The sequence below is a fragment of the Domibacillus mangrovi genome, from assembly GCF_001906925.1.
Lineage (GTDB): Bacteria > Bacillota > Bacilli > Bacillales > Domibacillaceae > Domibacillus > Domibacillus mangrovi.
Window position 1 is genome coordinate 1 of the sequence record NZ_MRWQ01000005.1, and the last position, 230,686, is coordinate 230,686.

Annotated in this window: 245 protein-coding genes, 7 pseudogenes and 1 riboswitch (1 of these 253 cut by a window edge); of the genes and pseudogenes, 29 read left to right on the forward strand and 223 right to left on the reverse strand. The window is 40.9% G+C overall.

The annotated features are described in order from the left end of the window. Positions 1-184 precede the first annotated feature (184 nt). The 7 genes and pseudogenes from BLL40_RS17990 to BLL40_RS05095 form a co-directional block, all read right to left on the reverse strand. The gene (locus BLL40_RS17990) at positions 185-1,000 is read right to left on the reverse strand and encodes a methyl-accepting chemotaxis protein (RefSeq protein WP_073710846.1); all 816 of its coding nucleotides are present in this window, start codon (positions 998-1,000) and stop codon (positions 185-187) included. Between the two features lie 20 nt (positions 1,001-1,020). After that, positions 1,021-1,107: riboswitch (cyclic di-GMP riboswitch) on the reverse strand. A 142-nt stretch (positions 1,108-1,249) separates the two neighbouring features. After that, positions 1,250-1,614: pseudogene (locus BLL40_RS17735) on the reverse strand (transposase); the annotation flags it as partial. A gap of 95 nt (positions 1,615-1,709) precedes the next feature. Then, complete coding sequence (locus BLL40_RS05075) at positions 1,710-2,864, reverse strand: DUF4317 domain-containing protein (protein WP_073710848.1); 1,155 nt, start codon at positions 2,862-2,864, stop codon at positions 1,710-1,712. Between the two features lie 373 nt (positions 2,865-3,237). After that, positions 3,238-4,335 carry a GerAB/ArcD/ProY family transporter gene (locus tag BLL40_RS05080; protein ID WP_073710849.1) on the reverse strand — a complete coding sequence of 366 codons (1,098 nt, stop codon included), beginning with the start codon at positions 4,333-4,335 and terminating at the stop codon, positions 3,238-3,240. A gap of 517 nt (positions 4,336-4,852) precedes the next feature. Beyond that, the gene (locus BLL40_RS17335) at positions 4,853-5,044 is read right to left on the reverse strand and encodes a hypothetical protein (protein ID WP_073710850.1); all 192 of its coding nucleotides are present in this window, start codon (positions 5,042-5,044) and stop codon (positions 4,853-4,855) included. 185 nt (positions 5,045-5,229) lie between these two features. Then, positions 5,230-5,682, reverse strand: coding sequence for a GNAT family N-acetyltransferase (locus tag BLL40_RS05090; RefSeq protein WP_073710851.1), 453 nt, complete (start codon positions 5,680-5,682; stop codon positions 5,230-5,232). A 267-nt stretch (positions 5,683-5,949) separates the two neighbouring features. Beyond that, positions 5,950-7,170 (reverse strand): S-layer homology domain-containing protein, encoded by a 1,221-nt coding sequence (locus BLL40_RS05095; protein WP_073710852.1) that lies wholly within the window; start codon positions 7,168-7,170, stop codon positions 5,950-5,952. 679 nt (positions 7,171-7,849) lie between these two features. On the opposite strand from BLL40_RS05095, the gene BLL40_RS05100 reads away from it, so the two are divergent. From BLL40_RS05100 to BLL40_RS05115, 3 genes are all read left to right on the forward strand, one after another. After that, positions 7,850-8,068: a hypothetical protein gene (locus tag BLL40_RS05100; protein WP_073710853.1), complete on the forward strand. Its 219-nt coding sequence runs from the start codon at positions 7,850-7,852 to the stop codon at positions 8,066-8,068. 340 nt (positions 8,069-8,408) lie between these two features. Beyond that, complete coding sequence (locus BLL40_RS05105) at positions 8,409-8,822, forward strand: DUF3888 domain-containing protein (RefSeq protein ID WP_073710854.1); 414 nt, start codon at positions 8,409-8,411, stop codon at positions 8,820-8,822. An 889-nt stretch (positions 8,823-9,711) separates the two neighbouring features. After that, complete coding sequence (locus tag BLL40_RS05115) at positions 9,712-9,819, forward strand: YjcZ family sporulation protein (protein ID WP_073710856.1); 108 nt, start codon at positions 9,712-9,714, stop codon at positions 9,817-9,819. Positions 9,820-9,967: 148 nt separating this feature from the next. Here the strand turns inward: BLL40_RS05115 and BLL40_RS05120 are convergent, their stop codons facing one another. From BLL40_RS05120 to BLL40_RS05135, 5 genes are all read right to left on the reverse strand, one after another. Then, entirely contained in the window at positions 9,968-10,264 is a 297-nt protein-coding gene (locus tag BLL40_RS05120) for a hypothetical protein (protein WP_073710857.1), read from the reverse strand. Positions 10,265-10,368: 104 nt separating this feature from the next. Further along, positions 10,369-10,812, reverse strand: a complete 444-nt coding sequence (locus BLL40_RS05125) for a DUF1064 domain-containing protein (protein ID WP_073710858.1) — start codon at positions 10,810-10,812, stop codon at positions 10,369-10,371. Positions 10,813-10,938: 126 nt separating this feature from the next. Continuing rightward, entirely contained in the window at positions 10,939-11,673 is a 735-nt protein-coding gene (locus tag BLL40_RS05130; protein WP_073710859.1) for a DUF6843 domain-containing protein, read from the reverse strand. Between the two features lie 177 nt (positions 11,674-11,850). Next, positions 11,851-12,024, reverse strand: coding sequence for a hypothetical protein (locus BLL40_RS17340; protein WP_159434193.1), 174 nt, complete (start codon positions 12,022-12,024; stop codon positions 11,851-11,853). Positions 12,025-12,239: 215 nt separating this feature from the next. Further along, entirely contained in the window at positions 12,240-12,497 is a 258-nt protein-coding gene (locus BLL40_RS05135) for a DUF2533 family protein (RefSeq protein ID WP_073710860.1), read from the reverse strand. A gap of 164 nt (positions 12,498-12,661) precedes the next feature. On the opposite strand from BLL40_RS05135, the pseudogene BLL40_RS18190 reads away from it, so the two are divergent. Beyond that, positions 12,662-13,682 (forward strand): annotated as a pseudogene (locus tag BLL40_RS18190) (tyrosine-type recombinase/integrase); the annotation flags it as partial. Positions 13,683-14,034: 352 nt separating this feature from the next. Here BLL40_RS18190 and BLL40_RS05145 read toward each other — a convergent pair. Continuing rightward, positions 14,035-14,262, reverse strand: a complete 228-nt coding sequence (locus BLL40_RS05145; RefSeq protein WP_073710861.1) for a hypothetical protein — start codon at positions 14,260-14,262, stop codon at positions 14,035-14,037. Positions 14,263-14,402: 140 nt separating this feature from the next. On the opposite strand from BLL40_RS05145, the gene BLL40_RS05150 reads away from it, so the two are divergent. Together BLL40_RS05150 and BLL40_RS05155 are read left to right on the forward strand one after the other, a co-directional pair. Next, the gene (locus tag BLL40_RS05150) at positions 14,403-14,585 is read left to right on the forward strand and encodes a hypothetical protein (RefSeq protein WP_073710862.1); all 183 of its coding nucleotides are present in this window, start codon (positions 14,403-14,405) and stop codon (positions 14,583-14,585) included. Positions 14,586-14,664: 79 nt separating this feature from the next. After that, positions 14,665-14,901 carry a hypothetical protein gene (locus BLL40_RS05155; RefSeq protein ID WP_342743113.1) on the forward strand — a complete coding sequence of 79 codons (237 nt, stop codon included), beginning with the start codon at positions 14,665-14,667 and terminating at the stop codon, positions 14,899-14,901. 34 nt (positions 14,902-14,935) lie between these two features. On the opposite strand, the gene BLL40_RS05160 is transcribed toward BLL40_RS05155, so the two are convergent. The 28 genes from BLL40_RS05160 to BLL40_RS05290 form a co-directional block, all read right to left on the reverse strand. Continuing rightward, positions 14,936-15,715, reverse strand: a complete 780-nt coding sequence (locus BLL40_RS05160; protein WP_073710863.1) for an N-acetylmuramoyl-L-alanine amidase — start codon at positions 15,713-15,715, stop codon at positions 14,936-14,938. Beyond that, on the reverse strand, positions 15,712-15,951 hold the full coding sequence (locus BLL40_RS05165; protein WP_073710864.1) for a phage holin: 240 nt from the start codon (positions 15,949-15,951) through the stop codon (positions 15,712-15,714). Before BLL40_RS05165 ends, BLL40_RS05160 begins: the two co-directional genes overlap by 4 nt. Before the next feature lie 7 nt (positions 15,952-15,958). Further along, positions 15,959-16,312, reverse strand: a complete 354-nt coding sequence (locus BLL40_RS05170; protein ID WP_073710865.1) for a hypothetical protein — start codon at positions 16,310-16,312, stop codon at positions 15,959-15,961. 79 nt (positions 16,313-16,391) lie between these two features. Further along, positions 16,392-16,544, reverse strand: a complete 153-nt coding sequence (locus BLL40_RS17345) for a hypothetical protein (RefSeq protein ID WP_159434194.1) — start codon at positions 16,542-16,544, stop codon at positions 16,392-16,394. A gap of 14 nt (positions 16,545-16,558) precedes the next feature. Continuing rightward, complete coding sequence (locus BLL40_RS05175; RefSeq protein ID WP_073710866.1) at positions 16,559-17,746, reverse strand: fibronectin type III domain-containing protein; 1,188 nt, start codon at positions 17,744-17,746, stop codon at positions 16,559-16,561. Between the two features lie 4 nt (positions 17,747-17,750). Continuing rightward, the gene (locus BLL40_RS05180) at positions 17,751-19,334 is read right to left on the reverse strand and encodes a phage tail spike protein (protein WP_073710867.1); all 1,584 of its coding nucleotides are present in this window, start codon (positions 19,332-19,334) and stop codon (positions 17,751-17,753) included. 76 nt (positions 19,335-19,410) lie between these two features. Continuing rightward, complete coding sequence (locus tag BLL40_RS05185) at positions 19,411-21,717, reverse strand: polysaccharide deacetylase family protein (RefSeq protein WP_073710868.1); 2,307 nt, start codon at positions 21,715-21,717, stop codon at positions 19,411-19,413. 14 nt (positions 21,718-21,731) lie between these two features. Continuing rightward, a complete protein-coding gene (locus BLL40_RS05190) occupies positions 21,732-22,556 on the reverse strand; it encodes a phage tail domain-containing protein (protein ID WP_073710869.1) in 825 nt (274 codons plus the stop codon). 2 nt (positions 22,557-22,558) lie between these two features. Further along, entirely contained in the window at positions 22,559-29,290 is a 6,732-nt protein-coding gene (locus tag BLL40_RS05195) for a peptidoglycan DD-metalloendopeptidase family protein (RefSeq protein ID WP_073710870.1), read from the reverse strand. 3 nt (positions 29,291-29,293) lie between these two features. After that, positions 29,294-29,563 (reverse strand): hypothetical protein, encoded by a 270-nt coding sequence (locus BLL40_RS05200; RefSeq protein WP_073710871.1) that lies wholly within the window; start codon positions 29,561-29,563, stop codon positions 29,294-29,296. 53 nt (positions 29,564-29,616) lie between these two features. Beyond that, the gene (locus BLL40_RS05205; protein ID WP_073710872.1) at positions 29,617-30,123 is read right to left on the reverse strand and encodes a hypothetical protein; all 507 of its coding nucleotides are present in this window, start codon (positions 30,121-30,123) and stop codon (positions 29,617-29,619) included. Between the two features lie 67 nt (positions 30,124-30,190). Next, a complete protein-coding gene (locus BLL40_RS05210) occupies positions 30,191-30,739 on the reverse strand; it encodes a hypothetical protein (protein ID WP_073710873.1) in 549 nt (182 codons plus the stop codon). Then, a complete protein-coding gene (locus BLL40_RS05215; protein ID WP_073710874.1) occupies positions 30,740-31,150 on the reverse strand; it encodes a hypothetical protein in 411 nt (136 codons plus the stop codon). After that, on the reverse strand, positions 31,147-31,635 hold the full coding sequence (locus tag BLL40_RS05220; protein WP_073710875.1) for a hypothetical protein: 489 nt from the start codon (positions 31,633-31,635) through the stop codon (positions 31,147-31,149). Before BLL40_RS05220 ends, BLL40_RS05215 begins: the two co-directional genes overlap by 4 nt. Positions 31,636-31,640: 5 nt before the next feature. Next, a complete protein-coding gene (locus BLL40_RS05225) occupies positions 31,641-32,009 on the reverse strand; it encodes a hypothetical protein (protein ID WP_073710876.1) in 369 nt (122 codons plus the stop codon). Then, positions 32,009-32,368, reverse strand: coding sequence for a hypothetical protein (locus tag BLL40_RS05230; protein WP_073710877.1), 360 nt, complete (start codon positions 32,366-32,368; stop codon positions 32,009-32,011). Before BLL40_RS05230 ends, BLL40_RS05225 begins: the two co-directional genes overlap by 1 nt. Before the next feature lie 8 nt (positions 32,369-32,376). Continuing rightward, positions 32,377-32,667, reverse strand: a complete 291-nt coding sequence (locus BLL40_RS05235) for a DUF7210 family protein (protein ID WP_073710878.1) — start codon at positions 32,665-32,667, stop codon at positions 32,377-32,379. Positions 32,668-32,695: 28 nt separating this feature from the next. Next, complete coding sequence (locus BLL40_RS05240) at positions 32,696-33,052, reverse strand: hypothetical protein (RefSeq protein WP_073710879.1); 357 nt, start codon at positions 33,050-33,052, stop codon at positions 32,696-32,698. A 12-nt stretch (positions 33,053-33,064) separates the two neighbouring features. Continuing rightward, a complete protein-coding gene (locus BLL40_RS05245; RefSeq protein ID WP_073710880.1) occupies positions 33,065-34,054 on the reverse strand; it encodes a major capsid protein in 990 nt (329 codons plus the stop codon). Between the two features lie 26 nt (positions 34,055-34,080). Further along, positions 34,081-34,446, reverse strand: coding sequence for a hypothetical protein (locus BLL40_RS05250; protein WP_073710881.1), 366 nt, complete (start codon positions 34,444-34,446; stop codon positions 34,081-34,083). Continuing rightward, positions 34,443-35,186: a phage scaffolding protein gene (locus tag BLL40_RS17350; protein WP_073710882.1), complete on the reverse strand. Its 744-nt coding sequence runs from the start codon at positions 35,184-35,186 to the stop codon at positions 34,443-34,445. The genes BLL40_RS05250 and BLL40_RS17350 overlap by 4 nt, the downstream gene beginning before the upstream one ends. Positions 35,187-35,320: 134 nt before the next feature. Beyond that, positions 35,321-35,569 carry a hypothetical protein gene (locus BLL40_RS05260; protein WP_073710883.1) on the reverse strand — a complete coding sequence of 83 codons (249 nt, stop codon included), beginning with the start codon at positions 35,567-35,569 and terminating at the stop codon, positions 35,321-35,323. A gap of 81 nt (positions 35,570-35,650) precedes the next feature. Beyond that, positions 35,651-36,736 carry a phage minor capsid protein gene (locus tag BLL40_RS05265; RefSeq protein ID WP_073710884.1) on the reverse strand — a complete coding sequence of 362 codons (1,086 nt, stop codon included), beginning with the start codon at positions 36,734-36,736 and terminating at the stop codon, positions 35,651-35,653. Further along, complete coding sequence (locus BLL40_RS05270) at positions 36,733-38,331, reverse strand: hypothetical protein (RefSeq protein ID WP_073710885.1); 1,599 nt, start codon at positions 38,329-38,331, stop codon at positions 36,733-36,735. The genes BLL40_RS05265 and BLL40_RS05270 overlap by 4 nt, the downstream gene beginning before the upstream one ends. A gap of 11 nt (positions 38,332-38,342) precedes the next feature. Beyond that, positions 38,343-39,605, reverse strand: coding sequence for a PBSX family phage terminase large subunit (locus BLL40_RS05275; protein ID WP_073710886.1), 1,263 nt, complete (start codon positions 39,603-39,605; stop codon positions 38,343-38,345). Next, positions 39,602-40,396 (reverse strand): phage terminase small subunit, encoded by a 795-nt coding sequence (gene terS, locus BLL40_RS05280; RefSeq protein ID WP_073710887.1) that lies wholly within the window; start codon positions 40,394-40,396, stop codon positions 39,602-39,604. Before terS ends, BLL40_RS05275 begins: the two co-directional genes overlap by 4 nt. Before the next feature lie 47 nt (positions 40,397-40,443). Continuing rightward, the gene (locus BLL40_RS05285; protein ID WP_073710888.1) at positions 40,444-40,782 is read right to left on the reverse strand and encodes a hypothetical protein; all 339 of its coding nucleotides are present in this window, start codon (positions 40,780-40,782) and stop codon (positions 40,444-40,446) included. A 220-nt stretch (positions 40,783-41,002) separates the two neighbouring features. Beyond that, positions 41,003-41,599, reverse strand: a complete 597-nt coding sequence (locus BLL40_RS05290; RefSeq protein ID WP_073710889.1) for a hypothetical protein — start codon at positions 41,597-41,599, stop codon at positions 41,003-41,005. Between the two features lie 107 nt (positions 41,600-41,706). Between BLL40_RS05290 and BLL40_RS17510 the strand changes: the two genes are divergently transcribed. Continuing rightward, positions 41,707-41,877, forward strand: coding sequence for a DUF8096 family protein (locus BLL40_RS17510; RefSeq protein WP_095532825.1), 171 nt, complete (start codon positions 41,707-41,709; stop codon positions 41,875-41,877). Between the two features lie 275 nt (positions 41,878-42,152). On the opposite strand, the gene BLL40_RS05295 is transcribed toward BLL40_RS17510, so the two are convergent. The 23 genes from BLL40_RS05295 to BLL40_RS05390 all read right to left on the reverse strand — a co-directional run bounded on the left by BLL40_RS05295 (position 42,153) and on the right by BLL40_RS05390 (position 54,513). Next, complete coding sequence (locus BLL40_RS05295; protein WP_073710890.1) at positions 42,153-42,644, reverse strand: sigma factor-like helix-turn-helix DNA-binding protein; 492 nt, start codon at positions 42,642-42,644, stop codon at positions 42,153-42,155. An 11-nt stretch (positions 42,645-42,655) separates the two neighbouring features. Beyond that, complete coding sequence (locus tag BLL40_RS05300) at positions 42,656-42,847, reverse strand: hypothetical protein (RefSeq protein ID WP_073710891.1); 192 nt, start codon at positions 42,845-42,847, stop codon at positions 42,656-42,658. A gap of 95 nt (positions 42,848-42,942) precedes the next feature. Continuing rightward, on the reverse strand, positions 42,943-44,331 hold the full coding sequence (locus tag BLL40_RS05305; RefSeq protein ID WP_073710892.1) for a hypothetical protein: 1,389 nt from the start codon (positions 44,329-44,331) through the stop codon (positions 42,943-42,945). Then, complete coding sequence (locus BLL40_RS17355) at positions 44,328-44,492, reverse strand: XtrA/YqaO family protein (protein WP_159434195.1); 165 nt, start codon at positions 44,490-44,492, stop codon at positions 44,328-44,330. Before BLL40_RS17355 ends, BLL40_RS05305 begins: the two co-directional genes overlap by 4 nt. A 99-nt stretch (positions 44,493-44,591) precedes the next feature. After that, positions 44,592-45,458: a putative phage abortive infection protein gene (locus BLL40_RS05310; protein ID WP_073710893.1), complete on the reverse strand. Its 867-nt coding sequence runs from the start codon at positions 45,456-45,458 to the stop codon at positions 44,592-44,594. Between the two features lie 122 nt (positions 45,459-45,580). Then, positions 45,581-45,940, reverse strand: coding sequence for a hypothetical protein (locus BLL40_RS05315; RefSeq protein ID WP_073710894.1), 360 nt, complete (start codon positions 45,938-45,940; stop codon positions 45,581-45,583). A gap of 14 nt (positions 45,941-45,954) precedes the next feature. Next, positions 45,955-46,155, reverse strand: coding sequence for an XtrA/YqaO family protein (locus BLL40_RS05320; RefSeq protein ID WP_073710895.1), 201 nt, complete (start codon positions 46,153-46,155; stop codon positions 45,955-45,957). Between the two features lie 198 nt (positions 46,156-46,353). Next, the gene (locus BLL40_RS05325) at positions 46,354-46,647 is read right to left on the reverse strand and encodes a hypothetical protein (protein ID WP_073710896.1); all 294 of its coding nucleotides are present in this window, start codon (positions 46,645-46,647) and stop codon (positions 46,354-46,356) included. A gap of 12 nt (positions 46,648-46,659) precedes the next feature. Then, positions 46,660-47,103 (reverse strand): DUF1064 domain-containing protein, encoded by a 444-nt coding sequence (locus BLL40_RS05330; protein ID WP_073710897.1) that lies wholly within the window; start codon positions 47,101-47,103, stop codon positions 46,660-46,662. A gap of 77 nt (positions 47,104-47,180) precedes the next feature. Further along, complete coding sequence (locus BLL40_RS05335) at positions 47,181-47,402, reverse strand: hypothetical protein (protein ID WP_073710898.1); 222 nt, start codon at positions 47,400-47,402, stop codon at positions 47,181-47,183. Continuing rightward, positions 47,399-47,572, reverse strand: a complete 174-nt coding sequence (locus tag BLL40_RS17515) for a hypothetical protein (RefSeq protein WP_173799898.1) — start codon at positions 47,570-47,572, stop codon at positions 47,399-47,401. Before BLL40_RS17515 ends, BLL40_RS05335 begins: the two co-directional genes overlap by 4 nt. Further along, positions 47,559-48,902 carry a replicative DNA helicase gene (gene dnaB, locus BLL40_RS05340; RefSeq protein ID WP_245797900.1) on the reverse strand — a complete coding sequence of 448 codons (1,344 nt, stop codon included), beginning with the start codon at positions 48,900-48,902 and terminating at the stop codon, positions 47,559-47,561. Before dnaB ends, BLL40_RS17515 begins: the two co-directional genes overlap by 14 nt. Further along, on the reverse strand, positions 48,856-49,161 hold the full coding sequence (locus BLL40_RS05345; protein WP_073710899.1) for a replicative helicase loader/inhibitor: 306 nt from the start codon (positions 49,159-49,161) through the stop codon (positions 48,856-48,858). The genes dnaB and BLL40_RS05345 overlap by 47 nt, the downstream gene beginning before the upstream one ends. Then, on the reverse strand, positions 49,158-50,045 hold the full coding sequence (locus BLL40_RS05350) for a hypothetical protein (protein WP_073710900.1): 888 nt from the start codon (positions 50,043-50,045) through the stop codon (positions 49,158-49,160). Before BLL40_RS05350 ends, BLL40_RS05345 begins: the two co-directional genes overlap by 4 nt. A gap of 163 nt (positions 50,046-50,208) precedes the next feature. Continuing rightward, complete coding sequence (locus BLL40_RS05355) at positions 50,209-51,099, reverse strand: recombinase RecT (RefSeq protein ID WP_073710901.1); 891 nt, start codon at positions 51,097-51,099, stop codon at positions 50,209-50,211. 14 nt (positions 51,100-51,113) lie between these two features. Then, on the reverse strand, positions 51,114-52,073 hold the full coding sequence (locus BLL40_RS05360) for a YqaJ viral recombinase family nuclease (RefSeq protein ID WP_073711247.1): 960 nt from the start codon (positions 52,071-52,073) through the stop codon (positions 51,114-51,116). Positions 52,074-52,177: 104 nt separating this feature from the next. Then, a complete protein-coding gene (locus tag BLL40_RS05365) occupies positions 52,178-52,399 on the reverse strand; it encodes a YqaI family protein (RefSeq protein ID WP_143180089.1) in 222 nt (73 codons plus the stop codon). An 11-nt stretch (positions 52,400-52,410) separates the two neighbouring features. Continuing rightward, positions 52,411-52,587 (reverse strand): DUF6906 family protein, encoded by a 177-nt coding sequence (locus BLL40_RS17520; protein WP_173799899.1) that lies wholly within the window; start codon positions 52,585-52,587, stop codon positions 52,411-52,413. A 275-nt stretch (positions 52,588-52,862) separates the two neighbouring features. Beyond that, positions 52,863-53,123, reverse strand: a complete 261-nt coding sequence (locus BLL40_RS05370; protein ID WP_073710903.1) for a hypothetical protein — start codon at positions 53,121-53,123, stop codon at positions 52,863-52,865. Next, the gene (locus BLL40_RS05375; RefSeq protein WP_073710904.1) at positions 53,120-53,638 is read right to left on the reverse strand and encodes a helix-turn-helix domain-containing protein; all 519 of its coding nucleotides are present in this window, start codon (positions 53,636-53,638) and stop codon (positions 53,120-53,122) included. Before BLL40_RS05375 ends, BLL40_RS05370 begins: the two co-directional genes overlap by 4 nt. Beyond that, positions 53,635-53,928: a group-specific protein gene (locus BLL40_RS05380; RefSeq protein WP_073710905.1), complete on the reverse strand. Its 294-nt coding sequence runs from the start codon at positions 53,926-53,928 to the stop codon at positions 53,635-53,637. Before BLL40_RS05380 ends, BLL40_RS05375 begins: the two co-directional genes overlap by 4 nt. Before the next feature lie 73 nt (positions 53,929-54,001). Then, the gene (locus tag BLL40_RS05385; protein ID WP_073710906.1) at positions 54,002-54,274 is read right to left on the reverse strand and encodes a helix-turn-helix transcriptional regulator; all 273 of its coding nucleotides are present in this window, start codon (positions 54,272-54,274) and stop codon (positions 54,002-54,004) included. 11 nt (positions 54,275-54,285) lie between these two features. Continuing rightward, positions 54,286-54,513 (reverse strand): helix-turn-helix transcriptional regulator, encoded by a 228-nt coding sequence (locus BLL40_RS05390; protein ID WP_073710907.1) that lies wholly within the window; start codon positions 54,511-54,513, stop codon positions 54,286-54,288. Between the two features lie 160 nt (positions 54,514-54,673). Between BLL40_RS05390 and BLL40_RS05395 the strand changes: the two genes are divergently transcribed. Continuing rightward, complete coding sequence (locus BLL40_RS05395; protein ID WP_073710908.1) at positions 54,674-55,054, forward strand: helix-turn-helix domain-containing protein; 381 nt, start codon at positions 54,674-54,676, stop codon at positions 55,052-55,054. A gap of 430 nt (positions 55,055-55,484) precedes the next feature. On the opposite strand, the gene BLL40_RS05400 is transcribed toward BLL40_RS05395, so the two are convergent. Continuing rightward, complete coding sequence (locus tag BLL40_RS05400) at positions 55,485-58,643, reverse strand: Eco57I restriction-modification methylase domain-containing protein (RefSeq protein WP_073710909.1); 3,159 nt, start codon at positions 58,641-58,643, stop codon at positions 55,485-55,487. A 285-nt stretch (positions 58,644-58,928) separates the two neighbouring features. Beyond that, positions 58,929-59,954, reverse strand: a complete 1,026-nt coding sequence (locus tag BLL40_RS05405) for a DUF3427 domain-containing protein (protein ID WP_073710910.1) — start codon at positions 59,952-59,954, stop codon at positions 58,929-58,931. 255 nt (positions 59,955-60,209) lie between these two features. Here BLL40_RS05405 and BLL40_RS17620 point away from each other — a divergent pair, with 255 nt between their 5' ends. The 3 genes from BLL40_RS17620 to BLL40_RS05420 all read left to right on the forward strand — a co-directional run bounded on the left by BLL40_RS17620 (position 60,210) and on the right by BLL40_RS05420 (position 62,939). Continuing rightward, positions 60,210-60,686 carry an excalibur calcium-binding domain-containing protein gene (locus tag BLL40_RS17620; RefSeq protein WP_083566335.1) on the forward strand — a complete coding sequence of 159 codons (477 nt, stop codon included), beginning with the start codon at positions 60,210-60,212 and terminating at the stop codon, positions 60,684-60,686. A gap of 311 nt (positions 60,687-60,997) precedes the next feature. Further along, the gene (gene tcmP, locus BLL40_RS05415) at positions 60,998-62,167 is read left to right on the forward strand and encodes a three-Cys-motif partner protein TcmP (protein WP_073710911.1); all 1,170 of its coding nucleotides are present in this window, start codon (positions 60,998-61,000) and stop codon (positions 62,165-62,167) included. Positions 62,168-62,222: 55 nt separating this feature from the next. After that, on the forward strand, positions 62,223-62,939 hold the full coding sequence (locus BLL40_RS05420; protein WP_073710912.1) for a DUF5131 family protein: 717 nt from the start codon (positions 62,223-62,225) through the stop codon (positions 62,937-62,939). Positions 62,940-62,998: 59 nt separating this feature from the next. Here BLL40_RS05420 and BLL40_RS05425 read toward each other — a convergent pair whose 3' ends face one another. After that, a complete protein-coding gene (locus tag BLL40_RS05425) occupies positions 62,999-63,247 on the reverse strand; it encodes a DUF3006 family protein (protein WP_073710913.1) in 249 nt (82 codons plus the stop codon). Beyond that, positions 63,244-64,782, reverse strand: coding sequence for an S-layer homology domain-containing protein (locus BLL40_RS05430; RefSeq protein WP_073710914.1), 1,539 nt, complete (start codon positions 64,780-64,782; stop codon positions 63,244-63,246). Before BLL40_RS05430 ends, BLL40_RS05425 begins: the two co-directional genes overlap by 4 nt. Before the next feature lie 232 nt (positions 64,783-65,014). On the opposite strand from BLL40_RS05430, the gene BLL40_RS05435 reads away from it, so the two are divergent. The 4 genes from BLL40_RS05435 (at position 65,015) to arr (ending at position 68,946) form a co-directional block, all read left to right on the forward strand. Next, positions 65,015-65,497: an ImmA/IrrE family metallo-endopeptidase gene (locus BLL40_RS05435; RefSeq protein WP_073710915.1), complete on the forward strand. Its 483-nt coding sequence runs from the start codon at positions 65,015-65,017 to the stop codon at positions 65,495-65,497. 91 nt (positions 65,498-65,588) lie between these two features. After that, on the forward strand, positions 65,589-66,605 hold the full coding sequence (locus tag BLL40_RS05440; protein WP_245797901.1) for a thermonuclease family protein: 1,017 nt from the start codon (positions 65,589-65,591) through the stop codon (positions 66,603-66,605). A 223-nt stretch (positions 66,606-66,828) separates the two neighbouring features. Further along, entirely contained in the window at positions 66,829-67,974 is a 1,146-nt protein-coding gene (locus tag BLL40_RS05445) for a site-specific integrase (RefSeq protein ID WP_073710916.1), read from the forward strand. A gap of 555 nt (positions 67,975-68,529) precedes the next feature. Next, a complete protein-coding gene (gene arr / locus BLL40_RS05450; RefSeq protein WP_073710917.1) occupies positions 68,530-68,946 on the forward strand; it encodes an NAD(+)--rifampin ADP-ribosyltransferase in 417 nt (138 codons plus the stop codon). Here arr and BLL40_RS17360 read toward each other — a convergent pair. After that, the gene (locus BLL40_RS17360) at positions 68,943-69,089 is read right to left on the reverse strand and encodes a hypothetical protein (protein ID WP_159434196.1); all 147 of its coding nucleotides are present in this window, start codon (positions 69,087-69,089) and stop codon (positions 68,943-68,945) included. The genes arr and BLL40_RS17360 overlap by 4 nt on opposite strands. Before the next feature lie 144 nt (positions 69,090-69,233). Here BLL40_RS17360 and BLL40_RS17365 point away from each other — a divergent pair, with 144 nt between their 5' ends. Continuing rightward, on the forward strand, positions 69,234-69,404 hold the full coding sequence (locus BLL40_RS17365) for a hypothetical protein (protein WP_159434197.1): 171 nt from the start codon (positions 69,234-69,236) through the stop codon (positions 69,402-69,404). Between the two features lie 654 nt (positions 69,405-70,058). Here BLL40_RS17365 and BLL40_RS05460 read toward each other — a convergent pair. From BLL40_RS05460 to BLL40_RS05470, 3 genes are all read right to left on the reverse strand, one after another. Then, the gene (locus BLL40_RS05460) at positions 70,059-70,679 is read right to left on the reverse strand and encodes an NAD(P)-dependent oxidoreductase (protein ID WP_073710919.1); all 621 of its coding nucleotides are present in this window, start codon (positions 70,677-70,679) and stop codon (positions 70,059-70,061) included. Positions 70,680-71,068: 389 nt separating this feature from the next. Continuing rightward, positions 71,069-71,899: a cupin domain-containing protein gene (locus tag BLL40_RS05465; protein WP_073710920.1), complete on the reverse strand. Its 831-nt coding sequence runs from the start codon at positions 71,897-71,899 to the stop codon at positions 71,069-71,071. 200 nt (positions 71,900-72,099) lie between these two features. Further along, entirely contained in the window at positions 72,100-72,321 is a 222-nt protein-coding gene (locus tag BLL40_RS05470) for a hypothetical protein (protein WP_073710921.1), read from the reverse strand. A gap of 163 nt (positions 72,322-72,484) precedes the next feature. Here BLL40_RS05470 and BLL40_RS05475 point away from each other — a divergent pair, with 163 nt between their 5' ends. Together BLL40_RS05475 and BLL40_RS18110 are read left to right on the forward strand one after the other, a co-directional pair. Beyond that, the gene (locus tag BLL40_RS05475) at positions 72,485-72,718 is read left to right on the forward strand and encodes a hypothetical protein (protein ID WP_073710922.1); all 234 of its coding nucleotides are present in this window, start codon (positions 72,485-72,487) and stop codon (positions 72,716-72,718) included. Positions 72,719-72,852: 134 nt separating this feature from the next. After that, positions 72,853-73,014, forward strand: a complete 162-nt coding sequence (locus BLL40_RS18110) for a hypothetical protein (RefSeq protein ID WP_342743114.1) — start codon at positions 72,853-72,855, stop codon at positions 73,012-73,014. Between the two features lie 110 nt (positions 73,015-73,124). Here the strand turns inward: BLL40_RS18110 and BLL40_RS05485 are convergent, their stop codons facing one another. The 5 genes from BLL40_RS05485 to BLL40_RS05505 all read right to left on the reverse strand — a co-directional run bounded on the left by BLL40_RS05485 (position 73,125) and on the right by BLL40_RS05505 (position 75,715). Further along, a complete protein-coding gene (locus BLL40_RS05485; protein ID WP_073710923.1) occupies positions 73,125-73,559 on the reverse strand; it encodes an N-acetylmuramoyl-L-alanine amidase in 435 nt (144 codons plus the stop codon). A 390-nt stretch (positions 73,560-73,949) separates the two neighbouring features. Further along, positions 73,950-74,342, reverse strand: coding sequence for a TIGR02328 family protein (locus BLL40_RS05490; protein ID WP_073710924.1), 393 nt, complete (start codon positions 74,340-74,342; stop codon positions 73,950-73,952). 170 nt (positions 74,343-74,512) lie between these two features. Continuing rightward, positions 74,513-74,707 carry a hypothetical protein gene (locus tag BLL40_RS05495; protein WP_073710925.1) on the reverse strand — a complete coding sequence of 65 codons (195 nt, stop codon included), beginning with the start codon at positions 74,705-74,707 and terminating at the stop codon, positions 74,513-74,515. 154 nt (positions 74,708-74,861) lie between these two features. Then, positions 74,862-75,185 (reverse strand): hypothetical protein, encoded by a 324-nt coding sequence (locus BLL40_RS05500; RefSeq protein WP_073710926.1) that lies wholly within the window; start codon positions 75,183-75,185, stop codon positions 74,862-74,864. A 122-nt stretch (positions 75,186-75,307) separates the two neighbouring features. Next, the gene (locus BLL40_RS05505; protein ID WP_073710927.1) at positions 75,308-75,715 is read right to left on the reverse strand and encodes a hypothetical protein; all 408 of its coding nucleotides are present in this window, start codon (positions 75,713-75,715) and stop codon (positions 75,308-75,310) included. A gap of 535 nt (positions 75,716-76,250) precedes the next feature. Here BLL40_RS05505 and BLL40_RS05510 point away from each other — a divergent pair. From BLL40_RS05510 to BLL40_RS05520, 3 genes are all read left to right on the forward strand, one after another. Beyond that, positions 76,251-76,874: a DUF421 domain-containing protein gene (locus BLL40_RS05510; RefSeq protein ID WP_073710928.1), complete on the forward strand. Its 624-nt coding sequence runs from the start codon at positions 76,251-76,253 to the stop codon at positions 76,872-76,874. A gap of 375 nt (positions 76,875-77,249) precedes the next feature. Next, a complete protein-coding gene (locus BLL40_RS05515) occupies positions 77,250-77,612 on the forward strand; it encodes a hypothetical protein (protein WP_245797902.1) in 363 nt (120 codons plus the stop codon). Positions 77,613-77,705: 93 nt separating this feature from the next. Further along, the gene (locus BLL40_RS05520; RefSeq protein ID WP_073710929.1) at positions 77,706-77,954 is read left to right on the forward strand and encodes a hypothetical protein; all 249 of its coding nucleotides are present in this window, start codon (positions 77,706-77,708) and stop codon (positions 77,952-77,954) included. A 66-nt stretch (positions 77,955-78,020) separates the two neighbouring features. Here the strand turns inward: BLL40_RS05520 and BLL40_RS05525 are convergent, their stop codons facing one another. Then, the gene (locus tag BLL40_RS05525; RefSeq protein WP_073710930.1) at positions 78,021-78,200 is read right to left on the reverse strand and encodes an XtrA/YqaO family protein; all 180 of its coding nucleotides are present in this window, start codon (positions 78,198-78,200) and stop codon (positions 78,021-78,023) included. 212 nt (positions 78,201-78,412) lie between these two features. Between BLL40_RS05525 and BLL40_RS05530 the strand changes: the two genes are divergently transcribed. Next, positions 78,413-78,595, forward strand: coding sequence for an aspartyl-phosphate phosphatase Spo0E family protein (locus tag BLL40_RS05530; RefSeq protein WP_073710931.1), 183 nt, complete (start codon positions 78,413-78,415; stop codon positions 78,593-78,595). 242 nt (positions 78,596-78,837) lie between these two features. Here the strand turns inward: BLL40_RS05530 and BLL40_RS05535 are convergent. The 5 genes and pseudogenes from BLL40_RS05535 to BLL40_RS17995 all read right to left on the reverse strand — a co-directional run. Continuing rightward, a pseudogene (locus BLL40_RS05535) lies at positions 78,838-79,332 on the reverse strand (PEP-utilizing enzyme); the annotation flags it as partial. Further along, positions 79,224-79,763 (reverse strand): hypothetical protein, encoded by a 540-nt coding sequence (locus BLL40_RS05540; RefSeq protein ID WP_073710932.1) that lies wholly within the window; start codon positions 79,761-79,763, stop codon positions 79,224-79,226. The gene BLL40_RS05540 and the pseudogene BLL40_RS05535, both read right to left, overlap by 109 nt. A gap of 265 nt (positions 79,764-80,028) precedes the next feature. Further along, positions 80,029-80,571 carry a YhfM domain-containing protein gene (locus BLL40_RS05545; RefSeq protein ID WP_073710933.1) on the reverse strand — a complete coding sequence of 181 codons (543 nt, stop codon included), beginning with the start codon at positions 80,569-80,571 and terminating at the stop codon, positions 80,029-80,031. A gap of 176 nt (positions 80,572-80,747) precedes the next feature. After that, the gene (locus tag BLL40_RS17370; RefSeq protein WP_159434198.1) at positions 80,748-80,924 is read right to left on the reverse strand and encodes a hypothetical protein; all 177 of its coding nucleotides are present in this window, start codon (positions 80,922-80,924) and stop codon (positions 80,748-80,750) included. Then, positions 80,924-81,220 carry a lamin tail domain-containing protein gene (locus BLL40_RS17995; RefSeq protein WP_073710934.1) on the reverse strand — a complete coding sequence of 99 codons (297 nt, stop codon included), beginning with the start codon at positions 81,218-81,220 and terminating at the stop codon, positions 80,924-80,926. Before BLL40_RS17995 ends, BLL40_RS17370 begins: the two co-directional genes overlap by 1 nt. Before the next feature lie 8 nt (positions 81,221-81,228). On the opposite strand from BLL40_RS17995, the gene BLL40_RS05555 reads away from it, so the two are divergent. The 3 genes and pseudogenes from BLL40_RS05555 to BLL40_RS16770 all read left to right on the forward strand — a co-directional run bounded on the left by BLL40_RS05555 (position 81,229) and on the right by BLL40_RS16770 (position 83,067). Further along, on the forward strand, positions 81,229-81,603 hold the full coding sequence (locus BLL40_RS05555; RefSeq protein ID WP_073710935.1) for a thermonuclease family protein: 375 nt from the start codon (positions 81,229-81,231) through the stop codon (positions 81,601-81,603). 1 nt (position 81,604) lies between these two features. Next, positions 81,605-81,700, forward strand: a complete 96-nt coding sequence (locus BLL40_RS05560) for an excalibur calcium-binding domain-containing protein (RefSeq protein ID WP_245797903.1) — start codon at positions 81,605-81,607, stop codon at positions 81,698-81,700. A gap of 223 nt (positions 81,701-81,923) precedes the next feature. After that, a pseudogene (locus tag BLL40_RS16770) lies at positions 81,924-83,067 on the forward strand (site-specific integrase). A gap of 93 nt (positions 83,068-83,160) precedes the next feature. Here the strand turns inward: BLL40_RS16770 and glnA are convergent. The 3 genes from glnA to BLL40_RS05585 all read right to left on the reverse strand — a co-directional run bounded on the left by glnA (position 83,161) and on the right by BLL40_RS05585 (position 86,331). Further along, complete coding sequence (glnA, locus tag BLL40_RS05575) at positions 83,161-84,495, reverse strand: type I glutamate--ammonia ligase (protein ID WP_073711251.1); 1,335 nt, start codon at positions 84,493-84,495, stop codon at positions 83,161-83,163. A gap of 49 nt (positions 84,496-84,544) precedes the next feature. Further along, positions 84,545-84,940: a MerR family transcriptional regulator gene (locus BLL40_RS05580; RefSeq protein ID WP_073710938.1), complete on the reverse strand. Its 396-nt coding sequence runs from the start codon at positions 84,938-84,940 to the stop codon at positions 84,545-84,547. Between the two features lie 119 nt (positions 84,941-85,059). Beyond that, positions 85,060-86,331 carry a methionine gamma-lyase family protein gene (locus BLL40_RS05585; protein ID WP_425429398.1) on the reverse strand — a complete coding sequence of 424 codons (1,272 nt, stop codon included), beginning with the start codon at positions 86,329-86,331 and terminating at the stop codon, positions 85,060-85,062. 112 nt (positions 86,332-86,443) lie between these two features. Here BLL40_RS05585 and BLL40_RS05590 point away from each other — a divergent pair. Beyond that, positions 86,444-86,533, forward strand: a pseudogene (locus BLL40_RS05590) (TRIC cation channel family protein); the annotation flags it as partial. 158 nt (positions 86,534-86,691) lie between these two features. Here BLL40_RS05590 and BLL40_RS05595 read toward each other — a convergent pair. The 6 genes from BLL40_RS05595 to glpK form a co-directional block, all read right to left on the reverse strand. Then, entirely contained in the window at positions 86,692-87,324 is a 633-nt protein-coding gene (locus BLL40_RS05595; protein WP_073710939.1) for a TetR/AcrR family transcriptional regulator, read from the reverse strand. 37 nt (positions 87,325-87,361) lie between these two features. Next, entirely contained in the window at positions 87,362-88,276 is a 915-nt protein-coding gene (locus BLL40_RS05600; protein ID WP_073710940.1) for an AAA family ATPase, read from the reverse strand. An 82-nt stretch (positions 88,277-88,358) separates the two neighbouring features. Then, on the reverse strand, positions 88,359-88,610 hold the full coding sequence (gene hfq / locus BLL40_RS05605) for an RNA chaperone Hfq (RefSeq protein WP_073710941.1): 252 nt from the start codon (positions 88,608-88,610) through the stop codon (positions 88,359-88,361). Between the two features lie 42 nt (positions 88,611-88,652). Beyond that, on the reverse strand, positions 88,653-89,603 hold the full coding sequence (gene miaA, locus BLL40_RS05610; RefSeq protein WP_245797904.1) for a tRNA (adenosine(37)-N6)-dimethylallyltransferase MiaA: 951 nt from the start codon (positions 89,601-89,603) through the stop codon (positions 88,653-88,655). A 44-nt stretch (positions 89,604-89,647) separates the two neighbouring features. Continuing rightward, positions 89,648-91,273: a glycerol-3-phosphate dehydrogenase/oxidase gene (locus tag BLL40_RS05615; protein WP_073710942.1), complete on the reverse strand. Its 1,626-nt coding sequence runs from the start codon at positions 91,271-91,273 to the stop codon at positions 89,648-89,650. Positions 91,274-91,421: 148 nt separating this feature from the next. Next, positions 91,422-92,912 carry a glycerol kinase GlpK gene (glpK, locus tag BLL40_RS05620; protein WP_073710943.1) on the reverse strand — a complete coding sequence of 497 codons (1,491 nt, stop codon included), beginning with the start codon at positions 92,910-92,912 and terminating at the stop codon, positions 91,422-91,424. Between the two features lie 120 nt (positions 92,913-93,032). Here glpK and BLL40_RS05625 point away from each other — a divergent pair, with 120 nt between their 5' ends. Next, positions 93,033-93,794, forward strand: a complete 762-nt coding sequence (locus tag BLL40_RS05625; protein WP_073710944.1) for a polyphosphate kinase 2 family protein — start codon at positions 93,033-93,035, stop codon at positions 93,792-93,794. A 57-nt stretch (positions 93,795-93,851) separates the two neighbouring features. Here BLL40_RS05625 and mutL read toward each other — a convergent pair whose 3' ends face one another. From mutL to BLL40_RS06210, 117 genes and pseudogenes are all read right to left on the reverse strand, one after another. Further along, on the reverse strand, positions 93,852-95,639 hold the full coding sequence (mutL, locus tag BLL40_RS05630; protein WP_073710945.1) for a DNA mismatch repair endonuclease MutL: 1,788 nt from the start codon (positions 95,637-95,639) through the stop codon (positions 93,852-93,854). Positions 95,640-95,701: 62 nt separating this feature from the next. Continuing rightward, positions 95,702-98,263 carry a DNA mismatch repair protein MutS gene (gene mutS / locus BLL40_RS05635; RefSeq protein WP_073710946.1) on the reverse strand — a complete coding sequence of 854 codons (2,562 nt, stop codon included), beginning with the start codon at positions 98,261-98,263 and terminating at the stop codon, positions 95,702-95,704. A gap of 84 nt (positions 98,264-98,347) precedes the next feature. Further along, positions 98,348-98,848 (reverse strand): outer spore coat protein CotE, encoded by a 501-nt coding sequence (gene cotE, locus BLL40_RS05640; RefSeq protein WP_073710947.1) that lies wholly within the window; start codon positions 98,846-98,848, stop codon positions 98,348-98,350. 155 nt (positions 98,849-99,003) lie between these two features. Then, on the reverse strand, positions 99,004-99,438 hold the full coding sequence (locus tag BLL40_RS05645) for a YlbF/YmcA family competence regulator (RefSeq protein WP_073710948.1): 435 nt from the start codon (positions 99,436-99,438) through the stop codon (positions 99,004-99,006). A gap of 1 nt (position 99,439) precedes the next feature. After that, positions 99,440-100,978, reverse strand: coding sequence for a tRNA (N6-isopentenyl adenosine(37)-C2)-methylthiotransferase MiaB (gene miaB / locus BLL40_RS05650; protein ID WP_073710949.1), 1,539 nt, complete (start codon positions 100,976-100,978; stop codon positions 99,440-99,442). A 126-nt stretch (positions 100,979-101,104) separates the two neighbouring features. Then, positions 101,105-101,971 carry a 2-oxoacid:ferredoxin oxidoreductase subunit beta gene (locus BLL40_RS05655; protein WP_073710950.1) on the reverse strand — a complete coding sequence of 289 codons (867 nt, stop codon included), beginning with the start codon at positions 101,969-101,971 and terminating at the stop codon, positions 101,105-101,107. Between the two features lie 2 nt (positions 101,972-101,973). Continuing rightward, positions 101,974-103,716, reverse strand: coding sequence for a 2-oxoacid:acceptor oxidoreductase subunit alpha (locus BLL40_RS05660; RefSeq protein WP_073710951.1), 1,743 nt, complete (start codon positions 103,714-103,716; stop codon positions 101,974-101,976). A gap of 222 nt (positions 103,717-103,938) precedes the next feature. Continuing rightward, positions 103,939-104,199 carry a stage V sporulation protein S gene (locus tag BLL40_RS05665; protein WP_018392416.1) on the reverse strand — a complete coding sequence of 87 codons (261 nt, stop codon included), beginning with the start codon at positions 104,197-104,199 and terminating at the stop codon, positions 103,939-103,941. 67 nt (positions 104,200-104,266) lie between these two features. After that, positions 104,267-105,067, reverse strand: a complete 801-nt coding sequence (locus BLL40_RS05670; RefSeq protein ID WP_073710952.1) for a TIGR00282 family metallophosphoesterase — start codon at positions 105,065-105,067, stop codon at positions 104,267-104,269. A gap of 67 nt (positions 105,068-105,134) precedes the next feature. Continuing rightward, complete coding sequence (gene rny / locus BLL40_RS05675) at positions 105,135-106,694, reverse strand: ribonuclease Y (protein WP_018392414.1); 1,560 nt, start codon at positions 106,692-106,694, stop codon at positions 105,135-105,137. 248 nt (positions 106,695-106,942) lie between these two features. Continuing rightward, on the reverse strand, positions 106,943-108,010 hold the full coding sequence (gene recA / locus BLL40_RS05680) for a recombinase RecA (RefSeq protein WP_073710953.1): 1,068 nt from the start codon (positions 108,008-108,010) through the stop codon (positions 106,943-106,945). Between the two features lie 674 nt (positions 108,011-108,684). Next, a complete protein-coding gene (locus BLL40_RS05690; RefSeq protein ID WP_073710954.1) occupies positions 108,685-109,977 on the reverse strand; it encodes an O-acetylhomoserine aminocarboxypropyltransferase/cysteine synthase family protein in 1,293 nt (430 codons plus the stop codon). Positions 109,978-110,045: 68 nt separating this feature from the next. Then, positions 110,046-111,290 (reverse strand): competence/damage-inducible protein A, encoded by a 1,245-nt coding sequence (locus BLL40_RS05695; protein WP_073710955.1) that lies wholly within the window; start codon positions 111,288-111,290, stop codon positions 110,046-110,048. Positions 111,291-111,350: 60 nt separating this feature from the next. Further along, positions 111,351-111,929 carry a CDP-diacylglycerol--glycerol-3-phosphate 3-phosphatidyltransferase gene (gene pgsA / locus BLL40_RS05700; protein WP_073710956.1) on the reverse strand — a complete coding sequence of 193 codons (579 nt, stop codon included), beginning with the start codon at positions 111,927-111,929 and terminating at the stop codon, positions 111,351-111,353. A gap of 25 nt (positions 111,930-111,954) precedes the next feature. After that, positions 111,955-112,815, reverse strand: coding sequence for a helix-turn-helix domain-containing protein (locus BLL40_RS05705; RefSeq protein WP_073710957.1), 861 nt, complete (start codon positions 112,813-112,815; stop codon positions 111,955-111,957). 18 nt (positions 112,816-112,833) lie between these two features. Then, positions 112,834-113,625: a YmfK family protein gene (locus BLL40_RS05710; RefSeq protein ID WP_073710958.1), complete on the reverse strand. Its 792-nt coding sequence runs from the start codon at positions 113,623-113,625 to the stop codon at positions 112,834-112,836. Positions 113,626-113,761: 136 nt separating this feature from the next. Continuing rightward, a complete protein-coding gene (locus BLL40_RS05715; protein WP_018392407.1) occupies positions 113,762-114,007 on the reverse strand; it encodes a DUF3243 domain-containing protein in 246 nt (81 codons plus the stop codon). A 59-nt stretch (positions 114,008-114,066) separates the two neighbouring features. Continuing rightward, on the reverse strand, positions 114,067-114,789 hold the full coding sequence (gene ymfI, locus BLL40_RS05720) for an elongation factor P 5-aminopentanone reductase (protein ID WP_073710959.1): 723 nt from the start codon (positions 114,787-114,789) through the stop codon (positions 114,067-114,069). Continuing rightward, positions 114,789-116,084 (reverse strand): EF-P 5-aminopentanol modification-associated protein YfmH, encoded by a 1,296-nt coding sequence (gene yfmH, locus BLL40_RS05725; protein ID WP_073710960.1) that lies wholly within the window; start codon positions 116,082-116,084, stop codon positions 114,789-114,791. Before yfmH ends, ymfI begins: the two co-directional genes overlap by 1 nt. Continuing rightward, on the reverse strand, positions 116,084-117,361 hold the full coding sequence (yfmF, locus tag BLL40_RS05730; RefSeq protein WP_073710961.1) for an EF-P 5-aminopentanol modification-associated protein YfmF: 1,278 nt from the start codon (positions 117,359-117,361) through the stop codon (positions 116,084-116,086). The genes yfmH and yfmF overlap by 1 nt, the downstream gene beginning before the upstream one ends. 257 nt (positions 117,362-117,618) lie before the next feature. Continuing rightward, positions 117,619-118,344 (reverse strand): GntR family transcriptional regulator, encoded by a 726-nt coding sequence (locus tag BLL40_RS05735; RefSeq protein ID WP_073710962.1) that lies wholly within the window; start codon positions 118,342-118,344, stop codon positions 117,619-117,621. A 148-nt stretch (positions 118,345-118,492) separates the two neighbouring features. Beyond that, the gene (locus BLL40_RS05740) at positions 118,493-120,757 is read right to left on the reverse strand and encodes a DNA translocase FtsK (RefSeq protein ID WP_073710963.1); all 2,265 of its coding nucleotides are present in this window, start codon (positions 120,755-120,757) and stop codon (positions 118,493-118,495) included. A gap of 100 nt (positions 120,758-120,857) precedes the next feature. Continuing rightward, positions 120,858-122,525, reverse strand: a complete 1,668-nt coding sequence (locus tag BLL40_RS05745) for a ribonuclease J (RefSeq protein ID WP_073710964.1) — start codon at positions 122,523-122,525, stop codon at positions 120,858-120,860. A 145-nt stretch (positions 122,526-122,670) separates the two neighbouring features. Continuing rightward, on the reverse strand, positions 122,671-123,537 hold the full coding sequence (gene dapA / locus BLL40_RS05750; protein WP_073710965.1) for a 4-hydroxy-tetrahydrodipicolinate synthase: 867 nt from the start codon (positions 123,535-123,537) through the stop codon (positions 122,671-122,673). Positions 123,538-123,576: 39 nt separating this feature from the next. After that, the gene (gene dapG / locus BLL40_RS05755) at positions 123,577-124,791 is read right to left on the reverse strand and encodes an aspartate kinase (protein ID WP_073710966.1); all 1,215 of its coding nucleotides are present in this window, start codon (positions 124,789-124,791) and stop codon (positions 123,577-123,579) included. A gap of 258 nt (positions 124,792-125,049) precedes the next feature. Continuing rightward, positions 125,050-126,102 (reverse strand): aspartate-semialdehyde dehydrogenase, encoded by a 1,053-nt coding sequence (gene asd, locus BLL40_RS05760; RefSeq protein WP_073710967.1) that lies wholly within the window; start codon positions 126,100-126,102, stop codon positions 125,050-125,052. A 189-nt stretch (positions 126,103-126,291) separates the two neighbouring features. Further along, on the reverse strand, positions 126,292-126,876 hold the full coding sequence (locus BLL40_RS05765) for a dipicolinate synthase subunit B (protein ID WP_073710968.1): 585 nt from the start codon (positions 126,874-126,876) through the stop codon (positions 126,292-126,294). 3 nt (positions 126,877-126,879) lie between these two features. Next, on the reverse strand, positions 126,880-127,752 hold the full coding sequence (gene dpsA, locus BLL40_RS05770; RefSeq protein ID WP_159434200.1) for a dipicolinate synthase subunit DpsA: 873 nt from the start codon (positions 127,750-127,752) through the stop codon (positions 126,880-126,882). 102 nt (positions 127,753-127,854) lie between these two features. Continuing rightward, positions 127,855-129,096, reverse strand: a complete 1,242-nt coding sequence (locus BLL40_RS05775) for a M16 family metallopeptidase (RefSeq protein WP_073710970.1) — start codon at positions 129,094-129,096, stop codon at positions 127,855-127,857. A gap of 136 nt (positions 129,097-129,232) precedes the next feature. Continuing rightward, positions 129,233-131,353, reverse strand: coding sequence for a polyribonucleotide nucleotidyltransferase (gene pnp / locus BLL40_RS05780; protein ID WP_073710971.1), 2,121 nt, complete (start codon positions 131,351-131,353; stop codon positions 129,233-129,235). A gap of 77 nt (positions 131,354-131,430) precedes the next feature. Further along, positions 131,431-131,700: a 30S ribosomal protein S15 gene (gene rpsO, locus BLL40_RS05785; RefSeq protein ID WP_018392393.1), complete on the reverse strand. Its 270-nt coding sequence runs from the start codon at positions 131,698-131,700 to the stop codon at positions 131,431-131,433. Positions 131,701-131,812: 112 nt separating this feature from the next. Then, a complete protein-coding gene (ribF, locus tag BLL40_RS05790; protein ID WP_073710972.1) occupies positions 131,813-132,775 on the reverse strand; it encodes a bifunctional riboflavin kinase/FAD synthetase in 963 nt (320 codons plus the stop codon). Positions 132,776-132,796: 21 nt separating this feature from the next. Beyond that, the gene (gene truB / locus BLL40_RS05795; RefSeq protein ID WP_073710973.1) at positions 132,797-133,690 is read right to left on the reverse strand and encodes a tRNA pseudouridine(55) synthase TruB; all 894 of its coding nucleotides are present in this window, start codon (positions 133,688-133,690) and stop codon (positions 132,797-132,799) included. A gap of 82 nt (positions 133,691-133,772) precedes the next feature. Next, a complete protein-coding gene (rbfA, locus tag BLL40_RS05800; RefSeq protein WP_073710974.1) occupies positions 133,773-134,129 on the reverse strand; it encodes a 30S ribosome-binding factor RbfA in 357 nt (118 codons plus the stop codon). Between the two features lie 25 nt (positions 134,130-134,154). Then, positions 134,155-136,164 (reverse strand): translation initiation factor IF-2, encoded by a 2,010-nt coding sequence (gene infB / locus BLL40_RS05805; RefSeq protein WP_073710975.1) that lies wholly within the window; start codon positions 136,162-136,164, stop codon positions 134,155-134,157. Between the two features lie 41 nt (positions 136,165-136,205). Continuing rightward, complete coding sequence (locus BLL40_RS05810; RefSeq protein WP_073710976.1) at positions 136,206-136,514, reverse strand: YlxQ family RNA-binding protein; 309 nt, start codon at positions 136,512-136,514, stop codon at positions 136,206-136,208. 1 nt (position 136,515) lies between these two features. Further along, the gene (gene rnpM / locus BLL40_RS05815; RefSeq protein ID WP_073710977.1) at positions 136,516-136,791 is read right to left on the reverse strand and encodes an RNase P modulator RnpM; all 276 of its coding nucleotides are present in this window, start codon (positions 136,789-136,791) and stop codon (positions 136,516-136,518) included. 12 nt (positions 136,792-136,803) lie between these two features. Further along, positions 136,804-137,952, reverse strand: a complete 1,149-nt coding sequence (nusA, locus tag BLL40_RS05820; RefSeq protein WP_073710978.1) for a transcription termination factor NusA — start codon at positions 137,950-137,952, stop codon at positions 136,804-136,806. 41 nt (positions 137,953-137,993) lie between these two features. Then, positions 137,994-138,467 (reverse strand): ribosome maturation factor RimP, encoded by a 474-nt coding sequence (rimP, locus tag BLL40_RS05825; protein ID WP_073710979.1) that lies wholly within the window; start codon positions 138,465-138,467, stop codon positions 137,994-137,996. A gap of 150 nt (positions 138,468-138,617) precedes the next feature. Next, a pseudogene (locus BLL40_RS05830) lies at positions 138,618-140,021 on the reverse strand (PolC-type DNA polymerase III); the annotation flags it as partial. Positions 140,022-140,133: 112 nt separating this feature from the next. Then, on the reverse strand, positions 140,134-140,700 hold the full coding sequence (locus BLL40_RS17765; protein ID WP_245797905.1) for an HNH endonuclease signature motif containing protein: 567 nt from the start codon (positions 140,698-140,700) through the stop codon (positions 140,134-140,136). Further along, on the reverse strand, positions 140,700-141,959 hold the full coding sequence (gene ltrA, locus BLL40_RS05835) for a group II intron reverse transcriptase/maturase (RefSeq protein ID WP_245797906.1): 1,260 nt from the start codon (positions 141,957-141,959) through the stop codon (positions 140,700-140,702). The genes BLL40_RS17765 and ltrA overlap by 1 nt, the downstream gene beginning before the upstream one ends. A 732-nt stretch (positions 141,960-142,691) precedes the next feature. After that, positions 142,692-145,604: pseudogene (locus BLL40_RS05840) on the reverse strand (PolC-type DNA polymerase III); the annotation flags it as partial. A gap of 56 nt (positions 145,605-145,660) precedes the next feature. Next, positions 145,661-147,370 (reverse strand): proline--tRNA ligase, encoded by a 1,710-nt coding sequence (locus BLL40_RS05845; RefSeq protein ID WP_073710982.1) that lies wholly within the window; start codon positions 147,368-147,370, stop codon positions 145,661-145,663. A 40-nt stretch (positions 147,371-147,410) separates the two neighbouring features. Next, positions 147,411-148,667, reverse strand: coding sequence for an RIP metalloprotease RseP (gene rseP / locus BLL40_RS05850; RefSeq protein WP_073710983.1), 1,257 nt, complete (start codon positions 148,665-148,667; stop codon positions 147,411-147,413). A gap of 18 nt (positions 148,668-148,685) precedes the next feature. Continuing rightward, positions 148,686-149,831, reverse strand: a complete 1,146-nt coding sequence (gene dxr, locus BLL40_RS05855; protein WP_073710984.1) for a 1-deoxy-D-xylulose-5-phosphate reductoisomerase — start codon at positions 149,829-149,831, stop codon at positions 148,686-148,688. A gap of 13 nt (positions 149,832-149,844) precedes the next feature. Continuing rightward, on the reverse strand, positions 149,845-150,633 hold the full coding sequence (locus BLL40_RS05860; RefSeq protein WP_073710985.1) for a phosphatidate cytidylyltransferase: 789 nt from the start codon (positions 150,631-150,633) through the stop codon (positions 149,845-149,847). A 25-nt stretch (positions 150,634-150,658) separates the two neighbouring features. Next, entirely contained in the window at positions 150,659-151,420 is a 762-nt protein-coding gene (locus BLL40_RS05865; protein WP_073710986.1) for an undecaprenyl pyrophosphate synthase, read from the reverse strand. A 125-nt stretch (positions 151,421-151,545) separates the two neighbouring features. Beyond that, entirely contained in the window at positions 151,546-152,067 is a 522-nt protein-coding gene (frr, locus tag BLL40_RS05870) for a ribosome recycling factor (RefSeq protein ID WP_425429401.1), read from the reverse strand. A 38-nt stretch (positions 152,068-152,105) separates the two neighbouring features. Then, complete coding sequence (gene pyrH / locus BLL40_RS05875; RefSeq protein ID WP_073710988.1) at positions 152,106-152,828, reverse strand: UMP kinase; 723 nt, start codon at positions 152,826-152,828, stop codon at positions 152,106-152,108. A gap of 90 nt (positions 152,829-152,918) precedes the next feature. Next, on the reverse strand, positions 152,919-153,800 hold the full coding sequence (gene tsf / locus BLL40_RS05880; RefSeq protein ID WP_073710989.1) for a translation elongation factor Ts: 882 nt from the start codon (positions 153,798-153,800) through the stop codon (positions 152,919-152,921). Between the two features lie 166 nt (positions 153,801-153,966). Beyond that, a complete protein-coding gene (gene rpsB / locus BLL40_RS05885) occupies positions 153,967-154,719 on the reverse strand; it encodes a 30S ribosomal protein S2 (protein WP_073710990.1) in 753 nt (250 codons plus the stop codon). Between the two features lie 150 nt (positions 154,720-154,869). Next, positions 154,870-155,346 (reverse strand): DUF6115 domain-containing protein, encoded by a 477-nt coding sequence (locus tag BLL40_RS05890; protein ID WP_073710991.1) that lies wholly within the window; start codon positions 155,344-155,346, stop codon positions 154,870-154,872. Between the two features lie 36 nt (positions 155,347-155,382). Beyond that, entirely contained in the window at positions 155,383-156,147 is a 765-nt protein-coding gene (locus BLL40_RS05895) for a FliA/WhiG family RNA polymerase sigma factor (RefSeq protein ID WP_073710992.1), read from the reverse strand. Positions 156,148-156,275: 128 nt separating this feature from the next. After that, on the reverse strand, positions 156,276-156,773 hold the full coding sequence (locus tag BLL40_RS05900; RefSeq protein WP_083566348.1) for a chemotaxis protein CheD: 498 nt from the start codon (positions 156,771-156,773) through the stop codon (positions 156,276-156,278). Further along, positions 156,766-157,407: a chemotaxis protein CheC gene (locus BLL40_RS05905; protein ID WP_073710993.1), complete on the reverse strand. Its 642-nt coding sequence runs from the start codon at positions 157,405-157,407 to the stop codon at positions 156,766-156,768. The genes BLL40_RS05900 and BLL40_RS05905 overlap by 8 nt, the downstream gene beginning before the upstream one ends. Positions 157,408-157,419: 12 nt before the next feature. After that, positions 157,420-157,857, reverse strand: a complete 438-nt coding sequence (locus BLL40_RS05910) for a chemotaxis protein CheW (RefSeq protein ID WP_073710994.1) — start codon at positions 157,855-157,857, stop codon at positions 157,420-157,422. 15 nt (positions 157,858-157,872) lie between these two features. Next, positions 157,873-159,900 (reverse strand): chemotaxis protein CheA, encoded by a 2,028-nt coding sequence (locus tag BLL40_RS05915; RefSeq protein WP_073710995.1) that lies wholly within the window; start codon positions 159,898-159,900, stop codon positions 157,873-157,875. Positions 159,901-159,906: 6 nt separating this feature from the next. After that, on the reverse strand, positions 159,907-160,998 hold the full coding sequence (locus BLL40_RS05920; protein WP_073710996.1) for a protein-glutamate methylesterase/protein-glutamine glutaminase: 1,092 nt from the start codon (positions 160,996-160,998) through the stop codon (positions 159,907-159,909). Further along, positions 160,995-161,885 (reverse strand): MinD/ParA family protein, encoded by an 891-nt coding sequence (locus tag BLL40_RS05925; RefSeq protein WP_073710997.1) that lies wholly within the window; start codon positions 161,883-161,885, stop codon positions 160,995-160,997. The genes BLL40_RS05920 and BLL40_RS05925 overlap by 4 nt, the downstream gene beginning before the upstream one ends. Next, positions 161,878-162,996 carry a flagellar biosynthesis GTPase FlhF gene (flhF, locus tag BLL40_RS05930; RefSeq protein ID WP_073710998.1) on the reverse strand — a complete coding sequence of 373 codons (1,119 nt, stop codon included), beginning with the start codon at positions 162,994-162,996 and terminating at the stop codon, positions 161,878-161,880. Before flhF ends, BLL40_RS05925 begins: the two co-directional genes overlap by 8 nt. Next, positions 162,993-165,029 carry a flagellar biosynthesis protein FlhA gene (gene flhA, locus BLL40_RS05935; RefSeq protein ID WP_073710999.1) on the reverse strand — a complete coding sequence of 679 codons (2,037 nt, stop codon included), beginning with the start codon at positions 165,027-165,029 and terminating at the stop codon, positions 162,993-162,995. Before flhA ends, flhF begins: the two co-directional genes overlap by 4 nt. A 22-nt stretch (positions 165,030-165,051) precedes the next feature. Beyond that, positions 165,052-166,131, reverse strand: a complete 1,080-nt coding sequence (gene flhB, locus BLL40_RS05940; RefSeq protein WP_073711000.1) for a flagellar biosynthesis protein FlhB — start codon at positions 166,129-166,131, stop codon at positions 165,052-165,054. 4 nt (positions 166,132-166,135) lie between these two features. Continuing rightward, positions 166,136-166,912 (reverse strand): flagellar biosynthetic protein FliR, encoded by a 777-nt coding sequence (gene fliR / locus BLL40_RS05945; protein ID WP_073711001.1) that lies wholly within the window; start codon positions 166,910-166,912, stop codon positions 166,136-166,138. A gap of 6 nt (positions 166,913-166,918) precedes the next feature. Continuing rightward, the gene (gene fliQ, locus BLL40_RS05950) at positions 166,919-167,188 is read right to left on the reverse strand and encodes a flagellar biosynthesis protein FliQ (protein ID WP_073711002.1); all 270 of its coding nucleotides are present in this window, start codon (positions 167,186-167,188) and stop codon (positions 166,919-166,921) included. A gap of 12 nt (positions 167,189-167,200) precedes the next feature. Next, positions 167,201-167,866 carry a flagellar type III secretion system pore protein FliP gene (gene fliP, locus BLL40_RS05955; protein WP_073711003.1) on the reverse strand — a complete coding sequence of 222 codons (666 nt, stop codon included), beginning with the start codon at positions 167,864-167,866 and terminating at the stop codon, positions 167,201-167,203. Continuing rightward, a complete protein-coding gene (locus BLL40_RS05960; RefSeq protein ID WP_083566353.1) occupies positions 167,859-168,527 on the reverse strand; it encodes a flagellar biosynthetic protein FliO in 669 nt (222 codons plus the stop codon). Before BLL40_RS05960 ends, fliP begins: the two co-directional genes overlap by 8 nt. Positions 168,528-168,539: 12 nt before the next feature. Next, positions 168,540-168,905 (reverse strand): response regulator, encoded by a 366-nt coding sequence (locus BLL40_RS05965; protein ID WP_073711004.1) that lies wholly within the window; start codon positions 168,903-168,905, stop codon positions 168,540-168,542. 24 nt (positions 168,906-168,929) lie between these two features. Next, positions 168,930-170,111 carry a flagellar motor switch phosphatase FliY gene (gene fliY / locus BLL40_RS05970; protein ID WP_073711005.1) on the reverse strand — a complete coding sequence of 394 codons (1,182 nt, stop codon included), beginning with the start codon at positions 170,109-170,111 and terminating at the stop codon, positions 168,930-168,932. Next, a complete protein-coding gene (fliM, locus tag BLL40_RS05975; RefSeq protein ID WP_073711006.1) occupies positions 170,101-171,102 on the reverse strand; it encodes a flagellar motor switch protein FliM in 1,002 nt (333 codons plus the stop codon). The genes fliY and fliM overlap by 11 nt, the downstream gene beginning before the upstream one ends. A gap of 16 nt (positions 171,103-171,118) precedes the next feature. Then, a complete protein-coding gene (gene fliL, locus BLL40_RS05980; protein WP_073711007.1) occupies positions 171,119-171,568 on the reverse strand; it encodes a flagellar basal body-associated protein FliL in 450 nt (149 codons plus the stop codon). Then, entirely contained in the window at positions 171,558-171,779 is a 222-nt protein-coding gene (locus BLL40_RS05985; protein WP_073711008.1) for a flagellar FlbD family protein, read from the reverse strand. Before BLL40_RS05985 ends, fliL begins: the two co-directional genes overlap by 11 nt. A gap of 56 nt (positions 171,780-171,835) precedes the next feature. After that, positions 171,836-172,624: a flagellar basal body rod protein FlgG gene (gene flgG, locus BLL40_RS05990; RefSeq protein ID WP_073711009.1), complete on the reverse strand. Its 789-nt coding sequence runs from the start codon at positions 172,622-172,624 to the stop codon at positions 171,836-171,838. Positions 172,625-172,717: 93 nt separating this feature from the next. Then, the gene (locus BLL40_RS05995; protein WP_073711010.1) at positions 172,718-173,110 is read right to left on the reverse strand and encodes a TIGR02530 family flagellar biosynthesis protein; all 393 of its coding nucleotides are present in this window, start codon (positions 173,108-173,110) and stop codon (positions 172,718-172,720) included. Positions 173,111-173,125: 15 nt separating this feature from the next. Beyond that, positions 173,126-173,776 carry a flagellar hook assembly protein FlgD gene (flgD, locus tag BLL40_RS06000; protein WP_073711011.1) on the reverse strand — a complete coding sequence of 217 codons (651 nt, stop codon included), beginning with the start codon at positions 173,774-173,776 and terminating at the stop codon, positions 173,126-173,128. Between the two features lie 3 nt (positions 173,777-173,779). Then, positions 173,780-175,048, reverse strand: coding sequence for a flagellar hook-length control protein FliK (locus tag BLL40_RS06005; protein ID WP_073711012.1), 1,269 nt, complete (start codon positions 175,046-175,048; stop codon positions 173,780-173,782). A gap of 53 nt (positions 175,049-175,101) precedes the next feature. Further along, a complete protein-coding gene (locus BLL40_RS06010; protein WP_073711013.1) occupies positions 175,102-175,731 on the reverse strand; it encodes a MotE family protein in 630 nt (209 codons plus the stop codon). Positions 175,732-175,736: 5 nt separating this feature from the next. Beyond that, the gene (fliJ, locus tag BLL40_RS06015) at positions 175,737-176,183 is read right to left on the reverse strand and encodes a flagellar export protein FliJ (RefSeq protein WP_073711014.1); all 447 of its coding nucleotides are present in this window, start codon (positions 176,181-176,183) and stop codon (positions 175,737-175,739) included. A gap of 7 nt (positions 176,184-176,190) precedes the next feature. Next, positions 176,191-177,504, reverse strand: a complete 1,314-nt coding sequence (fliI, locus tag BLL40_RS06020) for a flagellar protein export ATPase FliI (RefSeq protein ID WP_073711015.1) — start codon at positions 177,502-177,504, stop codon at positions 176,191-176,193. Between the two features lie 3 nt (positions 177,505-177,507). Further along, positions 177,508-178,266: a flagellar assembly protein FliH gene (gene fliH / locus BLL40_RS06025; protein WP_159434201.1), complete on the reverse strand. Its 759-nt coding sequence runs from the start codon at positions 178,264-178,266 to the stop codon at positions 177,508-177,510. Beyond that, complete coding sequence (gene fliG / locus BLL40_RS06030) at positions 178,259-179,272, reverse strand: flagellar motor switch protein FliG (RefSeq protein ID WP_073711017.1); 1,014 nt, start codon at positions 179,270-179,272, stop codon at positions 178,259-178,261. The genes fliH and fliG overlap by 8 nt, the downstream gene beginning before the upstream one ends. An 11-nt stretch (positions 179,273-179,283) precedes the next feature. Further along, positions 179,284-180,858 (reverse strand): flagellar basal-body MS-ring/collar protein FliF, encoded by a 1,575-nt coding sequence (gene fliF / locus BLL40_RS06035; protein ID WP_073711018.1) that lies wholly within the window; start codon positions 180,856-180,858, stop codon positions 179,284-179,286. A gap of 37 nt (positions 180,859-180,895) precedes the next feature. Next, on the reverse strand, positions 180,896-181,201 hold the full coding sequence (gene fliE / locus BLL40_RS06040) for a flagellar hook-basal body complex protein FliE (RefSeq protein ID WP_073711019.1): 306 nt from the start codon (positions 181,199-181,201) through the stop codon (positions 180,896-180,898). A gap of 13 nt (positions 181,202-181,214) precedes the next feature. Next, the gene (flgC, locus tag BLL40_RS06045) at positions 181,215-181,667 is read right to left on the reverse strand and encodes a flagellar basal body rod protein FlgC (RefSeq protein ID WP_073711020.1); all 453 of its coding nucleotides are present in this window, start codon (positions 181,665-181,667) and stop codon (positions 181,215-181,217) included. Then, positions 181,664-182,050 (reverse strand): flagellar basal body rod protein FlgB, encoded by a 387-nt coding sequence (gene flgB, locus BLL40_RS06050; protein WP_073711021.1) that lies wholly within the window; start codon positions 182,048-182,050, stop codon positions 181,664-181,666. The genes flgC and flgB overlap by 4 nt, the downstream gene beginning before the upstream one ends. 351 nt (positions 182,051-182,401) lie before the next feature. Beyond that, positions 182,402-183,184 (reverse strand): GTP-sensing pleiotropic transcriptional regulator CodY, encoded by a 783-nt coding sequence (gene codY, locus BLL40_RS06055; RefSeq protein WP_073711022.1) that lies wholly within the window; start codon positions 183,182-183,184, stop codon positions 182,402-182,404. Between the two features lie 19 nt (positions 183,185-183,203). Further along, positions 183,204-184,592 (reverse strand): ATP-dependent protease ATPase subunit HslU, encoded by a 1,389-nt coding sequence (hslU, locus tag BLL40_RS06060; protein WP_173799907.1) that lies wholly within the window; start codon positions 184,590-184,592, stop codon positions 183,204-183,206. Between the two features lie 32 nt (positions 184,593-184,624). Then, positions 184,625-185,167 (reverse strand): ATP-dependent protease subunit HslV, encoded by a 543-nt coding sequence (gene hslV, locus BLL40_RS06065; protein WP_073711024.1) that lies wholly within the window; start codon positions 185,165-185,167, stop codon positions 184,625-184,627. Between the two features lie 13 nt (positions 185,168-185,180). After that, positions 185,181-186,080: a tyrosine recombinase XerC gene (gene xerC / locus BLL40_RS06070; protein WP_073711025.1), complete on the reverse strand. Its 900-nt coding sequence runs from the start codon at positions 186,078-186,080 to the stop codon at positions 185,181-185,183. A gap of 61 nt (positions 186,081-186,141) precedes the next feature. Continuing rightward, a complete protein-coding gene (gene trmFO / locus BLL40_RS06075; RefSeq protein WP_073711026.1) occupies positions 186,142-187,455 on the reverse strand; it encodes an FADH(2)-oxidizing methylenetetrahydrofolate--tRNA-(uracil(54)-C(5))-methyltransferase TrmFO in 1,314 nt (437 codons plus the stop codon). A 151-nt stretch (positions 187,456-187,606) separates the two neighbouring features. Continuing rightward, positions 187,607-189,685 (reverse strand): type I DNA topoisomerase, encoded by a 2,079-nt coding sequence (gene topA / locus BLL40_RS06080; protein WP_073711027.1) that lies wholly within the window; start codon positions 189,683-189,685, stop codon positions 187,607-187,609. Positions 189,686-189,906: 221 nt separating this feature from the next. Further along, positions 189,907-190,776: a DNA-processing protein DprA gene (gene dprA, locus BLL40_RS06085; RefSeq protein ID WP_073711028.1), complete on the reverse strand. Its 870-nt coding sequence runs from the start codon at positions 190,774-190,776 to the stop codon at positions 189,907-189,909. 69 nt (positions 190,777-190,845) lie between these two features. Continuing rightward, positions 190,846-191,748 (reverse strand): succinate--CoA ligase subunit alpha, encoded by a 903-nt coding sequence (sucD, locus tag BLL40_RS06090; RefSeq protein ID WP_073711029.1) that lies wholly within the window; start codon positions 191,746-191,748, stop codon positions 190,846-190,848. A 34-nt stretch (positions 191,749-191,782) separates the two neighbouring features. Next, positions 191,783-192,943: an ADP-forming succinate--CoA ligase subunit beta gene (gene sucC / locus BLL40_RS06095; RefSeq protein WP_073711030.1), complete on the reverse strand. Its 1,161-nt coding sequence runs from the start codon at positions 192,941-192,943 to the stop codon at positions 191,783-191,785. A 153-nt stretch (positions 192,944-193,096) separates the two neighbouring features. Then, positions 193,097-193,369, reverse strand: coding sequence for an EscU/YscU/HrcU family type III secretion system export apparatus switch protein (locus BLL40_RS06100; protein ID WP_073711031.1), 273 nt, complete (start codon positions 193,367-193,369; stop codon positions 193,097-193,099). Continuing rightward, positions 193,366-195,231, reverse strand: coding sequence for a hypothetical protein (locus BLL40_RS06105; RefSeq protein WP_073711032.1), 1,866 nt, complete (start codon positions 195,229-195,231; stop codon positions 193,366-193,368). Before BLL40_RS06105 ends, BLL40_RS06100 begins: the two co-directional genes overlap by 4 nt. 276 nt (positions 195,232-195,507) lie before the next feature. Beyond that, positions 195,508-196,275, reverse strand: coding sequence for a ribonuclease HII (locus BLL40_RS06110; protein ID WP_083566359.1), 768 nt, complete (start codon positions 196,273-196,275; stop codon positions 195,508-195,510). 69 nt (positions 196,276-196,344) lie between these two features. Then, complete coding sequence (ylqF, locus tag BLL40_RS06115; protein ID WP_073711034.1) at positions 196,345-197,199, reverse strand: ribosome biogenesis GTPase YlqF; 855 nt, start codon at positions 197,197-197,199, stop codon at positions 196,345-196,347. 31 nt (positions 197,200-197,230) lie between these two features. Beyond that, complete coding sequence (lepB, locus tag BLL40_RS06120) at positions 197,231-197,770, reverse strand: signal peptidase I (RefSeq protein WP_073711035.1); 540 nt, start codon at positions 197,768-197,770, stop codon at positions 197,231-197,233. A 98-nt stretch (positions 197,771-197,868) separates the two neighbouring features. After that, a complete protein-coding gene (gene rplS, locus BLL40_RS06125) occupies positions 197,869-198,216 on the reverse strand; it encodes a 50S ribosomal protein L19 (RefSeq protein ID WP_018392326.1) in 348 nt (115 codons plus the stop codon). Between the two features lie 127 nt (positions 198,217-198,343). After that, positions 198,344-199,084 (reverse strand): tRNA (guanosine(37)-N1)-methyltransferase TrmD, encoded by a 741-nt coding sequence (gene trmD / locus BLL40_RS06130; protein WP_073711036.1) that lies wholly within the window; start codon positions 199,082-199,084, stop codon positions 198,344-198,346. Then, entirely contained in the window at positions 199,081-199,599 is a 519-nt protein-coding gene (gene rimM / locus BLL40_RS06135) for a ribosome maturation factor RimM (RefSeq protein ID WP_073711037.1), read from the reverse strand. Before rimM ends, trmD begins: the two co-directional genes overlap by 4 nt. Before the next feature lie 5 nt (positions 199,600-199,604). Beyond that, positions 199,605-199,994, reverse strand: a complete 390-nt coding sequence (locus tag BLL40_RS06140; protein ID WP_073711038.1) for a YlqD family protein — start codon at positions 199,992-199,994, stop codon at positions 199,605-199,607. 82 nt (positions 199,995-200,076) lie between these two features. Further along, positions 200,077-200,349, reverse strand: a complete 273-nt coding sequence (gene rpsP / locus BLL40_RS06145; protein ID WP_018392322.1) for a 30S ribosomal protein S16 — start codon at positions 200,347-200,349, stop codon at positions 200,077-200,079. A gap of 210 nt (positions 200,350-200,559) precedes the next feature. Beyond that, on the reverse strand, positions 200,560-201,909 hold the full coding sequence (gene ffh, locus BLL40_RS06150; protein ID WP_073711039.1) for a signal recognition particle protein: 1,350 nt from the start codon (positions 201,907-201,909) through the stop codon (positions 200,560-200,562). A 12-nt stretch (positions 201,910-201,921) separates the two neighbouring features. Further along, on the reverse strand, positions 201,922-202,236 hold the full coding sequence (locus tag BLL40_RS06155) for a putative DNA-binding protein (protein WP_018392320.1): 315 nt from the start codon (positions 202,234-202,236) through the stop codon (positions 201,922-201,924). Between the two features lie 102 nt (positions 202,237-202,338). Next, positions 202,339-203,358, reverse strand: coding sequence for a signal recognition particle-docking protein FtsY (gene ftsY, locus BLL40_RS06160; RefSeq protein ID WP_073711040.1), 1,020 nt, complete (start codon positions 203,356-203,358; stop codon positions 202,339-202,341). A 21-nt stretch (positions 203,359-203,379) separates the two neighbouring features. Beyond that, complete coding sequence (gene smc / locus BLL40_RS06165; protein WP_073711041.1) at positions 203,380-206,940, reverse strand: chromosome segregation protein SMC; 3,561 nt, start codon at positions 206,938-206,940, stop codon at positions 203,380-203,382. A 17-nt stretch (positions 206,941-206,957) separates the two neighbouring features. Then, positions 206,958-207,695 (reverse strand): ribonuclease III, encoded by a 738-nt coding sequence (rnc, locus tag BLL40_RS06170; protein ID WP_073711042.1) that lies wholly within the window; start codon positions 207,693-207,695, stop codon positions 206,958-206,960. 118 nt (positions 207,696-207,813) lie between these two features. Next, on the reverse strand, positions 207,814-208,047 hold the full coding sequence (gene acpP / locus BLL40_RS06175; protein WP_018392316.1) for an acyl carrier protein: 234 nt from the start codon (positions 208,045-208,047) through the stop codon (positions 207,814-207,816). 60 nt (positions 208,048-208,107) lie between these two features. Next, positions 208,108-208,851: a 3-oxoacyl-[acyl-carrier-protein] reductase gene (fabG, locus tag BLL40_RS06180; protein ID WP_073711043.1), complete on the reverse strand. Its 744-nt coding sequence runs from the start codon at positions 208,849-208,851 to the stop codon at positions 208,108-208,110. Next, a complete protein-coding gene (gene fabD / locus BLL40_RS06185; protein WP_073711044.1) occupies positions 208,848-209,795 on the reverse strand; it encodes an ACP S-malonyltransferase in 948 nt (315 codons plus the stop codon). Before fabD ends, fabG begins: the two co-directional genes overlap by 4 nt. Continuing rightward, complete coding sequence (plsX, locus tag BLL40_RS06190) at positions 209,795-210,796, reverse strand: phosphate acyltransferase PlsX (RefSeq protein WP_073711045.1); 1,002 nt, start codon at positions 210,794-210,796, stop codon at positions 209,795-209,797. The genes fabD and plsX overlap by 1 nt, the downstream gene beginning before the upstream one ends. Then, positions 210,780-211,370: a transcription factor FapR gene (gene fapR, locus BLL40_RS06195; RefSeq protein WP_073711046.1), complete on the reverse strand. Its 591-nt coding sequence runs from the start codon at positions 211,368-211,370 to the stop codon at positions 210,780-210,782. The genes plsX and fapR overlap by 17 nt, the downstream gene beginning before the upstream one ends. Positions 211,371-211,461: 91 nt before the next feature. Continuing rightward, positions 211,462-213,519 carry an ATP-dependent DNA helicase RecG gene (gene recG, locus BLL40_RS06200; RefSeq protein WP_083566363.1) on the reverse strand — a complete coding sequence of 686 codons (2,058 nt, stop codon included), beginning with the start codon at positions 213,517-213,519 and terminating at the stop codon, positions 211,462-211,464. A 57-nt stretch (positions 213,520-213,576) separates the two neighbouring features. Next, on the reverse strand, positions 213,577-215,241 hold the full coding sequence (locus BLL40_RS06205; protein WP_073711047.1) for a DAK2 domain-containing protein: 1,665 nt from the start codon (positions 215,239-215,241) through the stop codon (positions 213,577-213,579). A gap of 17 nt (positions 215,242-215,258) precedes the next feature. Further along, on the reverse strand, positions 215,259-215,621 hold the full coding sequence (locus BLL40_RS06210) for an Asp23/Gls24 family envelope stress response protein (RefSeq protein ID WP_073711048.1): 363 nt from the start codon (positions 215,619-215,621) through the stop codon (positions 215,259-215,261). Between the two features lie 224 nt (positions 215,622-215,845). Between BLL40_RS06210 and rpmB the strand changes: the two genes are divergently transcribed. Then, the gene (rpmB, locus tag BLL40_RS06215; protein ID WP_073711049.1) at positions 215,846-216,034 is read left to right on the forward strand and encodes a 50S ribosomal protein L28; all 189 of its coding nucleotides are present in this window, start codon (positions 215,846-215,848) and stop codon (positions 216,032-216,034) included. Between the two features lie 56 nt (positions 216,035-216,090). Here rpmB and spoVM read toward each other — a convergent pair whose 3' ends face one another. The 14 genes from spoVM to remA form a co-directional block, all read right to left on the reverse strand. Then, positions 216,091-216,174 carry a stage V sporulation protein SpoVM gene (gene spoVM / locus BLL40_RS18195; protein WP_034285583.1) on the reverse strand — a complete coding sequence of 28 codons (84 nt, stop codon included), beginning with the start codon at positions 216,172-216,174 and terminating at the stop codon, positions 216,091-216,093. Continuing rightward, a complete protein-coding gene (locus tag BLL40_RS06225; protein WP_073711050.1) occupies positions 216,171-216,836 on the reverse strand; it encodes a thiamine diphosphokinase in 666 nt (221 codons plus the stop codon). The genes spoVM and BLL40_RS06225 overlap by 4 nt, the downstream gene beginning before the upstream one ends. Positions 216,837-216,915: 79 nt before the next feature. Beyond that, complete coding sequence (gene rsgA, locus BLL40_RS06230; protein WP_073711051.1) at positions 216,916-217,791, reverse strand: ribosome small subunit-dependent GTPase A; 876 nt, start codon at positions 217,789-217,791, stop codon at positions 216,916-216,918. Between the two features lie 11 nt (positions 217,792-217,802). Further along, positions 217,803-219,737: a Stk1 family PASTA domain-containing Ser/Thr kinase gene (gene pknB, locus BLL40_RS06235; protein WP_073711052.1), complete on the reverse strand. Its 1,935-nt coding sequence runs from the start codon at positions 219,735-219,737 to the stop codon at positions 217,803-217,805. Between the two features lie 5 nt (positions 219,738-219,742). Beyond that, positions 219,743-220,495, reverse strand: a complete 753-nt coding sequence (locus BLL40_RS06240; protein ID WP_073711053.1) for a Stp1/IreP family PP2C-type Ser/Thr phosphatase — start codon at positions 220,493-220,495, stop codon at positions 219,743-219,745. Positions 220,496-220,500: 5 nt separating this feature from the next. Further along, entirely contained in the window at positions 220,501-221,586 is a 1,086-nt protein-coding gene (rlmN, locus tag BLL40_RS06245; protein WP_073711054.1) for a dual-specificity RNA methyltransferase RlmN, read from the reverse strand. Next, positions 221,583-222,911, reverse strand: a complete 1,329-nt coding sequence (gene rsmB / locus BLL40_RS06250) for a 16S rRNA (cytosine(967)-C(5))-methyltransferase RsmB (RefSeq protein WP_073711055.1) — start codon at positions 222,909-222,911, stop codon at positions 221,583-221,585. The genes rlmN and rsmB overlap by 4 nt, the downstream gene beginning before the upstream one ends. A gap of 1 nt (position 222,912) precedes the next feature. Continuing rightward, positions 222,913-223,851, reverse strand: coding sequence for a methionyl-tRNA formyltransferase (gene fmt / locus BLL40_RS06255; RefSeq protein ID WP_073711056.1), 939 nt, complete (start codon positions 223,849-223,851; stop codon positions 222,913-222,915). Continuing rightward, positions 223,851-224,333 carry a peptide deformylase gene (def, locus tag BLL40_RS06260; RefSeq protein WP_073711057.1) on the reverse strand — a complete coding sequence of 161 codons (483 nt, stop codon included), beginning with the start codon at positions 224,331-224,333 and terminating at the stop codon, positions 223,851-223,853. The genes fmt and def overlap by 1 nt, the downstream gene beginning before the upstream one ends. 19 nt (positions 224,334-224,352) lie before the next feature. Further along, a complete protein-coding gene (gene priA, locus BLL40_RS06265; protein ID WP_073711058.1) occupies positions 224,353-226,749 on the reverse strand; it encodes a primosomal protein N' in 2,397 nt (798 codons plus the stop codon). Then, positions 226,746-227,951, reverse strand: coding sequence for a bifunctional phosphopantothenoylcysteine decarboxylase/phosphopantothenate--cysteine ligase CoaBC (gene coaBC / locus BLL40_RS06270; RefSeq protein WP_073711059.1), 1,206 nt, complete (start codon positions 227,949-227,951; stop codon positions 226,746-226,748). Before coaBC ends, priA begins: the two co-directional genes overlap by 4 nt. Positions 227,952-228,197: 246 nt before the next feature. Beyond that, entirely contained in the window at positions 228,198-228,425 is a 228-nt protein-coding gene (gene rpoZ, locus BLL40_RS06275) for a DNA-directed RNA polymerase subunit omega (RefSeq protein WP_073711060.1), read from the reverse strand. Beyond that, positions 228,425-229,042, reverse strand: a complete 618-nt coding sequence (gmk, locus tag BLL40_RS06280; protein ID WP_073711257.1) for a guanylate kinase — start codon at positions 229,040-229,042, stop codon at positions 228,425-228,427. The genes rpoZ and gmk overlap by 1 nt, the downstream gene beginning before the upstream one ends. A 5-nt stretch (positions 229,043-229,047) precedes the next feature. Continuing rightward, positions 229,048-229,308 carry an extracellular matrix/biofilm regulator RemA gene (remA, locus tag BLL40_RS06285; protein WP_281247242.1) on the reverse strand — a complete coding sequence of 87 codons (261 nt, stop codon included), beginning with the start codon at positions 229,306-229,308 and terminating at the stop codon, positions 229,048-229,050. 166 nt (positions 229,309-229,474) lie between these two features. Here remA and BLL40_RS06290 point away from each other — a divergent pair, with 166 nt between their 5' ends. Then, positions 229,475-230,686, forward strand: the 5' portion of a protein-coding gene (locus BLL40_RS06290; protein ID WP_073711062.1) for an Rqc2 family fibronectin-binding protein. Its footprint extends 492 nt past the window's final position; the window shows 1,212 of its 1,704 coding nt (coding positions 1-1,212); the start codon lies at positions 229,475-229,477; its stop codon lies beyond the right edge, outside the window.

A 230,686-nucleotide genomic window follows, 5' to 3' on the forward strand; every position in this document is an offset into this window, starting at 1 on the left:
TTCACACGCTTGAAGTGGGGGTATCCTTGCCGAATAAAGATGAATGACCTATTCTTTAAGTGCATTCACCTACTCCTATAGTTAAATAAAGGGCACAACCAACTCTTCGGCAAAATTGTACGTTAAGATTACAAACCTTAATAGATAAAGGTTAAAGCATAAACGCTTGTTTTCAGTACTCTTTTTATTTAGCCATATTCTCAAATTCTTCAATGTTCTTATTGAATTTAGATTGGGCTTCCATAACTGTTTGTTGCAAATCATCTGTTATTTTACTAACTCTTCCTACTTCTTTTATAATATTTTCTACATTCGAATTCACATTTTTAATTGAATTATCAACATTTCCCGCCAACCTTCGTACCTCATCAGCCACGACTTTAAAACCTCGTCCATGTTCTCCCACACGAGCAGCTTCAATGGCTGCATTTAAGGCTAACATATTCGTCTGAGAAGAAATATTACGTATAATTTTAGATACTTCACTGATTAGATCCGTTTGTTCTTTTAGTGATTCAATGGCTTGTATTTTTTCAGTAGAATTTGCAACAACTATATTTACTAATTCTACGGGCATTTCTTTTAATTGAGAAATGATTTTTCTTGTATTGTTTTCACGTTCCGTAATATTGGTTGCGATTTTAAGAATTGCCTCCACTTTACCCTCTTCATTTCGGACTGGGGTATAGGTAGCTTCGAGCCAAAGTAAATTTTTTTGTTTATCAACCCTTTGGATTTTTTCTTGGAACTTTACTCCCCTTTTAAGATTAGCCCATAGTTCTTCATATTTTCTGCTATTTCTAAACTCTACCGTACAAAATTGTTTATGCTGCATATCTTTCATTTCATTAACTGTATAGCCTAAAGTCTTTGCAAAATTTTCATTTACCCAAATAACTTTTCTATTTAGATTGAATTCTATCATTGCTAAATTTGACTCTAATGCAGCTAAAACAGATGTTTCATTTAATACTTGAGTGCTTGTGTCCATATTAATCATTCATTTATCCCTCTCATTTTAGAGGCAACCCAGCCATCATAACCAATTTGATTTTAGACCTGTCGGCTTTGCGTCCTAATCTTTTGAATAGTTTGCTTTTCACGTCTTAGTAAGTAATAGTTACATTATAACACGCCTGTTGCTTATGAATAATTCCCCATAAAAACAATAAAGAGACGCCTTCTTGTAAAATGTAAGTACAACTAAACATTTACGAGAAGAGGCATCCCTTATGAAACAAAATACCATATAGAACGTACTTCGGGAAATCTGCAGGACGCTGCACATGGCTGATACGGAGTATTTGTCTTAGTTTCGCTTGATGACATTTACTTTCGTCCCTTGATCAGCGCTGCCTGCTTTAAAATATTGTTCTCCATTCGCAATTGCTTCAGCTCTTTTTGGAGTGCCAAAAGTTCCTGCTGTTCAACAGAACGATTGTCCTTTTCTTTGAATGATCCAGATGTTTCGTCTTGATGAATCCACCGATCAAGCGAAGACGGGGTCAGATCATACTCGTTGATAATCGCTCGTTTTAACTTTCCGTTCTAGTGCAGCTGAACCATTTGTTTTTTGAACTCGGGCGTGAAGGTACAGCGCTCTCGCTTGGTCATGATCTGGACTTCTCATCTGTTTTAGGTCAAGTGTACGTGACCTTATTTTTTCTGTCCAGATAAGTATAGACGATCCACCTGTCCCTCAAAATCCACTAGAGTGTCTTTGTTTCTAGTCGAAATCCTTCGACGACTACATCTTCATCGATCTCTACTAATAAGCACCGTTTTCCATTGTAAGTAATATATTTTATATTTTTCAGGTCTTTCGGGCTGACAGATACATCTGCCACCTTCGTATTGATTTTAATGTTTTTTGGAACTAGACTGCTTGCTTTGAACTCATATTTTTCGTCCGCTACGACATCTTTGAAGGCATGTTCCATTTTAGCGGTATCTACTTCTTCGACGCCACTTACCGTTAATATGCGTTCGATGTCCCGATAATCCAACATAGGGGGTTCACTTTCTTCTTCATTTTCCTGCACCATTTTATTAATTTCCTCATAAACATTAGATATGACTATAGAATCTACTTTGTCTCCCATTACTGTTTTTAAGATCTGTTCGAAGCTGTCCTTATCTTCCATAGCAGTAATAATCTCTTCACAGTTGAGAACTTCTTCTATAAATAAACCTTCTGGTTGATTCACTTTTCCTCCACAATAGAGAATATGATTAATATCTGCTGAATCATCATTAAAGGCAGGAAACAAAAAACCTGTTAAGGGGGAAGCCAAATTAATGATGGGATCAACTGCGTTATTCGATTTGAATTCCTTCTCGATGTAATCAAATAGCAAGGCTTTTTTCGGCTGAACGGTTTGATTGAGACTGCAAAGGATAAACTCGTTGGAATAAACCTCATCACTCCCTCCTTCTTCGGATTCCAAATCTCGTTTTCTGATCGCCTTTTGATATTCTCCACGGATAAATGTTACCACTGTATCAAATTCATAAGCAGCATGAGCAAACATTTTCTCGACAATTTTCAGCATGTTTTCGTTCCAATCTTCCGTGGATTCTGCTCGTAACCCTTCAAAAAGAGTCGTTTGTGTGCTGTCTTCCACATCACGCCTGAATTTCAGCTCAAACAATTTGGCGTCAAGATGACCTGTCAAAACCTTTTTAAAGTTTGCTAAAAACAATTCTTGTGTTTCCTGTTCTAACATTTGAAATGGTTGACTGACTTGATGATAAATCTCCCCTGATTCTTTCTTCACATAAACATTGAGGATTTCCTGAATTTTCATAAGAGGATTGTCTAATTTAAATTGCTTTCGGATATTAGTAATGTCTTTTTTATTCATTTATCTCATCTCCCATTCCCCATTATACTTTTCAGACAAGAACATCGTAATACTTAATGTTCTTTCAATTTTAATAGCTGAAAGGAATAAAGTGAAATATTAATATAAATAAAAAAGAATCATTTAACAACTGTACGAATTATATAAAAAATATCCAGACTATGTACCACAAAGTCATCCTGCTTACGACTCTAAGCAGGAGCGAGATAAGGATAGATGGGCTTGTGAACACTAGTTAATAAAAGCCACATCAATATTTGCTGCCACCATTTTAATCCCCCGCCTTTCTCTGGCCATTCTTTTTCGGAGGAGTACCAGCAGCTGGTCGAGATATTGTAACTCAAATGGATCTCTCCATAAAAGTGATCTTATTTTATCTAGAATGCTTTCTGTTTTTCAAAGAAGCAAAGAGGAGAAGAAAAAGGGGAAGGATTACTTGAAATAAAGGAAATATATACGGCAATTCAAAATTTCTCCACTCTTGAGTGTATCCTGTAATACTGCTTGCGACAGCCATGGATACCCATAAAACGACGATTCCCATTGGATAAGTAAGGCGAGAAGGATGTTTCAGCTGAAATAAATGAGCCACGGACAACACCGCCGCATAGAAAAAAATACTTATTTTAATAAAACCAGCGAGAATGACAAAAAGAATAAAATAAATATCTAAACGCTCTAAAAACCCGCCTAATTCAATCATCTGGATCGTCGTTAAAAGAGGGAATTGTGAATGGTAAGTTTGATCAACACCAAGAACGCTTATGTTCATAGCTGTAATAAGAGACAATGTAAAACCACTCATTCCGATTGCCCATAGTCCGGTACGTTTCACTTTTTTACGTTCAGTAACATCAGGAAAAATCACCGTAAATGCGACGACTTGTCCAAATGGAAAGTACAGTGTGTCTGTAAAAGCCGTTTTGATAATCGGTGAAAGCCCTTCTTCGAATATTGGTTTTAAGTTATTAATATCTATAATCTTTGAAAACATAGTTAAAAGGATGATGCTAACAATCAGTAGGCAGATGATAAAAAACAATATTTCACTCGTTCGGGAAAGGACTTCAATTCCTTTGTAAACCGTATAAACAATCGCCACAATGAACAGAGCATTGATGACAAATAAAGGTGTTTCAGGATAAGCAACGGTAACCAACATTTCCCCAAAACCGCGCAATACGCTTGCAGCTGAATACACAAAATAGAGAATAAAAAAGAAAGCCATTAGTTTTCCTAATACAGATCCTAGTAAAATTTGCATATATTCCGTTGGTGAATTATCTGGATAGTAGTAGTAAAGGCGATAATAAATGAGAAATAAGCAAAAACCACCGGCCGTTGCAATGAGAATCGCCAGCCATGCATCCTGTTTCGCCCCACTGGAAAGCGAAAGCACCAAAGCACTACCAAGTTCAAATAAAAAAAGAAGTGTGAATAGCTGATGGGCACTGATTTTCGCTTTTTCCACAGGTGATCACTCCCTTTCCTTTTTCAATGTTATATGCAGTGAATGCATCGTATCAAATTACCTGCCTTTCTTTTTTCATACATATTGTCCAGGTACTTCCTGCCTTATACATATTAGTTGTTTAAGCAGAATGAAACCCGTTTGTAAATGCTGGCGGCTCGATAGAATAACTGGCTGTTACTTTTGGTGTCATTTTCACTGGTTCAGATAAAGTGAAACTTCATTCAGCGGGGGTTAGGTTCACAGGATGTGAATCATGCAGACGTTGTCACAGGACGTGACGATCTTAGTCTGCCTTCCTCTTAGCCCCACTGAATAAAAAGGAACTCAGGTAAAGAGCACCGCATCCTGCGGCAATACCTGAGTGACCGGCTTCAGCCGGCCCGAACCAATCGGACTTTTACGGGCAGTTGATCCTCCGCTTATCCTCCTTTTCTTTTCGACGGCTTGAAGCGGGGGTCTTACTGCCCGTTAATGCGGGATAAATGAAAATAACGATACCTCTCTAGTACCGATTTCACAGCTGCTTTCGTTTTTCCCCCAGTAAATCTCTGCCAAAAAGAACTCCAATTGCTTGCTCATGCGTCCACCATTCCTTTTCAGACATTTCTTGCAGGTTTTTCTGTGCCTTTCTTAAAAGCTCCGACTTATTTTCACTCTCCATATCATGCTTTTCCCAATTAATTAACTGTTCCTTAAAGTGCTTCATACGTTCATCCCCTTTCAAAACGAAAAAAGAGGGCACCGATCACACAGCAATTCAGCTGCTTAATCAGTGTCCTCAGGCTTTCCCTATCTGGGACGTATTCCGTTACGCATATTATACCAAATTTCCAATCGAAAAAATCCCTAATTACTTTTCAATATAATACACGTACTGTTAACTAACAAATTCTACAATTCTTGCGATAATCGAACCATATCCCTGCACTGTATACCATTTTCAAAAATCTTTTCTGAATAGTGTCTGATGAAAAAATCTCTGTCAACACCAGTAATTCTAAAACCACATTTTTGATAGAGCGCTAATTGTCCTATACTTGAATTTCCAGTACCGACTTCTATTGTTCTGTATCCTCTTGACTTGGCTCTTTGAAGGGCATCTATTATTAACTGTTTCCCAATGCCTCTATCGTGATGGGTTTCCATTACGGCAATATTCACTAACTCTACCGTTTCAGGTCTCGTCGGAAGTAACACATAAACTCCGATAATTTGACGTTCATTCTCAGCTAAAAAGCATTCTCCTCTCTGAACATAATCCTCAATAAGTGCCTGAGAAGGGTCTGCTAATAACAATAAATCCAATGGAAGCTCTTCATCTGTCTTTAGTTTCCGAATATCCATATTTCCCCCTAAAAACTGTATTTTCTTTTATTTTATCATATCTTTTTATAATTCCTCAGCTTCTTTGCTTGAATCAGACAATCAACACTACTATATCCGTAAAGTTATTTTTATGAAAACTCCTTGTAGGGGTAATTGTATTATTGATACAAGAAAAGCACTTGAAAGAGAAACTGGTTTCTTTCAAATGCTTTATTGTTTGATTAAGTTGTATCATTTTTATTTACACAATATAAGCATAAAAGACTCATCGTGCCAAGTTTTTCATTATTTCAACGCCGTCATGCCGGCTGTTTCCATTCGCTCGAAAAATGCTGAAATTTGTGCACGGGTAAGCGGCTCATTATAACCGTAATCTTCAAATGTTTTCGAGCCTGTTTTACCAGAGGATAAGTCATGCTTGTACATAAAATCTACTGCAGAGTTCGGTCCATAAAGGGCGCCTTGTGAGGCTGCAATGACTTGGGCTAACTGACCACGCGTCACGGTACTATTTTTGCCTGCGTCTGTTGAATACCCTTTTAAAGGTAAGTTATAGGGCTTAAAAAAATCATAATACTGTTGGGCCCGATGACCGTATGTTGCGCCCGGCTTAAAACCAAAATATTTTGCAGCAATGACCGTTAAATCCGATTCCTTCAGTAGTGATAGCGGTTGGAAACGTCCGTCTGGAAATCCTTGAATCAGTCCTGTCCGGAATGCCCATGTAATGTTCTGGCGTGCCCAGTGGTCTTTTCTAACGTCTTTAAACGCAGGGTACAGCCAATTTTCCAGCTTCCAATGTAGTCTCCGCGGGTTATAGCTGAGCTTTGGCGTCCCCTCTGATGTTAAAAAGAAAACACTCCGCATGTGCCACTTTGTTTCTTCATCCAGAGCGATTCCATTCACAAACCCGTACTTTGAAAACACATTAGGCTCACCGATTTTTAGCATATCCACCGGCAACTGTTTATACCAGTTTTGAGAATCAGTCATGGAAAATTCGTGAATGGTTGTGCCTTCTGGAATGAGAAAATCTTCCATTAAAAACACATCACCAGTCAAATCAGTAGCTTGCGGCTTGCCAAAATGAAAATACCCATATTTATTGTCTTCATCCCAAATATCTTCAAATGCATAGTTACGGAGGCTTCTCCATAGCATCGAATCATTTTCCGCGTCGATTGCTGCCCCTTTTTCACGTGAAGTATAAGCGGCATAGAAACCATCTTTTGAAACAATCATATAATCTTTCGTGTTGTCTGGACGGCCAATGATGTAATTATCTGTTTGTTCATAGATTTTGCTGAAACCATATTTCATATTTTTAAAATCAACTGGCTTATAAGTGTGTGTGTAAACGGCAATGCCTGCACGTTCCCGCAAAATATTATAGACGTCAGGTGTGACTTCCCATTCCGGCTTCTGACTAGGCGTTTCTGCTGCAAGCGCAAAGGACGGGGACAATAAAATCAACGATAAACAAAATAGAATTAAAGACTTTTTCAATTCCTTCTTCTCCTTAACTACGTGATTTCTTTATTTTACCTTTTTTAGTTGATACATAATAGATATTTATTTTTATTTTTTAATATAAAGTGAAACTTCATTCAGTGGGGGTTTTCTTCATCCCCCACTGAATAAAAAAAGAACTCAGGTAAAGAGCACCGCATCCTGCGGCAATACCTGAGTGACCGGCTTCAGCCGGCCCGAACCAATCGGGCTTTTACGGGCAGTTGATCCCCCGCTTATCCTCCTTTTCTTTTCGACAGCTTGAAGCGGGGGTCTTACTGCCCGTTAATGTGGGATAAATATCTATTGACATGCCAGCTCGTTGGAACGAACTGTTAAATCAACAATTTCAGTCAACTTCCATCCAACATTAGTGTTGTTTGCCCGTATCGTCGTACTGCCTATTATTCATTTTCAAAACGTTTTACTTCATGCAACATTTCAGTTTCCTGTGTAGCTTGTCAAGCACCTCCAATGCTTCTTCGCAGCAAACAACATCATCTGGATACTCAATCATTCATTATTTAAAAATACTTTGATCCTTTTTTCATCACTTTTCCCCCCTAATTGATTATTGATTTGTGTCTACTTGATACAATATTGATTATTTTGTATAATTTTTCATTAATTAGAAACATTAATACCGTCCATGACATTTTGCTAAGGAGGGTTGAATATGTCTTTAGATAGTCTCAAAGATCTGTTAGGAACGTTATGTTCTTACAACACGATCGACATTACTCATACCTTTGAAATAGATGGACAATCTATAGCATCGGTTTGTTGCTTAAAAAACACCTCTATCATTGAAGTAACAATGGTTCAAACTCAATCCGTTGAACAATATGAAAATTTAGATGAAGCAGCCGTTGCAATAAAAAGACTGGTGAATTAACAATCCATGTATAAATCAAACGTTAGTCGTCCATAATGTAAACGTGGGGATACGTCACCCCCCACTAAAACTGAATAGTCTTTGATTGAAAGGGATACCTCACTGGTCATTCCTTTCTTTAATGTGACAACTAAACACAATTTGATTTGTCTGTATAACCTTTTATTAATTGGAAATAATTTTATTATCCGGTGCATTTTGCTATGTTAATGTCCGGTTTTTCAAGGTCGGGGTGGAAACCCGGCTTTTTATATTACGTTATGTTCGAACTGTTGATTACATAATTTCTTTAAACGTTGTGAATAACTAATTCATTAAGGTTGAAGGGAAATTAATTAGAATGAAAAAAATAATTATTAGCTTATTTTTATTAACCAGTCTTATTATATTCAGTGAATATGCTCAAGCTGGAACAGAGTATACACCCCAAAATCAGTATCCGAACATAATGGAGCGAGCCTTTCTACGCGAATTAGGTCCATCCATTCTTGAAGCAATGTTTGCAAACGGAGACAAGCAACTATTTAATTCTGAACGTATTGAAAAAATTGTAAGTGATGAGCAAGACGATCACTACGAAGTGACTTTAAGGGTAATTGGTTATGAAGGATCATTTAATCCTCCATATAAACTAATCCGTATTACCTTCCAAATTCCTGGAGTCAACTATTCAGGAAAAAACAGTGTCTTTTCTTACAGTCACAGATTTATTAACTTACATGAACTCCGTGAGCTAACTAAATATAGTAACTGATTATTTTACTCAAGACTTAAAACATTTTATTGTCTTTTTCGCTTTCTGCTATCCTATTTATGCTTTATGGGAGTCTTTCAATGCAGTTATCATATTTAATAAAGGCCATTTGTCCTTAAAAAAATGTCAGTGATAGAAGCTTGCTATTCACGCTGTTTTAATTTGTATAAATTTCTCTTAGTTGGTTAAACTGTTACTGTGTTAAGTTTTCTCATAGGTAAGAACCTTCCATTGTTTACAGCTGAGGACTTTTCCTCAGCTCTTTTTGTATAATATTGCCCAAGGTGGATATACTGTTTTATCATATTCTAACTCTTTTGCAGCCAGGTATTAACCTGGCTGTTTTTTTATGTTTTAGTCCTTGCTTAATGTAATCCGGTAACGCTTGTCCGCATCCTCCACAGTAATTTGCGGGAGTATCTTTAATCTCCCGCCCTATCAAAAGGACATGTAGCTATCTGTATTAGGTATATGTTCTTTATAGCAAATTAAAAATCTCACCCGTGATGTCTGTCCGTTTCCAAGTTACTATGAGGTGCATCTAATAGAGTAAACAAGGAGGTGTTTTTGATGTGTCGTCCTGTTAGACCAATAATCTGTCCCCCGAAGTGCGTATTTCATGATTCCTACATTAAACGCGAGGTTCCTGTTATTCACCCAATCGTAAATGTTAATCGTCAACATATTGTCAACGTTCCTCGTCATATCTATCAGCCTGTGACAAGAAACGTCGTCGTAGATCCAGGCTATATGGATCCATCACAATGTCACTGTCATCACTCACATGGCTGCAATCGTTGCAGATAACAATTTTTAATTTTTATAGGACCATTTGTACAAGATTCAATTCACTTTTTTCGTACTATATTCAAGAAAGGAGGTAATAGTTATGAGTTATGGAAGCTCTGGTGGATATGGATCTAGCTTTGTGCTAATTGTTGTCTTGTTCATTTTGTTAATCATCGTTGGGGCATCTTTCAAGGGTGGCGGATACTGATAGGTAACTAACCATTATCCGTAAGACCCTTTTGAATGAATCTAACTTTTGCCATCTTTCCCTGTCCTGCTGTGGCCACCAATATAGTATTATGCGACTGTATATAGTAAATACAGTCGCTTTTTTAAATTCGATATTTGTGAACGTTTTACGCATCCCGCATCATCCTTTCTCTTAACTCAAAGAACCATTCCTTATCTGCAGTCATGATCGCTAAATCGATCATTGCCTGATAGTCTTCTTTTGCGAGCGTATTATTCATTACAGATATCGATCTTAGTGAAACGATAGCCAGGGTGGGTTCCATCCATTCCGGCTCCCCGTCTATAATTCTGGCCACTTTTATTACGTACGCGGCGATAGTATCCTCCGAAAAATGATCAATATAGCTGATGTACCTATCCTGGCCAGACGCTGCTAAAACCCAATCGCCAATGTTCATCATGCCATTCCTCTCTTAAATTAAGCTGAGTTGTTCGATAAACTGCAATGATTCTTTATCTAAAATGTCATATTGATACACCTGCCTTGCAGCATAACAATCACTTCTTATCGCTTTCTGTTCCATTTGTCTTTGTTGTATTCTATGACTGTCCCTTCCTGCCCGATCGCCTTTTCAAGTAGCTTTCGCCGTAATGTGAAGTCCCTAGGTGCTGGCCCACCTTTGACATCCACAATTTCTGTCCGACCATCCTTGTAATAAACTTTAAATTCCGCCGTGTATTTCGCCCCTGTCTTTGTTTTCTCACCTTTTCCAGAGCAAAGAGTATAATTGATCAACTTCTCTGTTTTCAGGCTTGGCTGCTTGCCTGATCCGTTACAGCGATAGTACATAACTGTGTAAGCTGGAATCACATCGAATACCGGTTGTACTTCAACCTTTTCAACGTCTGGATCTGCTAGCAGACGCATGTAATAATCGGCTTCGAATTTACTATCGAAAAGAATACCGTTTACAAATGTTTTCTTCGCATTCCAGTTACGAGCTCTCATTTAGATGCGTACTTTTTTCATTGATAACTTTATCCTTTTTCATTCGATCCAATGCTGATTTTTAACCAAAGAAAAAAGACCGAAAAAAATCAGTCTGTCTCGTTTATCAATAAGTTTACTTACAGTTTATTGTTCAACTCCGTAGTAATCCCTCAATATTTCATGGATAATCTTTTCTTCACTTTCTTCCGTACCATAACTATCTGTCATAAATTCATCGCTACATTTATCTTTTGTTAGCTTGAAACCTGTATAATGAACATCCATTGCTTCGTCACCCTCAGATGTTGAAAAGGCACCCGTTCCAAATGAGCTCACACATTTATTGCTTATAGGAGTTCGATTACCTTTTTCATCTACATAATAGTATTTATCTGTTACAGTGCCATAATCCATATCAGGTTTCGATGTTACAAAATATCCTTTTTCATTAATGGCATGCACTTCATAACCATCTTCAGTTTCAACCATCAGTGCTCCTTTGATGTTGTAGAATGCAAAAACATCTCCTTCAAATCCTTTAGGTATCAAATAAATATCGTCCGTTTCATTGCTTTTATCAATGATAAAGATAGTTAGCGCTACTATAGTACCTGCTATTACTATACTTAAAAATCCCTTAGTTAGATGGGAAATACGTTTAATCTTCTCCATTAATAAGTGGATAATAAAGGCTATTATACTCAGCATGAGCAAAATTGGAGTGATGTAAATCATTCCGAAGATTAAACTTTCTCCAATTGAAGAATAGTAAATATTTGGTTCTCTTTTTGATAATGGAGTGTAATCTATTACTGAACCAAATAATGAAATAATAAATGATAAAATTACTGATGCGAAAATTACTTTTAGTAACCTCACGGCAGAATGACCCCTCAATCAATTAAATTTATATAAAATTAAAACTTTATCCCATTTCCATATCTGTCCAATATCCTTATCTTAACAAATGATTGATTAGAACAATACCCGAAAGTTTTTGAGCTTCTTATTCAACATAAAAAACCGCACCAGTATAACAACTGATACGGCTCTTCTTTATTGATCTCTTTTTAGCAGTTCTTCTTTTAACTTTCTTGCCTGTTCTTTGATAGCTGCTGTTTTGTCTTTCTGATGCTTGAAGACAAGGCTATTATCTTCTTGCTTTACTTCAACTAGATCCTCTGCTTTTGCTGGGTATCCTAATTTTTCAAATAGAATGACTTCTTCCACTGATTCATCTTACAAGTATGTAATAGATTTTCCAAAATGAACGAATGTCGGTTTGAAAGAAAGTTGAATCGTTTATAAAAAAGATGCACCGAAATTAATAGCGCTTACAATATAAACTCATCTATATAATGAGTGTCAGGCTGTAGAGCGTTTCTCGACAGCCTGAGCATCGAAATTCGGTACTTTTTTCTTACCTCTAAGATCAGTAGATTATTTTACTTTAAAGACTCCACATATGAACGAACCATTTGTGGTGTAACTAATTTACGAGTAGGTATAAACCTTTGGTTAGCAAGCACATTGATTTGCAAAGTGATTTGATTAATTTGGTCTGTTGTAAAATCCTTTTCAGCTTTACATAATTCTATAGCTCTTTGAATATAATCTTCCCGTTGTCGGTCTAAAAGGGAAAATTCAGTAAATACTTGATTTTGTTTTTGCGCATGTAACGTAAGGGCTTTATGTACACTCATGTTCCTTCACTCCTATAATTTTTAATAGCTACTTCTATACATTTTAAACTATCAATTCCACAGTTGATATATATATATATATGTTCAACTTAATTTTCCGACATGACTTTGGAGTTCTCGGGGCAATTGAATAAGGAACACATAACGATCAAAATTTTTTATAAAAGAATCATTACTCTCATAGCAAGCGTGAAAAAACGAAAGGCGGCTTTAAAACGAAAAAAGAAGCACAGCTTGCTGCCCGTGATATGGAGATAGAGATTGAAGAAGGGCTTGAACAGCAGTCTCTCCCGCTTAAATCTTTTTTGCACGAATGGCTGCATGAATATAAAAAAGATACGATCCGTAAAAACACCTTTGATTTGCATGAAGCCAACATCCGAAATCATATTGTTCCGTACTTTAAAAATATTATGTTGAAAGATGTTAAGCCGATCATGTAGCAGAAGTTTTTGAATTCCCTTCACGATGCCGGCTACAGCAAGCGTACGATTGAAATTGTTCATAGTACGATGTATAACGCCATGAGTAAAGCTGTAACGATCGATAAACTTCAAAAGAACCCATGTGAAGGTGTATCGATTAAGGGACTTGTAAAGAAGAAGGAATTGCCATTCATTGATTCAGGTAATATAGCTGCTTTTTTAACAGAGGCTTACCGTTACGGTTACATCTATTGGTTGTTTTTCAGAATATTAATCAAAACGGGCATGCGTAAAGGAGAAGCTGCACATTACAAAAACGCTGAACTTTAAGTTATTCGGCAACACCAAAACATACCAATCTAATCGAACCATCACTATTAGCCAGTCTCTGATTCAGGCGCTGCACCATCACGCTAAACATCAAAATCAACACAAACTCATACTAAACGAAGAATATCATCATGATTTAAATTTAGTCTTGTGCTGGGATGATGGTCATTTCATGCCGAAATCAACCATATTTAATGCTTTCTCCCGCATTTCGACTCGTGCGGGACTTCCACCTCTTCCGATCCATTCCGTGCGTCATACACATGCGGTGTTACAACTGGAATCCGGTGCCGATATGAAATATGTGCAAGAACGTTTAGGTCATGGCAGTATGGCCATTACAGCCGATGTGTATGCTCATGTGTTTAAAAAGATGGAGGAAACGCAAATGAGCCGCTTTGAAGATTTTACGAAAGATTTTCTAGATTGAAATTTTTTTCAAAATTAGATGGGCAAATGATGGGCAACGGAGATGGGCAAGCTAAAAATATGTTTTTTCTGAAAATAAGAAAAACCCCTCAAAGCCAGTTGGCTCAAGGGGTTTAGCTGATTAAAACTGAGTAAGGTATTGTTCACGTTCCCAAGGGTGAACTTGTGTGCGGAACATGTGTTTACTTTTCAAAATTCTTTAATTCAGGCTCACAATCCTTTATTTATAAGCATTTAGCAAATACGTTTTTCAATTTCCATCAATCTTTGCCCAAATATTTTGGTCATTTTTTGGTCAGGATTTTGGTCATTAATTATTTATATTGTTATTGTCACACTAGACCTTTTCTGTGTTATTTTTTAAACATATTTAGTTTTTCCCCGCACAGTTTGGCAACTGCTAAAATGTTCTCAAGCTTAAACATCCTCTCCTGCTTTCTCGTAAAACAATAGGCTTTAATATAACCCTGGTTAATTGCCGTTACGATGATCCGGTGTTTCGTGAACGTATTATCCACAGCCTTGTACATGATCTCAATCGGCATTTTCTCTTCTTTCGACGTAAGCAATAATCCATTCATTTCACAGCCTCCTTCTTCATTTAATTGAATCAAACTAACGTTCTTTGTGTGATATAAAAATAAATGTAGTTTACCCTTATCATTACATATTACCCAGACTTATAGTATTATATTAGTTAATGAACAAAGGAGCTGATTACATGGCAGAGAAAATTGTAATGACTTGTCCGAATTGTGGGAATATGATCAAAGATGAGGAGTACGTAGGAATAACCCACATATATTCTGTTGTTCATTTCGGCTGTGGCTCCATACCTTTACCAGGAGAGGTAGTAATTGAAATTGGCTCTTTTGCAGATATTACAGAGAAGTATCTTGTATGACTGGCTGCGGCCGGTCCTTTCATTTACCTAATCTTTACAATGTATCGGGTCTTCTCTTTATATAATAGAAGGAAAGGAGATGATCCAATTGGAAATACTCAAAGCAGACAAGCAACAGGGCTTATATTGTCTTTGGAATAGCAGAGGTGCAGAAGTGACTGAAACTCTTTTTTTCAATTTGATTTTAAAAAGCATTGTCGATGATAGTAATGGCTGGGACCCAGGATTTTTCGATTGGTATCACGAAGATGAAATCAATTTTGTGGATTGGCAAAGAATTGAGGTTGAGGTTTGGCCCATGGTGATTGTAAAATAAAAAAGCCCCGGTCGCAACCGGGGTATACTTGTGTTTATTTTACTTTGCTCATTCGATGTAACATAGACCACACTTCTTCTCTCGTCACAGGACGTTGCGGGTATGTCCCGTCGCTAATACCATTTTCCTTCGCCCACTTCTGTGCTTCTTCAAAACGCGGTGAAGGTGCTGCGTCTTTTTTGTATTCCACTTCCCTTACCTCCTTTTCGCTTGATGTAACTTGACCTGATCCTGACACAACTGTGCTTGAGCCTGTCACAGATTTAGGAGTTACACCGATTGCTTTTGCGATTCCATCAGCTGTTGCCTGGCATAACGCATTGAGGTACATCTGATTATTAATTAAATTCATATCCTCTTTATTGTCGATGAATGCCATTTCGAGTAGCAAGGCTGTTGCTTTCGTCCCTCTTAACACCGCTAAATCGGGTCGCTTTTTAATCCCGCGATCTTTTACCTTGTATTCATCTAACACTTTTTTAATTTCCGCATGAACAATGTTAGCTTCCTTGTTTGGTGAATACACCAGCGTTTCATAACCTGTTCCCCCACCAGCGTTTAAATGGATCGAAATAAACAGCTTTGCACCTGTTTTGTTCGATACCGCACAGCGGGCTGTTAAATCTCGGCTTTTATCTGAATTTAAGGCTTTATCAGTTGTACGTGTAAAAACAACCTTTACACCCTTCGGCAGACGTTTTGCGATTTCACGACCGATTGTTGCTGCATATTGGTATTCTTGACCATACTTGACAGCTCCCGGATCTGGAAGGCCGTGCCCAAAATCGATGACGACAACGATTTCTTTACTCATTTCAAACCCTCCTTCTTCAATATCTCTTCATTCCGGCGTGCTTTACGAGTGATTGCATTGTTTTGCCACCACGCCCATACAGATGCAACCACCGTGAGTAAAATCGTGATAAAGTTCTCTACCTGCTCATTTTCAAACGGCAGTGGGGAAAATCCGATGAGCACTAATGTCTGATTTAAAAGTGCAACAAAAAGAACGACCGTACGCACGATCGTTCCGTTATCAATATTTTTCATATTTAATTTATCCTCCTCTGTTGATTAACATAACAATCGCCGTTATGATTCCGGCTAAACCTCCCGTCCCCAAAACACCACTTGCTACCCCAACGATAATTTTTTCTCGCGTATCCAGCTGTTTTAATTTAATGTCTTTTTTAGATTCCGTTTCCGCTGTTACTTGATTTAGGTAATGATCTGCAAAAGGTTTTAACAATTCTCTTGTTTCTTTTCCATCTTTCATCACGGTTAATTCTAAGCTCGTTTGCGACGCCTTAATCGATTCGACTTGTTTCGTAAAATCAATCTGTGCATCTTCCACTCTTTTGAGCCGTGGCAAAATATCCTCTTTGATCAGCTGCTCATGTTCTTGTAGCATGTCATTCGCCTCCAATGATGAACCCCTCACTCTCCTATATGAAAATCTATATAAAAAGAGCGCCCGAGATGGGCACTCTTTACTTGGACTCTATTTTTTTCTGTTTTTCCGATTCTAACTCTTCTATTCTCTTTTCCGCAACGATTAGTTTCGCTGTTGCAAATGCTTTTTCTTTCATCAGTTTTTTATTTTCTTCTGCCATCAATCCGAATGCGATTTCCACTTCAGTCATTTGATAATCCCCCTTTAAATCAGTGAATTCAAGCTATCTCTTAATCCATTTAACTGACCCGGTGTTATAAGTGTGCCTTTCGATACCGCTATCGGAAGAGTAACGGGTGGACTCATATCAGCTATCTTAGACCTGGCATCATTAAACTGATAGGCATACGCTATCCCATCACCTACTACGATATCGAAACCATATGAACTCCATCCTTTGTATACCCTCACCTGATTAATTTTCGCCATTAACGCATTCCATTCGTAAGCAGTCGTTTTAAAATCCACGCTAGTCTTCAGCGTGTTCCACTCAAATTTTGATGGTGCATTGGATAACGTTCTACCTGTTACGACAGAAGACCACGGCCCGAATGTACTGCCTTGATAACCACGCACCCTGAAGTGATAATCGGTAACAGGTTCTAATCCCGTTACTTCATGGCTATTGTCGTTTTGGCTATAGGCCGAATACAACCATATGCTGGATGTTGTCTTTTTGTATTGGACTTCGTAATACCAAGCGTTTGAAGCGTATGTCCAGTTAGCTGTTATTGCATTATTCTTAAAATCAGATAAAGTAACGCTAGGAGTCCCAACTATAATCGGGGCTGATCCACTCGTGAAATATAATCTCACCCATGAACTATCGCCGCCATTCCCCCGTAACCTTACCTCTATCCAATAGCTTGTATCATAATTCGGAACGGTGAATGTCATTCTGTGAAAATCCGTATAAGGACTGACACTATACGTATAATCAGGATATCCAGTTATCCAACTCACATCGTATTCAATAGAAGTTGCTTGATTTAACCATTCTGCCTCAATTGTAATATCTTTTCCTGTTAAGGCGTATTGAGACAGCATTACAGACGATGGCGGATCAACAGCGGGCAGTGAATGAGTTGTTTGTCTGTAATAGCCGGTACTTGGTATTCTTACAATCGTACCGAATGAGTTATATCGCGCTTCTGCATAAAAATTATATGCTGATCCGGGGGTTAAGCCCGAAAAACGTTGCTGGCCTGTTCTAAAAGCGCCTATTGATCCACCTGATCCACTATTATTACGCACATCAAATCTTTGCCCTGTTTCGATGCATATAACATCAATTTGATAGTAAAGAGACGGGTTGTATTGTAAATCCTGCACAATAATATCTAAATATGTCTCACCGATCCCGCCTACATCGGGCGTTCGTAAATAAGCCATCTACTCACCCCCATCTCGCAGGTGGTGCATGAGTACCCCAGTCAACACTTGTTGCCGAGTAAAAGCTTACTGCTCCGGCGAAGTATGTGCCGCCCTGCATCGTAATCGTCCCGGAATCCAATGTTAATGAATCGATGCCACTTGAATAAATCCAAGCGTCCGTGCCATTAAATTTAACTGCCTTTGTTTTCCCGTTTCCAGATGTACCGAGTTCAATTGAATCCGCAACTCTCACAATGCCATTTAAATCAATATTCTGTGCTGAAATCTTTACTGCAGCGGCTGTCTGATTAATGCGGGATATCATCTCAATCCCGTTATAATCCGTATAGCTGACTTTGCTGCTGATTTCTCCCGCGTTAAACTGTACTTGTGTTTCCAGCTCTCCAAAATTCTCATCGATCTTTTGAACTTCAAGGGTTATACTGTCTGCTAATTGAGTGATCCGACTATTTGCCGTTAAAATATCACCGTCAAGGCGCCCAACTTCGGACGTAATGCGGTCAGATTCAATTTGGATACGTGCGTACGCTTCAAGAACTTCACCATCCAACCGCTCAACCTCAAATGTAATTCGTTCATTTGTTTGTTCGATTTTCGAGCGGAATTCACGCTTATTTTTATCAATTTCCACTTTGGTTTCGACGAGCACATCTGAAAATGTCGCTTTGACGTTCGAAAGCGTGACAATCAAGCCGTCTTTCTTAAATGGATTACCTTTCCGCTTCATGACCCGTGTTTTAAACTCTATTCCCATTGGCTCATAAATCAGCCAGATGCGGTCACCCAGTCCCGGCACATCTTCATAACCCTGTGCATTCATTTGGGAAACAGACACATCAATCGATATTTGTGGTAGGTACCGTTCACCAAGTTCCTGTTTGGCAAATTCAAGCAAACTTTCTGTTGAGGTCATTTCATCATTTGTGACCGGTTCGGCGTATCGTGGACCATACAAATCGTACGTCGGTGCCCGATATTCTACAGTAACACCATTTCCACCAGTGGCTTTAATCGCTGTAAAAAGGTCCGTTGTATCCACGGAACGCGTTAACTCTTTAATATTGTGTTTATACCGGTACTGAAAGTCCTCATCCTTACCGATCTGCTGCGCAAAAATCAAATGCTTATCCGGCATAATCCTGACTTCACATTTGAGTGTTTCACACATTAAGCGAATAAGCTGCACCACATTGCTGTTGCCGAATGCGTTCAGAAACAACTGTGGTGGAAGATCACCCTGCACCTCGAATGTCCATCCGGTACCGGCAAGAATAAAGGCTGCCTGTTCCTCTGCTGTCCGAGTACCCCCTTGAATGCCCTCTACAAAATGATGAAGCAAATCAAAGAACGTACTATTGGTTTGCACCGTTTTGCTGTTTCGTTTATGGGTCAGGTCTTTTACCCGAAAGCTCTGCCCTTTCAGATCAATGATTGATTCTTCATTTAACAAATCATAACCCGGATCGTCATTTAAAAAAGAAGTGAGCGAGAGCGTAAATGCTCCGTTCACTTCTTCCTCTAAATTCGCATTTTGAATATGGTTAAGCGGCTCACACCGCCCATCTAAATGTGTGACTGATAGCAAATAATCACCTCTTTTCAGTTTTTTATATATCAAAACGAGCGCCCGGATGGATGCTCTTACATAAGCATAAAAAAATTCAACTTTGTACGCTCTCCATATAGCCAACCCATTCAGACAATGTAATGACTTCGATCTCGTCTCGCTTCGTGTACAGGTAATCCAGAATTTGTGTAAAATTGGCTGTTGAATAGTACATGCCATATGGATCTGCAGGCGGCGTATCTGCGATAAGGTGATTGGTAAACACGATGGTTCCACCTGCCGCGATGGTTGTATTAATGTCCGCGATAACAGAAGCGGGTGTCACACCATCAATCAGATTTCGCGTTTTCCCGCGCATTTTGTCCGGTATGACGTTTGAGTCGATCCCTTCCACTAAAGAACGGGCATAGCGTAACGTGTTTCGGAAGTCGAGATCTGCCGCAATGTTTATATGGCCTCCATAAGGATAGGCCAATATTTCAGACGCCCGTGTCCAACCCTCATTGTTCAGCCAATCGCGGCACTGTTCAACCTGTGAAACGGCCGCCGCCGCTGTGCCATTGTTCAAGTTTGGATGGCTATACGTGTGATTGAAAAGATCCCATCCGTACTCATAAAGGTGAGCAAATTGATTGTACGACATCACTTTTTCGTAAGCAGGATCAACAATTTCATCTATCCAAGTAGGTACCACCCCAATGTTCCCCCGGAATCCGCGTACTTGAAGAAGCGGGAACGCCTTTGTATATTGCGATAACCAACCATCATCAAACGTAAAAATAGCTTTCGCCTTGCCTTTTTTGTAGCCAACCATGCTATCAAAAGTAAGTTCACAGCCACCTGTTTCTGCCGGAATGGCCCGGATCTGCATAGATGTTTTTGCCGTGCTTAAGTCGGCCACACCCTCGACTATATAACTAGCTGTATCAATAATGAGCTCGTTCCATCCCTCGGAAAGTTTGCCCTCTCCGATTCGGTAGGAAATGAAGTTTGTATAATCTGCTGTCTCGGCAAAATACAATTCAAGATCCACAATATTGTGAGCATTAACCACGAACAGGTTCACGCGGATCGTTTCCGTTCGGGAAAGATCAATCGGCATCAAATTGTTATTTCGAATGGCCGTCATATTGCTATCTCCCATGTCCATAAGGATTTTGACACCTTGACGCGCGTTCCGCATATGTTCCGTATCCACCTCCATTCGATCACCGTATCGCTTTGCCCATGAACCAAAATCAGAGCCTGTCAGTAAAACTATGCCTTCCGTATTCGCAGGATCAAAAGGCGCTTCATTGTTTTCAGCCTTTAATGCTTTCCCGTTTATGTATACATCACCCTTAAAATAAGATTTCCCTTCCGGTGTCGATCTAAAGGTTTCTGTCCGGGTAATACCGTCAAAATAATCAAGAACAAACGGGCGCAGTTTCCCGCTGCCCCGCGCCTGTATCCGGATCCCAGCCTGCCGGGAATCGACATATCCGTTATTGTAAATGTCCATAAATTCCGGGCCGCCCGATTCCCCGTCTACTTCACGCATAAGGGCAATTGTGGCTTCGTTCCCATTGTTCTCATTCGGTTCCGGTGATACGATTTCCATAACTGTATGCGTTATTCCTTTGCTTTTCACACGGTACAGCTTTGTGTCTTCCCCTGGTAACTCGTAGCCCCCTGTTGCAAAGTCCGGATCGATGTCGGCTTTACCGGCTAACTGTTGAGTAAGAGCAGCTACTGGACCCGGTGTTAATTCCCGAATATATGTCCACGAACCATTCAAATATCGATACACTTTTCCATCGTCCAGCGTCTGTGTTTCGTCTCCGGTCGCCGGTGTAGGATAGGTTGTTGCAATGGTTGCAAAGTTAGCGACTGGCATGAGTGGATTACTTTTGGCTGAGTCAGCTGCTTCAAGCGCAACTACTTTGGCCTGCTCCGCTTCAGCCGCTTTCTCCATTGCAAAATTACCGGCATCTGTTACTGTCTCTGAAGCTTCCGCCACTTCTAAAAACAGCTTTTGTAGCATCGGATAGCCCGATCCATTTTCAAAGTGAGGGCCGAGAGATTCTCTAAAATATATTTTCAGTTTTAACGTGGTAAGACGCTGTTCCCCAGCGTAGAATTGCAATTCAAGATCGCCGAAACCTGGAACTGCCATTTCTTCTGCACCTAACTCATACATAATGATATTATCAACATTGGTTAATAAGCTTGAAATATCAATTCCATCCGGTCGCTTATAAACGGCGTTGATTCGTTCAATGTTAGAAAGATCAGCATTTGCTCCATCATTTTTGATGATGAATTCCAAAACATTCGTGTCATTCTGTGTAAAATACGGCACCGGCACAACGGATTTACTCCGCATATCGATCGTGATGGTTTGCTTATTTTGTACGTTCATTTTTCCACCTCATTTCAAAGATAATAGAACCGAAAATCAAAAGAGATTAAAAAATCAGCCGCGCCAGTAATAGAAAATTCATTCCATCCTGGAGCTAGGCTGATTAATTTTTTATTTGTATTGTTGAAAATGCTTTGGCCGTTTTTCAATGATTGGATGCCATCCAATAAAATGACTTCCTCTGCCGATGCTGATCCGCTCCATTGCCATTCATCATTGGTGGTCACATTTTTTATAATGGGATTATTGAGTGTTCCTTGCAGCTTGATTCTAAGTTCCATGCTGCGCGGATCCACCGTTTCATCTGAATCATTGAACACAAAAAAAGAACTGGTGTTAAATTCATATTGAATCGGTGGATCGAACGCATCGATCTTTCCCTCACCAATACCATAATAATGCTCCATTTCCGGCCAATTAAGCGTTGTGCCAGGTGATTGTGCAAAAGGCGAGGCCGAGGTAAATTCAATTGAAAAATCACCCATAACAGCTCTCTGATTAATAACGTACGGTGAATCTGTTTTAACACTCCAACGCTTGTACGGTTCTGACATTTTGGTGATAAAAAAAGCTTCTCGGCTACTAAACAACCGAAAAATCTCATTTCGTGCTCTATCGAACGTATCTTTTGCCACCATGAAGAATTCTCCACGCATAGAGCGGCCTTCATATAGTGTTTCACCTTCAAGAAAACCATCCATTCCGTCTAGTTCTTCACGGACATGACGCGGAGACGGCGACTCTATTTGAAATAGTTTCGTGACGATCCCTTTATCATACAAATCATAGCGCTCGCCATTCTGCCGCTCAATGATGAGATTATAAGGCGAATTCCACATAGTTACCACAGACCTTTCACAATCTTTGCATTTTGATAATTGCCACGCTGTCTATCGGATACAATCGGCTCCACAGACCTGCCCACAACCTCTTTATTCATTTCCACGGTCGTTTGTATCATGACACCTTCAAATGAATTAACCGAGCCGCGAAAACCGCTGAATGCATCACTAGAAATAGACGGCTTAAACCAATCAGCCATTGCAGTCGCGGTATTTACTGCATTATGTTCCATACCTGCGATCCCATCGATCACGCCCTGTACGATGTTTTCACCCACCATGTATTTCATCCACCGTGAAGGGGATTTAATTACAAGTGACGTTGTGATGGCTTTTTTGATCGTATCTGCAAGGTCCCGTGATATGCTGCCAAGTGGTGAGTTCATAGATTTCATGCCATCAATCAAGCCTTGTATCGCATTTTTACCGATATCAACTAGCTGTGCGCCCAGTGGATTAAAACCTTCTGTCACGACCGTTTTCAACCCCGCGACCTGTTCCTCAAACGTTTTATTAAGCGCTTGTAGTTCTGCTTCTGCTTCCGTATGAAGTTTCTGAATTTCCATCACTGTATCTAGGCGCATGCCTTCCATTTCCTGCGTGGCACGGTCGCGGGAAATCCGTGATTTTTCACTCCACAGACCCTCGAATTGAGTTAATTCAGAATCCGTCATATCGTTAAGCGCTTTGATCTCCGCTAACGCTTGTGGCCCCATTTCTTGCAACTCTTTAATCAGGGCTTCATCCACACCGCGGCTTGCTAAAATATCAAGGTTGCTGTCAAAATTGTTTAGTGTCCAAACCTGACTGTGAAGGTTTTCAAGCAACGTCTCCGGATCGATTTCTTCTGGACGTTCTACTACATCGAATAATCCAGCGAATCCTTTCAACGCATTGGTCCTGTCTGTTACCGCATTTTCATATTCTGCGTTAAGCCGGCGCTCTTCTTCCATTACACGATCATTGACTTCCTTCACCTTTGCCAAATACTCATCTTTCATCGACATCAATTCATCATGCAGTCGCTTCTTCGCTTCATTCAAGCGTTTTTCTGCCACAATGGACTCCACAGAGTTTTTCTTGAAATATTTCATGGATTCACGATACGTTGCAATTTCATCCATCAATGTCAGACGATTTTCTTCTTTCGCGCGGGCAACATAGTCATCGATCGCTTTTAGCCGTTCTTCCGCGCTTGCTTTAGACAACTCTGTAATTTGAGCCGCGGCCGCCTTTTCAGCTGCTACTTCTTTCTTCCCGTAATCCTCTCGAATTTTCCAAACAGCTTCTTTTTCTTTTTGCGTGAGATCCCGCTTCGCTTTCGAGGCTTTATCCTTAATCGCTTTAATTTTATCTGCTTCTTCTTTTTCGATTTTAATTAACTGATCAGACAGCGCTTTTCTGATTTTTGCTTCAGCTCCAGCGGAACTCGTTTTCTGAGCAAGATACTCTACTTTTTTCACATAAGTCGGGCGTCGATCCACAACTGGTGCTTCTTGTTTGACAGTCCCTTTATTGCTGCCGGTACCCGTTGCAGCCTGTATGCCATAGATCAGCTTTTGACCAATTTTGATTACATCCGGATTTTTAATTTTGTTCAGTTTGACTAAGTCTGACACAGTCGTTTTGAATTTTTTCGCAATAGCCGTCAGTGTATCTCCGGCTTTCACGATATAGTTCATGGTATGAACCGCCGGTGTTTTTGTAGTAGGTACCACAGGTCCTTTCACAGCTCCGGTTACTTTACCCACACCCGTTGCATAAGCAGGAATGCTGAGTGCTCCCGTTACTTCTTGGACTTTACCTGCAGCAGCTGTTTTGAAAGCACCGAGTTTTTCACCTGCTGTTTGCCATAATTCCAGCGCTCTTTTACGGAACCGCTGCGCATACGGAATAATGATCTCCGGTCCCGCTTCCCCAACTAAACCAAGATGCGGACTGTTAATCTCCCCACCTTCTGCATACGGCTTGTATCCACCACCACGCATCATGGATTTAATACCCGGATGATTGAGAACACCGCCGTACCTACCATCCATATATCGAATAGCAGCCAATGCGGAGTCTAGCGGATTCCGTCTGTTATTGTGGCCAGGATACTTCCAGCGATTAAATGTTTCCCCAATGATTTGAAAAAGACCGATAGAAGGATCACCGCGCTGTGCGTTAATATCCCACTTGTTAATTGCATTTGGATTGAAACTGGATTCCTTATCCGCAATTTTCATGAGTGGATCAAGTAACGTCATCGGTTTACCAAGCATTTTCAGCGCTTGCGTGATCGCCTGTCGTGCCATTTGTGCCCCGTTGCCGCTATAATTCGTGCCAAATCCATTAAAGTCAAAGCCACCTATGGAATCTGGATCAATCGCTTTTCCATTTTGACGGATTTCGAAATGAACGTGCGGTCCGGTACTGTCGCCCGTGCTTCCGACAAGCCCAATCGTTTGTCCTCTAGATACCGTGTCGCCTGCTTTTACTAGGTTTGCGCTGTTGTGACCGTAGAGATACTGCATTCCACCACTTTCAACAATGACGGCATTGCCATAACCGCCCCGCGGTCCGGAGAAGACTACTTTCCCGCCAGATTGTGATTTAATCGGTGTGCCCATAGGTGCCGCATAGTCAACCCCTGCGTGAAGTTTCCCCCAACGCATACCAAATCCTGACGTACGCGTAAAGGCGCTTCCGAAATCCCAACCGCCGAGTTGTGGCAACTGACCGGCTACCCAATCAACCGCTTTGTCTTTGAGCATCCCTAGGCCGCCTTTTGCAATGTCACCAAATGATCCGCTGACACCCATATCAACAGCATAATGATCATAGACCTTCTTCATTAACGACGATGGATCTTCAATGTAGGACCATACATCGAGCGCCAAATCTTTCACTTTCGTTACAGCAGACGAAACAGCTTCTTTTCCTTTTTCAACCCATTCACCCACGCCGCCATTGTAGGCTGGCATACTGGATAATAAAGCTTTCGTTTGCTTGCCTGGCATAACCCATGAGCCTTTAGGTAGGTTTGGTATGAGCGTCTTTTTCGCAGGCGAAAGATATGTTTTTCCATCCGGTGTGCCAATCAATTCGGCAGGGCCGTCTCCGCCCTGTGGACTGTCTCCAACATATGCAGGTCCGCCTGGATGACCTTTCGTTCCTTTTGCATAAGCTTTAATATCGACGTGTTTCAACTGACTGTCTTTTGATACACCAACTTTATCAAGAACCCAGTTAATGCCGTCAATTGCAAGGTTTATTCCCTTTTCCAAACCTTTTTCGAGTTTGTTAGCAAGCGCTTTTACTCCGGTCATCACGCCATCAGCCATACCTTTAATACCATCGCCAATGCGACCCGGTAATTTCTTCGCACCATCCACAATATCATCCCACAAGCCGGACAACGTCTTTTTAATACCAGTGAAAATTTCAGTTGTTTTATCCTTGATGGTGCCCCATGCCTTAACAATGCCATCTTTGATATTTCCGGTTGCCGTCGAGATAAGCGTTTTAATGCTATCCCATAAACCTTTTAAGAAGGATTTAATCCCTTCGAATACAGTTGTCGTGACACTTTTAATAATGCTCCATGCTGCTTTAAAAATAGCGACGATCACATTGAGCACGCCTTGAATAACTGATTTGATTATGTTCCAAGCAGCTGTCAGGATGTTTTTAACGGCATCCCACGCACTTTTCCAATCACCTTTTAATACAGCAATAAATAGACGAATCACGTTGGTGATAATGTTCAGTGCGTTTTTGATCACGGTCATAATAACTGGGAACACGGCTTGGACAATTTGTAATATTAATTTAATCGCCGGGATTAAAACACCTGTAATAATTTTTGCTGCTGTCTTAAGAATCCCTACAACAAGTGGAATCACCATTTGAATTATTTTAAGTGATGCTGGAAGCACCGTTGAAATGACCGTTAAAATCATCGGTAAAACGGTTTTCACCAATTCCAGGACAACACCGATTAACAATTTCAACATGGTAACGACTACTGGAAGCACCGCCTGGATAATCTTAAGTACTACAGGAAAGATCGTTTGAACCACACCTAAAAGTGCAGGGAACACTGTTTGAATGATATTAAGCAAAATTGGAATGATGGCCTTAATCAGATCAATTATAATGGGCAGAACAGACTGAACGATGCTTAAGATAACTGGGAACACCGCTTGCACTGCACTCAGCCACATGGGCAGAATCGTTTGGGCCACATTCAGAAGAAGGAGCACAATTTGAGTAACGAGCGAAACAAAACCACTTGCTAATGAAGGTAGAAATGTTGTCACGATCTCTGAAACGATAGGACGAACGGTTGAAATTAAACTGCTGAATACGTTGCCGAGTTCTGTTATTAATTCGCCGAACGCCAAGCCCAATTCTGAAAAGGCTGGTTGTAATTCGGCAAAACTTTCTTTAACGACTTGACCCGTTTTCGAAAATTCCGGACCTAGTTCTTGGGCAAGCTGGCCGAAGCTGGTTGCGAATGCCTGAATGATTGGCTGAATTGCACTGACAGCAGATGAAAATATGGATTGAATCCCTTTCCATGCACCCTGGAGTGCATTTCGGACGTCTTCATTCGTCTTCGATAATCGATACAAGAAGCCAATGAAGCTCACAATCGCCCCGATAACCAAGCCGATTGGGCCGGTCACACCTAGTAGTGTTAAACCAATGGCTGTTAGGGCAGGAGCAAGAAGTGAAATAACGCCTCCAACACTTGAAAAACCTGCTTTTAATTGTTCGACAAACCCACGAACAACAGAACCTGCTTTTTCTTTTAACCCTTCGCCCAATAGGCCGCCGATTTTATCGCCAAGTCCCCAGATAAAGTTTGCAGATGTATCTATCGCAGTTTTAAAGGCGGACACAATGATCGGTCCTATGGCTTTCAGCTTGCCTAAACCAAGCAAAGCACCATCCCACATGGTCAGCATAAGCGGTTTTAAATAATTGATAGCAGACGATACACTGTTTTTCACGCTTGCCCACGCGTTATTAACTGCGTTTCGGAACGTTTCGGAATGTTTGTATGCAGCGATCAGTCCGACAACTAAGCCAGCAATAAGAGCAATAACCAAACCAATTGGTGTAGCTGCCATTACTGCATTAAGCGATAGTTGCCCCGCTCGTACGGCTCCAATAACTCTCGTTAACACTGTCATTGTGGCTGTGTACGCTTTCTTTGCCAAATCAGCAGCTGCAGTGGCCATTACAGCCGCTAACATAATTGTTCGATATGTTACTAATGCTGTAGTTATTCCGTAGAGTATAGGAATAAATCCTTCCCACTGCGCAAAGGACTTTGCTACATTGGTAATGCCTTTAATGAAACTTGTAATGATGACTAATAGTTTCAACATTTCCTGACCGATCGGCGCAAGAAAGATCACTACATCTTTCAAAATGCTCCACAGGTTAGAAAGTAAATTGAGTAGGACCGGAGTATTTTTATTAGAATAATCAATGAATGCTTTAAACCCTTCCGTCTGCCCTAATATACTTGTCCACTCTGAAAAGCGTTTTGTTAGGTTAAGAAGACCAGCCTCCATTATTTTTCCTTGCTCATTAAACGTCACCATGAGATTCAATACGCCACGTAAAAGATAGCCAATTGACTGCCCGACACTTTCTAACGCGGGCCCGGCTCGGCTGGAAAGGAAACCAAAGAATGATTCTATGTCTTTCGTCTGTAAGGTACGATCAAGGCTTTTCATCAGGCTGTCTACTGCTTGAACGGAACCTTCAATGGCCGGTTTAAACATTTCCAACAATGATTGTAGTGTCCGTAAACCCTGTGTAAAGATGTCGAATACCGGACGCTCGAATGAGGAGCGAAGTTCTTCAAAGTAGTCGGTAAATTCAGTAAGTGCATCCAAAGCTCTCTGCTGTTCATCCGTCAATGATGCTTGTACCGCTTTTAGTTCCAGCAGTGCTTTTGCCCGCTGTTCCGGCGTTGTAGCAGCGGCCAGCTTCTCCTGTGCTTTATTAATTTCTTCTTGCGCTTCAAAAATGCCCATGAGCGTTGGAATAGCAACAGTACCAAAACCGACAGCACCTGCAGCGGCCGCTCCTAATGCTGACACCAAACCCATCACGCCTGTTGTCACACTAGCAATGGCTGGAACAGCAGCGGGTGCTAGTAGGACTAATGACATTTTTAAGGCTCGTCCGACAATAGATGCGTCTAAAACTGTACGCCGCAACTGATCCATTGTACTTTCCGTATGCCCGGCTTGCTGATCCATATCGTTTAGATCATCGACGATATCATCAATTGGATTGTTAGTGTTCATATCTCTGAAAATACGATCTAAATCACGGAGAGAGGCTTGAATTTGGTTAGATGATTCCGTCCCCTCGTCGCCTAGTCGAGCCAAATCATCACGAGATTCTGCCAGCACACGTTGTAATTCCACCTGTGCCGCTGCCCCTAAATGTCCTGTCTGTCGCAGTTCTCTGCCTGCTTCTTCAGCAGTTCGGCTTAATTCCTGTAAGCGGCTGTTACCTGCATCAAATCCACCAGAAAGTATATTTTGTACCGATTCGACTTGCTGTTGCAATTCGCCGAAATGGTCATTTGCTTGGCTAGTAGACGCGACGCTAGTATGACCTAAATCACGAAGATCATTTCGGATTTTACGGATGATCGAGCGTATTCCTGTCGCATTGGCACTAAAGACGGCGCTTATTTCTCTGATGTTTCCTGCCATTTTTCAACCTCCTTTCTGCTGTACTTTCAACTGATCAAGCAACTTAAAATCCCAAACCTGCTTTTGAACAGGCGCTGTGGCTTTCGATTGTTTCGGCCTGATCGCCTCTTCGAATTTCTGCCTGTTTTGTTGTGCTGCTGGTTTCTCTTCTCCAAATGACGGCTTGGAATACTGAAGCATGAGATAATGGATCCAGGTCTTATTTTGCTGTGCGGATGCTTTCGCTTCCTTTTCTTCCTTATCCATAAGCATATGACCGAGTAATTCAATCACCGGTGCTCGAATGACTTCTGTTCGTCCACCCAGTCGCTCAGATAATTGAAAAATTACAGCTTCACTGATACTGATTCCGTCACTTGCTTGACCTTCTTCATGAATGCCAGCTTCACTTTCGTGGCTGCCAAAGACTTTTTTGCACGATTAAATAGTTTTTGAAGATCATTTTCTTCCACAACTGCATCATAAATATCGAATACATCATTCACTTTTTGCTGCTGTAACGTTTTTAATTCAATGCCGCTCAAGACAGAAAGTAGTTTGAACGCTTTCGTCGGCATATGTACTGCCAGTGTTTCAAATGAACCGATTGCATTCTGGATAAATCGTTCGTCAATGCGCTGCTTCACTTCTTCATCTTCTGCATCTGCTGTCCCATCAAAAAGGTCAGAGAACATTGTTTTCAACGCTTCGTCTCCCTGTACTTCAGTAAAAATGTCTTTTACAGATTTCATCACTTCTTCAAACTGGAACAAATTAATTTCTTCCACTTCGTGTTGCACTTTTGTTACTTGGCCATCTTCACCTTTGATTTTGAGTGTGACTTGCGTTGTCATAATAAAAATTCCTCCTTATATTAGAAACCTGTTTTCAAATGAAAAAGAGGGCATTGAGCCCCCTTAATTATGGTGTTGCATTCGGATCGGTACCGCCAATGTAAAAGAAGTTACCTGGTTTGCTTACGTCCATACCTTCGCGCGGGAACATAGCGAGCGTTACACTCACATTGCCTTGCTCATTTGCGAAAGAACGCGAAAATTCACCATTTGATACCATATTGTAAATGACGATGTCGGACGATTTATCCGCTCCCATAATACGCGGGTGAATCGTAACTTTACGGCCTTTTGCACGTAAGGATGTGCCGATCTTTGCATCCATCAGCCCTACTTTTTCGCCGCCGACTGTTTCTGTGATAGCTTCTGTATAAGACATCGCCAATTCTAATGTGTCAATATCATCTTCTGCCGCGACAATGGTGACACCACCTTCGTACCCCATTACATACTGATCATAAAGAGAATCACCAAAATCAGCGATGTTAATATCGGACAGTAACGGAGATAGTGTAACCTCACCACCATCTGCCTGGAATCCAACTACACCATCAAATTTAATTGCATCTACACCTTCGCCAATTGTAAAATCAGCTAACCCAAATGGAATTTTCATTTATTTTTCCTCCCTTAAAGTTACATCAAAATTAGCCGACCATTCCATCACGCCTTCGATGACACCGATCCGGTTTGGTTCGGATACTGCGGACATAAAAAGAACGCGATAGGCTTTTGAGCCGACCACGTTCTCATATTCGTCTTTTTCCTCAATTGTCACCAACACATTCGCTGTCCGGTGTAGTGTATCCACTACGTCACAAGCTACCTGCTCTGCATAAGCAAAGTCACTTGATCTAATATAGATCATGTAAGAAGGTCGACGAATACCTGTTTCGTACTTGTCTGGTGCCCTGCCACCCTCCGAATAGACGGTGCCAGTATGATCATCCGCTTGTCGATAATCCATCGTCCACTGTAACCTCGGGAATAGCGGTGCCAGCACGTCTTTTAAGTATTTCTGTATCATGTTTCATCACCTATTATGCGGCGTAAAATACGGTCGTTTGTGCCATTGAACTCAGCTGCCGTCGCTTGAATCGCATTTTCGAGATACTTGCGCCCTGGTTGAAATCCGCGCCACAATGGTTTGGCTCGGGTCCGCACACCGCGTCCAGTATTATAGTAATCGGGGAATTTCGCCCCATTATCATACTTGTCATGCAATCCTGACCGATAAGGCTCTTCATGCCGCCGTAAGGCATACACCATGTTGGAACCGACTATGACTTCAACTTTATCGCCCGTAAGGGAAGCAGTGTTGGCATGGATCGATGCTTCCAAATCGCCTTCATCTTGATGCACGAGTGCTTTGGCGCCAGATTCAACCAATAATCCATAGCGGGTATATTCTTCTTTAATAATGCCATCCACGTTGTTCTCTACGTTTTCCAGCACGCGTTCAAGTTCCTGCAATCCGTCCCACTCAATACGGATAAAACTGTCATTCGGCATACTGATCACCTTGGCGGCGGCTTGCCGACATAAACAGTACGAAAATAGACTTTTGTTCCGCTAAAATTAAGGGTTTCTTCCACTTCTGAAATGCGTCCCTTAATATCTTGGCCAAACCGGTCTGTCCAATTTATGTCATGGCCGCGTTGTATAAACGTTTCTGGTGGAATATCAATCGTCAAAACACTTTCAAAGTTTTCACCATCCGGTGTGGTAATGACTTTTAACTCCGGCTGCACTCGCGCTTTTGATGTTCGTGGATCTTTGAATTTTGGCCGACCGTAATCGTCCACTAATGATTGATCATAATGTTCACTATTTCCAGTAAACGCATCATAAATGTAAATGGTGTCATTCATTGGCGGTTTCGGCATTAAATCAACCTCCTAGCACTCGCACGTTTTTTCGGCTGTAAGGCCGCCTGTGCTTTTTCAATGAGTGCCACGACTTCCGGAGAGATATTGCCTCCTTCAAATGAAAAAGACATCCCTTTTAAACCTAACGATTTTACGCCATGCCGCTTGAACTTCGCAAATTCCTCGGCTTCTCCCTCAATCATATAAAGAGTTTGAATACCGATTATTTTCGGCGTCAATAGCGCTTCATCGTAGTGATTTATCAGCATGTCCTCTGCTGTGAACGCAATCTTTTCACGGATATCTGCCGGCAGTTCGGTGTAAGCATCCGTATAAAAAAGACTGTGCAAATATGCATCAATCTCACTAAATACCATTTGCTCACCTACTCTTGTTCAGTGTCATCAGTAAAGGGCTCTGTTGCACCTTCTGGAGCTGGCTTAGCTAATGCATCGATGAGTTCATCTTTCTTCATCTTCACATAGCCTTCAATGCCTTTCGCTTTCGCTTCTTCTTTCAATTCAGAAACCGTTTTTTCGCCAAGCTGCGTTTCCTCTGACAGTTCAACTTTATCACCCAGACGATCCGCTTGTTCCTCTGTCAGTTCCAGTGGTTCGCCCGGCTGCACGATTTTTCCTGCGTGTGCCAAATAGGCATTTGAAATATATTTTGGCATGGCAAGTACCCTCCTTTAATTTTGTTTATCATGCAGATTTTGACGTAACTCGTAAAACAGCTCGACGATTAACAACCAAATCACCGATTGCCAGCAGCACTTTTTTGTTGTCGTTTAATGATTCGGCCAACGATGCAGCCACATAGGGATCAACCTCTGCCGTGAGAGGTGTACCCTGTTGGAGCAGCAACTCAATGTTATGGAGCGAGCTGTCTCGTTCCGCTGGGAGAATGACAGTGATCGTATTCAGGTTGACAATCACATCACCGATCGCTTTCATCACTTTCGTTTGATCATTCAATTCTTCTGCTAATGTGGAAGCTGAATACCCTTCTTTCGTGGCATTCAGCACCATATTATCCTGCAGTCTCACTTCAATATTCACTGGTTACCCCCCTCATACAGACAAAATGACGATGGCTTGCGGCTTTTGTAATGCTGGAAATACTGTTTCGCCAACGCGAACTGTCTGCTGTGGCGGATCATTTTCAATTTTTGGTGCGATAAATTTACCCGTTTGATGCCCTTTTTCTGCTGTAGGACCCATATAAGTCTTACCAAGCGCATCCCCAAGGAGAACAACCTTTCCATCTTCTAACAGAGGCACTTCACCTTGTCCATAAAGATTAACCACATCATCATTAATCACGTATGGTGGCAAACGAAGTGCGGTTAAGGCAGTTTGTACATCACTAGGCGTTAACAATCGACCACCATTGTTTTGACCATACACTTGCACCCGAATCTGTTCATTTTGAAGCAGATTTGCTTCTGTTGCCGATGTCATATGCATCACAATAGGCTTTTTGCGTTGATTTTTTGACTGGAACTGCTTAACAGCAGCTTGAAGATCAGCCAATGGTTTGGAAGATGGATCACTCCATACAACCGTTGCTGTCACCTTATTTTCTACTGGGATGTCAAATGAAACATCAATATGAATATCCTCTTCATCGTCGTCATATTTTAATTCGCCTGTATATAGCACTTGAGCACGCATAAATTCCTCTAAATCATCCACGCCGACAATTAATTCATCTGTACTGTTGTAGACATAATCAATCACTTTTGCTTGTTCCTGAGATGAACGAGGTGCATTAAACTTCAAGATTTCACGTTCGTCTAACCGGAAAGCATGTTGAACCTTTGTCACTGATCCGAATGCTTGAGAAAGTTCTTTTTTGTCGCGTAATGGAGCGGCTGCACTAAATCCTGTGATTGACGCAGCTGGCGCATATTGCCCGTTAATAATGTTATATGCGAAATCAATATCGTAAATTGGTTCAATCGGCAAAAATGCTTTCAACATATAATCACGTTGCGGCGGAACATTTTCCACATAACCCTGAAATACAGCTTTTTGAAATTCATCTAAATGTAATGGCATTGTATCTCCTCCTCAGTTTCCTATTGTTAAATATCGAATACAATGCGGCCCTTAACCGCTACTTTGAAATTATCTGTAACACCTGTACACCGAGATTCACGCGGATGTCCCGCTGCTAAAATCCCGACAATTGGGTTTGAACCTGAGATGATTTTCACATCATGCATTGTTAATCCTGCGCCTTCCATTGTTGCTGGAGTATCAACAGCGACAGGATGATAAAGGCCATCAACCCCTTTAAAAACTGCTGTTCCTGCTTTTACATAAGTGCCTGCAGTGAAATCTGTTGCCAACAAAGTTGCACCTGCTGTTTTCACTTCCATGCCTTGTGTATTTCGCATGAATTCTTTTTGACCGAAAATCGGCTCACCTTTACGCGGTTGCAAATTCATCGTTTATCCTCCTTTTTTTGATGTCGTTCAAGCGCCTTTTGTCGACCTGCTTCATGTGGATCAACTTTCTTCTTCGGATTGGTTTTTTGTTTCGGCACCGAATTGAAGCGACTTTTCTTCTTCGGCGGATCTTCCTCGTCGTCATCATCGTCTTGCAGAGAAAAGTATTCGGGAAATTCTTCTTCAAGCTCTTCAAATAGCTCGTCCAAGTTATCCGCATTTCCATCCTCATCAAGTTCAATCGAATCGATGTTGATTAAACGAGCAAGCAGTTTCGGATTGTGGCCATTATCAACCGCAAATTCTTTGACGAGAGCGGTTTTTTCTCTATGTTCCGCACGTAGGAGGCGTTTTTCGTTTTGGTCGTTACGAGCGGCATCATCGCCCGCATTGTCCTCTTTTTTGTCCTTTTTATCGCCTGCCTGTTCTTTGAGTCGGCGATACTCTTCTGGATCAACATCTTTAAACTTGCTCATTCGTTTGCCTAACTGATCTTTCAGCTTCGCATTGTATTGCTTTTTGAATTTCGGGTCTTTCAGCAATTCATCCAGGTTTGGTACATCATCATCTGGATCATCCTCGTGGTCGTCCTCTGGATCATCTTCAGGATCGTCATCCGCAAAGAACTGAAGATCCAGTTTCAATAAATCCTCTTCTTTCACAGCAGAAGGAGCTGGCTTTTTTGACATCTTGAACAAAAATAGCAATACGTGAAACCATGCTTTTAAATAAGTAAACATAATCGCTCTCCTTTCATCTCTGCTTTTTTCACATAAAAAAAGCAGGCAAAAATGTTTGTCTGCTCGAATGCTTTTATTGTCATCATCGGTTTGGACAAAAAAACAGCATCCCTATAAGAATGCTGTTTCTAACCTTAATTAAAGTCTTTGTTATGATATCTATTCAATAGATAAGCGCGGAGTGCTCCCCTACAGCTTGTTGACAATGATGATTTTTGAACATGAATTAAATCACCAAAAGGTACACCCTCTATAAATTTCACAACTCCCTCAAACTCTTTTCCTCTCCCAGCGTCAAATCCGTTTACTTTAACGAATAACACATTTTGTTCAGTCCATTCATAATCCACTGTGCTGAATGTATGATGATGAGTTTCGCGCATTAAGATAATCCCCCTATTTTAGTTTATTTTTAGATAAACCTTTTTTAGAGGATAAAGCAACCACTTTTCTTATAATCACGATCATATTGACCGAACAGCATTCAAATACTCACTCTGTAATTGCTGCCACTTGTTATCATTTTTTCTCTTCATCCGCCTATATGCTCCCATCGTTTTCGGTGCCTTGTCACCTAATGCCGCCCTCATTTTTTCATATGCCTTTGCTTCCTGTCGAGCAACACGGCGAATCTCCTGCTCTTTTTCATACGCTCTACGCTGAGAGGGAGTCCTTGTATCCTCATCGGGATCAAAGTTACGCCACCGGGCTTTTGCTTCTTCGTCGTCATCACCAAATTCGGGAAGAAAAGGCGATACACCACAACGATCATTTGGATGAAACGGCGGCAATGGTACCTGTGCTTTAGTTGGATATCCCTCATGTTCACCAGTCAAACTGACAACCAATCCACGATGACGAGCACATACGTCACACGTAGGATAAGAACCTGTAATTTTAACCAATCCAACACCCGCATTTGTATAGCGATTCTCTGCTCCTGTCACATGGGCTGTCCGGATCTTTGTTCGAGTGACTGTCCGAGCATAAAAATCTAGCGGTAGTCGCCGACCGTCTCTTGTGATAAACGAGGTCATACCCGACTCAGCGAATTCTTTTGCAACCCGCTTTGCTGCTATTTTGCTGTGTTCGCCCTGGATCACACCCGATGCAATTTCCTGACGTACCGTTTCAAGTGTGTTGTCTATCGTCGTAATAGCACTTTCCCTTGCTGTACGGAAAGCGGCTGCCATATCACTCATTGTGTCGCTAACGATTTCGTCAAGTGCGTTCAAATGAATGTGATTTTGAATAACTGGCTTTGTTTTTACTGCTGCAGCAATCGCTTTGGCCGTTGGACTTAAAGGGGCAGACGTTAAGAGTTCCTGCAACGCTGATTGTGCCTCGTTTAATCCACTCATGTACGCTGATGCTAGTTCAGTCGGCAACACTTCTTCTGTGGCCACTTGTAAATCATCGAGAGCAGCTAGAATGGACGCTAGGAGCGCTGCCTTCTTTTTATCATTAAGGATGTCATCGATGGTGACGACTTCTTGGAAAACGATGAACAACACTTCTGAGAATGCTTTTAATAGTTGCTCAAGGTTCATTCTTCATCACTCGCAATATTTCCGTTAGCATCACGGTTATCATTCAAGTTTAAAAGTGTCTGCCTGCCACGTAGCAAGGATGTACTGTTATCCATCTGTTTTGCCTCTTCAATGCGTGTGATTTCATTTTCAATCCAATCTTCTGACGCATATGGATTGTTCCGGCGGACGGTCGTTTCAAGGGAAGCGGTACCTGCAGCATACTCCGCATTATTCTTCTCAACCATTTCAAAGCGACTGACAGGCACCATATCCAGTACAGTGATTTCTGGCTCTTCAATAATGACCGCTTCATCATCATCTTCAAGCAGCCATAAAGCGCCTTCATATAATCCTTTCAAAAACGCCACGTACTCTTTCAAAATCTGCTCTGCTTTTGTCAACGACACGAACAAGTCATAGAATTTTGCAACACCTGACTGTGAGCCACCGCTTCCTTCTGCTAAATAGAAATCGACCGCCTTTTCAGATGTTCGTGTCTCCATAAGCATTGTTTTCATCAAGTCTTTTACCCATTGGATGTCACCAATTTGGCTAATGTCAATCTGAATCACTTCAAGTGCTTTTCCTTTTTCATCAAACGTCGTCAATTCTAAATCACGGTGATCTATTTTGCTTTCATCGCCGTATCTCTCATACGCAAGCTGCTCCAAACGTTCCATTACTTCTTTCGAAACGGCAATTCGAGGCTTGCCGTTTCGCTCGAATGTGATGCCGTTGCGTGTTAGTGTCCAGTTAATATCATCCTGCTTACTGCCTTGGTTCTCTAGACAGGAGCGACCAAGTGGATTAAGCATGGTCTTTTCGTTTGCCCAGTAGTGAATCAGTAAATGGGAGCGGCCTGTATACTTAGTTTCTAGTTCTTCAATGCCTAGCAATTCAAGCGCCAATGAATCTTCCACTTGTTCAAGTTCATCACTATCGTCGATGGAATAAAGAATATTCGTCACTCTTAAATGCCCTTTTTCGATCCGCTCCCGATATACATGAAAGTATTCATCCAAGTCTTCACCTAGCTTGCGAATAAAGCCTAAATCAGCACCTTTTCCATCCTCATGAGGAAAATATACATCTCTCATCTTAAAATCGATTCGTACGCCGTCCTCGTCCTTCACAGGAACACCGACAATGCCGCCATCCACTTGGTTCATAACGATGTTAGACCAATGTTCGAAATCCAATTTGCTGTTTTTTGTAATTTGCTCAATCAGTTCAGTTTGTGTATGCGTAATCTTACTGTTCACACCACTTTTCGGTCCATCAATAGCATTGTCTGTCTTTTCATTCACCTTTTCATTTTGCAATTCGTCAGCTGGTAATGAGGACTTGATTTCACCAATAGAACGTGCCGCAAGTGTGGCAGGGATTTCAGCAATTAGCTTTGAGATGTTCGCCGTAATATAAGGCGTTTTCACGTTCTGAGCATTCACAGGCCCCTTAATCAGCCGGTCAGTAATCTCACCTTTTTCAATCAATTCTTTGGCACGTGAAAATAGCTTTGCATGATCACCTTTATATAAGTCACGATGATATTCAATGTCTCCGTGCCACTCTTTTACCACTTCTCCGTTAAACTTTTTCCATTTAATCGTCATTCGTTCCCCCCTTAATAAGCTCGCTTTAAGTCCTGGACCTCATAATCATCAAGCCCATACCAAATAGCCGACAACGTGTGCGGATCGATGTTGAATTGATCTTCAATCACTTCTCCATCCTTATTGACAGCTAACGTTAAATATTTCAGCTCATCTATTGTGCTTGGGCACTGATCGGAGCAGATAATCTTTTTGAACCGTTTGATTTTCTTTGTATATTGGAGCCGTGAACCTTGAAACTTCTTAGCAGCCTTCACACGAAAACCTTTTTTATTGAAATAAGAAATGGTTTTCGGATCTGCACTGTCTGCTCGTATTTCCCATCGATTCTTTTGAAATGCTACGATGTCTTTCGCGGTATCTTCATCATCTGTTTGGTTTTTGTAATACTCCCAGTAAATGTAGAGGATCAAGTTCTCACGATCAACGGCCATCCGAAGCAGTGCGTTATATGAGTCCGCAAAACCAAAGTCCATACCATTTCGCAGGAGCGGTCGACGAATGCTGCTTATAGCTGCCATGACTGCATCATGATTCTGCACTTCAAACTGAGGGAATACCCTTGTCCCATTAATACCGAACTGTCCTTTTCGGGCAATTCGGTGAAGGTCGGGATCGTAGGCTTTCATTTCTTCCAGCTGTTCAATGTAACTGCTCGGCAAAAAAAGATTGTCGTCAGCGGTAGAATGATGATAGTACGTATTGTTCGTAACAATCGTCTTTTCCTCGTATAGCCGTTCGTCATCCAGCACATAAACCTTTTTCTTTTCATCCTTAAAGAAATGTTTGTACGTCCAGTTCGATTTACTGACCGGATTCGTCGAAAGAATCATGTGGAGCGGCAATGACGGATGCCGTAAGCGTCCAATCAACTCCTTGAACCCGGCATACTTGATTTCTGAACACTCTTCTAACCAAATGAGCGACACATTATTGATCGACTTCAATTTGGCTGGTTTATCCATCCCTTTGAATATGATCTTGCTGCCATTCGGGAAGCGGATCTGCATCGGTGATGAACCGCATTTGATTTTATGATCAAGTCCCAGATCAATCACGATCTCTTCTAAAAGGGAAAAGGTTGATTCGCGATGTGTATCATATACCTCACGCACAACGAGAGCCGTTCGCTTTTCTTCTAACAGCTTCAAAATGAATTTCAATGCAACATGATAGCTCTTCGATGAACCATAGCCACCGACAAGGAACTGAAATTTCGTTGACCAGTCAAACAGAAAGTCTTCAAAACGCGGATTCACTTCTTTTTCAATCATAAGCCCGCCTGCTTTCTCTTGATGAATATTTCGATTGGACCCTCATCCTGGTTGCCGTTCAGTTTTTCAACCTCGGCTTTTACTTTATCAATCCCCACACGCATCTGTTCCAATTTCAAGCGCCGTTCATCGTGAATATGGGCCAACTCGTCAAATTGCTTGATTAAGTTGCGCAGTTCACCCATTGCACGGGATTGAGCATTCAAGAAAGTAGCCTGCCGATCCCAAGCGAATTGAAATTCGTATTCTCGCTCCACAAAAGAAGGCATTGTCTCAATTTCTCCGTTTTTTCCACGGCTTAGTTCAAGTTCCGTTTTCTCTTTTTTGAGCTCCTTGATCATTTCATTCTTATCTTCAACCCACATAATCTTTTGAGCTCGAATGATTGCGGCATACTGAATCTGTATCTGCTGCCAGATCAAATCAGCGGCAGAAAACTCATTCATGCTGTCCATAATCTCAAGCGTTTCCTCCGGCAGAAACTTCGCAAAGAAGCCGTGCTTTTGAGCGTTTGAGTTTCGTTTTGGGGGTGCTGCTGTTTTGTTGCCTTTATTGCCTTTCCCATTAGAGTTACCAACGGGTGCACCCTTCTTTTTGTTTGCATCCTTTTTATCAATGGTTGCAACCTTTTCACTTTTGGTTGCATCCTTTCTCGTCGGATCCCTAGACCATCCTTCACGGCTTTTTCGGCTCTTTAAGGTACCGATTTTCACATCATGCTTTTCCGCTAATGCAGCAAGTGTGATTTTGGTTGTTTCCCATTCTATTCTGATTTCATTCCAATTGACCATGTCACATCACCGCCAGCCTCCTGTCTTTAGAATGGCTCACTGAATTTTTAAAGTGGCGAAGCCGGTTTATCCACCGCTCTGATCTTCGCTTCCATTTCCTCTTGGATGTTTTGTGTTTGCATCTGATGGAATTGCTGATCCGCTGTCAGGGTTTTTTTTGCTTTTTGTGGAGCAAGTTTAGCCATCGTCTGGTTTATACCTTCTTTTAATCCCTCCATCGAAGCATCAGCAATATATTCAGCAATCCTCCGCGCGTCTCGCAAATTGAGATGATTTAATTCATCATCCCAGGATAAATCCTGCATAAAAGAGCCTACTAAATTATACTTTTGAAGATCCTCTTTTTGTTTTTCTGTCATTTCAACTTGTTCATTTATTATTTCCATCCTCCTTTTTTATCCATAGAAAAAAGCACTCCAGAGAGTGCTTCAGAGTGTAGACAAACTCTTTTTTCGCAAAAGATTTTTTCAGAAATGGGATTTTTGTCTTTTTGTTTCAGCTTATCTAGTTGTATTCTAATTAAAGCAACACAATATCTTGATGGCTAATTCAGTATTTAAAAAGGCTGTCGACAAAGTCGACAGCCTGAAGCACTCCGGAGAATGCTTAAACGCATTTCATAAGAAATTGTACGATAAGATTATGAAATCTATCAAGATCTTCAATCGACATTGAAACTCTGTTATATTCATTGTCAGCCTTTATTTTCAACTTTCTCATTGCTTCTGCGTCTTTTTCATCCCGTGTTACTCCATTATTGTGAACAAGGATGTTTCTGATTTTGTTCCAATCTCTTAAATCATTCCACTCTATTGATTTCTTTATATCTTTTAATCCAACAACTTTGTTAAGATATGTAACTGCTCTTTCGATTCCATTTCCATAAAGGTCTCTGTAGCCAAGTGTATAAGAGTTGTTGCTTCTGTGGACAACACATATCCTGTTTAAAAATGCCTCAAAATCTCCGTAAATTGCTAAAAACATCGCATTTGCAATTGAAGGTAAAATAATTGGTTCAAGTAACAAATGCAGGCCTGGTTCTGTCGCTGACTCTATTTCTACCTTCGCACTACCTTCAACATATTTGTAGGCCATTTCATAGTCCATAAATCTACCCATTATGTCTAGATAGACTAAATACATCTCACTCTTAGTGCCGTACCCTTTGGATTCAACGTTATCCATAAATGATAATTCACTCATATTATCTCTCCTTTTGCCTTATCATACGACAAAAAAGCGCCACATTCATCCATCCGCCGCTCTCCCTTATGCTATGATGTTCAAGTGACTTTAAAGGAGTGTTTAGCATGGAAGAAAAACCAGTATACAATCTAAGCATTACATACAACATTAATGAATATCCAGATATAAAAAGCGGTCGATGTGATAATTGCGACAACGCTCAGTTTAAGAGTTCAATCAAAAATGCCATTTTCTTACGTGAGTGCCGTAAATGCAGCATGAAGAAGGTTATTTAACCCTGTCATCTGACGGGGTTTTTGTTTTGGTTTCTCATATATACAGCAGCTGTACGACAAAAAGGTGGTTAAATTTTTTCTAACAGGATAAACTGTATTAATCGTGTTTTTTATTTATGGAGGCAATATAAATGAATTGGTTTGATTTTGCGATCACTTTGATAACATCTATCATTAAAATATATGCTCTGTTCTTGAAAAGTGAAAAAAGCAGTAACGAAGCAAAAAAAATTTCACTTACATATAATAATTAATTAGTACAAAAAGAGCCTTTCTCATGAAACAAGAAAAAGGCTGCCGTTTTTACGATCTTCAATTTTCCTCTCCGCCCGTTCCGAATAGGTCTGGACAGATGATTTCGTGATACCAAGCAGTTCCGCTGTATGTTCAAATGATAATCCTTCCGCCCTAACCAGTGTGTACACATCTTTCTCTCTCGCTGTTAAATCTGCCAATACATCATCCAGCAGCCACTGTTCATCAGCGGTGATTTTCCGCTCTTCCATAACGGTCCGATTCGGCACGATCGCTTCAATCAGCTTTGGGTCCAATGTATATGCACCAGTTCGGTCTACTCCACGTCTTGCATCAGGATTCCGGCCGGACACCATCCACTGAATGGCAAACTCGGTTTCGCTGATCATGCTGTTGATGAGTGTCTTATCCTGCAAATCAAGCTCTGTTAATTTGGCTTTCGATTCAATGGATGCTTTCATTTCTCTCAACGACCGCAATGATTGCTTGTATTCATAAATGAGTGTTCGCATATCCATCCCCCTTATTTTTGTCTAAATGCCCCGCCTTTTGCTCGCCCATATCGTGTTCTACTCATTCCCATGATTTCTTTCCAATCTCGTTCAGACAGTTTCTCCTGCTTCTTCTGCGGCGGCTTTTCTTTCTTTCGTTCTTGCTTCATTTCCTGGTGATCCTTCTTCCACTGTTGCAGCTGCTCTTTCATCGGTGGATTCATCACGACACTCCTTTTTAGCAAATAAAAAAGGACACTGAACAGTACACGGGTTTCCGTGTCTGTTCAGTGTCCTTCAGATAGCTGAGAGAACTAAATTATTTATTTCTTTTTCTATTCATATCATCTTGATATGCTTCTTGTATTTCTTTCTCTCTCTTTATTAGATTTTTATACTCCCACTGAGAAAAAGAATTACTATTCTTAAGAATTTCTGTTTTCAACTCATAGGGCCTATATAAATAGAGGCACTGCTTATTACTTTCCACAAATTTTTCTAAGTCAAATCTAAAATATTTTTTAAGGTCTATACATTCAATATCTATTCGATTTTTCTTTGTATCAATACTAGCTATCTTCATACCCATTGAACTTAGTATTTTTTTCAATTCATCAACTAGTTTATTCCTATCAGTATTCCTATAGCATTGAGAATTTAATAATAAGAACTCAACGTCAAATTTACTTTTCTCACCAAAAGCAAAATTACTATATTTTTTTGTAAAAATTCTATTAGAGATCTCAAGATAAATATTAAGTAAAGGAAAAACAGAAATTACGAAGCCATTATTAGTAATGCGTTCGATTTTCAAAATATTATTATCTATATTTCTGTTATATTGATTTGCTATAGTTTTTAAAAAACTTGGTTCATTTATTTCGTGAGCTATTTCAGGTATGATAAACCCATTGCCACTCCCCTTAACTACTTCACTAATTCTTATATAATCATTTGTTTTATTAACTTTTAACCAATCGTCAATTTCTTTTGTCATAACAAAGGTTCGATTTTTATTTACATTCACGTATTTTAATATCTTTTCTTTATACTCTATTTGTTCTTGAAATACTTTCTTTAATGCTTGAACTTCTTTTTCACTTTGATTTTTATTTAATATTGATTTAAATAACTTTTCTGCTTTGATACCAAGTTTTTTATAAGCTTCTTCAATCCTACTTGGTAAAATAATATCTATCTCATTTAAAAATCCATCCCACTTTTCTACTCTGCTTCTTGCGTCAGGAATTATTTCTAATAATTTGACTAGGCGTCTATTTTTATTCTGATTGGATATTAACCTTCTTTTATCCTTTTGAGCCGCTCTACCAATTTCTCCGAATTCTTCAATACAATCACTGCCCACATTTATAGTGATTTCTGTAAATTTATTTTTTATAAAGTGAATATAACGATTCTTTGTTCCACATAATTGGCATTTCATCCATTCCTGTTCTTTAGGGCCTAGATTGAGAGTTAAATGCTTAGTGCCAGGAGCTTTTGTAATAATCCATTCATCTATAGAGTTATTTAACAACTCTGAACGCAGCTCGCTTAAAGTTTGCCTTTGCTCAGCATTTAAATCGGTATATTTAGGAGTATTTTTATTATTTAATATTTCAACAAGCCAAGGGAGGTTACTTCTCTTAAGTGTTTCACTGAACAATAGTTTATTTCTTTCTTTTTTAGTAAAAACATTTTTACTCAAAATTCTTCCCCTTCCTCTCGTCTCATCCGCTTCACTTTTCCTTGATGCGTGACGATCTTGTATTCACCATGCGGCGGTAGTTCTCTCAATTTTGCTTTCCCGTCACAGATCACTACCATACAAGTGTTTGGTATATCCATTATACCTGATCCCAGTCGCATAGCACTAGGATTAGCGTATCTCTGGTAAACAAAAAGACACCAAACAGCGCACGATTTTTCGTGTCTGTTCAGTATCCTTCAGATGGCTGAGAGAACTTATTAATTTTCTATTTCTTGATGAAAATTCAGGTTCAATCCATAATGCTGATGATTTAATAAATGATCTTTATCGATCTCCCAAAATAATCTATATTTTTTTGTTAATTTCAAAAAGGGAATATATTCCGTTTTAAATGAAATGTATAAAAGAAATACTAATTCATATGGCGACAATTGTGATTCTAATATATTTATATATTTCAGTTTTTCTTCTTGATTCAAGCTACCTTCTTGATCGACAAACAGTAACAACGAGTAGATATTCTTAAAATAATGGGATGTATATTCAGAAAACTCTTTTAAAGTTTCATCAACTGCGTATTCAATCGCCTCTAATTCTGAAAATTGCTCCATCCTTTGTAAATCCCTTGTTCGGAACTGCTTATAATAGGAGTCTGCAAATTCCCTTATTCTTTTAAATAAGGACCGCCCTTTTAATTCATTAGCGCCTTTTTGGTAATGTATTGTATTTACGATCTCATTTTGCAATGAAAGCATGTTGAAAAAAGTGTTCTCGAACTGTTGCAGTCTCATTGTTTTATGAGAGGACTCGTGAACTTTTCTTGTTTCTTCTAGCTCATTTCTCGTTAATGCCAACTCAGTCCTTTGCAAAGACAATTCTTGGCTTTGAATTCTAATCGCATGAATTATAAAGAAAATACTTGCTAATGACAGGAATCCAATGGTGGATCCTCCAAAGAAATCACCTATAGTTCCTAACTCACTAAAACCTGCTACACTCACAGGTTTACCAGATAAAAAGAATATTCCTATTGGCATAGCGATAGCAGACATTATCGCGGTAAGTCCTGCATAAAACCAGCCTTTTTTCACGTCCTTATCCTGTAACCCTCTTTTATGCTCCATTGAAACTCTCCCCCCTCTTCCCGCCTCACTTTTTCTTAATGCATTGATCACTTTAATACACTGGAGAATCACTTAACAACGCGCAATGCGTTATTCAGTGTCCTCCAGTAAACTAATGGGACTTACTCTCTTATCGATATTAATAAAAGTGTTAACCCTAATGCCATTAGTGTGACTACATCAGAAGTTGCTGTGATAAAGTCCCTTCCTTTTTGTAGAATAATAAGCGAAATTGTTAAGGACATTGGAAATGAAAATGCAATTATTCCATCTCGAATCATTGCACTATTGCTCAGTATAAATTTTTGAATCCTTGTATTATTTTGAGGATTAATTTTTAATGTGCAGAAAAATTGAAAGAAATCTGCGCTTACCATAAAAAAAGCAAAAATAGCACAACCTACAATAAAAATAGATGGTATATTAATATCTATTCTAATCAGTGCTAATAAAAATATCATAGCTGCTAATGAAGAAATCAATTTGCTGTTAATCTTTAAAACTCCTCTCCCTCTTCCCGCCTCATTCGTTTCACCTTGCCCTGATGCGTGACGATCTTATATTCCCCATGCGGTGGCAGCTCTCTCAATTTGGCTTTCCCATCACAGATCACCACCACACAACTTCTTGGTATTTCCATTATATCCAGTTCTAGTCGCATAGTACTAGGATTAATTACTAATTCTTTTAAATTCACAAAAGACGCCCCCAGTCTGTTAAAATAGAATTGCGAGTACTATTTAACAAGCCGGGGACTTTTCCTGGCTTTTTTTGTATTACTTCCTTATTAATGGTTAAACTGTTTTCAAACGGAACATTTTGCTATGGTGATTCCTATGTTTTAAAGCTGGGGCAACCCAGCTATTTTTCTTTAAAACCCCACCTTCACATTTAACTACGCATCTTGCAGCATCCTCTCTCTTAACTCAGAAAACCATTCCTTGTCTGCCGTTATGATCGCTAAGTCGATTAATTCGTCATAATCCTCTTTCATCAGGGACGAGTCCAAGGGAATGATTAATCTCATTGAGCACGTAGCTGGAGCTGGTTTAATATTTTCAGGAATACCTTCTACAAACCGGGTGATTTTCGTCACGTGCACCGTCTCTGAATCTCGTGAAAAACTATCGATATAGCTCATATACCAGTACTTGCCGGACGCCGCTAAAACCCAATCTCCAATGTTCATTACGCCACCCCTTTAGCGTTTTCTTTTCCACAATCCACTTTTGTATTCCATGACTGTTACTTCCTGCCCGATCGCCTGTTCAAGCAGCTTTCTACGCAATGAGAAATCCCGTGAAGCAGGTCCACCTTTGACATCGACAATTTCTGTCCGGCCATCCTTGTAACACACTTTAAAATCAGCCGTGTATTTGGCCCCTGCCTTCGTTTTCTCGCCTTTTCCTGAGCAACGAGTACAATTGATTGGCTTCCATGTTTTCAAACTCTCCTGCTTGCCTGATCCGATACAGCGATAGCATGTGACTTGGTATGAAGGAATCACTTCGAATACCGGTTGCACTTCCACCTTTTCAATGTCTGGATCTGCCAGAAGAAGCATGTAATAATCGGCTTCAGCTTTGCTGTCAAAAAGAATACCGTCTACAAATGTTTTCTTTGCGTTCCAATTACGCGCTCTCATTTAGAAGCGTCCTCTTTTCATTCTGTATGTTTTTCATTGAATTTTGCACATTGTTAATTAAGTTATTTGTTATTTCTTCAATACCACGTTCCATCAGAAGCATAATTCCACCATTTTCCGTCTGTAAAATAAACCTCAACACAAGCATCCTGCGCGTTCCAATTCACTTTTGTCATGCTACCGGTTCCGTATTTGTCACGCTCACCTGGGCTCATTGACGACAAATGCTTTCGTTGCACATGCCAAAGCAATTTACGCTGAGCTTCGGTTAATTCGTTATAGCCTTTGATTTCGTTCACGCGGCTCCTCCTCTTTGCAAGTCCAGATATTTGTCAAACATGCGGATGCCTCTAATCAATTCAACCGGACTTGTATTACCGACTGCTAATATCATTTGTTCACTCGTCATCACCTTTCCTGTCAAAGCGTGATACCTTTTCAATGTTTCAAAGACTTCATGCCGGTTCATCGCCATATCTCCTCTCGATATTCGTAAACTGTGAATACTCTTTTATGAAGGCCAACTCGACTGTGCCAATCGGACCGTTTCGCTGTTTGGCCAGAATGACTTCCACGATATTTTTAGCTGAGCTTTCTTTGTCGTAATAATCATCCCTATACAAAAACGAAACAATATCAGCATCTTGTTCAATCGATCCGGAATCTCGTAAATCTGACATCATCGGCCGCTTATCCTGCCGCTGTTCAACTGCTCGACTTAATTGGCTGAGAAGGAGCACGGGTACGTCAAACTGACGAGCCATTTGCTTTAACTCTTTTGTGATATGTCCGACTGCTAAATCGTTCCGTTCAAATTTCCCGATTTGTGTAATGAGCTGCAGATAATCAATCACGACGATGTGCTTTTGATCGGGATGTTCCCGCTTTGTTTTCCTGACAACTGCACGGATGTCGGCAACGGTCTGTCGGGAATCATCGTGGATATAAATATCCCATTTGTTATAAGCGTCCATCGCGTGTTTGGCCCGCTGCTTGTCCTTATCCGTGAACAATTTGAATGTGTTTCGCCATTTCAAACCGTTGATGTTCCCGATGCTCGAAAGGAATCGTTTGATCAGCTGTTTTTGCGGCATTTCAAGTGAGAAAATGTCTGCAACGCCACCGTTCTCACAGCAGGCTTTTGCTAACCCAAGTGCATACGCAGTCTTTCCCATGCTCGGGCGTCCAGCAATTATGATAAGATCGCCGCCTTGCCACCCACCTGTCATATTGTCCAGTTCATGCAGGCCACTCGAAATCCCCGTTAACTCACCAGCATCCTCATACATTTCTTCATGAATTTCGTACAAGACGTCCGTTTTCGATTGCTCGTTTTTCCGTCCTATTTCCTGCGCCTCGATGAAGGTGCTGTATAGCTTTTCAGCTGCTTCCTCCGTCGGATTGGACAAATAATCCGATGCGGCACGGGTCATGAGTCGCTGCTTATAATGCTCAATTAAAATTGCCTGGTAGTATGGAAAATTGGCTGTAGTCGGTACAGATCCGGCTACTTCAGCCAAATAGCGCACACCGCCAACATTTTCAATCTGATCGTCCTTGACTAACTGATGCGTAACCGTTTGTACATCCACCGGCGTATTCAATTCGGACAGTTTTTTGATCGCTCCGAAAATAATTCGATTCGCTGACAACGTGAAATGCTCTATGGTCAATATCGTTTCGTATGCCAGATCCGGTTCAAGGAAGAAGGAGCCGATCACCGTACCTTCTACCTCTGCCGACTGATAAACGTCATGCGAATGGATTTGGTGGTTTAGGTCGGTTTTTCTCTCTCTCAATCCGTTCAGCCCCTTCACGTTCCCACTGCTTCACTTTCTCTAGATGCTCGTTTTTCGGTGCTTCATAAACCGATATTTCCGCAATCGACGGCGGGAATTTATTGTTTTTAATATGCTGTTTCAACCGGTAATTCACTTTTTCGTAATCCATATCTTGAAGCAATTCTGTCCAGAGAACCATTCGTTCATCGGTTACTTCAAAACGGGCATAAGCAGCATTAATGGTATTCAAAATTTGTTCGACCTGCTCAAGTGTCATGAACCTTCACCTCCCATTGGAATACGTCCCTCTCGTTTCAATCGAGCCATTCGTTCTGAAATAGATTCTTTCGTTTTCGGCTTCTGACTGCCAAATTGAACGATGTTTTGGTTTTTATGTTCGTGATAGCGCTTGTTGAGACTCCGCACACAAAACTTAAAATTCTGCACTTTGTCATATGGCCATTTTGAATTGTGTTCCAGTACGATTTCTTCAACCCACGTCATTAACATTTCAATTGGCACGTCCATTTCGACTGCTTTTTCGATAGCAAAAAGTTCGTCATTTTTTAAGTAAACACCTGAACCTCTCACTTTGATAAAACACTCGGCTAGCTTGTTTTTTCTTCTCTCAACTTCCGGTGATACTTTATTTTCGGTTACAGGCGCCCCGTCACTTTGGATTTGAGAATGGTTATTTTCTTCACGTGTGTCTACTACGCCTAATTCTTTAATTCTTACATTCTTGTTATTGTTCGGACTTCGTTCTGGGTTCGTTCTATTAACGTTCTTGGTTCCGTTCTGGGTTTCTTCTTCTTCGTTCGATAAATGCTGATAGGACGCGTAATTAATGATGGTAAACAGTGTTCCTAGTTCCGTTTCGTCTACAGTGATCATTCCGTTTTCAATCAATTTAGCAGAACACCTTTTTACGGTGCTTGTTGAGTACTGTTTTAAGCCCCTTCCTTCTTTGTAAGAAAGGTCATGAGCAAGCAGTCGATACGACCGAATATACTGCCCTTGCTTTAATACATGTCCATTCACTTTCACGCCATCTTTATGTGCCGCCTTGAGTAGTAGAAACGTAAACAAACGGAACGTCGAAACGTCGTACCACAGCTCATTGTCGAGTATCTTTCTGTGGAGCTTTATCCAGCCCTGCATGTACGTATTCACCGCCTTTATCTTTTTCTAAGTACCGCCTTCTTTTCTATCCTTACGAGCTCTAAATGCGGGTGAGAGGACTTGAAATAGCCCTTCACCCATTTGATGTAATCTTCATTGCTTTTTGACAACTGTCTGATGAACGATGGAATATCCAGCTCCATTATTTAAAGGGAAGATCGTCGTCTGAAATTTGAATCGCATCCAAGTCCATGTCTTTTGCTGACGGCTTTTTCGTTTCTTGCATTGGTTCTGGTTCAACGGATGTCTCTGGTTCTTCAATTAACTCATGCTGCACATCGATCACTTCGCTCATATCCGGCGCAATCTCTTGTTTAATCGTCGAGTCTGCTTCAACTGTTTTTTGAAACTCAATGGATTTTGGCGCATATTTCAGTACTTCTTTTAAGACGGTCTTCTTCGCCATTGCGTCGTAGTTGGTTTTCCACGGGCTTGTCCATCCTTTTTGAACCGCCTGACTAAACTTCTTTGCGTGCTGATCAATGCGTTCTCTCGTCCAGTACACAAAGTCGAAACCGCCATTTTGCAAATGATAAACAGCGTAGTAACCAATCGGCTCACCTTCTGGAATACTGGCCGGAACATGCTTCAAATCTTTATACAAACCGTATTCAAAGACCAATTCGTCGTTGGCGTACACCTCATGAGCATAAATCGCTTTGTATTGACCACTGCGGACGGCAAGATCAATCAAGCCTTTATAAGACAGCTGAAATTGAACCTGCTTTCCGTATGGAATTAAGTACGCTTGTCCAAGCCCTGTGTTTGGCTCTACACCAAGCTGAGCTGATTGCATGATTGCTGCTAGGAAGGACATTTGATCACATTCCAGAAGCTTTGGTGTAGTCCTTACAGCTGTTAAAGCGATACGGGCCATTCTATCTGCGTCCATGTGTTTTGGTAGAGCCCGCTGTATTTCAGGCCCCATTCGTTTTAATAAGCCGTTTAGTGACTGCTCAGGTGTGACTTGTTTTGCTGGTGCATTTTGCTGCTTATTCGCCAGCTCGTTTTTGATCGTTTTGTTCGTTGCCACGGTAAAACCTCCAGTTATTTAATTTTGAAAGGGCGGGAAATACTTTGTTTGATATATTGTTCAAAAATGTCCGGGCGTTCTTTTTTCAGTCGGGTTGAATCGATGCGATTTGAAACCTGTGACTTCCAGGTGATTTTCTGCTCACCAATAAAGGCTGTTTCATTTTCCTTCATCGCACCTTTCAGAACATTTTGGCATTCCGTCATCTTTTCTTTAATTTGTGATAAGTCTTCTTCCAATGCTTTATAAGAATCGATATACACTTGAAGATCAGATGTTAATTCAATTGTGCTGTCGGGTTCATGTTGCGGATACATCGCCTTGAGCAATTCACTTGAAGCAATGGATCCATCAAAGGCCGGTGGATTATTTGGAATCACGTAGTTCTCCCAAAACTCTTTTTCAATGTTGATCAGGTACGTAATCAATTCTTCATCGCGCTCAATGCGTTTATGAATGAATTTATTACCTCCGATGAGAACGGCAATCCACCATGCTTCATATCCTGTTACAGCCATATAATGCTGGCATTGAAGCAGATAGGAAGCCGGGATCTCATCGCCCTCCCATTCGCTTTTTAAGTATTCGGAAGCTGTTTTGCATTCGAGTCCCTCATTCTTGCCGACAATCAGCCGATCTACATTGGCATAAATAAACTCATATTCTGGATGCTTCAAGATCGCGTTTCGACGCCGTACTTTCAATCCCGTACGGCGGGAAAATTCCTGTGCAACCAAGTTTTCATTCAATACACCGAAGTAGGCTGCTTCACTGCCTTCTTCAAATCCGCCCTGATCATTGACTGAAAAGATTTCTTCAGATTCAATCTGATTCGTTTTCTCAAGGTAGACTTTCATCGGCGAGCTGTACTTATTGACACCAGCAATAGCGGCGCAATCGCTCCCCCCAATTCCGTTTCTTCTTTCCATCAACCAGTCATGCCGAGATAAATCCAACGTTGAAATGGCATTCATGTTCTTTGCCAATCAAATCCACTCCCTTGATTCAATTTTTAATGTGCAGTACAATATGAGTATTAAATAATTTCTTAACGGCCCGCCTCCGACAGCGGGTTTTTTCATGCTTCTGCCTGCTTCTCAATAGCGTCCATGAACTGGACTGCATATTCACTAAGATTTTGCTCGAGTACAATTGAGCCATCTTTCATAATGAAGTAAATATCATTACTCATGATTTCGTCTCCAAACATGTCCTCAACAGGTGTATCTCCTTCAATCTCACGCATATACTCTGGAAAGCCTGTCCGCTCAATTTGATCAACAATTGGATGGTTCATCATGTTTCCTCTTCTTAACCTATTTTTTCAACTGCGATATCCATTGGTATTACCTTGACTTGTTCAGTGTGACGATGCACAAGTGTATACATGCCATTATGCTTCTTGCTGATCAGCCAGTTGTTTGGACTCAAACCGTACGATAGGATGACTTTTCTTGCAGCACGTGATGGCTTTTTGCCATTCTTCATCTTTTTCACCTTCTCTCTGATGGATGATGTCCATCGATAGCAGCCGGAACAGGTACGAGGGGAAACCTGGCCCGATTGCTATCGACGAGCACCGTTTAAGTGCCCATCTTTAGAAAGTATGGTATAATATTCTTCAATTGGGATTTCTCTGACGACCACTTGGAAAAGCGTGTCGTCTTTATTTTTGTCTTCTTTCTGCTCTTCCTTCTCCTGTCGCCATACCCCAGTAGTAAGCCGATGCTGTAAGGACAAACGTGAGGACGATCCAGTCCAAGTTAAACAGTGTTTTTAATAGAAGTTCTTCCATTCCACACAACCCTTTCTGTCAGTACTCCGTGCTCTTGTAACTTTTGAATCATGTCATCTATTTTCTTCTGATGTTTACGTCTCTCTTGTACTCTTTCTAACTCCCGTAAACTATTTAATAGATCAACCGTGCAGCGTTTCGCTTCTACAATATCTCCAGTAACAAGCTGCTCCTCAATCCGATAAATAAGACTGTGTGCACAAATCTTTTCTTTCATTTCAGTTGTCATCGTTCATACTTCCTTGCCTTCAAACTGGCCCGCCATTCCCTGAAAAGACTCTTCATTGAAAAATCGTTATCTTTGCAAAGTTCAGCAGCTAAGTTAATCATGCTTGCAGCAGCATCCAGGAGTTCTTTTATGGTTTGACGAACATCCTCTTTCTCATGCTCTGTTCTGTTTTCTGAAGGTTTGTACCAACACATCATTTCAACCTGATCAATCGCTTCAATCGTTTCACTTTTAACAAGATGAACCATTGCCGCTGGGTGACGATCAATGACCGCTCCATTAAAATATGGAATGCTTACGTACCCCGTCGTTTCTTGCCATGTTTCAAAGTAAAATTGAGGATCATCTAATGCGCCGGCCACTCGTGGATACATATCTTTTGGGAACGTTCGCGTGCCAGTCTCGTATTTTGCTATAGATTCTTTTGAGACAGCCACTTCTTCCATTTCTGAAAGTGATCGTTGTGAATGCCCTGTCCGTTTTCTTGCATCTGCAATCTTTCTGCCAATCGTCATGCTAAACTCCTCCTCTTTTTACCTGCTAAACGTTGCTCCTCGAACCAAATAAGCAAGAATGCTTCTGCCTCTTTTGCTGGGTAATACCACTTGCACCCGATCTTGTGCTTCGGAAAGCGTGGATCATAAAAGAAGTTTTCTTGGATGGTGTTCCAGCTCATGCATACACGTCGCTTCAACTCCGATGTATCCCAGAGCACAAGATCTTTGTTTGCTTTATCTAGCTTCTTCTGTACTTCTTCACGGTAAATCTCCATCAATGCTGCTTCATCTACTGAAACTGAAATCATCCTCATCCCTCCTTTTGTACGAAACCTTATATTTTGAAAGTACGAGTAAAAAGTTATGATTAAATTAAGCTTCTCAATAATCCGGAAACAAAATTTCATATGGTAAATCAAAGAGCATTTCAAGTCCAATCGAGACATCAGCATTCGGCTTCCTTCGCCCATTCTCAATATGTGAGATTGTTGCTACCGAAACACCTAGCTCAGCAGCAACATCCGACTGACTCAACTTTCGTTTCTTGCGTTCGAAAATGAGTCGGTCCAACTTTATACTTTTCACGTTGCTCCATTCAGTACTGGATGCTTTTATTTTTTTCTTAGATTTCATTTTTCGTTTTGCGACTGGCATTTTGTCGCCTCCTAGCTGACTTCCTTATTTAGTTCCTTTAAGGAACATTCATTTGTAAAAAAAAGCGTCCAATCGAAAGCTAGTATTTTTGCGATACTTTTAGCGACTTTCACACTCGGGTTTTTGTTACCTTTTTCTAGATGTGTGTAAAAGCTTCGTGAAATACCAGCTTGCTCTGATACATCATCTTGTGTCATGTCTCGTTTATCGCGCATATCTTTCAACCATTTACGTTCCATTTCCTCACCTCCTTGTTCCTTTGAGGAACTATCTTAACCTCATTATATGTTCCTTTAAGTAACAAGTCAACAAGAAAGTTTCTTTTGAGAACATTTTAAAGAAAGTTTCTTTAAGTAACATTATAATTAAGAGATATTCCTCAAGGAGGATAAGATTATTATGATGATTTTTGCAAAACGATTAAAAATGTTGCGGGAAAACCGTAAAGAGTTAGACTCTAAATATACTCAAGGGTATGTCGCAGAAATTTTAGGTGTCGCTCGTACCACGTATACGGCCTATGAAAATGGAACCAAGCAACCACCTATGGAAACAGTCACTAAGATTGCTACTCTTTTTGAAACATCAGTGGATTATCTTTATGGACTAACAGATAACCTAATTCCGGAAGCGACAGACGACGAAAAAGAAATGATGGAGTTCTTTAAAGATCCGAACCTTAACCTCTTCTTCAAAGAGATGAAAGAAGCACCTGAGGACCAGCTAGAGGAAATGCGGCAGATTTGGGAAGTTATCAAAAAACGAGGTCTTAATAAATAAACACGCTGCGACGAATAATCTCCTATTCAATAGCTTAATAAAAACAACAACCCCGAACATGGGCATTGTTAAGTGTCCACTATTCGGGGTTTAGCTTATTTTAATAAGAGTTTTTTAGTTTACAGTTATAAATTATTGTAACGTTGAGTAGAAAAAAACACTAAAATTAAACAGCAGTTGTCCTTAAGTGACCTCTACCCTGTCAAGGTCATTATGTGAGTAAGATTATAACAGTTTTAAACTGAAAACGTTGATATTATAAGTTTTAACGCATAAGAATATCCGTTCAAATTGTTCCAATTGGGGATAGTTTGTTTGACTTTGTCCCCAGGTTGTCCCCCTGTAAAAATAGAACCTATATGTCACACAAGCCTAATGCCAATCTCTTCGTTTAGTAGATTTTTTATTACTGCATTGTACCTGGAATTTTTTATCCTAAATTGTAACCTTCTATAAGATTAATCTCTTCCGGCGTGAAAAAGAATAAGTCGTATATTTTTTTATTTATTTCATTTTCAACCATATTTACTTTATCTTCTACATTTTTTATTTCTTTTTGCTGTGTTTCAAACCATTCAAATAACTCATTCCCTTTTTCCAACAAAGAAAAATGTTTATTTTGTTTCTTAATTTCAGCTATAAATTCCATCGAATTTAGTTTATGAAAATTGATTAAAGCTTTTGTTATCTTAATATTAAATTCAGCTATAATTATTTTATGAGATGTATTTAATATTGATTTAAATTTCTTATTCAAGTTTATCAATTCCATAGAAAGCTCTGCCAGTTCATTTTGGACGTTCTCAGTAGCAATCGGAATTGGAAGATCATCTAAGTCACCTTTGGTTATTTTGGGAAATAAGGTTCTATTTGCTTTTACAGCTTTTCTTTTAAAATAAAAACTAATTACATTAGAATTTAACACAGCTAAAATATACTTAAGGTTGTATCCATTAATTTTAGGCAGGATGTTTAAAATACTTTTATTATTAAGGTATTTTTCAGTTACATACGTCGCTAAAATTGATTTTGGATATGACCCAACTACCTCTCTAATTAGTATTCTTCCCCCGCTAAAAATCTCAATTGTTCTCGGTTGTGACAGCCATTCTCCATATTTAAGCCAGTCACCTCCCCAACCCAAGCTATATCTTCCTACATCCCCTCCATTTAAATAAGGGTAGGTCGTACTATCATATTTATATGTATAATCATAAATACGATTTTTAACATCATCTTCTGATTGCTTAGGATTACCTTTGTTTTTTTCATAAGCTTGTAGCCCAGTTTTAGGCTCAGCAACTTCTTGTAACTTTTTGGATCTCTTTATTATTTTATTAATGATTAGATTGTCTTCTTCATCACTAATAAGATCATAAATATAATTTCTATTCTTCAGCCAATTACTTTGAGGTATTTCAATTACTGAGGAATGACTCAACTTTATTTTTTTAGACATAATATTGCTCACAGAGACAACATTATTTTTAGGACTTTTCTTTTGAAGTATGATTATTACTGTTTCAACATTCGCATCTGGAAAACTTATTCCGTAAAGATTAACAATAGATTTTATTACAGTATTTTTTAATAAGTATTTACGGAGTTCAGTAGCCGAATCAATACCTAACCAAGAGTTAGGTACAATAAAACCCAAATAGCCATTTTCTTTAAGAAGTTGTAGAGCTCTTTCAATGAACAACAAATAGGTATTAGGTTTATCTTGTTGCATTTGATACTTTTTAGAAAAGTAATCTTTTTCCTGTCTTGAAAAGTTATTGCCTCTTGACAAGACATATGGTGGATTACCTATAATGATATCAAAACCACCAGTTTCAATTACTTCTTTAAATTCGTTAGCCCATCTAAATGCAGTATCACGAGCAATTTCGGGATCTTCTATTAAGGAATCTCCAAATTTAATATTATTATTTAAATTCGTTAGTTTTTTATTAGGATTAGCTGTATTAAGCCATAAAGAAAGCTTGCTAATTTCCACTGATTCACGATTACGGTCTACTCCAAATAAATTTCCGTTTAATATATTTTTGTCTAAGTTTAAATCAATAAATTGAGGTTGTTGAAATGTTGCCTGAATTTCTTCATATTCTTTTGGCTCAATTCCTTTTAAAACATCAAAACTTCTCATTTGTGCATTAATAAATTCTTTCTCTTTTATTAGATAATCAAATGCTTGGTTTAAAAATGCACCACTCCCACAGGCAGGATCTATAATTTTAATATTATCCAATACTAATGAGTATTTTTGCCAAAACTCATAATTGCTATTTATTCTTCTTGTTCTGCCGGATATTGTTTCAGTATCTTTCCAATTTCTTAATTGGTTGTAACCTAACTCATGTTTTTTATCATCAATCCAATGCAAGAATGTGTTTTCTACTATGTATTTAGTAAGATATTCTGGCGTATAAAAGATCCCGTCACTTTTTCTTTTATTAGTATTATCGTTCTTTTTTAAGCCTTCGATATCAGATATGGACTGCTCGAATATATGCCCTAAGATATTAACATTAAGATTTTTATTAAAATCATGATTGGCTAATAATTTTATCATCTTAAAAACCCTATCAGGGATTTCTAAATAATAATCTAATACTGGATCGTGTTTAAACAGCTCTCCGTTAAATTGATTTATATTTTGGGCTTTGTCACCTACATCAATACTTCTAAATAACCCTTTCAAATAGTTCCATATGTTAACCTTTTCTATCTTTTCTGCTCCATCAATATATTCATTAAGTATTGTTGTTTTAAGTAATCCCCTACTTTGACAAAAACAAATAAAAATTACTCTATCTAATATTTTCTGGGCTTTTTCCAACAATAATAAATGGTCATATGAGGGGTTTTCTTCAATTAAGGCATTCCATAATTCAATTCGTGTATTACTATATAATTGATAAAACTTACTAGTAATTTTCTCAAGCTTTTTGTAGGCTTTTTCACTCAGCTCATTAGTTTTAGCCCCTAACAAATTCGCTTTACAAAGCAAAAAATGAAATTTTCTAAATAAATTCTTATTTACAGCTAATTCTTCTAGTAAAAAAGCTTCATAATATACAGTTGAACGGCCAACTTGATAAAGGCGTATTTCATAAATATTTGATACGATAATCCATTTACAACCATCGTGTTTAAAAGAATAGTTATATGCTTGTTCAACTGGAGTACCGTAATTTTTTTTAGACCTGTTTTGAGGAACATCAAGGTCTACTTCAGGACCTTTTATCTCTATAACGGTTAATGTTCTATTACTAACCTTGTCTTTTGTATAATATCCTAAAATTGCGTCGGCTCTTTGCGAATCGACTTCAGTTGAGCTTTCAATATTAATATTCCAAGAGTCCCCTCCAGAAGTTATGGGTTCATAAGAAAGAATTTTAATAAATATATCCTCAAAAAAATGGGACTTTAATTCTGATTCTGTTTTATTTTTTAATATATCCATGTTTCTAATCCAATTACGTTGCAAAATTTCCATTTTATTTTCAATTTCTTCTATCCTATATTGATTTAATCCCTCTTCATATGCCTCAGGTATAAAGAGGGGCGAATTATTTGTTTCCATTAGCTTCTCCTTTGTCAAAAATTCAATTATTTCTATTGGTTATGTTAAAATCCATTATAACCTTTATAACCAGTGTGTATATAGATGGAAGCCCTTATGCTTATTATGCGTGTCTGGACCGTCTACATTATCTAGACAGAAAAATTAAGGTCACGTACACTTGACCTAAAACAGATGAAGAGCCAAAAATATGACGAAGCGAGAACGCCGTACCTTCACCCTTGATTTCAAAAAAACAAATAGTGCAGCTGCACCAAAATGAAAACATGAAACAAGCGAGCAGTTTCAATAAACTTTAAACTGTGTTGCTACTAGTTCTCTCTGCATTGAAATGTCACCATTTAAGATATAACATTTAGCAGAATTAGTTTGTTTGTTGAAATTATATAGGCGATATAATACGTAATTATCAGGCTCTTTTTGTGAAAATGCTAATTCATTAATTGTCATCATAAATGGAGTTCTTTCTCCGCCTGTCGTTGTTTTCACCTCAATGTACTTTGGTTCTCCACTTAATGAAAATGAAAAGATATCATAGCCCGCTCCATCTCCTTCAATCACTGAAGTGTGGCTAACCCTTTCAGCTAAATCTGGCCGCCCAGCATCAATTAGAAATTGTCTTTCCCACACTAGCACAAGTTCTTCCCCTTGAAGCCCAAGTGCTTTATTTTTAGATGTATTTTCGGCAAAATCTACATGTCTCCCCTGGAACCTTCTCGTATTACTTCCTCTTCTTTCTACAGGTTCTGGAGGCTCGGAAAAGGATAGCTGATTCGATACGGATGATCTTTCCTCTTCTTCAATTTTTTCAATAAAAGTTGACGCTAAGCTTAAATTGTCTAAGCTACCTAAAGCTGCGTTAGCATCCCAATCAAGTATCTGCCATTTGAAATGAACCGGTTGCTGCCGCTCTATATCATGTGTAACGTATGCCAGCTTGCCTAAGTATGTAAATGGCTGAGCTTTTTTAGTCACAGGATTTAACCGGCTAGTGCGTAAGAAAAGATAGATATTCTCTGTCAAATAGTCATGGTTAATGAAATCTATAATTTGAGAGTTTGCCAACGTTTGTTTAGGCTGTGATTGCCAAGTTAAAATTCCATCTCCCGTGATCTCTTCTTCAAATGAATGATCAGCCTGTTTTTGACCAAACGTTACAAAGAAAACGTAATCTTTTTCTCTATTCGGCACTTTTACAATTCCTTGCAAGCCCCAAGTTCCCGTCCCTGGCGTGAAATTGCTTAATGGATCGAATACATCGTGAACGTCTTTTCGATCGTATATTTGATATTGCTCAAGTGGTTTTACCAAAGAAATCGCTCCTTTAAAAATCTGTACCCGGATAGTGGTTGGTACTTTTTTTACTGATTACTTTTAATATTTTGCTTTTAAAGAATTAAATTCTCCATTTAACTTTGAATCGTTTCATCAGAAATATCGTCATACCTGGATATTAGATAATAGGTCTAATTCCATTATATTGTTAGGTAAAAAGAATTGATATGACATTATTTGTCGTCTTTTGTCGAAGAGAAATAGTAGGAATTTCCTTGTTTATATAGGAAAATGTACTTAATTAGTTTATTAACATGTAGTCACTATAATGAAGTAACCGCCTTAAAAGAAGGGATTCAAACTTTAACTCAAAAAGTAACGGATGCTGAAAAACTTAATACAAAATTAGAAGAAACGAAAGCAACAGCTCTTTCAGAAAAAGATTCTTTGACCAGTGAAATCACTGCACTTGAGAAGGAAGTTGCCCGCTTAACGGAAGAAAATGAAACTGTTACTGCTGAGCGAGACAGCCTTTCCGAGGAAGTCGTGAGTTTAAATAGTGCGACAGCTAGCACTGTAAGTAGCACACCATCGGAGTTATTTGACGAAACGGAGAATATTCCTTCATCTGACTCTTCTACTACCCCTGAATTTTATGATAACTGTTCCGCAGCACAAGCAGCTGGTGCTGCTCCTGTATACGCTGGTGACCCTGGTTATGGACCTCACCTTGATCGTGATGGTGACGGTGTTAGGTGTGAGTACTAATTTATAAGATTAGCATCGTCTTCCCTCTTTTTTCAGGAAGATATCGGAAAGGTGGCAGGCTTTGGAAGTGTGCAAAAAACGAGGTCTTAATAAATATACAAGCTACGGCTTGTATTTATTTTTTCCATATATTGTTGCATTTTTCATGATATGTAGAAATCATTAAACTATGATGGAACTTTTATAACATGCAATTCAAAAATTGGACCACAACAATTGGACTAAACAAAAAACAATGATCCTTTTTATAGGTCGATCGCTCATAATGAGCTTTCTATAAATATAAAGGTTACTCTAAGGAGGAGTTTAGGATGGCAAATCAATTCTTTGGTGCCCTGCAAAAACATAGCAATGCAAAGGTGGAAATTCTCAACAATTATTTTATTCCTTGGCTGAGGAAGATTAACTTAGGTTCATATAGTATGAGCCGCTCTTTAGTTATTGATGGTTTTGCTGGTCCAGGTGTTTATGAAGATGGTGAACTAGGGTCACCGATTAAATTATTACTTGCAGCTACAGAATTTTGTGATCAATGTGATGATAATGGCTGGAAGCAACCTTCCATTACACTTATATTTATTGAGGGTAACAAAGATAACTATAACAAGTTAAAAGAAACTATCATTGATAATTGGCAGGCGGAATTTGATGAAGAAGATTATGCAAGATTGCCGGATTATCCAACCATCGCAATCCAATGTATAAATAATACTTTCGCAACCGCATTCAAAGATCTATTGGATGATATAAAACCAGGTCAAACTTTGATTCCTTCTTTCTGTTTTGTTGATCCGTTTGGATTCAAAGATACGCCTTTTGAATTGTTTGAAAAGTATCTATCTAATGAAAAGGCAGAATTATTGTTCAATTTCATGTTTGAGGAAATCAATCGATTTGTAACAACTAAAAATAGTCCCAAATTAATGGAAACATACAGTAATTTATTTGGAGTAGATGATATTCAAGAGCTACAAGATTTAATTGGTGATCATAAGAAAGATGCAAGAAAAAAGATAGTAGTGGATTATTACTCACGTCAATTGCTTGAAAAAAGTGACGCGAAATACGTTTTGAATTTTGAATTTAAAAAGAATGGCCGAACAAAAATGTTCCTTTTCTACTCAACAAAAAGTACTCATGGATTGAAACTGATGAAAAAACAAATGTGGAAAGTTGATGACACTGGCCTATATTTATTTAACGACAAAAAGTCAGCCGATCAGATTGAATTTGAATTTGTTAAGGAAGTTAAAGATGAAACCATGAGGCAAGATTTATCCAAATTAATATATGAAAATTTTGCTGAACGCCAGGTCGGTATTGAATTTATTGAGGAATTCGTATTAACCCAAACAATTTATCCAATCGAAAATTATATGAAACAATCATTAAAGCTCCTTGAAAAAGAAGGACTACTAATAGCAACTAATCGCAAAAAACCAATGAGCTATCCGGATGGATGCATGGTAAAATTTAATTAAGAACAGTTGTTCCTAAACCACACTTATGTTACAATTATCTAAAGGAGTGGTTTTTATGGCAGGAAATTCAAATATTGAGTGGACCGAAGCCACTTGGAACCCGATAACAGGCTGCACAAAAGTTTCAGAAGGATGCAAAAATTGTTACGCTGAACGTATGGCCAGACGACTAACTGCTATGGGAAATCCACGTTATGTTAATGGATTTAATGTTACCCTCCATCCAGATTTAGTCGATGTTCCCCGTAGATGGGTGAAACCCAGAAAAATATTCGTTAATTCCATGTCTGACCTTTTTCATAAAGATGTTCCATTAGACTTTATCCAAAAGGTGTTTCAAACAATGAATGAAACACCGCAGCACTCTTATCAAGTGCTCACCAAGCGCCCAGAACGCGCTGCTGAACTCTCATCTCATCTTACGTTCACGCCAAATATTTGGATGGGAACAAGCATTGAAAATCAGCGTGTTATTGAGCGTATGAATTGTTTAAAGCAAGTGCCTGCCCACATTCGCTTTTTATCATGCGAACCACTTTTAGGTCCTTTGGATTTAGAGTTGAGTAATATTCATTGGGTAATTGTAGGTGGGGAATCGGGACCTGGTGCAAGGCCAATGGAAGCTGATTGGGTTCGTTCAATTCGTGATCAATGTCAAGATCAACAGGTTGCCTTCTTTTTTAAACAATGGGGCGGCGTGCAAAAGCACCGTTACGGCAGAGAGTTAGATGAACAAACATATGATGAATTTCCAGAATTAAGTTTGATTTAAATTTTCTCCCCATCTCACTTTTATGAGATGGGTCTTGTTTTAATCTAAAAAACCTTTATTTATTGATTACGCTTGAGTAGCTGCTCTTTGATCGCTTTTATTTTCTCTTTTATACTTTCTGTTTCTTCTTTTAAAAACTCAATTTTCACATCAGTTTCAGACGATTCAATTCTTACCAAATCCCCTTCTTTTGCTGCGTCACCAAGTTTTTCAATAGGCATTAACTCTTCAACCGATTCATCTTCTCGCCATAGCAACTTTGCCTGACCTTTTTCAATAGAATCAATCGTGTAAACGCCATTTCTCATCGTTCACACGCCCAGCCGTCGTTATCACGGTCCATTTTATCTTGATAAGCGGGGTGCCCTTTTGCTACGCCGTCTGGATATACTTCGCGTAATTCAGTACAGTTAGCAAATTCTGTTTGAACAGGTGGTTCTGGTGTTGGCTCTGGCTCTGGTTCCGGAGCTGGGACAGTCCCTGAATTATCTTGTTCGAAGTAAATGTCCTGTCCATCTGTCCATGTTTCAACCGTGCCTTCTGGTGTTGACCAAACATCCACTCCAGAATTCAAGAGCCGATTCAATACAACTGAATCTGGATGACCGTATTGATTAGTTTCGCCATAAGACAAAATTGCATCTAATGGATCCACTGCATTTAAAAACGCCTGTGATGTGCCTGTTTCAGATCCGTGATGAGATACTTTCAATACCTCTGCATCCAAATCATATTTTTTGATTAATGCAGTTTCTACTTCAACGCCTGCATCACCAGTCAAAAGATAATCAACTTCACCATAGCTGACCATAAGCACAATGGACCCATCATTTAAGTCAGTTGCAGCATGGTCTACATGAAGCACTTTAACAGTAACTGTTGGATCAAGTGTAATGTTCTGCCCCTCTTGTGCCAATTTAAATGCTGCACCTTTTGACTGAACCGCTGTTAAATAATCTAGATAGGTCTGCGTTGTGTGATCTTGCCCAGAATCGATCACTGATTTAACACCGTAGTTTTTAATGACATAATCCGCACCACCGATATGATCTGCATCCGGATGTGTGGCCACAAATGTATCGATAGAAGAAACACCTAGCGCCTCAAGAGCCGTTTTAACTGCATTATCACTTCGGCTTGCATCCACTAGCATGTTTTTACCGTTCGGAAAGCCTAGCAAAATAGCATCGCCCTGTCCGACATCAAGGAAATTCACACTAAACGGCGGCAATATTTCACCTGGTATAAAGTACGGATCCAATGCACGAGCCATAAATGCCGCAAACTGACCGCGTGTGACAGCTGTATTAGGACGATATGTATTGTCTGGATAGCCTGCTGTAATGCCTGCCGCAATAATTTTTCCTATGTATGGATACGCAGCTGACGAGGATGAAACGTCTTTAAACGTAACGGACGCAGAATCGGATAACTCAAACGCACGTGTTAATAAGATTGCTAGCTGGCCACGTGACACCGTTTGTCCTGGACGAAATGTGCCATCTGGAAAGCCCGAAATGATCCCTTCATCTACCGCTGATTCGATATAGCCCGATGCTGTATTCGATGAATTAACATCAGAAAAGGATGTTTTCCGTTTCGTGCCGTCCAATTCGAACGTTTTGCCAATTAAAATAGCAGCTTGCGCACGTGTTACGGCCTGATCCGGTTTAAAGGATCCATCCTGAAAGCCCGTAATAATTTCAGCATCTGATAGATAATCAATTTCTTCATAAAAACGATAACCATCCGGTACGTCTTTAAATGATGCTGCTTCCGCAAATGGTGTTGCAATACCGAGCGCTAACACAGCACTTGATAAAAAAGCGAATGTTTTTTTCATTTTCTCTCTACCTCTCTTTCATAGTTTGATTATACCTTTCGTTTTACAATTTTGTAATAGATTTTCCAAAATCAATTAAATGTTAATACTTACAGGTTTATTGTAAATTTCCCAATTCAGATAAATTTTAATATAAATTAAGGCCACTCCCTTTTATTCTGCATTAATATGTTATATACTTTCCACCAAACGTATATTCCCATATATGTAAATTGGAAAAGAGGCGGTCACTTTGGTCTATACAAAAACACATTTAGAAGATTTTATTCAAAACCTCTACACGAATATTGGAATCCACCATCCTCAACAACTAAACTTAGTAGAAATTTCTACAAAGCTTGGTATTGTCATTGATTATATTGACGGCATCAGCAAGTGCATAGAACATGAACAATTTTCATTTATCATGCTAAATCAAAATCTCTCCCCTGCTGTGCAATGGCAGGAGTTTGCCCATGAGCTCTGTCATCTGCTGCGTCACGCAGGTAATCAATATACACTCCCTCCCTTCTTCTTAAAAATGCAGGAATGGCAGGCCAACAGCTTTGCCCTGCACTTTTGTGTTCCGACTTTTATGCTCGAAAAACTTGAATTAACAGATCATAAGCAAGTAGCTATTTCCATTATTGCTCAAACGTTTGGTGTAGAATATGACTTTGCTGAAGAACGGCTTGAACGTTGGCTGATACAACGGGCCATGGTGTATTACGGATAAAAGAAAGGGACTCTATTCCTCTCACCATTTGTCGTAATTTGTCGGAGGAAATATGTGGATGTCCCTCTTTTTTTATAGGAAGATAGATAGAATGACTAGTCAGGCATTAATTAGCACACTATGGTGTGTATTTAATTTAATTATTGGATGGTACTATTTTCACGATATGGATGACTTATTGTTAAAAGGGGGATTTTTAGAAATGAGCAATCTGTTCAAAGGATGTCTTGGTTGTCTAGGACTGCTTGTTGTGTTGGCTTTACTCGTTGGCGGATGTACTGCGTTTTTCGATGTAGATGAGGACGTTGAGGTTAGCAACAATTCTGTTACAGAAACGGAAGTAAGTGAAGAGGAAACTACTGCTGAAGAACAGACCACTGAGAAAGTCACTGCTCCGACAACGACAGAAGTTGTTAATAAGGAACAAACAGCTAGTTCCCTTCCCGATGGGTTAATTGCTGCTACTGTAATTCGTGTAGTGGATGGTGACACGATTAAAGTTACTATGGATGGCAAAGAAGAAACCGTTCGACTGATTCTTGTCGATACGCCGGAAACAAAACATCCGCAGAAAGATGTTCAACCATTTGGTCCCGAGGCATCCACTTTTACGACTGAACAGCTGTCGGGTGTAGAAGTGAAGATCGAACCTGGCATCGAGGAACGAGACCGTTATGGCCGTCTGCTTGCTTACGTATATGTCGGAGATAAGATGTTTAATAAGATGCTGTTAGAAAAAGGATTAGCTCGTGTCGCTGTATATCCACCGAATACGCAGTATCTTGACGAATTTGAAAAAATACAGGCTGATGCAAAGAGCCAAGCAATCGGGATCTGGTCTATTGAAAATTACGTGACGGACGATGGTTATAATTCTGAATCAAATAAAGAGCCAGAGGCAATACCTGCTCCAGTCCAAGAAGAAACTAAGCCCATTCCTGTTGTTGAACCAGAACCTGCTCCCGAGCCAGAACCCGTTGTTCAATCTGAATCCTATCAGAACTGCACAGAGCTGAGAAAAGTTTATCCAGCTGGCGTCGCTTCCGATCACCCTGCTTACGAATCGAAGCATGACCGTGATAAAGATAATTGGGCTTGCGAGTCGTAATTCACCAGTTTAACCATTCTCATCCAACCTGTCCCTTTATGAGACAGGTTTTTTCTTTTATAATGAATAGAAACGTATGTTCCAATTATCAATTAAGTACATTTCACTCCTTACAGTCTTTAATGAACATTAACGCGAGAGTGACTTTGTACTTTGAGCCGTCTTGAAGAAGTACTTTTTTAGCCTTACGCTCAAGTAAAGAAGATTTGAAAGGAGAATGATTATGGCGGCATTCAGAAAACGTGGGAATAAGTGGGAGTATCGTGCCTCGTATAAAGATCCCTTTACACAAGAATATAAAGTAAAGTCCAAAGGCGGGTTTTCTACCAAAAAAGAGGCACAAATGGCTGCTGCAGATGCGGAAAAACAAATCGCTGAAGGTCTTGAAACAACCGAAGGAAATATTAGCCTTTCCTTTTATTTAAATAATTGGCTAGTTGAATATAAAAAAGAAACGGTCCGGAAAAATACGTATGATCTGCATGAACGGAACGTGAGGAATCATATTCTCCCCTACTTCAAAAATATTAGCCTTGTTGACGTGAAGCCGATCATGTACCAAAAGTTTTTGAATCATCTCACCAACCAAGATTACAGCAAGCGTACGGTTGAAATTATCCATGGGACTATGTACAACGCCATGGAAAAAGCCCTCGTTCTAGGCAAATTGAAAAAGAATCCTTGCCGCGGTGCAACGATCTCCAATCGTAATGCCAAAGAGGATACCGGTTTAAAGTATATGCGTTCAGAGGATGTTCCTTCTTTCTTACAAACTGCCTTTAAGTACAATTACATATACTATATTTTCTTCAAGGTTTTAATTGAAAGTGGTATGCGTAAAGGTGAGGCTGCTGCACTCCAATGGACAGACATCGATTTAAAAGAAAACCGGATCAGCATCACGAAGTCGCTTGATTTCCAGGCTGATTCAGAAGAAGGTTTATTCGGAGATACGAAAACTTATAATTCAAAGCGTGAAATTGTGATGAGCCAGTCCATTATGAATGAGCTTCGCGATCATAAGAAATGGCAGAACAACAATAAACTGACGTTAAACGATATTTATAAGCATGATTTAAACTTAGTATTTTGCCGTATCGATGGAAATTACTTACCGAAGTCTACTTTATTCAACGCTTTTAAACGCATATTGAAACAAGCCGAACTTCAACAATTGCCCATTCATTCATTACGTCATACACATGCCGTGATGCTCCTTGAATCTGGCTCAAGTATGAAATTCATCCAAGACCGACTTGGTCATGGCAGCATGGCCATTACGGCAGATGTGTATTCGCATGTCAGCGACCGTCTTAGCAAAGAAAGCATTGAAGAGTATGAAAAGTATGTTTCACTGTTCTTAAAATAATTTTGGTCAAATTTTGGTCAAAACCGTATTCCTACTAAAAATATTGTATTTGACCAAATTAAGAAAAACCCCTCAAAGCCAGTTGGCTCAAGGGGTTCAGCTGATTAGAATGTTGTAAGATATTGTTCACGTTCCCACGGATGAACTTGTGTGCGGATCGTGTTTGTGCTTTTTATAGATTGTTAATGTTCATTAGAAAACTTGATTAAATAATATTCTGGGCAAGTTGCTTTTTATTTTATGTTATAACATTTTGTTTTTATGTGGGTGTTTCGTGGGTATCTGAGGCAATACCCACGAACTATTTTGAAACTTGTTAAAACACGCTTTATTAAATCACTCTCAACTGTATCTTTATCATAATGTTTGATTAAAAATCATCTAAAGCTTTGATCTTACTGCATTTAAAACGTAAATAATAGGTAATTGTCGTTCGATATCATTCTTTCTACTTACATTATACTATTATTTACAAATTATTTATAGACTACTCTTTTGGTATTTCCCATACTATACTGTTATACACAAATCTAAAAATATAAGGGGTGTATCAGTATGAATGACAAAAAAGGTGTCTTAGATAATGGTCCTTTTTTTCATGGTACTAAAGCAGAACTAAAAATTGGAGATTTATTAGAACCACAACACTTATCAAATTACCAAGATAAAAAATCTAATTATATATATTTTACTGCAACATTAGATGCTGCTAAATGGGGTGCTGAATTAGCAACATCTAAATCAAAAGAAAGAATTTATATTGTAGAACCATTAGGTGATTTTGAAAATGATCCGAACTTAACTGACAAAAGATTTCCTGGAAACCCAACACGTTCTTATAGGTCTAAATCTCCTTTGAAAATAATAGCTGAATTAAGGTCATGGGAAAGACATTCCGATGAAGATATAAATCATATGCTTACATCTTTAAAAAAGTTACGTGAACAAGGAAAAGCTGTAATATACGATTAATCCGTAAAGCAATAGCCCTTAATATAATTGTCGTCCATACTCGTGACAATAATACGTCGTTTCGTGATCGTGTTATCCAATGCCATGTACATGATCTCGATTGGCCATTTCTCTTCTTTCGATTTCAACAGTAATCCGTTCATTTTAGCAACCCCTTTCTTTAATTCCATTATAAAAAAACAAATGTTCTTTTCGTGAATCAAAAATAAATGTATCTCCCTCTTTTCTATTACACATTTCATGGGTATATAGCATTATATTAGTTAATCAACAAAGGAGCTTATTACATGGCTGAGAAAATTGTTATGACTTGTCCAAATTGTGGGAATATGATCAAGGATGAGGAGTACGTAGGGATAACCCACATATATTCTGTTGTTCATTTCGGCTGTGGCTCCATACCTTTACCAGGAGAGGTAATAATTGAAATTGGCTCTGTTGCAGATATTACAGAGTAGCATCTTGTATGACTGGCTGCGGCCGGTCTTTTTATTTAGAATTCCTTTTTGGCCGATTATTCGACGGGCAGTAGAGATGAGCAAGCTAAAAATAGGCTCTTTCTGAAAAATAGGAAAAACCCCTTAAAGTCAGACTGCTCAAGGGGTTTCACATATTCATGTATTGCTCATGCACTCAAGAATGAACTTGTTTGAAGAATATATGTTTACTTCTCATTAGCATTTAATTTAGTCTTACAACTCTTTGTTTATAAGCGTTTAGCAAATTCATCTTTCAAATCCCATCAAGCTTTGCCCAAATATTTTGGTCATCTATTATTTATATTTAGTCCTAGATCTCTTTGTTTCTTTGCAAATACATTTGCATTTTTTGGTCAAATAAATTGTCAATCTTGTACGCCTACACTTGTCCTTGTACCATATGTAAATAAGCGAAACAGCCAAATATGGGTTTATGACATAACTTAAATAAGTACGTTTAATAAACAGGCTCTGTTATAGTTTATTGTTAATTTTTAACCAAAAAAAAGACCGAAAAAATCGGTCTATTTTGCATGTTTTCTTGAACTAACGCAACCCATTAGTTGAATTACAATTTTTCACAAACAATAAATTTTACCTTATGACAGCAAGTAATAATGTAAGAGAATATTATTAGTAGGCGATACCTACACGTGATTTTATATAATTGTTACTTTCAATCTGCTTATATGTAAATTCTGCTGTATCCGATACGTATATTTTAACTCCACCCACCGGCAAAAAATCACGTTCCACACGATATTCACCTAAACTTTCTCCATCCGGTAAATATGTAGGACATACAATAGTCCATTCAAGTGTTGATTGTTTAAGCATATCGTAAACTTTATGATGTTCTTCTGCTGCACGGGTTGATTTACGCTTTGATTCACTTGATTGATAACGCAGTAAATTCGGGGTGGTTCTACTTTGTAGAATACCTGCAGTTCCTATAGTAATAATCCGTTGTATACCTTCGTTTTCCATTGCTTCGATAATGTGTGGCATACTTTCAGACAAAGTTGTTGCCCCATCAGTATTTAACGCACTAATAACTACATCAATCCCGTGCATTGCACGTACGATATCCTCTTTATTTAAAACATTACCTCGAATAATCGTTAAATTTTCATTATTTATTTGAATCTTCTCTGGAGTACGAACTAATGCAGTAACATGATGTCTGTCATGAAGAGCATAATTAACTATTTGACCTCCAACTCGTCCAGTTGCACCTAAAATTAAAATATTCAAAAGTATAATCCTCCTTTTTACGAATACAAATATTACACTACACTATAAATGCTATTATTTCTTCTTTTTTAACTTAAGCAGGATTACTTTAAGTATACTTAAATTTTGAATAGCGAACTAATTTCCTTTAAAGAAGTCGCTCAACAAACTGGCCCGTTTGTTGAATACAAGTTAGCGGAACAGCTATTAACCTTGATAAACGAATATAAGAAAAGAGCGTATTTTGAAAAAAATTAACCAAAACACGCTCTTCTTGTACTAACATATACGATTGTGGATTTAATATTTTGTATTATGTTTATGATGTAGAAATGAAAGGGAATTGCCAATCTGACAAACCCATTAACATTTTTTGGTATATCTCTTTTTTTTAACCTAATAATTTTACTCTAATTTTGCATATTTTTGCTTTGCCGAAGAAGTTTTGATTCGCCTGTACGTTCCCACTCTTCTACCGTTTCATATGCTTTTTCAGGAGAATACCCTTTCCCTACAAGAACTCCCATGAGAATAAATTCTTGAAGTATGTGTGTAGAATTTATTCCTTTTTTAACATCCTCTAATCCTTCATTCACCAAAAATTCTGTGTACTGTATCCATTCATCTGGAGTCTTGCCAAAGACAACTGTCTCTCCCTTGCCATGACCGTAGCCTTCTTCGGTAGCCAATGCATCTGCTTTGGTAACATGAACAGTACCAAATGGATGGTTAGGAGGAGCATATATCGAATAAAGTTTTAGCGGAATATTACCTGTATTGGTTAGATTATGCCATGTTCCAGCGGGTAATAGTATTGCAGAATCATCATAGACATTTCTTTTAAAGTTTAAATTATCTTTACTCTCGCCCATTTGGACAATCCCCTGACCTTGCTCAATACGTAAGAATTGATCAACATTAGGATGCATTTCCAAACCGATATCTTCGCCAACATTGAGACTCATTAAAGTGACTTGCAAATGTGTTCCTGTCCATAATGCAGTTCGATACGTATTGTTTTGCTTCGTGGCTTCATTGATATTAACGACAAATGGTTTTGGCCCATAATCTGTTAACAAAATACTTTCATTACCTTTGGAGGAGCGAAAAGAATCAAATCGGTTTACCTGCTCTATCTCACCAGGAAAATTTAGGTAATCAGAATGTCTTCCACTGTTATACATTGGTACATTAACATAATAAGGATACTGATATGGATACATATAAGGATTATAGTACATTTTACTCAATCCCTTCACAGTTTATAAAGTTATCCTATGCACCTGTTAAGGGAATGTACTCAGATTCAGGGTGACTTTATTTAAAGCAAGCGTTTTAGCCTAAAATACTTATTTTATTTTCCACTTATAACCATAAATAACGTATTTCTTCTATAATAATATTGAAATACAAAAAAAGCCCTTTATATAAAGAGCTGACCTCACGTTGCTTCTCGTTGTCTTTCCCGTGGTTTAGCGACTGCTAAAATGTTCTCGAGCTTAAACGTCCGCTTTTGCTTTCGCGTAAAGCAGTAAGCCTTAATATAATCCTGGTTAATTTTCGTTACGATGATTCGTCGTTTTGTGATCATATTATCCTTAGCCATGTACATCAGTTCAATCGGCATCGTCTCTTCTAACGAAGTAAGCAGTAATCCGTTCATTTGAGCAGCTCCCTTCTTTAATTCCACTAAACCAAACATACGTTTTATAATCAGCATAAAAGTAACATATTTTCGTACCTTTTCTGAAAAGTTATGGAAATATCACAGAGCTATAAAATGTCTGACTTATTTATTCTGTATATTAGCACTAGAGGTGATCTTTATGATTAATGAATTCTTTTTTATCGAAGGAAAAGTTTTGAAAGATAAATTGGATGAAGATCAGATCAAAGAACAAGCTGCATTTTGGAGAGATTGTGCGGACAATAGCAAGGATTATACGTTTATGATGAGCTATATAAAATTATGCGCTCAACTTGATGAACCTATAAAGACAGATATCTTAACCGCTACACCAGATCAGGTTCATAATATGTGTAACGGAATGATGATGTGAGATCGGCTGCGGCCGGTCTTTTTTATCTAACTAATATTTAAAAACGCCTTCTTTTTTCTATATTTCTAGCATATATATTTTTTTCCGCATATATATATACCTAGAGATAGTTTAAGGGAAAAGGAGCTGATCAATTGAAATTGCTCGCAGCAGTTAAAGTACCTGGTTTATATCGCCTTTGGAATAGTAAGGGAAAAGAAGTGACTGGAGCTCTTTTCTTCGACGAAATTTCAAGAAGTGTTGTAGATGACGGAAATGATTGGGACCCTGGCATCTTTAGTTGGTTCAACGAATGAGATATTAATTTTGCAGATTGGCAGGAAATTGAAGTTGAGATTTTACCGATAATGATCGTAGATTTAAAAACAGCCCCGGCCGCAAACGCGTAACCGGGGTATACTCTTGTTTATTTTACTTTGCTCATCCGATGCAGCATCGACCATACTTCTTCTCGCGTCACAGGACGTTGCGGGTATGTCCCGTCGCTAATGCCGTTTTCTTTCGCCCACTGTTTTGCTTCTTCAAACCGTGGTGAAGGTGCTGCGTCTTTTTTGTACTGTTCTGCCATGATTGTTTCCTCCTTTTTTGGTACAGTACTTGCGGATGAAGTACCAGCTACAGATGATGAGGTTGTTAGTTTTTTACCGGCCAGTGATTCAGCAATGGAGCGACATATCGCGTCAAAGTGTTCCCTGTATAACTTTGCATCGGCTAACGAGTCAACAAAGCACACTTCTATGAGGATGGCCGACTTCTTCGTATTGTTTAAAAAGCCCAAATCTGTCCGATACTTAGGTCCGCGGTTTTTCAAGCCGCTTGCTGTGGAAATCGCTTTTGACACCTGAGCAGGTAACCCTGTACTTCATATGTTATTGCGTCTGTTATAATATTTTCACTATCTAACTTAATGTATAATTTCAATTTATTACCCCCATAATCTTTTTATTTGTTTTGATTCGCCAGTTATCCCATTTTGAATTGCGTATCCAAGTCCTAATGGCATTGATAAATTAATATTTATTATTTTTTTATTACTTTTATATGCTCCGATTTCTGTTTTATAAACCCTCCCTTTTGTAACGGCTGTAACGGATAGTTTTAACGTTACAAGTGATTCAGCTGCTTTGCATTAGATGAAAGGATTATTCCGTTCACTGTTTCACTGCACTGGTTGTAACGTTACAGCAAAGAAAAAAGCACCCATAAGGATGCCTAGACTTTATATATCACTTCAAAAATCGATTTTAATAATAATCCCCTTTTCCTTCAAATTTTCTAAGCACTCTTGTAAATAATTATCATCATGTTCCGGATAAATGTTCTTTTTATTCTTCTCCGCGGATACAAAATTAAATTTTAAATCTTCACTCATCATTTCACACTTTTTACCTCTATAGTTTGGATTGAGCCATTCTTCTGAAACTTTATATCCTCTTTTTTGCATTTCCAACATGATGAGATAATGATAATGAAATAACCGCTTATAGCTATATTTAAAAACGTAATCTACAGTTGCATGAGGCTTCCGCCATCCATTTCCCCTTAATGCTGCACACTCTCGATGTTGTCCCAATAATTGTTGTCTAGGTAATTTACTAATTAATTCTTCATGCCATAGTCTCATAAAAACCATCCTTAATATAACTGATACTTTACCCTATTAATTAAACAGGAATAAAGTATTCTTTACAACTTTGTCTCATCAGCTGGGCACCTCACATTACCATCTGCATATTTGAGTTGTTTTGGACATAAAAAATAGCACCCCGTAGGATGCTCCATACTATTCTTTCGTCATAGTACACGAGCCTTAATACTAAATGAACTGTCTTCATTTTTAGCAATGTCTACTATTTCGATTATTCCATCATCTTGTAGCTTTTTGGCTGCTAGGTATTTAGCATTCATATCTTCTTCCGTATTACAACCAATAACTAAGTAATTTCCGCCCGCTTCTTTTAACCTAGTTAACAATACATCCTGTGACATAGTAACACCTCCTTTTGCCTATTCTTTCGACAATAGGAGGTAATTTCCTGCAAAACAAAACGTTGATGCCAGAATAGCATTTTTCTTCTTCTCATATATACGACATACGTACGACAAAGATACACCGAATAAACGATGCTCTTAATTTTTAATTTTAAGAGATATACTTCTGACGAATCAAATTGGTATACTTTATTATCAAGTTATTTATCGCAGCGGTGTTTGGTGCATTAATAACTGAGTCAAGTAGCTGATCCATAAGACTGTAATCAGCGTCTGATAAACTATCGTCTTTACGAATATGACCGTTATAAATCTCCATTGAATAAGCAACAGCCGCTTTTACTCTCGAAAGCATACTATCCTCAAAATAATCCATATTTGCTAGAGTTGCAGGATCCCCCCATCGATTAACAGATCTTTCTAAAGCAAACTCCAAAGCACTTCTTACAAAGTTTTCATATCTTAATTTTTCCATTTCAACATCTCCTTTCTTCAAAATTCCCCAATAATAAGGACTAATTACCTAATTTAATCATTCATCAAATAACGATAAACGGAAGATAAAAAATAGCACCTCGAAGGATGCTCTTTCCGTAATTAGTTTATTAACTTGGAATAAGCAATTTGAAACAGTTGATCGATATATTGATCATTTAGATAGAATTTTTTGTGCTTACTCTCTTCAAAAGTGATATAAGCAAATCCATCATCGAATCCTATTACACCGATTTTTTCGTTTACATCGTTTCCTGTTTCTTCACTACGAAAATTAACAGTGATTGTTTCTCCCTCATCAACTAACCCTAACGCGAAAAATTGAAACCAGTAATGTACCTCCTTATCAGAACTTACACTTATTCTACGTACTAAGCTATTAGGTAAATCGCCTTGATACTCTGCGAAGAAAGAGGCGAATTTTTCAACAATGCTAGTAAAGTCTTTCATACTTCGGCTTGTCAATAAACCATTAATTCTTTCATCGTGATTTCCTTTCAGGTTCTCCATAATTTAATACCCCTCCTGTACATATATACTCCCAGGAAGAAAGTCATAATTCCATATATTTCGTTCACCAAATACCGACAAAAAAACACCCACCTGTATCAGTGAGTGCCTCATTCCTTATATCTCTCTACTAACATAATAGCACCCTCGATAACAAAACGCGTGCCATTAGACCATCATCTTGTCCTCCTTTTATTGATTTTGAGTAAAGAAAAAACACTCATCACTGAGCGCTTTAAATTCCCACTATATAACCATTCATAAATGAATAATATGCAATAACTAGTAAAACAGCTGTTGATAAGAAGTTCGCTATCGGCTTTGGAATCTTAATAAGCCTTAATATCAAATAAGTAGCTATATAAGCAACAGCACATATTGTTAATAAATAAAAAAGACATCAAGCTCTAAAGCAGGTGTAAACCTACTCTAAAGTTTGATGTCCGTCGGTTTTTCCGTTGGGATATTATGAACACATATAAATCACCTGTTTTACAAATACTATATAAACTAACTAAACATGGCGGTGATATTTATGGATATAAGTTGGATATGGAAATCTATGTTGATTATCATTTTCGGCATATTATTAATCCGTTTTTCAGGTAGAAGATCAATCTCCCAAATGACTATTTCACAAACGGTTATCATGATTTCAATTGGCACACTTTTAATACAACCCGTAAGTGGTAAAAATCTTTGGTTTACTTTTGTGATCGCATCCATACTCATAGTTACTTTGATGTTAATTGAGTTTTTACAAATGAAATGGGATTTTACTGAAACTTTGTTTACTGGCCGTTCAAAAGTTGTGATTGAGAATGGAATATTACAAGAAAAAAATTTAAAAAAATTACGTCTCTCTGTTGATAAGCTTGAAATGCGATTACGTCAAAATGGAATAGAAAACATACAAGATGTACAATGGGCTACTCTAGAGCCTAGTGGACAATTAGGTTACTCACTTACTGATAAAAAGAAGTTTGCTACAAGAGAAGACATTGATAAAATTGAACAAATGCTTAATAAGCTTACATCGCAATTAAATAGAAACAATTCCGAACAACAACCGAAAAATAAACCGAATGAACTAACCTCTACTCTTTTTTCAGAAATTGAAGGCGGACATATGCCATCACCACCTGATCACCTTAAATAATTTAGCACAACATGTGAATGGATATAATTTTGATTGCTGCACATAAATTTCTCTTGGATGGTTAAACTGTTACGGTGTGAGGATCCTTCCTCTATACGACAGTTTCACCCTACCGACCGAGGGCTTTGGCTCCCCTCAGTTTTTTGGTATAACCTTTTATTAATTGGAGATAGTTTTATTATCCGGTGCATTTTGCTATGTTAATGTCCGGTGTTTCAAAGTCGGGGTGGAAACCCGGCTTTTTATATTGCGATATTATCGTACTGTTTAGCAGCTTTTTCTCATTAAATATCTCTGCTATTGATTTACTAATATACTTCTATTTGATTTCAAAACTTGTATAATAGGTTTAACATCAAGAAAAGGATTTGAATAATGATACATATTTTTTGGACAATCTATTTAGGTATCTTGGCTGTTTCTTCCATCGGATTTCTTGTTAAAGGCAGTTATAAAACCACGCCTGCCAAAATTGATTTTGTGGTTTCTATTATTACTTGGATTGGTTTATTTGGATACGTCACGGATAATCAAATCCTCAATCCATTTATATGGAAATTTATATTTGTAGGTGCTTTGCTCTGGGATGTCATCTTTAGCTTCAACAGTAAATATTACAACGGTGATAAAACACTCGATGACATGCCCCAACCTTTCAGAAATATTTTTATCGTTATTATCCTTATCGTGACAATTGGTCCTTTGTATTATGGATTATTTCATTATGCATTTAAATGAACTAATATCTTTTTTAATCTAGTGAGCTTTGGCGCTTTTCCTCTTTTGGTCACTTTGTGCATTAATAATTTTTTAAACTTAAGGAGAGAAACTATGAAAACAAAAAAGGTTTCATTGCCATACAATTGGACTCTTGTAATCCATAAATCGTATTCACTATATACAAGCCAGGATGATAAAAATAAATTTGCTGTTCTAGATCATGAGAATGAAGCTGTCGTGACTTTTTCTATTGAGAATGACACTTTCGAAACTCATAGTAATACCTTTGACTTCAAGCAAAAAATAAATATCAAAAAACAAGTGATAGAGATCATTCACGAACCCGAAGAATGGGATTGATCTTCTTTCATAGGAGATATCAACAATGTCTCGTTTGATTACTCAACTGTTTTGGTCCACTGTTGATTAAACTTTCGGTTTCTGTTTAGTCTCCAGACGATCCACCTTGCCACCCATCGTGATGATGACTGTTTCACCGTAATCCGGCAGCTCATGCGGGATCAACTGACCGTCCTTCACCACGTACATTGTTTTATTGCTCATCAAATTAATTTCAGCTGGCATTTTTTCACAGTTAATCTTCATACCACAGGACGCCACCAGTCTGTTAAAATAGAGTTGCGAGCAATATTTTAAAGGCCGGGGACTTTTCCTAGCTTTTTATATTTTTCTTCATTTCGACAAAAAGTGTCATATTTCCAGAACTTTTGTCGAATATATTGTCATTTACATTGAAATACCTTATGATTCTTCCTGTTGCATTTAAAAAATGATCTAATTTACACAGGAGAAATGTCATGTTATCCACTCAATCGAATTTGAATGACTTATCCATTCGAATTCAGAATATCCGTAAGTTGATGATAGCCACTGGTATTGAAAAGGGACTTGATAATTGTGAAACCCTTAAGTATAGCGAAGAACTGGACAAGTTGATTATCCAACTTCAATTGCAAAGTAGGCTTAAACTCTACTCATAAGAAATTTTTATTTCTTTTTCACAAATTTACCTTAATTGGTTAAACTGTTACTGTGTTAAGTTTTCTCATGAGTAAGAACCTTCCAAATATTTGTACCGAGGATTTTGCAGGAAGATTCTGCTCAAATGTACATTGAGGACAGATAACTTTCCCTTTTGCATCTGGATATTTGAATTCTGTGTATTTTACTTTTCGCATCTTTTTCACCTCGCAACTCTATTAAATCTGAACGTATTCAGCAATTACAATATTTTAATATACTCTTCAGTTCCATGTACGCGAATTCGTTGCCCATCTTTTATTATTTTGGTGGCATTTTCCACCCCGACAACTGCTGGCAAGCCATATTCACGTGCGATAACTGCTCCATGGGTCATCAGTCCACCAACTTCAGTGACTAGGCCTTTTATGGATACAAACAATGGTGTCCAGCTAGGGTCAGTAAAGGCGGTGACTAATATATCTCCCTCTTCTAGATCAGCATCTTCCATGTTTAAGATGACACGTGCTCGTCCCTCTATAACTCCAGAAGAAACAGGTAGACCTACAATAGCTTCAGCTGGGAGGTTTTCTCGTTTGTACTCACCTACAATGATTTCACCATCAGACGTGATAACACGTGGAGGGGTTAGTTTTTCATAAAATTTGTACTCGTCTTTTCGATTTCCGATAATCTGGTAATCCAGTTTATTTGTGCGTACGACTTCGCGAAGTTCTTCAAAAGTGAGATAGTATATTTAAAATACTTCACCATCATCCCTAGGAAATAAACCTCCGTCCCGATGGAAACGAAAAGGTCGAACCAGTTTGTTTCATCGCTAAGAGGAAGTACCATGTAACCGATGAACGTCAACACAAACACAATGAGAAAAACCCGAAGTGTCAGGGGGATAAATAAACTCAAGTAGCGAAGCCAAAAATCTTGGCCGTCCCCTCTCTGATTGATCTTGTACACGGCGTATATCCCGATAAGTGTGAACACTATAGTGATCATCATATCTATCGTGTCCAGTGCGTTGTTCCCTTTGGTGTCCAACAGGAATGGGTACGATAGCACTCCCAATGCCAGCAAAGCAATCCCTACAATCAAATATGTTCTTTTCGACTTTTCGGTAATACGTCTTTCTTTTAGCGCCTGTGCCAACTCTTTTATATTCCAAATATACATACTTATATCTCCTTTTATCTTTTTAAAATTTGGATTATTAACACTAAATCAGTGAACTTTTTTAAGAGACAATCGTTTATATTCGATCGGGCTTACGTAGCCTAATGTCCCATGAACTCATAACTTGTTAAACCTATTGACATAGTCACTGAATTAGAGTATAGGATGTTCTAAACTCTCAAACTTCATATGGCCGTTTTGATGATTTTAAATGTGGTGTCTAATGGCATAAAAAAGCCCCCTGCAAGAGAGGTCTGATTTCCCGTTATGGCCTTAATTTTCTGATGATCACATGATCTGACAACTGTTTATCTGTTAAAATTTTAAACAGCTTTTCCGAGTCTGATTTATTCAACTGGACGTATAACGATTTACCCTCAGCGACAAGCTCAACATTTTTAGCGCCTGGACTTACCCATAGATAGTAAATAGTTGATACTGATTTCTCTTTGGCCTCATTATTTATAACCTCAAATCGATAATCAGATGGTCTAATCATGTTTACTTCTGCTGTCTCCCAATCCGCATTACCAAGGATACCTTTCACTTCTTCATAAATATTAGAATCATTCAGCATCCTAAAAGGCTTGAACTCGCCAATGCCAGACTGGATATCAATAATAATATCTCCCGTAGACTCGATTATAGCACTGCCTGTATGAACCTCATCATTTGAAGCTTCGTTTTTCACGGTATTCTCAACATCAGAATCCGACACACCGGTATCCGTATGTGGTTTGTCATCACAACCTACTGCGAGAAGAAGGAACACTGCCACGCTACCGATATGTGTTTTGGATGTTTTCATCCTCGTACCCCTTTACAGTTTATTGATCAAATTGGAAGACCATGTAGCTACTTTGCTAGCTGAAACCCCTAACTTCTTTATTATAACAACTGATACGGCTCTTTTTAATGGTCTCTTTTTAGCAGTTCTTCTTTTAACTTTCTTGTCTGCTCTTTGATAGCTGTTGTTTTGTCTTACTAATACTCAAAGACTAACTCATTATCTTTTGATTTCACTTCAACTAGATCCCCTGTTTTTGCTGAGTATCCTAATTTTTCAAATGGAATAACTTCTTCCACTGACTCATTTACACGCCACAATAACTTTACTAGGCCTTGTTCAATAGAATCAATAGTATAGAGTCCTGCTCTCATTAATCCATCCCACTCGCTATTTCTCCAGCATTGTCATATAGATGTGCTGGATCACCGCTGTTGGCCCATATATTCGCCGTTGTCCATTTTATATAAGTTGGCAGCTGTTCTTTTGCATTAGGACCTGAAGTCACGTAAACGGTCTTTCCTGCCCCCAAGATATAGCCGTCAGGAAATGTATACGTCTTGTTTCCTTGAACACTGACAAGCGTCCAAAACCTTAATAGGTCTAGATGTTCTTGCTTATGGTATTTATGAATTTCGGAATAAAAGACAAGGACGAAACAAGGTTTCAAAACCTGGATTGGTTGTCGCGGCAGGGATCTTTCTCCTTCTTATTCCACCTTCTTTTTCTGATTCTAAAAATGTAAATGAAGTCTCCCAAGAACAGCAGAAAAAGCAAGAAGAGTTAGACGAAAAAGAGAAAGCTCTTAAAGAACGTGAAAAAGATTTAGCCGCTAAAGAAACGGAATTAGAAGAACAGGAAGATGCTATGGCGGCAACACCGGTATCTATAGAAGTTTTTACCCTTCCTGACGGTTTAATTGCCGCTACGGTTAATAGTGTAGTAGATGGTGATACAATTAAAGTTACTATAGACGGCAAAAAAGAAACAGTCCGACTGATTCTTATTGATACGCCGGAAACAAAACATCCGCAGATATCAGAATTGCACTGAGTTGAGAATAGTTTATCCAGCTGGCGTCGCTTCCGATCACCCTGCTTACGAATCGAAGCATGACCGTGATAAAGATAATTGGGCTTGCGAGTCGTAATTCACCAGTTTAACAATCCTCACCCAACCTGTCCCTTTATGAGGCAGATTTTTTCTTTTACAATCAATAGAAACGTATGTTTCAAAGATCATTTAAGTACATTTCACTCCTTCCTGTCTTTAATGAACATTAACACGAGAGTGACTTTGTACTTTGAGCCGTCTTGAAGAAGTACTTTTTTAGCATTACGCTCAAGTAAAGAAGATTTGAAAGGAGAATGATCATGGCTGCATTCAGAAAACGCGGGAATAAGTGGGAGTATCGTGCCTCGTATAAAGATCCCTTTACACAAGAATATAAAGTAAAGTCCAAAGGCGGGTTTTCCACCAAAAAAGAGGCACAAATGGCTGCTGCAGATGTGGAAAAACAAATCGCTGAAGGTCTTGAAACAAACGAGGGAAGTATTAGCCTTTCCTTTTATTTAAATAATTGGCTAGTTGAATATAAAAAAGAAACGGTCCGGAAAAATACGTATGAGCTGCATGAACGGAACGTGAGGAATCATATTCTCCCCTACTTCAAAAATATTAGCCTTGTTGACGTGAAGCCGATCATGTACCAAAAGTTTTTGAATCATCTCACTAACCAAGATTACAGCAAGCGTACGGTTGATTATCCATGGGACTATGTACAACGCCATGGAAAAAGCCCTCGTTCTAGGCAAATTGAAAAAGAATCCTTGCCGCGGTGCAACGATCTCCAATCGTAATGCCAAAGAGGATACCCGTTTAAAGTATATACTTTCAGAGGATGTTCCTTCTTTCTTACAAACTGCCTTTAAGTACAATTACATATACTATATTTTCTTCAAGGTTTTAATTGAAAGTGGTATGCGTAAAGGTGAGGCTGCTGCACTCCAATGGACAGACATCGATTTAAAAGAAAGCCGGATCAGCATCACAAAGTCGCTTGATTTCCAGGCTGATTCAGAAGAAGGTTTATTCGGAGATACGAAAACTTATAATTCAAAGCGTGAAATTGTGATGAGCCAGTCCATTATGAATGAGCTTCGGGATCATAAGAAATGGCAGAACAACAATAAACTGACGTTAAACGATATTTATAAGCATGATTTAAACTTAGTATTTTGCCGTATCGATGGAAATTACTTACCGAAGTCTACTTTATTCAACGCTTTTAAACGCATATTGAAACAAGCCGAACTTCAACAATTGCCCATTCATTCATTACGTCATACACATGCCGTGATGCTTCTTGAATCTGGCGCAAGTATGAAATTCATCCAAGACCGACTTGGTCATGGCAGCATGGCCATTACAGCAGATGTGTATTCGCATGTCAGCGACCGTCTTAGCAAAGAAACCATTGAAGAATATGAAAAGTATGTTTCACTGTTCTTAAAATAATTTTGGTCAAAACCGTATTTCTACTAAAAATATTGTATTTGACCAAAATAAGAAAAACCCCTTAAAGCCAGTTGGCTCAAGGGGTTCAACTGATTAGAATGTTGTCAGGTATTGTTCACGTTCCCAAGGGTGTACTTGAGTTCTAAACATATCCCATTCAATTTCTTTCGCTTCAATGAAATGCTCAAGGATGTGTTCGCCAAGTGCATCTTTAATTGTGCTGCTCTTTTTCAGTGCTTCAAGCGCTGCATCTAGTGTTGCTGGAAGGTCACGTACGCCTTCTGCTTCACGTTCTTCTTTGTCCATTGCATAGATGTTGCGGTCTACTGCTGGCGGCGGAGTCAATTGGTTTTTGATTCCATCAAGGCCGGCTTTTAATAGAACAGCCATAGCAAGGTATGGATTCGCTGCCGGGTCCACGCTGCGTACTTCTACGCGTGTGCTCATTCCGCGTGAAGCCGGGATACGGATTAATGGGCTGCGGTTTTGGCCGGACCATGCGACGTAACAAGGTGCTTCGTAACCAGGTACAAGACGCTTGTATGAGTTAACCGTCGGATTTGTAATCGCTGTAAATGCTTCTGCATGTTTAATAGTACCTGCGATGAATTGGTACGCTGTTTCACTCATTTGAAGCTCGCCGTCTTCTTGGAAGAATGCATTTTTCCCCTCTTTAAATAAAGACATGTTGCAGTGCATACCAGAACCGTTTACGCCGAACAATGGTTTTGGCATAAACGTTGCGTGCAAACCATGTTTACGGGCAATCGTTTTAACAACCAATTTAAACGTTTGAATCTCATCACACGCCGTCACAACATCGGCATATTTAAAGTCAATTTCGTGCTGGCCTGGTGCTACTTCATGGTGAGATGCTTCGATTTCAAAGCCCATCTCTTCAAGCTCAAGCACGATGTCACGGCGGCAGTTTTCACCAAGATCGGTCGGCGCAAGGTCAAAGTAACCACCGTTATCATTTAGCTCAAGTGTTGGGTTACCATTTTGATCTAATTTGAAGAGGAAGAATTCAGGTTCAGGTCCAAGGTTGAAATCTGTGAAACCAAGCTCTTCCATTTCTTTTAGCACACGCTTCAAGTTTGTACGCGGGTCCCCTGCAAATGGTGTGCCATCCGGCATATAAATATCACAGATAAGACGCGCCACTTTTCCTTTTTCAGCTGTCCAAGGGAATACAACCCATGTGTCAAGATCCGGATAAAGGTTCATGTCTGATTCTTCAATGCGGACAAAACCTTCAATGGAAGATCCGTCAAACATCATTTTATTGTCGAGTGCTTTATCAAGTTGGCTCACTGGAATTTCAACGTTTTTAATTGTACCTAGAATATCCGTAAATTGAAGACGGATAAATTTCACGTTTTCTTCTCCAGCTAATCGTTTAATATCTTCGCGAGTATACTTGCTCATGTTCATTCACTCCTCCTCAAAAATGTAAAACCTTATTTATAGCAAAAGATTAGTGGAAAAACCGTCTTTCCACTTCCGAAGAGCGATTGAAACGTCCAGCATTGATTAATTCCTTCCGGAGCAGCTTCCGCAGTTCTTCGTCAGTGAACTCTTTCTTTGGCTTTGCGCTACTTTCTTTTGTTTCCAATTTTTCTGCCTGTGAGTCATCTTTTAGTAAAATTTTTTTAATACCGGCCATATTAATGCCTTGGTCAAGTAAGTCTTTTACTTCGAGCAGACGATCAATATCGTTCAATGAATAAAGTCGCCGGTTTCCTTCAGAACGATCCGGGGTAATTAAATGATGCTGCTCATAATAGCGAATTTGCCTTGCGGATAAATCAGTGAGTTTCATAACGGTGCCCATTGGAAAAAGTGGCATTGTCCGGCGAATATGGCTGCTCATGTTTTCCCCTCCTCTTTATCTGATGCTTTTACTTTAAACGATGTTACTTATTCTGTCAAGTTAATGTTAGTTTTTATTACATAAAAAAATTCCCCCCTAAAAAAGGAGAAATTTTTTCTTTATACATGACTTTTTTCAATTAAATGATCGATCGCACTTATCACGGCAATTTTCACATGTGCATATGTGAGGCCCCCCTGCACATAGGCGGCATACGGCGGACGCAGTGGACCATCTGCAGTGAGTTCAATGCTTGCTCCTTGTATAAAGGTGCCTGCTGCCATAATGACATCATCCTCATAGCCTGGCATATACGCTGGGTATGGCGTAACGTGTGAATTAACTGGTGAGGCAAATTGAATTGCCTGACAAAAGGCGATCATTTTGTCCCGGTCATCAAACTGAACAGCTTGAATAAGATCAGTACGCTTTTCTTTCCATGATGGCATTGTTTTCATACCGAATAGCTCCAACAGCGCTGAGGTGAAAATCGCCCCTTTTAAACTTTCAGCGACGACGTGCGGTGCGAGGAAGAATCCTTGATACATTTCTTGAAGACTGTAAAGACTCGCCCCTGCTTCTGCACCAATTCCCGGTGATGTCATACGATAAGAGCAGCTTTCCACATATTCTTTTTTCCCAGCGATGTAGCCTCCTATTTTGGCAAGACCACCTCCCGGGTTTTTAATTAATGATCCGGCAATCAGATCCACTCCTACGTGAAGCGGTTCTGTTTTTTCAACAAATTCACCGTAACAGTTATCGACAAAGACGACCGCATCTTGTTTAATTTCTTTTACGAAGCGGCACATTTCACCAATTTCTTCTATAGTAAAAGAAGGTCTGACCGCGTAGCCTTTGGAACGCTGAATGGCAATCATTTTTGTTTTGTCTGTAATGCTCGCACTAATTTTTTCAAAATCAGGCCGTCCGTTTTCATTGAGATCAACGTGCTTGTATGTAATACCGAATTCTCGCAATGATCCGTTTGAAGGTTCTCTTATGCCAATAATATCATCGAGCGTATCGTACGGTTTTCCGGTAATATAGAGCAGCTCGTCCCCCGGGCGTAAAATGCCAAACAAGGAAATTGTAATGGCATGTGTACCGGAAATGATTTGTGGACGCACGAGCGCACTTTCACCGCCAAATACATCTGCATATACACGTTCAAGCGTTTCACGGCCTGAATCGTCATACCCGTATCCAGTAGACGGCGTAAAATGAAAATCGCTCACCTGGTTTTTTTGAAAGCTTTGCAAAACGCGAAATTGATTATATTCCGCCGTCTGTTCCACTTGTTCATGAACAGCCGCTATTTTCCGCTCTGCTTCCTCTGATTTTTCACGAATAAGAGGCCCATTTTTCAGTAAATCAAATATACTAGTCATCGTTATAATCCTTCTTTCTTGTTCACTTTTTCCATCATAGCAAAATCACTGTTTTCTTAAAAGATAAAGTAGTCGTTTATTAAGGCATGCATTATAATAAAGCCAATGGGATATTTTTACGATTGTTGGAACGTTTGCCTTTGCAGTTTCAGGCGCCATCGTTGCGATGAAAGAAGATTACGACATATTTGGCATATATGTATAATGAAGCTATAAACTTGAGCATCCACCAGGATTTCCCGGCAGATGCTTTTTATTTTTCAGATGTGTAGAAAATGAGTGTGTTCGGGCAAAATATTGTTTCCCACGAGCAAATCTTCTATCACGATTAGAAACGCACGTGCAAAAACAGAGCCCGGATCACACGGGCTCTGTTTTCAATAAAAATCGATCGCCTCTTCCTAATTTCATCGCTTTTTCTGTCAGCAAAGAATGAATCATCATATCGTTGAAGATAGAGGCGATCGTTTCGATAGATAGTTCTCCATCTTTTTTAAACCATTTGTACATCCAGTTAATCATGCCCATAATCGCCATCGTAGAAATTTCAGCGGGTACTTCCTGGCGAAAATCTCCGGTAGACTGCCCTTCTCGAAGTACTTGAAGAAGCAGCTTGCGGTATTCATCCCGTTTTTCGTTAATCCGCTCTTCAAAATCGCCTTTTAAATACGTACTCTCCTGATAGAACACCGTAATATGCGGTTTGTACAAGTCAAAAATTCTTGTAAATGATGTGATGATAGCACATAGCCTCGATACAGGATCAGTTTCTTTATCATAGGATTCTTTCGCTTTATTAAGTAAGTACGAAATAAATACGTCGTGAATATGATAAAGCAGTTCATCCTTTGATCTAAAATTGTGATAAAAGCCGCCTTTTGACGTACCGCATTCATCGACGATTTGATCGACGGTCACACCGTGGTAACCATGTTGTTCAAACATAATTAAAGCCGTTTCAATAATTCTTTCTTTAACGGGTTTCTTTTTCATTTTCATCATCCTTTTCGACATTTTACCACATACGTTATTATTTAGACAATTCGAAATCTTCCCCTTTCAATAGTCTTAAATCTTTTTTTGAATGTGTCGTCTGTTTCATTAAACGAATCGCCTGCTTTCTTGCAGCTTTCTCGATCATCGTACGTATGTTACGGCCATTCGCAAAACGAAATCCTTGCTTTCTCTTTTCTTCCGCTATCTTTTCCATCAAAATCGGTTTCGCTGCGGAATCGATATCATACCATTTTTCGTGCGCGCTCTGTTCTGCTATTTGATACAGTTCATCCACCGTATAATCGGCAAAATGATGCGTGATGGGAAATCGAGAGTGTAACCCTGGATTAAGTGTTAAAAAATGTGCCATTTCCCGTGGATATCCAGCCAAAATTAAAATAAAGTCATTTTGGTGATCTTCCATTTGCTTCACAAGTGTGTCGATCGCTTCTTTGCCAAAATCCTTTTCGCCGCCGCGTGCGAGGGAATAGGCTTCATCAATAAATAGCACACCGCCCATTGCTTTTTTGACGAGATCACGTGTTTTTTGTGCTGTATGGCCGATGTATTCCCCGACAAGATCTGCTCGTTCCGCTTCAATAAAATGTCCTTTTTCAAGAATATGAAGCCTTTTAAACATCGAAGCGATAATGCGGGCTGCCGTCGTCTTTCCTGTACCTGGATTTCCTGTAAATAACATATGGAGCATTTGCCCTTTCGTTTGAATGTCTGCTTCGATTCGCTTTTGATTAATATAAGCTGTTGCGTATAATTCACGAACGAGTATTTTTAAATCGGCAAGACCGATCAAATGTTCCATTTCTTTTTCGATATCGAGAAGTACCTCGTGGGCAGGATGACGGTGCCATTCTGGTTCTGCTGCCAGCGACGTTTTTTCTTTCGGCTGAAAGACGACATGAATGCGGCCTGGTTGATTAATCTGCTTCATGCCAACAGCCCCCTTTTCCTTCAATTGTATGCCTAGAAATTAAAAAAAAGACCCGCATCTATACGGGCCTTCATTCACATCGTCATTGTTTATCAATATTTAAACTGACTTCATCAAAGTTTAAACTGACGCTGCGCTGAGGAGCAAATGTCGAAATGGCATGTTTATAAACGAGCTGCTGTTTGCCATCTGTTTCAACCAGTACCGTAAAATTATCAAATCCTTTAATAAGTCCACGGAGCTGGAACCCATTCAATAAAAAAACCGTGACCATTGTGCTATCTTTACGCAGCTGGTTTAAAAATTGATCTTGAATGTTAATCGGCTGTTTCATGCTTCGTCCTCCTCTTTCTATCTGTATCCGTTATTACTTATTCTATCTTAGATTTAGCTTTCCTGCCAGCAACGCAGAAATTTGTTGTTTTTTTTCATAACGCAATGCCTCATCTGTCATGTCCACCCAGTCAATGTCCATTTTATTACGAAACCATGTCAACTGCCGCTTCGCATAATGGCGCGAATTTTGCTTTAACAGAGTAACGGCTGCATCCAATTCCTGTTCGCCTTTTATATAGCTAAACAATTCTTTATAACCTATCGCTTGAACAGCTGGTACGTCTTTGAGTCCAAGGTTATACAGCATTTCTGCTTCCTCTAGCAGCCCGGATTCCATCATCAGATCGACCCGTTTGTTAATCCGTTCATATAATAAAGCCCGGTCCATTATCAGCCCGACAATGGCACTGTCGTATTTTTCATCCGGTTTTTTGCTGCTTTGTTGCTTAGATACCGGCCGGCCGGTCGCATAAAAAATTTCAAGTGCGCGAATCGTTCGACGCACATTGTTCGGGTGAATGGCCGCAGCAGATACAGGATCAACCGCACGCAGCTTTTCATGAATGGCTTCTGCACCAATATTGTCTGCCTCTTTTTCTAATTCTTTGCGGATCGTCTCATCATTGCCATCCTGCGCAAATTGATAATCATATAAAACAGATTGAATGTATAGCCCCGTTCCGCCGCAAATAATCGGCAGTTTGCCGCGCGCATGAATATCCGCTATTTTCTTCCGGGCCAGCTGTTGAAATTCAGCAACTGAAAATGTTTCGTCCACTTTTTTTATATCAATTAAATGATGCGGCACGCCGTCCATTTCTTTTTTCGACACTTTCGCCGTACCAATATCCAGACCTCGATAAATTTGCATCGAGTCACCGCTTATAACTTCACCATTTAACTGTTTTGCGATAAAAATACTTAAGTCCGTTTTTCCAGATGCGGTCGGTCCAATAATGACCGCCACTTTCTCTTTCATCATATGTCTCACAGCCTTCTTCATATCAATATTCTTATTATAACGGATCCCTCTGTTTAAGAACAGGCGGCGATTTCTGCTTCTAATTCCGCCATGTGCTTTTCTTTTTCTGCTTGAGTCCAGTTAAAATAATCAGCTATAATCTCTATACATACTTCTTTATAGTCAAGAACTGTTTTCAAATCAAATAAAAGCGCACTAATACGACGAATGAAAAAGTCAGCCGGTGTGTAAGTCATTTCTTCCTCTATCGCATACATGAGCTGCGCGTAAAGTACATTCGGCAGCGGGCTGTTTTCTTTCTTATGAGCAAATAATTTATCTACGTTTGAACCGTACTGATTAACGAGGATCTCTGCCTCTTTTTTCGAGAACCCTTTCTCCATACCTACGGCCATTTTTTCCTGAACGTACGCCGGAAACTTTGCCGAACCACCGACGTCCCCGCCTGAAATGGGCAAATGTTTCGTTTCGGACGGGCTGAATAAAATGAATTGTTCTTCTTTAAACCATTTCGCCACACGATCTATAATCATTTCCGCCATTTTCCGATAGCCTGTCAATTTCCCACCGGCAATCGTCAGTAAACCTGTCTCTGATTCCCAAATTTCATCTTTACGGGAAATTTCCGATGGACCTTTGCCTTCTTCATAAATAAGTGGCCTCACACCTGCCCATGAGGATTCAATGTTGGACTCATTCACATAGACAGATGGAAACATGAATCGGACAGCTTCAAGCAAATATGTGCGGTCTTCTGCTGTCACATTCGGACGGATTAGATCACGGTCATAAAACGTATCCGTTGTGCCTATATACGTTTTGCCATCGCGTGGGATCGCAAACACCATCCGTTTATCCGGTGTATCGAAATAAACGGCCTGTTGAAGCGGGAACACGGACTCATCTATGACAATATGTACCCCTTTTGTAAGACGCAAATGCTTACCATTTCCACCGCCATCTTTTTTTCGAACGGAATCCACCCAAGGACCGGATGCATTAATCACCTTTTTAGCTGAAATGGTAAAGCAACTGCCATTCGTTTGATCGACTGCTTGAATTCCCGTTATATGTCCGTTTTCATAATGAAACTCATCCGCCTTTACATAGTTTAGACAAAGAGCACCTTTCTCTGCTGCTTTTTTTATTACTTCAATCGTTAACCTTGCATCATCTGTCCGATATTCTACATAGTAACCGCTGCCTTTTAAACCTTCTTTTTTAATGAGTGGTTCTTTTTTTATTGTCTCAGATACTGAAAGCATGGAGCGTCGTTCAAACTGCTTTACACCGGCTAAAAAATCATATACACGCAATGCAGCAGACGTTGTATATTTTCCAAATGTACCTCCTTCATGCAACGGCAAAAGCATCCGCTCCGGTGTTGTCACGTGCGGTCCATTTTCATATACAATCGTCCGTTCCCGCCCGATTTCTGCGACCATTTTTATTTCAAACTGTTTTAAGTAGCGAAGTCCGCCATGCACAAGCTTTGTCGAGCGGCTCGACGTACCTGCTGCAAAATCTTGCATATCTATAAGCGCTGTCTTCATCCCTCGCATCGCTGCATCGAGCGCGATCCCCGCACCCGTAATGCCACCGCCAACGATAAGTACATCAAACGTTTGGATTTTCATCATGTTTATTTTTTCTGTGCGGTTCTTATTAGAAAAGTTCATATTCTCATCCCCTTGTCTTATTATCTACCCTATTATGACAAAAAAAGACCTGAATAGACGAAACAGGCATTGCTGTTTAGCTTTCAGATCTCTCCAATTCTTCGGACAATAGGCGATATATAAACTTATTTGTATTAGATCAGCACCATTATTGAAAAGCAATAGCTGCTTTGACTGCTTTTTTCCATCCGCTGTACAATTCATCACGAACAGATGCTTCCATGGTTGATTTAAATGTACGCTCCACCTGCCAATTACGAGAAATTTCTGTACGGTTACGCCAGAAACCAACTGCAAGACCCGCTAAATAGGCTGCGCCGAGTGCTGTCGTTTCATTAATTTTCGTCCGTTCAACAGGGACATTCAGCAGATCACTCTGGAATTGCATTAAAAAGTCATTCATAACCGCACCGCCATCCACACGGAGCGTTTTCAATGAAATACCAGCATCTGCTTCCATCACTTCCAATACATCTTTCGTTTGATAGGCAAGAGATTCAAGCACAGCACGAATAAAATGTTCTTTTTCGGTCCCACGTGTCAAACCGAATACCGCACCTCGCACGTTACTTTCCCAATATGGGGTGCCCAGTCCGACAAATGCTGGGACGACATAGACACCGTCCGTCGATGACACCCGTTTTGCATATTGCTCGCTGTCACTCGCTTTTTTTAACATACGAAGCCCATCTCGAAGCCATTGAATAGCAGAACCAGAGATGAAAATACTGCCTTCAAGTGCATATTCGATTTTTCCATCAATGCCCCATGCAATCGTTGTCAGTAAGCCATGCTCAGACTTAATCGCTTTGTCACCGGTGTTCATGAGCATAAAACAGCCCGTTCCGTATGTGTTTTTCGCCATTCCTTTTTCAAAACACGCCTGTCCGAACAAAGCGGCCTGCTGATCACCCGCGGCTCCTGCAACTGGAATTTCCTGACCGAAAAAATGAACTGGCGCAGTCATTCCATATATATGGGATGACGGACGCACGTCCGGAAGCATAGCTTCTGGTACATTCAATATATGAAGCAATTCCTGATCCCATTCAAGTGTATGAATATTGAACAGTAACGTACGCGCTGCATTCGAATAATCCGTGACGTGCGCCGCTCCGTCCGTTAATTTCCAAATGAGCCACGTATCCATTGTCCCAAACAATAATTTCCCTTGTTCGGCAAGCGCCCGGGCTCCTTCCACTTGATCAAGAATCCATTTTACTTTCGTTCCAGAAAAATAAGGATCGATGAGAAGACCTGTTTTATCACGGAATGTTTGCTCATGCCCCTTTTGTTTTAACTCAGTACAAATGTCCGCTGTCTGACGCGACTGCCAGACAACCGCATGATAAATCGGACGGCCCGTTTCTTTATCCCAGATCACCGCTGTTTCACGCTGATTCGTAATGCCGATTGCTTCGATCTGACTGGCACGAATCTCTTTTTCGGTTAACACCGTTGCCATACAAGATAAAACAGAACCCCAAATTTCATTCGCGTCATGCTCAACCCAGCCTGGATGTGGAAAATATTGCGTAAATTCTTTTCGCGCGGAATGAACGATTTCGCCTTTTTTATTAAATAAAATCGCCCGTGAACTTGTCGTTCCTTGATCAATGGATAAAATATACTTTTCCATATAATCCCCCCTTGTTAAAACAACTGTTTATCCTACACGCTATTGGAAGCAGTGTCAAACATTTTACTAGTTGTTCAAAGAGCCCTTTTTTCAGGTATGATAAAAAAGGAGGCGATACATATGGAAGTAAAGTTAAATCAATTAAAACAGGACAAGCACATCTATTCGAAAAAAGAGTACCAAGCGGAACTTAAAAAATACCAGCGCCGCTTGCTCTGTTTGCAACAGCTATTGTTCCGTGAAAAAGTCGGCTTCATCATTGTCATGGAAGGGATGGATGCAGCCGGAAAAGGCGGCGCGATCAGGCGAATGAGTGCAGAACTTGATCCGCGTGGCATAGCTGTTCATCCGATTTCTGCACCGGCACCGCATGAAATGCGCTATCATTACATGCAGCGATTCTGGCGAAAAATTCCACAGTACGGACAGCTGACTATTTTTGACCGGTCATGGTACGGGCGTGTTTTGGTCGAGCGTATTGAAGGATTTGCGGAAAAAGAAGAGTGGCAACGCGCGTATGATGAAATAAACGGTTTTGAGGAATTACTAACGGATGATAGGTACATTATGATCAAATTCTGGCTGCAAGTTTCCAAAGATGAGCAGCTGAAACGATTTGAAGAACGGCAACATAATCCGCTTAAGCGATGGAAGATTACCGATGACGATTGGCGCAATCGGAAGAAATGGGACGCATATATAGAAGCAGCAGAAGAAATGCTTCGTCGAACCGACCACAACTATGCACCATGGCACGTTATTGAAGGAAATGATAAGAAATATGCACGCGTCACCATTTTGCAAAAAACAGTTGAACATATTGAAAATCATTTAATAAAAGAAGGTGTCGCCTTACCAGATTACGCATTGTTTAATGCTTAATGAAATAAGAGTGTGATCCCATATAAGAGATCACGCTCTTATTCGTTTCCTTTCTCTTTACATAATTCGTTTAAACATTTTTTCAATATCATACGTTGACAAATGGATCATAATTGGACGGCCATGCGGACATGTGAATGGATCTTCGCTTTCACGCAAATCATTTAAGAGCTGTTCAATTTCATCATTTCGCAAATGACGATTTGCTTTGATCGAGCCTTTACAGCTCATTAAAATGGCTGCTTCCTCACGAATTTTTTTCACATCCGGCTTTTTCATCTGAAGTACTTCTTCGATCATTTCTTCAATCACATTGCGCTCTTCCCCCGTTGGAAACCAAGACGGATGCGCTTTAACAATGTACGATTTATCACCAAACGGTTCTAGAAAGACGCCAACTTCTTCAAGAAATTGACGATTTTCTTCCACTTTCAAATACTCATCTGCCGAAAAATCAAATGTCATCGGAATGAGTAATTCTTGCAGTTCGTTTTCAATCCGTCCCACTTTTTCACGAAAGTATTCATATTTTAGCCGTTCCTGAGCAGCGTGCTGATCGATCATATACAATCCATTTTCATTTTGAGCAAAAATGTAGGTGCCATGCATTTGACCAATCGGATACAGCGGCGGCATCCGTTCTGTTGTCGATTCTTCCTGATCAGGAAGCGTGATGGTTTCAATTACTGATATCGTTTCTTTCACTGGTTGATTGTAAAATTCTGGTTTATAAAGCTTTTCCACTTCTTCTTTTGGCGGCATCGCAAGCTTATTCGGCCGCGGCGCCTCAAATTGAAAGGCTCGCTGCTCGGTGAAATCTTTGCGTTTTTTTAATGTCGGCAATGCATCTGGAATGAGCGTCTCTTTTCGTAGCGCTTCTTTGATAGCAGTCGATAAAAGCACACAAAGTTCCTGCTCTTTGCTAAAACGGACTTCAAGTTTGGATGGATGTACGTTAACATCTACAAGAAGCGGGTCCATTTTCATATTGACGAGCACGATCGGATAGCGGCCAATTGGCAAAAACGTGTGATATCCTTCTAAAATAGCATTGGACACTTTGAAATTTTTGATAAATCGCCCATTGACCATCATCGACATGTAATTGCGTGAAGCTCTCGTCACTTCGGGCAGTGATAGAAATCCAGACAACTCAAAGTCGAGTGATCTAGCGTTAATGGGTTTCATACTTTTAGCTATATTGATGCCGTAAATCGCGGCGATGACTTGCTTCGCGTCACCGTTTCCATTCGTTTTCAGCAGTTCTCGGCCATTATGACGGAGACGGAATGATACATCTGGCCGGCTGAGCGCCATCCGATTGACCACGTCCGTAATGTTTCCAAGTTCCGTATGCACACTTTTCATATATTTCAAGCGCGCTGGTGTGTTGAAAAATAAATTGGACACAATCAGTTCTGTTCCCTTTCGTGCCGGTCCCGGTTTTTTAGATTGTATAACGCCTCCAGAAAGAATCAGTTCTGTGCCGGCATTTTCACCCGTTGAAGTCGTCATCATCAAATCCGAGACCGATGCAATACTCGGCAATGCCTCGCCGCGAAAGCCGAGTGTACGAATGCGAAAGAGATCGTCTTCATCTTTAATTTTACTCGTCGCATGGCGGTAAAACGCACGTTCAACATCGTCGTTTTCCATCCCCGCTCCATTATCTGAAACCCGGATGGAAGAAAGACCAGCTTCTTCTACATCAATTTCAATGACTGTGCTCCCCGCATCAAGCGCATTTTCCGTTAATTCTTTCACGACCGATGCTGGACGCTCGACGACTTCACCGGCGGCAATTTTATTCGACAGCGATTCATTGAGCTGAATAATGATGCCCATTTTATCACCTCATTTTATGACTTCATTTCGTATAGCGTTTACTCAGCCTCCCGCTAATTCACTCAATTTGCCGGCTTTTTTGCTGATTTTTGCAAGGCATATAATGTATTCATCGCTTCCAACGGCGTCATTTCCATAATGTCATAGCTTAGCAGTTTCGAAACGATTGTCTTATCTTCTTTTAGTGCAGGCTTAGGTACCTGTTCTTCTTTAAAAAACGATAACTGTCCTTCGTTAATAATTTCAGGCTTGTGTTCTTTACTTTCAAACGAGTGCAGCAGCTCATCAGCACGTGTGATCACCGTGTCTGGAAGACCGGCTAATTGTGCGACGTGAATGCCGTAACTTTTATCTGCTGCCCCGTCTTTTACTTTGTGTAAAAAAACGACTTTCCCTTCTTGTTCGGCAGCCGTAACATGCACATTTTGCACATGCTCGAGTGACTGATCAAGCACGGTTAATTCATGGTAATGTGTTGAAAATAACGTTTTCGCTTGAATGTTTGTATGAATGTATTCAATCATCGCCTGTGCAAGTGCCATCCCATCATACGTTGACGTACCACGGCCAATTTCATCAAATAAAATAAGTGATCGGTCTGTCGCATTTACAATCGCATGTTTCGCTTCCAACATTTCCACCATAAACGTACTTTGTCCCGAAACTAAATCGTCCGCCGCTCCGATCCGGGTAAATATTTGATCAAATACAGGTAGTATGGCTTTATCAGCCGGTACGTAACAGCCAATTTGCGCCAAAATAGCAATAAGTGCCACTTGCCGCATGTACGTACTTTTACCAGACATATTCGGACCGGTGATGAGCAGCATATCCCGTTTTGGTCCCATCACGCAATGATTAGGTACGAAAAGCTGAGCATCCATCACTTTTTCCACGACCGGATGGCGGCCTTCTTCGATGATCATCGTCCGGTCTGTTGAAAAAACAGGACGCACAAACCGGCGCGATTCGCTAATAGCCGCAAAACATTGGAGCACATCAATTTCACTGACCGTCCGGGCCAAGTTTTGCAATCGCGGGATAAAGTCTTTCACCTTTTCACGCAACTGCGCAAAGAGTTCATATTCGAGTTCGATCATTTTATCGTTCGCTTCTAAAATAAGCGTCTCTTTTTCTTTTAATTCTGGGGTCACAAATCGCTCACAGTTCGCTAACGTTTGTTTCCGTTCATAGCGGCCTTCTTCAAGCAAGCCAAGATTCGCTTTCGTCACTTCAATGTAATAGCCAAAAATGCGATTATAACCAATTTTCAACGACCTAATCCCCGTTTTTTCCCGTTCTTCTTTTTCAAGTTCAGCAATCCATTGCTTCCCATTACGCGCGGCGTCACGGTATTCATCAAGCTGCGGATCAAATCCATCTGTAATCATGCCGCCTTCTTTCACAGAAATGGGCGGTTCAGCAATGAGCGCACCTTCGAGCAAGCCAAAAAGCTCGGTACATGGATCAAGCTTGTCCGCTAATTGCTGTACATCATCCCCATTAATCTTTTTTAACAAATCAGTTAAATATGGAATTTGCCCGAGTGATTTTTTCAGCTGAACGAGATCGCGTGCATTGACATTGCCAAACGCCACACGTCCTGCAAGCCGCTCAAGATCATATACTTCTTTTAACTGTTCACGCAATTCTTCTCGCTCGAAAAAAGACGCCATAAACGTTTCAACAATGCCAAGACGACGGTTAATATCTTTTTCATTCAAAAGCGGGCGGTCAATCCACTGCTTAAGCATCCGCCCCCCCATCGACGTTTTCGTTTCATCAAGCAGCCATAAAAGCGATCCTTTCTTCCCTTTTGAACGAATTGTTTCCGTCAATTCAAGATTTCGCTTCGAATAATAATCGATATTCATATAATCTCGGATTTCATACTGTTCTGCCGGCTGCAAATGATCGAGATTCCGCTTTTGCGTCCGATGGAGATAATGATAAAGACGGACGGACGCTTTTCGGGTTAAAGCATGCGTTAATTTTGATAAAAGCGCATCAAATTCAAACTCATCTGCCTTCTCTTCAATCGAAATAACCGCGCCAAAACGGTCGTTAATTTTCTTCACGTCTTCCGCATCCCATGTATCATTCATAATGATTTCTTTTACACCATAGGCAGCGAGCTCATGCAGTGCGCTGTCAAATGAATGAAAAACAGCCGTACGGCATTCACCAGTCGTTAAGTCGGCAGCTGCAACAGCATAGTCATTGCCTGACTGTTCAAATGAAGCAAGGTAATGGTTTTCTTTCTCTTGAATCCCCGCACCTTCCATCATTGTACCGGGTGTTATAACTTGTACAACTTCTCGTTTAATAACACCTTTCGCCTGTTTCGGATCTTCTTGTTGTTCGCAAATTGCGACTTTATGTCCTGCCGCAATAAGTCTCTCTATGTATCCTTTCGCCGAATGATAGGGCACGCCGCACATCGGAATACGGTCCCGACTGCCACCATCACGTGACGTTAACGTAATTTCAAGAATCTGACTTGCTTTTTGCGCATCATCAAAAAACATTTCATAGAAATCGCCCATACGAAAAAATAAAAAGGCATCTTCATAGTCTGCCTTCACACGCAAATATTGTTGTATCATTGGAGTATATTGTGCCATGTTTAATCCCTCTCTGTCGCTCTTCTTCTGTTAGTATAACACACAGAAAAAAGCGGGAAAACAGTCTGTTCCCCGCAGCGCATTTTAATGGTGATGATGCTCTTCAGCCGTTTCCCGCTCGCAGTCCCACTCGTCTTCATAATCATGGACAGAGACTGTTATTTTTGTGTCGCCAGTTACTTCCACCGACAGTTCCCGTTCGGCCTGCACATTAATTTTCGTGCCGCAATCGCTAATAACCGCTTCCTGGCAGTTTGGCTGCTGAATGACTTTCACCCAGACATCGTCATCTCCATTGCAGTCATCATCACGATATGAAAGTTTGATCACATCTTTATAGTCCACTTTTTCCGTTACGACAGCTGTTTTCGTATGATTGTGATAAGAATACCAGACGTTGATCTCGTACGTGCCAAACACCTCTGTTTTGTGGCCGTTTTTCTTGGCCTTGTACTCATGGTTAATGATCCAGCAACCGAGAATGCCGGACGGCTTATTGGGCGGCAAAACAGCATGATGCGTCTGCGTGTACTTCCGGCCTTTAGCGACGACGGACTTCGTGATGATTTCGCGATATTGACTCAAGATGTGCGTCCCTCCCTTTGTTAGTCTCTGTATTGTATGCAGCATGTGTAAGTGTGGTGCCCATGAAAATTATTCGCATAGTAACCCGTTTCTGTTCGCCATTTTTTTCGCGCAAAAAATCCCGCCACGATGACCGCAGCGGGATATGCAGCTCTTTAGCAGCTGCCTGGTGTGCTATTTTGAACTTGTGCGCCGGTTTCGCCTCTAAGCAAATCGCCGCCCGTTTCTTCAAGTATATTGTCCGTTACTTTGTTTGAAATTGCTGTTGCAACCATTTGTAAAATTTCATTTACATCTGTTTGAGATTGCTTGAACTGCTGAACTATGGGCATTTCATCTAGTTCTGTTTCAATTTTTTCGATTTTTTCTTCAACCATTTTTAAAGCGGATTCTTTGCCGTAATGCTGGAAGTTTACCGCTTGTTTTTGCAAGCTTTTTAAGCTTGCCATTTTTTCGCGCAGCTTTTGATTTTCATGAATTTTCGCTTCTGCCTGCTTAAAAAATTCCACTTCTTCCGTTGCTGAAATCATGTCTGCAATTTCTGTTGCTTTTGCAATAATATCATCTTTTGTATAGATTGCTCTTTCCATATTAATTCACCCCGGCCATTTTTTGAGTTTCTATTATTTCTCCATCAAGCGACCACGTTTTTGCTTCCGTAATTTTCACCGGAATAATTTTGCCAATCGCTGACTTTGGTGCTTTTACATTAACAAGCTTGCTTTTCGATGTGTAGCCCGCTAAAACATCCGGGTTCTTTTTGCTTTCGCCTTCGATTAATACATCAACAATTTGCCCTTCGTATTTCTTCATTGATTCACCGGCAAGCTCATTAACAAGTGCATTTAAACGTTGAAGACGTGCTTTTTTTACTTCCATCGGTACATTGTCAACCATCTTCGCTGCCGGTGTTCCTTCACGCGGCGAATAAATGTATGTGTAGGCAAGTTCAAAGCCGACTTCACGGTAAAGTGACATCGTTTCTTCAAATTGCTCATCCGTTTCATTCGGATAACCAACGATAATGTCCGTTGTCAGCGTCACATTTGGGATCGCTGCTTTAATTTTACGTACGAGTTCAAGATAGTCTTCACGCGTATATTTACGCGCCATAATTTTTAACACGTCCGTTGAACCTGATTGGACTGGCAAATGAATGTGATCCATTAAATTGCCGCCTTTTGCCAATACCTCAATTAACCGATCATCGAAATCACGCGGATGGCTTGTCATAAAGCGAACGCGCGGAATGCCGATATGACGAATCTCATCCATTAATTCTCCGAGACCGTACTTTATATCGTCAAGATCTTTTCCGTACGCATTGACATTTTGACCAAGCAGTGTCACTTCTTGATACCCTTGCGCAGCGAGATGGCGCACTTCCTGAATAATTTCCTCTGGACGGCGGCTTCGCTCTTTCCCACGCGTATATGGAACGATACAATACGTACAAAACTTATCGCATCCGTACATAATGTTTACCCACGCTTTAATGTTGCCGCGGCGCACTTTCGGCAAATTTTCAATCACATCGCCTTCCTTTGACCATACTTCAACGACCATTTCCTTCGATAAATATGCTTCATTTAAAATTTCCGGTAAACGGTGTATATTATGCGTACCGAAAATCATATCGACGTGATGATACGATTTTAAAATTTTATTGACGACAGATTCTTCCTGTGACATGCAGCCGCAGACGCCGAGTAATAGATTGGGGTTGTCTCGTTTTAACTGTTTTAAAAAACCGAGTTCTCCAAATACTTTATTTTCTGCGTTTTCGCGAATCGCGCACGTATTCAATAAAATGACGTCTGCTTCTTCCGGGGTATGAACGGCCGTATAACCAAGCGCCATGAAAATGCCTGCCATCACTTCTGTATCATGTTCATTCATTTGGCATCCGTATGTACGAATGTAAAATTTTCTTTCTTTGCCCATTCCTTGAAACCGTTCATCAATTTTAAAGTCATGATGATAGGTAACTTCCTCTTTACCACGCTTTTTTGCCTCTTTCAACGAAGGCGGTGTATAAACGGTTTCAAAGTACTGGCTGTAATCCTTGTCGGATTTTTTGTCCGATGGATTAATCGCCTGTTGTCCGTCTTTTCTTTGTTCTTCGTTCATCGTAAATCCCCTTTCCGATCTTGCTAAACTATCGTACACATTCCTTTAGTATATAACGTAAAAACAATGGGCTCAAGCAAACAGATGAAAAAGACACAGAGAATTGAATTCTCTGTGTCAAAAAAATTAAATAAACTCTTTGACAAGCTGATCAAATGTGGCTTCATCCATTTTCAAATCTGCATGTGCCAGCGGCTCTTCCGAGTAGCCATCAATGAGCTGTTGGTAAGAAGGACGTTCTTTATCTTGATAAATGATGCCTGTAACTAAGTCGTTATGTTGCATTAATGTATTCATGGCGCCTTCACGACTCGATGGATCATAGCCTTCAATATCCGCGAGCTTCGTTAAGTTTTCTTTGAACCAGTCGTATGTGTTCACTTTGTTGTATGTCACACATGGACTGAAGACATTAATCAAGGAGAAGCCTTTATGATTAAGACCCGCTTCGATGATTGCTGTTAAGTCTTTCAAGTCCGTCGAGAAACTTTGTGCGACAAATGTTGCTCCTGTTGTGACAGCTAACTGCATAGGTGAGAGCGTCTGCTCGATGGAACCTTGCGGAGTGGATTTTGTTTTGAATCCAGCCGCTGAACGCGGAGACGTCTGCCCTTTCGTTAATCCATAAATCTGGTTGTCCATGACGATGTACGTCAAGTCGATGTTACGGCGCATCGCATGAATCGTGTGACCCATACCGATCGCAAAGCCATCACCGTCACCGCCAGATGCAATAACCGTTAAGTCTTTGTTTGCCATTTTAACACCTTGTGCAATCGGAAGCGAACGGCCATGAATTCCGTGAAGACCGTATGAGTTAATGTAACCGGAAATACGGCCGGAACAGCCGATACCGGAGATGACAGCTAAGTTTTCCGGTGTTAAACCGGCGTTCGCTGCAGCGCGCTGAATCGCTGCCTGCACCGAGAAGTCGCCACAGCCCGGGCACCAGTTTGGTTTTACATTATTGCGGAATTCTTTAAATGTCGCCATGATTAGATCAACTCCTTGCTGCTATCAACAATATGATGCGGCTGGAATGGATTGCCGTCATATTTCAAAATGCTTTTAATTTTTTGCGGGTAGCCAGCATTCATTTTAATGATGCTTGCCAGTTGGCCCGTTGCATTGTTTTCCACAACGGCAACATGTTTCGCTGATTCGATTAATGGCAAAATTTCGTCCGTCGGAAATGGATGAACGAGACGCACACGCGCATGATTCACTTTCACGCCATCTGCTTCTAAACGCACCATCGCTTCTTCAATCGCGCCGCCTGTTGAGTTAAAGCCGATTAACAGAAGATCTGCTTCTTCGTGTTTCACATTTTTCTCGATCGGATTTGGGAACGTCTTATGCAGGTTATTCAATTTGCGCATACGCTTGTCCATTTGCGCTTTCCGGTTCGCCGGTGATTCAGATGGTTTACCTGTCTCATCATGCTCAACCCCAGTTACGTGATGGATGCCGTTTTCAACACCTGGAATGACACGCGGCGACACACCGTCTTCTGTTACTTCATAACGTTTGAAGTATGCTTTGTTTTCAGCTTCTGGCAGACCGTCTGTGACAAGTTTACCACGGCGGATGTCAATTTTGTTGTAATCAAGCTTGTCCACCGTATGTTTACCAAGTGAAAGCTGCAAGTCAGATAATATAATAACCGGCACTTGATATTCTTCAGCAATATTAAAGGCTTCAATTGTATCATAGAACCCTTCTTCTGCTGTACCTGGCGCGATCACGACTTTTGGAATTTCACCGTGTGTGCCGTAAACCATCGCCATTAAATCGGACTGTTCCTGTTTTGTTGGAAGACCGGTCGATGGTCCGCCACGCTGTGTATCAATGACAACAAGTGGTGTTTCTGTCATGCCGGATAAGCCAATAGCTTCCATCATAAGGGACAAACCAGGTCCCGCCGACGCCGTAAATGAGCGGATCCCGCCATAGTTCGCGCCGATCGCCATTGTCACTGCCGCAATTTCATCTTCCGTTTGAATAACCGTACCACCAACTTTTGGCAATTTTTTGATTAAATACTCCATAATTTCAGAAGCGGGTGTAATTGGATAAGCTGGCATGAGGCGGACACCTGCTGCAAGCGCACCAAGTGCAATTGCGTCGTTGCCAATCATAAACATACGTTTATTTCCGTCTGCTGGAGGGAGTTCAAGTGCGCTTGACTGTCCATCCATTTTTGCCTTCATATAGTCATAGCCCTGTTGAATGGCCTCCATATTTTTTTGAACGACCTTTTCCCCTTTACGGCCGAAGATTTCTTCAACAACGTCAAGAAATACCGATACATCAAGGTTGATGATCGAGCACGTTGCACCGATCGCGACCATGTTTTTCATGAGTGACGTGCCAAGTTCTGTCGCGATTTCTGTAAATGGAACCGCATAAAACGCCGCTTCTGTATCCTCTGGTTTCATTGGATTAAATTTTGCATCGGCAATGATAATCCCGTCTTGATGAAGTTCTTGATAATTAACATCGATTGTTTCTTGGTCAAATGCTACAAGAATATCAAGGTCATCCGCGATCGCACTTACTTTTGTTGTACCGACGCGAATTTTGTTGTTCGTATGTCCGCCTTTAATACGGGATGAAAAATGGCGGTATCCGTACAGATAGTAGCCGAGGCGGTTCAGAGCCGTGGAGAAAATTTCCCCTGTGCTTTCAATCCCCTCACCTTGCTGTCCTCCTACTTTCCATGAAAGTTGTTCTGGCATTGTTCGTTTACACTCCTTTAATCATGTCGGATCATTCGATTTACTTCTTTTAGTCTATCATTTTTTAAGCAATTCACTATTGGAATCTTTTATGATATGAAATCACTTATGACAAAACATACCAAGTCAATCGGAATAACACATTGTTTATATTCTACTCTTTTCATTTGATAAAATCAAACATTTTTTCACAAAAAAATCCCGGTCGATTGACCGGAATTTTTAGCGGGATTGAATAATTAATTTCATGGCTGTCCTCGCTTCACCAGCAATCATTATACTTGTAAATGCAGGTATACAAATTAAATCAATTCCACCCGGTGCAACGAATCCACGGGCAATCGCAACAGCTTTAACCGCCTGATTGAGCGCGCCGGCACCAACGGCTTGAATTTCAGCATTTCCTCTTTCACGCATGACGCCAGCAAGCGCACCAGCGACTGAATTCGGGTTTGATTTTGATGATACTTTCAAGACATCCATTCGTTTATCCCCTTTCAAAAACCTCGATTCGTCTTTCATATATATTCAAATGAGGCGGGGCTATGAATTAATAATCGCTGAATGGATGGTCTTCGTTAATTAAAATACGCCGGATCGATTTGGCGAGACCTGTTTTCCGGTCGACTTGTATGATGCAGCCTGATAACTGCGTGCGACCTTCTTTCGGTACTTCAAAGCGAGCCGGAAGTGCATTTTGGAATTTTTTAATAATCGCTTCTTTCTCCATACCGAGAATGCCGTCATAAGGACCTGTCATGCCAGCGTCTGTTAAATAGGCTGTACCCCCTGGCAACACTCGATTATCTGCTGTCTGTACATGTGTATGCGTTCCAACAACCGCTGTAACCCGCCCATCTAAAAACCACCCCATCGCCTGTTTCTCACTCGTCGTTTCCGCATGAAAATCAACGAAAATAAATGGCGTGCGTCTCCTTGCTTCCTCAACAAGTTCATCTGCCTTTTTAAACGGGCAGTCGAGATCACTCATAAAGACACGTCCTTGGAGGTTAATCACAGCCACTTCAAATTCACCTGCTGGCACGTAAGCAATCCCTTTTCCAGGCACTCCTTCCGGGAAGTTAGCTGGTCGAATGAGCCATTTTGTTCCGTCAATAAATTCAAAAATATCACGATTGTCCCACGTATGATTGCCCAGTGTGATAACATTCGCCCCGTCATTCATAAATGTTTTGTAAATTTTTTCAGTAATGCCACGCCCGCCTGCTGCATTTTCACCGTTTATAATCGTCATCGATGGCCGGTATTTTTGTTTTAATTTTGGTAAATACTCGCTTACCATATCCCTTCCGGGTGAACCGACAATATCGCCGATAAATAATAGTTCCATAATTACCGCCCTCTTTCTCATTTTATAACAAAAAGAAAGCGATGTGACTAGCTCACACCGCTTTCGCTTATTTTGCGTATTCTACAGCCCTTGTTTCACGGATGACTGTTACCTTAATGTGACCAGGATAGTCCAGTTCACCTTCAATGCGTTTCCGAATATCACGTGCAAGTCGATGCGCTTGTAAGTCATCAATTTGTTCCGGTTTTACCATGATTCGTACTTCACGGCCAGCTTGAATAGCAAAGGATTTCTCAACACCATCATATGATTCAGAGATTTCTTCTAACTTCTCTAAACGGCGAATATAGTTTTCAAGTGTTTCACTTCGTGCTCCAGGACGGGCAGCTGACAGCGCATCTGCTGCGGCAACAAGAACAGCAATGACGGATGTCGGTTCTGTATCACCATGGTGAGAAGCAATACTGTTGATGACGACCGGATGCTCTTTATATTTTTGACCGAGCTCGACACCGATTTCAACATGGCTTCCTTCCACTTCGTGATCAACTGCTTTTCCGATATCATGAAGTAACCCTGCACGGCGGGCCAGCGTTTCATCTTCACCTAGTTCAGCTGCAAGAAGGCCAGATAAATACGCAACTTCGACGGAATGTTTCAGCACGTTTTGACCATAGCTTGTCCGGTATTTTAAACGGCCAAGAATTTTGATCAAATCTGGATGAAGTCCATGAACACCGACTTCAAATGTCGTTTGTTCACCAATTTCGCGAATATGCTCATCCACTTCACGTCTTGCTTTATCAACCATTTCTTCAATACGTGCTGGATGAATACGTCCGTCCTGCACTAACTTTTCAAGTGCAATGCGGGCCGTTTCACGGCGGATTGGATCAAAGCCAGACAGAATGACTGCTTCCGGTGTATCATCGATAATTAAATCAATACCTGTCAGCGTTTCAAGTGTACGGATGTTGCGTCCCTCACGCCCGATAATGCGGCCTTTCATTTCATCATTTGGCAATGTCACAACCGATACAGTCGTTTCAGCGACGTGATCGGCCGCACAACGCTGAATGGCAAGTGATAAGACTTCACGTGCTTTCTTGTCTGATTCTTCCTTCGCACGATGCTCATTTTCTTTTACCATGATGGCAATATCGTGAGACAATTCTTGTTCCGTTCTTTCTAAAATGATGGAGCGCGCTTCATCTCGGGTCAGAGCAGAAATTCGCTCAAGTTCAGACTGCTGCTTTTTCACCATCTCATCCACTTTGCTGTCCATCTCTTCAATATGTTGTTGTCTAGTGTTTAACGCTACCTCTTTAAGTTCGAGCGTTTCTTCTCGCTTATTTAGAGAATCATCCTTTCGATCAAGGTTTTCTTCTTTTTGAAGGAGGCGGTTTTCCTGTTTTTGCAATTCATTTCTTCTCTCACGGATTTCAAGTTCTGTTTCCGTACGCAGTTTATGAATTTCATCTTTTGCCTCGAGCAATGCTTCTTTTTTCGAAGCTTCCGCTTCACGTTTCGCGTCATCCACAATTTGATCCGCGGCTGTTTTCGCGCCTGCGATTTTTGATTCGGCAATGGATTTTCGTACAAAATAGCCAACAACGACACCAATGATAAGGCCAAGCAAAATGGAGATGATTGTAATGGGTTCCATCATTTCACCTCCCCTTGCTATAGATGATTGTCATGTTTTTAACATGTCGGCTGCTGTTACAAATTTAAATGGAACAAACAGCGCTACATTTACATTTCCATTTTCAAGATAAAAAATGTCAAATATATATTTTCAATTTTATCGGTGTGAAAATTCATTGTCAAGGTTTTCTCAAGGAATGACACCGATTATATAGGCAATGAGATGGTTTTAAATAAAAAACAGGAGGTAGCCCTCCTGTTTAAAATTTATTCTTCTTCAAAAAGCAAGGGATCTTGAAGCGGTATATCTTGATCATTTCCATCCTCTACCGGCTGCGCAGAGATTTGATCTAGTCCATAGCGCTCACGGATTTTCATCATAATTTCATGGCGCAGTTCTGGATTTTCTTTCAAAAATTGCTTCGCGTTTTCACGGCCCTGTCCAAGACGCTCTTCATTGTACGAGTACCAGGCACCACTTTTTTGAATTATATCTTCATCGGAACCAAGATCAATAATTTCACCTTCACGCGAAATGCCTTCTCCGTACATAATATCCACTTCCGCTACACGGAATGGAGGTGCCACCTTATTTTTAACAATTTTAATTTTCGTTTTATTTCCCACGATATCATTGCCCTGTTTCAATGCTTCGGCACGTCTTACTTCGAGACGTACAGAGCTATAAAATTTGAGCGCACGGCCGCCCGGTGTTACTTCTGGATTTCCGAACATGATCCCGACCTTTTCACGAATCTGGTTAATAAAAATAGCAATTGTATTTGATTTATTGATAGCGCCGGACAGCTTACGGAGTGCCTGCGACATGAGACGGGCTTGTAAACCTACGTGGGAGTCACCCATTTCGCCTTCAATTTCCGCTTTTGGCACAAGTGCCGCAACAGAGTCAATAACAATAATATCAACGGCACCGCTTCGTACGAGTGCTTCCGCAATTTCAAGCGCCTGCTCACCAGTATCCGGCTGTGATAAAAGTAATTCGTCAATATTAACGCCAAGCTTTTGGGCATAGACGGGATCAAGCGCATGCTCTGCGTCAATAAAAGCGGCCTGTCCGCCTTTTGCCTGGACTTCTGCAATCGCGTGAAGAGCGACCGTTGTTTTACCTGAGCTTTCAGGTCCATAAATTTCCACTATGCGTCCGCGAGGATATCCTCCTACTCCAAGTGCCGCATCAAGTGCTAGAGAACCACTTGGCATTGTTGATATGCGACGCTCTGCCTGCTCTCCAAGTTTCATGATAGAACCTTTACCGAATTGTTTTTCAATTTGTTTTAGCGCCATATCTAAGGCAGCTTGGCGGTCATTCGTCATAAAATTCCTCCTCGTAAATCTCTTAATCTATAGTGGGAACAGCTGTTTTTTTGGTTGTGTAATAACCTGTCATAACTATACCGTATTTAAAAGTGAATTACAAGCAAAAAACGAACATTTATTCGTTTGTTTCCACCTGCTTTCAATTAGGGATGAGATGTCACGATGAGTAGAGATTCTGAGAAGAAGCAGAAGAGTAATAGAAGGGTTTTCTTAAAGCACACCCAGGGACGACGGACTTTGATCTTTTTCCGACAGAACACTCCTTCCTCAAGGAACGTGAAGGGTGTAGCCCAGTGAGTAGGTGGGAGAGGAATGTCGGTTGGCGATAGCCAAAATATTTGCTATCATGTGCTTGTACAGATGGCTCTTTGAAAACTGAAGATATAAGGTTGTTGTAGGGAATTCGTCTACAACGTAAAATCTTCAACGTTCTATCGTCCCACGCTCACCGAAGTGGCGAAAACCAAGCGAAAGTAGGGAGCGTGGCGAGTCAACGTACAAGTAACTTCTAACCGTAGGGACTACGGAGTGAGCCTGCTAAGATAACGGGTGGATACACTCGTGTTCGCAGGAATCCCCCACTTCAAGCGTTAGCTAAGTGGGGGTAGTTCAAAGTGTAACATAACATCTACAAAAAAAGCGCGCCCAGACGTGATGGCGCGCCGATCAAATTATGAGTTAATTCCCGTTCCTTTTTCAATTGCTTGTTTTAAGTCTGCAATTAAGTCTTTAGGCGATTCAAGTCCGATAGATAGACGAATCAATTCTTCTGTTACACCTGACTTTTTCATCTCTTCCGCACTAAGCTGCTGGTGCGTCGTCGATGCCGGATGAATGATCAATGACTTGCCATCCCCTACATTCGCCACATGCGACCATAATTCAACCGAATCAATCGCTTTTTTACCAGCATCCCGGCCGCCTTTAATCCCGAATATGACAATCGAACCAAACGTGCCATTTAAATACTTTTGTGCCAGTTCATGAGATGGATGATCACCTAATGATGGATGAGAAACCCATTCAACACCCGGATGACCTTTTAAGAATGCAATGATTTCCTGCGTATTTTCATGATGACGCTGAATACGAAGATGCAATGTTTCCAGCCCTTGCAAAAGCAAAAAGGCACTGTTTGCACTAAGTGCTGGACCGAAGTCGCGCAACAACTGAACCCGCAGCTTTACTGCAAATGCTGGACCTTCAATATCTGCATACTTTAACCCATTATACGACTCATCAGGTGTTGTAAATCCTGGGAACTTATCCGTATTCCAGTTAAACGTCCCGCTGTCGACCACAATACCGCCAATGACCGTTCCATGGCCGCTAATCCATTTCGTCGCCGAGTGAACGACAATGTCTGCGCCCCATTTAATCGGCTGAGAACCGTATGGAGAAGCAAATGTGTTGTCTACAATTAATGGGATTCCATTTTCATGAGCGATTTCTGCTGTTTTTTCGACATCCAGTACATTCAACGATGGATTACCAATAATTTCAGCGAAAACAGCTTTTGTTTTCGGTGTAATCGCCTTACTGATATTTTCCGGATCAGTTAAATCAACAAACTTGACCTGAATTCCATACTTTGGTAACGTATTGGCAAATAAATTGTATGTACCACCGTAAAGGTTTACATCTGCCACAATTTCATCTCCTGCATGAGCTATGTTCATAATTGCAAATGAAATCGCTGCCATGCCAGATGACAATGCTACAGCTGCCGCACCGCCTTCGAGAAGTGCAACCCGTTTTTCAAACACATCAACCGTCGGGTTCGTAATGCGTGTATATATATTGCCAGCCTGTTCAAGTGCAAATAATGCACGTGCATGATCCGTGTCTTGAAAAACATAGGATGTCGTTTCATAAATCGGTACAGCACGAGCTCCTGTTACCGGATCCGGGTATTGTCCACCATGCAATAAATTCGTTTCAGGCTGCCACTGTTCTCTCGTCATCTATCGTTCCTCCTCTTTTTCAATCTCTATAAGTATACCGATTCTTCAAGTTCGCCGTCAATTCGTTATCAAAATATTTCATCAAATGCCTGAAGCAAATAATGACAACCGTATTTCACTGTGCGTTTTCGAACACTCTCACGGCTTCCCGCCATTTTTAACGGATGAACAATTGTTTCGTGTCCTTCTACTGCAATGGCCAAAAAAACAGTTCCCGGTTCATGCCCTTCGAGTACACCAGGTCCTGCAACACCAGTAAAACTAATGCCTATGTCCGATCCGCATAAGTTTCGTACATTTTCGGCAAGTTCTTTAGCGCATTTACTACTGACCGCACCGTATTTCGATAACGTCTCACTTTTCACGCCAAGAACTTGTTTTTTCAATTCATTTGTATAACAGACAATGCCGCCTTTAATATGAGCACTCATGCCTGGAATAGCGGTCAATTCTCCCAGGAACAATCCACCTGTTAAACTTTCAGCAGCCGCAATGGTTAACTTTTTTTCTTTCAATTGATCTGCTAGTTCCGCTGCAATGGTGGTTTCATCATATCCATAAAAGTATTGTCCAACCCTTCCTAAAATTTCATCTTCGGCCTGCTGTATCATCCGAAATGCTTCGGCCGATGATTCATGTTTAGCAGTGATGCGGAGTGTTACTTCACCATCCCCAGCAAGCGGTGCAATCGTCGGGTTTGTTTGTTTCATTAAAATATCGTCAATGTCCGATTCAAGTGTTGATTCACCAATGCCAAAAAAGCGCAGTACACGCGATTCAATCCGCTCTACTTTTTCTATGACATTTAAAATCTCAGGCCGTCCATAGTTTAAAAACATCGGTTGCATTTCGCGCGGTGGTCCCGGGAGCAGTACGTAATATTTCCCATCGGCTTTTGCAAACATACCTGGGGCCATGCCATTGTCATTTTTCAACACTGTACTCTCTTTAATGACGAGCGCCTGCTTTTTATTGTTTTCCGTCATCACACGGCCTGTTTTGTCAAAATAGGTTTGAATACTGACAAGCGCCTCTTCGTTATATTCGAGTGTGGTACCAAGCATCCTGGCGATCGTCTCTTTTGTTAAATCATCTTTTGTTGGACCGAGACCTCCGGAGAAAATAATTAAGTCCGCACGGGATTGTGCTAGTTTTACCGCTTCTTTAAGCCGCTCTTCATTATCACCAACAACCGTGTGATAGTATATATTGACACCTATTTCAGCAAGGTGCTGCGAAAGAAAGCGTGCATTCGTATTTGTAATTTGTCCTAACAATAATTCAGATCCCACTGCAATAATTTCCGCATTCATATGTATTCGCTCCTAAGTTTGAAAAAGGTACCTGTGGAGTTTTCCAAAGGCACCTATCTATTATTTCGAGTTTTTAAACACAGCTTTATTTAATTTAAAATAATCCCAGCCAGACCACATCGTAAAGAAAAGGGCGATCCAAAGCATAATGTTTCCAAATGGAATCCCTATGCTCTCAAATGGTGCATTGTGAAGCAATAAAACGGCAATCGCCACAATTTGCGTCCACGTTTTAATTTTACCGAGGGTATTCGCTGCGACGACTTCACCTGTTCCTGCCAAAATAAGCCTTAGACCAGTCACCGCAAACTCACGGCTGATGATCGCAATAACGATCCACGACGAGGCAAAATTCAATTCTACTAAAATAATAAGTGCCGCTGAAACAAGCAATTTATCAGCGAGCGGGTCTAAAAACTTCCCAAAATTGGTGATGAGATTGTATTTCCTTGCAATATAGCCGTCAATCCAATCTGTCGTTGATGCAACAATGAATAAAAGCGCTCCGACTAAATGTTCAATCGGCATGTCCGTTCCCAATACGTTAACTACTCCCCATCCGAAGTCAACGACCATAATGAGAATGAATACTGGAATCATGAGAATGCGTGAGATAGTAATTTTATTCGGTAAATTCAAAACAGTTCCCTCCAAGAAACGACCGTTATTGTGCTTTTAAGCGAATGACGATATCTTGCCGTACTTGATCTGCTGCTGGCAGCTTATATACAAGTGCTTCGCCGTTCACCGTAATAACGGTATCAGGTGCAAATCCAACAACGATATGTGCTTCTGTCTGTCCCGTTAAGTTATGGGTTTGAGTCTGTCCGTTTGCAAGCATACCGCTATAATATTTTTTACCGCTGCCATCTGCCAGCTCAATCCACGTTTCGCCCTTTGATGATACGGCTACCTCAAACGACTCGGCTCCAGCCAATTCATATGCTGTTTTTCTTCCGCTCGTTGAGACAGCAGACAGTGTTTGAACAGGTGCTGGCGGTTCTTCTACTACGGGGTTTTCTACAGGAGACTCCTCAACAACAGGCTTCTCTGTTTCTACTGACGGATCTTCCTGAACTTGTACTTCTTGATCAACAGTTGGTTCACTTTCCGAACCGCCTTTCGGGATAATCATCCAGACGAGGAAGACACCGCCAATAATAATTGCTGTCACTAAAATTTTCGGTAAATACTCTAACAATTTTGATGAACCACGAACTCGTTTCGACGTATCGACACTTGTTGTTTGTCCAGAAGCAGTCGGACGAAGCGGCACTTCATCTTCTTTAGAAGACGGTATTTCACCTTTAAATTCTTCAAACAGTTCATCTGCGTTTAGGCCGATCGCTTCTGCATATTGCTTAATAAATGCACGCACGTAAAATTTGCCTGGCATGATATCATAATTTCCTTCTTCAATGCCAGCGAGATACCGTTTTTGAATCTTTGTTAATTCTTGAACATCTAACAGCGACATTCCTTTTGACTCCCGCTCTTCCTTTAATTTCTTCCCTAATTCTGTCACCCGTAACACCTTCCAATATTAAAAGTTAAAACCACCAAAGTTCGAATCCTGAAACAGGTTGTTTTTTTCTACTGCTTCATACGTAATTTCTTCATCCGGTTCATTCCGAAGCTCAATAATATAGTCAAAATCATCGAGTGAATAATCACTGTTTGCAGCGAATACGTCCGGGTGCTCAACTACTTTTACTGCTGAAAGCTGCATGACTTCCCTGACGAGCTGCCAATGTTTTTCACCAGCCCGTTTTGCGGAAATAACACCATCTAGAATAAAAATGTTGTTTGAATTGTATTCATCACGCAAAAGTTGTTCGCGTACCGTTTGCTTAATCATTGTAGAAGACATGAATAACCATTTTTTGTTTGCACAAACACTCGCTGCCACAATCGATTCCGTTTTTCCGACGCGTGGCATCCCACGAATTCCGATTAGCCGGTGCCCTTCCATTTTATACAATTCTGCCATAAAGTCGACGAGAAGTCCAAGCTCACTGCGAATAAAACGAAACGTTTTACGGTCGTCTTCATCACGCTCGATATATCTTCCATGACGCACAGCCATCCGATCGCGCAATTTTGGCTCTCGCAGCTTGATAATGTCAATTGTATCCATTGTCATTAAAATCGACTCGAGCCGCTTAATCTGGTCTTCACTTTCCGCCCGCATTAATAGCCCACGGCTTTTGTCATCGACGCCGTTGATGGTAACGATATTAATTGACAGCATACCGAGCAAAGAAGAAATATCACCAAGCAGGCCTGGGCGGTTCTTTTTTATTCTATATTCAAGATACCACTCTTTTTTCACCATCGAATTCCTCCAGTGGGCATACTCCTGATATTTTGCATCTGTTTACTATAATAAATGATATTATGTATTTTTAAAAGCAGAAGTGAAAAGAAAACCCTCCTTGAGCGGGTATACTCAAGAAGGGTTTGAAAAATGGTTATTTTTGAACGAGCTTCATCATGCATCTGGCCAATGCTTTTTGTTCATTTTCATCGGCAACCGACCATAAATCCGACAGTACACGTTCCTGTTCATTTTTTGGATCTACATTCGAATGTAGATAATCACCAACTTCAAGTGCAAGCTTGTTAATTACTTCTTCTGGAATACCTTTAACCACTGCATTATCCATTTTATTTCCTAAAAACCGCTTCCAATCCTGCCAATTATCAAGTACAGACATATTAAGAAAGCCTCCTTTAAAAGTGGAATCATTCGTAGTATGTTCTGAACGTTTTAAAATTATGCGTACCAACCGCCGTTCACTGACAACGTGTGGCCGGTAATATAACTAGCAGCAGGTGACAGCAAGAACGCAGCCACCCCGGCAATTTCTTCCGGCTCTGCAAAACGGCCAAGCGGAATAGCCAAAGCAATTTCTTCCTGTTCATCTATCGAAAATCCGCTATTCATTGCCGTCTGTACGGCGCCTGGTGCAATCGAGTTCACACGTACACCGGAAGGACCAAGTTCCTTCGCCAATGCTTTTGCAAAAGCAATCTGAGCTCCTTTTACAGCTGAATAAACAGTTTCACAAGAAGCACCCGTTTCGCCCCAAATAGACGAAATAAACGTAATGGATGCGTTATTTTGGTGAATTAAAGTTGGAATCAGTGCACGTGAGATCATCATCGGTGCTTTCAGATGAACACGCCACAGTTCGTCCATCTCCTCGTCTGTTACATCTTGGAGCATGCCATATTGACTCATCCCGGCCGCGAATAAAACAGCTGTCACGTCAGAAGTAGCTGTAACAAGCGATTCAACCTCTTCACGCTTCGTTAAATCCGCCTGAATGACAACTGCTTCGCCTTCGTTTTCACGAATCTGGGCGGCAAGATAATCAGCTGACTTTTCATTTCGGCTGAAGTGAATGTATACACCCCATCCATCTTCCGCTAGTTTAAGCGCAATAGCCGAACCGATGCCGCCCGAGGCACCGGTAATCAATGCTTTTTTTTGCATTAGGCTGTTTCTTTTGGCAAAATAAAGCAAGATGAGAAGCTTTCTTCTTGAATCATCTTTTCTGCCAGGCCTATAACATCTTCTATCGCCATTGTTTCAAGCACAGGCACTGTTTCAAATAAATTTAACCCGTTAAATTGATACCGTGTAAATTGATTGGCAATATATTCTGGTGAATTAAAGGCCCGCAGCTGCGCTCCAATTTTTTTCTTGCGTGCTCTATTGAATGATTCGTCCGTAATATTTTTCCCGTCTTTTGCTTCAAGCAATTGTGCTTTAATACGTTCCGCCAATTTTTCCGGCTCATCTGTATCACCGCCGACAAGTGCAAAGCTAAATCCACGTTCGCCTGTATAATCGAATCCGAACGTATCATCAATGAGCCCTTCACTGTAAGATTTTTCGTAAAATGCAGCACTTTTGCCAAACAAAATTTCAAGCAGCAGCCCTGCCGCCAACTCTTCTTTTAACTTCTCTGTTCCTGTTTTAAGGGAAGCTGGCATCTTCAATCCAACTTCACATTTTGGCGTGTTTACACTCATATGGATGGCACGATGCTTTTCAGCAGATTGCGCCGGCTCATTCGGAAAACGGCGCTCGACTGACTTCGGTTCAGCAAATGTTTTACCCGACTGATTTTGGCGTACAAGACTCATCATTTCATCTGGATCAACCGGCCCAACGATAAAAAGAGACATATTCGCTGGATGATAAAATGTTTCGTAACATGTATATAAATAATCTTTCGTAATGTCTGCAATCGATTCAACCGTACCCGCAATATCAATTTTTACTGGATGGTGTTTGTATAAATTTTCGATCAAACCGAAATAGACACGCCAATCGGGATTGTCGTCATACATCCGAATTTCCTGTCCTATGATTCCTTTTTCTTTTTCCACTGTTTGCTCCGTAAAATAAGGTGCCTGCACAAAATCAAGCAACGTCTCGGTATTTTCTTTTATGTTTGACGTTGCAGAAAATAAGTAAGCTGTCCGTGTAAAAGACGTGAATGCATTGGCCGATGCCCCTTGGCTGCTAAACTTCTGGAACACATCGCCATCTTCTTTTTCAAACATTTTATGCTCAAGAAAATGAGCGATGCCGTCTGGTACGTGCAAAAAGTCTGTTTCTCCTTCTGGTATGAAATCGTTATCAATTGATCCGTAATTTGTCGTAAACGTTACATATGTTTTATTAAAACCTGCTTTTGGCAAAATATACGCGTTCAAGCCATTTTCCATCTGTTCATGATAAACCGTTTCATTCATTTGATCAAAATTTGTTTTCTTCATCATGCTTCCTCCTTACCTGACAAAAAGTACACTGTATCGACAACAACTGTTTTCGCCACCGCAGATACCTCTTCTTTCGTGACTGCGTCAATCTCCTCAATCCATTTACCAATCGGACGATCAACGCCAGCTGCGATATTGTTATACAGCACTTCCACCATGCCACGTGCTGTATCCGCTGATTCCTGCAGCTGGTTTTTTAACAGTGCTTTCGTCTGATCCATTTCTAAATCTGAAATATGCCCATTTTTGACTTCATCCAACTGCTCGTTCATAATTTGCACCGTTTTATCATAATTTTTTTGATCAATACCAGCCAGCATCATTAAAAAACCTTTATGACTGTCGAAACGGCTTGCTGCATAATACGCTAGACTCTCTTTTTCGCGCACGTTCATAAACAATTTTGAATGTGCAAATCCGCCAAATACACCATTAAACACTTGCATCGCCGTAAATTGTGGATCGGCATACGTAATGCTCGTCCGGCAGCCGATATTTAATTTACCTTGATTAATATCCTGTGTTTCATGAATGACACGTACCTCTTCTGTTTTGTGAGAATGGTGATTTTCTTTTAAGATCGCTTTTCGTTTTTTAAATGGCAAATGTGACTCAATCTTTGCAGCCGCATCCGCAGCCTTCACATTACCGATCACAAAAATATCGATCATATCTTCCGCCAATGTTTTCTTATAATAATCATAGAGTGACACGGCTGTAATCGGCTCCACTTCTTTTAAAAGGCCGCCTGCCGGCAATGCATACGAATCTCCTTTATACATTTCTTCCACAAGTTTCATTGACGCATAACGCGTTTTATCATCATAAATGGAGCGAATACGCTGCTGTAAGCTTCTTTTTTCTTGTTTCATCGTCTGTTCAGAGAAAGCACTTTCTTGTAAGTATGGACGAAATAACACATCAGACATAATTGTAAGCGCTTGATCAAACAAATTACTTTCCCCATGCAAAAACTTTTCATTTGCTACATCAATCGTAAATGTCAAGACATGTTCATTGCCTCTTTTTGCGGAATCAGCAAAAAAATGAGCACCATACAATTCATCAAGTACTGAACGGAAAGCTGTCGCTGATGGTGCATTTTCCGTTCCCGACTGCAAGACGTGCGGCAAAAGAGCGCGCATCGTAATCTTATCCTGCTCAAGAGGTGCTCTCATTTTAACGATAACTGTATTCGTTTTATATTTTTCTGTTTCAATCACATGGACGTTACATCCAGATTGATTAAACGATTGCTCACGTGTTTCTTCCATTATATTTCCTCCCCTAATCGAACTTCTACATAGCTTTTACTAGTATATCTTCACTATACAGGAGCATTCATAAAATGAAAAAGAATTTGATGCGACTAAACGCATGATTAAAAACATTTTATCCATACAAAGAACATTTAAAACGCAAAAAACGCGTCCACCACAATGGGACACGCTTTCTTTTACTATACCAGCGTCCAGAATACATGAATCCGGAACGGTAAAACTTTATGCAACTGCTAAGAAAGCCATCGTTCTTACATCCGTCTGCGTAAAACGTGGAAACTAAACTTGTCTGCACGAAAAAAGTTGACCGAATATAAAACAGGCAGTTCACTTTCCGTATAATGCAGCTGCTCCAGTGCAAGCATCGCCGTTTCAGGTTCACATTGTAAAATCGGTGATATTTTTTCATGCCAGCCGAATGGCTTAATATTCGTAACCGCATGAGTAATTGGACCCGTTTCCTGTTCGTCAAATAGTGTAAATAGAGATTCATGACCCGCGTCAAAATGTCTTGGAAAAAGATCGATAGGTATTTTGTCAATACAATAAACAACCGGTTCACCATTGGCTGTTCTTACTCGTTCAATCACCATTAATTCCTTATCTGCCGGACATAAAAAGCGGTGGGCATCCTCTTCAGTTGCCTGCTGTACGTTAGATGAAAGAAAAATAGTGCCTGGTTCCATCCTGGCGTTAACAATCATATCTGTCACGCTATTTAACTGTTCAATCCCAGACATAAAAAGCGGTTTTGAATGAACAAATGTGCCAACACCGTGGCGCCTAATAATGACACTTTCTTCTTCAAGTATACGAAGTGCTTCACGAAGCGTGGCCCGGCTTACACCAAGCTGTTTAGCCAACTCAAATTCAGAAGGAAGCTTTTCTTTTTCTTTATAAATACCTTTTTCAATATCCTTTTTTAATCGGTCAATTACTTGTAAATATAAAGGCCGGTTATCCTGTTTAATGGACACGGGTTTTCACCACCTTTTCTTTCAGACATCAGACCTCTGAAGTTTAACATTTACGTTAATTTACCCATAATATATCATTTCTTTCCCTACTTGAAAAGACAATATTCGTCATAAAACTGCTTGCTTCTTGTAAATGAAACTGTTCTTTTCAGACCATTTCATCAGAAGGTTTTGGAATAAGCACAGTACGCGGCTTACTTCCTTCATAAGGACCTATAATACCGCGCATTTCCATTTCATCAATTAAACGTGCTGCCCGGCTATAGCCGATCCGGAAACGGCGCTGCAGCATCGAAACAGACGCTGTCTGCATTTCAGATATGAGCTGTACCGCATCGTCGTATAACTCATCTTCTGATTGAGTCATCGTTTCTGGGATGTCCTCGGGAATCATTTCCTCTTGGTACTGCGCTTTTTGCTGGGAAATAACAAAGTCAACAATATCTTCTACTTCTTCATCCGATAAAAAGGCACCTTGCACGCGGACCGGTTTCACGGCACCTGTTGGATAAAACAGCATATCGCCGCGGCCAAGCAGCTTCTCTGCCCCACCCATATCAAGAATCGTTCGCGAATCGATGGCTGATGATACTGAAAAAGCAATACGTGATGGAATGTTTGCTTTAATGATTCCCGTAATAACGTCTACAGATGGACGCTGCGTCGCGATAATGAGATGAATACCAGCAGCACGTGCCATTTGGGCAAGCCGGATAATTGAATCTTCCACATCATTTGATGCTACCATCATTAAATCTGCGAGCTCATCAACAATGACCACAATATACGGCAAATGCGGCTGTTTTTCACCAGTTTCTATATTATGTTTTGCCACATGTCCATTGTAGCCTTCAATGTTACGTGTACCTGTATGGGAAAATAAATCATACCGTCGTTCCATCTCTCCAACTACTTTTTTCAATGCTTGAGACGCTTTTTTTGGATCAGTTACAACAGGTGCCAATAGATGCGGCACACCATTATACACGTTTAATTCCACCATCTTAGGGTCAATCATCATCATTTTGACTTCATGTGGTTTTGCGCGCATTAAAATACTTGTAATAATGCCGTTAATGCATACACTTTTCCCACTTCCAGTCGCACCTGCCACGAGTAAATGCGGCATTTTATTCAATTCCGCTCCGATTGCTTCACCTGTAATATCACGACCGAGTGCCACGTGCAATTTCGAGTCAGGTTTTTCATTTTGTTTTGCCTCAATGACTTCCCGGAAACTGACCATGGCGACTTCGGCATTTGGTACTTCAATGCCGATCGCAGATTTCCCTGGAATCGGCGCTTCCATCCTGATATCTTTTGCGGCAAGTGCCAGCGCCAAGTCGTCTGTTAAACTGACAATTTTGCTCACTTTCACACCTGTATCGGGATGCACTTCGTATTTTGTAACCGCCGGACCAAGATGCACCTGTGTTACTTTTGCTTTGACGCCAAAACTTTGAAATGTTTTTTCCAACTTTTGGGCATTTTTTTGAATGCGTTTTTTTTCATTACTCTGGTCTACTTGCTGAGGCTGTTTCAAAATCGAAGCCGGCGGTAATTTATATTCTTTGTTTTCTTCTTCTGTAAATGATAATACAGATTCTTCCAGTTCATTTTCCTGTACGGACTTTTGAGAAGCAGACAGCTCACCATTATACGCTTTTTCAACAAAGCTAGAAATGACCGGCTCCGGCTCGCTTACAGCTGCATGGAAATCCGTTTCAGACTGATTGATTTCTTTTGAGGCCTCCGATTCTATATAGAAACGGCTTTTCTCTTCTCTTCTTTCGTCCATGCGTTCATGCGATCCTTGCCACAACTGCTTCAGTTTTTCACCAAATAATACAACACTATGCGATATTTTTTGGATAAGCGGTTTGCCTCCAATCATCAAAACACCAGAAAGGAAAAGCAATAAGGCAAAAACCCATGTCCCTGGACGGCCAAACAAAAAGTAAAATAAGGTAAACAGTGTACCGCCAATCATACCGCCGCCAATATCGGCTGCTTCATTATACATAATGCTCTCTTTATACAAAAGCCATGTTTCAGCTATATAATTTGTTTCGTCTATTGGAGTGTCAAACAAGCGTATATGCAGAAAAACGAGAACACTTGCGATGATCAATAAAACGCCGGAAATGCTTCGTTTCCACAAAGGAGGACGCTGCCGTTTGACCATCATGTAAAGCGCCATTGCAGCAAGACCTATTAATCCCATTATATAAAGACTGCCAAAGAAAAAAGAAGCGGCTTGTGTAACAATTTTGCCTATTATTCCTGTGCCAACGATTCCAACCATGCAGATTGCGAATATAAACGCACCCGCTCCTTGAAGCTTTAATGATTGCACTCTTTCTTTTTCTTTATTTGTCCGGCGTACCGGTTTTTTTCGTTTCTTTTGTGCCATTTCAATCACCCTTATTTTTGTTCTTTAAATAATCGAAAGCAGCCAAATATGGGCTGCTTTCCAATTATATCATATTTAATTAAAACGAACATACGAGCGATTAGACTTCCATGATAATCGGCAGAATCATTGGACGCCGCTTCGTTTTTTCATGTAAGAATGAATTTAATTGATCGCGAATGTCCTGTTTAATACCAGACCATTCAAACGACTCACCGGCCAAATTTTTTTCAACAATATTCGTCACAAGCTTCACAGACTCATCAATTAATTTTTCTGATTCACGAACGTATATAAATCCGCGTGAAATAATTTCCGGACCGGCGACAATTTTTTTCTGCTTTTTACTCAATGTAATGACAACAGTGAAAATTCCATCCTGAGAAAGTAATTTTCTGTCTCGAAGAACAATATTGCCGACGTCACCAACACCGATCCCGTCAATAAGAACATTACCGGCTGTTACTCTTCCAGCTGGACGCATCTTGCCCTCTTTAAATTCAATGACGTCACCCTTTTCAGGGATATAAATATTTTCACGCGGCACACCGGTCATTTCCGCCAATTTAGCATGTGATTTTAACATGCGGTATTCACCCTGAATCGGTATGAAATATTTTGGCTGCATTAAGTTCAACATAAATTTCAAATCTTCCTGTGAGCCATGGCCAGATACGTGAACACGACGATTGCCTGTTAATACATTTGCGCCTGCACGGTACAGTAAGTTTACTGTTTTTGCCAAAAGAATTTCAAGGCCAGCAGACGGCGTTGCAGTAATGATGACCATATCGCCTTCTTTAATTTTCACATGACGGTTTGTCCCTTTGGCCATTTTTTGCAGAGCTTCAATTGGTTCACCCTGTACACCTGTCGCAAGAATAACAACTTGGTGATCTGGATATTTGCTAATTTCATTTAAATTAATTAAGATGTCGTCTTCAACCTGCAGATAGCCAAGCCGAACCGCAATGTCATTCACACGCTGAATACTTTTGCCGCTGACCGCCACTTTACGACCATGTTCATAAGCTGTATCAAATACTTGTTGCATGCGAATTAAGTTTGATGCAAACAACGAAACGATAATACGCCCGCTTGCCGAATGAAACGCATCAGACAACTGCGCCGCAACTACTGCTTCTGAAGTCGTATTCCCCGGACGCTCTGCTTCTGTTGAGTCAGATAATAGGGCAAACACACCATTTTTGCCGAGTGTCGCCATTTTACCGATATCCGGTGCGTAATGGCCTTTCGCACTCTGGTCAAATTTAAATTCACCTGTATGAACAATCGCCCCTTCAGATGTATGAATGGCCACACCGACTGAATCCGGAATGCTGTGCGTCGTGCGGAAAAATGTGACTTCGGCATGATCAAAACGAAGGCGTGATTCAGAATGTACCGTATAGAACTTTACATCTTCTTTTACATTTTCTTCACGAAGACGCATTTTTGCAAGCGCTAGTGTCAATTTCGTCCCATATACAGGCGCTTTCACTTTTTTCAATACATATCCGAGTGATCCAAGCGAATCTTCATGTCCATGTGTTAAAAAGATTCCTTTAACCCGCTCTTTATTTTCTTCTAAATACGTAATGTCAGGAATAACGATATCAATCCCGAGCATTTCATTTTCTGGAAACATGAGCCCTGAATCAATCACAAAAATATCGCGATCTACTTCCACAACCGTCATGTTTTTACCGATCTCTCCAACTCCGCCGAGTGGAATAACTTTAATTAATTCATTTGTTTTCTTGCTCACTATTAGTTCCTCCTAAACATTTAACAAACCCGATCTACACGTTACGTCTATTATAATCGATGAAGAAAAGTAAAGCCAATACAATCTATATACAAAAGGAAAAGCCGGCTTCCGCAGAATGATTCTGCAAAAACCGGCCCACCTTTTAAAGCAATGTCGATAATGCTGTCCGCTCTTCTTCTGTCAGTGGAATGAGCGGCAAGCGAACGCCTCCGACATCCAGTCCTTTTAACTGTAATGCAGTCTTAACCGGCACCGGATTTGGTGCGGCAAACAATCCACGGAAAAGAGGAAGAAGCGCTTGATGTATTTTAGCAGCTGTTTGGACGTCTCCTGCATAAAACGCATTGATCATTTTCTTCATTTCATTCCCCGCTACGTGCGACGCCACTGAAACGATACCTGCACCCCCGACAGACAAAACAGGAAGTGTCAAGCCATCATCACCACTGTAGACTAGAAAATCATCTGCTGTATCCGCAATAATTTCCGTAATAATATCGATACTGCCGCTTGCTTCTTTTGTCGCTACAATATTTGGTACTTCATTAGCAAGACGGATTGTTGTTTTCGGTTCGATTAAAATCGATGAGCGTCCTGGAATATTATAGATCATAACCGGGAGATTTGTCGATTCAGCAATGGTTTTAAAATGCTGAAAAAGTCCTTCTTGATTCGGTTTATTGTAATATGGAGCAACGAGCATAATGGCGTCGACGCCTTCTGCTTCCGCTTTTTTTGTTAATTCAATGGATGTCTTCGTATTGTTGCTGCCTGTACCGGCAATAACCGGAATACGCCCGGCCGCTACTTTTACCGTATGACGGAAAAGTGCGATTTTTTCTTCTGCTGTAAGCGTCGGTGATTCACCAGTCGTTCCTGCTACAACGAGCGAGTCCGTTCCATTTTGAATTAAATATTCAATCAGTTGGGTTGTTTTATTGAAATCAATGTTTCCTTTTGAATCAAACGGCGTAACGATCGCCGTTGACAACCGGCCGAAAGTAACCATATGCATTCGCCTCCTGTATTCCTGGCCTCCTAATACTATTCAGCCTGTTGATTGGTTGTTTTGAAGTAAGAACGTATCATGCAGTGCGTTAACAGCAGCCGGCATCTGATCTTCTTTTACAAGTACCCAGATCGTCGTATAGCTGTCAGCTGATTGCATAATGTTAATATCTTTTTCTGATAAAGCTGTGACGATTTTAGAGGTTACACCTGGTACACCTGTCATGCCTGCGCCGACGACAGATACTTTCGCACAATCCGGTTCCATAATCGGTTTATACCCATTATCGATAAGCTTTTGCTGTGCACGATTGGCATTTTCATCTGTCACGGTGTATGTGACACGGTCTTCTGATATATTAATAAAATCAACGCTTATACCTTCAGCCGCCATCAGCTGAAAAATACGGGACTGATCTGTTGTCTGAACTCTAATACGGGTAATGTCTGTTACATGAGCAATGCCCGTTACAGGACGATCGTGCATATCAAAGCCTTGATGTTCATCCGATCGGGAAGTAACGAGTGTACCCAGTTCTTCTGAATAGGTCGATCGAATCCGAAGCGGTACTTTCGCCTGCATCGCAATCTCCACTGCGCGCGGGTGAATGACCTTTGCTCCTTGATACGCCATGTTACATACTTCTGTATATGTTACGATAGAAAGCGGCCGTGCATGTTGCACAATACGAGGGTCTGCTGTCATAATACCATTCACGTCTGTAAAGATATCGATGAATTCAGCATGGACTGCAGCACCTAAAGCAGCTGCAGATGTGTCACTGCCTCCCCGCCCAAGCGTCGTCACTTCACCAAATTTTGAAGTACCTTGAAAACCGGCCACGACGATCACATCGTTCATTTCCAACTCTTTTAACAGGCGTGCGCAATTCATTTCAATAATTTTGGCATTCATGTGGTCATGATCCGTAACAAATCCCGCCTGTCCGCCTGTCAACGCCGTTGATTGAAGTCCATTTTCCTTCAACATGTTGGAGAACACCAAACTAGAGATCAGTTCGCCAGTGGATAAAAGAAGATCGGTTTCCCTTCTGGTCAGCATACTTTCCCCGCCGCCTGCCAGCGTTAATAACGTATCCGTTGAATATGGATCGCCTTTTCGGCCCATAGCAGACACAACGACAACGACTTTATATCCTTCGCGAACGGCACGCTGTACGTGGTTGAGGGCACTGAGCCTTGACTGTTCATCGCGAACAGACGTACCGCCAAATTTCTGAATGATGATTTTCATATTGAACACCTGGCCTTTTCATGAAGAATGGCGGCCGTTTATCCCGCATTAACGGACAGTAAACCTTTCGCTCTTTCAATCATCGAAAAGAATAATTGATGAAAGAGGTTAGGTTAACTGTCCGCAAACGCCCGATTGGTTCCGAGCCTGTGTGAAGCCCGGTCACTCAGGTATTGCCGCAGGACGCGGCGCTTTTTATCTGAGTTTTGCCCTTCATTCAGCAGGTCCCTGGTGGCCCCTGCTGAATGAAGTTTCACTTTATTGTTCTTTGACAATCTCCATGTCAATCAATGTTTCAGCAATCTGTACAGAATTCCAAGCTGCTCCTTTTAACAAGTTATCAGAAACAACCCACATATGGAAACCGTTGTCTGCATCAAGATCTTTACGGATGCGTCCAACAAACACGTCGTTTTTTCCAACACAGTCTGCCGGCATTGGATATACTTGTTCTGCCGGATTATCTTGAAGGACGATACCTGGTGCATCTTTCAATAAATTTTGTATATCTGCTGCTGTAAGTGCACCTTTTTCCGTTTCAAAATAAAGGGACTCTGAATGGCCTATTGCGACAGGCAAACGTACACAAGTCGCTGCAACAGGCAGACTATCTAAGTGCATAATTTTTTTCGTTTCATTAATCATTTTCATTTCTTCAAATGTAAAGCCATTGTCTTCAAATTTATCAATTTGCGGAATGGCATTGAATGCGATTTGATAATGTTTTTTATCACTGCCTACCGGTAAAATTTTCGGTTCAAATGATTCGTTGTTAATAATCGCTTTTGTCTGGCTATAAAGTTCTTCTACCGCCTGTGCACCTGCGCCTGATACTGCCTGATACGTTGACACAATAACTTTTTTCAATCCGTATGCTGCACGAATTGGCTCAAGTGCCACAAGCATTTGAATCGTCGAGCAATTTGGATTGGCAATGATTCCTTTATGGTCGCGCAAATCTTCTTTATTTACTTCTGGTACAACAAGTGGAACTTCCGGATCCATTCGGAATGCGCTTGTATTATCAATAACAACAGCGCCGCGTTTTGCTGCTTCAGGAGCGAGCTCTTTTGACACACTTCCGCCTGCTGAAAACAACGCGATATCGATTCCATCAAAGCTTTCCGGTTTCGCTTCCTGTACCGTTACGTCTTCGCCTCTAAAAGAAACGGTTTTTCCCGCTGAACGGGCGGATGAAAGCAGCGTCAATGACTTCAGTGGAAAATTGCGCTCTTCCAGTGTTTTTAGCATTTGTTGTCCGACCGCTCCCGTCGCACCAACGACGGCTACGTGAAAACCTTTGTTACTCATGTAAATCTTCCCCTTCCAGAATAAGTAATTCATTTTACGTATAAAATACGTTGTCGAATAATAGCAAATAGTGAAAAAGTATTTCGATACTTTTAATAGCATTATTTTAACACAATAAAGGATGAATAAAAGAAGAAAATCATTTGTTCGCAAAAAAGACCGTTTTTTTGGGGGAGATTTGCATGTATTTTATCTTAGCAGTGGCTGAATTTGACGATGATTGATGGCAGCGGCAACTGTTTCTGGTACGAGATCCATTTTAGCAACGAGCGAGTTTGGTTTTTTTACTGGATCATCCTGTCCAAACGGAACGAAATAAATGTTTTTAGTGGTTAACAACTTAGCAATATTATGGCTATTCAAGCCAAGTCCATCGTTTGTCGAAACTGCCACAACGACCGGTCCACCGTTTCGAAGTGTCGCTTTCGCAGCCATTAGAACCGCTGAATCCGTATTCGCATTGGCAAATCTGCTAAGGGAACTGCCTGTCATCGGTGCAATAACCATGCAGTCCAGCGGTTCCTTTGGTCCAAGTGGTTCTGCATCTTGAATCGTTACAATCGCTTTCCGACCCGCTTCTTCCTCTATTTTTTGCAGCCATTCACCTGCTGAACCGAAACGGCTCGCTTCTTTTTGAACAGTGGCCGTCGCTACGGGAACGACATGTGCTCCAAGCTCGACTAATTTTTTCACAACCGGCACTACCTCTTCAAATGTGCAGTGAGACCCTGTCAATCCAAAGCCTATTCGACGTCCTGCTAAAGGCGATTCCACTGTTTACAGTCCCCTTTCCATTTTCCATTCACGGGCAGCATTAACAATGACCTGCCCAAGTATTTTACCTGCTGTTTCCGGCGCCGTTTTCCCCGGCAGACCGAGCGCATGAATGGCTTGAATACCAGCTGCCTCTGCTGCTTTGAAATCTGTTCCTCCCGGCATTGAAGCAAGATCGATAATGATCGCTGTCTTTTTCATCTGCCGAATCACTTCATCCGTCAATAAAAGGGCCGGTACTGTATTAATTACGATATCTGCCTGACCCGCCTGAGTGTGCAATTCCTCCATATAAAACGGATCAAGCCCCATTTCTGATGCACGGGCAAATTTACCTGTTTCTCTCACAGCTGTTGATACAATTGCTCCGACTTGATGAAAGAGACGTGCTGTCGTCATCCCAACGCGCCCGAACCCCACCACCACAACCTTTGATTGGTGAATGGTAAATGGTGTTTGCTGCATGGCGATCATAAGTGTTCCTTCAGCAGTTGGAATAGAATTGTGAATCGCTGCATCTTCACGTTCAAATAAAAAAGTGACTTCACGTTGTATCATTTGTTTGAGCGCAGCTGTTTTTATACCACTCATAACTGCACACGATTCTGGTATTTTGTCTGCGATTTCTTTTGTAAAAAAAAGCGGTTCGTTTGCAAAAGAAGCATCAACTTCTCCATTTTTCTTCACACCTGATACAGGCAAAACGAATAAATCGATGGGCAGATCATGCAAATCATCCGTTTTTATTTTTTTAACATTATCATCAATGATCTCTATTTGTTCAAACCCAATCATGCATACGTCATATCCGTGCTGAACAAGAATACGGCTTATTTCCAATTGTCTTGCATCGCCGCCAAACAAAACAGCGTTCATCTTCATCTCCTCCATCTTTGACGTATTCTTTTTATTGTATGAACTGTTTATTTTGCTGTGCCATTTTACTATGGATAAAAAAAGAACCCGCAAAAAGCGGATTCAATTGGTAGCTGTTTTCGGCCATTTGCCGTCCGGGCTGACTAATGATGCAGAAAATGGTTTATCAAATAATTGTTTCGCGAGTTCATCGACACGTTCTTTTGTCACGCCATCAATGAGTGAGACAATCTCATCCAATGAACGGTGATGTTTTAAAAGAAGTTCATTTTTCCCGTTGCGGCTCATCCGGCTATTCGTACTTTCCAAACTTAACATTAAACTGCCTTTGAGCTGTTCTTTACTGTTGTATAATTCTTTTTCCGTCAAGCCTTCCTTTTTTACAAGATGAATCGAATTTTGAATCGTTTCATATAATTCATCAAGCTGCTCGGCACCGGTTCCACCGTAAAAGGTAATTAGACCCGTATCTTTATAAGATGAATGGTACGAATAAACAGAATACGCAAGACCCCGTTCTTCCCGTACCTCTTGGAACAAACGACTTGACATGCTACCACCGATAATATTGTTCATCACAATTAAATTGTAAATATTTTCATCTCCGATTGGAATACCTTCATAACCGAGACATAAATGCGCCTGTTCTGTTTCTTTTGAACGCGCTTTTTTCTCGTAATAAAAATGAGAGACTGCTTGGAGTTCAGCTGCCTTGCCCCCTGTATACGAACCAAAAAGTGCCTCTGCTTTACGGACGATCTCTTCATCAATATTACCAGCGATGGAAATAACAACCCGCTCTGGTGTATACATGTTATATATATATTCTTTCAATGTATCACGTGTAAAAGAAGATAGTGTTTCTTCTGTACCTAAAATTGGCAGACCGAGCGGATGATTACCGTATGACGCACTGCTCAATAAATCATGGACGATATCGTCCGGTGCATCTTCATACATTTTAATTTCTTCGTATATTACATTTTTCTCTTTTTCCATTTCTTCTTCCGCAAATGTTGAATTAAAAAACATATCGGCCAGTACACTTAGTGCATGATCCGCATGATTATCAAGTACTTTCGCGTAATAACATGTGTATTCTTTTGACGTAAAGGCATTTACTTGTCCTCCAATACTGTCAAAACTTTCAGCAATCTCTTTTGCACTTAAGTTTTTCGTTCCTTTAAAAAACATATGTTCAATAAAATGGGATACACCATTTAGTTGAGATGACTCATCTCGCGAGCCAGTCGCAATCCAGATTCCAATGGCAGCTGAGCGGACAGTTGAAATTTCTTCTGTTACAATTGTCACACCATTATCGCATGTAAATCGTTTTATCAACGTAATCTATTCCTCCTACTATCTGTTTCATCTAGGTGCCTATTTCGTTCTATCAATAACCAACATTATCACAGCTCACACATTTATTCCATAAAAAAACGCCGCTCTTCAAAAGAGATCGACGCTTTCTTTATAATTATGATTGTTTTGACGCTTCTTCTTTTTCTCTTTGCTCTTTCAAAACAGCTTTACGCGACACATTGACACGGCCTTGATTATCAACACCGATCACTTTTACAAGGAATTGATCGCCTATTTTCACGACATCCTCTACTTTACCGACACGTTCTTCTGCCAATTCAGAAATGTGGACAAGCCCATCTTTTCCTTTAAACAATTCAACGAATGTACCAAATTTCTCAATTCGTTTTACTTTCCCCATGTAAAGTTCGCCTACTTGGACTTCACGAACAATATCTTCAATGATTTTTTTCGCACGCTCATTATCTTCTTGATTGATCGATGAAATAAAGACTGTTCCATCTTGTTCAATATCGATTTTGACGCCCGTTTCTTCAATGATTTTATTGATTTGTTTACCACTCGGTCCAATAACATCACGGATTTTATCTGGATTAATCGTCATGGTCATAATTTTCGGTGCATACGCAGACAATTCAACACGAGGCGTATCGATTACAGACAGCATATGCTCTAAAATATGCATTCTGCCTTCTTTTGCCTGCTGCAATGCTTCTTCTAAAATTTGACGGCTTAAGCCATCAATTTTAATGTCCATTTGAAGGGCTGTTATCCCTTTTGCCGTACCCGCTACTTTAAAGTCCATGTCGCCAAGGTGATCTTCCATACCTTGAATGTCAGAGAGGACAGTATAATGTTCACCTGACTTAACAAGACCCATTGCAATACCGGCAACCGGTGCTTTAATTGGTACACCTGCATCCATCATAGCCATTGTGCTTGCACAAATGCTCGCCTGTGAAGAGGAACCATTTGACTCAAGCACTTCTGACACGACACGAATCGTGTAAGGGAAATCTTTTTCATCGGGAATAATCGGATATAGCGCACGTTCTCCAAGTGCACCGTGACCAATTTCACGGCGTCCAGGAGCACGAAGCGGACGCGTTTCCCCGACGCTGAAAGAAGGGAAATTGTAATGATGCATAAATCGTTTTGATTCTTCTACGCCAAGTCCATCCAATATTTGAACGTCACCGAGCGCGCCAAGAGTTGCAATGCTGAGCACTTGCGTTTGTCCTCGCGTAAACATGGCAGAACCGTGTGTCCGTGGAAGCAAAGCTGTTTCCGATGCAAGCGGACGAATTTCATTGATTTTACGGCCATCTGGACGGATTTTTTCAACAGTAATTAAACGGCGCACTTCTTCTTTCACGATTTTGTCCAAAATTTCAGACGCTTCCCTGATCGATTCTTCTTCGCCTTCTTCTTCAAGTGATGCTTTCACAGCGTCTTTCACTTTTTTAATCTCTTCGTCGCGCGCATGTTTTTCAACTGTTTGAATGGCTTGAATCATGTCGTTCTCACACATTGTGCGGATTTTCGCTTCAAGTTCTTGATCATTTTCATAGAGAACAACTTCGCGTTTTTCCTTGCCGCATTTTGCGACAATTTCTTCTTGGAAAGCGATAAGACGTTTTATTTCTTCGTGGCCAAACATGATCGCTTCAAGCATCACTTCTTCAGGTACTTCATCTGCACCCGCTTCAACCATATTGATCGCTTCTTTCGTACCGGCAACTGTTAAATCGATATCACTCTCTTCTGCCTGTTCAACCGAAGGATTAATAATAAATTCACCATTAATGCGTCCAACCTGTACCCCCGCAATTGGACCTTCAAACGGAATATCGGATACAGATAGTGCAAGAGAAGAAGCGAACATCGCCGCTATTTCAGAAGAACAATTTTGATCGACACTCATGACAATACTGATGACTTGAATTTCATTGCGGAAACCTTCAGGGAAAAGCGGACGGATTGGGCGATCAATGAGACGGCTCGCAAGTGTCGCTTTTTCACTCGGACGGCCTTCACGTTTAATAAATCCGCCTGGTATTTTACCGGCAGCGTAAAGACGTTCTTCATAGTTCACAGTCAACGGAAAGAAATCAACTGCTTTTGGTTCTTTTGAGGCTGTTGCACTGCTCAATACAACGGTATCCCCGTAGCGTATTAGCGCTGAACCATTGGCTTGCTTAGCAATTTGTCCTACTTCGACAGTTAGCTCACGCCCTGCCCATTCGATGGAAAATGTTTGTTTTCCTTGCTCCATATAGTTGCACCTCTTTTTATTTTAACATCATATTTTTTTCCTAACAAAAAAGCGGGAAAAATCCCGCTTTTTGTGAATTATCGGCGCAAACCGAGTTTTTGGATCAACTCGCGGTAGCGTGCAACATCCTTATTACGAAGGTATGAAAGCAAGTTACGGCGACGGCCGACCATTTTTAATAGACCGCGACGTGAATGGTGGTCTTTTTTATGTGTGCGTAAATGATCATTCAGCGTGTTGATTTGTTCAGTCAGTACAGCAATTTGCACTTCTGGAGATCCTGTATCGGACTCGTGTGTTCTATACTCCTGAATTAGTTCGTTTTTGCGTTCTTGTGATAATGCCATTGTTTTGTTTCCTCCTTTAATTTTGTTTCATCCCCATCAGCCTAGCACGCGTTGGAGACTCGCCATGCCAAGCAGCGGTTCAAAATGTTAAGCATTGTATATTATACGAAACTTAAAACTGTTCGTCAAGTTGTTTAAGGTCAAAGAAACGAATAGCTGCCTGTTTATCTCTTTCAATTTGCTCAGACAACTCGTCCATGCCGTTGAACTTTTGTTCACCACGTAAACGAATATACCAATCCACGTCGACTTCTTCTCCATAAATGTCTCCATTGTAGTGAAACATATGGACTTCAATCGATAAAACGGGCTTGTCCGGACTTTTAAATGTTGGTCGGAATCCCACATTGCATACTCCTTCATACCATTCATTTTGCACATTCATTTTCACTGCATATACACCTGTAAGCGGCAAATAGTAAGAGTCATCCGGTTCAATATTTGCGGTTGGAAAGCCCATTTTACGTCCGCGTTTGTCGCCATGAATAACCATCCCTCGCATACGGTATGGCCGTCCTAGTAAATCTGACGCATCACGTACGAGTCCGCTTGATAAAAGTTCACGTACTTTTGTAGAACTTATTTTTTCTTGTTCAAAATCAAGTTTTTCCACTCCGGTATATGTGAACTGGCCACGTGAATGAAATTGCATCGTTTCCATCGTTCCTTCGGCAAGACGGCCATACGTATAGTCAAAACCAGCAACAACATGTTGCGCATTTAATCCGATAATGAACTCATCCACAAATTGCTGTGGTTCGAGTGCAGCAAAGTCAGATGTAAATCGGACAATGAATAAATAATCGACACCAAGCCCTTCAATAAGCCGTTTTTTTTCTGCCAACGGCGTAATATGACGTATGTGTGTATGCTTATGGCCGAGTACGAGAGATGGATGAGGATCAAACGTCATGACTGCACTTTTCCATTCATTCTTCCTAGCAATTTGTTTTGCCGTAGTAATGACTTGTTGATGTCCTTTATGGACACCGTCAAAAAAACCGAGTGCGAGCGCCATTGGCTCAAACTCGTCTTTCTTTTTTTCATGCGGATGATGAAGCATAATCACTTCCATGCGTTGACACCTGTCTTTCTTTCAGTCTGGCATTACTTTGATCGGTTTGACTTTCCCTTCTTTTTCTGGATGAATCTGATAAATAGCAAGCAATTCATCATTTAAGTAAACTGCTGCTTCTTTTTCTCCATCCGGCCAATCAGTAGGAACTGGCAGGACGGCTCCATTTTTTATCATCACTGCTACTGTATCAAATACGTTCCACTTCGGCAAATGAGAAACCGCGATTTCAACCGGCTTCAGTACGTCTTCTGGCATACTTGTGGCAAGCTCCTCCAATGTTACACAGTCATTCTCGTAAAAGCCGCCAGAACTTGTGCGGACGAGCTTTGACATATGGGCAGGATACCCAAGTTTTTCACCAATCATGACTGCCAATGTTCGAATATACGTGCCTTTACCACATACTACACGAATGGAAAAGCGCACCGTCCCTCCGTCATGTACAATGCTGCTTATTAACTCAATTTGATCAATCGTCACGATTCTTGATGGCCGCTCAACGATTTCTCCTGCACGTGCATATTCATATAGGCGTCTTCCATTTACTTTGACCGCCGAATACATCGGCGGTATTTGTTCAATCTGTCCAGTTAACTCCTCAAATATAAGCAGCACCTGCTCATTTGTGATAGAAGCATCTATTTTTTTTGATTCAATGACCGCACCGGACGCATCTTCTGTTTCGGTCGAGATCCCGATCGTTACTTCTGCTTCGTACGTTTTGCCGCTGTCTGTTATGTATTCCGCAAGGCGGGTTGCTTTGCCAATGCAAAGCGGCAATACTCCTTCTACATCAGGATCTAGCGTACCCGTATGGCCGACTTTTTTCGTTTTCAGTATTTTACGCACTTTAAAAACACAGTCATGTGATGTCATGCCTTTTTCTTTCCATAGTGGTAAAATTCCATTCATTTGACTGGCCTCCTTTCTTCATAAAAAAAGACGTCTGACAGACAGCAAGATCAAGTCTGCTGCTGCCAGGACGTCTATTTTATTAGGACGGTTCATTTGACGAATTTCCAATTTCTTTTAAAAGAGTATCAATCCGGCTGCCGTATGCAACCGATTCATCAAACTCAAACATAAGCTCTGGTGTTTTCCGAAGACGGATTCGCTGGCCGAGTTCAGAACGGATAAACCCTTTTGCTTTCGCTAGTGCTTTTAACGTTCCTTCCCGCTCATCTTCACCACCAAGGACTGTAATGTAGACAGTAGCTTGCTGCAAATCACCAGTGACCTCAACATCTGTTACCGTTAAAAAACCGATGCGTGGATCTTTCACTTTCCGGCTTAAAATATCCGTCAATTCTTTTTTCATTTGTTCTGCTACGCGATTTGAACGCATTGACATGTGTATCACCCCTTAAAACGAAAGGTTATTTGCGCTCGATTTCCTGCTCGATGAACGCTTCAATAATATCTCCTTCTTTGACATCATTGAAACCACGAATCGTAATTCCGCACTCATAGCCTTGCGCAACTTCTTTTGCATCATCTTTAAATCGTTTCAAATCATCGACTTCACCTTCAAAAATAACGATGCTATCACGAATTAAACGCACGCCCGAATCACGGGTAATTTTACCTTCTGTTACATAGCTTCCCGCAATCGTACCGATTTTCGATACTTTAAACGTTTGGCGTACTTCAGCCTGTCCAATAATTTTTTCTTCAAATTCTGGATCGAGCATCCCTTTCATCGCAGATTCAATTTCTTCGATGACTTTATAAATAATACGGTGCAGACGCACTTCTACTTTTTCCACATCCGCTGTACGTTTCGCATTGACATCAGGACGGACGTTAAACCCAATCACAATCGCGTTTGATGCAGAAGCGAGAATAATATCCGATTCTGTAATCGCACCTGCCCCTGTATGAATAATTTTAACATTGACGCCTTCTACTTCAATTTTTTGAAGTGCAGCAGCTACCGCTTCAACTGAACCTTGTACGTCGGCTTTCAAGACGATGTTCAAGTCTTTCATTTCACCTTGTTTCATATGCTCAAACAAGTTATCTAGGCTAACTTTTGTTTTTTCACTGCGCTGTGCTTGAAGTGCCTCTTGTGCGCGAGTTTCACCGATTTGACGTGCTGTTTTTTCGTCTTGAAATACAACGAAACGGTCTCCTGCAAGCGGTACATCATTCAAGCCTGTAATTTCAACCGGTGTCGATGGACCAGCTGTTTTTACACGGCGTCCAATATCATTAACCATCGCACGAACGCGGCCAAATGTATTGCCGACTACGATAGGATCACCGACATTAAGTGTTCCGTCTTGAACAAGTAATGTCGCAACAGAACCGCGGCCTTTATCAAGCTCTGCCTCAATAACGGTACCCATTGCACGGCGCTTCGGATCTGCTTTCAACTCTTCTACTTCTGCTACGAGAAGAACCATTTCAAGCAATGTATCGATTCCTTCTCCTTGCTTCGCTGAAATCGGAACGAAAATGGTTTCACCGCCCCATGCCTCTGGCACAAGACCATGTTCTGTTAGTTCTTGCATCACCCGATCTGGATTGGCCGCGGGCTTGTCAATTTTATTAACCGCTACAATAATCGGCACTTCCGCTGCTTTTGCATGGTTAATCGCTTCAACTGTTTGCGGCATAACACCATCATCTGCAGCCACAACGAGAATGGTAATATCCGTCACTTTCGCGCCACGTGCACGCATTGTTGTAAACGCCGCATGTCCAGGTGTATCAAGGAAGGTAATCTTCTTTCCATTCGTTTCAGCTTGGTAGGCACCAATATGCTGTGTAATACCGCCTGCTTCCCCTTCTGTTACTTTTGTGTTTCGGATTGAGTCCAACAGCGTTGTTTTACCATGATCAACGTGACCCATGATCGTCACAACAGCGGGACGTTCAACCGAATTTTCTTCTGTTATTTCTTCCTCAAAATAAGTTTCCAGATCCGCTTTATCGATTAGTATTTCTTCTTCTACTTCGACATTAAATTCACTTGCAACAAGCTCTATCGCATCTTTATCAAGCTCCTGATTGATAGTCGCCATGACACCAAGCATGAACAACTTTTTAATGACGTCTGACGGTTCGACGTTCATTTTTTTCGCCAACTCTGCTACTGTCAGTGAACCTGAAAAAACGATTTTTTCTGGAATTTCTTTCTTTTTAACAACAGGCTGTGGTCTTGGAGCTCCTTTACGCTGCCCTCCTGAACGGCCTTTTCCACGTGGTCCGCCGTTAATTCCTCGTTGTCCTGGCTTTGAAGCGCCGCCACGTGCACCACCGCCTGTTTTCTGTTGTCCACCTGGTTTAGATCCAGTCGGTTTTGGTTTCGCTGGACCACGATTTTGTGCCGGCTGGTTTGCTGATTTATTCGTTGTTTGTTGATTATTTGTTTTATTATCCAAGTTTAAATAGCCTCCTTGTCATGACAGTCATATATATGCTGTCATTCCCCATCGATAAGCGTCTTCAACTTTCCGGCGAAACCAGCATCGTTCACAGCAACAACGACTCGGGCTTCTTTTCCAATTGCTTGCCCTAGCACGAAGCGATCCTGTATCCGTCTGACTGGTACACCATAAAATTGCGCCTTATCGGTAATTTTCTTTTCTGTATTATGCGATGCATCTTCCGATAAAATAACCAATTTTGCATTCCCACGCTGAATTTCTTTGACAGTCAGTTCTTCACCAGAAATAATTTTGCCTGCTCGATTTGCAAGTCCTAAAAAGGATGTCCATGGCTTTCCAGCCATCTTAATTTTTGTCCTTTGCAATAATATCGAGCAATTCATTATAAATGGATGGCGGGATTTCCGCACTGAGCTGACGAGCCAGGACATTTTTTTTCTTTGCTGCTTCGACCGCTTCTTTTGATTTTGTTACATATGTGCCGCGCCCTGATTTTTTACCGGTTGGGTCGACGGACACTTCTCCTTCTTTTGAACGGACAATGCGGATCATTTCTTTTTTAGGTTTCATTTCACCCGTAGCCGCGCATTTGCGAAGCGGGATTTTTTTTGGTACTGGCATCGCTACTCCTCCTTATTCGATGTCTTCTGAAAAGAAATCTTCAAGGTTGGTTTCTGACGATGCTCGTTCAAACTCGTCATCTTGGTCAACGGATACGCTACCTTTAGACGACGGATATATACCAGCTTCACGTGCATCTGTTTCACTTTTAATGTCTATTTTCCAACCCGTTAACTTCGCCGCAAGTCGTGCGTTTTGTCCACGTTTTCCAATGGCGAGCGACAATTGATAGTCCGGAACAATAACAGTCGTTGCTTTATTTTCTTCATCGAACGTCACTTCAATGACTTTAGCGGGACTAAGAGCGTTTGCTACAAATACGACAGGGTCATCTGACCATTTCACGATGTCAATTTTTTCACCTTTTAATTCATTGACAATCGCCTGTACACGGTTTCCTTTAGGACCAACACATGCGCCAACGGGATCGACTTCTTGATTTTCCGAATGCACCGAAATTTTAGAACGGTCACCTGCTTCGCGTGAGACAGAGCGAATTTCGACTGTGCCATCAAAAATTTCCGGCACTTCAATTTCAAATAAACGCTTAAGTAATCCCGGGTGTGTGCGTGACACGAAAATTTGCGGTCCTTTTGTCGTCCGCTCCACTTTGGTAATAAATACTTTTATACGATCATGCGGTTTATATGTTTCATTCTGCATTTGCTCTGACTGTGGCAAAAGTGCTTCAATTTTACCGAGGCTGACATAAATGAACCGGGCATCCTGCCGCTGTACAATTCCCGTCATAATGTCTTCTTCACGATCGATAAATTCAGAATAAATAATGCCTCGTTCTGCTTCACGCACGCGCTGTGTAACGACTTGCTTTGCGGCCTGTGCTGCAATGCGGCCAAAATCTTTTGGTGTCACTTCCAATTCAACAATATCACCAATTTCGTAAGCCGGGTTAATCAATACCGCATCCGTAATCGCAATTTCAAGCCGTGAATCAAATACTTCATCAACGACTTCTTTGCGTGCATATACACGTATCGAACCGCCTTCAAGATTTAAATCCACCCGCACATTTTGAGCTTGATTGAAGTTACGCTTATAAGCAGAAACAAGTGCTGCTTCTATTGCATCAATTAATACATTTCGTTCGATACCTTTTTCTTTTTCAAGATAAGTGAGGGCATCATATAGCTCTGAGCTCATTGGCTAAAAAGCCTCCTTACATAAATATCTTATTAATTTTTTTAAAATGTAACAGCAAGACGTGCTTTCGCTACTTTATTCAAAGGTATCGTCAACTGTTTTTTACGCGTTTTCACCGCATATTCAATCGTTAGTTCTTCTCCATCAAATGAAAGGAGTTTGCCTTCATACGTTTTTTCACCGTCAATCGGTTCGTAAAGCTTTACGTTCACATGTTTACCGACAGACCGTTCAAAGTCTTGCGTTTTCTTTAAAGGTCTTTCCGCACCGGGTGACGACACTTCGAGGAAATAATTGTGTGGAATCGGATCCGGATCAAGCGCATCTAATTTCTCGCTCAAACGCTCGCTGACAATCGCACATTCTTCAATATCAATGCCGCTTTCTTTATCAATGTACAATCGCAAAAACCAGTTCTTTCCTTCTTTAACATATTCCATTTCAACTAGTTCAAGATTCAATTCTTCAATGATTGGTTCGGCAATTTTCTCTACCGTTTCGATGATTTTACTCATTGTTTTGTCCTCCCGCATGAAAGAATTTGTTTCGGAACATCCCCGCAACAAACACGAAAGAGTGGGGGCGGCCCACTCTTTCGAAGAGAGTTATCATGCAATTTCCATCTTTGAGGATACCATAATTAGGTCTTTTTTGCAAACAGCACATTAAAACAACGACAGCTGATTCTGATCAGGCAATGTATCGAGGCATCCCATCTTCTCTAAGTATTCCATAATTGTTTTTGAGACTTTCCCTCTCTGCTGTAAATCTTCTTTCGATAAAAACTCGCTGTTTGCTCGGGCAGCAACGATATTTTTTGCTGCGTTCGTCCCAAGACCCGGTATAGCGTTAAACGGTGGAATGAGTGAACCGCCATCAATGATGAATTCATCAGCACTTGAGTGGTATAGGTCTATCTTTTGAAGGGTAAAGCCCCGTTCAACCATTTCTAGTGCTAGTTCAAGCACCGTCATTAAGTTCTTTTCTTTCGGTGACGCATCGAGTCCTTTTGAATTGATTTCCTGCAGTAATGCTTTAATCGCTACTGATCCTCTCGACATAACGTCAATTTCAAAGTCTTCTGCCCGAACCGTAAAATACGCTGCATAATACAAAAGCGGCAAATGAACTTTGAAGTACGCAATCCGCACCGCCATTAACACATAAGCGGCCGCATGGGCTTTCGGAAACATATATTTAATTTTTTTACATGAATCAATATACCATTCCGGCACTTCATTTTTACGCATTTCTTCTTCCATTTCATCTGATAAGCCTTTCCCTTTACGGACAGACTCCATAATTTTAAAAGCGAAAGCGGGATCGAGCCCTTGATAAATTAAATACACCATAATGTCATCCCGGCAGCCGATCACATCTGACAGTTCACAAACACCTTTTTGAATCAGTTCCTGTGCGTTTCCTAGCCATACGTCCGTTCCATGAGACAACCCAGAAATTTGAACAAGTTCTGAAAATGTTGTCGGCTTCGTTTCTTCAAGCATTTGCCGGACAAATCGCGTACCGAATTCTGGAATACCGAGCGTTCCAGTTTTACACATAATTTGCTCTTCTGTCACACCAAGTGATTCGGTACCGCTGAAAATTTTCATCACTTCGGGATCATCTGTCGGGATTGTTTTCGGATCAATACCAGACAAATCTTGTAGCATCCGGATGACTGTTGGATCATCATGCCCAAGAATATCTAATTTTAGCAAGTTATCATGAATCGAATGGAAGTCAAAGTGAGTCGTTTTCCATTCCGATTTATCGGAATCAGCCGGATACTGAATCGGTGAAAAATCATAAATATCCATGTAGTCTGGTACAACGATAATTCCACCCGGATGCTGACCCGTTGTACGCTTCACACCGGTGCATCCTGACACAAGACGGTCTACTTCAGCACTGCGGTATTGTTTCGTATACTCTTCCGCATACTTTTTTACGTAACCATATGCCGTTTTTTCCGCCACCGTTCCGATCGTTCCCGCTCTAAAAACATACTCTTCACCGAATAGCTCTTTTGTATAGTTATGAGCTCGCGGTTGATACTCACCAGAAAAATATGACAATAGGTAAGCCTTTGAAGTTATCTTCAGCTTTTCCCCTGCCCCACACCGTACGTGACCCTTTCGGCGTCATACGGCGCTCCATCGTCTTTCTGTTTACGATAAGTTAAACAACTAACGCTTGGAATCCTACAACCTTGCGTAGTTTATTGAGTTTCTTTAATGCTTTTTCGTCTAATGAATAGACGAGTTTACTTTTTGTGAGTTCTTTCATCGGAAACTTTGTATGGATAAGTGTATGATAATCCTTCTTAATAATCACGAGATTGTCGTACTCATCAGTTCCATCCATTTTAGTAGGTAGGATATGGTGACAAACACAATTGATTGGCATTAACCGCTCTCCCGTGATATGGCATTTTCCTTTTTGTGCGACATATTTACTTATCCGATTATTTTCATACAAAGTAGATTTTGATGAGAAGTTCCCTCTTCTTAGATGTTCAATTTCAATGGCTGTTACATGGATTAGTTCTCGATGTATTCTTTGGCGGTCATCTTTGTCATAAATCGTAAATGTTGGTTCTCTTTGACCTCGTATTTGATGTCGAATGGATTCAAATGGATATACCAATATGCCATTACTTTTAAATCGATTGTAATTGAAATCGTCATAAAACTTTTCAATTACAGCATTCTTCTCTATTGTCGGATTAAAAATGTTCCGATACATTAAGTTTTGATTTTAAAGTGTATCGTATGTCTAATATCATTGAAGTCGACCGATACCCTGGTGGCAATCTTATAGTAATTATGAACCCCTAACGTAAATGCATTCAGGTCAAGAATCTTTTTCGGCGTTGGGCTTTTTCGTATCTGACTCAGTTTATATTGATAAACCTTCGTCACTTTTTCTTTTGCCTTCGGGGATATTTTTGAATTTACAATATACCCCGTTTTAGCTGTCCCTTTTTGTACTGCTCGAAAGCGTACACCAAGAAAATCCGTTCCATTCTTTCGAAGGTTTGTGATTTTACTTTTCTCGGGACTAACATCTAAGCCCAAACGCTCGTTTAACCATTTCGTCACAGCAATGAATAACTTACGGGCATTTTCATAAGAGTTTGTAAAGATTTTGAAGTCATCAGCATAACGAACAATGTAACAAGGCTTTAGCCTTGTTTTCTTCAAGGCATCTGTACGATTCCTTTTCAGTTTATAGTTCGTTCTTGTTGGTTTTGTTTCCCATTGATTTGAAATCCACCAGTCTAATTCGTTTAACACGACATTAGATAACAGAGGAGAAAGTATCCCGCCTTGTGGTGTTCCTTTCTCTGGTACGCCTTCACCGTCAATTTCTGCTTTTAACATCTTATTGATAATACTCAGCACTTTTTTATCTCTTATACCAATAGCCCACAGTTGCTTGCTTAACTTTTTATGATTTACATTATCAAAGAAACCTTTGATGTCTACATCGACTACATAGTGTTGGTGACTGTGATTGACCATATGGTAGCATCTCGCCAAGGCGTCATGCGTATTCCGATGTGGTCTAAATCCAAAGCTAGATGGATGAAATTTTGCCTCAACGATTGGTTCAAGAACTTGTAGAATCATTTGCTGAATCAGTCTATCTTCAATCGTCGGTATACCGAGAGAACGTTTATCACCATTCGGCTTTGGAATCATCACTCTTCTAACCATTTCTGGTTTGTAGTTTTCTAATTTTCTGCGAGCCATTTTAATGAGCATATCTTTATTCATCTTATTTAGATGCTTAATCGTATGCCCGTTTGAGCCTTTTGTTTTGCTTCCAGTATTGTTTTTCATATTTCGAAAAGCGAGGAGAATATTTTCTTCGGATACGATTAAATCGTATAACTCCTTAAAATATCTTCCCTTTTTACTTTCAGCATATAAAGTATCAAACGTTCTTTGAACATTGAAGTATTCGTTGTTTCTTAACTTTTGAACCATTAAGTCAGCCAACTAATCACCTCAATCGGTTTTCGTTTCTATTTAGTCATACGAGAATACTGACTTGTGTAGGATTTGTATCGTAAAAGACGACTCAAGCCCTTCCCTCGGAATTGTTTTTCCCTCTAACCTATTCAATCTATTCGGTTGTCATCGGCAATTCCTACAAACGGTACTACGGCTTTACTGCCACTCCGATAAATCTTCATTATACTTTAGTAGCTTTCTGAAGAAAGACTTTCAAGCGATGTGTAATCATCTCAAGTCTTCGGAGCTTCCCACGTTCCATTAACTCTATCTATCGCATAATTCCCTTAGGTTTCCTCTAAACTCCGTCTAGCTTAATGGCTCCTGTAAAGCCATATGGATTTTCATAACCTAACGTTTACTCATCCACACTAGAAAGTCCATTTTGGACCCCTATGCATTTCTACATAGTGACATTCACGAAGAGTCAGTCGAGGATTCGTCCAGATAGCTCTATCCATTCTAACCATAGGAATTTTATAGACACCCGACCTATCATTTACAACCTGTAAGGTCTTTCCTCACCATTAGGTGCTAGGGTAAACTTCAGCCGACTTTAGCGGGCTTCAAACGACTTCTGCTATTTACATTGCTTCCATCGCTTGCCGCAGATTCAGTGAGTGTGCTTCAGGGCGTTACTCCATCATTCCACACTTCAAGTTAACAGTTCTACTAGCCGAAGCTAGTGGCTAATCTTTTCAATTAGCAACGTGGCGCACTCAAATCAATGTCGGGTACTTTGTCTCCTTTAAAGCCGAGAAACGTTTCAAATGGAATATCATGCCCGTCCTTTTTATAAGGTATATGGCAATTTGGACAATCTTTATCTTCCAGATCAAAACCCGAACCGACAGAACCATCATCGAAAAACTCGGATTTTTTACATTGCGGACAAACGTAATGCGGCGGCAGCGGATTAACTTCGGTAATTTCTGTCATCGTGGCAACAAATGATGAGCCTACAGAACCACGGGAGCCTACGAGATAACCATCATCAAGTGATTTTTTTACAAGTTTATGTGAAATAAGATATATAACAGCAAACCCATGTCCAATAATACTTTTCAATTCTTTTTCAATACGCGCTTCTACAATTTCAGGCAGATCCTCGCCATAAATACTTCTCGCCTTCCCGTAACTCATTTCACGCATTTCTTCGTCTGCGCCTTCAATTTTTGGCGTAAACAAATCATCTTGAATCGGCTTGACCTCTTCAATTAAATCGGCAATTTTATTCGTATTATCAACGACAATTTCATGCGCTTTATCCGCACCGAGAAACGAGAATGCCTCTAACATCTCATCTGTCGTACGGAAATGAACGTCCGGCAATGTTTGGCGGTTAAGTGGATTCGCCCCGCCCATCGATGAAATTAAAATATGCCGATATACTTTATCTTCTTCATTTAAATAATGCACATTTCCTGTTGCAACAACTAATTTCTTCTGTTCATCTCCAAGCTGAATCATGTTTCCGATAATATCTTCAAGTCCTGCTTCGTTTTTTACAAGCTCCATTTCCACAAGCGGTGCATAAACAGCTTTTGGCTGCACCTCGAGGTAATCGTAAAATTCAGCTGCCTGACGCGCTGTATCCATCCCCTTTTGCATCATCGCTTCAAACACTTCACCCTTGTTACAACCTGAACCAACTAATAAACCATTCCGATGTTTTTGTAATACAGAACGCGGGATGCGCGGTACACGATAAAAATAATCAATGTGCGACTTAGAAACAAGCTTAAATAAGTTTTTTAATCCGTCCGCATTTTGCACTAAAATTGTGCAGTGGTAAGGACGTGCCCGTTTATATGCCCCGCCTTCCCCCATGTAATTATTAAATTCATTGTGACGTTTTATTCCTTTTGCGTCCGCATCTTTCAGTAGCTTTAATAAAATATAGCCTGTCGCTTCTGCATCATATATGGCCCGGTGATGCTGTGTTAATTCAACATCAAATTTTTTCGCCAATGTATTAAGTCGGTGATTTTTCATATCAGGATAAATAAGACGAGCGAGTTCGAGCGTATCAATAACCGGATTTCCTGTTCTGCCAATATTGTATTTTTCATAACCCGTTTGAATAAAGCCCATATCAAATGAAGCGTTATGCGCGACTAAAATCGAATCACCGCACCACTCTTTAAAATCACGTAATGCCTCGTCTACATCCGGTGCATCCCTCACCATTTCATCCGTAATGCCTGTTAGCTCAATCGTTGTCGCAGAAAGCGGATGATGTGGGTTCGCGAACCGCTCAAACCGATCAATAATGTCACCGTCTTTTATTTTAACAGCGGCCAACTCAATGATCGTATCGTATACAGCTGACAATCCCGTTGTTTCAACGTCAAAAACAACAAATGTATCGGTGGCAAGTTCTCGATCTGCATCTTCATACGCAATAGGTACACCATCATCAACGAGATTCGCTTCCATGCCATATAAAATTTTTACGCCATTTTTTTTCCCCGCGCTGTACGCTTCTGGAAACGACTGAACAACAGCATGATCCGTAATCGCAATCGCGGAATGTCCCCATTTTTTTGCTTGACTAACGAGCGCGCTGACCGATGTAACAGCATCCATCTGACTCATGGGCGAATGAAGATGAAGTTCTACCCGCTTCTTTTCTGCCGTATCTTCACGTGACGGTGAGCGAATTTCATTAATATCATTGGCAATCATGACAAGGTCGCGCACGAACGTATCATTTTGAACCGATCCTCTGACACGTACCCACATTCCTTTTTTGACACGATTAAAGATCGCTGCATCCTCTTTATCACGGGAAAACATTTTGATCATTAATGAATCCGTGTAATCTGTAATTTTAAACGTAAGCAGCGTACGGCCGCTACGCAATTCTTTCGTTTCTGCATCAAAAATATACCCTTCCGTCGCAATACGGCGTTCTTCATCGATAATTTCTTCAAGCCGTTTAAATTCACTATCCGGTTTAATGATATATCCAATCGTAACAGGACCGGAATCTTCTGCATCACCGGACTCCTGCTCTTTCATGCGATTTTGCATCTCAATAACAGCTTGTCTTGCCCGTTCCGTATCTTCTTTACGCTTTTCTTCGAGAAACTTTTCATATTCTTCATTTTGCTTGTTTTCTGTTATTTGCACGTCAAATGTAAGCGGTGGAAAGCCAAGACTTTCATATATGTCACAAAGGCGGCGCCCATATTTATTTTTCAGTGCCATCCCTTCCATTTCATTTTGCGTGCGAATAATTAATTTCGTTCCAGATACATCTGGCTGCTGCTCGTTTAACGCAGCGAGAATCGGCGGCGCAATACCATCCAACTGGCGAACACAATACGACCAGTAGTCCAATATATGCCCCGGCGTACAGGAACGGTTATTGATCTCAATCACAAACGTGACCGAAGCAATAGACGAAAATGTAGTTGAAAGCGCATCGGCAAAACGCATAAGAACACTACACGGAATAAGTTCCGGTGCCAAAAAAACGAAATGCCATTTTTTCTCTTGTTTATGTACCGTCAACTTTTTAATTTCAGTATCATCAAAATGACGCACAACTTCATCTTCCGTTAAGCGAAGTTGTTCAAGCAAAATTAAAAAGCGGCTCCGACCGTCCGATGATGATCCATTCATGGTCCTTCCTCCTTACGTATAAGAGGATGACCGGCATTTGCCGCTCATCCTCTTTTTTAAATCGTTCCTTGCAAGTCACGAATAACGTTGACTACATTTTCAACAGATGATTCAATAACGTCACCCGTTTTACGTACTTTAATTTCCACTATACCTTCTACCGCTTTTTTACCGACTGTGACACGTATGGGCAAGCCAATTAAGTCGCTGTCTGTGAATTTAACGCCTGCACGCTCGGTACGATCATCCATTAATACGCTGAAGTCTGACTGCCGTAGCCTTTCATAAAGTATGTTTGCTGCATTCACCTGAGCTTCATCTTTCACGTTAATCGGAATTAAATGTACATCAAATGGGGTAAGGTTAGCTGGCCAGACGAATCCGTTCTCATCGTTGAACTGCTCCGCAATCGCCGCTACAATACGCGAGACGCCAATGCCATAACAGCCCATAATCATCGGCTGTGTACGGCCATTTTCATCCAAGTATACAGCATTCATCGCTTCACTGTAACGTGTACCAAGTTTGAATATATGGCCGACTTCAATGCCCTTCGCAAATTGAATGGTTCCTTTTCCATCAGGTGATGGGTCGCCTTCCAAAATGAAACGAAGATCCGCAAATTCAGATACATGAAAATCACGTTCAATATTTGCATTCACGTAATGCCATCCGTCTTCATTTGCACCGCAGACAATGTTTGTAAGCGACTGAACAGCCTGATCAGCAATGATTTTGACATCTGCCGGCACACCTACTGGACCGAGTGAACCGAACGTTGCATCATCAAAAAGATGAGCCGCTTCCTGTTCCGTTGCCATTTCGACCGTTCCAGCGTTTAAGAAGTTTTTCAATTTAATATCATTAATTTCATGATCGCCACGTGCGAGTACGATGACTATTTCTTCGTCTACTTTAAAGACGAGTGTTTTCACACACTGTTCAGCCGGTACATTTAAAAAGGCCGCCAAAGATTCAATCGTCTTAGAATCCGGCGTTTCTACTTTTTCAAGTACTTTTTGCTCATCATTATTCTTCTTGTAAACCGTCACAACCGGTGCCATTTCAATATTTGCTGCATAGCTCGATGTATCAGAATACGCAATTGTGTCTTCACCGATCTCAGACAATACCATAAATTCGTGGGTATCTTTTCCACCCATAGCTCCTGAATCCGCAATAACAGCACGAAAATTCAACCCGCAGCGACGGAATATATTCGAATATGCTTCAAATAAACGATCATAGACTTCGTCCAGACTCTCCTGAGAAGAATGAAATGAATAGGCATCTTTCATAATGAATTCACGGCCGCGAAGCAAGCCAAAACGTGGCCGTTTTTCATCACGAAACTTTGTTTGGATTTGATAAAGTGTGAGCGGCAGGCGTTTATATGATTTCACTTCATCACGAACGAGAGTCGTAATGACTTCTTCATGTGTAGCGCCAAGTGCGAATTCACGTGAATGACGGTCTTTCAAACGCATCAATTCCGGTCCGTACGTTTGCCAACGGCCTGATTCCTGCCAGAGCTCTGCCTGCTGCAAGGCAGGCATTAATAATTCTACTGCTCCCGCATCGTCCATTTCTTCACGGACGATGTCTTCTACTTTGTGAAGCATTTTTTTACCGAGTGGCAGGTAGCTGTACACTCCGCTCGCATTTTGCCGGATAAAGCCGGCGCGGAGAAGGAGTTGATGACTTTTTACTTCGGCATCAGCCGGTACTTCTCTCATTGTTGGAATTAACGTTTTACTTTGCTTCATTCAATCGCACCTCGACTAGAAAAATTATTAGTTCTGTTTATTATAAAAAGAATCGCTGTATATCGTTCCATGTGACAACAATCATTAATAGCATTAAAAGCGCGAAACCAACAAAATGGATCATTCCCTCCATTTGACGGTCAACCGGCTTACCACGCACTGCTTCATAAAAGAAAAACAACAGTCTGCCTCCATCAAGAGCAGGCAGTGGAAGTAAATTCATAATACCTAGATTAATGCTTAAAACGCCCGCCCATTTTGCGAGATTCAAAATTCCTGATTGAGCAACGGTATCCGTAGACACGTATATGCCAACAGGTCCCGATAACATGTCAATCGTAAATTGACCTGTTACGATTGTACCTAGCAATTGAATAATCTGAATGGTCCAGGCATAAACATCTTTGGCTCCATAAACAAATGCTCCAAAAAACGACTTCTCAAACGGGGTGTATACACCAATCATCCCATACGTTTTGCCTTCTGCTTCTTGAGCTGATGGTGTAACAGGAATCGTCAGCTGTTCCTCACCTCGTTCAATATTAAATGCGAGCTCTTCTCCCGGACTTTTTTGAATAACAGTGACGATATCTTCCCATGACGACATTATTTCATTGTCAATCGATATAATACGGTCACCTTCTTGCAATCCTGCTTCCACTGCCGCGCCCCCCTCAATGACTTCCCCAAGCTGGGGCTCATTTGTCGGGATCCCTTGAATCATCGCTAGAACAACAAATATGATAAACGCAAGGATAAAATTAAACAATGGCCCTGCAAAAATAGCCATTGCGCGCTTAGGCAATGTTTTGGAATTAAACTGACGATCATACGGCGCAATTTGGGTGCTTAAATGATCTTCTGTCATTAACGCTTCACGGTGAACACGGAATGTTTTTAATTCATCCTCGCCCTCTTCATAGCCAGTGATGATCAGTTCGTGTTCAAGGTCCGCTTTTTCAATTTCGATCACACGCGCCTCTTTAAAGCGATCACGACCATTAACAATTAAATGAATGGCTTCATCTTGTTCATTAAATATAACGCCAATACGCTGTCCGGCTCTTAATTCGGTCATTTCCGGGTCTTCACCGGCCATTCGGACATATCCGCCGAGCGGCAGCAACCGGATCGTATAAACCGTTTCTCCCTTTTTATGAGCAAAAATTTTCGGTCCAAATCCAATCGCAAACTCACGGCATAATATGCCTGCTCGTTTAGCGAATATAAAATGGCCGAGCTCATGGAAGAAAACAAGTGATCCAAAGATAACGATAAACGCGATTACGGTATTCAAACGGTTCTAACCACCTTTTTATGATAAGAATGAGCGTACAAACGCTCTCCCTTCTGCATCGGTTTCGATAATCGCACCCAGCTCTGGTGACTCAATTGGGCTGTGCTGTTCCATTGCCCGTTCTACTACTTCTTCAATTTGCAAAAATGTAAGTTTGCTATCAAGAAAGGCCGCTACGGCTTCTTCATTCGCCGCATTCATCATTGCCGGCATCGTGCCTCCTATTTTTCCTGCTTCGTATGCAAGATGAAGCATCCTGTACCGGTTATAATCCGCTTTTTCAAAATGAAGTTTGCTAATGGAAGCAAGATCAAGCGGTGCTGTATCCGGCAGCGGAAAGCGATCCGGCCATGTCAATGCGTATTGAATCGGTACACGCATATCTGGTGAACCGAGCTGCGCCATAACAGAACGGTCGTGAAACTCAACCATCGAATGAATAATGCTTTCTCGATGTAAAATAACATCTATTTGATCATATGGCAAGTTAAAAAGCCAGTGCGCTTCAATCACTTCAAGTCCTTTGTTCATCATCGTCGCAGAATCAACGGTAATTTTAGCACCCATTGACCAGTTTGGATGATTCAATGTTTCCTCAACTGTCACGTTTACAAGTTCTTCTCTTTTTTTATCACGAAAACTTCCACCTGATGCTGTTAAAATGAGACGACTTACGTTTTTTTCATGTTCTCCCTGCATACATTGAAAAATCGCTGAATGCTCACTATCGACCGGCAATAGCTTAACACCCGCTTTTTTTGCAGCTTCCGTCACAATATGCCCGGCTGTCACAAGCGTTTCTTTATTCGCAATTGCAATTGTTTTCCCTGACTCAATCGCCTTTAACGTCGGCTGTAAGCCCACACTGCCGAGAACGGCATTTACAAGCGTATCTGCTTTTTCATCGACCGCTGCCGCTTCAAGCCCCTCTTCTCCATGCAAAACACTAATATGAGGATACTCTATCTTCAACCGGTTTGCTTCATCTTTCTCGAGAACAGATACGAGATCAGGCTTAAATTCATTGATAATCTGCCGTACTACATCTATGTTTTTTCCAGCGGAAAAAGAAGATAATCTGAACCTTTCCGGGTGTTTTCTAATAATATCAAGCGTTTGTAAACCTATCGAGCCTGTAGCTCCTAGCAGACTTATCGTTTTCAAAAAATCATCCCCCTTACAGCAATTGAAGTATATGTAAAAGCGGAAATACGAACAGCCAGCTGTCTGTCCGATCTAATATTCCTCCATGGCCCGGAAGTAATGTACCCGAATCTTTCACACCATAATGGCGTTTCATAGCCGATTCAGCAAGGTCACCAATTTGTCCTGCAACCGATAATAATGCCGTTGCCATCAGTACCCATAATGGATTTGCCTCAAATTCGACAAAAAATAAAAGAATAATGGCCACCAAAACAGCGGAGCCAATCCCGCCATAAAAACCTGCTACTGTTTTATTCGGGCTAATTTCGGGCCATAACTTCCGTTTGCCGATCGAACGTCCAACAAAATAAGCACCGGTATCTGTTGCCCATGTAATGAGTAATGCGAAAAAGACGAATAGAACACCCGCTTCTCTCGTTTCAATCACATATGAAAATCCGAAGCCTATATAAAGTGGAGTCAGAACGCAAAAAGCCGCCTCATCAAATGTAAATCGATTTTTCGTTACGACTGTATACACTAAGAAAAGTAATACAAAAACAAGTAATAATTCCAACTTCCCGTATCCCGCATTCTGCCATTTATCCGCAACAGCCCCTGGCATGATTAACATGAATGAAAGCATGACAGATAAAAGCGCGGGCAGCGAAATAGCCGGAACGCCTTTCATTCTTAACGCTTCGACTACCGCAGTGGCACTCATCATATAAACAAGTATGACAAACGGCCACCCGCCATACGTAACAATTGGTAAAAATAGAGCCGCTGCAATGACGCCCGTTACAATTCGTTGTTTCATAATTCTTTATCCTCCAGCTTGTTCTTCACGACAACCCTCCGAAGCGCCGTGACCTTTTTTGAAAAACAGCCACTGCTTCAAGAAGATCTTCTTCTGAAAAATCAGGCCATAATACGTCTGTAAAGAAAAATTCAGTGTAAGCAAGTTGCCACAGCATAAAATTGCTCAGACGATGTTCACCGCTTGTACGAATGAGTAAATCAGGCTCCGGTAAATGACTGGTCATTAAGTATTGAGAAATCGTTTCATCTGTCACATCACTTTTTTCAAGCACACCCGATTGTATATCATTCATTATCGCCTGTACAGCGTTGACGATCTCTGAGCGGCTGCCATAATTTAAAGCAAAATTTAAAATAAGCCCATCATTGCCAGCCGTTCTATCCATTGCATTTTGAACAGCCCGTTTCGTATGAACAGGCAACTTCTCTATATCGCCAATCATTTCAACACGAACATTTTCTTCTATTAATTCCGGCAAAAAAGTAGATAGAAATTCTTCCGGCAATTTCATTAAGAAATCAACTTCCACTTTGGGACGTTTCCAATTCTCTGTCGAAAATGCATAGAGCGTCAACACCTTTACCCCCATCCGATTGGCACTGCGGGTAATTTTCCGTACGGTTTTCATGCCTTCATTATGTCCAGCAATACGCGGTAAAGCCCTTTTTTTTGCCCACCGGCCATTTCCATCCATAATGATGGCAATATGTTCAGGCACATTTTCTTCTGAATTGGCTGTTTGACCTGTTTGTTTTGATTGCCAAAACCACGGTTTATGTCCCATAAAAGATCCTCCACATCGCTTCTTTCCTATACATTTTACCATATAAGTCGATTTCATAGTAAATAGAGCGATAAATTCCAAAAAAGAACCCTCTTGCATAAGAAGAGGGTTTGCTAATTAACATATTACACTTCCATAATCTCTAGTTCTTTATCTTTAGCAATTTCATCGACTTTGCGAATATAATCATCCGTCTGTTTTTGAACGTCTTCTGCATAACCGCGAAGATCGTCTTCTGTTATATCACCGTTTTTTTCACTTTTCTTCAAGTCATCGTTTGCATCACGGCGTATATTACGTATCCCCACTTTCGCTTCTTCTGCTTCTTTCTTTACGAGCTTCGCCAGTTCTTTCCGACGCTCTTCTGTCAAAGCCGGGAAGTTTAAACGAATGACCGCTCCATCATTCGACGGATTTAAGCCAAGATCAGATTTCAAAAGTGCCTTTTCAATATCACCTAATGATGTTTTATCATACGGTTGAATCACTAATAGACGCGCTTCTGGAATGTTAATAGAAGCGAGCTGATTAACGGGTGTCGGTGCTCCATAATAATCAATTGTGATACGGTCTAACACATTCGCACTTGCACGTCCCGCACGGATTGATGCAAGTTCACGTGTAAATGCTTGAATTGCTTTATCCATTCTCTCTTTTGTCTGGTTAATAATTTGTTGTGCCAAGATTATTTCCCCCTTACGATTGTTCCGATATTTTCACCCATAATCACGCGTTTAATATTCCCTTTTTCTATAACCGAGAAAACAATAAGTGGAATATCATTATCCATACATAATGAAGAAGCTGTTGAATCCATGACCGCCAGTCCTTCTTTAATGACATCAAGATAGGACAATTCCACATATTTCACTGCATCTTTGTCCAATTTTGGATCTGCACTATATACGCCGTCTACATTATTTTTCGCCATCAAAATAACTTCTGCTTCAATTTCAGCAGCGCGTAACGCAGCTGTTGTATCTGTTGAAAAGTATGGATTTCCTGTGCCTGCAGCAAAAATAACGACACGTCCTTTTTCGAGATGGCGAATCGCCCGTCTACGAATATATGGCTCCGCTATTTGACGCATTTCGATGGATGTTTGCACACGTGTTTCAATGCCTTGCTGTTCAAGACTATCCTGCAATGCCATCGAGTTCATGACTGTTGCCAGCATCCCCATGTAATCGGCTGTGGCACGATCCATGCCCATTTCACTACCGATCTTCCCTCTCCATATGTTTCCGCCACCAACGACGACTGCCACTTCTACGCCCAGTTCACTTACTTCCTTTACTTGTTCAGCAACTGATTGAATGACTGCAGGGTTAATACCAAAACCTGCTTCTCCTGCTAATGCTTCACCACTTAATTTTAATACAACGCGTTTATATTTAGGCTGGCTCATGTAGACCTCCATCTGTAATGTACATGAAATCCCTCACCAGATCGGCAAGGGATTTCACTTATTCCATTCCGTCCGACGGAAAAAGAATCGTTATTTTTTCACTTGGTTCATAACTTCTTCAGCAAAATTTTCTTGACGTTTCTCAAGACCTTCACCAACTTCATAGCGAGTGAATTCTGTTAATGTTGCGCCTTTAGATTCAAGGAATTGACGTACTTTTTGATCTGGATCTTTAACAAATCCTTGGTCCAAGATGCACACTTCTTCAAAGAATTTCCCAAGGCGGCCTTCCACCATTTTAGCAACGATTTTTTCAGGCTTTCCTTCGTTAAGCGCTTGTTCCGTCAATACTTTACGCTCACGTGCTACCTCTTCTTCAGACACTTGATCGCGTGAAACATATTTCGGATTCAATGCTGCTGCATGCATTGCAACATCTTTCGCTGCTGCTGCGTCAGTTGTTCCTTCAAGGACAGCAAGAACACCAATACGTCCGCCCATATGCAAGTATTCACCAAATGCAGCATTCTCGCCTTTTGTGCGGATTTCAAAGCGGCGAAGGGATAGTCTTTCACCGATTTTAGAAATGGCTTCGTTAACATACACATCAACCGTTTTGCCATTTTTCATTGTTTGCGCAAGCGCCTCTTCAACAGTAGCTGGCTTGTTGGCAAGAAGATGTTCTGCAATTTCCTTCACAAGAACTTGAAAGTTTTCGTTTTTCGCAACGAAATCTGTTTCAGCGTTCACTTCAAGAATAACCGCTGTGTCGCCTTCACTTGTAATATAAGTTGTTCCTTCAGCAGCGATTCGATCTGATTTCTTCGCCGCTTTTGCAATACCTTTTTCACGCAGGAAGTCAACTGCTTGATCCATGTTACCTTCTGTTTCAACCAATGCTTTTTTGCAGTCCATCATACCTGCGCCTGTTTTTTCACGAAGCTCTTTTACCATTTGTGCAGTAATAGCCATTATAGTTCCTCCTTCAATCAATATGTAGAGTGTGACCCGCAATGTGAATCATGAAAGCGTTGCGACAGGACGCCGCACTTTTCGCTCTCGAATGAACCTTGTTTCTTGATTGTCTAGTTTCAAAAAAAGATGATAAGGGTATCCCTCTTATCACCTTTTTTGTTCATTACTCAGCTGCAGCTTCTGCTGTTTCAACTTGTTGTACTTCTTCTACAGCAACAACTTCTGCGATTTCTTCCCCTTGCTTCGCTTCAAGAACAGCGTCAGCCATTTTACCAGTCAAAAGTTTTACGGCGCGGATTGCATCATCATTTGCAGGGATGACATAATCGATTTCATCTGGATCGCAGTTTGTATCAACAATCCCCACGATTGGAATATGCAATTTACGTGCTTCTGCAACTGCAATACGCTCTTTACGCGGATCGATGATGAAAAGGGCATCTGGGAGACCTTTCATATCGCGAATACCGCCAAGGAATTTTTGAAGGCGTTCATGTTCTTTTTTAAGTTTAACAACTTCTTTTTTCGGAAGTACGTCAAATGTACCATCTTCTTGCATTTTTTCGATGTTTTTTAAACGTTGAACACGTTTTTGGATTGTAGAGAAGTTTGTAAGTGTACCGCCCAACCAGCGTTGGTTTACATAGTACATACCTGAACGTTCTGCTTCTTCTTTCACAGAATCTTGTGCTTGTTTTTTCGTCCCAACAAACAATACTTTACCACCGTCGCCGGCAACTTCTCTTACAAATTTATACGCTTCTTCCACTTTACGAACTGTTTTTTGAAGATCAATGATATAGATCCCGTTACGTTCCTGGAAGATGTATTTTTTCATTTTAGGGTTCCAGCGGCGAGTTTGATGGCCAAAGTGAACACCAGCTTCAAGCAATTGTTTCATAGAGATTACTGACATGTTTGTTTCCTCCTGTTTGGTTAGATTTCCTCCGCCTTTATCCTATTCAGACAAATTCCGTCACGGACGGCACCGTCTGCCTGAATCAAAAGACGTGTGTATTAACACCGTTAGTTACTATACCATAACACTTCGCGCCCCGCAACCATTTTATTGCGGCCGATAAAATTTTAAGCCGATCTGAACTTCTGTAACGCCTATTTTTAATTCGCGTGCAATCTCTTCTTCAGAGAATCCTTGTTTTTTCAATTCCATCATCCGTTCTGACGCAGATTGTTCTTTTACCGGCTTTTTTGGCTCTTTTTTCACGCTTGAATATGCTTTAGCCACGGATGCCCGTGGGATGATCGGTGGAAGCACAAGCAGATCATCCTGTGGCGCTTCATTCAGGATTGGTACCGGCTTTTTGCGCTCCGCTTCTTTTTTTGACAACTGTTTGATCAACTGCTCATTTTCTTCTTTTAATTCCATTAAAAATGCTGACATCATCTCTTCTGTTTCCGCAGCCGTTTGTATCATTTTCTTTTCTGTCTGCTTCATATTATTTTGCCGTTGAAATAATAAGATAAGTGCAAACAAACTGACCCCATGCATTAGAAAGGATGTCGTGATTAAAATTGTTATCATACGCGCTCCTTGACCAATTTCATCCAAATTGAATGATTACTTTTTCTTCACAAGCTGCTGTTTTAATTTAAATAATGCTTTTGAATGAATTTGTGAAATGCGAGACGTCGACAATTCGAGAATCTCACCAATTTCTGTCAGTGTTAACTCTTCTTTATAAAAAAGGGCAATGACGAGTTGCTCTTTATCTGTCAGCTTTTCAATTTGAACAGCTAACTCATTCATTTGTTCTTGCTTTACGAGCTCTTCCTCTGGTGAGATTTTCCGGTCATCTTTCAATGCAACCCCCGGTCCATCCGGCTGATCTAGTTCATTCACCTGCTCGTCTATCGATAAAATGTGTGAAAAAAAGTGTTCAGCGATCGTATCTTGTACTTCACCCGTTGTTACACCAAGTTCTTCTGCTACTTCTTCTGCTGTCACTGCCCGCAAATAGCGTTGTTCAAGCATAGATGTGGCTGCTTCAATTTTTTTCGATTTTTCCCGGGCAGACCTAGGAAGCCAGTCCTCTTTCCGCAAACCGTCTAAAATCGCACCCCGTATTCGAAACGATGCATATGTATCAAACTTCAAATCACGTGAGGGCTCAAATTTTAAAAGTGCATCATATAAACCCGATAAACCAAAACTTGTCACTTCTTCTCTACTCACTGCTTTTGGAAGTGTTGAAGCAATTCTCCTGCTATGAAATGTTACAAGAGGTAAATAACGGGCCACGAGCGCATCTCCATCATCTGGATGTTTATCTCTTTTCCACCTTTCCCACAAATCTTGCTCTTCGTACGGCGTTAATTTCGTCATTTCATCCCCCCATCAACGGACATCATCCGGTACGAATTATTTCTTTCATTAATAATAGTTTAAAGAAAAGTCATGTATTTGCCAACATTATGCACAAAAAAGCAGCGGTCTTATGTCCGCTGCTTTGCCTACAACTGCTGTTCGCCTTTATTGACCGACCGAATATGTAGAATAGATGTTAATGGATCAAATTCAATCGTTCGTCCGCTGTTTCCACCAACATCCTCGGCAAGAATCGGAATACGGGCGATTTTCAACTGTTGTTTGACTGCCTCAACATTCCGTGGGCCGATCTTCATCAAATCAGAACCGGACTTATACTGAAACATTTGCGCACCGCCTGCGATCTTTGCTTTTAAGCGAAATGAGCGTGCACCGCTTTGTGTTAACTCTTTTATGATCGCCGGCACACCCGTATCCGCAAACTTCGCCTCGTTTTTCGCACCTGATTTCGCAAGGCTGGAGTCCGGTAGCATGACATGAACCATTCCTGCAATTCGAGCTATTTCATCATATATAACAACTCCGACACAAGAACCAAGCCCCGACGTACGTATCGTTTCTGGCGCTTGAACGACATTCATATCGGCAATTCCTACTTTGACAACATCACGCACGTTATTCACTGTATCCAGCTCCGAGTGCCTCGAATATAGTCGGAAATGATTCGGGAGATAACAGTAAAAAGAAATGTCCTTTCACGGTTTCCACATTGTCATCTTCAAGCTCGGTTAATACGGTGTCGATCACAATGGCATAGTCGCTGTATTGTGAAATTTCAAGCAGACCGTAACTAATGATCGCACCGAACATATCGATGGCAAGTTCCGGTACCGACGGCTGCAGTTTTAAGTGCGTAAAATCGCTCAGCGCAGATAAATAAGATCCGGATAATATATTCCCCATTTCCTGCATGGCTGAAAAACCAATATGCTGTGCTTCGCGATTTTGAAATGTAAATAGATGATCTGACATTAACTTACGAATAAAGCGGTCTGCTTCTGCGACTGTGAGTATAAAAAACATGTTCCCACCCGCTTCTCCTTCAATTCGAAGGCTGACACTGACCACTTCTTTTTCAGATCCGCCGGTTAATTCCATCATTTCTGAAAAAGGCATAATGCGTACACTCGGTACTTTCATATCAATTCTTCTATTTAAGAGAATAGACAGCGACGTTGCTGCATGACCTGCTCCTATATTGCCAACTTCCTTTAAAATATCGAGATGGATGGGCTGAATATTATCAATGTAGTTCATCACGAACCGCCTTTATTTAAAGATCTTTTCAAGACTAAGCATAATGAGCAGCCTTTTTCCCAATTTAGCAACTCCTGTAATATATTCATCACCCATGGACCCTACAACTTCGGGTTGTGGCTCAATCGCATCAAGAGGGATGTCAAGTACGTCATTTGCTCCATCCACAATAAGACCGACTTCTGTATCGTCGAGCGCCGCAATAATAATGCGCGTTGTGTCATCGTATTTTTCGTCTGTCAAGCCGAATCGGCTGCGTAAATCGATAATGGGTGTCACAACGCCACGCAAATTGATCACGCCTTTTACAAATGGCACAGTGCCGGGCACACGCGTAATGTGCATTAATTTTTCGATGGAGTAGACTTGATGAACAGGCAAAGCATACTCTTTATCTACTAATTGAAAAGCAATGACTTTCACAGCGCTTGGAGCACTTGTCTCACTCATAGCCCTACCTCCTTCTTATTTAATAAGCGCATTACAGTCTACAATAAGCGCCACTTGTCCGTCACCTAATATCGTTGCTCCTGAAATAGCAAATACATTCGTTAAATAGTTACCGAGTGATTTCAAGACGACTTCTTTCTGACCGATAAAGGAATCAACGACGAGACCGGCCATTTTTTCACCCTTTCTAACAATAACGATCGAATAGAAACGATCATTATCATCTTGACGTGGAACAGAGAAAATATTTTCAAGGAATAGAAGTGGAACGACTTTGCCGCGAAAATCAATGACTTGCTGGTTGTGGGCATTCAACACCTCGTCCTTCTTGACAATCGCCGTTTCAATAATAGAGGAAAGCGGGATCGCATATTTTTCTTTCTCCACTTCTACAAGCATGACGGAAATGATCGATAGTGTTAACGGCAATTGAATGGAGAAAATTGACCCTGACCCTTCAACCGAATCAATTGTAATCGAGCCACCGAGTGATTCAATCGTTGTTTTGACAACATCAAGACCGACACCGCGCCCCGATAAATCAGAGACACTATCCGCTGTTGAAAAGCCAGATGCTAGTATAAGTTCATAAATTTGGCGGTCACTCAGTGTAAGCACCTGTTCCTCTGTGACAATTCCTTTATCCAATGCTTTTCTTAATACTTTATCTTTATTAATACCTGCTCCATCATCTTCAATTTCGATAAAGACATGATTTCCGCTATGGTATGCTTTTAGTTTTACTGTGCCTTCAGCTGATTTTCCTTTTGCAACACGGTCTGCTGGCATTTCAATACCATGATCCATCGCGTTGCGGATTAAATGAACGAGCGGATCGCCAATTTCATCAATTACCGTCCGGTCAAGCTCGGTTTCTGCACCGATAATTTCGAGGTTTACTTGCTTGTTTAAATCCCTCGTCAACTGGCGGACCATTTTTGGAAAGCGGTTAAAGACTGTTTCGACTGGTACCATACGCATATTCAAAATAATCGTTTGCAAATCACCTGAAATGCGTGACATATGCTCAACTGTTTCATTTAATTCGGAATGGTTCAGTTCGCTTGAGATCGACTCAAGACGGCCGCGATCAATGACAAGCTCTTCAAATAAATTCATTAAAATGTCAAGACGCTCAATGTTAACACGAATTGTCTTATTCGTTACAGCATGCTTTGTCTCTTTAACGTCGTCCATTTTCTTTACCGTTGGTTTTGTTTCTTGTTTCACGTCCATTTGTTTCTGCTCTTGCGCAGGAGCAGCTTCTTCCTGATGTGGCCCATTCATACTCAAATTTGCGACTTCTATGACGGTCACTTGATCAACTTCCGATACTTTTTTTACTTTGTCTTCAATATCTTCTGCCGGTTCTTGCGTAATAAGCGTAACCGTGAAGTATTCATCAAATTTTTCTTCTTCCAATTTTTCAGTAGGAGGAACTGATTTAATCACCTCACCACATTTTTCAAGCACTTCAAATATCATGAACACGCGAGCTGCTTTTAACACGCAATCAGCACGTAAAAAGATTGCGACTTCATAACATGTAAAGCCCTGTTCTTTAGACTGTTCGATGACAGTACGCTCAAATTCATCGTATTGAAGATCTGATTTTAGTGATACAGAAGGCTCTTCTCTTGTTACTACAGGTGGCAAAAGCGTTTCACCCTGTTCAATTTCCAGCAGTTTCGTAACGATTTCAGTTACATCCCGCTTCCCATCACCGCCAGAAGAAATATCGTTTACCATCGCTTCAAGATCATCAACAGAAGAAAAGACAATATCCATAATTTCTAGTGTAACAGCAATTTTATGATTGCGAATCGCATCGAGTACATTTTCCATTTTATGTGTCAAATCAGCGAGATCTTCATACCCCATTGTAGCTGACATTCCTTTTAATGTATGGGCAGATCGAAAGACTTCATTGACAATCCCAATATTCCCAGGATCTTTTTCTAGCCCTAATAAATGCTCATTCATTGCTTGTAAATGTTCTTTACTTTCTTCAATGAAAATTTCCAAATACTGATTCGTATCCACTCGTCTTCACCTCTTATCATTTAGGTACTTAACAATCGTTGCGGCAATTTCATTGACTGGCACTATTTCATCAACAAGATGTGTGGCGACCGCCGCTTTTGGCATGCCATACACGACGCACGTTTCTTTCGATTCTGCAATGGCTTTGACCACGCCTGTTTCTTTTAATTTAATTAAGCCGTCTGCACCATCTGTACCCATACCTGTCATGATCACTGCGATTTTTTCAACACGATGGATTGCTGCTGCAGAGCGAAACGTCACATTAGCAGCTGGACGGTGTCCACCTTCTGGATTTGTTTGATCAAGTGTTGCAACAATAGATGAACCGACTTTTCTAAGCTTTAAATGATGGCCGCCTGGTGCAATATAAGCCGTTCCTTTTCGTAAAATTTCTCCGTCTTCCGCTTCTTTGACGTGTATGTCCGACAACGAATCAAGTCGATCAGCAAGGGACTTTGTAAAACCTGGCGGCATATGCTGTACAATCACAATGGGAGCCAAAAGCGCAGCGGGAAGTTTCGTTATAACATGATGCAATGCACGAGGACCACCTGTTGATGTAGCAATGAGCACAAGTTTATTCCCTTTTTTATTTTGAGAAGGAAGGACCATACGATCTCTCGAATCCGGATTGGTCTGAACAAACGATTCGATGACGGCCGATTTTGCTGCTATTTCAGGCTTCATGCTAATATTTGCTTTTGCTGCAGCAAGCACTTTTTCAATTAATATATCTTTAATTTTGTGAAGGTCTAGCGATATCGTCCCCGATGGTTTAGCAATAAAATCGACAGCACCCATTTCCATTGCTTTTAATGTCGTATCCGTTCCTTCTTTTGTTAAACTCGAAAGCATGACAACAGGACACGGCTGTTTGTCCATAATCAATTTCAAAGCTTCCAGTCCACCCATTTCCGGCATCTCGATATCAAGCGTAATGACATCCGGTTTTAACTCTAGTGCTTTTTTGACGGCATCGTACCCATTTCGTGCAGACGCAATCACTTCGATGTCAGGATGCTCAGATAAACATTCAGAAATCAGCTTTCTCATAAATGCAGAGTCGTCTGCAACAAGAACTTTTTTTGATTTCATCGGCTGTCCCTTCTTTCTGTAAAAAAGCGCCGCAATTTATCGACGAAACCTGTCGGTTGATTTTCTTCATTCACAGGCAAACCTGCATACTTCTTTACAATGTTATCAAATGCTGTTGAAACACGCGCTTCCGGATATAGAATCATAAACGGCTGTCCGGCTGTGACTGATTTCCGAATAACATTGTCTTCCGGAAGTGAACCAAGAATGGTCGGGCTGACATGCATAAATGTCTCCATCGTATGCTTAAGGCGCCCCGCTGTTTTCCATCCTTCTTCTGCAGATTCAGCCCGATTGCATATTAAATAAAAAATTTTTTCCTGATCACGTAAATAAATAAATTTCATCATAGAATATGCATCTGTTATCGCTGTTGGTTCTGGTATTGTGACCATTAACACTTCTTCTGCGGCATGCAAAATATTTAAACTTTCTTTTGATGCACCCGCGCCCATATCAAACAATAAGTAATCATAGTCTTCAATAAGTTCTTCAAGAGCATGAATCCACTTTTCCATATAAGATTCATCCCACTCAAATAGTTGAGCGGCTGCTGAACCACCATGAATGAAAAAAATCCCTTCAGGTCCAGGCTTGATCATACTCGCAAGCGGTTCCCCTTTTATAAAAAAATCTGCAATAGAATGTCCAGGATCTTTGCCTATCAAATGATATATATTACCCATACCGATATCCATATCAAACAACAACACTTTTTTACCTAGTTTAGCGAGTCCTACAGCAAGGTTCACTGAAATATTGGTTTTTCCAACACCACCTTTCCCACTAACAATAGCGACTGTTTTTGCACGGCTTCTTTTCATTCTATTGATTTCAGCCGCTTTTTGCCTAATTTTTTTTCTGAGTTCTTCCGCTTGATCATTCATCACGTGCACCCTCGAATAATGATTGAACAATGTCTATAGTCATTGTTTTTTTAATATCATCTGGTACATTTTGACCATTAGCGATAAATATTGTACCTACTTTGTAAGTATACATTAAATTCACAATTGTGCCCTTAGTTTTTGTTTCATCTACCTTCGTAAAAATAAAACCATCTATTTGAACCGTTGTGAAATTATGAATGACTTCTTCTAAATCTTCCTGTTTTGATGCTGCACTTAAAACAAGATAAGAACGAGACTCTCCATTTTTCTTCAACATCATGCTCTGTAAATCGTCTACATATTTTTTCTCACGATAATTGCGACCGGCTGTATCAATAAATAAGACATCATATTTTACAAGTGAATGAAACGCTTCTTCCATATCACTTCTTGAATAAGCTACTTTAAATGGGACATTTAGAAGACTTGCATATGTTTTCAGCTGCTCAATAGCCCCAATCCGGTATGTGTCCGTTGTAACAAATGCCACCTTTTTTTCTTCATCAAGCACTTTTTGCGATGCAAGTTTTGCAATTGTCGTCGTTTTTCCGACACCTGTCGGGCCTAGTAAATATATGTATTTTGCCATTTCTTCGTTTACTGTAAGGCAAGGTGACAAACACTCCGTAAGAAATTCTATCGTCCACCTGCGTACGTTTACAATCGTTGCCTCACTTCGTTCTTCTTTCCATTTTATCAAAAGATATTCCGCTGTCATTTGGTACAACTCATCAGATAACCCTTGCGTTTTTAATTGCTCAAGTATCGGCCGCAATGCATCCGGATATAAAAAATCAGCCTGCTTTGATTCTTTTAACTGTCGAATCATTTGCTTCATTTCCAGCATTTCTTTTTTAAATTCAGTAGGCAGCGGTGGCGGCTGTTGAATGAATGCCGAAGCAGGCTTTGCATCTAGTTTTTTTTCTACGGTTTCTATATAAGGATCTATTGCTGCAACCACTTCAATATTTTTCTTTTTAAACAATCCAAAAACGCCACCTATATATACTGTTTTCGATTGTAAAATAACCGCTTGTGGGCCAAGTTCAGCACGCACCTTTTTCATGACTGCTGGCATAGATGGCGCCCTGTATTTTTTTATTTTCATTCAATTGTCACCACCCCTGTACTCTGGACTTCTACACTCGGTTCAAGCTCATTATAAGATAAAACAGGTATTTGCGGAAAATATCGCTCTAGCAGCTGACGCACATACATGCGGACTGCCGGTGAACAAAGAATAACTGGTGACTGTTGCATAAATGATGCCTGTTCTACTTGCTGAGCTGTCGCTTCTAAAATACGCTGTGAGTCATTCGGATCGATTGATAAGTAATTCCCATGTTCTGTCTGCTGTACACCATCTGCAATTAACTTTTCAATTTGGCCTGATAATGTAATAACATTTAGCGAGCCTGTGTCACCTGCAAATTGCACCGTAATTTGACGAGCAAGAGCCTGGCGTACATATTCTGTTAATAAATCTATGTCTGATGTCATTTTGCCAAAGTCAGCAAGCGTTTCAAAAATAATCGGTAAATTACGGATTGATAAATTTTCTTTCAATAATTTTGCCAGCACTTTTTGTACGTCACCGACCGAGAGTGGGTTCGGTGTAACTTCATCAACTAAAATAGGATACGATTCTTTCAGATGGTCGATCAATTGCTGTGTTTCCTGACGGCCGAGCAATTCGTGTGCATATTTTTTAATGATTTCTGTTAAATGAGTTGATACAACACTCGGAGGGTCAACAACGGTATAACCGAAAATTTCCGCTTGTTCTTTTGCATCTTCTGTAATCCATTTTGCAGGAAGTCCAAAAGATGGTTCAATCGTATCAATTCCTTCAACCATATCGTCTTCTTCACCTGGGCTCATCGCTAAATAATGGTCTAACAGCAATTCGCCTTCCGCTACTTCACTTCCCTTTATTTTCATCCGATATTCATTTGGCTGCAACTGAATATTATCGCGAATGCGAACGACCGGTATAACAAGACCAAGTTCTAATGCTAGCTGCCGTCGGATCATGACGATACGATCAAGCAGGTCACCACCTTGATTCGTATCCGCGAGTGGAATAAGTCCGTAACCAAATTCAAATTCAATTGGATCAATGGTCAATAAATTCACGACAGACTCCGGACTTTTCAATTCATCTGTTTCCATCTCTTCTTCTGAAGGCACTGGGTCATCAAATTCTTTGTTTGGTAATCGGGAAGTCATATAGCCGATTAGCGCAAGTCCTATTGCTATCGGGATCGTTAAAATATCGTTAATCGGTGTTGCAAGCCCCAATAAAAAGATCGTGCCTGCTGCAATATAGAGCATCGATGGGTAACGAAGAAGCTGAGTGTTTATATCTCCACTGAGGTTGCCTGTCGATGAAGCACGTGTCACAACGATCGCAGTTGCTGTTGAAATGAGAAGCGCCGGAATTTGTGAGACGATACCGTCGCCAACTGTTAAAAGGGAGTAACGTGCTGCGGATTCTCCAAAAGACAATTCTTGTTGCATGACGCCGATCACAATCCCAACAATCAAGTTAATAATAACCATAATAATTCCGGCAATCGCGTCCCCTTTAACAAATTTCGTCGCACCGTCCATTGCTCCATAAAAATCTGCTTCACCGCTCACTTTTTCGCGCCGTTCACGCGCCTGAACTTCTGAAATCATACCAGCGTTTAAATCAGCATCAATACTCATCTGCTTACCAGGCATCGCATCGAGTGTAAACCGGGCCGCCACTTCTGATACACGTTCAGCACCCTTAGTAATAACAATAAACTGAATAATAACGAGTATGAGGAAGACAACCATCCCAACTATAATATTTCCGCCGACGACGAATGTCCCGAATGTCTCGACAACGCCTCCTGCCTCCCCGTTACTTAAAATGGAACGCGTTGTCGACACATTGAGACCAAGACGGAATAATGTCAACAGCAAAAGCAACGAAGGAAACACAGAAAATTCAAGCGCTTCTTTCATATTCATCGAGATGAGCAAAACGAGCAGCGCAAGAGAGATATTGATAATAATAAGTATACTTAATAGCCATGTAGGCAGCGGCACGATAAGCATGGCTACAATTAAAATGACTCCGAATAAAACAGAGAGGTCTCTCGCTTTCATTTTTTTCTCTCCCAACAAAAAATTACACTTTATTTTTAATACGATAAACGTAAGCAAATATTTCTGCGATCGCTTTAAAAAATTCTTCCGGCACCGTATCCCCGATCTCCGTTTGATCGTGAAGCGCGCGAGCGAGCGGCCTATTTTCAATCAGTGCCACGTCATTTTCTCCCGCAATCAGTTTGATTTTTTGCGCAATGAAGTCTGTTCCTTTCGCAACGACATACGGTGCATCAAGTTTCGAATCATCATATTTTAACGCAATTGCATAATGCGTTGGATTCGTGATCACAACATCTGCATCCGGCACTTCCTGCATCATACGGCGCATGGCCATTTCACGCTGCGTCTGGCGTATGCGTGATTTAATGAGCGGGTCTCCTTCTATGTTTTTATGCTCATCTTTAATATCCTGTTTGGACATACGTATACTTTTTTCAAAATCAAACTTTTGATATAAGTAATCCAGCACGCCGAGTACAAGCAATGCTGCTGCTGCGACAAGTCCCATCTGCACGGTTAATGTCCCAACGAGCGGAAGTGTATCTTCAATCGGCTTCAACGCAAGTTTCAATACATCTTCTTTATTGTTCCATAGAATAATAAAGGCCGCAGTTCCCACAAACCCAATTTTCAATATGGACTTTAACAGTTCCACAATGGCCCGCATAGAAAAAATTCGTTTAAACCCTTTAATCGGATCTAATTTTTCAAGTTTCGGTTTAATCGGTTCACCGGTTACAAGCCAGCCGACCTGTGCATAGTTGGCCAGTACTCCCGCAAGAACCGCCGCACCCATAAAAGGACCTAGTATCCATGCGCACTGCTCCATAATTTCAAACACAATCGTCTTTAAATTCGCTTCAGTAACAGACATAAGCATGTAATATTCAACAGAGTGCTGAAACATCTGATAAATATTTCGGCCTATCGACGCCCCAAAAACCGATAAAAACCCAAATAATACGAGCAGGCTGACCGCTGTATTTAAATCCTGGCTTTTCGTTACCTGTCCTTTTTTACGGGAGTCCTGTTTCTTCTTCGGTGTCGCTTTTTCCGTTTTTTCTCCCGCGAAAAATTGCAGATTCAGTTTCAACAGCATCGTGCTATCCGCCTCCAAAAATCGTCATTAAATCACGCATTGTCTGTAGCATAATTCCAAACAAGTCGCGTACTAATGTAAAAATAACACCGAGGACAATAAAAACAACAATAAAAGCAACACCAATTTTAAGCGGAAACCCAACAACGAAAATATTGAGCTGGGGGACCGTCCGGGCGACGATACCAAGCATAACATCGGTCAAAAACAATACGGCAACAACAGGCATTGACATTTGAAACGCTATGATAAAAACAGCATTAAATGTCCTGGCCATATAATAAGCTGCTTCTCCATTCCCAAAGGGCAAGTACATTTGATCGATCGGAATAAATTCATAACTATAAAAAATTCCGTCTAATATAAGGTGATGGCCATTAAGCGCCAGTAACATGAGCAGTGAAAACATATATAAATATTGTCCCATTAACGGGCTCTGGGCTCCAGTCTGCGGGTCAATAACATTCGCGATAGCAAACCCCATCTGAAAATCGATAAATCCACCAGCAATTTGAATCGCAGACAGAATGATAAAGGCGGCTAACCCTATTAATAATCCAGTCATTGCTTCTTTCAAAATGAGCAATAAATATTCACCATTTATTTCAAGCGGACTCGCATCTATTGAATAATACATTGTCCATGAAAGCACAAGTGCAAAAGCGATCCGGTGCTGCGCCGGTATCGTACGATAGGAAAAGAGGGGCATCGTCACGAAAAATGCTGACACACGCACGAGAATAAGTAAAAATACGGAAAGATTAGGAGTTAATTCACCCATCTGCCATTACCCAACAAACCTCGTTAAATTTGTGAAAATGTCCATTGTATATGTCACAATGCGCGATAGCATCCATGGTCCAAAAAAAATCATCCCAACAAGAACAGCCACAATTTTCGGAACGAATGCCAATGTCTGTTCTTGGATTTGCGTTGTTGCTTGAAAAATACTAACTGCAAGACCGATCCCGAGCGCAAGCAAAAGGAGTGGTGCGCAAACGATAATTGTTGTATAAACCCCTTTTTCAGCAAGGGAAAGAACCATCTCTGTATTCATTTTTTCACCTACCTAAAAGCTTTGCAGCAGCGACTCAATGACGAGATACCAGCCGTCGATCAGTACGAACAATAAAATTTTAAATGGCAACGAAATCATTACTGGCGGGAGCATCATCATCCCCATTGACATGAGGACACTTGCAACAATCATATCAATGACGAGAAACGGAATGAACACCATAAACCCAATCTGAAAAGCCGTTTTAATTTCACTTAATGCAAATGCTGGTACAAGCGTGGTAAGTGGAATATCCTCAATCGATTCCGGCTGTTCCGCCTGCGTGTAATTCAAAAATAATTCTAAATCCTTTTGCCGCGTATGAACGCTCATAAATTCCTTAAATGGACCGCTCGCCAATGTATAAGCTTCTTCAAGATTAATTTCTTCGTTAAAAAGAGGCGTCAATGCCTCATCATTTACTTCCTGCAAAACAGGCGACATAATAAAAAAGGTCAAAAAGAGCGCGAGACCGAGAAGCACTTGTGTCGGCGGCATTTGCTGCGTTGCAAGCGCCGTTCTTACAAACGACAGCACGATAATAATACGCGTAAAACAGGTCATTAAAATTAAGATACTCGGCGCCACCGACAAAACAGTCAGCATTAATAGCAATTTAACAGACGTAGACACACTTTCAGGTGAGCTTGAATTAAAAAATCCCATGAATTCATTCATCTTTATTCTGCTCCCCATCTGTTATATCTTGAATAGCTTGTCTGCGGCTTTTTTTCAGATCAGCCATTTTCCACTCTAATTCCTGTTTAAAATCAGATGATCCAGACGTTTGTTTCTTTCGTTCCACTTGTGTCTTTATTCGATTAAGGATATCAGAAGGATGCACCATCATGTCCAATTGCTCTTCGTAGCGGGTAAGCAGCTCATTTCGTTCTTCCTCATCCTCAATCTCTTTTAACAAGGCCACATTTTCACCGACACCAAGAATAAGCACACGACCGCCCACTTTAACAACCTGCACGGATCGACTCCCCCCGAGCGCGGTACCGCCGAGATGACGAACAGTATGATTTTCTTGATACGTGCGGCTTTTTTTATTAATAAAACGCAATAAAAAATAAAGAAGCGCTACAACGAAAACAAGCGCCGTGATCATTCGGACGACATCTAAAAATCCTATTCCAACTGGTTCACTTGTAATTTGTGAATTCGCTTCTGTTTTCCTATTGTCTGCTGGTTCTTCTTCTGCACATAAGTCGTGATTTTCAATACATTCTTTCACATTCGAATTAAATGGCTCTGCCGAGGCAATCAATTGATTGCCAGAGAACAGAGCCATTGCGAATAAAATGGGCATTATCCATTTTAAAAATAAGTTCACATGATCACACCTTTATGAAGATAACACTTTAGAAATGGCTTCAATCACACGATCCGCCTGGAATGGCTTTACAATAAAGTCTTTTGCACCGGCTTGAATCGCATCAATGACCATCGCCTGCTGACCCATTGCCGAACACATAATCACTTTTGCTGCAGCATCTACTGCTTTAATTTCCTTTAATGCAGCAATTCCATCTTTTTCGGGCATTGTGATATCCATTGTGACAAGATCTGGTTTTAGTTCAACATATTTTTCTACCGCCTGTGCACCATTTTCTGCTTCACCAACTACTTCAAAGCCATTCTTCGTTAAAATATCTTTAATCATCATGCGCATAAACGCTGCATCATCTACAACTAAAATTCTACTAGCCATTGTTCCTGTCCCCCTGTAAAAAGATTAATTTAAATTTTTCAATCGATCCGCTGGACTTGCAATATTTGTAATCCGCACACCGAAATTCTCTTCAATAACGACAACTTCGCCTTTTGCCACTAACCGTTTATTAACCAGTACGTCTACCGGCTCACCTGCTAGCTTGTCCAATTCAATAATTGAGCCTGATGTCAATTCCAGTATATCTTTGACAGATCGATTGGTTCGGCCCAGTTCAACGGTTACTTGCAACGGAATATCAAATAACATATTCAAATTGCGTGCTTCCTGTTCACCGAGTTGCGGTGTGTCAAAGGACGAAAAGACGGCTGTTTCCACGTTGACCGGCTGCTGCTGTCCAATTGAAGAACCACCAATACGACGCGGTTCTTCTGATTCCCGGACTGGCATTGACAGTGTCTGATGAACAGGTTGTGCAGCCGGCTCGGGAGTTGCTCTTGAAGCCTGTAACTGCGGCGGCTGAAGTAATGCCTCTTGTTCTTCTTGTGGAGGATCCATAAGTTCCATTACAAGCTGCTTTCCGAATTGCAGCGGAATAAGCTGCATAATATTCGAGTCAATTAAATTTCCAACCTTTAAACGGAATGAAATTTTGATTAAAAGTTCCTGTTTCGGAATGCTATTGCTTCCTTCTCCCTCATTCAAATTCAAAAGCGTAATAGATGGAGGTGAAATATCTATTTTTTTATTAAAGATGGATGACATCGCTGTTGCCGCCGAACCCATCATTTGATTCATTGCTTCTTGAACCGCGCTCAATTGCAGTTCACCTAGCTCTTTGGCCACGTCTACACCGCTACCGCCCAACATTAAGTCGGCAATAATTGCTGCATCATCCTGATGAATGACAAGCAAATTCACACCTGTAAATCCTTCTGTATATTCTACTTCAATCGCCGCATAGGGATGAGGGAATTCATCTTTAAGTCGACTTTCTTCTATGACCGTAACCATCGGCGTTGTAATTTCTACTTTTTGGTTCAGTAATGTTGATAACGCTGTTGCTGAACTGCCGAATGAAATGTTGCCAATTTCACCAAGCGTATCTTGCTCGAAATGATCTAAGTATTCTTCTATACCGTCAATCGTACTTGTTTTTGGCTGCATGAGATCCTCTATTTCGTCGTTGCTTCCTTTTAACAATGCATCAATTTCATCCTGAGACAGCATATCATTACTCATCATCGTTGTCCCCTCCTTTCATGTAACCAAGTACTTGCACAGCAACTTTTCGGTTTACTCGACCTGGCTGTGCCGTAAATTTCGGAACACTTCCCACTTTTACTGTAAGTGGGGCATCAATTAATGTATTTAATTCAATAATATCGCCTTCTGCTAATAATAGAAATTCCTCAATCGTAATATCTGACTCGCCTAGTTCTGCAATAACTGGCAAATCCGCTTGTTGGATCCGCTTCTCCAAACTTTGAATGTCTTCCGGGCTGTGTTCTTTACTATCTGGATTTTGCATCCAGTATTGAACAGAAAGCTTCGGAATAATGGGTTCGAGTACGACGTGCGGGATACAAATATTAATCATACCGGTCGTGTCACCAATCGTCGTATTTAACGATATGACTACGACCGTTTCGTTCGGTGACACCATCTGTAAAAACTGAGGGTTCACTTCAAAATCTGTGGCGATTGGGTCAATCTCCACAATATTTGCCCATGCTTCACGATAATTTTCAAACGCATGGTCAAACATATTCGACATAATTCTCGTTTCGATTTCAGTTAAATTCTCAATTTTATTTACACTGACTCCGCGCCCCCCTAAAAGACGATCAAGCATCGAATAGGCAATATTTGGATTTACCTCCATTAAAATACGCCCTTCAAGCGGAGGGACTTCAAATACATTTAAAATCGTTCGATTAGGAATGGAACGAATAAACTCTTCATATGGAATCTGATCTGCAGATACAACTTCGACGTGGACGTACGTTCTAAGCTGTGCAGCAAAAAACGTTGTTAATATACGGGCAAAATTGTCATGCATTCTCGTTAAACTCCGAATTTGATCTTTCGAAAAGCGCAGTGCACGTTTAAAATCATACACTCTCACTTTCTTTTCTGCTTCTTCTTTTTTTAGTTCTTCTGCATCCATTTCACCCGTTGAAAGAGCGGAAAGAAGCGCATCAATCTCATTTTGAGATAAGATCTCTCCTGACAAATATGTCCCCTCCTATTTATTGAATAATGTATGAGGTGATATAAACGGCTTCTACTTCTCCACCTTTCATAATACTATTCAGCTCGCTTTTAAGCATCTCGGTTAGTTTTTCTTTACCAGCCTCACCTTTTAAATCTTCTGCCGTCATTTCCGAAAGTTTTTTGATGATGATATTTTTCGCTTGGAAGTCACGTTTTGTCATTTCTTCCATTGCATCAACACTGTCGGTCTGTATTTTAAATGAAATACGAATAAAGTCATCTGATGCCAAATTCGTCGTCATTTCAGGCATATCGACCGAAGCTGCAAGAACGTCATCAATGTTGAGCTCTTCTTCAACCGCATTGCCTTCAGATGATTTTAGTATCATGACAACTGCTATTGTCCCAGCGAGTAAGATAACAGCCATCACGATCATCATAATCATCATCATTTTATTTTTCGATTCTTTTTTTTCATTCTCCATCTTCGTCCTCCTCTGCCTTTACTTTTCCGAGAAGCGCAATACGCATATAAAATGTTTCAACGTTTGCCGTCACTTCTTCATGCGATTCTCTCACAACATATTTTTTCCCATTTGTGAGCGTAATCGTCGTATCTGGAAAACTTTCAACCGTTTCTATGTATATAGCATTGAGCGAAAACGTCTTGCCATTGAGTCGTGTCACAGTAATCATATATTATCAAGGCTGAGGTGCACCCCAGCTCCTCCTCACTTTACATGATCTAGTTACTAACGTTTCATACTCATCAATTCCTGCAATATTTCATCCGACGTCGTAATAATACGTGTATTCGCTTGAAAACCACGCTGCGCAACAATCATCTCCGTGAACTCTTCTGAAAGATCGACGTTTGACATTTCTAGTGAACCTGGTGCTATTGTCCCTCTACCATCTGCACCTGGCAAACCAGTTTCAGGTGCTCCAGAGTTATCCGTTACTCCATATAAATTGGACCCTACTTTTCTCAGGCCTTCCGGATTCGGAAATTTAGCGATTTCTATTTGCTGACTTGTATCTAATGTGCCTCCATCCATATAACTTATTGTTCCATCCGTACCAATGCTAAGACTCGTAGCGGTCGTTGGAATATTGAATGTCTGTCCTGCTTCACCCATATAAAAACCATCCGAGTTAATAAGATCCCCGTTTTCATCCATGTAAAAATTACCTGCTCTTGTATAATACGTGTTTACGCCATCATTTACTTGAAAAAAGCCATCACCACTGATCGCCAAATCTAGCGTACGACCCGTCGTTTGTGTAGAACCTTCTGTATGAATCGTATCAATGGCAGAAAGTTGAGCGCCTAAACCCACTTGCTTCGGGTTCACCCCTCCGCGTCCTCCGCCAGTTGGTCCATTGGCACCAGCAATTTGCTGTGATACTAAATCTTTAAAAACAGCACGACCTTTTTTAAATCCGTATGTGTTTACGTTTGCGATGTTGTTACCGATCACATCGAGTTTCGTTTGGAAGTTTTTCATTCCGCTAATTCCAGAGTACATTGAGCGTAACATAAATTTGTTTTCCCCTTTCGAATATCGTCTGCGTCATTCGGTCGGCAGACGGCTAGGCTTCCTTTTCGGTCCAGCCTAGTGTACATAGCTCGATTATACGTGGTCCATGACAATTGTGCCGTTGATGTTTGTGAATATTTGTGATCGTGCTTCTTCTCGATTCATCACAGTGATCACTGTGTTGTTTTTGGCGCTGGCAATAAGCGCTGCATCTTTTAACAATACGAGTGAATCTTTCACTCCTTTTGAACCGGCTTCGGCAAGCTTTTCACCGATTGATTGCCATTGATCACTGCTAATCGCAATACCACGTTCTTTTAAACGCTGTTCTGCATGTTTTGAAATGATTGGTTTTGAACTGGTTGACATGACTTTTTCAAGCGTCTCACCAAATGAAACCGATGATGAAACTTTTTGATCAACGTTTTTTTTTACTGGTGCAAACGGGTACATGGGTCCTGTAATAATTGAATTTACGGGTTTCATCTGTTCTTCACCCACCTATTCAATCTTCGTCAAGCTTGACGCTGCGATTTTTTCATCATTCATCAGTTGAAGCCATACTTGTCCATCTTTCATGGACACAGACCTCACTGTGGCACTCTGTTCACTACCCTCTGCTCCCCATGTAACTGTACGTCCGATCAAATAGCTTGCTTCGACTAGTTCATTTGAACTAATCACACTGCTGCCGCCTGTTCCACCACCAATAAGTTCAGAGATATTACCTGGTTCAAGAACAGTGCTATCTGAAAGTGTAAATTGAACACCTATGCCGGTAAATTGGATTGAAGCGACGGTTCCTGTCCCTGTTTCCACAATCGGTTTACCATCATCATCTTTTTCTTCCGTCATTTTATGCCAGACCACATCTTTCCCTATAAAGGACTGGTAGTTAATCATTTGTGATGCTTGTTGCGTCTGCGCCATTTCTTCAATCATCGATGTCATGTTAACCATTTGCTCAAGTGTTGTAAATTGTGCCATCTGTGCAATGAAATCTTTATCTTCCATCGGGCTGAGCGGATCCTGATTTTGAAGCTGCGTCATCAGTATCTTCAAAAACTCATCTTTGCCAAGCTCGCTGTTGCCTGTCTGTTTCTTCTGGGCCTGGTTATTGGCTAAATAAAGAGAGGGATCAATTTTCGACATATCTTACACCTCGATCTCTATATGTGTTAAAAGTTCCGCAAACGAACCACTTTCTTCTTCCGTTACTTGATTAGCTTGCCGTTGATCATTTTGTTGTTGTTGTCCATTTTGACGATCTTGTTGATTGTTTCGATCGAACATTTGCTGTCTCATCTCCTGGTTGGCTATTTCAATCTTCTCCACATTGACATTTTGCTGACCAAATGCCTGTTTCAATTGATGGGCATTTTGCTCAAGCAACTCTTTTACTGCTTGCGTCGATGATAATATTTTCGCCGTTATCACGCCATTTTGCTGCAATAGTTCAATACGAAGCGTACCAAGTTGTTCTGGGTAAAGCTTAATCAATAATTTTGTCCCATTGGGCGTTTTCATCAGATTTGAATGGCCAAGAATTCGCGTGAATTTCTCGATAAATTGATCCATATTCATTGGACGCGGGGCAGTTTTAACACTCATTGCAACCTGTTCTATTTTCGTCATTTGATGAACGACGGGATTGAGTGCATCCTGGCCTAAACCCGGTCGTACCGTTACAGTATCAACTTTCGGCTGCGTGGCTGGCTGGTTGCTGATTGCCGCCGAGTTATAGTGTGCATACGCTGTTTGCATCGTTATTTGATGTGTAGAATTCATTTGCACGGTTTCCTTTTGCAGCATGGAGGTTGCCTGCTGTAATGCGGATTGCAATAATTTAGATGTCTGTTCTGCTGGTTGATGTTGCCCTGTAAATTTCTGAATAATTTTCGCCGCTTTCATCAACATAACAGCGGCCTGTTTATCGCTTTCCTTCACAATTTGTGGTGCATTAGCTGCAATTAACTGCACGGTTGATGCAAGTTGTGCGACTGGTACTGTTTCCGGCAACTCTTTCATCGTTTCCTCATTTGCAAATAAAGAAGCCATTTGCTGAATGGATGCCATTATTGTTTCAACATCCGCTCCAAGAATAAGTGCAAGTTCCTGCATTGTTGGCATATCACCATCTTTGAGAAGTTGTTCTGCCATTTCCACAAGTTTCGGATCCATGTCTGGAATATCCATAAGCGACTCGACTGGCTTCGCGAGCGCTCCAAGTACAGCGATAAAGTCAGCTTCTGGCCCAATTTCGGCAGCCACTGCTCCGAGGATGGTTTCAGATTGAATCGATTGCTGTATAGTGCCGAGTATTTGTTCAAATCCTATTTCCGATGTCTTTTGAACTACATTTGAACTTATTTCTGCTGGAATCGATGCACCAGGTAAAGCGATTGATCCAAAAATAGCCTGCATCTTTTCACACCTCTTTTCGCTACCTATTATCTCATAAATATCCTTATTTTTCTTCATTCATTCGACAATATTTTTGTATATTCAGCGGCAGTTTCTGCGGGTACTTTTTCAAGAACATCTGCCTGTTTCTCGATGCTTAGCTGCTTTAAAAGATCAACTGCTTCTGCATCAGTCATATTGACAATAATGCCAGCAATGTTTTTCGCCCCCATTGTTTCATATGTTTTAATGAGCGTATTTGTCTTTGTTTTAGCTGTGGTGCTTTGATCTCCCCCCTCTTCTTGCTGTTGTTGCTGCAATTGCTTTAATTCTGAATTTAAACGGTCCTGCTCAGTCAATAGATCTTCAATTTCTGTTTCATTGTCTGTCAATTTTCCTTGTAAACGTTCAATTTCAGCTTCTTTATTTTTTATTTCCGCCTGTAATTCTACTATTTTCTCTGTATCTTTTTTTCCATCCTGTTTAACAGCCGTACCAGTCCATTCCGAAACGTAAGGAATACTATTTGCCACTTCTTTCGTTTTCTCAAATACATTTACTCCAGCAATCGTCATCACAATGAGTGCAATTGTCATGGCGAATAAAAGGGGAATAAATAAAACGAAGATAATCCATTGAAATGTGCTGTATCCTTGCTTTTCTTCCGCTTCTACAGCTCGTGCTTTCCTTTTTTTTCTGGCCATTTCATTCACCTGATCTTTCGGTTCATAAATTGGATAGAAGATAACTCGTCCATTTGTTTAGCTTCTTCCACGTTCAACCATTTATGATAAACTGCTAAATCTTTTGTACGAATTTTTCCGTATTTTTTCACTTCAATATTCTTTTCTTTTAGTTGCTGCTCGCACCATTGCATTCTTCCTCTGGCTGTAATAACGACTTGTTGCTGCTGTTCGATTAGCTTTTCAAGGTTATTAATAAATTGTTGATAATGTTGAATTTCTAGAACAGAAAAACCCGTCTTCATTTTTTGCTCCTGCACGTCGATCAATTCTTCTTTTTTCTTCAGCAAGTCGTATAATTTTTCCGCTTCTATTTCAAATTGTCCGACTGCTTCCCGATAAACACTCTCTGATTCTTCTTTTTCCCGTTCACGCAACTGCAAGATATTATCAAACTTATAATGATAGCCCATTTATTAATCAGTCCCCTTTATCTGCCAGTTGAACTAATCCAGATACTGTTTCTTCTAATGTTGATTTTTCATCTGTCCGCTGCTTTAAAAAAGAAAGAATCGGCTGGTAATTTTGAATCGCCCGATCGATTTCCGAAGAAGATCCTTTTTTATAAGCTCCGATGTTAATTAAATCTTCAGCGTTTAAATACGTATTTAACGAATCGCGTACGGCAAGGGCTGAATCATAATGACTACGGTCCACAATGTGCGGCATTAGACGGCTGACACTTTTCAATACATTAATGGCTGGATATTGTCCTTTATTCACAAGTTCTCGGTCAAGTACAATGTGCCCGTCTAAAATTCCCCGCACTGCATCCGCAATTGGCTCATTCATATCATCACCGTCAACAAGAACTGTGTAAAAAGCTGTAATCGTGCCATTTTCATTTGTTCCCGTTCGCTCTAATAACTTTGGCATGATGGCAAAAACAGAAGGTGTATACCCTTTTGTGGCTGGCGGTTCACCAACAGCCAGACCGATCTCCCGCTGCGCCATGGCTACGCGTGTCACAGAGTCCATCATAAGCATTACATTGAGCCCTTTATCGCGAAAGTATTCCGCAATCGCTGTTGCTGTAAAAGCTCCTTTAATACGCATGAGTGCTGGTTGATCTGACGTGGCAGCGACAACGATCGATTTTTTCATTCCTTCTGGTCCAAGATCGCGCTCAATGAATTCACGAACTTCACGGCCGCGTTCACCAATCAACGCGATGACATTTAAATCAGCATTCGTATTACGGGCAATCATACCGAGCAATGTACTTTTGCCAACACCACTCCCCGCAAAGATACCAACGCGTTGCCCTTTTCCAACTGTCAGCATCCCATCAATAGCCCGTACGCCCACTTCAAGTTTTTCATGAATGGGTGGTCTTGTTAGTGGATTAGGCGGTTCAGCTTCTGTTTCAATGGACGTCATCATACGTGGAAGCACGGTATCATCGAATGGTTCACCAAGCGGATCAATAATCTTCCCAATAAGCGCTGGTCCTGCTTTAATCATAAGCGGGTGACCGAGCGATTCTACAAGACTCCCCGGTGAAATTTCATTCATATTTGTATATGGCATTAAAATAATCATTTCATCTTTAAAGCCCGTGACTTCTGCCATAATAGTCTTCTTTCCATCTTTTGACCGAATGTAACAGATGTCGCCGACAGAACTTTCAGGTCCTTGTGATTCAATCATCAAACCGACGACTCGCTTGACCCGTCCATATCGTTTAAATGTATCGATAGTTGGAATGATGGCTTGCAGTTCACGTGCTTTCATCGCTTATTCCCTCTCCAGTATGTCAAATAATGTTTTCCTTAGCTGCTGCAGCTGTGCATCAAGACTCGCATCAATTCGGCCGCTAGCAGTTTCTATAAAGCAAGCCTCTTCTTCCGCTTCTTCATTCGGGAAAATATAACAATTAACTCCACCTGGAAATAATGCTTCAATTTCATCTTTCTGTGACATAACAAATGAATATCGAGCAGGGTGGACATGTATTTGCACTTCTTTTTGTTCCCTTACTTCCTTAATAGCTGATTTTACGATACTCATAAACAATTCATCATTACCTTCTAGCTCCGTCTTAAGAATTTTTTCCGCACAGACGAGAGCGAGATTAAGGATTGTTTGTTCAGATCGTTCAACATTTTTTTTATACTCAACCTTAGAGGAAGCAACCGTTGATTTTGCTTCTTCAATCAGCGAATTCATATCACGGTAGCCAGATTCACGGCCTTCTATAGCACCTTGCTCAAAAGCAGATTGATAAGCTTCTGTTTGAATTTTCTCTTTTTCCCTTTCCCAGTTCGACTGCCACGCTTCTGCTTCTTCCATAATGCGCTTTTTCTCGGATTCTGCCTGCTCAATAATAGACTGGGCTCTTCCATTTGCTTCTTGTATAACAGCCAATCGTTCGTGCTCATAATCTGGCGTTGCTTCTTCCTCGATCTCATAGTCTGTGTGTATCGATTTAATCCCAATTACACGTTTCAGATCTTCTGTTGATTTCATATGGTTCGGACGAATGACTCTAGACAATAATGTCATCTCCCCCACCACGGGCAATGATGATTTCTCCTGTGTCTTCAAGTCGTCGAATCGTTGCTACAATACGTGACTGTGCCTCTTCTACATCACGTAGACGAACAGGTCCCATATATTCCATTTCCTCCTTAAATGTCTCAACCATCCTCTGTGACATATTTCGGAAAACAACTTCTTTTACTTCGTCACTTGATACTTTCAATGACAATAACAAATCTTCATTTTCACAGTCGCGGATGACACGCTGAATCGAACGATTGTCAAGCGTAACAATATCTTCGAAGACGAACATCCGCTTCTTAATTTCTTCCGCAAGCTCCGGATCTTGAATTTCAAGCGCATCAAGAATCGTTTTCTCCGTCGCCCGGTCAACACCATTTAACACTTCAACAACTGATTCTACGCCGCCGGTCTGCGTGTAATCTTGCGTGACGGTTGAGCTTAATTTCCGTTCTAATATTGCTTCTACTTCATTAATAATTTCCGGCGATGTACTGTCCATAATCGCAATCCGCTTCGCTATATCCGCCTGCACTTCCTGTGGGAGCTCAGACAAAATCTGACCAGCCTGCTGGGGATCAAGATAAGACAAAATGAGCGAAATCGTTTGTGGGTGCTCATTTTGTATAAAATTTAAAATTTGTCCGGCATCAGCTCGCCGCGCAAAGTCAAACGGCCTAACTTGCAGCGACGATGTAAGTCGATTAATAATGTTTTGCGCCTGCTCCTGACCAAGCGCTTTTTCAAGCACTGTTTTCGCATACCCAATTCCACCTTGGGAAATATAATCCTGCGCCAGAGCAATATTGTGAAACTCTTCAAATACCTCTTCTTTTATTTCCGTATCGACTTTTTTTACACCAGAAATTTCAAGCGTTAGCCGCTCAATTTCTTCTTCAGATAAATGTTTATAAATGGAAGCCGAGTAGTCCGGTCCGAGGGAAATAAGCAGGATGGCAGCTTTTTGTTTCCCAGTTAGTTTTTTCTCTCTTGCAGCCATTCGTAATCCTCCTATTCCTCAGATAGCCATGTACGTAATAGTTTCGCAAATTCTTCTGGCTTTTCTTTTGCCATTTTTTCAAGTTGCTTGCGTCGTGTACTGCCTTCTGTTTCTGTTAATATATCTTCTGTTTCGACTGCCAGCTCTTCTTCAAATTCTTCCTCTTCTTCCGCTCGCCGTCTTCTAACCATCATAAACACAAGGACGCCGATAATTAAAAGAAGAACACCGCCGATTACATATATCCACCATGGAATGGCACTGCTTGTTTCTTCTTCAAATGTAATTTTCCCATTGAAAGGCTGAACGGAAACAGCAATTTTTTCTTCTAATGCTTGATCGGTTAAATCCACATTGTATCCTTTATCGACGGATGTACGGATAATCGTGCCAAGCATTTGCTGGATATCATCAATATTCTGTTGTGGTAATGATTCTGGATCATCTGCTGTAGGGGGCTCGACCATTACTTGAATGCCAAGGTCACGGATTTTATAAGGGCTTTCTGTAATTTGGCGACGAATACGATTCACTTCGTTATTGATTGTTTCTTCATTTCGTTCATAATCGCCAGTTCCATTTGCTCCTGCCATGTACGTAGTAGCTGTATCTCCCGCTTCTTCTGCCTGCGGAGGACCGCCAGCATTTGCTGCATCTCCTGTAAACGTCTCCGTAATACGCTGTGCGCTAATCTGGATGCCTTCCATGTTTTCTTCATCAACCGGCTCAACGAGGTTTTCTTCTCTATTTTCCTGAGTAAAATCTACATCAGCTGTAACAGACACAACGACTTTGTTCTGCCCCATCAATGTGCCAAGCATACTTTGCACTTGACGCTGAATGTCACGTTCAATTTGCTTTTTGACAGCCATTTGCTGTGCATATCCATCGCCTGCAAAAGAACTCCCGCTTCCTTCCAAATCGAAATATTCGAAGTTCTGGTTCATAATCACAATATTTTCAACAGGGAGATTCGGCACGCTTTTTGATACGAGATGATAAAGGGATTTAATTTTCTTTTCACCAAACTCATAGCCTGGATCCGTATTTAACACAATAGATGCTGATGCCTGTTCCGCTTCTTCTGTTACAAAAAGTTGCTGCTGCGGAAGGTTAATCATGACATTGGCTTTTTTTACCCCATCAATACCCTGAATTAATTGGCCAAGTTCTGTTTGCATCGCATCAAGCTTCAGCACATTAAACTCATTATCTGTCATACCAAATCCTGCATTTTGACTAAAAAAGCTGTAATCGATCGTACCAGCTTGTGGCAGTCCTTCTGCAGCAAGATCTACTTTTATCGTATTGACCGCTTCTTCAGGTACAAGAATCGCTGTCCCACCTTCCGTAATTTCATAAGCGATTCCCCGTCCCTCTAGATTTTCTTTAACAGCACCTATTTCAGAAGGCGATAATTCACTGTACAGAGGGGCCATCGTTGTTCTCGTCGTAAAAAAAACAAGAAACGACAGTGCGATTACAAAAAAAGTAAATGCACCGACACCAATTGCTTTTTGTTTCCTCGAGCGGCTTTCCCAGTATTCTTTTATTTTACCTAGCTGCTGTTTTATATTTTCGTTCATCCCAATCCCCCGGTTGCCTCATTGCTGTATATATGTATTAAATTTGCATACGCATGATTTCCTGATACGCTTCTACAGCTTTGTTTCGCATTTCTATCGTTAATTGCATCGTGATGCCTGATTTTTGCGCCGCAGTCATCACTTGATGAATATCAACGTTTTCGCCTCTAATCATTTTATCCGTCATCGTATTAGATTCCACTTCTGTTTTCATAACATCATTCAATGAATCTTTTAAAAAGTTAGCGAACTTTTGCTGTGCTTCGTACGGTGTTGAGACTTTTTTCAAAGATCCACTTTGAATCAAATTCGGTGAGACTACATGTAACCCTTCAATTGCCATTTAGTTTCTCTCCTTATTTTCCAATTTCAAGTGCTTTTGTCATCATTGCTTTAGAAGCATTAAAGACTGTAATATTCGCTTCGTAAGAACGGGTCGCGCTCATTAAATCAACCATTTCACGAAGCGGATCCACATTTGGCATACTTACATAGCCATCTCCATTCGCATCTGGATGCTCCGGGTCGTAAACCATTTTAAACGGCGTCTCTGTATCTTCTACAATTTTCGTTACTTTCACACCATTGCCCATTTCCTGCCGGTTTGCCGCCATATTAAGATACGAAGCAAATGATCCTTCTTTCGGCTGTAAAATGACGGATTTCCGCCTATATGGCTGCCACTCACCATCCACTAAGTTAGCCCTCGTTGAATCGATATTGGCCATATTAGATGAAACGACGTCCATGCGAAGCCGCTGAGCTGTTAAAGCAGAGGCCGTGATATTCATTCCATTAAACATGCTTATCTGCCTCCTCTAATCACATTTGACAATGATGAAAACTTGGAACTGAGACGATCCGTTAACGCGTTATAATAAATTTGATTGGCCGCCAGATCCGACATTTCTTGATCAATATCTACATTATTTCCACTTTCATTATATGATAGATTTTTTTTCGCAATAATTGTCCCGTCTGAAGAGTATGTAAACACAAAATGACGATCATTCGTACGATTTGCCTGTAACAAATCTGTTTTTTTTCTCAAGGCTTGTTTAAAACTTACTTCTTGAGATTTATAATTTGGTGTATCAACATTGGCAATGTTATTCGCAATTGCCTTTTGTTGCATTGAGGCATAGTTTAACCCACGCTCAAGAGAGGTTATTGAACTTGAAAAGAGATTCAACACTCATCACTCCATCTTTCATATTCGGTTGATCAATAATACATATACTTTTAAAAATATAACACATAAGGAAATTTTCGACACGTTTCTTTACAAACTTAACAATTCCTTCTTCAAAATAACATAATTATCTTTTTATTGTTAAATTTTCATTTATTATATCATAATAACAATACCATAAAAGATAATTTTCCACATGAGCCTTTGCAAAATCAACAATAAACTTTCACAAATATACATTTATTTTGCTATGGATATATTTTCATCTTACCTCTTATTCCCAATATTTATCAAATATTTTTGCACATAAAAATATCGGTAGCCAATTGGCTACCGATGAAGTCATTTCAATTATTTTGATTTTATTTTTTCCAATTCCATTAAGAATTTATTATTCAATACTTTAATGTAAGTACCTTTCATACCAAGTGAGCGTGATTCTATAACACCTGCACTTTCAAGCTTACGGAGCGCATTAACAATAACGGAGCGGGTAATACCAACTCGATCTGCAATTTTCGATGCAACAAGCAACCCTTCTTTTCCGTCTAATTCTTCAAAAATATGCTCAATTGCTTCTAATTCACTATACGAAAGGGAGCTAATCGCCATCTGTACCACGGCTTTGCTTCTTGCTTCTTCCTGCATTTCTTCTGCTTTTTCACGTAAAATTTCCATGCCAACGATTGTTGCACCATATTCAGCCAAAATAAGATCCTCGTCTTGGAAATCCTCTTCCACGCGTGATAGCACTAGTGTACCGAAGCGCTCACCTGCACCAATAATGGGCACAATCGTTGTTAAACCTTTTTCGAATAAGTCTTTGTTTTCAACAGGAAATGCTGTATATTCACTGTTTATATCAAGATTAGATGATGTTTCTGTAATATTAAATAAATTTTTTGTATACTGTTCTGGAAATTGACGTTCCTCCGTGAGTATTTTCTTCATACGCTCCGTTTCAAGTTGCCGATAAAGGCTGTAACCGAGTATTTTGCCACGGCGGCTGACGACAAATATATTGGCATCGATGACGTCCGACAACGACTCAGCCATTTCCTTAAAATTCACTGATTTTCCTGCAGCATTTTGAAGCATTTTATTTATTTTTCTCGTTTTACCTAAAAGGTTCATGTTGTTGCTCCTTCGCAAGTTATAAAATAAATTCACTTAAATCCTTATTTTGTGAAATCGCTGATAATTTTTCATCTACGTATTGTGGTGTAATCGTTATTTGTTCAAGCGTCACATCCGGCGCTTCAAATGACAAATCTTCCAGCAATTTCTCCATAATAGTATGGAGGCGGCGTGCACCAATATTATCCGTTTCTCCATTTACATGAAAGGCTATCTCTGCAAGACGTTGCACAGCATCATCTGTAAATTCCACATGGATTCCTTCTGTCTCAAGTAACGCTTTATATTGCTTTATAAGAGCATTGTCTGGCTCTACTAATATGCGGACAAAATCATCTGTTGTTAATTTTTCAAGCTCTACTCTAATCGGGAAACGCCCTTGAAGCTCTGGTATTAAATCAGACGGTTTGGACATATGAAAAGCACCCGCTGCTATAAATAAAATATAATCTGTTTTTACCGTACCGTATTTCGTCACAATCGTCGAACCTTCAACGATCGGTAATATATCGCGCTGTACACCTTCACGAGATACATTCGCTCCTGACTGCGATCCGCCTTTCACAGCAATTTTATCTACTTCGTCAATAAATATAATGCCTGTTTGTTCTGCACGGTTTAACGCTTCTTGTGTCACTTCATCCATGTCAATCAGCTTTTGGGCTTCTTCTTGCTCTAACACAGGACGGGCATCCTTGACTGGTAGCTTTCTTTTCTTTTTCTTTTTAGGTATTAATCCCCCAAGAGCATCTTGCATATTCATCCCCATCTGTTCCATTCCCGAGCCTTGAAACATATCAAACATAGAAGGTGGCTGTTCCTCTATCTCTACAGTGATAACTTCATTTTCCAATTCACCCGCTGCAAGTTTTTCGGCCACTACACGGCGCTTTTCAAAAAGGGACATATCTTCTTTCGTATTATCGGTTTCAGCTGGTTGTTCTCCCGTTCCACCAAACAGCATTTCAAACGGATTCTTTACAGATGCTGTTTTTTTTCGGGACGGTACAAGCAATTCGACGAGACGGTAGTTTGCAGCTTCTTTGGCCGGTTCACGCACCGCATTCATTTTTTCTTCTTTTACTAAACGGACAGCTGTTTCAACGAGATCACGTACCATTGATTCTACATCGCGGCCGACATAACCTACTTCCGTAAATTTCGTTGCTTCCACTTTAATAAACGGCGCGCCTGCAAGCTTAGCCATACGTCTTGCAATTTCTGTTTTCCCGACACCAGTCGGACCGATCATAAGCATATTTTTGGGGATGACTTCATCCCGGAGAGCTTCTTCAAGCAAACTACGACGGTATCGGTTTCGCAGTGCAACAGCCACCGCTTTTTTTGCTTCTTTCTGGCCTACAATATATTGATCAAGACGTTCTACGATTTGACGCGGCGTCATTTCCAGTGCATTACTTTTCATTTCCCCACTCCTCACTGAAGCTCTTCTACAATAATGTTATGGTTTGTGTATACGCATATATCAGCCGCTGTTTTCAGCGATGCCTCTGCAATGTCAAAAGCAGACAAATGAGAAGCATATTGCTTTAATGCCCGGCCCGCTGACAATGCATAATTTCCACCCGAACCAATTGCAAGAATACCATCATCCGGTTCAATTACTTCACCTGTACCGGAAATAAGCAGCAAATTATCTTTATCCATTACAATAAGCATTGCTTCTAATCGACGCAGCATTTTGTCTGAACGCCATTCTTTTGCCAGTTCCACAGCAGCCCTTTGTAAATTACCGCTATATTCCTGAAGCCGCTTTTCAAATAGTTCAAACAACGTGAAAGCATCCGCAACAGAACCAGCAAAACCTGCGACCACTTTTCCATTAAAGAGACGACGCACCTTTTTAGCCGTATGTTTCATTACGACGGCATTACCAAATGTAACTTGTCCGTCCCCTGACATAGCAGATGAACCGTTATGCTTTACTGCAAAAATCGTTGTAGCGTGAAATTGTTCCATTATTTTCTCTCCTTTATGCCCGCGGATGATGATTCATATACGTCTTTTGTAAATATTCTTTCGTTACATGCGTATACATTTGCGTAGATGAGAGGCTTGCGTGCCCGAGTAGCTCCTGAACCGTCCGCATATCCGCTCCATTATTCAATAAATGTGTCGCAAACGTATGCCGCAGCATATGCGGATGAATTTTTCCGGACAATGACGCTTTTTCCATTAATCCCGTTAAAATGTGGCGAATGCCTCCTGCTGTCAGCGGACCTCCACGGAAATTGACGAACAGAATCGAATGATCGGTGTTCTTCATCAATGAAGTCCGACTTGACTTTACATATACTTCTACTGCTTCTGCCGCAAAACTACCGAAGGGAACATATCGTTCGTTGCCTCCTTTTCCGTGAACAAGAATCACACCAAGATCAAAATCAATATCTTTCAGTTCAAGTCCAGCACATTCACTTACACGGATACCTGTTCCATACATTACTTCAAGCAAAGCTTTATTTCGTATAGACAATTCATCTGCCTCTTGTACCGTTTCAAACAATTCGTTCATCTCTTCTTCATAAAAAAAAGAGGGCAGCTTTCTCGCACCTTTCGGCCGATGCACGTTTAAAAATGGATTTTCGTCTACAATCGATTCTCTCATTAAATAGCGGTAAAATCCTCGAAGTGCTGAAACTTTCCGAGATACAGATGCACGAGCCATTTTTTTTTCATGCAGTTTTGTTAAATAAAGGCGGGTATCCTGATGTGTTACATCTGTTAGTTTTTCTATATGCTGTTCATTCATAAACATAAAAAATTGCTCTAGGTCTTCACGGTAATTTTTCACCGTGTGGACAGAGCTGTTCTTTTCTATTTGCAAATAAGCAAAATAAGAATGTGTATAATTATTGAAAGGTTTTGACATTTTCTCACCTCAGAAAGGGCTACTAAATAATATCATACGTAAGTAGCCCTTGCAAGAAAGTTTACATAGTCTGTAAATTTTTCGAAAAAGTTTGAATTGTTTCTAAAGCTCGCTCAGCGAGCGCCTCATATCGTTCTTTCTTCCCTTTTATTTTCACTGGAAGTGGAGGGAATAAACCAAAGTTTGCATTCATCGGCTGAAAATGATCGGCAGCCGCATTTGTAATGTAATGAGCCATGCCCCCGATTGCTGTTTCAACAGGTGCTGTAACCGGTTCTTGTCCATTTGCAAGCCGTGCCGCATTTATACCTGCCATCAAACCACTTGCCGCGGACTCAACATAACCTTCTACACCGGTCATCTGGCCGGCAAAAAATAAGTTTGGACGATCTTTCAACTGATAGGTTGATAATAACGCTTTTGGTGAATTAATAAATGTATTGCGATGCATCACACCGTAACGGACGATTTCAACATTTTCAAGCCCTGGAATAAGTTGAAGCACTTCCTTTTGTGGACCCCATTTTAAATGTGTTTGGAAGCCAACAATGTTATAAAGCGTACCTGCCGCGTTATCCTGGCGAAGCTGAACAACTGCATATGGGCGTTTTCCAGTGCGTGGATCTTCAAGTCCAACAGGCTTCATTGGACCGAAAAGCATTGTCTTTTTCCCTCGATTTGCCATTACTTCAATTGGCATACATCCTTCAAAGAAAATTTCTTTTTCAAATTCTTTTAGGGGTACGGTTTCAGCTGCGATTAACGCTTCATAAAAACGGTCAAACTCTTCTTCATTCATCGGACAATTTAAATAGGCCGCTTCACCTTTATCATATCTTGATTTCAAATAGACAATGTCCATGTTAATACTATCTTTTTCCAAAATGGGCGCAGCTGCATCATAAAAATACAAATAGTCTTCGCCTGTTAACACCTGAATTTTTTCAGCTAAACCGCTTGTTGTAAGAGGTCCTGTTGCAATAACCGTAATGCCTTCTGGGATGTCCGTTACTTCTTCATTGATCACTGTTACATTCGGATGATTTTTTACCCGCTCTGTCACGTGCCCAGCAAATTCATGACGATCTACTGCAAGCGCCCCGCCTGCTGGAACCGCACATGCGTCAGCTGAACTGATAATGACTGAGTTCAGTTTGCGCATTTCTTCTTTTAACACACCCACGGCATTCGTCAAACCATTTGAACGCAGCGAGTTACTGCATACAAGCTCTGCAAATTGATCTGTATGATGAGCTGGTGTTTGCTTCACTGGACGCATTTCATATAAGTGGACATGCAATCCGCGCTCTGCAATTTGAAATGCTGCTTCACTGCCAGCTAAGCCCGCGCCGATTACATTAATTGTTTGGGTCATGTTTGTTTCCTCCTGCTGTTACTATTAAAGGTACGTACCTATGCGCCCTTTATGCATTTTACACTACTCGTATTAAGAAAAAAAGAAAAATGTTTTATTTAACTAAAAGAACTGTCTGACTCATAACTGATTCAGACAGTTCTTTTACAGTCTATGACTGAGGCTGTTCTTTATAATCACATTCTGTACATTGAATTTGGATACCTTTTTTCAGCTTTTTCTCGACAAGCAGTTTACTGCATTTTGGACATGGCCGTTCAATCGGTTTATCCCATGACAGAAAATCACATTCAGGGAACTGATCACATCCGTAAAAAATACGGCGCTTTTTACTTTTCCTTTCTATTATATTACCTTCCAAACATTTCGGACATTTCACACCGATTTCTTTCACGATCGCTTTTGTATTCCGGCATTCCGGAAAATTACTGCACGCCATAAACTTTCCATAACGGCCCATTTTAAACACCATTTCATGACCGCACTTTTCACAGTCTTCACCGGCCGGCTCATCTTTAATTTCAATTTGTTCCATCTCTTTTTCTGCTTTTTCAAGATGGCCTTCAAAACCTTTATAAAATTCGTCTATGACCGCAACCCATTCTTTCACACCATCTTCTACGTTATCAAGATCTCGTTCCATTTTCACCGTGAATTCAACATCAATAATGTCTGCAAAAAACTCAACCATTAGCTCATGGACAATGCCCCCGAGTTCTGTCGGTACGAAGCGTTTGTTATCTAGCGCCACATAGCCGCGCTTCTGAATCGTATCTAGTGTCGGTGCAAATGTGGAAGGACGGCCTATGCCGAGCTCTTCGAGCGTTTTAACGAGCCGAGCTTCGGTGTATCGCGGCGGCGGCTGTGTAAAATGTTGCTTAGGATCAATCTCACCTGACTTTACACCGTCGCCTTCTTCCAGATTGGGAAGATAGTTTTCTTTTTCTTCTTTCGCATCATCTGAGCCTTCTACATATACTTTCATAAAACCTTGGAATTTCACCTTTGAACCGGTTGCCCGGAACATTACATCACCGTTTACAATATCGGCACTTACTGTATCCATCACGGCCGCCGCCATTTGACTGGCCACAAATCGTTCCCAGATTAATTTGTAAAGTCGCAGCTGATCACGCGATAAAAATTCTTTCAGCTTAGATGGCTCGCGAAGCATGCTTGTAGGTCTAATTGCTTCATGTGCATCCTGCGCATTTGGCTTTTTTGCTTCTATTTTCTGTCCCAGCTCTTTCACATATTCGTTTCCGTATTGAGACACAATATAAGCATGACTTTCCGCCTGTGCTACTTCTGATACACGCGTTGAATCTGTTCTCATATACGTAATTAATCCGACCGTACCTTCTTTGCCGAGATCAATTCCTTCATATAATTGCTGGGCAAGCATCATCGTTTTCTTCGCACGGAAGTTTAATTTACGAGCGGCTTCCTGCTGAAGAGAAGATGTTATAAACGGCGAAGCAGGGTTACGGCGGCGTTCTTTTTTCGTTACAGATGTAATGTCAAAGTCATTTCCTTGAATGGCTGAAAGCACATTTTTCATGTCTTCTTCCGAAGTTAGTTTCGTTTTTTTTCCATTCATTCCGTAAAACGATGCCTGGAATGTATCAGTACCTTTTATAAATTGTGCTTCAATTGTCCAGTATTCTTCTGGAATAAATGCTTTTATCTCATTTTCCCGATCAATGATCAGTCGGAGCGCAACAGATTGTACACGGCCGGCGCTCAAACCTTTTTTCACCTTTTTCCAGAGAAGCGGGCTAATGTTATAGCCGACAAGCCGGTCTAAAATACGGCGCGCTTGCTGTGCATCAACAAGATCCATATTAATCGGACGCGGATGCTTAAATGATTCTTTAATGGCATCTTTCGTAATTTCATTAAACACAACCCGGCAATCTGATGACGTCTCGATATTCAGTGAATGCGCTAGATGCCATGCAATTGCTTCCCCTTCGCGATCCGGGTCAGCTGCCAGATAAATTTTTTTCGCTTTTTTAGCGGCGGTTTTCAATTCTTTTAGCACAGGACCTTTCCCGCGAATGGTAATGTATTTTGGCTCGTAGTTATTGTCCCTATCGACACCCATCTGACTTTTCGGCAAATCGCGAACGTGCCCCATAGATGCCCGAACTTTGTAATTCTTCCCGAGATAGCGCTCAATTGTCTTCGCTTTCGCCGGGGATTCTACTATTACTAAATAATCCGACATAAGATAAAACCTCCCCCGAGAGGTGAAATGAATAATTAGACATATTATTATGCGTACAGTCTATGTTTGTCAAACGATTATTGTTTGTGTCATTCATTTTCAAGCTCTCTATGTTGCAAAACAAACCATGTTTCGTAAAAATCATTCTGTTGCAAAATCTATATGATATTAGCAGGAATTGCAACTATTTTTATACAAAGATGCTATGATTTTTTAAATTGTTAATCGAATTCTGTATAAATATCTGCTGCTGTATGGACGATTTTTGCACCGTCCCCAATAAGTTCGTGAACACCTTCAGACAAGGGATTTGTAATCGGCCCTGGCACGGCAAACACGTCGATTCCCTGCTCCAGTGCATACGATGCAGTGATAAGTGAGCCGCTTTTTTTGGCTGCCTGTACAACGAGCACACCTTTAGATAATCCACTGACGATCCTATTTCTTGCTGGAAACTGCCATTTTTCTGGTTTTGTTGTCGGTGCATATTCTGAAACAAGAAGTCCATGTTTAATAATTTGCTGAGCAAGACCGACATTTTCACGCGGATAAAAATGATTGAATCCGCCGGCAGTAACAGCGATTGTCTTGCCATTCGAATGTAGTGTCTGCTCATGTGCAAACGCATCAATTCCTTTCGCAAGGCCACTGACTACCGTTATATTTTTTTCAACGAGTGGCGGGATGAGCAGCTTCAGTGCTTCTTTTCCATATTGGGTACCCTGACGGGAACCAACAATAGCCAGCTTTTCCCCCTTCAATAAAGTCAAATTTCCTCTTGCAAATAACGCCCAGGGCGGTTGTGGCAATGTTTTTAATGAGTCCGGGTAACGTTCATCATAGATCGGGATAAAATGTGTATTGAAACGGGCGAGTGATGATAATATGTGCTCGAAAGAGAGTGAATGAAGTTGCTGTAAAATGGAGGTGGACTGAAGTTCAGAGCGGCCGGTGAAATAGGAAAATTGAGAAGGTGTAATTTTAGGCAAAAGCGTTAAATCCGGATCATTTTTAAATAAATTAAAAAAATCTTTCCATCCAGGTCCTTTGCAATAGTGGAACAGCAGCAGATTTTTCGTTGTGTCGTTCATACTTATTCCTCCTTTTTAACCATAGCAAAATAAGGTACCTGTACAAAAGACAGGTACCCATTTGGCATTTTAGTGTGTTTTGCACTCAGCTAAAAGGCCTTTTTCTTCCAAAACTTTAATAAGCGTTTCGCCCATAACAGATGGCGTTTCCGCTACTTGAATACCGCATTCGTTCATTACACGGATTTTTTCATCCGCAGTCCCTTTACCACCTGAAATGATGGCTCCAGCATGGCCCATGCGTTTTCCAGGAGGAGCTGTACGTCCGCCGATGAAGCCGACAACCGGTTTTGTCATGTTCGCTTTTACCCACTCAGCCGCTTCTTCTTCTGCTGTACCGCCGATTTCGCCGATCATGATCACTGCTTTTGTTTCAGGATCTTCATTGAATGCTTTTAATACATCAATGAAGTCTGTACCATTTACCGGATCTCCACCGATACCGACAGCTGTTGACTGGCCAATGCCGGCCTGTGTCAATTGATGAACCGCTTCATACGTCAATGTGCCGGAACGTGAAACAACGCCGACATGACCTTTTGTATGGATGTAGCCTGGCATAATGCCGATTTTGCACTCATCCGGTGTAATAACGCCCGGACAGTTCGGTCCTACGAGACGTGTTTTTTTGCCTTGCATGTAACGCTTTACTTTGACCATATCCAATACTGGAATGTGCTCTGTAATACAGATAGCTAGGTCAAGGTCTGCATCAACAGCTTCCAAAATCGCATCTGCTGCGAATGGAGCTGGTACATAAATAACAGATGCGTTTGCTCCTGTTTCTTTTACTGCTTCAGCAAGCGTATTAAATACTGGGACGCCTTCTACTTCCGTACCGCCTTTACCTGGCGTTACACCGCCGACGATTTTCGTGCCGTATTCGAGCATTTGCTTCGTATGGAAAAGGGCAGTCGAACCCGTAATACCTTGAACGATAACTTTCGTATCTTTGTTAATAAATACACTCATGCCTGTACCTGCCTTTCTATTGTCAACATCATTATTATTTTACGAGACTAACGATTTTTTGCGCGCCATCAGCCATTGAATCTGCCGAAACGATGTCAAGACCAGATTGATTCAAAATTTCTTTACCTGCATCGACATTTGTTCCTTCAAGACGGACAACGAGCGGTACAGACAGGCTGACCTGTTTCGCTGCTTCAACAACGCCTGTTGCGATGATGTCACATTTCATAATTCCACCGAAAATGTTAACAAAAATCCCTTTCACATTTGCATCAGAAAGGATAATTTTGAATGCCTCGGTTACTTTTTCAGCCGTCGCGCCGCCTCCAACATCAAGGAAGTTGGCCGGGTCGCCACTGTAATGTTTAATAATATCCATTGTCGCCATCGCAAGACCCGCTCCATTTACCATACAGCCGATGTTTCCACCAAGTGAAATGTAGCTTAAGTCATATTTTGATGCTTCAATTTCTTTTTTATCTTCTTCATCAAGATCGCGGTACGCTAAAATGTCTTTATGGCGGTAAAGCGCATTTGCATCGAAGTTCAATTTTGCGTCAAGCGCCATAACTTTGCCGTCACCAGTTACAACAAGTGGATTAATTTCTGCAATAGAGCAGTCTTTTTCAACAAATGCTGTATAGAGACTCATCATGAATTTAACAGCCTGTCCGACAAGCTCTTTCGGGATGTTAATGTTAAATGCTACACGGCGTGCCTGAAACGGGCTAAGGCCGATAACCGGATCAATATACTCTTTAAAGATTTTTTCCGGTGTTGCTTCTGCCACTTCCTCAATTTCTGTTCCGCCTTCTTCAGATGCCATTAAGACAACCTGTGACGTCGCACGATCCAAAACAAGACCGATGTAATATTCTTTCTTAATATCACATCCTTCTTCAATAAGAAGGCGTTTTACTTCTTTACCTTCAGGGCCTGTCTGGTGTGTGATAAGTGTTTTCCCAAGGATTTCCTCTGCATATGTACGCACTTCATCCAGATTTTTTGCGACTTTCACGCCGCCCGCTTTTCCACGCCCGCCTGCATGAATCTGTGCTTTAACAACGTTTACCGCTGTGCCTAATTCTTTTGCCGCTTCAACCGCTTCCTCAACGGAAAATGCAACCTTCCCATTTGGTACAGCAACGCCGTAACTTCTGAGAACTTCTTTACCCTGATACTCATGAATATTCATTATCCAGCCTCCTATCGATCTCAAAACATAGTGTGCAAACAAAACAGACTGCGATTTCATTGTAGTTAAAAAATGATATTATGTCTAGTTTTTGAACAAAAAAAAACGGTCTCTTTTTCACGAACGCACCAATTTTACAAAATACGTATAATATTATTCGTCAAAACGCCTGTCAAGCTGATAGATGAATGCAAATACTTCGGCAACTGCCTGATACAAATCTTCCGGGATCGCTTCATTTATCTCAAGCTGACCGAGTAGTTCAATGAGTCCAGGATCTTCTTGAACTGGAATATTATTTTCTTTCGCTGTTTCAATAATTTTTTCAGCAATTAGTCCTTTTCCTTTTGCTTTGACAGTCGGTGCTTTAACTGTATCAGGGTTGTAGGAGAGCGCAGCTGCCTGTTTACGGTTAGCCGGTTTCATATACGTATGTCCACCCCCAAATATTCTTCATCGTCCATAACATGAGCCAGCGGCTGTTTCATTCCGCGGCTGTACGATACTTCTTCAGACGGCTGTTTAAATTGAACACCGGACAACCGATATCCATGTTCTTCAAGTGCTTCTTTTAGACGATCCATCGTATTTATGCTCATTTGTTTTAACGAAGACGGAGCGGCGTCCGCAACAATGTTTAAATGAATGATTCGGTTTTGCACCTGCATATCGATGACTGTATTTTTCAGATTAGGCATATCCACATAAAATAATACGCGGCAATAATCAGCATCAATTTTTCCATTTGACTTCTTTTTACCGCTCCATTTAATCGTGACATCTCCTTGAAAAGCAGCAAATTGAAGGGGCACTTGCATAACGAGCTGCTGGATGGGGCCAGATTCTACTGATAAAATATGCTGTGCATTCAAGCGGCCGACGATTTGCTCGGCTGCTTCACGAATCGGTGCTGGTATCGTTTCTGTCATGAGCTTCAGGAGTTCCTGCTTTACATTTTGCTGCATCGCTTCCGGCTGATTTTTAGACGTCATAATTGCTTCGTGATCAATACCAAGCAGTTGAAAAGCATCTCTCAATGCTATTGCCACGTCTTTTCCACTAACGTGTGCCGGCACTTGCTGTTCTTCAAATAACCATGCATCCGTGCCAAGCAGTAGCCCCAGTCGCACCGCTGCTTGCTCAGGTACTGTCACTGCAACGGAAGAAGCGAGTTGAAATAAGGAGGCAACTTGTCTGTTTGCAGCAGGCACACCTTTCGTCAACTGATCGGTCAATTTCGTTACTTGCTGCATAAAAGCGGCTCTGTCTGGATGATTTGCCGGAACAGACTGGAACACAGCTTTTTTAAATGACGTAATTGTCTCCATGGTTACCGGCTTGCCTGCCAGCTGAACAAGCATTTCTTTCATCATTTGTACTGACTGAACAGATGGATTATTCGTTGTTTCGCTATTTTTCACTGCAACTGGCTGTTCCCCTATATTAGCAGCTACAATGGAGACCGGCGATTTGTTTGTTGTCAAATTGTTTTTCACAATAGAGGCTAGCTGTTCTGGCACATCACCAGATGAAGTCGGCATGTTCAATGCTTGTTTCAGCATTTGAACAACTGACACTTTTTCAGATAGACTGCCAGTTGAAAGAGCTGCCGCTAGATAAACTGCTTTTGCATTTAACAACGGGCTAGCTGCTGTTTTTCCTGATGAAGATGGTTCTCCAAGCAACCGATTAAGCGCATTCGTTGCTTCAGGCACCTTCCCGAGTTTCACAAGCGCATGTTGAAGTGCTACTAACTTGCCAGTCAATGATTCAGTTGTACGAGCTGACACGAGTGCCTGAAATACATTTTCTGTAATCGGTAAATGACGGGTGAACATAAACCGGAGTGCTTCCATTCCATCTTTAAGACCCGCTTTTGACAGCCAGGCTGAGACAAACTGAATGCTGTCTTTCGAAAGCGGCTGGCCTGTTTCCATCGCAAGCGCAGTGAAAACGACGCTTTCTTTCGTGATTGGTATTTGTAACCTTTCAAGCAACGCAGCCGCTTGGTCGGGCGTTCGCTGCATCGGCACATGATCCGACAAGACTTTTAGCTGCATCGTCCCTTTAAGGGAAGCAACCTGAAAAAAGTAACGCCGCCCCTCTTGAAGCGGCACTTCAAGCTGCGCAGTGATCTTCTGACCGAAGGCCGCTAACTCGGCCATTTGTCCTGGCAGTCGTTTCATCACTTTCCCGGCAAAAACTTGTCCCTCGTTTAGCATTTCAATCGGATTATGCCTTAGCTGTACTCTAACTCCTCTTTGTATTTCCGATTGACCGACCTCCATGCTCATCACCTCTTCCTATATCATTATCGCAGATTAACGAGCTGTAAGATCCCCACGAAGGATAAGTGGGGGACAAACTGCCCGTTAAAGCCCAATTGGTTCGGGCCGGCTGAAGCCGGTCACTCACGTATTGCCGCAGGACGCGGCGCTCTTTACCTGAGTTCCTTTTTATTCAGCGGGGATAGCGGAACGCAGACTAAACCCGTCACGTCCTGTGACAACGTCTGCATGACCCACATCCTGTGGGCCTAATCCCCCGCTGATGGAAGATTCACTTTATCGAAGCATTTCTTTTACAGGTGCAAACGTTTTGCGATGCTGAGGTGTGATGCCATATTCCTCAAGCCCAAGTAAATGCTCTCTTGTTCCATAACCCATGTTTTTTTCAAATCCGTAACCAGGATATTGGCGTGCATATTCCTTCATCAACTGGTCTCTTGTCACTTTTGCGATAATTGATGCAGCCGCAATCGATGCACTTTTTGCATCTCCTTTAATAATCGACGTCTGATGAATATCAACCGGAATCACCATGGCGTCTACAAAAAGGTGGTCAGGAGGTTCAGGTAGTGCCTTCACAGCTTCAATCATCGCTTTTTTAGTTGCTTCGTATATATTGATTCGATCAATTTCGTCTGCACTAATAATACCGATGCCTGTCTGGCAGTTCGCCATAATTAATTCATACAAATGATCACGGACCCTTTCACTTAACTTTTTTGAATCATTTATACCTTCTGGTAAAAAACCTTCTGGTAAAATGCAGGCCGCTGCCACAACCGGGCCAGCAAGTGGTCCTCTTCCTGCTTCATCAATGCCTGCGATGATACGGACTCCTTTTTCCTTCTTTGCACGTTCATACGCCATCATTTGATGCAGGCGTTCCTCTTCCTTTCTTTCTCTTTCAAGACGGCGTATGCAGGCAGTAATAGCTTCCTGCACCCCTTTTCGTTCGTCATCTTTCCAGAAGGACAAACGAAAGTCATCCGTTGTCCTTATAACAGACAACTGTTCTTTAATAAATGCAATCGTTTCTTTTTCCATATACATCTCCCTGTTCTTTTTATCGGTCGTTTCTGTTTTTTTTACACAAAAAAGCGCGAAGGCAGTCCTTCACGCTTTTTCCGGTGGAATATCGAATGTTAGCCGGCCAAATTGACCGCTACGCACATCACGGATCATGATATCCGTCACTTTGTCGTAGTCTACTTCGCCGCCCGATGCAAGACTGCCACGCCGCTCGCCAATTTGATGAAACACGTATGCCATATCCTCAGGCAACACGGCAAAGCCATATCGTTCTTCAAGGCGTGCTGGATATCGTTCTTCCAAATAACGAAGACCGTAAATCGCTACATCTTGTAGATTTAAAATCGCATCTTTAATCGCACCAGTCAAAGCAAGTTTATAGCCTGTTTCCGGATCTTCAAACTTTGGCCACAAAATACCTGGTGTATCTAGTAATTCAAGGTGCTGTGCTGTTTTAATCCACTGCTGTGCTTTCGTTACACCTGGCATATTACCTGTTTTAGCAATATTTTTTTTGGCAATGCGATTAATCAGCGTCGATTTCCCGACATTTGGAATACCGACAATCATCGCCCGCATTGCACGCGGTTTTATCCCACGCGCGCGCATCCGATCAAATTTTTCTTTTAAAATGCCTTCTGCTGCTTTCACCATTTTATCAAGCCCATTGCCTGCCTGTGAATTGACGGACACTGCTTCAATACCTTGTTCTTTGAAATAGCGGATCCATTCTTTCGTCATCACGGGATCAGCCATGTCTTCTTTATTTAAAATAACGAGACGCGGTTTTTGATTGACAATTTCATCAATCATCGGGTTGCGTGATGATAATGGGAGTCTCGCATCTACGAGTTCAAAAATAATATCCACTAATTTTAATTTTTCCGTTACTTGCCGCCGTGCTTTGGCCATATGACCTGGAAACCATTGAATCGTCACATTCACACCATCCTTTCTATCCTTTTATCTTTTAATCAACGATACGGATCTGATCAAATGGCCAATAAACAAATTTCGTTTCTCCAACGATTTCATCTATTTTAACCGTCCCGATATGCCGGCCATCTTTACTAAAGCGACGGTTGTCACCAAGGACAAATATTTCACCGTCCGGTACTGTTTCCTGTCCCGTTATTTCAGCAAGTGTAAAATCCGGTGTAAGGGGACCATCTGTTACTTCGCTTTTGTATTCATTTAAATACGGTTCATCAAATGCTTTACCGTTTACATATAAAACATCGTCTTTATATTCGACTGTGTCACCTGGAAGTCCTATTACTCGTTTGATGTAATCTTTATTTTCAGGGGCGTGAAAGACGACAATATCAAAGCGGTCTGGGTTGCTCATTTTATTCACAATCATCCGGTCGCCGCTCTCAAGCGTCGGCATCATAGATAGACCGTCCACAACGATCGGCGCAAATATAAAGTATCGAATAAGAGCTGCCATGCCGACTGCGATGAGCAGTGCTTTCGTCCATTCCCAAAATTCATTTTTCCCTTCTATCATGCGTGATAACACCTCCATACAAAGTAAAATTATCATATCATGCAACCAGCAAAATCTGAAAGAAAAAGGAGCCTGCAGGCAGACTCCTTTTAATGCACTTAGTATCTGATTTCTTTAATGCGGGCTGCTTTACCACGCAGATTGCGTAAGTAGTACAATTTCGCACGACGAACTTTACCGCGGCGCATTACTTCAATTTTTGCGATTTTTGGTGTATGAAGCGGGAATGCACGCTCAACGCCCACGCCGTAAGAAATCTTACGAACTGTAAATGTTTCGCTTACGCCGCCGCCGCGACGCTTGATTACAACGCCTTCATATACTTGAATACGCTCACGTGTACCCTCAACGACTTTAACGTGTACGCGTACAGTGTCTCCCGGACGGAAAGATGGGAGATCAGAACGAAGCTGCTCCTGAGTTAATTCTTGAATCAATTTGTTCATTTTGTTTTCCTCTCCTTCTAACAAATGCTCATACCCGCGCATATCGGCGGCAGCGGAACACCGTTTTAATGTAGTTGTGCACTTTTGCACACTACACGCGAAATTTTATCATATTATTTTGCATAGATCAAGTTGTTTTTTTTGCTTGCCATGAATCTATTAGTTGTTTTTCTTTTTCTGTTAACGGGTGGTGATCAAACAGATCTGGACGGCGTTCCCACGTGCGCTTCAACGACTGCTCCCGCCGCCATTCGTCAATATGACGATGATTACCCGATGTTAAGATATCCGGTACTTTCATTCCTCTAAAGTTTGCGGGACGTGTATAATGAGGATGTTCAAGCAGCCCTGAAGAAAATGAATCCTGCACAGCAGAATCATCATTGCCAAGTACACCGGGTAAAAGCCGTACAACACTGTCTGCAACAACCATTGCGCCAAGCTCTCCCCCAGTTAACACGTAGTCACCAATAGAAATCTCATCCGTCACGAGATGGATACGAACCCGTTCATCATACCCTTCATAATGGCCGCACAAAAAAATGAGATGTTCTTCCCCTGCAAGTTCTTCGGCTTTCTTTTGTGTATAGCGCTCGCCCTGTGGACACATTAAAATGATCCGCGGAGCCGTTTCCGCTTCTTTTTTCAGCACCTCTACCGCATCAAATAACGGCTGCGGCTTCAATACCATGCCCGCACCGCCTCCATACGGATAATCATCTACCACTTTATGCTTCCCGTCTGCATAGTCACGGAAATTAACAGCACGAAACGATACTTTTTCTTTATCCGTTGCTTTCTTCATAATGGAGGATGAAAAAACACCTTGAAACATTTCCGGAAACAGTGTCAATACATCGATCTTCATTCCAGCAGCCCGTCTATCGGGTCAATAATAATGACTTTCTCATCTATATTAACAGACTTCACGACGTCATCAATATATGGAATATAAGCATCATCCCCACCGATTCGGCTGACGACCCAGACGTCATTTGCGCCCGGTGTAAGCACTTCTTTCACCCGGCCAATAACGTCGCCACCAACGGTTCTTACTTCACAGTCGATAATTTCATGAAAATAGAATTCACCTTCATCGAGATCACCAAGCTGATCTTCATGCACTTTTAAAACTGAGCCTTTAAACGGTTCAACAAGTTGGATTGATGTATAATTTTCAAACGTCAGCAAGTCAAATGTTTTATGTTTGCGGTGTGCAGCAATTGTAACTGGAATCCCCTCTTTGCCGCCTTCTTTAAAAATAGAAAGGGTATTGCCTTTTTTATATCGTTCTTCTGGAAAATCAGTGAGAGACAGCACCCTTACTTCGCCACGCAATCCATGCGTATTGACGATTTTCCCAACATTATACCATTTACTCATATCATTCACCTCTGCTTGCGGATTTCAATAATAACACCATCTTTTACAACAATTGTACCACCGTCTCCTCCATCAAAACGGTCGCCTGCCTTCACTTCAACAACGGATTGAATATCACGTTCCTTCAATTCGGTTCCCATCGGCAGCTTTTCAAGTTGACTCATTTGAAATTCAATGACCGAAATTTTCTCATGGCGCTGGTCAATTTCTTGTTGAAATCGTGCAGCAACATCCACCTGTTTCGCTCCCGCACGTTCCGCTTTTTTCTTTTCAAAAAGAAGCTGTGCGGTTTCTCGTTCCAGCTGCCGCATCCGACTTTCATAGTCATGCATTCGGTCCTTCTTTAATACATCCGTTACGACTTGAACGACTGATACTGTTTGTATAATATGCACATTCACCGCTCCTTTTCATGGAACAAAAATGGCAATTCCCCAAAAGAATCCTTCTTTTGGGGAATTGTCGTCTCGCAATGAATTACTTGCTGTATTTTGCATTATGGAATTTTTCCATGATGCCTTCGTTTGAGAACAAGTTGCGAACAGTGTCAGACGGTTTCGCGCCGTCTTGCATCCATTTAAGCGCAAGTTCTTCGTTAATTTTTACTTCCGCCGGTTTCGTTACCGGGTTGTACGTGCCGATTGTTTCGATTTGACGGCCATCACGCGGTGAACGAGCGTCTGCTACTACGATACGATAGAATGGGGATCTTTTTGAACCCATACGTTTTAAACGAATTTTTACTGCCATGCTAATAAGCACCTCCGAAATAGTTTCACACAAGATAGAATAATACCAAATAGTTAAAGTGTTGTAAAGTGTTTTTTCTTTACAAGGTTCATAGGTCATGAATCATGAAGGCGTTGCGGCCCGATCCCACACTTTTTACCCTTTGAACCTTGAAAAATTACGTTAGCCTTTCTTTTGCTCGTCACTCCAGAGCAACCGGCTTCGTTTTTCTTACATAAACGGTAATTTTGGCATGCCGCCTTTTTTCTTGCCTTTTTGCTGCATGGCGGACATTTGCTTCATCATTTTTTTCATGTCTTCAAATTGCTTAAGAAGACGGTTTACTTCCTGGATCGATGTACCGGAACCGCGGGCAATTCGTTTACGGCGTCCTGAATTAATAATCTCTGGTTGCTGCTTTTCATCACCTGTCATTGAACGAATAATGGCTTCAACGCGGCCGATTTGTTTTTCATCGACTTGCACGTTATTGAGGCCTTTCATTTTGTTCGCACCTGGTAGCATTTTTAATATTTCATCAAGCGGTCCCATAGAGCGCACCTGCCCGAGTTGATCTAGAAAATCGTCAAATGTGAACGACATCGTCCGCATTTTTTGCTCGAGCTCTTTCGCTTTCGATTCATCGACATTCGTCTGTGCTTTTTCAATGAGCGTCAGCACATCACCCATCCCGAGAATACGTGAAGCCATACGTTCTGGGTGAAACGACTCGAGCGCATCGAGCTTTTCACCCATCCCGATAAATTTAATCGGTTTTCCGGTGACAGCACGAATAGACAGCGCTGCTCCACCACGCGTATCGCCATCCAATTTTGTCAGCACGACGCCCGTAATGCCCAACTGTTCATTAAAGCTTTCAGCTACGTTTACAGCATCTTGTCCAGTCATTGAATCGACAACAAGGAAAATTTCTTCCGGCGTAGAAAGCTCTTTAATTTGTTTCAATTCATCCATGAGCGTTTCATCAATGTGAAGACGTCCAGCAGTATCGATTAAGACATAATCAAGATGCTCATCTTTCGCTTTTTGAATCGCCTGTTTCGCAATTTCAACCGGGCTTACTTGGTCACCTAGTGAAAAGACAGGCATATCCAGCTGTTTCCCAAGCGTTTCGAGCTGTTTAATTGCCGCTGGACGATAAACATCCGCCGCGACTAAAAGCGGCTTCCGATTGTACTTTTTACGAAGCAAATTAGCCAGTTTTCCGGTTGTCGTCGTTTTACCGGCACCTTGCAAACCGACCATCATGATGACCGTCGGCGGCCGTTTCGAAGTACCAATTCGGCTTTCTTCCCCGCCCATCAGTTCAGTCAGTTCTTCTTTTACAACTTTAATGACTTGCTGACCCGGTGTTAAACTTTTCATGACTTCCTGGCCGACAGACCGTTCACTTACTTTTTTAACAAATTCTTTCACAACTTTAAAGTTAACATCCGCCTCGAGTAATGCCAGACGCACTTCACGCATCATTTCTTTCACATCGGCTTCGGAGACTTTTCCTTTGCCTCGAATTTTCTGCATCGTTCCTTGCAGCCGTTCGGCCAATCCTTCAAACGCCATCATACAGTCCCCCTATTCGAGTTCCTCAAGCGCTAGAACGAGCGGCAAGGAATGCGCATCTGCACATTCCTTTAGCTGCTCGATCAGTTCTTTGCGCTGCTGGAATTTATTTAGCAGCTTTAATTTCGCTTCATATTCTTCAAGCATAGCTTCTGTGCGTTTTATATTGTCGTAAACTGCTTGACGGCTCACTCCATACTCTTCAGCGATTTCGCCGAGCGAGTAATCATCCAGATAGTATAAGGACATATAGCTACGCTGCTTGTCGGTCAGAAGCATCTGATAAAAATCGGACAGATAATTCATCCGCATCGTTTTTTCAAGCATAGCCGTCCTCTCCTTCGTTAAGTGAAAAACCTTTACACCAAAACAGTGTACCTGCTTCTTCCTCTTCTGTCAAGAAAGATGAACAGCAGGTACAACTTCCTTTTATTCGCTTTCTTCCTCATTGTTTTTCTCGTCCTTTTCTTCAAATGCCTGTGCAAATAATCCATATGCATATTTCTCAGCATTAAACGGCTGCAAATCATCTATTTTTTCGCCAAGTCCAACGAATTTTACCGGAACACCGAGCTCTTTACGGATCGCAAGTACAATGCCGCCTTTAGCAGTGCCATCTAGCTTCGTCAACACAATACCTGATACATCCGTTGCTTCTTTAAACGTTTTCGCTTGAATCAGTGCATTTTGACCAGTCGTTGCATCCACGACAAGCAATACTTCATGTGGAGCGCCAGGAATTTCTCGTTCGATGACCCGCTTTACCTTTTGTAATTCATTCATTAAATTTACTTTGTTTTGCAAACGTCCCGCCGTGTCACAAAGTAAAATATCTGCACCGCGTGATTTTGCTGCGCGAACAGCATCATACATGACAGCTGCCGGGTCCGAACCTTCCGCCTGTTTGATGACGTCAACACCGGTGCGTTCTCCCCACACTTCCAACTGTTCGATTGCACCCGCACGAAATGTATCGCCTGCTGCAAGCATCACTTTTTTACCATTTGATTTAAATGTATGTGCAAGCTTGCCAATCGTTGTCGTTTTGCCGACACCGTTTACCCCAACAAACAAAATAACAGTCAGTTCTCCGTCTTGAATGTTCAATTCAGACTCAGCTTCTTTGCCACCTGAATAAATATCAACAAATTTTTCAGTAATGATTTCGCGAATTGCTGCTGGATCGTTCGTGTTGCGTCGCTTCACTTCCAATTTCAGTTCGTCAATCAATTCCATCACTGTATCGAAACCAACATCGGCTCCGATCAAAATTTCTTCCAACTCTTCAAAGAAATCTTCATCAATTTTCCGGTAACGGGCGATTAAATTGTTGACTCTCGCTGCAAACCCAGTCCTCGTTTTCGTTAAGCCTTCCGCATATTTTTCTGTTGTTTGTTCCTGTTCCTCTGAAGCAGAAAATTTTTCTTTTAATTTTTTAAAAAAGTTCATTTAGTTCATTCCTTTCAAACATTAAATAGACGCAGCCGCTTCTTCAAGACGGACGGATACGAGACTTGACACGCCCGACTCCTGCATCGCTACGCCATACAGTGCATCTGCTTCTTCCATCGTCTGCTTCCGGTGCGTAATAACGATAAACTGCGTATTTTCACTGAACTGTTTCAAATAGCGGCTAAACCGGTGTACATTTACTTCATCGAGCGCCGCTTCTACTTCATCAAGAATGCAAAATGGTACAGGGCGCACACGCAAAATAGCAAATAACAGCGCAATCGCTGTGAGGGCTCGTTCGCCGCCCGAAAGCAAGCTTAAATGCTGTAGCTTTTTCCCTGGAGGCATGGCCGAGATGTCGACACCCGAATGAAGAATATCTTTCGGATCCGTTAATTTCAGCTCTGCTTGCCCACCGCCAAATAGTTGTGTAAAAGCTGGCTGAAATTCCGCCTTAATGGCGTCAAATGTTTCCGTAAAACGCCGCGTCATTTCTATATCCATCTCATCCATCACATCATGCAATGTTGCTTTAGCCTCTTCAAGATCTGTTTTCTGATCTCGTAAAAAAGTTACACGGGCAAATGTCGTCTCATATTCTTCAATCGCACCAATATTTACATCGCCAAGTTCTTCAATCGTTTTTTTAATTAATCGTATGCGGCGTTTCGCTTCATCAAGTGGACTTTTGAGTGAATAATCACGCTGCGCTTCTTCAAACGTAAGCGAATAGTACTCACTTAGTTTTTGCAGAAGCGAGTCCATTTCCATTTCAAGACGGGCAATTTTCACATCATGCTCGCGCAGCGCTTCAGATAATCCTTTTAACAAGCGACGGGACTCAGTTAATGATTTTGTTTTTTGTTCAAGTTCTTCTGTTTTTTTCAAACGAGTTGATTTTATACAGGCAATCTCTTTGACCGTCCGATCTTTCTCAGTTGACCGTTCTTCTGACTGCCTTGCAAGTGTTACACCTGTTGTGCCGCTGTTGCTTTGTTCACTCTGAATAAACGCACGCTCTTCTAAAAGGTGCCCATACATTTCTTCTACATCTGTCCATTCTGAAAGAAGACGGTTTTCCTGCTCTTTTTTATAATCAAGCTGTTCACTCAATACCGCGATTTTCGGACGAAGTATATTCAATTCCGATGCGAGATTTTCACGCTCAGCAGAGGCTGACTTCCGCTTTGATTCTAGTAAAGCTATTTGACGATCAAGTGATTGAATCGACTCTTCTTCTTCTTTCAGCGTTACTTCTACTTCTTTTTTTCTTTTTTGCAGAAAAGTTTGTTCATCATCAAACTCCCTTTTTTCTGCATCGTATACGGCTAAACGGTCATTGATGGACTGTTCGTTAAATGACCATTCCAAGAGCTGGTTTTTCACATCCTGCAATGACTGTCGGTACTTTTCACCCATTTCTTCCAGCTTCTGCACATGTTGATCTTGCTCGACAGAACGAATTTGCAAAGACTTTACTTCTTGTTCAGCAGATGCTGTTTTTCCCTCCATCGCTTCGATCCGGCTGTTCAATGTATCGAGTTCATTTTTCCGTCCAATTAACGATACGCCTGTTTTTTTCACCGAACCGCCTGTCATTGAACCGCCTGCATTCACAACATCACCGTCTACAGTTACAATACGGTAACGGTGGTTTATTTTGCGGGCAATATGGTTTGCTTCTTCAAGTGAAGCTGCAATAATAACATGTCCAAGCAAATGACCTGCTGCCCCGGCATATTGCTCATCGTAATTAGCAAGTTCATTCGCTGTACCGAGAAATCCTTTTTCCTGGCGAATGGATGACCGTACATGATCCGGAAGTGTTTTTTCTTTCACCGTCGAAAGCGGTAAAAATGTCGCTCTTCCGTATTTATTTTTTTTCAAAAATGCAATCGCTGCACGCGCAGACTGCTCGTCTGTCACTAAAATATGCTGCATTGCACCGCCAAGAGCGGTTTCGATCGCTAGTTCATATTCTTTCGGGACTCGGATCAGTTCAGCAGCAGCACCGATGACGCCAGGCAGCCGATTGTTTTTTTCTTTTAATACTTCTTTTACACCAGAATAAAAACCGGCATATTCGTCTTCTAGCGACGACAGCAAATCACGACGTGACAATGCTTCCTGCAAAATTTGATACGCTTTATATAGAGCAGTACGCCGTTTTTCGATTGTTTCTTTTGCGATATCACGTTCTTTTTTTGCTTCTCTATAATAAGCGTTATGCTCATTCAGTTTCTGTTCGGCTTCTATCCGCGCTTGTTCAAGTTTCTGTTTTTCTTCTTCAAGTAATTGGCGTTCGTGCAAGTATTGATTATTGCTACCGCCAAGACGGATAAATCGTAATGTAAGCCGCTCGAACTGCCGATCCATCTCGCGCAGCTCATTTTTCGCTGCCGCTGCATGATTTAAATGATCAATGTATTCTGATTTTAACGATTCGATTTTTTCTTCAGCATTTTCGGAAAAAGCTTGAAAAAGTGTCTCTTTATCTGCCGCTTCACGCTTTAGCTTTTCAAGTTCTTCCTCCTTTAATTTTGCAAGTGTACTTGCTTCTTCTCTCGATGCTTTCAAAGATGCACGTTTTCGCTCTGCTTCTTCAAGTGATTTTGCCAAACGTTCTTCATTGTATGAGGCATTTTTTAGACGCTCATCCATAAGCCGGCGTTTACCTTCAATTTTTTCAAGCGATTCAATAATGGTAAGTAAATTTTGCTGAGCAGCCTCTTCCTGTTCACCAAGCTGCTTCAAATCCTGTTCCACGATTTTCATTAATGCCTCAATAGATTCTACTTGTTCAGACAATCTATCTGCCTGTTGTTCATTTCTCTTTTTTTCTTCTTTTTGACGTTCCCATTCCTTATGAGACTCAGCGATATCATGTGCCCATACCCCCGCCTCAATTTCTTTTAACTCGGCTTTTTTCTCCAAATAATCTCTCGCTGCAGACGCCTGCATTTCAAGCGGTTCCACCCGTTGTTCAAGTTCATGTAAAATATCGTTCACGCGGCTTACATTTTCTTCTGTTTCCTTAAGTTTTTGTTCCGCCTGTTTTTTACGCGTTTTATATTTCAACACTCCGGCTGCTTCTTCAAAAATCGATCGCCTTTCTTCTGGGCGACTGTTCAAAATTTCATCAACGCGGCCTTGTCCAATAATTGAAAAAGCTCCGCGGCCGAGACCGGAATCCATAAATAATTCTATAATATCTTTCAGACGACAGCTTTGCTTATTAATAAAATATTCACTGTCACCGTTCCGATTTACACGGCGCATAATGCTTACTTCACTGTATTCGAGCGGTAGCGCACCATCCTTGTTATCGAGCGTAATTGTCACAGCTGCTTCGTTCAATTTCCTTCTTGAATCACTGCCAGAAAAAATGACATCTTCCATTTTCCCTCCGCGTAAACTTTTCGCCGATTGTTCACCAAGTACCCAGCGGATGGCTTCCGTAATATTACTTTTTCCAGAACCGTTTGGACCAACTACTGCAGTTACGCCAAGCATAAATTCGAGCGACACTTTTCCAGCAAATGATTTAAACCCCGCAATATCGAGCTTTTTCAGGATCATGCCTATCCACCTGTCTTTTAATTCGATTGTTGTTTCATGTTATCTAGCGCCATTTGTGCTGCAAACTGTTCTGCTTCTTTTTTCGATCGACCGGCACCACGGCCGAGCACTGTTCCATTTAACGACACTTCAGTGACAAATTCTTTATGATGCGCTGGACCTTTTTCTTCTAAAATGCAGTACGTGGGTGCCCCTTTTAATTCACGCTGTACATATTCCTGTAGCTGACTTTTAAAATCCATCACATGAGAAAAAGCACCGGCGCTGATTTTAGGATAGATAACCCGTTCTAAAAAAGGAATAACAGCTTCCATTCCTTGATCTAAATAGAGCGCACCGACAAAGGATTCAAACACATCGGCTAGAAGAGCTGGACGCATTCTTCCACCAGTCATTTCCTCTCCTTTGCCAAGTAAAATGAGCTTGCCAAATTCAAGTTCATTTGCAAACATGACAAGTGACGGTTCACAGACGACAGCTGCACGCAATTTCGTCAATTCCCCTTCAGACATGACCGGATATGTTTTATATAAAAATTGCGATACGGTCAGTTCTAGTACAGCATCCCCAAGAAATTCGAGCCGCTCATTGTCTTCGTATGGTTTTCTCCGATGTTCATTCACATATGATGAATGGGTAAATGCTTGTTTTAATAATAATTCGTTTTGAAAACGGATATCCATGGTTTCTTGAAATCGTTTAAATTCCATATCTTTCCGTTCGGAATAACGTTGCTCCCGATTTGTTTTCTTCATTGATGTTCCTCCGAAAAAGTTAAATTGCATACAAAAACAGTTTATCTGAAAAAAATGCATAGCGCAAAGACAATTGAAAAAGCAGACCCGCACTAGCGGATCTGCCATTAATAGACGATTAATTTTTGCTGTTTATGTATGTTACAGCGTCGCCTACCGTCGTAATTTTTTCCGCGTCATCATCGGAAATTTCCACATCAAATTCGTCTTCCAGCTCCATAACAAGCTCAACAACGTCAAGAGAATCGGCACCAAGATCTTCCTTGAATTTCGCATCAAGGTTAACTTGTGATTCTTCCACACCTAGACGATCGACGATAATTTTTGTTACACGTTCTAATACATCTGCCACTATGATTCACCTCCCCTCAATGTATTATAGTCGATTTGCAGTCTTAGAACACGTCTTTTCTTACATTGCCATGCCACCATCGACACCAAGGACCTGACCCGTAATATATTTAGCCCCATTACTCGCTAAAAATGCAGCCGCAGCCGCGATATCTTCCACTTCACCAAGCGTACCAAGCGGGATTTGCCCTATTAACTGTTCTTTTGCTTCAATTGGCAGTTCGTCAGTCATATCTGTTGCAATAAAGCCTGGTGCAATTGCATTGACGGTAATGCCCCGTGCTGCTAGTTCACGTGCTGACGCTTTCGTCAAACCAATCACTCCCGCTTTGGCCGCTGTGTAGTTTGCTTGACCCGCATTGCCGATTCGGCCGACTACAGAAGATATGTTAATAATCCTGCCGCTCCGCTGTTTCATCATCTGACGCGTCACCGCTTTTGTACAAAGGAATACACCTTTTAAATTCGTATTAATAACGTCATCCCACTCTTGTTCTTTCATACGCATAAGTAAGTTATCACGTGTGATGCCTGCATTGTTGACAAGAATATCAAGACGGCCAAATTGATCCACTGTTTCTTTCACCATTGACTGAACAGCATCGCTATCAGAAATATCGCACTGAATAATGAATGACCGGCGGCCTATCGCTTTAATTTCTTCTGAAACGTCCTTTGCTTTTTGTTCATTGCCTGCATAGTTAATCACTACATCAGCGCCGAGTCTCGCTAGTTCAAGCGCAATCGCTTTGCCAATTCCACGTGATGCACCGGTGACAAGTGCTATTTTTCCATCAAGATTCATTTTGTTTCCTCCTTCAGTGCTGCCGCTGTTTTCATAATCGATTCCTCATCACTCACCGCAAACGTACGAACGCGGCGATTTACTTTTTTTATTAATCCAGATAGCACTGTACCTGAACCAATTTCAATAAACGTATCAACCCCTTCGTTCAATAGGGCATTTACACTGTCTTCCCATAAAACAGGCGAATACAGCTGGCGAACGAGATTTTCTTTAATCGTTTCTGCATCTGTCACAGGTTTCGCATCGACATTCGCCATAACCGGTACGTTGCTCATTTGAACATTCGCAGCATCAAGTACTACACGCAATTTTTCAGCCGCTGGTTTCATAAGCGGTGAATGGAATGGCCCGCTGACGTTAAGGGGAATAACCCGCTTAGCTCCCTTTTCTTTTAATCGTTCTGACGCTTTTTCAACGCCTTCTTTTGATCCGGAAATGACAATTTGACCCGGACAGTTATAATTGGCGGCGGCTACAATTGCACCGCTTCTTGAGATTTCTATCATCTCTTCTTCTAGTGCATCACGATCCATGCCTAGGACGGCTGCCATTGCACCGAGGCCTGCCGGTACCGCTTCTTCCATCAATTTTCCCCGCTGATGGACAGCAACAACCGCTTTTTCAAATGTAATAGCACCAGCTGCTGCTAGAGCAGTATACTCACCAAGACTGTGACCTGCTGTATAGTCCGGTGTAACACCTACTGTTTCAAAACGTTTTAATACAGCCATACTCGTCGCTAAAAGAGCTGGCTGTGCATTTGTTGTTAACGTTAGTTGCTCATCTGGACCATTAAACATAATATCCGTTAACGAATATCCAAGTTTTTCGTCCGCTTGATTGAACATCGTCCGGATGTCCTCATGCTGATCCGCAAGTGATTTCCCCATTCCAACCATTTGTGACCCTTGTCCTGGAAAAACAAAAGCAATTTTCCCCATTATTTTGAATCTTCCTTTCCACTAGAAATTTGTTTTTCAATAATTGCTGGTACGTTTGACTTTGCCATTTTATATGCCTGTTCAATCGCATGGAAAAATGCATTTGCATCCGATGAACCGTGCGCTTTAATAACCGATGCTTTTAAACCAAAAAGGCCGGCACCGCCATATTCTGTATAGTCCATTTTATTTTTCAATTTGCGCAGCTCGTCTTTTAACAATACGGCACCGACTTTTGATTTCGTTGAAGAGGTGAGAGCCGTTTTTAACATCGAGAAAACAGACAGCGCTGTCCCTTCGATTGTTTTTAATACCATGTTGCCTGTAAATCCGTCTGTTACGACAACATCAGCCACTCCGTTGAGCAAATCACGTGATTCGATGTTGCCGATAAAGTTAAGATCATTTGCTTCACTTAAAAGTGTAAAAGCGGCTTTCGTCAAATCGTTCCCTTTTTTCTCTTCTGTACCGATATTCAGCAAGCCTACGCGCGGATTGTCAATGCCTCGCACTTTTTCTGCATACACAGAGCCCATAATAGCATATTGAAGCAAATGCTCTCGTTTTGCATCCGAATTAGCACCCGCATCAAGCAGGACGAATCCTCTCCCGTCAATCGTCGGCAACGTTGGGGCAAGTGCCGGACGTTCAATACCATCTATACGGCTGACGATAAAAAGCCCTGCAGCCATTAACGCTCCTGTATTACCAGCAGATACACATGCCGAAGCTTCATTATTTGCGATCGCTGATGCCATCATTACGAGCGATGACTCTTTCTTCCTGCGAACAGCCCGAACTGGCTCATCAGTACCTAGAATAACATCCGGAGCATGAATAACCTCCACCCGACTGTTCACGTCTAAATATGTACGTATTTTCTGTTCGTCTCCGAACACGAGTAATTCGAGTTCTGGTATTTGCTTCAATGCCCGATTCACTCCAAGTATAATTTGCTCCGGTGCATTGTCGCCGCCCATTGCATCAATTGCCAATTTCATCTTGGCCCTCCTTATCTGGTAACTGCGCACGGAACATAGAGAATTCTCCGCGAAAAACAAGTTCGCTGCCGACAAAACTTGATACTTTTACTATTGTTTGCAATTTTTCTGTGCGGATCACTTTCGCTTTCGCCACAATACGCTCGCCTTCTCTTACTGAACGTGTAAACTGGATATCCGCTTTTCTTGTCAGCGCCATTTCATCATTTATGACGGCAACAGCGAGGGAATTTGCCTGAGCAAATAAGTGGTGGCCGCGCGCAATACCATTTCGTCTAAATACATGTTCTTTTTTTACGTCAAAAATCGAAATCGCACTTTTATCCAGTTCAATATCAATAATATCACCGATTACTTCTTCAATCGGAAGAGACCTCACTTCATCATCCATGTTTCGTTCTGCTACATATTTTATTCGTTCACGTAATTCAGGAATCGATAGCTCCATCCGATCAAGTCGGATCGTTTGGACGCTGACATGAAATTGTCCCGCCAACTCTTCATCTGTCACAAAAGGATTAGCCTGAATCGTTTCCTGAAGATGTTCCTGCCGCTCTTTTTTTGTTCTTCTCATTTTATTCGCCACCATCCATCCGATATTAGGACTAGGTACTAAAATTAGTATAGAGACAACAAAAAAAGAATGCAAGGATAATCTTGCATTCTCAGTCAAGCTTTTCATTAGACAGTACGCCTGATTCTGTTAATATAGTCCGTAAAAGATGATATTCCTCATCTGTCCAAAATGATGGAGAGTCAATGAATGTCTGTGCATCTTCCCGTGCCGTCTCAAGCACCCGATAGTCATGAACCATATCGGCCATTTTGAATTCAGGCAATCCACTTTGCTTTCGGCCGAAAAAATCGCCTGGTCCACGCAACTCTAAATCTTTTTCACTGAGGACAAATCCATCATTTGTTTCCGTCATGGCTGTCATCCGCTCTTTCCCTGTTTCCGATTTCGGGTCCGCAATAAGCATACAGTACGATTGCTCAGACCCGCGTCCAACACGTCCTCGCAGCTGATGAAGCTGCGACAAACCAAATCGTTCCGCATCATATATAATCATCACCGTCGCATTGGGTACATTTACACCGACTTCAACGACCGTGGTTGATACAAGAACGTTCAATTCATTGGCACTAAATGATTTCATGACCGCCTCTTTTTCATCACCCGACAAACGGCCATGCATAAGACCCACTGTAAATTTCCCATGAAAATAACTGCTCAATTGTGCATGTACATCAAGTGCATTTTGAAAATCAAGCTTTTCTGATTCTTCAATGAGCGGACAGATAACATAGGCCTGTCTCCCTTTTCGTAATTCTTTTTCGGTAAAATCAAGTACACGGCCAAGCATTTCTTCTTTCGCCCAATAAGTCTCGATCACTTTTCGTCCTGCCGGCATTTCGTTAATAATCGATACGTCCATTTCACCAAATACAGTAATCGCAAGTGTTCTTGGAATCGGTGTGGCTGTCATAAACAACACATCTGGATTCTTCCCTTTCCCCCGTAAAATGCGGCGTTGATTGACACCGAAGCGATGCTGTTCATCCGTGATAACCAGACCTAAGTTGTGAAATAGAACGTCATCCTGAATGAGCGCATGCGTTCCAATTAAAATATCGATCTCCCCCGCAGCAAGCGTCTCAAGAAGCAGTCTCCTTTTTTTTCCTTTAACTGTTCCCGTTAAAAGAGCAGTATGAACACCGAACGGTTCAAGCATATCATGAAGCGATTTTGCATGCTGCTCGGCTAAAATTTCTGTTGGGACCATAAGTGCTCCCTGATAACCAGCTGTGACAGAAGCGTATAGTGCCAATGTCGCCACAGCTGTTTTACCACTTCCCACATCACCTTGCAAAAGCCGGTTCATTCGATAACGTGATTTCATATCTGCACAAATTTCATTCACCGCTTTTTTCTGCGCATTCGTCAGTTCAAATGGCAATGAATCGATTAATTTTTTTAATTTAACGAGATCATATTTTTGCACCACCCCACCCGATTGCTCACGGATTACTTTGCGGAGTGCCTGCATTTTCAGCTGAAAACGAAAAAATTCTTCATAAACAAAACGACGCCGGGCTTGTTTCATTTCTTCCTGTGATTCTGGGAAATGAAGTGCCCTGATTGCCTCTTTCCGATCCATAAGCCGATATTTTCGCAAAATATTTTCCGGCAATGTTTCTTCAATATATGAGCCATATAAATCAATGGCCTGTAAAACAAGCTTACGAAATAATTTAAGGGAAATGGCATTTCTTAACAAATAAACTGCTTCAAAATCCATCTCACGTCTGTACTGTCCTGCTTCTAGTACTTGACCAGACAACGCCAGACGATGACGATCCCATTTTCCCGTCACCGTTACCGTATCACCTATGCCCGCTTTCTTCTTTAAATATGGCTGATTAAAAAACGTCACGTTAATTACATGCGGACCGGAAAGCATCTTAAATGTAAGTCTTGATTTCTTTTTTCCATAGTACATGACAGACGGCTCTGTTTGAATTGTTCCTTCAATTGTCACTTTCTCGTCATGTGCAGCTTCGGACGGGTTTTTTAAACGCATATCATCATACCGTGCTGGCACGAATTCCATTAAGTCACCGACCGTTAATATACCAATACCTGCTAGTGACATTTCCGTTTCTTTTCCGGCTCCGTTCAAGACGCTGACCGGCAATTGCAGCGGTGATTCAGCTGTATTCACATCGTTCCCTCCTTTCTAAAAATAAGAAAAAGAGAGAGATGTCTCCCTCTCCTCCTGTTATTCAATGGAAAAAATAAACGTATAAAGCGGCTGCTGTCCATTATGGACTTCGACTTCCGTATCAGGAAATTTTTCTTGAATATAAGATACAACTTGCTCGACTTCTGTCTCCGTTGCATCCTGTCCATAAATGACGGTCACAATTTCTGATTCATCGTCGAGAAGCGTCTCAAGAAGTTCAGTCACAACTGTCATTTTATTTTGATTTGTTACCGTGATTTTTCCTTCTGCAAGGCCCATAAAGTCGTTTTTCTTAATGTCAATACCGTCGAGGCTCGTATCACGAACGGCATATGTGATCTGCCCTGTCTTCACATCGCCGGCAGCACTTGTCATTGTCTTTTTATTCGTCTGTTCGTCTCCATCCGGATTAAAGGCAATCAGTGCTGCAAGACCTTGCGGAACCGTTTTTGTCGGTATAACGATAACACTTGCTTCAGATACTTCTGCTGCCTGTTCCGCTGCCATAATAATGTTTTTATTATTTGGTAATACGATGACGTGATCCGCATGAGAATCATGAATGGCTTTTACAATATCTTCTGTGGAGGGGTTCATCGTTTGTCCACCTTCAATGACAAATGTAGCACCGATGCTTTTAAACAGTTCCGCAATACCTGCGCCCATTGCGACAGTAACGACGCCATAACGGGCTTTTTCTGTTTGTTTTGGTTCTTTAATGGAGCCCTCTATAATAGCACTATGCTGTTCACGCATATTTTCAATTTTCATATTGATCAAACTGCCATATTTTTGTCCAATTGTCAGTACATCACCTGGATGTTCCGCATGAATGTGCACTTTCGCCATTTCATCATCTGAAATGACTAACAATGAGTCTCCATATTCACTTAATTCATCACGGAACCCTTCTTCTGAAAATGGATGTTTTGCTAGTCTTTCAGCATCAAATTTCACCATAAATTCCGTGCAATAGCCAAATTCAATGTCTTTTGTATTCATAAAACTTTGAACGCTTTTATGATGTTCAGCACTGACAATGTCTATCAAGTCTTGACGCGTCGAGAGAGCCGCCGGAAGTGCTTCTCCTTTTAATTCAGCTAGGAATCCTTCGTATACAAGCAGAAGTCCCTGACCGCCGCTGTCGACAACACCGACTTCTTTTAATACAGGCAAAAGATCAGGCGTCCGATTCAATGAAGCCTGTCCCTCTTCCACAAGCGCTTTGACAACAGCGACAACATTTGTTTCAGTCTGCGCAGTCGCTACTGCTTTTTTCGCCGCATCTTTAGCAACGGTTAAAATTGTTCCTTCAACCGGTTTCATGACCGCTTTATACGCTGTCTGCACACCAGCTTCAAAAGCAGCAGCCAATTCAATAGCTGTTACTTCCTGTTTACCCGCAATCGCTTTTGAAAACCCGCGGAACAGTTGCGATAAAATCACACCCGAGTTTCCACGCGCCCCCATTAAAAGCCCTTTTGCGAGCGCTTCCGCTGTTTTGCCAAAGTGCATTTGTTTGTTTTGTTCCGTTTCTTTTGCTCCAGACGTCATAGACAAATTCATATTTGTTCCTGTATCTCCGTCCGGAACCGGGAAAACGTTCAGCGCATCGACCATTGCAGCATTCGCTGATAGATGCTGTGCACCAGCTTGTACCATCTTAGCCAGCCTGGCCCCGTCCAATGAATTAATCACCACGAAGTTTCCTCCTTATACTAAGGGCTTGTTACCCGTACACCCTGTACAAAAATATTAACAGAATCAACCGAAAGGCCAACTGTTTTATTAAGTGTATATTTAACTTTTGATTGAACATTGCTTGCTACTTCTGAAATTTTCGTTCCATAGCTGACGATAATATACATATCGATAAACACTTGATCCTCTTCTTGGCGAACAATGACACCACGCGTAAAGTTTTCACGGCGCAAAATTTCAGTAATGCCATCTTTCAACTGCTTTTTCGAGGCCATTCCGACAATTCCATAGCAATCCACTGCTGCACCACCGGCAATCATCCCAATGACTTCATTTGAAATATCAATGTGTCCAAGTTCTGTTTTTAATTCAATCGTCACGAAAAGTCCCTCCTTGCGAATCGAACTATTGTCATTTTACTATACTTATATATATGTTCACAACTTACTAAACAAGATAGGCCGACTTTTTCACTGTCAAGGTTTCTTTCTTGAAAGACTTTGTTTAAGTAGTTGCATTCGTTATGTTATTATGATAAATTATTTAAGTGTCTTGCAAATATAAAATAGACTATATGAATCCTGAACAGTAAGGAGTGAATAAAATGCCAAAACAATGTGTAATCTCTGGCCGTAAAGCACGCACTGGAAACAATCGTTCACACGCGATGAATTCAAGCAAACGTATATGGGGAGCTAACCTGCAAAAAGTTCGCATCCTCGTAGACGGTAAACCGAAACGTGTATGGGTTTCCGCTCGTGCGCTTAAATCTGGAAAAGTTGAACGTGTTTAATTTTTCATAATAAAAAAGCACCTGTGCACAGTTCATACACCATGCACAGGTGCTTTTTATTTGTTCTTTTTCCCTGCAGATAAGACCATTCGAATCATTCCACCTACAAATTTGGGCAGCTTTAATGTATAAAATTTCAACGGTTCATCCCCCCGTCACTACTTCTTATAACCATTAATATGCCTGATTGGAATGAAAAGACCGCTTTTTTTCCGATTATTTCATTGCTCACACACCTGGATGAACCGCTTTTTAGCAAATGACTGACAAGCGGGTATTTAAAACCTTCGAGTGTCAATTCTTCCACTTTTTCGTTCATCGCAAAAAACGAATAATAATAATGATCGTTTTCTGCCGCCTCTACTTCTATCCGCCCTGGTTTATATAATGCAATGTGGTTGTACCGATCAATAATCGAAACAGCTATTCCCTCGTTCATTACTTCATCTTTCATAAGAAGCGTCACAGCACCGAAAAAGTGATCAAGCCGGCCACCCGTCACACCATATAAATGGATTGCATCTGGCTTCTTACTAATGGCATACGTTAATGCAATTTCCAAATCCGTTTCATCTTTTTCAGCAGGATACTGGACATGGTCAGGAACAGCATTGATGATTTTTTGTCTTTCTTTATCAGAGACTGAATCGAAATCACCGAGTGCTTTCATCGGTATGATTCCACGGTTCAGTAAATAAAGCGCTCCGCGGTCCACTCCAATCCATACAGTGTCTCCTATATCTAATAACCGCAAATCTGGCAGTTCCTGCTCTGGCCCGCCGGCTACAATACTGATAATCATGCGTTTTCCGCCGCTGAGCAAATGTTTTTAATCGCAGATCCCAGATTTTCTTTATTGTAGATAGTTTTGATCATCACAACTAATACCTCGGCTTTCTCTCTTTAATTTCCTCGATAAATTGCAAATAATGATCATAACGGTGCGTTGGAATGTCTCCATCCTCTACTGCTTTTTTGATCGCACATTTCGGCTCATTCACATGAATGCAACCTCGGAATTTACATGCGTTGCTCCTTTCCGCCATTTCTGGAAAGCAAGATGACAACTCTTCTACTTCAATTCCTTCAAAATCAAGCGAACTGAATCCCGGTGTATCAGCGACTAATCCACCTGCTGCTGGAATGAGTTCCACGTGACGAGTCGTATGCTTGCCTCGGCCGAGGGAATTAGATATTTCATCTGTTTTCAAACGCAGATCCGGACGAATCGCATTCAACAAAGATGATTTACCGACACCCGACTGCCCGGCAAAAACAGACGTTTTTCCTTTTAAATAATCACCGAGTGCTTCCAGGCCATTGAACGTTTCAGATGATGTCTCGATCACGGTGTAACCAATATTCCGATAATTTGACACATAGTGTGCCAATTCATCTACTTTATTTAGTAAATCCGTTTTCGTAATACAAATAATCGGTTCAATATCTTTTGATTCAATTAACACGAGAAAACGATCTAAAAGTGTTGTGCTAAACGAAGGCTCCATGGCTGAAAAAACGAGCACCGCCTGATCAAGATTCGCGATAGGCGGACGGGTAAGTTCATTTTTACGCTCTTCAATCGATAAAACATATCCTTCTTTATCATTTTCCGCTTCATATTCTACATAATCACCGACGAGCGGCGTGATATTCTGTTTCCTGAATATCCCACGCCCCCGGCATTGAATAATTTTTTCTTCGTTTAGAACATAGTAAAATCCACTCAACGCTTTAATAATTTTGCCTTCTGGCATGAAGCACCACCTTATTCATTTTCTTCTTCCGGGAATAGAATCGATTCATCCATTATCACAATTTGGTCACGTATGACTTTATATCCCGCTTTTGATTCCTTTTCAATGACAAATTCAAGCGTCCGCTCTGTATCTTCAGTAATTAAAAACTTCTCATACGGTTCCGTCATACTATGGTCGATATCTTCAATATAGATCTGTACTTCTTGCGTTTCACCTTCTGTTTCCGGCTCATAAGGAATTACAATGTCTTTTCTAATCAGCTTGGGTGGAATTTTTTCCGGTCCTTTTGATAAAGTGACTTTGACCGTGCTGCCTGGTGCAATTTCATTGCCTGCCTCTGGTATTTGCGTCAGAACCTGTCCTGCATCGACTGTATCTGAATAGTCTTCTCCCGCAATATCGATAATAATACCAGCAGAGTCCGCATAATCTTCAAGACTTTTTTTGTTGTAGTCTGTCAAATCAATAAGGATAACATTGGCAAGACCCGCGCTTACAGTTAATTCTACATCTACTTCTTCCGGAATAACTTTTTCACCAGCTTCAGGATTTTGTTCCATCACGGTTCCTGCTTCACTTTCATCATGAATCATTTCTACATCCACATTTCGAAATCTCGCTTCTTCCAACAATTCGCGTGTTTCTTCCAATGTCTTTCCTACGTAATCTGTCATTTCTACTTGCTCTTTGCCGGCAGACACATACAAGTTCACCGTGCTATTTTCTTTCACAGTCTCACCGGCCCCAGGATCCGTATAAATCACTTTTCCTTCTGCAATATGCGCATTAAATTCTTCATATGATTCTCCGACAACGAGCCCTGCTGTGACAAGTTTAGATGCCGCGGCATCCAGTTTGTCCTCTGTTGTATCAGGTACTTCAATTTCTTTCGGCGCTGTTATAGCCGGCCAGATAATCACTGCAGCTATCGTGATTAACAAGATTACGGCAAGAAACCATGGCCACTTTTTGCGTTTTTTCTTTAGGTTTGGTTTCTCCGTCTTTTCTTCCGGCACTGGTGTAGCCATTATTCGTTCTAGAGGCTTTGATACAATAATCGGAATTGATTTCGTCTCTTCATCATCTTCATCTGGTATAGTAAATTTCTCTTCATGAAGGCGATAGTCTTCCAATGCAGTGGACAGGTCTACTTCCATTTCTTCTGTATTCGCATATCGGTGAAATGGATCTTTCGCTGTCGCATGAAGCACGATATTTTCAATACTTTGTGGAATCGTTGGGTATAATTGCTTTACAGACGGTGTCTCAGATTGCAAATGCTTTAAAGCAATGGAAACAGCTGACTCCCCTGAAAAAGGAAGCCTCCCTGTTAACAACTCGTACATCACAATACCAAGAGCGTATATGTCTGACTTTTTTGTTGCCATTCCACCCCTTGCCTGCTCCGGGGAAATGTAATGAACAGAGCCAAGAACCGTGTTCGTCTGTGTAATCGACGTTGCACTCATCGCCATCGCAATACCGAAATCAGTCATTTTCACCGTGCCATCGTGATCAATTAACATATTATGTGGTTTTACATCCCTATGAATAATCGAGTGCTGATGTGCGAATGCTACCGCTGCCGTCATCTGTTTCATAATATCGATTACTTTTTCATATGGAAGAGGTGAATATTGCTGAATGTATTCTTTTACTGTCATGCCATCTACATATTCCATCACAATAAAATTGACATTGTCTTCTTCTCCGACATCGTAAATACTAACAATATTCGGGTGGATAAGACTCGATGCAGCTTGAGCTTCTCGTTGAAACCGGCGCAAAAACTCATCTTCTCCTGCAAAATCAAAACGAAGCACTTTAATCGCCACATTGCGTTCTAATATGATATCGCGGGCAAGATAGACATGAGCCATACCACCGCCGCCAATCATCCGTTCAATTTTATAACGGCCACTTAAGCGTTTTCCAATTAACATTCCGCTCACCCGCTCTCACTGCCAGCACACTGTTCGAGAATCACAACAGTGATATTGTCTTCCCCACCATTTTCATTAGCCATCTGAACGAGTATATCCGCTTTTAGCGACAATGAATCCGCAGATTGAAGAACTTGTTCCATATGAGCGGTCGTCACTTTATTAGAAAGACCGTCTGAGCATAAAAGTAAATAATCTTCTTCTTCGAACATAATCGTCCGGTAATCAACGATCAGTTTTTCATCCGTGCCAAGTGCACGCGTCAACACATTTTTTTTCGGGTGATTTTCCGCTTCTTCACGTGTGATCTCTCCAGATTTCACAAGTTCATTGACGAGTGAATGGTCTTCTGTTATTTGCGTAAAACCATTTTCACTTTGCAAATAGCACCGGCTATCGCCGACGCTGGCAATAGTACAAAATTTCTCTGTACATAATGCAGCGACAAGAGTTGTTCCCATACCACTGCATTCAGAATGTTCATTTGCATGATTCAAAATATCCTTATTAATAACTAAAATAATTGATTTCAGCCATTCAACTGCATCATCGGATGATTTAATAGTTGATGCCGACGTGTTCCATGCATGCTCCATCGCTTCAACCGTCATCCGACTCGCAATATCACCTGCATTGTGACCGCCCATTCCATCTGCTACTACTGCTAAGCAAAAATGATCTCCATGATAAAACACGCCGCCATGATCTTCATTATGAACACGAACACGGCCTCTGTCCGTTTGAAATACAGCATTCACACTGATCACCTCGTTTCGCTGGCACGCTCTTTCGCACGGAGTTGTCCGCATGCCGCATCAATATCCGTTCCTTGCTCACGGCGAATCGTTACATTAACGCCATTCTGTTTCAATGTTTTTTCAAATTCAAAGATTTTATTGCGGGGTGTGCGAACATAATCACGTTCGAGTACATAGTTGACTGGAATTAAATTCACATGGCATTTAATTCCTTTAATAAGCGCCGCTAGTTCTTCCGCATGAGCAATCGAATCATTTTCACCACCGAACAAACCGTATTCAAAGCTAATACGGCGTCCTGTTTTTTCCGTATAGTAACGAATAGCTTCCATTAAATCTTTTAATTTATACGCTCGATTAATCGGCATTAACTTTGTGCGTAATTCATCATTTGGTGCATGAAGAGACACAGCGAAATTAATTTGTGTTTTTTCATCCGCAAATTTGTAAATTTTCGGCACGATGCCGCTCGTTGATACAGTAATGTGGCGGGCACCGATATTTAAGCCTTTTTCATGGTTAATAATGTGCAAAAAGGACATCATTTCATCGTAATTATCAAATGGCTCCCCAATTCCCATAATAACAACAGAACTAACACGTTCTCCCACTTCATCAAGTGCCTGCTGTACTTTTACAACTTGTGCGACAATTTCGCCAGCTTCCAGGTTTCGTTTCAATCCACCTAGTGTCGATGCACAAAACGTACAGCCAATGCGGCAGCCAACCTGTGTTGTCACACAAACAGAGTTGCCATATTCATGACGCATTAATACCGTTTCGATTGAATATCCATCATGCAGTTCAAATAAAAATTTAATCGTCCCGTCGGCTGATTCTTGCTGGATGGCTGTTTTTAATGAGGTAAACAAAAAGGACTGATCTAATTTTTCACGTAATTCTTTTGATACGTTTGTCATATCGTTTACTGATGTTGCTCGCTTTATATAGAGCCAGTCAAAAATTTGATCGGCACGGAAAGGTTTTTCCCCATTTTCTAAGAGCCAGTCTTTTAGTTCATGAAGCTCCAATGAATATATCGATGGCTTCGGCTTCGGTTCATCTGTTTGTTTTTTCGTTACTGCGTTCATATATGTTTTGCCTTCTTTCTAAATTTACTAATAAAAAATCCGTCACCACCAAAGTCGTCTGGAAATACTTGCAGCATAGTGGACTTCGGCTGTATAGAGATATGTTCAAGCGGCTCAGGCTGAAATTCCGGATGAGTGGCTAAAAATGTCGTAACCGTTCCTTCATTTTCTTCTTTATCTACTGTACATGTACTGTAAACAAGCACACCATTTTCTTTTACTAAAGGTGCCGCCGCCGCTAAAATATTCAACTGAATCGTCTGCAAGTTCTCCAAATCTTTTTCCGTCTTGGCGTATTTCAAATCCGGTTTCCGGCGAATAACACCCAGTCCGGAGCACGGAGCATCAACGAGAATCGCATCAAATGTTTCCTTTTCAAAAATGTCACCAGCTTGCCTCGCATCTTTTTTTTGAACATGAATGTTTGAAAGTGAGAGCCGTTCTGCATTTTGTTTTACAAGTTTCAATTTATGTTCATGAATATCAAGTGCATCAATATGCCCTTTGTTATTCATTAATTCTGAAATATGAGCTGTTTTCCCCCCAGGCGCCGCACACATATCGAGAACATGCTGTCCTGGTGATGCGCCTAAAACCGGCGCTACAAGCATGGAACTTTCATCTTGAATAGAAATGATGCCTTTTGTATATAACGATGATTTCGCAGCGTTGCCTTTTGCAATCCGTATTGCATGTGATGACACGTCAGAAGGCGATGCATCAAATCCTTCTTCTTGAAGTTTTTCAATCGCCTCATGACGTGTCATCTTCATTTCGTTTACACGGACTGTCTGGTCAGGTACTGTTAAATTATGCTGGCACATAGCTTCTGTTTTTTCGGCGCCATATGCAACGATCCATCGTTTCACAAGCCAGAGCGGATGACTCGTTTCAATAGAAATACGCTCCGTATCATCTTGAATCGTCTTCGTATCTGGTACACCTTCTCGTTGAATAGAACGGAGCACACCATTAACCATACTAGCAATTCCTTTATGACCGCGCTTCTTTGCAATATTAACCGCTTCATGAATAATAGCTCGCTCCGGCACTTTATCAAGATAGACCATTTGATAAAGAGATAAACGGAGTAAATTGTTCACCCATCGCTCCGGCTTTTTTTTCAAAAAGGGAGCCAAGTAAAAGTCAAGTGTTAATTTCCGTTGTATCGTGCCGTACAAGATTTCTGTCAACAGTGCTGCATCACGTCCAGACATGTTGTTCTTTTCAATCGCATTATTTAACATTAAATTACTATATGAACCGCTTTTTTCAACTGTATCAATTAATTCAAGTGCTGTTTCTCGCACATTCATGATTCCCATATTACTCTCCAAACTTCATGCCGACTTTTAATGTAGAACCTGAACCACGCAAATAATCCCGTGCACTCATCCGCTTCTTACCAGCGGGCTGTAATTCAATGATTTTAAGTGCCGTATTCGATCCAGTAGATATAATAAAACTGTCTTCCTCGATCGCTATTACTTCACCTGGTGCTGATGATCCAGTTTCTTTTTTTGCCTTCCATACTTTCATAACATTGCCATCAAGTGTCGTATAAGCAACCGGCCATGGATGAAGACCGCGCACTTGATTATACAACTCTTCACCAGATCGGTGCCAGTCCATCTTTTCATCCGTACGGCGTATGTTCGGTGCAAATGTCGCTTTTGATTCGTCCTGCGGCGTACGACTGGATGTTCCGGATAAAATAGCTGGGATCGTTTCCGACAAAAGTGCTGCCCCGACTTCGCTTAGTTTATCGTGCAATATACCAGTATGATCTGTTTCCTCAATTGGAACGACCGACTGGCTAATAATATCACCGGCATCTAGCTTTTCTGCCATATACATAATTGTAATGCCCGTTTCTTTTTTCCCTTGTAATAGTGAATAATGAATCGGTGCTCCCCCGCGTAATTCCGGCAGTAATGACGCATGAACATTAATGCAACCATATTTCGGCGCTTCCAGCAGTTCATTTGGCAAGAGCTGCCCGTATGCAGCCGTTACAATCAGATCCGGTTTCAGATTAATCATTTGCTGTAATTCATAAGAATTCGATAATTTTTCCGGTTGTAACACGGGTAAATGGTTTGTAATAGCTGCTTCTTTTACCGGCGGCGGTGTCATCACTTTTTTACGGCCAACGGGTCGGTCTGGCTGTGTGACCACAGCCAGAACGTCATATCCGTCTTCAATCAGTTGATTGAGAACCGGAACAGAAAATTGAGGGGTGCCCATAAATATAATTTTCGTCATTACGAATCCACCCTTTCCAATTCCCCTGCTGGAATATATTTTATTACTTTTGATGTAAATAAAACACCATCAAGATGATCCATTTCATGCAGAATTGCTCGGGCTAAAAAGCCAGTAGCCTGCAATACATACGACTGTCCTTTTACATTTAACGCTTTAATTTTAATTACATTTGGGCGGCTTACTTCACCGTATAATTCTGGAAAGCTTAAGCATCCTTCAATGTCCGTCTGCTCGCCTGACGACTCCATCAGTTCTGGATTGATTAACACAATTAATCCATGCTCATCTTCAATGTCTACAATAGCTAGGCGAATATCTTGTCCGATTTGCGGTGCAGCAAGACCGACGCCGTCTGCTTCAATCATTGTCTCTTGCATATCGCGTACGAGACGTTTCAGCTTGCTGTCAAACTCTGTCACCGGGCGGCATTTTGCTTCTAAAATAACGGACGGATGTTCAATAATTTTTAACACTGTCATATAATATAGTTCCTCTTTTCTACATTAACATATACGGATGTACATCAATGGACACTAAGAGTCCGTTCGATTTTCCTTGTTTCGCATAATGTTCAAGCACTTCTTTTAAAACGACTGTTAACTTTGGTTCACGTTTGTATTTTATCAAACATTGCCACCGATATCTATCGTTGATCCGCGCGATTGGCGACGCAACGGGCCCAAGAATAACAGCAGCCTGTGAAAGGGACGGTTTTATTTTCGCGACAATTTTATTCGCGGCGCTAGATGCTTCAATGGCTTCTTTATGACTTACATTAATCAGTGCTAAATAATAAAATGGGGGATAGCCACCCATGTTTCGCATCATCATTTCCTTCTGATAAAACGACTCATAATTTTGTTCCGCAGCAAGTTGAATACTGTAGTGCTCCGGCGTATATGTCTGAACAACTACTTCACCTGACAGATGATGGCGACCGGCGCGTCCACTCACTTGTGTTAACAGCTGAAACGTTTTTTCCGACGAACGAAAATCAGGTAAATGAAGCATCGTATCAGCGCTCAGTACACCGACAAGCGTAATATTAGGAAAATCGAGTCCCTTTGCAATCATCTGCGTGCCAAGTAAAATATCCGCTTCTTTATTAGCAAACTGACGGAGCAATCTTTCATGTGATCCTTTCGTTCCCGTCGTATCAACATCCATACGAATAATACGTACTTCCGGCAAGAGCTTCAATAATTCTTCTTCGACTTTTTGCGTGCCGGTGCCAAAATGACGGATATGCTCACTGCCGCATTCCGGGCATATATTCGGTGCCGGTTCTTCATAGCCACAGTAATGACACTTCAACTGATGGCGGTGGCGGTGATATGTCATCGACACGTCACAATGTGGACAGCCGGCCACATACCCGCAGTCACGGCACATGATAAAAGATGAATAGCCTCGTTTATTCAAAAATAAAACAGTCTGTTCTTCTTTTTCGAGTCGATCTTTTATTTTATCAAAAAGTGTACGAGAAAACATCGACCGGTTTCCTTCACGCAGTTCTTCTCTCATATCGATAATATCAACGCTCGGCAGCGGACGGTCATTGACGCGACGATCGAGCGTTAAAAGCGTATATACACCTTTTTTTGCGCGAGCGAATGATTCTAGTGATGGAGTTGCACTTCCTAAAATAACCGGACATTTATAGTAAGCAGCCCGCCAAATTGCTACATCTCGTGCATGATAACGAGGATTTTCTTCCTGTTTATAGCTCGTTTCGTGCTCTTCATCAATGATTATAAGCCCTATATTTTCAAACGGCGCAAAAACAGCCGACCGCGCACCGACGACGACTTTCACTTCTTTCCGGCTAATTTTCCTCCATTCATCATACTTTTCTCCAATGGACAGCCCGCTGTGCAGCACTGCCACATCATTTCCAAACCGGCGCTTAAATCGCTCCGTCATTTGAGGTGTCAATGAAATTTCCGGTACAAGTACAATAGCTTCCTGCCCTTTTTCAATGACCCGGCTGATCGATTGTAAATAAATTTCCGTTTTCCCGCTTCCTGTTACACCATGAAGTAAAAATGTCTCTGTTGTACCATCAGTTATGGTAGCTAGAATCGGCGCAATAGCTTCCTGTTGATTTTCTGTTAAACTAAGCGGCTTGTCCGGTTCAAAATGCCTTCCGCTATGCGGATCGCGATACATTTCTTCCTGTTTTTCTTCTATCCATCCTTTTCTAATAAGCGATTTCGCCGTTGCAGGTGACATACCGGTTTCTTTTAATGTCAGCCAATCGCCTCTTCGCCCCGAAAAAGCGAGCAATGCTTCTTTTTGTTTAACAGCATTTTTCGCTATCGTTTCAACTGTTTCAGCCAGTGTTTCCTCTGACAATAAGCACTTCACCATACGGACCGTTTTCGTGCGCCCTTTGCTTTTAACCGAATAAATAACTTCGATCGTGCCATTTTTCACTTCTTTACGAATATCAGTCAGTGCATCGGCTTCAGATGCGACTTCCCACGGAATTTCCGTTTGGTCTTCAAATAAGGAAGCTAGTTCTGGTGAAAGAGACTTCTCTCCTGTCAGACGGATTAGTTTTGAATACTTCGCTTTCATCGCCGCTGGCAGCATAACGTGAAGCGCAGATATTTTAAAGCAAAGTGATTCGATTGTTAACCATTGGGCAAGTTTCATTAGTTCTTCACTTAAAACAGGGACAATATCCATTGGCTCTACGATTGGTTTTAACTTGCGGATCTCTGTGTCTTCTTTTATCTCAAGGACGAACCCTTGCACATGACGCGGACCGAATGGCACGATGACGCGCATTCCCGGTTGAATGACTTCTCGCCACCGCTCCGGAATTTCATAGTCAAATGGACGGTCTGTCTGCATGGCAGCCACATCGACAATGACAGATGCTACATTCATTGCCCATCACCCATTTGCTCAATCGCTTCTGTTAAAAGGTGAACAGCTGCTTCCTTTTTCGACATCATATCGAATTCTTTATGCGATCCATCACGATAAAAAATAGTAATGATATTCGTATCCCCTCCAAATCCTGCACCCGCCTGCTTCACATTGTTTGCCACAATCATATCAGCATTTTTGGACTCAAGCTTTCGTTTTGCATATGTCTTGACGTTATCCGTTTCAGCTGCAAATCCAATTAAAAACTGATGTTTTTTTTGTTCTCCTAGTGTTTTCAAAATATCAGTCGTCCGCTCAAGTTCCATTGATAATTCACCGTCTTGTTTTTTCATCTTATGATCATGGACACGTTTCGGCCGATAATCTGCAACCGCGGCTGTCTTCACAACGATATCTGATTTATCATAAGATGACATAACGGCTTGAAACATCTCTTCTGCACTCTCAACATGTGTAATGGAAATACCTGAAGGCGGCTCAATGGTGACTGGACCAGATATAAGTTCAACATCAGCACCCAAATCGCGTGCTGCTTCAGCGACTGCATAGCCCATTTTACCAGTTGAGCGGTTTGTGAAAAAACGGACCGGATCCACTGCTTCACGAGTCGGTCCTGCTGTGACAATAACTTTTTTTCCAGCGAGCGGTTTATGCTGATGCTCTGAAAAATAATCTGCAACGAGCGCTACAATAACCTCTGGTTCTTCCAAACGTCCTTTTCCTGTATAACCGCACGCAAGGTACCCTTCACCTGGTTCAATAAAACGATATCCGAATGATTTGAGTGTATTCATATTGTTTTGCACAGCCGGATGAGCATGCATGTGAACATTCATCGCCGGTGCAATCCATCGCGGTGCTGTACCGGCAAGCAAAACGGTCGAAACCATATCATCACCGATGCCATTGGCCATTTTTGCAATCATATTCGCTGTGGCAGGAGCAACGATCACAAGATCTGCCCAGTCAGCAATATCAATGTGCGCAATTTTCATTGGGTCCTTTTCGTCGAATGTGTCTGTATAAACAGGCTGACCAGACAGCGCTTGAAACGTAATCGGCGTTACAAATTGCTGCGCGGATTCGGTCATGACAACTTTCACCTCGGCACCCGCCTGTTTTAACTTACTCGTAAGGGCAGCCGCTTTATAAACAGCAATACCACCGCTGACACATAGTAAAATATGTTTCCCATTCATATCATGTACCCCTCCATCCAAATCGTTCTGATAAATCTGATAAAAAAGAAAAGGCCGGTATAAGCCGCCCTTTTACATTTGTTCATTATTTATCGCAGATTAACGGGCACTAAGCCCCCACTTCAAGACGTGGAAAAATCGAGAAAGAATAAGTGTGGGGGGCAAACTGCTCGTAAAGGCCCGATTAGTTCACCTAACCATCAGCAGCGGAATGAAAAGAACTCCCCCACTGATAGAAGATTCACTTTATACTTCGTCTGAATACGTTTCGTTCATATTTTTCTTTTTCATCACAAGTTCATCAGCATAAATTTCTTCAAGCGCTTTGCCAACGAATTTATGTGACTCATATGAATGTAGCACTTCTGATCCTTTGTTTTCCTGCATATAACGTGCACGTTTAGCGGCAACACTAACGAGCGAGTATTTTGAATCAATTTTCGTCAATAAGTTATCAATGGATGGATATAACATTAATTTTCACCTTCTAGCATAATTTGATAGCGATGTTGCACGCGTTCACGGCGACAATGCTCTGCTTCAATAATCGATTGGATGCGGCTGCACGCCCGGTCGACTTCATCATTTTCAACGACATAGTCATATAATTCCATCAGTTCAATTTCTTTTCTTGCCTGATCCATCCGGCCACGGATTACATCATCTGTCTCTGTGCCACGATTAATAATCCGGCTGTGCAGCTCGGAAAGGCTTGGCGGTGCAAGAAAAATAAACAGTCCTTCCGGAAACTTTTCTCTTACTTGACGAGCACCTTCCACTTCGATTTCAAGAAAAATATCGGTTCCTGCATCAAGTGTTGCGCGCACATAATCAACCGGTGTTCCATAATAGTTTCCAACAAATTCAGCATATTCCAACAGCTTTCCAGCTGCAATAAGCTGTTCAAATTCCTCACGGGATTTAAAAAAGTAATCGACCCCATCGACTTCTCCTTCACGCGGCTTGCGTGTCGTCATCGAAATTGAATAGTCGAACTTTACATCGTCCCTTGAAAAAATTGCTTTTCGCACCGTCCCTTTTCCAACACCTGATGGCCCGGATAATACGATCAGCAAACCTTTTTCTTTCACTTCTTTCACATTCCTTCCTCTGCATCTTCCTCTTTCAATACAGCACGGTTCGCCACCGTTTCTGGCTGAACGGCGGATAAAACAATATGATTGCTATCCGTAATGATAACTGCACGCGTCCGGCGGCCAAATGTCGCATCGACGAGATTTCCCCGTTCACGTGAATCTTGAACAAGCCGTTTGATCGGTGCCGATTCCGGGCTAACGATTGCCACAATCCGCTCTGCCGAGACGACACTGCCGAAACCAATATTGATTAACTGCATCGTCCACATTCCCCTTTGTTATTCTTATCCGTTCTTGCATACTTGATGTATTATATCATATTTTCTCCCACTATCACTTAAAAAATAAGCGAACTACAAATTTACGTATTTATCTATTCCATGATATGATTGATAAATATGTTCGTTTGAAAAGGGAGTATGACTTATGGCATTTGATGGACTATTTACGAAGGCTATGGTGGAAGAATTGAACGAAGCGCTCACAGGCGGACGCGTCAATAAAATTCACCAGCCTTATAAAAATGAAACGATTATGGTTATTCGGGCACGCGGAAAAAACAACAAGCTTTTACTATCTGCACATCCATCTTACGCACGTGTGCAATTGACAGATATGGTGCAAGACAACCCATCCGAACCACCGCTTTTTTGTGTTATGATGCGTAAACATTTAGATGGAGCGATTTTAGAAAATATCCAGCAAAACGGCCTTGATCGGACGATTATGTTTGAATTTAAAGGCAAAAATGAAATCGGAGATATTTCATACAAACAGCTGTACGTGGAAATAATGGGCCGCCATAGTAACATCATTCTCGTTGATAAAGAAAAAGGTACGATAATTGACAGTATTAAACACATACCACCAGCGCAGAATAGCTACCGAACCATTTTGCCTGGATCACTTTACGTAAACCCGCCAGCTCAAAACAAAAAAAATCCACTTACCGCTGATACAGAAACAGTCTTGCAGTCTATTGATTTTAATACCGGTAAAATTGGAAAACAACTCGTTGCTTCATTTGAAGGATTATCCCCACTCATTAGCAATGAAGTCGTTGCGTGTGCTGGTCTCGCCAACCGCGAAACGATTCCGGATTCATTTGTTAAAACGATGAAACCGATTCTTGAAAAAAAATATACGCCCATTATGATTGATAGTGGTGATAAAACGTATTTTTATATGATCGATTTATCCCATTTAAAAGGTGAACGAACGAAACTTGATACATTGTCCATGCTTCTGGACCGTTATTATTTCGGCAAAGCGGAACGTGACCGTGTCCGCCAGCAAGGAAATGACCTCGAGCGTTTAATCAGTAATGAACTTCAAAAAAACCGTTCAAAAATACACAAGCTCGAACGGACTCTTAAAGAAGCGGAAAATGCCAGTGTATATCAGCGTCTTGGCGAATTGCTAACAGCAAACTTGTATGCAGTAAAAAAAGGCATGAGTGAGATACAAGTGCTCAATTATTATGATGAAGCAAGCTCCATGATTACGATCTCGCTTGATCCACGCAAAAATCCCGCGGACAACGCACAAAAATACTTTTCACGCTATCAAAAAGCAAAAAATGCGCTCAGCGTCGTTCAGGAACAGATCACGAAAACGAATGATGAAATCCACTATTTT

Coding starts and splice junctions, on each gene's coding strand:
- tsf (WP_073710989.1), bottom strand. CDS start 153,800: ATGGCTATTACTGCACAAATGGTAAAAGAGCTTCGTGAAAAAACAGGC.
- BLL40_RS05925 (WP_073710997.1), bottom strand. CDS start 161,885: ATGAATGATCAAGCGGAAGAACTCAGAAAAAAAATTAGGCAAAAAGCG.
- BLL40_RS05365 (WP_143180089.1), bottom strand. CDS start 52,399: ATGATGAACCATCCAATTGTTGATCAAATTGAGCGGACAGGCTTTCCA.
- rimM (WP_073711037.1), bottom strand. CDS start 199,599: ATGAGTAAATGGTATAATGTTGGGAAAATCGTCAATACGCATGGATTG.
- BLL40_RS05865 (WP_073710986.1), bottom strand. CDS start 151,420: ATGGGACATAAACCGTGGTTTTGGCAATCAAAACAAACAGGTCAAACA.
- BLL40_RS05275 (WP_073710886.1), bottom strand. CDS start 39,605: ATGATTGAAAAAGAAGTGAATCCGCGTTTTGAAGACTTTCTGTTTGAC.
- BLL40_RS05195 (WP_073710870.1), bottom strand. CDS start 29,290: ATGGCAGGAAACATCAGAGAAATAAGCGCCGTCTTTAGTGCCAATGCG.
- BLL40_RS05105 (WP_073710854.1), top strand. CDS start 8,409: ATGAAAAAAATAATTATTAGCTTATTTTTATTAACCAGTCTTATTATA.
- BLL40_RS05420 (WP_073710912.1), top strand. CDS start 62,223: ATGGCAGGAAATTCAAATATTGAGTGGACCGAAGCCACTTGGAACCCG.
- BLL40_RS05165 (WP_073710864.1), bottom strand. CDS start 15,951: ATGAAAAATATTGATAACGGAACGATCGTGCGTACGGTCGTTCTTTTT.
- BLL40_RS05245 (WP_073710880.1), bottom strand. CDS start 34,054: ATGCCATTACATTTAGATGAATTTCAAAAAGCTGTATTTCAGGGTTAT.
- BLL40_RS05525 (WP_073710930.1), bottom strand. CDS start 78,200: ATGAAGATTAACTGTGAAAAAATGCCAGCTGAAATTAATTTGATGAGC.
- rsmB (WP_073711055.1), bottom strand. CDS start 222,911: ATGGGAATCATGAATGTGCGAGAAACAGCACTTGAATTAATTGATACA.
- rpsO (WP_018392393.1), bottom strand. CDS start 131,700: ATGGCATTATCACAAGAACGCAAAAACGAACTAATTCAGGAGTATAGA.
- flgG (WP_073711009.1), bottom strand. CDS start 172,624: ATGTTACGCTCAATGTACTCTGGAATTAGCGGAATGAAAAACTTCCAA.
- BLL40_RS06005 (WP_073711012.1), bottom strand. CDS start 175,048: ATGCAGGCTATTTTTGGATCAATCGCTTTACCTGGTGCATCGATTCCA.
- BLL40_RS17335 (WP_073710850.1), bottom strand. CDS start 5,044: ATGAAGCACTTTAAGGAACAGTTAATTAATTGGGAAAAGCATGATATG.
- rimP (WP_073710979.1), bottom strand. CDS start 138,467: ATGAGTAAAATCATCGAAACGGTAGAGAAAATTGCCGAACCAATCATT.
- BLL40_RS17765 (WP_245797905.1), bottom strand. CDS start 140,700: ATGTATCGGAACATTTTTAATCCGACAATAGAGAAGAATGCTGTAATT.
- fliR (WP_073711001.1), bottom strand. CDS start 166,912: ATGGGTGAATTAACTCCTAATCTTTCCGTATTTTTACTTATTCTCGTG.
- BLL40_RS05530 (WP_073710931.1), top strand. CDS start 78,413: ATGTTATCCACTCAATCGAATTTGAATGACTTATCCATTCGAATTCAG.
- BLL40_RS05330 (WP_073710897.1), bottom strand. CDS start 47,103: ATGAGAGCGCGTAATTGGAACGCAAAGAAAACATTTGTAGACGGTATT.
- BLL40_RS05520 (WP_073710929.1), top strand. CDS start 77,706: ATGAAAACAAAAAAGGTTTCATTGCCATACAATTGGACTCTTGTAATC.
- glpK (WP_073710943.1), bottom strand. CDS start 92,912: ATGGAAAAGTATATTTTATCCATTGATCAAGGAACGACAAGTTCACGG.
- tcmP (WP_073710911.1), top strand. CDS start 60,998: ATGGCAAATCAATTCTTTGGTGCCCTGCAAAAACATAGCAATGCAAAG.
- BLL40_RS05385 (WP_073710906.1), bottom strand. CDS start 54,274: ATGCCAGTCGCAAAACGAAAAATGAAATCTAAGAAAAAAATAAAAGCA.
- BLL40_RS05250 (WP_073710881.1), bottom strand. CDS start 34,446: ATGAATTTGCAACCGCGTAAAGGTGAGCCGATTTTCGGTCAAAAAGAA.
- BLL40_RS05615 (WP_073710942.1), bottom strand. CDS start 91,273: ATGAACTTTTCTAATAAGAACCGCACAGAAAAAATAAACATGATGAAA.
- BLL40_RS05390 (WP_073710907.1), bottom strand. CDS start 54,513: ATGGAACGTAAATGGTTGAAAGATATGCGCGATAAACGAGACATGACA.
- BLL40_RS05395 (WP_073710908.1), top strand. CDS start 54,674: ATGATGATTTTTGCAAAACGATTAAAAATGTTGCGGGAAAACCGTAAA.
- BLL40_RS05125 (WP_073710858.1), bottom strand. CDS start 10,812: ATGAGAGCTCGTAACTGGAATGCGAAGAAAACATTTGTAAACGGTATT.
- smc (WP_073711041.1), bottom strand. CDS start 206,940: ATGATCCTGAAAAAGCTCGATATTGCGGGGTTTAAATCATTTGCTGGA.
- trmD (WP_073711036.1), bottom strand. CDS start 199,084: ATGAAGATCGATGTATTGACACTGTTTCCGGAAATGTTTCAAGGTGTT.
- BLL40_RS05890 (WP_073710991.1), bottom strand. CDS start 155,346: ATGATAACAATTTTAATCACGACATCCTTTCTAATGCATGGGGTCAGT.
- BLL40_RS05475 (WP_073710922.1), top strand. CDS start 72,485: ATGATTAATGAATTCTTTTTTATCGAAGGAAAAGTTTTGAAAGATAAA.
- BLL40_RS05670 (WP_073710952.1), bottom strand. CDS start 105,067: ATGGAACTATTATTTATCGGCGATATTGTCGGTTCACCCGGAAGGGAT.
- hslU (WP_173799907.1), bottom strand. CDS start 184,592: ATGACGCCGCGTCAAATCGTAGAACGTCTTGATCAATATATTGTAGGC.
- BLL40_RS05505 (WP_073710927.1), bottom strand. CDS start 75,715: ATGGAGAACCTGAAAGGAAATCACGATGAAAGAATTAATGGTTTATTG.
- BLL40_RS05100 (WP_073710853.1), top strand. CDS start 7,850: ATGTCTTTAGATAGTCTCAAAGATCTGTTAGGAACGTTATGTTCTTAC.
- BLL40_RS05150 (WP_073710862.1), top strand. CDS start 14,403: ATGGCAGAGAAAATTGTAATGACTTGTCCGAATTGTGGGAATATGATC.
- BLL40_RS05145 (WP_073710861.1), bottom strand. CDS start 14,262: ATGAATGGATTATTGCTTACGTCGAAAGAAGAGAAAATGCCGATTGAG.
- BLL40_RS06100 (WP_073711031.1), bottom strand. CDS start 193,369: ATGAAACCGGCTAACCGTAAACAGGCAGCTGCGCTCTCCTACAACCCT.
- BLL40_RS05350 (WP_073710900.1), bottom strand. CDS start 50,045: ATGCAGGGCTGGATAAAGCTCCACAGAAAGATACTCGACAATGAGCTG.
- BLL40_RS05135 (WP_073710860.1), bottom strand. CDS start 12,497: ATGAGTGTACATAAAGCCCTTACGTTACATGCGCAAAAACAAAATCAA.
- BLL40_RS05995 (WP_073711010.1), bottom strand. CDS start 173,110: ATGAAACCCGTAAATTCAATTATTACAGGACCCATGTACCCGTTTGCA.
- codY (WP_073711022.1), bottom strand. CDS start 183,184: ATGAACCTTTTAGGTAAAACGAGAAAAATAAATAAAATGCTTCAAAAT.
- BLL40_RS05160 (WP_073710863.1), bottom strand. CDS start 15,715: ATGAGTAAAGAAATCGTTGTCGTCATCGATTTTGGGCACGGCCTTCCA.
- BLL40_RS05210 (WP_073710873.1), bottom strand. CDS start 30,739: ATGAAAATTCCATTTGGGTTAGCTGATTTTACAATTGGCGAAGGTGTA.
- BLL40_RS05665 (WP_018392416.1), bottom strand. CDS start 104,199: ATGGATGTCTTGAAAGTATCATCAAAATCAAACCCGAATTCAGTCGCT.
- BLL40_RS05715 (WP_018392407.1), bottom strand. CDS start 114,007: ATGTCTGTACTTGATAATTGGCAGGATTGGAAGCGGTTTTTAGGAAAT.
- BLL40_RS17360 (WP_159434196.1), bottom strand. CDS start 69,089: ATGAACGGATTACTGTTGAAATCGAAAGAAGAGAAATGGCCAATCGAG.
- BLL40_RS05220 (WP_073710875.1), bottom strand. CDS start 31,635: ATGCCGAATGACAGTTTTATCCGTATTGAGTGGGACGGATTGCAGGAA.
- trmFO (WP_073711026.1), bottom strand. CDS start 187,455: ATGACCCAAACAATTAATGTAATCGGCGCGGGCTTAGCTGGCAGTGAA.
- BLL40_RS05170 (WP_073710865.1), bottom strand. CDS start 16,312: ATGCTACAAGAACATGAGCAGCTGATCAAAGAGGATATTTTGCCACGG.
- BLL40_RS05295 (WP_073710890.1), bottom strand. CDS start 42,644: ATGCGAACACTCATTTATGAATACAAGCAATCATTGCGGTCGTTGAGA.
- asd (WP_073710967.1), bottom strand. CDS start 126,102: ATGAGTAACAAAGGTTTTCACGTAGCCGTCGTTGGTGCGACGGGAGCG.
- BLL40_RS05175 (WP_073710866.1), bottom strand. CDS start 17,746: ATGGCTTATTTACGAACGCCCGATGTAGGCGGGATCGGTGAGACATAT.
- rpsP (WP_018392322.1), bottom strand. CDS start 200,349: ATGGCAGTAAAAATTCGTTTAAAACGTATGGGTTCAAAAAGATCCCCA.
- pyrH (WP_073710988.1), bottom strand. CDS start 152,828: ATGAGCCAGCCTAAATATAAACGCGTTGTATTAAAATTAAGTGGTGAA.
- coaBC (WP_073711059.1), bottom strand. CDS start 227,951: ATGAATGGGAAACATATTTTACTATGTGTCAGCGGTGGTATTGCTGTT.
- fliP (WP_073711003.1), bottom strand. CDS start 167,866: ATGAATGAATTCATGGGATTTTTTAATTCAAGCTCACCTGAAAGTGTG.
- rsgA (WP_073711051.1), bottom strand. CDS start 217,791: ATGCCAGAAGGCAAAATTATTAAAGCGTTGAGTGGATTTTACTATGTT.
- BLL40_RS05600 (WP_073710940.1), bottom strand. CDS start 88,276: ATGAAGCAGATTAATCAACCAGGCCGCATTCATGTCGTCTTTCAGCCG.
- miaB (WP_073710949.1), bottom strand. CDS start 100,978: ATGAACGAAGAACAAAGAAAAGACGGACAACAGGCGATTAATCCATCG.
- fliI (WP_073711015.1), bottom strand. CDS start 177,504: ATGAAAGCACGTGAACTGCAAGCCATCATTCCAACTATCGATACATTT.
- yfmH (WP_073710960.1), bottom strand. CDS start 116,084: ATGAAGAAAACAAATTTTGATCAAATGAATGAAACGGTTTATCATGAA.
- BLL40_RS06225 (WP_073711050.1), bottom strand. CDS start 216,836: ATGATTATCAGTATTGTAGCCGGCGGGCCAGAGCAGGAACTGCCAGAT.
- BLL40_RS06010 (WP_073711013.1), bottom strand. CDS start 175,731: ATGGCCAGAAAAAAAAGGAAAGCACGAGCTGTAGAAGCGGAAGAAAAG.
- ribF (WP_073710972.1), bottom strand. CDS start 132,775: ATGGAAGTGATTATGCTTCATCATCCGCATGAAAAAAAGAAAGACGAG.
- BLL40_RS17990 (WP_073710846.1), bottom strand. CDS start 1,000: ATGATTAATATGGACACAAGCACTCAAGTATTAAATGAAACATCTGTT.
- recA (WP_073710953.1), bottom strand. CDS start 108,010: ATGACGAATGACCGCCAAGCTGCCTTAGATATGGCGCTAAAACAAATT.
- BLL40_RS05285 (WP_073710888.1), bottom strand. CDS start 40,782: ATGGAAATAATAAATGAACAAGTTGAAATGACAGAAAAACAAAAAGAG.
- rnpM (WP_073710977.1), bottom strand. CDS start 136,791: ATGCCAGTACCAAAAAAAATCCCGCTTCGCAAATGCGCGGCTACGGGT.
- BLL40_RS17355 (WP_159434195.1), bottom strand. CDS start 44,492: ATGCGACTGGGATCAGGTATAATGGATATACCAAACACTTGTATGGTA.
- BLL40_RS05985 (WP_073711008.1), bottom strand. CDS start 171,779: ATGATTACTGTGACACGACTCAATGGCAAGACGTTTTCGCTCAATGCT.
- BLL40_RS05710 (WP_073710958.1), bottom strand. CDS start 113,625: ATGGTGAAAAAAGAGTGGTATCTTGAATATAGAATAAAAAAGAACCGC.
- xerC (WP_073711025.1), bottom strand. CDS start 186,080: ATGTCAAAACCTTTCAATAATTATACACATTCTTATTTTGCTTATTTG.
- nusA (WP_073710978.1), bottom strand. CDS start 137,952: ATGAGCTCAGAGCTATATGATGCCCTCACTTATCTTGAAAAAGAAAAA.
- BLL40_RS05470 (WP_073710921.1), bottom strand. CDS start 72,321: ATGAACGGATTACTGCTTACTTCGTTAGAAGAGACGATGCCGATTGAA.
- truB (WP_073710973.1), bottom strand. CDS start 133,690: ATGAATGGAATTTTACCACTATGGAAAGAAAAAGGCATGACATCACAT.
- BLL40_RS05400 (WP_073710909.1), bottom strand. CDS start 58,643: ATGGAAACAAATAATTCGCCCCTCTTTATACCTGAGGCATATGAAGAG.
- fliF (WP_073711018.1), bottom strand. CDS start 180,858: ATGAACGAAAATATAAAACAGCAGCTAGGTAAAATAAAAGAATACTGG.
- fliE (WP_073711019.1), bottom strand. CDS start 181,201: ATGGCAATTGAAGGGTTACATGTAGTCTCACCGAATTTGATTCAAAGT.
- BLL40_RS17365 (WP_159434197.1), top strand. CDS start 69,234: ATGGCTGAGAAAATTGTTATGACTTGTCCAAATTGTGGGAATATGATC.
- BLL40_RS05595 (WP_073710939.1), bottom strand. CDS start 87,324: ATGAAAAAGAAACCCGTTAAAGAAAGAATTATTGAAACGGCTTTAATT.
- flhA (WP_073710999.1), bottom strand. CDS start 165,029: ATGAAAGCGAGAGACCTCTCTGTTTTATTCGGAGTCATTTTAATTGTA.
- rlmN (WP_073711054.1), bottom strand. CDS start 221,586: ATGAACGCAGTAACGAAAAAACAAACAGATGAACCGAAGCCGAAGCCA.
- BLL40_RS05965 (WP_073711004.1), bottom strand. CDS start 168,905: ATGGCTAGTAGAATTTTAGTTGTAGATGATGCAGCGTTTATGCGCATG.
- arr (WP_073710917.1), top strand. CDS start 68,530: ATGAATGACAAAAAAGGTGTCTTAGATAATGGTCCTTTTTTTCATGGT.
- ymfI (WP_073710959.1), bottom strand. CDS start 114,789: ATGCAAAAAAAAGCATTGATTACCGGTGCCTCGGGCGGCATCGGTTCG.
- sucC (WP_073711030.1), bottom strand. CDS start 192,943: ATGAATATTCATGAGTATCAGGGTAAAGAAGTTCTCAGAAGTTACGGC.
- BLL40_RS05495 (WP_073710925.1), bottom strand. CDS start 74,707: ATGTCACAGGATGTATTGTTAACTAGGTTAAAAGAAGCGGGCGGAAAT.
- BLL40_RS05910 (WP_073710994.1), bottom strand. CDS start 157,857: ATGAGTGAGACAAGTGCTCCAAGCGCTGTGAAAGTCATTGCTTTTCAA.
- rplS (WP_018392326.1), bottom strand. CDS start 198,216: ATGAACAAATTGATTCAAGAATTAACTCAGGAGCAGCTTCGTTCTGAT.
- BLL40_RS05740 (WP_073710963.1), bottom strand. CDS start 120,757: ATGGCACAAAAGAAACGAAAAAAACCGGTACGCCGGACAAATAAAGAA.
- BLL40_RS05860 (WP_073710985.1), bottom strand. CDS start 150,633: ATGAAACAACGAATTGTAACGGGCGTCATTGCAGCGGCTCTATTTTTA.
- dapG (WP_073710966.1), bottom strand. CDS start 124,791: ATGAAAATCATCATTCAGAAATTTGGCGGTACGTCTGTTCGCGATGAA.
- yfmF (WP_073710961.1), bottom strand. CDS start 117,361: ATGGAAGAAACACGTGAGCAATCGTTTAATCAATCTGGATGTAACGTC.
- flhB (WP_073711000.1), bottom strand. CDS start 166,131: ATGCTGTTGAAACTGAATCTGCAATTTTTCGCGGGAGAAAAAACGGAA.
- BLL40_RS05430 (WP_073710914.1), bottom strand. CDS start 64,782: ATGAAAAAAACATTCGCTTTTTTATCAAGTGCTGTGTTAGCGCTCGGT.
- BLL40_RS05235 (WP_073710878.1), bottom strand. CDS start 32,667: ATGCCAAAATATATTTCAAATGCCTATTTGGCACACGCAGGAAAAATC.
- dprA (WP_073711028.1), bottom strand. CDS start 190,776: ATGAACGACACAACGAAAAATCTGCTGCTGTTCCACTATTGCAAAGGA.
- fliG (WP_073711017.1), bottom strand. CDS start 179,272: ATGGCTGCAAGAGAGAAAAAACTAACTGGGAAACAAAAAGCTGCCATC.
- BLL40_RS05540 (WP_073710932.1), bottom strand. CDS start 79,763: ATGTATATTTGGAATATAAAAGAGTTGGCACAGGCGCTAAAAGAAAGA.
- BLL40_RS05120 (WP_073710857.1), bottom strand. CDS start 10,264: ATGATGAACATTGGCGATTGGGTTTTAGCAGCGTCTGGCCAGGATAGG.
- BLL40_RS05845 (WP_073710982.1), bottom strand. CDS start 147,370: ATGAAGCAAAGTAAAACGTTAATTCCAACAATGAGAGAAGTACCGGCT.
- BLL40_RS05075 (WP_073710848.1), bottom strand. CDS start 2,864: ATGAATAAAAAAGACATTACTAATATCCGAAAGCAATTTAAATTAGAC.
- remA (WP_281247242.1), bottom strand. CDS start 229,308: ATGCAGTTAATCAATATTGGTTTCGGCAGTGTCGTCTCGGCAGAGCGG.
- BLL40_RS05660 (WP_073710951.1), bottom strand. CDS start 103,716: ATGCCAGAACAACTTTCATGGAAAGTAGGAGGACAGCAAGGTGAGGGG.
- BLL40_RS17520 (WP_173799899.1), bottom strand. CDS start 52,587: ATGAAGAATGGCAAAAAGCCATCACGTGCTGCAAGAAAAGTCATCCTA.
- rpoZ (WP_073711060.1), bottom strand. CDS start 228,425: ATGTTATATCCATCCATTGATAACTTATTGACGAAAATTGATTCAAAA.
- def (WP_073711057.1), bottom strand. CDS start 224,333: ATGACAGTGTTAAAAATTATTGAACATCCGTCCGTTATTTTAGAAGCA.
- BLL40_RS05345 (WP_073710899.1), bottom strand. CDS start 49,161: ATGACACTTGAGCAGGTCGAACAAATTTTGAATACCATTAATGCTGCT.
- rnc (WP_073711042.1), bottom strand. CDS start 207,695: ATGAAGAAAACAAATCGGGAGCAACGTTATTCCGAACGGAAAGATATG.
- BLL40_RS05325 (WP_073710896.1), bottom strand. CDS start 46,647: ATGAACATTGGAGATTGGGTTTTAGCGGCGTCCGGCAAGTACTGGTAT.
- glnA (WP_073711251.1), bottom strand. CDS start 84,495: ATGAGCAAGTATACTCGCGAAGATATTAAACGATTAGCTGGAGAAGAA.
- BLL40_RS05090 (WP_073710851.1), bottom strand. CDS start 5,682: ATGGATATTCGGAAACTAAAGACAGATGAAGAGCTTCCATTGGATTTA.
- pnp (WP_073710971.1), bottom strand. CDS start 131,353: ATGGAGCAAGGAAAACAAACATTTTCCATCGAATGGGCAGGGCGTGAG.
- mutS (WP_073710946.1), bottom strand. CDS start 98,263: ATGGCACAATATACTCCAATGATACAACAATATTTGCGTGTGAAGGCA.
- BLL40_RS05515 (WP_245797902.1), top strand. CDS start 77,250: ATGATACATATTTTTTGGACAATCTATTTAGGTATCTTGGCTGTTTCT.
- BLL40_RS05895 (WP_073710992.1), bottom strand. CDS start 156,147: ATGACGAAATTAACGCCGTACGAAGAGCAAGATTTGTGGGAAAGGTGG.
- BLL40_RS05215 (WP_073710874.1), bottom strand. CDS start 31,150: ATGATACAGAAATACTTAAAAGACGTGCTGGCACCGCTATTCCCGAGG.
- priA (WP_073711058.1), bottom strand. CDS start 226,749: ATGAATGTAGCATCTGTCATTGTCGATGTGGCTGCCATGCAGACAGAC.
- BLL40_RS05185 (WP_073710868.1), bottom strand. CDS start 21,717: ATGAACGTACAAAATAAGCAAACCATCACGATCGATATGCGGAGTAAA.
- BLL40_RS05290 (WP_073710889.1), bottom strand. CDS start 41,599: ATGAGTGAATTATCATTTATGGATAACGTTGAATCCAAAGGGTACGGC.
- BLL40_RS05425 (WP_073710913.1), bottom strand. CDS start 63,247: ATGAGAAATGGCGTTTACACGATTGATTCTATTGAAAAAGGTCAGGCA.
- flgD (WP_073711011.1), bottom strand. CDS start 173,776: ATGTCGAAAATTGATCCCTCTCTTTATTTAGCCAATAACCAGGCCCAG.
- BLL40_RS05270 (WP_073710885.1), bottom strand. CDS start 38,331: ATGACGATTAAATGGAAAAAGTTTAACGGAGAAGTGGTAAAAGAGTGG.
- BLL40_RS17350 (WP_073710882.1), bottom strand. CDS start 35,186: ATGTTTACTTATTTAAAAGCATGGTTTCACGTATTGCTATTTTTGTTC.
- pknB (WP_073711052.1), bottom strand. CDS start 219,737: ATGTTAATTGGAAAACGCTTAAGTGGCCGTTATAAAATTGAACGGATG.
- hslV (WP_073711024.1), bottom strand. CDS start 185,167: ATGGAACAATTTCACGCTACAACGATTTTTGCAGTAAAGCATAACGGT.
- rbfA (WP_073710974.1), bottom strand. CDS start 134,129: ATGTCAATGCGTTCAAATCGCGTAGCAGAACAAATGAAAAAAGAATTG.
- BLL40_RS05510 (WP_073710928.1), top strand. CDS start 76,251: ATGGATATAAGTTGGATATGGAAATCTATGTTGATTATCATTTTCGGC.
- BLL40_RS05490 (WP_073710924.1), bottom strand. CDS start 74,342: ATGAGACTATGGCATGAAGAATTAATTAGTAAATTACCTAGACAACAA.
- BLL40_RS05265 (WP_073710884.1), bottom strand. CDS start 36,736: ATGAACCTTGAGCAACTATTAAAAGCATTCTCAGAAGTGTTGTTCATC.
- plsX (WP_073711045.1), bottom strand. CDS start 210,796: ATGAAATTGGCAATTGATGCAATGGGCGGCGACAATGCACCGGAGCAA.
- fapR (WP_073711046.1), bottom strand. CDS start 211,370: ATGAGAAGAACAAAAAAAGAGCGGCAGGAACATCTTCAGGAAACGATT.
- fliL (WP_073711007.1), bottom strand. CDS start 171,568: ATGGAGAATGAAAAAAAAGAATCGAAAAATAAAATGATGATGATTATG.
- BLL40_RS05380 (WP_073710905.1), bottom strand. CDS start 53,928: ATGATTTCAGTTTCAGTAGATGAAGCAGCATTGATGGAGATTTACCGT.
- BLL40_RS05370 (WP_073710903.1), bottom strand. CDS start 53,123: ATGACAACTGAAATGAAAGAAAAGATTTGTGCACACAGTCTTATTTAT.
- BLL40_RS05310 (WP_073710893.1), bottom strand. CDS start 45,458: ATGGAGCATAAAAGAGGGTTACAGGATAAGGACGTGAAAAAAGGCTGG.
- frr (WP_425429401.1), bottom strand. CDS start 152,067: ATGGATAAAGCAATTCAAGCATTTACACGTGAACTTGCATCAATCCGT.
- BLL40_RS05260 (WP_073710883.1), bottom strand. CDS start 35,569: ATGCGCGAAACTCATCATCATACATTCAGCACAGTGGATTATGAATGG.
- BLL40_RS17345 (WP_159434194.1), bottom strand. CDS start 16,544: ATGACTGAAGTGGAAATCGCATTCGGATTGATGGCAGAAGAAAATAAA.
- BLL40_RS05205 (WP_073710872.1), bottom strand. CDS start 30,123: ATGACAACGCAAGTCACACTCAAAATCAAAGGTGAAGATGGCCAAGTA.
- dapA (WP_073710965.1), bottom strand. CDS start 123,537: ATGGTTACTTTCGGCCGGTTGTCAACGGCGATCGTTACGCCGTTTGAT.
- BLL40_RS05625 (WP_073710944.1), top strand. CDS start 93,033: ATGGAAGTAAAGTTAAATCAATTAAAACAGGACAAGCACATCTATTCG.
- BLL40_RS06110 (WP_083566359.1), bottom strand. CDS start 196,275: ATGGAAAAAGAAACGATTGCATTTATTAAAGAACAGTTGTCTGTTATA.
- fliJ (WP_073711014.1), bottom strand. CDS start 176,183: ATGGGCTATCATTATAAGTTTGATAATATCTTGCAGTTGCGTGAACGG.
- BLL40_RS05500 (WP_073710926.1), bottom strand. CDS start 75,185: ATGGAAAAATTAAGATATGAAAACTTTGTAAGAAGTGCTTTGGAGTTT.
- BLL40_RS05375 (WP_073710904.1), bottom strand. CDS start 53,638: ATGACGATTGGCAGAAAGATTGCAGATGCAAGAAAACGGACAGGGCAT.
- BLL40_RS05230 (WP_073710877.1), bottom strand. CDS start 32,368: ATGGTATTTAGTGAGATTGATGCATATTTGCACAGTCTTTTTTATACG.
- BLL40_RS05645 (WP_073710948.1), bottom strand. CDS start 99,438: ATGGAAAGAGCAATCTATACAAAAGATGATATTATTGCAAAAGCAACA.
- BLL40_RS05690 (WP_073710954.1), bottom strand. CDS start 109,977: ATGACGAGAGAACAGTGGCAGCCTGAAACGAATTTATTGCATGGTGGA.
- BLL40_RS17515 (WP_173799898.1), bottom strand. CDS start 47,572: ATGAACCGGCATGAAGTCTTTGAAACATTGAAAAGGTATCACGCTTTG.
- BLL40_RS17620 (WP_083566335.1), top strand. CDS start 60,210: ATGTACTTAATTAGTTTATTAACATGTAGTCACTATAATGAAGTAACC.
- fliQ (WP_073711002.1), bottom strand. CDS start 167,188: ATGAATACAGAGATGGTTCTTTCCCTTGCTGAAAAAGGGGTTTATACA.
- BLL40_RS05920 (WP_073710996.1), bottom strand. CDS start 160,998: ATGAAATCAAAAAAAGTTCTTGTTGCAGACGACTCTGCATTTATGAGA.
- fliY (WP_073711005.1), bottom strand. CDS start 170,111: ATGATGAGTAATGATATGCTGTCTCAGGATGAAATTGATGCATTGTTA.
- hfq (WP_073710941.1), bottom strand. CDS start 88,610: ATGAAACAGCCGATTAACATTCAAGATCAATTTTTAAACCAGCTGCGT.
- BLL40_RS17370 (WP_159434198.1), bottom strand. CDS start 80,924: ATGAGAGCAGGACTCTATACTATTGATTCTATTGAACAAGGCCTAGTA.
- terS (WP_073710887.1), bottom strand. CDS start 40,396: ATGGTCAATTGGAATGAAATCAGAATAGAATGGGAAACAACCAAAATC.
- BLL40_RS05585 (WP_425429398.1), bottom strand. CDS start 86,331: ATGACTAGTATATTTGATTTACTGAAAAATGGGCCTCTTATTCGTGAA.
- fmt (WP_073711056.1), bottom strand. CDS start 223,851: ATGACGAAAATTATATTTATGGGCACCCCTCAATTTTCTGTTCCGGTT.
- flhF (WP_073710998.1), bottom strand. CDS start 162,996: ATGAAAATAAAAAAATACAGGGCGCCATCTATGCCAGCAGTCATGAAA.
- BLL40_RS05440 (WP_245797901.1), top strand. CDS start 65,589: ATGACTAGTCAGGCATTAATTAGCACACTATGGTGTGTATTTAATTTA.
- BLL40_RS05225 (WP_073710876.1), bottom strand. CDS start 32,009: ATGCCGAAACCGCCAATGAATGACACCATTTACATTTATGATGCGTTT.
- ftsY (WP_073711040.1), bottom strand. CDS start 203,358: ATGAACTTTTTTAAAAAATTAAAAGAAAAATTTTCTGCTTCAGAGGAA.
- fabG (WP_073711043.1), bottom strand. CDS start 208,851: ATGAATCTTGATGGAAAAATAGCACTTGTCACCGGTGCATCACGTGGA.
- BLL40_RS05300 (WP_073710891.1), bottom strand. CDS start 42,847: ATGAATCCACCGATGAAAGAGCAGCTGCAACAGTGGAAGAAGGATCAC.
- sucD (WP_073711029.1), bottom strand. CDS start 191,748: ATGAGTGTATTTATTAACAAAGATACGAAAGTTATCGTTCAAGGTATT.
- dpsA (WP_159434200.1), bottom strand. CDS start 127,752: ATGAACGCTGTTTTGTTTGGCGGCGATGCAAGACAATTGGAAATAAGC.
- BLL40_RS05445 (WP_073710916.1), top strand. CDS start 66,829: ATGGCGGCATTCAGAAAACGTGGGAATAAGTGGGAGTATCGTGCCTCG.
- rpsB (WP_073710990.1), bottom strand. CDS start 154,719: ATGTCAGTAATCTCTATGAAACAATTGCTTGAAGCTGGTGTTCACTTT.
- topA (WP_073711027.1), bottom strand. CDS start 189,685: ATGTCGGATTATTTAGTAATAGTAGAATCCCCGGCGAAAGCGAAGACA.
- mutL (WP_073710945.1), bottom strand. CDS start 95,639: ATGGGCATCATTATTCAGCTCAATGAATCGCTGTCGAATAAAATTGCC.
- BLL40_RS05465 (WP_073710920.1), bottom strand. CDS start 71,899: ATGTACTATAATCCTTATATGTATCCATATCAGTATCCTTATTATGTT.
- BLL40_RS05655 (WP_073710950.1), bottom strand. CDS start 101,971: ATGGCGACATTTAAAGAATTCCGCAATAATGTAAAACCAAACTGGTGC.
- BLL40_RS05190 (WP_073710869.1), bottom strand. CDS start 22,556: ATGTGGAATTCGCCTTATAATCTCATCATTGAGCGGCAGAATGGCGAG.
- BLL40_RS05810 (WP_073710976.1), bottom strand. CDS start 136,514: ATGGCTGGAAAGCCATGGACATCCTTTTTAGGACTTGCAAATCGAGCA.
- fabD (WP_073711044.1), bottom strand. CDS start 209,795: ATGGGGAAAATTGCTTTTGTTTTTCCAGGACAAGGGTCACAAATGGTT.
- rny (WP_018392414.1), bottom strand. CDS start 106,694: ATGGAACCCATTACAATCATCTCCATTTTGCTTGGCCTTATCATTGGT.
- BLL40_RS05155 (WP_342743113.1), top strand. CDS start 14,665: ATGATCCAATTGGAAATACTCAAAGCAGACAAGCAACAGGGCTTATAT.
- BLL40_RS17510 (WP_095532825.1), top strand. CDS start 41,707: ATGGAAGAAAAACCAGTATACAATCTAAGCATTACATACAACATTAAT.
- BLL40_RS05360 (WP_073711247.1), bottom strand. CDS start 52,073: ATGAATGCCATTTCAACGTTGGATTTATCTCGGCATGACTGGTTGATG.
- BLL40_RS05580 (WP_073710938.1), bottom strand. CDS start 84,940: ATGAGCAGCCATATTCGCCGGACAATGCCACTTTTTCCAATGGGCACC.
- BLL40_RS06155 (WP_018392320.1), bottom strand. CDS start 202,236: ATGCTTGAAAAAACGATGCGGATGAATTATCTGTCCGATTTTTATCAG.
- lepB (WP_073711035.1), bottom strand. CDS start 197,770: ATGATAGAAGGGAAAAATGAATTTTGGGAATGGACGAAAGCACTGCTC.
- BLL40_RS06105 (WP_073711032.1), bottom strand. CDS start 195,231: ATGGAGGTCGGTCAATCGGAAATACAAAGAGGAGTTAGAGTACAGCTA.
- BLL40_RS05905 (WP_073710993.1), bottom strand. CDS start 157,407: ATGAACTACATTGATAATATTCAGCCCATCCATCTCGATATTTTAAAG.
- BLL40_RS05115 (WP_073710856.1), top strand. CDS start 9,712: ATGAGTTATGGAAGCTCTGGTGGATATGGATCTAGCTTTGTGCTAATT.
- ffh (WP_073711039.1), bottom strand. CDS start 201,909: ATGGCGTTTGAAGGATTGGCCGAACGGCTGCAAGGAACGATGCAGAAA.
- BLL40_RS05695 (WP_073710955.1), bottom strand. CDS start 111,290: ATGAATGCGGAAATTATTGCAGTGGGATCTGAATTATTGTTAGGACAA.
- rpmB (WP_073711049.1), top strand. CDS start 215,846: ATGCCAAAACAATGTGTAATCTCTGGCCGTAAAGCACGCACTGGAAAC.
- BLL40_RS05545 (WP_073710933.1), bottom strand. CDS start 80,571: ATGAAAACATCCAAAACACATATCGGTAGCGTGGCAGTGTTCCTTCTT.